202 protein-coding genes and 3 tRNA genes (1 of these 205 cut by a window edge) are annotated in these 226540 nt (G+C 72.9%); 68 read left to right on the forward strand and 137 right to left on the reverse strand.

The features are described from left to right. Nucleotides 1-122: 122 nt before the first annotated feature. Nucleotides 123-836, reverse strand: a complete 714-nt coding sequence (locus tag ACIGAN_RS08740; protein ID WP_399856261.1) for a M23 family metallopeptidase — start codon at nt 834-836, stop codon at nt 123-125. Nucleotides 837-1276: 440 nt separating this feature from the next. On the opposite strand from ACIGAN_RS08740, the gene ACIGAN_RS08745 reads away from it, so the two are divergent. Then, entirely contained in the window at nt 1277-1918 is a 642-nt protein-coding gene (locus ACIGAN_RS08745; protein ID WP_365742181.1) for an HAD family acid phosphatase, read from the forward strand. A gap of 74 nt (nt 1919-1992) precedes the next feature. Here ACIGAN_RS08745 and ACIGAN_RS08750 read toward each other — a convergent pair whose 3' ends face one another. Beyond that, the gene (locus ACIGAN_RS08750) at nt 1993-4518 is read right to left on the reverse strand and encodes an ATP-dependent Clp protease ATP-binding subunit (RefSeq protein WP_365091489.1); all 2526 of its coding nucleotides are present in this window, start codon (nt 4516-4518) and stop codon (nt 1993-1995) included. 441 nt (nt 4519-4959) lie between these two features. On the opposite strand from ACIGAN_RS08750, the gene ACIGAN_RS08755 reads away from it, so the two are divergent. Next, a complete protein-coding gene (locus ACIGAN_RS08755; protein ID WP_399856266.1) occupies nt 4960-5784 on the forward strand; it encodes an SCO3374 family protein in 825 nt (274 codons plus the stop codon). A 9-nt stretch (nt 5785-5793) separates the two neighbouring features. Here the strand turns inward: ACIGAN_RS08755 and ACIGAN_RS08760 are convergent, their stop codons facing one another. The 10 genes from ACIGAN_RS08760 to ACIGAN_RS08805 all read right to left on the reverse strand — a co-directional run bounded on the left by ACIGAN_RS08760 (nt 5794) and on the right by ACIGAN_RS08805 (nt 14056). Continuing rightward, entirely contained in the window at nt 5794-6129 is a 336-nt protein-coding gene (locus ACIGAN_RS08760) for a histone-like nucleoid-structuring protein Lsr2 (protein ID WP_351354936.1), read from the reverse strand. A gap of 270 nt (nt 6130-6399) precedes the next feature. After that, complete coding sequence (locus tag ACIGAN_RS08765) at nt 6400-6933, reverse strand: amino-acid N-acetyltransferase (protein WP_365091493.1); 534 nt, start codon at nt 6931-6933, stop codon at nt 6400-6402. Between the two features lie 9 nt (nt 6934-6942). Then, nucleotides 6943-7425: a BlaI/MecI/CopY family transcriptional regulator gene (locus ACIGAN_RS08770; protein ID WP_365742219.1), complete on the reverse strand. Its 483-nt coding sequence runs from the start codon at nt 7423-7425 to the stop codon at nt 6943-6945. A gap of 181 nt (nt 7426-7606) precedes the next feature. Further along, complete coding sequence (locus ACIGAN_RS08775; RefSeq protein ID WP_365091495.1) at nt 7607-7795, reverse strand: hypothetical protein; 189 nt, start codon at nt 7793-7795, stop codon at nt 7607-7609. A gap of 18 nt (nt 7796-7813) precedes the next feature. After that, the gene (locus ACIGAN_RS08780) at nt 7814-8422 is read right to left on the reverse strand and encodes a hypothetical protein (RefSeq protein ID WP_399856799.1); all 609 of its coding nucleotides are present in this window, start codon (nt 8420-8422) and stop codon (nt 7814-7816) included. Nucleotides 8423-8600: 178 nt separating this feature from the next. Further along, entirely contained in the window at nt 8601-9398 is a 798-nt protein-coding gene (locus tag ACIGAN_RS08785) for a type III pantothenate kinase (protein WP_365742176.1), read from the reverse strand. 17 nt (nt 9399-9415) lie between these two features. After that, a complete protein-coding gene (gene nadC / locus ACIGAN_RS08790; RefSeq protein WP_399856271.1) occupies nt 9416-10390 on the reverse strand; it encodes a carboxylating nicotinate-nucleotide diphosphorylase in 975 nt (324 codons plus the stop codon). A 5-nt stretch (nt 10391-10395) separates the two neighbouring features. Next, nucleotides 10396-12105 carry an L-aspartate oxidase gene (locus tag ACIGAN_RS08795; RefSeq protein ID WP_365091501.1) on the reverse strand — a complete coding sequence of 570 codons (1710 nt, stop codon included), beginning with the start codon at nt 12103-12105 and terminating at the stop codon, nt 10396-10398. Then, nucleotides 12102-13103 carry a pantoate--beta-alanine ligase gene (panC, locus tag ACIGAN_RS08800; protein WP_365742172.1) on the reverse strand — a complete coding sequence of 334 codons (1002 nt, stop codon included), beginning with the start codon at nt 13101-13103 and terminating at the stop codon, nt 12102-12104. The genes ACIGAN_RS08795 and panC overlap by 4 nt, the downstream gene beginning before the upstream one ends. Next, complete coding sequence (locus tag ACIGAN_RS08805) at nt 13100-14056, reverse strand: Rossmann-like and DUF2520 domain-containing protein (protein WP_399856273.1); 957 nt, start codon at nt 14054-14056, stop codon at nt 13100-13102. The genes panC and ACIGAN_RS08805 overlap by 4 nt, the downstream gene beginning before the upstream one ends. A 199-nt stretch (nt 14057-14255) precedes the next feature. On the opposite strand from ACIGAN_RS08805, the gene ACIGAN_RS08810 reads away from it, so the two are divergent. Further along, entirely contained in the window at nt 14256-15437 is a 1182-nt protein-coding gene (locus ACIGAN_RS08810; protein WP_399856275.1) for a threonine aldolase family protein, read from the forward strand. On the opposite strand, the gene ACIGAN_RS08815 is transcribed toward ACIGAN_RS08810, so the two are convergent. Beyond that, on the reverse strand, nt 15430-15633 hold the full coding sequence (locus ACIGAN_RS08815) for a hypothetical protein (protein ID WP_365091513.1): 204 nt from the start codon (nt 15631-15633) through the stop codon (nt 15430-15432). The genes ACIGAN_RS08810 and ACIGAN_RS08815 overlap by 8 nt on opposite strands. A gap of 157 nt (nt 15634-15790) precedes the next feature. Here ACIGAN_RS08815 and ACIGAN_RS08820 point away from each other — a divergent pair, with 157 nt between their 5' ends. Then, on the forward strand, nt 15791-16897 hold the full coding sequence (locus tag ACIGAN_RS08820; RefSeq protein WP_365091516.1) for a DUF5937 family protein: 1107 nt from the start codon (nt 15791-15793) through the stop codon (nt 16895-16897). A 17-nt stretch (nt 16898-16914) separates the two neighbouring features. Here the strand turns inward: ACIGAN_RS08820 and ACIGAN_RS08825 are convergent, their stop codons facing one another. Next, nucleotides 16915-17583, reverse strand: a complete 669-nt coding sequence (locus ACIGAN_RS08825) for a response regulator transcription factor (protein WP_365091518.1) — start codon at nt 17581-17583, stop codon at nt 16915-16917. Between the two features lie 122 nt (nt 17584-17705). Then, on the reverse strand, nt 17706-18896 hold the full coding sequence (locus ACIGAN_RS08830; protein WP_365091521.1) for a sensor histidine kinase: 1191 nt from the start codon (nt 18894-18896) through the stop codon (nt 17706-17708). Between the two features lie 117 nt (nt 18897-19013). Here ACIGAN_RS08830 and ACIGAN_RS08835 point away from each other — a divergent pair, with 117 nt between their 5' ends. Further along, nucleotides 19014-20006 carry an SAM-dependent methyltransferase gene (locus ACIGAN_RS08835; protein ID WP_399856279.1) on the forward strand — a complete coding sequence of 331 codons (993 nt, stop codon included), beginning with the start codon at nt 19014-19016 and terminating at the stop codon, nt 20004-20006. Nucleotides 20007-20046: 40 nt separating this feature from the next. Here ACIGAN_RS08835 and ACIGAN_RS08840 read toward each other — a convergent pair whose 3' ends face one another. Continuing rightward, nucleotides 20047-21198, reverse strand: coding sequence for an NADH-quinone oxidoreductase subunit D (locus tag ACIGAN_RS08840; protein ID WP_399856282.1), 1152 nt, complete (start codon nt 21196-21198; stop codon nt 20047-20049). Between the two features lie 31 nt (nt 21199-21229). Between ACIGAN_RS08840 and ACIGAN_RS08845 the strand changes: the two genes are divergently transcribed. Further along, a complete protein-coding gene (locus tag ACIGAN_RS08845) occupies nt 21230-21778 on the forward strand; it encodes a PH domain-containing protein (protein ID WP_365091530.1) in 549 nt (182 codons plus the stop codon). Nucleotides 21779-21891: 113 nt separating this feature from the next. Further along, entirely contained in the window at nt 21892-23181 is a 1290-nt protein-coding gene (locus ACIGAN_RS08850) for a PH domain-containing protein (RefSeq protein WP_399856801.1), read from the forward strand. A gap of 151 nt (nt 23182-23332) precedes the next feature. Here ACIGAN_RS08850 and ACIGAN_RS08855 read toward each other — a convergent pair whose 3' ends face one another. Together ACIGAN_RS08855 and ACIGAN_RS08860 are read right to left on the reverse strand one after the other, a co-directional pair. Next, nucleotides 23333-24541, reverse strand: coding sequence for a hypothetical protein (locus ACIGAN_RS08855; protein ID WP_399856286.1), 1209 nt, complete (start codon nt 24539-24541; stop codon nt 23333-23335). Nucleotides 24542-24698: 157 nt separating this feature from the next. Continuing rightward, the gene (locus tag ACIGAN_RS08860) at nt 24699-25817 is read right to left on the reverse strand and encodes an alpha/beta hydrolase (protein WP_399856288.1); all 1119 of its coding nucleotides are present in this window, start codon (nt 25815-25817) and stop codon (nt 24699-24701) included. Between the two features lie 229 nt (nt 25818-26046). Here ACIGAN_RS08860 and ACIGAN_RS08865 point away from each other — a divergent pair, with 229 nt between their 5' ends. From ACIGAN_RS08865 to ACIGAN_RS08890, 6 genes are all read left to right on the forward strand, one after another. Further along, nucleotides 26047-27882 carry a phosphatidylglycerol lysyltransferase domain-containing protein gene (locus ACIGAN_RS08865; protein WP_365742157.1) on the forward strand — a complete coding sequence of 612 codons (1836 nt, stop codon included), beginning with the start codon at nt 26047-26049 and terminating at the stop codon, nt 27880-27882. Nucleotides 27883-27955: 73 nt separating this feature from the next. Beyond that, nucleotides 27956-28837, forward strand: coding sequence for a dihydropteroate synthase (gene folP, locus ACIGAN_RS08870; RefSeq protein ID WP_365091541.1), 882 nt, complete (start codon nt 27956-27958; stop codon nt 28835-28837). Next, nucleotides 28834-29340 (forward strand): nuclear transport factor 2 family protein, encoded by a 507-nt coding sequence (locus tag ACIGAN_RS08875; RefSeq protein WP_365091543.1) that lies wholly within the window; start codon nt 28834-28836, stop codon nt 29338-29340. The genes folP and ACIGAN_RS08875 overlap by 4 nt, the downstream gene beginning before the upstream one ends. A gap of 235 nt (nt 29341-29575) precedes the next feature. Next, nucleotides 29576-29935 (forward strand): dihydroneopterin aldolase, encoded by a 360-nt coding sequence (gene folB / locus ACIGAN_RS08880; protein ID WP_365091546.1) that lies wholly within the window; start codon nt 29576-29578, stop codon nt 29933-29935. Beyond that, entirely contained in the window at nt 29932-30543 is a 612-nt protein-coding gene (folK, locus tag ACIGAN_RS08885; RefSeq protein ID WP_365742152.1) for a 2-amino-4-hydroxy-6-hydroxymethyldihydropteridine diphosphokinase, read from the forward strand. Before folB ends, folK begins: the two co-directional genes overlap by 4 nt. Nucleotides 30544-30595: 52 nt before the next feature. After that, nucleotides 30596-31084: a DUF3180 domain-containing protein gene (locus ACIGAN_RS08890; RefSeq protein ID WP_365091551.1), complete on the forward strand. Its 489-nt coding sequence runs from the start codon at nt 30596-30598 to the stop codon at nt 31082-31084. Nucleotides 31085-31117: 33 nt separating this feature from the next. Here ACIGAN_RS08890 and folE read toward each other — a convergent pair whose 3' ends face one another. The 6 genes from folE to dacB all read right to left on the reverse strand — a co-directional run bounded on the left by folE (nt 31118) and on the right by dacB (nt 39248). Continuing rightward, complete coding sequence (gene folE / locus ACIGAN_RS08895; RefSeq protein WP_365091554.1) at nt 31118-31723, reverse strand: GTP cyclohydrolase I FolE; 606 nt, start codon at nt 31721-31723, stop codon at nt 31118-31120. 127 nt (nt 31724-31850) lie between these two features. Further along, nucleotides 31851-33890 (reverse strand): ATP-dependent zinc metalloprotease FtsH, encoded by a 2040-nt coding sequence (ftsH, locus tag ACIGAN_RS08900; protein ID WP_365091670.1) that lies wholly within the window; start codon nt 33888-33890, stop codon nt 31851-31853. A 187-nt stretch (nt 33891-34077) separates the two neighbouring features. Continuing rightward, nucleotides 34078-34638, reverse strand: coding sequence for a hypoxanthine phosphoribosyltransferase (gene hpt / locus ACIGAN_RS08905; protein WP_094057060.1), 561 nt, complete (start codon nt 34636-34638; stop codon nt 34078-34080). A 60-nt stretch (nt 34639-34698) separates the two neighbouring features. Next, nucleotides 34699-35730 carry a tRNA lysidine(34) synthetase TilS gene (gene tilS, locus ACIGAN_RS08910; RefSeq protein ID WP_399856295.1) on the reverse strand — a complete coding sequence of 344 codons (1032 nt, stop codon included), beginning with the start codon at nt 35728-35730 and terminating at the stop codon, nt 34699-34701. A 196-nt stretch (nt 35731-35926) separates the two neighbouring features. Next, nucleotides 35927-37054: a zinc-dependent metalloprotease gene (locus ACIGAN_RS08915; protein ID WP_399856299.1), complete on the reverse strand. Its 1128-nt coding sequence runs from the start codon at nt 37052-37054 to the stop codon at nt 35927-35929. A 607-nt stretch (nt 37055-37661) separates the two neighbouring features. Then, nucleotides 37662-39248, reverse strand: a complete 1587-nt coding sequence (dacB, locus tag ACIGAN_RS08920; RefSeq protein ID WP_399856301.1) for a D-alanyl-D-alanine carboxypeptidase/D-alanyl-D-alanine endopeptidase — start codon at nt 39246-39248, stop codon at nt 37662-37664. A gap of 79 nt (nt 39249-39327) precedes the next feature. Here dacB and ACIGAN_RS08925 point away from each other — a divergent pair, with 79 nt between their 5' ends. Beyond that, nucleotides 39328-39819 carry an inorganic diphosphatase gene (locus tag ACIGAN_RS08925; RefSeq protein WP_003991985.1) on the forward strand — a complete coding sequence of 164 codons (492 nt, stop codon included), beginning with the start codon at nt 39328-39330 and terminating at the stop codon, nt 39817-39819. Nucleotides 39820-39940: 121 nt separating this feature from the next. Continuing rightward, nucleotides 39941-41647: a threonine/serine exporter ThrE family protein gene (locus ACIGAN_RS08930; RefSeq protein WP_399856303.1), complete on the forward strand. Its 1707-nt coding sequence runs from the start codon at nt 39941-39943 to the stop codon at nt 41645-41647. Nucleotides 41648-41677: 30 nt separating this feature from the next. On the opposite strand, the gene ACIGAN_RS08935 is transcribed toward ACIGAN_RS08930, so the two are convergent. Beyond that, a complete protein-coding gene (locus ACIGAN_RS08935; protein WP_365742143.1) occupies nt 41678-42616 on the reverse strand; it encodes a VTT domain-containing protein in 939 nt (312 codons plus the stop codon). Between the two features lie 133 nt (nt 42617-42749). On the opposite strand from ACIGAN_RS08935, the gene ACIGAN_RS08940 reads away from it, so the two are divergent. Next, nucleotides 42750-43115 carry a YbjQ family protein gene (locus ACIGAN_RS08940; protein WP_365742141.1) on the forward strand — a complete coding sequence of 122 codons (366 nt, stop codon included), beginning with the start codon at nt 42750-42752 and terminating at the stop codon, nt 43113-43115. A 16-nt stretch (nt 43116-43131) separates the two neighbouring features. Here the strand turns inward: ACIGAN_RS08940 and ACIGAN_RS08945 are convergent, their stop codons facing one another. After that, nucleotides 43132-43893 carry a MerR family transcriptional regulator gene (locus ACIGAN_RS08945; protein WP_365742139.1) on the reverse strand — a complete coding sequence of 254 codons (762 nt, stop codon included), beginning with the start codon at nt 43891-43893 and terminating at the stop codon, nt 43132-43134. Between the two features lie 102 nt (nt 43894-43995). Here ACIGAN_RS08945 and ACIGAN_RS08950 point away from each other — a divergent pair, with 102 nt between their 5' ends. Both ACIGAN_RS08950 and ACIGAN_RS08955 read left to right on the forward strand, forming a co-directional pair. Next, complete coding sequence (locus ACIGAN_RS08950) at nt 43996-45282, forward strand: ion channel protein (protein WP_399856306.1); 1287 nt, start codon at nt 43996-43998, stop codon at nt 45280-45282. Nucleotides 45283-45315: 33 nt separating this feature from the next. Beyond that, nucleotides 45316-46722 carry a glutamate decarboxylase gene (locus ACIGAN_RS08955; protein WP_365742135.1) on the forward strand — a complete coding sequence of 469 codons (1407 nt, stop codon included), beginning with the start codon at nt 45316-45318 and terminating at the stop codon, nt 46720-46722. A gap of 13 nt (nt 46723-46735) precedes the next feature. On the opposite strand, the gene ACIGAN_RS08960 is transcribed toward ACIGAN_RS08955, so the two are convergent. The 6 genes from ACIGAN_RS08960 to ACIGAN_RS08985 all read right to left on the reverse strand — a co-directional run bounded on the left by ACIGAN_RS08960 (nt 46736) and on the right by ACIGAN_RS08985 (nt 52217). Beyond that, nucleotides 46736-47497, reverse strand: a complete 762-nt coding sequence (locus ACIGAN_RS08960; RefSeq protein WP_365742133.1) for an ABC transporter permease — start codon at nt 47495-47497, stop codon at nt 46736-46738. After that, complete coding sequence (locus ACIGAN_RS08965; protein WP_399856309.1) at nt 47494-48453, reverse strand: ATP-binding cassette domain-containing protein; 960 nt, start codon at nt 48451-48453, stop codon at nt 47494-47496. The genes ACIGAN_RS08960 and ACIGAN_RS08965 overlap by 4 nt, the downstream gene beginning before the upstream one ends. Nucleotides 48454-48526: 73 nt before the next feature. Next, complete coding sequence (locus tag ACIGAN_RS08970) at nt 48527-49168, reverse strand: PadR family transcriptional regulator (protein WP_365091588.1); 642 nt, start codon at nt 49166-49168, stop codon at nt 48527-48529. A gap of 10 nt (nt 49169-49178) precedes the next feature. Then, nucleotides 49179-49730 carry a DinB family protein gene (locus tag ACIGAN_RS08975; protein WP_365091591.1) on the reverse strand — a complete coding sequence of 184 codons (552 nt, stop codon included), beginning with the start codon at nt 49728-49730 and terminating at the stop codon, nt 49179-49181. Between the two features lie 102 nt (nt 49731-49832). Next, complete coding sequence (locus tag ACIGAN_RS08980) at nt 49833-51296, reverse strand: aldehyde dehydrogenase family protein (protein WP_365742129.1); 1464 nt, start codon at nt 51294-51296, stop codon at nt 49833-49835. Nucleotides 51297-51392: 96 nt separating this feature from the next. After that, on the reverse strand, nt 51393-52217 hold the full coding sequence (locus tag ACIGAN_RS08985) for a helix-turn-helix domain-containing protein (RefSeq protein ID WP_365091673.1): 825 nt from the start codon (nt 52215-52217) through the stop codon (nt 51393-51395). Between the two features lie 364 nt (nt 52218-52581). On the opposite strand from ACIGAN_RS08985, the gene ACIGAN_RS08990 reads away from it, so the two are divergent. Next, nucleotides 52582-53076: an ATP-binding protein gene (locus tag ACIGAN_RS08990; RefSeq protein ID WP_399856313.1), complete on the forward strand. Its 495-nt coding sequence runs from the start codon at nt 52582-52584 to the stop codon at nt 53074-53076. Nucleotides 53077-53162: 86 nt separating this feature from the next. Here the strand turns inward: ACIGAN_RS08990 and ACIGAN_RS08995 are convergent, their stop codons facing one another. From ACIGAN_RS08995 to rpmG, 5 genes are all read right to left on the reverse strand, one after another. Then, entirely contained in the window at nt 53163-53381 is a 219-nt protein-coding gene (locus ACIGAN_RS08995; protein WP_052310470.1) for a DUF397 domain-containing protein, read from the reverse strand. Between the two features lie 737 nt (nt 53382-54118). Beyond that, nucleotides 54119-54352, reverse strand: coding sequence for a 30S ribosomal protein S18 (gene rpsR, locus ACIGAN_RS09000; RefSeq protein WP_114254543.1), 234 nt, complete (start codon nt 54350-54352; stop codon nt 54119-54121). Between the two features lie 7 nt (nt 54353-54359). Continuing rightward, nucleotides 54360-55562, reverse strand: a complete 1203-nt coding sequence (locus ACIGAN_RS09005; RefSeq protein ID WP_365742125.1) for a CobW family GTP-binding protein — start codon at nt 55560-55562, stop codon at nt 54360-54362. A gap of 4 nt (nt 55563-55566) precedes the next feature. Continuing rightward, a complete protein-coding gene (locus tag ACIGAN_RS09010) occupies nt 55567-55815 on the reverse strand; it encodes a type B 50S ribosomal protein L31 (protein WP_114254541.1) in 249 nt (82 codons plus the stop codon). Between the two features lie 2 nt (nt 55816-55817). After that, on the reverse strand, nt 55818-55982 hold the full coding sequence (rpmG, locus tag ACIGAN_RS09015) for a 50S ribosomal protein L33 (protein WP_030235952.1): 165 nt from the start codon (nt 55980-55982) through the stop codon (nt 55818-55820). A gap of 65 nt (nt 55983-56047) precedes the next feature. Here rpmG and rpmB point away from each other — a divergent pair, with 65 nt between their 5' ends. The 4 genes from rpmB (at nt 56048) to ACIGAN_RS09035 (ending at nt 57989) form a co-directional block, all read left to right on the forward strand. Beyond that, nucleotides 56048-56284 (forward strand): 50S ribosomal protein L28, encoded by a 237-nt coding sequence (rpmB, locus tag ACIGAN_RS09020; RefSeq protein ID WP_309096561.1) that lies wholly within the window; start codon nt 56048-56050, stop codon nt 56282-56284. Next, nucleotides 56284-56589: a 30S ribosomal protein S14 gene (gene rpsN / locus ACIGAN_RS09025; RefSeq protein ID WP_311688769.1), complete on the forward strand. Its 306-nt coding sequence runs from the start codon at nt 56284-56286 to the stop codon at nt 56587-56589. Before rpmB ends, rpsN begins: the two co-directional genes overlap by 1 nt. A gap of 192 nt (nt 56590-56781) precedes the next feature. Then, nucleotides 56782-57315, forward strand: coding sequence for a hypothetical protein (locus ACIGAN_RS09030; protein WP_399856318.1), 534 nt, complete (start codon nt 56782-56784; stop codon nt 57313-57315). Nucleotides 57316-57434: 119 nt separating this feature from the next. After that, entirely contained in the window at nt 57435-57989 is a 555-nt protein-coding gene (locus tag ACIGAN_RS09035; protein WP_399856321.1) for a DUF4232 domain-containing protein, read from the forward strand. Nucleotides 57990-57996: 7 nt separating this feature from the next. Here ACIGAN_RS09035 and ACIGAN_RS09040 read toward each other — a convergent pair whose 3' ends face one another. Then, nucleotides 57997-59097: a DUF2786 domain-containing protein gene (locus ACIGAN_RS09040; protein WP_399856324.1), complete on the reverse strand. Its 1101-nt coding sequence runs from the start codon at nt 59095-59097 to the stop codon at nt 57997-57999. Nucleotides 59098-59179: 82 nt separating this feature from the next. Here ACIGAN_RS09040 and ACIGAN_RS09045 point away from each other — a divergent pair, with 82 nt between their 5' ends. Beyond that, nucleotides 59180-59923, forward strand: coding sequence for a Clp protease N-terminal domain-containing protein (locus ACIGAN_RS09045; protein ID WP_365091617.1), 744 nt, complete (start codon nt 59180-59182; stop codon nt 59921-59923). A gap of 511 nt (nt 59924-60434) precedes the next feature. Continuing rightward, nucleotides 60435-62114 (forward strand): bifunctional 3'-5' exonuclease/DNA polymerase, encoded by a 1680-nt coding sequence (locus ACIGAN_RS09050; RefSeq protein ID WP_399856328.1) that lies wholly within the window; start codon nt 60435-60437, stop codon nt 62112-62114. Between the two features lie 17 nt (nt 62115-62131). On the opposite strand, the gene ACIGAN_RS09055 is transcribed toward ACIGAN_RS09050, so the two are convergent. From ACIGAN_RS09055 to bldG, 13 genes are all read right to left on the reverse strand, one after another. Continuing rightward, complete coding sequence (locus ACIGAN_RS09055; RefSeq protein WP_399856330.1) at nt 62132-64744, reverse strand: BTAD domain-containing putative transcriptional regulator; 2613 nt, start codon at nt 64742-64744, stop codon at nt 62132-62134. Between the two features lie 520 nt (nt 64745-65264). Continuing rightward, on the reverse strand, nt 65265-66158 hold the full coding sequence (locus tag ACIGAN_RS09060; protein WP_399856332.1) for a glycosyltransferase family 2 protein: 894 nt from the start codon (nt 66156-66158) through the stop codon (nt 65265-65267). Nucleotides 66159-66519: 361 nt separating this feature from the next. After that, nucleotides 66520-66596, reverse strand: a tRNA-Thr gene (locus tag ACIGAN_RS09065). Between the two features lie 108 nt (nt 66597-66704). Then, nucleotides 66705-68384, reverse strand: coding sequence for an alpha/beta hydrolase (locus tag ACIGAN_RS09070; RefSeq protein ID WP_399856334.1), 1680 nt, complete (start codon nt 68382-68384; stop codon nt 66705-66707). A 117-nt stretch (nt 68385-68501) separates the two neighbouring features. Then, nucleotides 68502-69707 carry a DNA polymerase III subunit delta' gene (locus ACIGAN_RS09075; protein WP_399856336.1) on the reverse strand — a complete coding sequence of 402 codons (1206 nt, stop codon included), beginning with the start codon at nt 69705-69707 and terminating at the stop codon, nt 68502-68504. A 358-nt stretch (nt 69708-70065) separates the two neighbouring features. Continuing rightward, entirely contained in the window at nt 70066-73443 is a 3378-nt protein-coding gene (tmk, locus tag ACIGAN_RS09080) for a dTMP kinase (protein WP_399856338.1), read from the reverse strand. Nucleotides 73444-73596: 153 nt separating this feature from the next. Beyond that, the gene (gene topA, locus ACIGAN_RS09085; RefSeq protein ID WP_399856340.1) at nt 73597-76434 is read right to left on the reverse strand and encodes a type I DNA topoisomerase; all 2838 of its coding nucleotides are present in this window, start codon (nt 76432-76434) and stop codon (nt 73597-73599) included. Between the two features lie 258 nt (nt 76435-76692). Next, the gene (locus ACIGAN_RS09090; RefSeq protein ID WP_365743332.1) at nt 76693-76890 is read right to left on the reverse strand and encodes a hypothetical protein; all 198 of its coding nucleotides are present in this window, start codon (nt 76888-76890) and stop codon (nt 76693-76695) included. Nucleotides 76891-77157: 267 nt separating this feature from the next. After that, a complete protein-coding gene (locus tag ACIGAN_RS09095; RefSeq protein ID WP_399856342.1) occupies nt 77158-78696 on the reverse strand; it encodes a DUF7059 domain-containing protein in 1539 nt (512 codons plus the stop codon). A gap of 231 nt (nt 78697-78927) precedes the next feature. After that, nucleotides 78928-79518, reverse strand: coding sequence for a small secreted protein (locus ACIGAN_RS09100; RefSeq protein ID WP_399856344.1), 591 nt, complete (start codon nt 79516-79518; stop codon nt 78928-78930). 193 nt (nt 79519-79711) lie between these two features. Beyond that, a complete protein-coding gene (locus ACIGAN_RS09105; protein WP_399856346.1) occupies nt 79712-82117 on the reverse strand; it encodes a sodium-translocating pyrophosphatase in 2406 nt (801 codons plus the stop codon). 274 nt (nt 82118-82391) lie between these two features. Then, entirely contained in the window at nt 82392-82820 is a 429-nt protein-coding gene (locus ACIGAN_RS09110) for an ATP-binding protein (RefSeq protein WP_399856348.1), read from the reverse strand. Nucleotides 82821-82953: 133 nt separating this feature from the next. After that, nucleotides 82954-83295, reverse strand: a complete 342-nt coding sequence (gene bldG, locus ACIGAN_RS09115; RefSeq protein ID WP_003991900.1) for an anti-sigma factor antagonist BldG — start codon at nt 83293-83295, stop codon at nt 82954-82956. A gap of 79 nt (nt 83296-83374) precedes the next feature. On the opposite strand from bldG, the gene ACIGAN_RS09120 reads away from it, so the two are divergent. Continuing rightward, on the forward strand, nt 83375-86110 hold the full coding sequence (locus tag ACIGAN_RS09120) for a DEAD/DEAH box helicase (protein ID WP_399856349.1): 2736 nt from the start codon (nt 83375-83377) through the stop codon (nt 86108-86110). On the opposite strand, the gene ACIGAN_RS09125 is transcribed toward ACIGAN_RS09120, so the two are convergent. The 7 genes from ACIGAN_RS09125 to ssd all read right to left on the reverse strand — a co-directional run bounded on the left by ACIGAN_RS09125 (nt 86028) and on the right by ssd (nt 91420). Then, a complete protein-coding gene (locus tag ACIGAN_RS09125) occupies nt 86028-86384 on the reverse strand; it encodes an Rv3654c family TadE-like protein (protein WP_399856351.1) in 357 nt (118 codons plus the stop codon). The two genes, ACIGAN_RS09120 and ACIGAN_RS09125, sit on opposite strands and share 83 nt — an antisense overlap. Before the next feature lie 226 nt (nt 86385-86610). Next, nucleotides 86611-86970 carry a TadE family type IV pilus minor pilin gene (locus ACIGAN_RS09130; RefSeq protein ID WP_309096900.1) on the reverse strand — a complete coding sequence of 120 codons (360 nt, stop codon included), beginning with the start codon at nt 86968-86970 and terminating at the stop codon, nt 86611-86613. Then, nucleotides 86957-87166, reverse strand: coding sequence for a DUF4244 domain-containing protein (locus ACIGAN_RS09135; RefSeq protein WP_365091649.1), 210 nt, complete (start codon nt 87164-87166; stop codon nt 86957-86959). Before ACIGAN_RS09135 ends, ACIGAN_RS09130 begins: the two co-directional genes overlap by 14 nt. A 131-nt stretch (nt 87167-87297) precedes the next feature. Beyond that, nucleotides 87298-88089, reverse strand: coding sequence for a type II secretion system F family protein (locus tag ACIGAN_RS09140; protein WP_399856353.1), 792 nt, complete (start codon nt 88087-88089; stop codon nt 87298-87300). A gap of 142 nt (nt 88090-88231) precedes the next feature. Further along, nucleotides 88232-89107, reverse strand: coding sequence for a type II secretion system F family protein (locus ACIGAN_RS09145; RefSeq protein WP_399856355.1), 876 nt, complete (start codon nt 89105-89107; stop codon nt 88232-88234). Continuing rightward, complete coding sequence (locus tag ACIGAN_RS09150; protein ID WP_399856357.1) at nt 89091-90311, reverse strand: TadA family conjugal transfer-associated ATPase; 1221 nt, start codon at nt 90309-90311, stop codon at nt 89091-89093. The genes ACIGAN_RS09145 and ACIGAN_RS09150 overlap by 17 nt, the downstream gene beginning before the upstream one ends. Continuing rightward, on the reverse strand, nt 90308-91420 hold the full coding sequence (gene ssd / locus ACIGAN_RS09155; RefSeq protein ID WP_365743346.1) for a septum site-determining protein Ssd: 1113 nt from the start codon (nt 91418-91420) through the stop codon (nt 90308-90310). Before ssd ends, ACIGAN_RS09150 begins: the two co-directional genes overlap by 4 nt. 602 nt (nt 91421-92022) lie before the next feature. On the opposite strand from ssd, the gene ACIGAN_RS09160 reads away from it, so the two are divergent. Next, nucleotides 92023-92856, forward strand: coding sequence for an HAD family hydrolase (locus tag ACIGAN_RS09160; protein WP_365095604.1), 834 nt, complete (start codon nt 92023-92025; stop codon nt 92854-92856). Nucleotides 92857-93239: 383 nt separating this feature from the next. Here ACIGAN_RS09160 and ACIGAN_RS09165 read toward each other — a convergent pair whose 3' ends face one another. Both ACIGAN_RS09165 and ACIGAN_RS09170 read right to left on the reverse strand, forming a co-directional pair. Next, the gene (locus tag ACIGAN_RS09165) at nt 93240-94064 is read right to left on the reverse strand and encodes an oxidoreductase (RefSeq protein ID WP_365095607.1); all 825 of its coding nucleotides are present in this window, start codon (nt 94062-94064) and stop codon (nt 93240-93242) included. 182 nt (nt 94065-94246) lie between these two features. After that, on the reverse strand, nt 94247-95515 hold the full coding sequence (locus ACIGAN_RS09170; RefSeq protein WP_399856360.1) for a polysaccharide deacetylase family protein: 1269 nt from the start codon (nt 95513-95515) through the stop codon (nt 94247-94249). A gap of 293 nt (nt 95516-95808) precedes the next feature. On the opposite strand from ACIGAN_RS09170, the gene ACIGAN_RS09175 reads away from it, so the two are divergent. The 6 genes from ACIGAN_RS09175 to ACIGAN_RS09200 all read left to right on the forward strand — a co-directional run bounded on the left by ACIGAN_RS09175 (nt 95809) and on the right by ACIGAN_RS09200 (nt 104217). Then, nucleotides 95809-98178 carry a SulP family inorganic anion transporter gene (locus ACIGAN_RS09175; RefSeq protein ID WP_365743350.1) on the forward strand — a complete coding sequence of 790 codons (2370 nt, stop codon included), beginning with the start codon at nt 95809-95811 and terminating at the stop codon, nt 98176-98178. Nucleotides 98179-98770: 592 nt separating this feature from the next. Beyond that, nucleotides 98771-100726 (forward strand): acetate--CoA ligase, encoded by a 1956-nt coding sequence (gene acs, locus ACIGAN_RS09180; RefSeq protein ID WP_365095616.1) that lies wholly within the window; start codon nt 98771-98773, stop codon nt 100724-100726. A 199-nt stretch (nt 100727-100925) separates the two neighbouring features. Further along, nucleotides 100926-102362 (forward strand): Na+/H+ antiporter NhaA, encoded by a 1437-nt coding sequence (nhaA, locus tag ACIGAN_RS09185; RefSeq protein WP_399856362.1) that lies wholly within the window; start codon nt 100926-100928, stop codon nt 102360-102362. A 120-nt stretch (nt 102363-102482) separates the two neighbouring features. Beyond that, entirely contained in the window at nt 102483-102971 is a 489-nt protein-coding gene (locus ACIGAN_RS09190) for a phage holin family protein (protein ID WP_365095619.1), read from the forward strand. Then, on the forward strand, nt 102968-103906 hold the full coding sequence (locus ACIGAN_RS09195) for an alpha/beta fold hydrolase (RefSeq protein WP_399856365.1): 939 nt from the start codon (nt 102968-102970) through the stop codon (nt 103904-103906). The genes ACIGAN_RS09190 and ACIGAN_RS09195 overlap by 4 nt, the downstream gene beginning before the upstream one ends. 128 nt (nt 103907-104034) lie before the next feature. After that, nucleotides 104035-104217 carry a hypothetical protein gene (locus tag ACIGAN_RS09200; RefSeq protein WP_079129072.1) on the forward strand — a complete coding sequence of 61 codons (183 nt, stop codon included), beginning with the start codon at nt 104035-104037 and terminating at the stop codon, nt 104215-104217. A gap of 81 nt (nt 104218-104298) precedes the next feature. On the opposite strand, the gene ACIGAN_RS09205 is transcribed toward ACIGAN_RS09200, so the two are convergent. From ACIGAN_RS09205 to nth, 3 genes are all read right to left on the reverse strand, one after another. Beyond that, nucleotides 104299-105498, reverse strand: coding sequence for a MarP family serine protease (locus tag ACIGAN_RS09205; RefSeq protein WP_365095625.1), 1200 nt, complete (start codon nt 105496-105498; stop codon nt 104299-104301). 13 nt (nt 105499-105511) lie between these two features. Then, nucleotides 105512-106207 (reverse strand): NUDIX hydrolase, encoded by a 696-nt coding sequence (locus ACIGAN_RS09210; RefSeq protein ID WP_365095628.1) that lies wholly within the window; start codon nt 106205-106207, stop codon nt 105512-105514. Nucleotides 106208-106493: 286 nt separating this feature from the next. Further along, the gene (gene nth / locus ACIGAN_RS09215) at nt 106494-107480 is read right to left on the reverse strand and encodes an endonuclease III (RefSeq protein ID WP_399856368.1); all 987 of its coding nucleotides are present in this window, start codon (nt 107478-107480) and stop codon (nt 106494-106496) included. Between the two features lie 398 nt (nt 107481-107878). Between nth and ACIGAN_RS09220 the strand changes: the two genes are divergently transcribed. Together ACIGAN_RS09220 and ACIGAN_RS09225 are read left to right on the forward strand one after the other, a co-directional pair. Continuing rightward, on the forward strand, nt 107879-108553 hold the full coding sequence (locus ACIGAN_RS09220) for a Crp/Fnr family transcriptional regulator (protein WP_031115987.1): 675 nt from the start codon (nt 107879-107881) through the stop codon (nt 108551-108553). Between the two features lie 117 nt (nt 108554-108670). Next, nucleotides 108671-109531: a nucleotidyltransferase gene (locus ACIGAN_RS09225; protein WP_399856370.1), complete on the forward strand. Its 861-nt coding sequence runs from the start codon at nt 108671-108673 to the stop codon at nt 109529-109531. Here the strand turns inward: ACIGAN_RS09225 and ACIGAN_RS09230 are convergent. From ACIGAN_RS09230 to ACIGAN_RS09245, 4 genes are all read right to left on the reverse strand, one after another. Then, nucleotides 109524-110354, reverse strand: coding sequence for an MBL fold metallo-hydrolase (locus ACIGAN_RS09230; protein ID WP_399856372.1), 831 nt, complete (start codon nt 110352-110354; stop codon nt 109524-109526). The two genes, ACIGAN_RS09225 and ACIGAN_RS09230, sit on opposite strands and share 8 nt — an antisense overlap. Further along, entirely contained in the window at nt 110351-111238 is an 888-nt protein-coding gene (locus tag ACIGAN_RS09235) for an NUDIX hydrolase (protein WP_365743363.1), read from the reverse strand. Before ACIGAN_RS09235 ends, ACIGAN_RS09230 begins: the two co-directional genes overlap by 4 nt. Nucleotides 111239-111319: 81 nt before the next feature. Beyond that, entirely contained in the window at nt 111320-111781 is a 462-nt protein-coding gene (locus ACIGAN_RS09240) for a RidA family protein (RefSeq protein WP_031115991.1), read from the reverse strand. Next, the gene (locus tag ACIGAN_RS09245) at nt 111781-111939 is read right to left on the reverse strand and encodes a DUF4177 domain-containing protein (RefSeq protein ID WP_003991873.1); all 159 of its coding nucleotides are present in this window, start codon (nt 111937-111939) and stop codon (nt 111781-111783) included. The genes ACIGAN_RS09240 and ACIGAN_RS09245 overlap by 1 nt, the downstream gene beginning before the upstream one ends. Before the next feature lie 118 nt (nt 111940-112057). Here ACIGAN_RS09245 and ACIGAN_RS09250 point away from each other — a divergent pair, with 118 nt between their 5' ends. After that, complete coding sequence (locus ACIGAN_RS09250; RefSeq protein WP_399856374.1) at nt 112058-113035, forward strand: ArsA family ATPase; 978 nt, start codon at nt 112058-112060, stop codon at nt 113033-113035. Nucleotides 113036-113084: 49 nt separating this feature from the next. Next, complete coding sequence (locus ACIGAN_RS09255) at nt 113085-114512, forward strand: ArsA family ATPase (RefSeq protein WP_399856376.1); 1428 nt, start codon at nt 113085-113087, stop codon at nt 114510-114512. Between the two features lie 130 nt (nt 114513-114642). Here the strand turns inward: ACIGAN_RS09255 and wblA are convergent, their stop codons facing one another. Beyond that, nucleotides 114643-114981 (reverse strand): transcriptional regulator WblA, encoded by a 339-nt coding sequence (gene wblA, locus ACIGAN_RS09260; protein ID WP_179272479.1) that lies wholly within the window; start codon nt 114979-114981, stop codon nt 114643-114645. A gap of 408 nt (nt 114982-115389) precedes the next feature. On the opposite strand from wblA, the gene ACIGAN_RS09265 reads away from it, so the two are divergent. Next, a complete protein-coding gene (locus ACIGAN_RS09265) occupies nt 115390-117705 on the forward strand; it encodes a transglycosylase domain-containing protein (protein ID WP_399856378.1) in 2316 nt (771 codons plus the stop codon). Nucleotides 117706-117836: 131 nt separating this feature from the next. Here ACIGAN_RS09265 and ACIGAN_RS09270 read toward each other — a convergent pair whose 3' ends face one another. After that, nucleotides 117837-118301 (reverse strand): GatB/YqeY domain-containing protein, encoded by a 465-nt coding sequence (locus ACIGAN_RS09270; protein ID WP_399856380.1) that lies wholly within the window; start codon nt 118299-118301, stop codon nt 117837-117839. A 134-nt stretch (nt 118302-118435) separates the two neighbouring features. On the opposite strand from ACIGAN_RS09270, the gene ACIGAN_RS09275 reads away from it, so the two are divergent. The 3 genes from ACIGAN_RS09275 to ACIGAN_RS09285 all read left to right on the forward strand — a co-directional run bounded on the left by ACIGAN_RS09275 (nt 118436) and on the right by ACIGAN_RS09285 (nt 120364). Continuing rightward, a complete protein-coding gene (locus ACIGAN_RS09275; protein WP_365739582.1) occupies nt 118436-119362 on the forward strand; it encodes a metallophosphoesterase in 927 nt (308 codons plus the stop codon). A 110-nt stretch (nt 119363-119472) separates the two neighbouring features. Beyond that, nucleotides 119473-120243, forward strand: a complete 771-nt coding sequence (locus ACIGAN_RS09280; RefSeq protein ID WP_399856381.1) for a Pr6Pr family membrane protein — start codon at nt 119473-119475, stop codon at nt 120241-120243. Between the two features lie 47 nt (nt 120244-120290). Continuing rightward, nucleotides 120291-120364, forward strand: a tRNA-Pro gene (locus ACIGAN_RS09285). A gap of 75 nt (nt 120365-120439) precedes the next feature. On the opposite strand, the gene ACIGAN_RS09290 is transcribed toward ACIGAN_RS09285, so the two are convergent. From ACIGAN_RS09290 to ACIGAN_RS09365, 16 genes are all read right to left on the reverse strand, one after another. Beyond that, a complete protein-coding gene (locus tag ACIGAN_RS09290; RefSeq protein WP_399856382.1) occupies nt 120440-121153 on the reverse strand; it encodes a GAP family protein in 714 nt (237 codons plus the stop codon). Next, nucleotides 121153-123753 carry a class III lanthionine synthetase LanKC gene (lanKC, locus tag ACIGAN_RS09295; RefSeq protein WP_365739541.1) on the reverse strand — a complete coding sequence of 867 codons (2601 nt, stop codon included), beginning with the start codon at nt 123751-123753 and terminating at the stop codon, nt 121153-121155. Before lanKC ends, ACIGAN_RS09290 begins: the two co-directional genes overlap by 1 nt. A gap of 91 nt (nt 123754-123844) precedes the next feature. After that, entirely contained in the window at nt 123845-124468 is a 624-nt protein-coding gene (locus ACIGAN_RS09300) for a flavoprotein (protein WP_365739539.1), read from the reverse strand. A gap of 59 nt (nt 124469-124527) precedes the next feature. After that, entirely contained in the window at nt 124528-124791 is a 264-nt protein-coding gene (locus tag ACIGAN_RS09305) for a hypothetical protein (RefSeq protein WP_365095664.1), read from the reverse strand. A gap of 61 nt (nt 124792-124852) precedes the next feature. Continuing rightward, on the reverse strand, nt 124853-125581 hold the full coding sequence (locus ACIGAN_RS09310) for a thioesterase II family protein (protein WP_399856384.1): 729 nt from the start codon (nt 125579-125581) through the stop codon (nt 124853-124855). Continuing rightward, nucleotides 125578-132774, reverse strand: coding sequence for an amino acid adenylation domain-containing protein (locus tag ACIGAN_RS09315; protein ID WP_399856386.1), 7197 nt, complete (start codon nt 132772-132774; stop codon nt 125578-125580). The genes ACIGAN_RS09310 and ACIGAN_RS09315 overlap by 4 nt, the downstream gene beginning before the upstream one ends. Further along, the gene (locus tag ACIGAN_RS09320) at nt 132774-133922 is read right to left on the reverse strand and encodes a glycine amidinotransferase (RefSeq protein ID WP_365095673.1); all 1149 of its coding nucleotides are present in this window, start codon (nt 133920-133922) and stop codon (nt 132774-132776) included. Before ACIGAN_RS09320 ends, ACIGAN_RS09315 begins: the two co-directional genes overlap by 1 nt. A gap of 13 nt (nt 133923-133935) precedes the next feature. Further along, on the reverse strand, nt 133936-134832 hold the full coding sequence (locus ACIGAN_RS09325) for a hypothetical protein (RefSeq protein WP_365739531.1): 897 nt from the start codon (nt 134830-134832) through the stop codon (nt 133936-133938). Next, complete coding sequence (locus ACIGAN_RS09330) at nt 134822-135733, reverse strand: ACP S-malonyltransferase (RefSeq protein ID WP_365095679.1); 912 nt, start codon at nt 135731-135733, stop codon at nt 134822-134824. The genes ACIGAN_RS09325 and ACIGAN_RS09330 overlap by 11 nt, the downstream gene beginning before the upstream one ends. Further along, the gene (locus ACIGAN_RS09335; RefSeq protein ID WP_365095681.1) at nt 135730-136488 is read right to left on the reverse strand and encodes an SDR family NAD(P)-dependent oxidoreductase; all 759 of its coding nucleotides are present in this window, start codon (nt 136486-136488) and stop codon (nt 135730-135732) included. Before ACIGAN_RS09335 ends, ACIGAN_RS09330 begins: the two co-directional genes overlap by 4 nt. Further along, the gene (locus tag ACIGAN_RS09340; RefSeq protein WP_365095683.1) at nt 136485-137111 is read right to left on the reverse strand and encodes a GNAT family N-acetyltransferase; all 627 of its coding nucleotides are present in this window, start codon (nt 137109-137111) and stop codon (nt 136485-136487) included. Before ACIGAN_RS09340 ends, ACIGAN_RS09335 begins: the two co-directional genes overlap by 4 nt. 8 nt (nt 137112-137119) lie before the next feature. Next, a complete protein-coding gene (locus ACIGAN_RS09345) occupies nt 137120-137353 on the reverse strand; it encodes a hypothetical protein (RefSeq protein WP_365095686.1) in 234 nt (77 codons plus the stop codon). Between the two features lie 5 nt (nt 137354-137358). Then, a complete protein-coding gene (locus ACIGAN_RS09350) occupies nt 137359-138375 on the reverse strand; it encodes a 3-oxoacyl-ACP synthase III family protein (RefSeq protein WP_365739527.1) in 1017 nt (338 codons plus the stop codon). A 279-nt stretch (nt 138376-138654) separates the two neighbouring features. Then, the gene (locus ACIGAN_RS09355) at nt 138655-139275 is read right to left on the reverse strand and encodes a GNAT family protein (protein WP_365739525.1); all 621 of its coding nucleotides are present in this window, start codon (nt 139273-139275) and stop codon (nt 138655-138657) included. A gap of 205 nt (nt 139276-139480) precedes the next feature. Further along, nucleotides 139481-140485: a ParB/RepB/Spo0J family partition protein gene (locus ACIGAN_RS09360; RefSeq protein ID WP_399856390.1), complete on the reverse strand. Its 1005-nt coding sequence runs from the start codon at nt 140483-140485 to the stop codon at nt 139481-139483. A 944-nt stretch (nt 140486-141429) separates the two neighbouring features. Then, the gene (locus tag ACIGAN_RS09365) at nt 141430-141615 is read right to left on the reverse strand and encodes a hypothetical protein (RefSeq protein ID WP_365739589.1); all 186 of its coding nucleotides are present in this window, start codon (nt 141613-141615) and stop codon (nt 141430-141432) included. Here ACIGAN_RS09365 and ACIGAN_RS09370 point away from each other — a divergent pair. From ACIGAN_RS09370 to ACIGAN_RS09385, 4 genes are all read left to right on the forward strand, one after another. Further along, complete coding sequence (locus ACIGAN_RS09370) at nt 141593-142618, forward strand: beta-ketoacyl-ACP synthase III (RefSeq protein WP_365739521.1); 1026 nt, start codon at nt 141593-141595, stop codon at nt 142616-142618. The genes ACIGAN_RS09365 and ACIGAN_RS09370 overlap by 23 nt on opposite strands. Before the next feature lie 45 nt (nt 142619-142663). Beyond that, nucleotides 142664-142906, forward strand: a complete 243-nt coding sequence (locus ACIGAN_RS09375) for an acyl carrier protein (RefSeq protein ID WP_365095698.1) — start codon at nt 142664-142666, stop codon at nt 142904-142906. Continuing rightward, a complete protein-coding gene (locus tag ACIGAN_RS09380; RefSeq protein ID WP_365739519.1) occupies nt 142903-144123 on the forward strand; it encodes a beta-ketoacyl-[acyl-carrier-protein] synthase family protein in 1221 nt (406 codons plus the stop codon). The genes ACIGAN_RS09375 and ACIGAN_RS09380 overlap by 4 nt, the downstream gene beginning before the upstream one ends. 91 nt (nt 144124-144214) lie before the next feature. Continuing rightward, nucleotides 144215-146110 (forward strand): acyl-CoA dehydrogenase family protein, encoded by a 1896-nt coding sequence (locus tag ACIGAN_RS09385; protein ID WP_399856393.1) that lies wholly within the window; start codon nt 144215-144217, stop codon nt 146108-146110. Nucleotides 146111-146156: 46 nt separating this feature from the next. Here the strand turns inward: ACIGAN_RS09385 and ACIGAN_RS09390 are convergent, their stop codons facing one another. From ACIGAN_RS09390 to ACIGAN_RS09400, 3 genes are all read right to left on the reverse strand, one after another. After that, nucleotides 146157-146561, reverse strand: coding sequence for a hypothetical protein (locus ACIGAN_RS09390; RefSeq protein ID WP_365095705.1), 405 nt, complete (start codon nt 146559-146561; stop codon nt 146157-146159). A gap of 66 nt (nt 146562-146627) precedes the next feature. Next, nucleotides 146628-147332 carry a TIGR03943 family putative permease subunit gene (locus ACIGAN_RS09395; RefSeq protein ID WP_365095708.1) on the reverse strand — a complete coding sequence of 235 codons (705 nt, stop codon included), beginning with the start codon at nt 147330-147332 and terminating at the stop codon, nt 146628-146630. Further along, nucleotides 147329-148381 carry a permease gene (locus ACIGAN_RS09400; protein WP_399856396.1) on the reverse strand — a complete coding sequence of 351 codons (1053 nt, stop codon included), beginning with the start codon at nt 148379-148381 and terminating at the stop codon, nt 147329-147331. The genes ACIGAN_RS09395 and ACIGAN_RS09400 overlap by 4 nt, the downstream gene beginning before the upstream one ends. A gap of 181 nt (nt 148382-148562) precedes the next feature. On the opposite strand from ACIGAN_RS09400, the gene ACIGAN_RS09405 reads away from it, so the two are divergent. Continuing rightward, nucleotides 148563-150443 (forward strand): potassium channel family protein, encoded by a 1881-nt coding sequence (locus ACIGAN_RS09405; RefSeq protein WP_399856398.1) that lies wholly within the window; start codon nt 148563-148565, stop codon nt 150441-150443. 45 nt (nt 150444-150488) lie between these two features. On the opposite strand, the gene ACIGAN_RS09410 is transcribed toward ACIGAN_RS09405, so the two are convergent. After that, nucleotides 150489-152357, reverse strand: coding sequence for a S9 family peptidase (locus ACIGAN_RS09410; protein ID WP_365739510.1), 1869 nt, complete (start codon nt 152355-152357; stop codon nt 150489-150491). Nucleotides 152358-152491: 134 nt separating this feature from the next. Between ACIGAN_RS09410 and ACIGAN_RS09415 the strand changes: the two genes are divergently transcribed. Then, nucleotides 152492-153286, forward strand: a complete 795-nt coding sequence (locus tag ACIGAN_RS09415) for an SURF1 family protein (protein ID WP_399856400.1) — start codon at nt 152492-152494, stop codon at nt 153284-153286. A 126-nt stretch (nt 153287-153412) separates the two neighbouring features. Here the strand turns inward: ACIGAN_RS09415 and ACIGAN_RS09420 are convergent, their stop codons facing one another. The 4 genes from ACIGAN_RS09420 to ACIGAN_RS09435 all read right to left on the reverse strand — a co-directional run bounded on the left by ACIGAN_RS09420 (nt 153413) and on the right by ACIGAN_RS09435 (nt 158012). Continuing rightward, nucleotides 153413-154447 carry a hypothetical protein gene (locus tag ACIGAN_RS09420; RefSeq protein WP_399856402.1) on the reverse strand — a complete coding sequence of 345 codons (1035 nt, stop codon included), beginning with the start codon at nt 154445-154447 and terminating at the stop codon, nt 153413-153415. Nucleotides 154448-154563: 116 nt separating this feature from the next. Beyond that, a complete protein-coding gene (locus ACIGAN_RS09425) occupies nt 154564-155139 on the reverse strand; it encodes a SigE family RNA polymerase sigma factor (RefSeq protein WP_274822111.1) in 576 nt (191 codons plus the stop codon). Nucleotides 155140-155658: 519 nt separating this feature from the next. Further along, on the reverse strand, nt 155659-156735 hold the full coding sequence (locus ACIGAN_RS09430; RefSeq protein ID WP_399856404.1) for an aspartate-semialdehyde dehydrogenase: 1077 nt from the start codon (nt 156733-156735) through the stop codon (nt 155659-155661). Continuing rightward, nucleotides 156735-158012, reverse strand: coding sequence for an aspartate kinase (locus ACIGAN_RS09435; protein ID WP_309095133.1), 1278 nt, complete (start codon nt 158010-158012; stop codon nt 156735-156737). Before ACIGAN_RS09435 ends, ACIGAN_RS09430 begins: the two co-directional genes overlap by 1 nt. 267 nt (nt 158013-158279) lie before the next feature. Here ACIGAN_RS09435 and ACIGAN_RS09440 point away from each other — a divergent pair, with 267 nt between their 5' ends. After that, the gene (locus ACIGAN_RS09440; RefSeq protein WP_399856407.1) at nt 158280-159116 is read left to right on the forward strand and encodes a PhzF family phenazine biosynthesis protein; all 837 of its coding nucleotides are present in this window, start codon (nt 158280-158282) and stop codon (nt 159114-159116) included. A gap of 4 nt (nt 159117-159120) precedes the next feature. Here the strand turns inward: ACIGAN_RS09440 and ACIGAN_RS09445 are convergent, their stop codons facing one another. The 3 genes from ACIGAN_RS09445 to ACIGAN_RS09455 all read right to left on the reverse strand — a co-directional run bounded on the left by ACIGAN_RS09445 (nt 159121) and on the right by ACIGAN_RS09455 (nt 160808). Then, the gene (locus ACIGAN_RS09445) at nt 159121-159780 is read right to left on the reverse strand and encodes a DUF5063 domain-containing protein (RefSeq protein WP_365739501.1); all 660 of its coding nucleotides are present in this window, start codon (nt 159778-159780) and stop codon (nt 159121-159123) included. Then, nucleotides 159773-160372, reverse strand: a complete 600-nt coding sequence (gene recR, locus ACIGAN_RS09450; protein ID WP_003991835.1) for a recombination mediator RecR — start codon at nt 160370-160372, stop codon at nt 159773-159775. Before recR ends, ACIGAN_RS09445 begins: the two co-directional genes overlap by 8 nt. A 94-nt stretch (nt 160373-160466) precedes the next feature. After that, the gene (locus ACIGAN_RS09455) at nt 160467-160808 is read right to left on the reverse strand and encodes a YbaB/EbfC family nucleoid-associated protein (RefSeq protein WP_309095136.1); all 342 of its coding nucleotides are present in this window, start codon (nt 160806-160808) and stop codon (nt 160467-160469) included. Nucleotides 160809-161092: 284 nt separating this feature from the next. On the opposite strand from ACIGAN_RS09455, the gene ACIGAN_RS09460 reads away from it, so the two are divergent. Further along, nucleotides 161093-161848 carry an SLATT domain-containing protein gene (locus tag ACIGAN_RS09460; protein WP_365739498.1) on the forward strand — a complete coding sequence of 252 codons (756 nt, stop codon included), beginning with the start codon at nt 161093-161095 and terminating at the stop codon, nt 161846-161848. A 334-nt stretch (nt 161849-162182) separates the two neighbouring features. Here ACIGAN_RS09460 and ACIGAN_RS09465 read toward each other — a convergent pair whose 3' ends face one another. From ACIGAN_RS09465 to ACIGAN_RS09475, 3 genes are all read right to left on the reverse strand, one after another. Beyond that, on the reverse strand, nt 162183-164384 hold the full coding sequence (locus ACIGAN_RS09465; RefSeq protein WP_399856409.1) for a serine/threonine-protein kinase: 2202 nt from the start codon (nt 164382-164384) through the stop codon (nt 162183-162185). Nucleotides 164385-164463: 79 nt separating this feature from the next. Beyond that, nucleotides 164464-164922 (reverse strand): MarR family winged helix-turn-helix transcriptional regulator, encoded by a 459-nt coding sequence (locus tag ACIGAN_RS09470; protein ID WP_365090711.1) that lies wholly within the window; start codon nt 164920-164922, stop codon nt 164464-164466. Beyond that, nucleotides 164919-165536, reverse strand: a complete 618-nt coding sequence (locus tag ACIGAN_RS09475) for a DJ-1/PfpI family protein (protein ID WP_399856412.1) — start codon at nt 165534-165536, stop codon at nt 164919-164921. The genes ACIGAN_RS09470 and ACIGAN_RS09475 overlap by 4 nt, the downstream gene beginning before the upstream one ends. Before the next feature lie 161 nt (nt 165537-165697). Here ACIGAN_RS09475 and ACIGAN_RS09480 point away from each other — a divergent pair, with 161 nt between their 5' ends. The 3 genes from ACIGAN_RS09480 (at nt 165698) to ACIGAN_RS09490 (ending at nt 168678) form a co-directional block, all read left to right on the forward strand. Continuing rightward, nucleotides 165698-167053 (forward strand): aspartate aminotransferase family protein, encoded by a 1356-nt coding sequence (locus tag ACIGAN_RS09480; protein WP_365739492.1) that lies wholly within the window; start codon nt 165698-165700, stop codon nt 167051-167053. 140 nt (nt 167054-167193) lie between these two features. Next, complete coding sequence (locus ACIGAN_RS09485) at nt 167194-167889, forward strand: GntR family transcriptional regulator (protein ID WP_365739490.1); 696 nt, start codon at nt 167194-167196, stop codon at nt 167887-167889. 138 nt (nt 167890-168027) lie between these two features. Further along, nucleotides 168028-168678: a hypothetical protein gene (locus ACIGAN_RS09490; protein ID WP_365090700.1), complete on the forward strand. Its 651-nt coding sequence runs from the start codon at nt 168028-168030 to the stop codon at nt 168676-168678. Nucleotides 168679-168687: 9 nt separating this feature from the next. On the opposite strand, the gene ACIGAN_RS09495 is transcribed toward ACIGAN_RS09490, so the two are convergent. Both ACIGAN_RS09495 and ACIGAN_RS09500 read right to left on the reverse strand, forming a co-directional pair. Next, nucleotides 168688-168981 carry a hypothetical protein gene (locus ACIGAN_RS09495; RefSeq protein ID WP_365090698.1) on the reverse strand — a complete coding sequence of 98 codons (294 nt, stop codon included), beginning with the start codon at nt 168979-168981 and terminating at the stop codon, nt 168688-168690. A 134-nt stretch (nt 168982-169115) separates the two neighbouring features. Beyond that, the gene (locus ACIGAN_RS09500; protein ID WP_365739487.1) at nt 169116-170399 is read right to left on the reverse strand and encodes an adenylosuccinate synthase; all 1284 of its coding nucleotides are present in this window, start codon (nt 170397-170399) and stop codon (nt 169116-169118) included. A 186-nt stretch (nt 170400-170585) separates the two neighbouring features. On the opposite strand from ACIGAN_RS09500, the gene ACIGAN_RS09505 reads away from it, so the two are divergent. After that, nucleotides 170586-171452 (forward strand): diacylglycerol kinase, encoded by an 867-nt coding sequence (locus tag ACIGAN_RS09505; protein WP_365090692.1) that lies wholly within the window; start codon nt 170586-170588, stop codon nt 171450-171452. 16 nt (nt 171453-171468) lie between these two features. On the opposite strand, the gene ACIGAN_RS09510 is transcribed toward ACIGAN_RS09505, so the two are convergent. Beyond that, nucleotides 171469-171984: a GbsR/MarR family transcriptional regulator gene (locus tag ACIGAN_RS09510; RefSeq protein WP_365090691.1), complete on the reverse strand. Its 516-nt coding sequence runs from the start codon at nt 171982-171984 to the stop codon at nt 171469-171471. A 74-nt stretch (nt 171985-172058) separates the two neighbouring features. Here ACIGAN_RS09510 and ACIGAN_RS09515 point away from each other — a divergent pair, with 74 nt between their 5' ends. After that, complete coding sequence (locus tag ACIGAN_RS09515; protein ID WP_365739483.1) at nt 172059-172955, forward strand: ABC transporter ATP-binding protein; 897 nt, start codon at nt 172059-172061, stop codon at nt 172953-172955. Next, complete coding sequence (locus tag ACIGAN_RS09520; RefSeq protein WP_399856416.1) at nt 172952-174550, forward strand: ABC transporter permease; 1599 nt, start codon at nt 172952-172954, stop codon at nt 174548-174550. The genes ACIGAN_RS09515 and ACIGAN_RS09520 overlap by 4 nt, the downstream gene beginning before the upstream one ends. A gap of 208 nt (nt 174551-174758) precedes the next feature. Here ACIGAN_RS09520 and ACIGAN_RS09525 read toward each other — a convergent pair whose 3' ends face one another. The 19 genes from ACIGAN_RS09525 to ACIGAN_RS09615 form a co-directional block, all read right to left on the reverse strand. Continuing rightward, nucleotides 174759-175979 carry a cytochrome P450 gene (locus ACIGAN_RS09525; protein WP_399856418.1) on the reverse strand — a complete coding sequence of 407 codons (1221 nt, stop codon included), beginning with the start codon at nt 175977-175979 and terminating at the stop codon, nt 174759-174761. 53 nt (nt 175980-176032) lie between these two features. Continuing rightward, entirely contained in the window at nt 176033-176698 is a 666-nt protein-coding gene (locus tag ACIGAN_RS09530; protein ID WP_365090681.1) for a response regulator transcription factor, read from the reverse strand. Continuing rightward, nucleotides 176695-178032: a sensor histidine kinase gene (locus ACIGAN_RS09535; protein ID WP_399856420.1), complete on the reverse strand. Its 1338-nt coding sequence runs from the start codon at nt 178030-178032 to the stop codon at nt 176695-176697. Before ACIGAN_RS09535 ends, ACIGAN_RS09530 begins: the two co-directional genes overlap by 4 nt. 95 nt (nt 178033-178127) lie before the next feature. Then, nucleotides 178128-178811 (reverse strand): response regulator, encoded by a 684-nt coding sequence (locus tag ACIGAN_RS09540; RefSeq protein WP_399856422.1) that lies wholly within the window; start codon nt 178809-178811, stop codon nt 178128-178130. Between the two features lie 104 nt (nt 178812-178915). After that, nucleotides 178916-180292 (reverse strand): sensor histidine kinase, encoded by a 1377-nt coding sequence (locus ACIGAN_RS09545; RefSeq protein WP_399856424.1) that lies wholly within the window; start codon nt 180290-180292, stop codon nt 178916-178918. After that, nucleotides 180285-181493, reverse strand: coding sequence for an acyltransferase (locus tag ACIGAN_RS09550; RefSeq protein ID WP_399856426.1), 1209 nt, complete (start codon nt 181491-181493; stop codon nt 180285-180287). The genes ACIGAN_RS09545 and ACIGAN_RS09550 overlap by 8 nt, the downstream gene beginning before the upstream one ends. Further along, on the reverse strand, nt 181486-182400 hold the full coding sequence (locus ACIGAN_RS09555; protein ID WP_399856428.1) for an alpha/beta hydrolase: 915 nt from the start codon (nt 182398-182400) through the stop codon (nt 181486-181488). The genes ACIGAN_RS09550 and ACIGAN_RS09555 overlap by 8 nt, the downstream gene beginning before the upstream one ends. 809 nt (nt 182401-183209) lie before the next feature. Then, nucleotides 183210-184076: an alpha/beta hydrolase gene (locus tag ACIGAN_RS09560; RefSeq protein WP_399856430.1), complete on the reverse strand. Its 867-nt coding sequence runs from the start codon at nt 184074-184076 to the stop codon at nt 183210-183212. A 224-nt stretch (nt 184077-184300) separates the two neighbouring features. Beyond that, nucleotides 184301-185485: a kynureninase gene (gene kynU / locus ACIGAN_RS09565; protein ID WP_399856432.1), complete on the reverse strand. Its 1185-nt coding sequence runs from the start codon at nt 185483-185485 to the stop codon at nt 184301-184303. Continuing rightward, nucleotides 185478-186308: a tryptophan 2,3-dioxygenase family protein gene (locus tag ACIGAN_RS09570; RefSeq protein ID WP_365090660.1), complete on the reverse strand. Its 831-nt coding sequence runs from the start codon at nt 186306-186308 to the stop codon at nt 185478-185480. Before ACIGAN_RS09570 ends, kynU begins: the two co-directional genes overlap by 8 nt. Before the next feature lie 151 nt (nt 186309-186459). Continuing rightward, entirely contained in the window at nt 186460-186873 is a 414-nt protein-coding gene (locus tag ACIGAN_RS09575; protein WP_365739465.1) for a DUF3151 domain-containing protein, read from the reverse strand. Between the two features lie 198 nt (nt 186874-187071). Then, nucleotides 187072-188538, reverse strand: a complete 1467-nt coding sequence (locus ACIGAN_RS09580) for an MFS transporter (protein ID WP_399856434.1) — start codon at nt 188536-188538, stop codon at nt 187072-187074. Nucleotides 188539-188605: 67 nt separating this feature from the next. Further along, nucleotides 188606-189628, reverse strand: a complete 1023-nt coding sequence (gene fbaA, locus ACIGAN_RS09585) for a class II fructose-bisphosphate aldolase (RefSeq protein ID WP_365739462.1) — start codon at nt 189626-189628, stop codon at nt 188606-188608. Nucleotides 189629-189762: 134 nt separating this feature from the next. After that, nucleotides 189763-190311 carry an orotate phosphoribosyltransferase gene (gene pyrE, locus ACIGAN_RS09590; RefSeq protein ID WP_365090650.1) on the reverse strand — a complete coding sequence of 183 codons (549 nt, stop codon included), beginning with the start codon at nt 190309-190311 and terminating at the stop codon, nt 189763-189765. Nucleotides 190312-190321: 10 nt separating this feature from the next. Then, nucleotides 190322-191110: an aldose epimerase family protein gene (locus tag ACIGAN_RS09595; protein ID WP_365739460.1), complete on the reverse strand. Its 789-nt coding sequence runs from the start codon at nt 191108-191110 to the stop codon at nt 190322-190324. A gap of 70 nt (nt 191111-191180) precedes the next feature. Continuing rightward, nucleotides 191181-192068 carry an SRPBCC family protein gene (locus ACIGAN_RS09600; protein WP_399856437.1) on the reverse strand — a complete coding sequence of 296 codons (888 nt, stop codon included), beginning with the start codon at nt 192066-192068 and terminating at the stop codon, nt 191181-191183. Between the two features lie 157 nt (nt 192069-192225). Continuing rightward, complete coding sequence (locus ACIGAN_RS09605) at nt 192226-193881, reverse strand: polyamine aminopropyltransferase (protein WP_399856439.1); 1656 nt, start codon at nt 193879-193881, stop codon at nt 192226-192228. Nucleotides 193882-194002: 121 nt separating this feature from the next. Next, complete coding sequence (locus ACIGAN_RS09610) at nt 194003-194530, reverse strand: DUF2617 family protein (RefSeq protein WP_365739455.1); 528 nt, start codon at nt 194528-194530, stop codon at nt 194003-194005. Nucleotides 194531-195109: 579 nt separating this feature from the next. Beyond that, nucleotides 195110-195406: a hypothetical protein gene (locus tag ACIGAN_RS09615; RefSeq protein WP_365090638.1), complete on the reverse strand. Its 297-nt coding sequence runs from the start codon at nt 195404-195406 to the stop codon at nt 195110-195112. Between the two features lie 128 nt (nt 195407-195534). On the opposite strand from ACIGAN_RS09615, the gene ACIGAN_RS09620 reads away from it, so the two are divergent. Beyond that, complete coding sequence (locus ACIGAN_RS09620; RefSeq protein ID WP_365739448.1) at nt 195535-196734, forward strand: pyridoxal phosphate-dependent aminotransferase; 1200 nt, start codon at nt 195535-195537, stop codon at nt 196732-196734. Between the two features lie 100 nt (nt 196735-196834). Here ACIGAN_RS09620 and ACIGAN_RS09625 read toward each other — a convergent pair whose 3' ends face one another. After that, the gene (locus ACIGAN_RS09625) at nt 196835-197362 is read right to left on the reverse strand and encodes a YbjN domain-containing protein (RefSeq protein WP_037765125.1); all 528 of its coding nucleotides are present in this window, start codon (nt 197360-197362) and stop codon (nt 196835-196837) included. Nucleotides 197363-197526: 164 nt separating this feature from the next. On the opposite strand from ACIGAN_RS09625, the gene ACIGAN_RS09630 reads away from it, so the two are divergent. Continuing rightward, entirely contained in the window at nt 197527-198018 is a 492-nt protein-coding gene (locus tag ACIGAN_RS09630) for a hypothetical protein (protein WP_399856441.1), read from the forward strand. Nucleotides 198019-198049: 31 nt separating this feature from the next. Here the strand turns inward: ACIGAN_RS09630 and clpB are convergent, their stop codons facing one another. Further along, complete coding sequence (gene clpB, locus ACIGAN_RS09635; RefSeq protein WP_399856443.1) at nt 198050-200647, reverse strand: ATP-dependent chaperone ClpB; 2598 nt, start codon at nt 200645-200647, stop codon at nt 198050-198052. Between the two features lie 103 nt (nt 200648-200750). Between clpB and ACIGAN_RS09640 the strand changes: the two genes are divergently transcribed. Continuing rightward, a complete protein-coding gene (locus ACIGAN_RS09640; protein ID WP_399856445.1) occupies nt 200751-201167 on the forward strand; it encodes a pyridoxamine 5'-phosphate oxidase family protein in 417 nt (138 codons plus the stop codon). A gap of 167 nt (nt 201168-201334) precedes the next feature. Here the strand turns inward: ACIGAN_RS09640 and ACIGAN_RS09645 are convergent, their stop codons facing one another. Continuing rightward, the gene (locus ACIGAN_RS09645) at nt 201335-201670 is read right to left on the reverse strand and encodes a hypothetical protein (RefSeq protein ID WP_094054633.1); all 336 of its coding nucleotides are present in this window, start codon (nt 201668-201670) and stop codon (nt 201335-201337) included. Nucleotides 201671-202037: 367 nt separating this feature from the next. Between ACIGAN_RS09645 and ACIGAN_RS09650 the strand changes: the two genes are divergently transcribed. Next, the gene (locus ACIGAN_RS09650) at nt 202038-202979 is read left to right on the forward strand and encodes a helix-turn-helix transcriptional regulator (protein WP_365090572.1); all 942 of its coding nucleotides are present in this window, start codon (nt 202038-202040) and stop codon (nt 202977-202979) included. A gap of 102 nt (nt 202980-203081) precedes the next feature. Here the strand turns inward: ACIGAN_RS09650 and ACIGAN_RS09655 are convergent, their stop codons facing one another. Beyond that, on the reverse strand, nt 203082-204125 hold the full coding sequence (locus ACIGAN_RS09655) for a helix-turn-helix transcriptional regulator (RefSeq protein WP_365739442.1): 1044 nt from the start codon (nt 204123-204125) through the stop codon (nt 203082-203084). A gap of 229 nt (nt 204126-204354) precedes the next feature. On the opposite strand from ACIGAN_RS09655, the gene ACIGAN_RS09660 reads away from it, so the two are divergent. Next, nucleotides 204355-205578 carry a DUF418 domain-containing protein gene (locus ACIGAN_RS09660; RefSeq protein ID WP_365739440.1) on the forward strand — a complete coding sequence of 408 codons (1224 nt, stop codon included), beginning with the start codon at nt 204355-204357 and terminating at the stop codon, nt 205576-205578. On the opposite strand, the gene ACIGAN_RS09665 is transcribed toward ACIGAN_RS09660, so the two are convergent. From ACIGAN_RS09665 to ACIGAN_RS09690, 6 genes are all read right to left on the reverse strand, one after another. Continuing rightward, nucleotides 205571-206680: a sugar ABC transporter substrate-binding protein gene (locus ACIGAN_RS09665; protein WP_399856448.1), complete on the reverse strand. Its 1110-nt coding sequence runs from the start codon at nt 206678-206680 to the stop codon at nt 205571-205573. The genes ACIGAN_RS09660 and ACIGAN_RS09665 overlap by 8 nt on opposite strands. 280 nt (nt 206681-206960) lie before the next feature. Next, nucleotides 206961-207413 carry a heat shock protein transcriptional repressor HspR gene (locus ACIGAN_RS09670; RefSeq protein WP_351354506.1) on the reverse strand — a complete coding sequence of 151 codons (453 nt, stop codon included), beginning with the start codon at nt 207411-207413 and terminating at the stop codon, nt 206961-206963. Nucleotides 207414-207418: 5 nt separating this feature from the next. Next, nucleotides 207419-208597 (reverse strand): molecular chaperone DnaJ, encoded by a 1179-nt coding sequence (dnaJ, locus tag ACIGAN_RS09675; RefSeq protein WP_365090559.1) that lies wholly within the window; start codon nt 208595-208597, stop codon nt 207419-207421. Nucleotides 208598-208627: 30 nt separating this feature from the next. After that, complete coding sequence (gene grpE, locus ACIGAN_RS09680; protein WP_311678082.1) at nt 208628-209284, reverse strand: nucleotide exchange factor GrpE; 657 nt, start codon at nt 209282-209284, stop codon at nt 208628-208630. Beyond that, nucleotides 209281-211134 carry a molecular chaperone DnaK gene (gene dnaK, locus ACIGAN_RS09685; protein WP_365090556.1) on the reverse strand — a complete coding sequence of 618 codons (1854 nt, stop codon included), beginning with the start codon at nt 211132-211134 and terminating at the stop codon, nt 209281-209283. Before dnaK ends, grpE begins: the two co-directional genes overlap by 4 nt. A gap of 94 nt (nt 211135-211228) precedes the next feature. Beyond that, entirely contained in the window at nt 211229-212239 is a 1011-nt protein-coding gene (locus tag ACIGAN_RS09690) for an MraY family glycosyltransferase (protein ID WP_399856451.1), read from the reverse strand. Between the two features lie 243 nt (nt 212240-212482). On the opposite strand from ACIGAN_RS09690, the gene ACIGAN_RS09695 reads away from it, so the two are divergent. After that, nucleotides 212483-214798, forward strand: coding sequence for a heterodisulfide reductase-related iron-sulfur binding cluster (locus tag ACIGAN_RS09695; protein ID WP_399856453.1), 2316 nt, complete (start codon nt 212483-212485; stop codon nt 214796-214798). Nucleotides 214799-214881: 83 nt separating this feature from the next. On the opposite strand, the gene ACIGAN_RS09700 is transcribed toward ACIGAN_RS09695, so the two are convergent. Beyond that, nucleotides 214882-215541, reverse strand: coding sequence for a DUF1707 domain-containing protein (locus ACIGAN_RS09700; RefSeq protein ID WP_399856455.1), 660 nt, complete (start codon nt 215539-215541; stop codon nt 214882-214884). 176 nt (nt 215542-215717) lie between these two features. Further along, nucleotides 215718-216443, reverse strand: coding sequence for a class I SAM-dependent methyltransferase (locus ACIGAN_RS09705; RefSeq protein WP_399856457.1), 726 nt, complete (start codon nt 216441-216443; stop codon nt 215718-215720). A 112-nt stretch (nt 216444-216555) separates the two neighbouring features. Between ACIGAN_RS09705 and ACIGAN_RS09710 the strand changes: the two genes are divergently transcribed. Then, a complete protein-coding gene (locus tag ACIGAN_RS09710) occupies nt 216556-216891 on the forward strand; it encodes a DUF6233 domain-containing protein (protein ID WP_365090542.1) in 336 nt (111 codons plus the stop codon). 354 nt (nt 216892-217245) lie between these two features. Here the strand turns inward: ACIGAN_RS09710 and ACIGAN_RS09715 are convergent, their stop codons facing one another. Continuing rightward, complete coding sequence (locus ACIGAN_RS09715) at nt 217246-218586, reverse strand: hypothetical protein (protein ID WP_399856459.1); 1341 nt, start codon at nt 218584-218586, stop codon at nt 217246-217248. 330 nt (nt 218587-218916) lie between these two features. Here ACIGAN_RS09715 and ACIGAN_RS09720 point away from each other — a divergent pair, with 330 nt between their 5' ends. From ACIGAN_RS09720 to ACIGAN_RS09740, 5 genes are all read left to right on the forward strand, one after another. Continuing rightward, nucleotides 218917-219135, forward strand: a complete 219-nt coding sequence (locus tag ACIGAN_RS09720) for a hypothetical protein (protein WP_365739426.1) — start codon at nt 218917-218919, stop codon at nt 219133-219135. A gap of 29 nt (nt 219136-219164) precedes the next feature. Next, entirely contained in the window at nt 219165-220571 is a 1407-nt protein-coding gene (locus ACIGAN_RS09725; protein ID WP_399856461.1) for an FG-GAP-like repeat-containing protein, read from the forward strand. Nucleotides 220572-220606: 35 nt separating this feature from the next. After that, nucleotides 220607-222022: an FG-GAP-like repeat-containing protein gene (locus tag ACIGAN_RS09730; RefSeq protein ID WP_399856463.1), complete on the forward strand. Its 1416-nt coding sequence runs from the start codon at nt 220607-220609 to the stop codon at nt 222020-222022. 42 nt (nt 222023-222064) lie between these two features. Further along, nucleotides 222065-223492 (forward strand): VCBS repeat-containing protein, encoded by a 1428-nt coding sequence (locus ACIGAN_RS09735; protein ID WP_399856465.1) that lies wholly within the window; start codon nt 222065-222067, stop codon nt 223490-223492. 120 nt (nt 223493-223612) lie between these two features. After that, the gene (locus tag ACIGAN_RS09740; protein WP_399856467.1) at nt 223613-224641 is read left to right on the forward strand and encodes a Yip1 family protein; all 1029 of its coding nucleotides are present in this window, start codon (nt 223613-223615) and stop codon (nt 224639-224641) included. Between the two features lie 59 nt (nt 224642-224700). Here the strand turns inward: ACIGAN_RS09740 and ACIGAN_RS09745 are convergent, their stop codons facing one another. Continuing rightward, nucleotides 224701-225198: a phosphoribosyltransferase gene (locus ACIGAN_RS09745; protein ID WP_365090523.1), complete on the reverse strand. Its 498-nt coding sequence runs from the start codon at nt 225196-225198 to the stop codon at nt 224701-224703. Nucleotides 225199-225224: 26 nt separating this feature from the next. Further along, nucleotides 225225-225800 (reverse strand): dCTP deaminase, encoded by a 576-nt coding sequence (gene dcd, locus ACIGAN_RS09750; RefSeq protein ID WP_309097764.1) that lies wholly within the window; start codon nt 225798-225800, stop codon nt 225225-225227. Between the two features lie 538 nt (nt 225801-226338). Here dcd and ACIGAN_RS09755 point away from each other — a divergent pair. Continuing rightward, nucleotides 226339-226412 (forward strand) — tRNA-Gly (locus ACIGAN_RS09755). A gap of 49 nt (nt 226413-226461) precedes the next feature. Here ACIGAN_RS09755 and ACIGAN_RS09760 read toward each other — a convergent pair. Then, nucleotides 226462-226540: the 3' portion of a tyrosine-type recombinase/integrase gene (locus ACIGAN_RS09760; protein ID WP_399856469.1), read on the reverse strand. The gene runs 1091 nt beyond the window's last position; 79 of the gene's 1170 nt are visible here — the last part of the coding sequence; its start codon lies off the right edge, out of view — the gene reads right to left on this strand; its stop codon occupies nt 226462-226464.

A 226540-nucleotide genomic window follows, 5' to 3' on the forward strand; every position in this document is an offset into this window, starting at 1 on the left:
CCTCCGTGCGGTGTGTTCCTAGACAGCTCCACCACATCGGAGGTCTTCGCCATGATCAAGCCCGGCAACCGTTAACAACGCTCGTGATCAATACACCTAGGGCCTGAGGGCAACAAGCCGGATCAGACCTTCACGCCCTTGGCGCGCAGGAACTTCACCGGGTCGACCGCCGAGCCGTAGTTCGGGGTCGTGCGGATCTCGAAGTGCAGGTGGGGACCGCTGGAGTTGCCGGTGTTGCCGGAGCGGGCGATCTCCTGGCCGGTCTTGACGACCTGGCCGATCCGCACCTTGACCTGCGACAGGTGCGCGTACTGCGAGTAGGTGCCGTTGCCGTGCTTGATCACGACGGCGTTGCCGTACGCGGGGCCGTCACCGGCGCCGTTGCCGCCGGCCTTGACCACGGTGCCGCCGTGGGCGGCGACGACCCGGGTGCCGCTCGGGACGGCGTAGTCCTGGCCGCTGTGGGTGGACTGCCACATGCCGCCGTTCTGGGCGAAGCTCGCGGAGAGCTTGTACTTCTTCACCGGGTCGACCCAGGACGGCTTGGCCTTCTTGGCCGCCTTCTTCACCGCGGCGGCCTTCTTCGCGGCCGCCTTCTTCGCGGCGGCGGCCTTGGCGGCCTTCTCGGCCTTCACCGCCTCGGCCTTGGCGGCCTTGGCCTGGGCGGCGGCCTGCGCCTGGACGGCGCTGGCGGCACCGGACGCGGCCGTGGTGTCGGCGGCGGACGCGACCCCGGCTCCCAGTGCGACCGAGACACCGAGGCCGGCGGCCAGCACGGTCGCACGGGTGCGGAGCTGGGACGTACGGGAAGAGCGGGACGTGACGCGCTGGGACATCGAAACCTCGTGGGGAAGGGGACGGAGAAAACCACCCGGCGCGCAGTCGCTCGCCGTGTGGCCATCCCTTGGTAACCCGAGGCCCGACAAACTCCCAAAAACGTGATCTACGACAGAAGTTAGTAATTTGGTTCAGTGTTCTACGTCTCTTGACACAGTCCCCATTCGGGATGAATCAGGCGATGAGCCCGCACTTCCGCCCGTCTCGCGGGGTCGGCACCCCTTTCCCTCCGACCCGTTATCCACTATTCCAGCTAGTAACGGACATATCGCCTGTGCGGCATGTCACCGGGGGTCCTCTTCGGCCATTCCGGAAATGTGGCGCACACCTCTAGGCACCTACCGTCCGGTAACCCTACGGTTCCCCTCGCGCCACCCTCGCCCACGAACATGCACACGACATGTTGGCAGCGTCATTGACGTGAGAGGACCCCCACGACATGCAGACCCGACGCCCCTGGCTGCGCCGCGCATCCGTCACCGCCGTCTCGGCGGCCGCCCTCGTGGCGATGGCCGCCCCGGCCGACGCCGCGGCCCCGGCCCGCGCCTCCACGGCCGTCACCGCCGCCGCCACGGCCGCCGCGGCCGACGTCGACTACGCCACCTGGCAGAAGGACTGCCAGGCGGTGATGGACCAGGCGCTGCCCTACCTGAAGCAGCGGATCGCGGCCCCGAAGCCCGGCGAAAAGCAGGCCGTCGTCCTCGACATCGACAACACGGCGCTGGAGACCGACTTCGGCTTCAGCTACCCGCAGCCGGCCAACAAGCCGGTCCTGGAGGCCGCCAGATACGCCCAGGAGCGCGGCGTCGCCGTGTTCTTCGTGACGGCCCGGCCCGGGATCATCTACTCGTTCACCGAGTACAACCTCAAGCAGACCGGCTACCGGGTCTCCGGGCTCTACGTCCGCGGCTTCATCGACCTCTTCAAGAACGTCGCCGACTACAAGACGGCCCAGCGCGCCGACATCGAGAAGAAGGGCTACACGATCATCGCGAACATCGGCAACAGCGCCACCGACCTCTCGGGCGGCCACGCCGAGCGCACGTTCAAGCTGCCGGACTACGACGGGCAGCTCTCGTAGGGCTCCCGGGTACGCGGAAGGGGCCGGTGCCTTGCGGCACCGGCCCCTTATGCCGGTCTGACCGGCTGTGACGCCTACGCGTCCTTGCTCAGGTTCGGACCGGTACCACCGGCCGCCTGCTCGATCGGCGGGACGTCCGGCAGCGCCGACTTCTCCTCACCGCGGAAGGTGAAGGTCTTGGCCTCGCCCTCGCCCTCCGTGTCCACGACCACGATGTGGCCCGGGCGGAGTTCGCCGAAGAGGATCTTCTCCGACAGCGAGTCCTCGATCTCGCGCTGGATGGTGCGGCGCAGCGGACGCGCACCCAGCACGGGGTCGTAGCCCTTCTTGGACAGCAGCTCCTTGGCGGACTGGGAGAGCTCGATGCCCATGTCCCGGTCCTTCAGGCGCTCGTCCACCTTGCCGATCATCAGGTCGACGATCTGGAGGATGTCCTCCTGGCTGAGCTGCGGGAAGACGACCACGTCGTCGACGCGGTTGAGGAACTCGGGCCGGAAGTGCTGCTTGAGCTCGTCCTGGACCTTGTTCTTCATGCGCTCGTAGTTGGTCTTCGTGTCACCCGAGGCCGCGAAGCCCAGGTTGAAGCCCTTGGAGATGTCCCGGGTGCCGAGGTTGGTCGTCATGATGATGACCGTGTTCTTGAAGTCCACGACCCGGCCCTGGGAGTCGGTCAGGCGACCGTCCTCCAGGATCTGCAGCAGCGAATTGAAGATGTCCGGGTGGGCCTTCTCGACCTCGTCGAAGAGGACCACCGAGAACGGCTTGCGGCGCACCTTCTCCGTCAGCTGGCCGCCCTCCTCGTAGCCCACGTAGCCGGGGGGCGAACCGAAGAGACGCGAGACCGTGTGCTTCTCGCTGAACTCCGACATGTCGAGGGAGATCAGCGCGTCCTCGTCGCCGAAGAGGAACTCGGCGAGCGCCTTGGACAGCTCGGTCTTACCGACACCGGACGGGCCGGCGAAGATGAACGAGCCACCGGGACGCTTGGGGTCCTTCAGACCGGCACGCGTACGGCGGATCGCCTTCGACAGCGCCTTGACGGCGTCGTTCTGGCCGATGACGCGCTTGTGGAGCTCCTCCTCCATGCGCAGCAGACGCGAGGACTCCTCCTCGGTCAGCTTGAAGACCGGGATGCCGGTGGCGGTCGCGAGGACCTCGGCGATCAGCTCGCCGTCGACCTCGGCGACGACGTCCATGTCGCCGGCCTTCCACTCCTTCTCCCGCTTGGCCTTGGCGGCGAGGAGCTGCTTCTCCTTGTCGCGCAGGGAGGCGGCCTTCTCGAAGTCCTGCGAGTCGATCGCGGACTCCTTGTCCCGGCGGACACCGGCGATCTTCTCGTCGAACTCGCGCAGGTCCGGCGGCGCGGTCATCCGGCGGATGCGCATCCTCGATCCGGCCTCGTCGATCAGGTCGATCGCCTTGTCCGGCAGGAAGCGGTCCGAGATGTACCGGTCGGCCAGCGTGGCGGCCTGGACCAGCGCCTCGTCGGTGATGGAGACGCGGTGGTGGGCCTCGTACCGGTCACGCAGACCCTTGAGGATCTCGATCGTGTGCGGCAGGGACGGCTCCGCGACCTGGATGGGCTGGAAGCGGCGCTCCAGGGCCGCGTCCTTCTCCAGGTGCTTGCGGTACTCGTCCAGCGTGGTCGCACCGATGGTCTGCAGCTCACCGCGGGCCAGCATCGGCTTCAGGATCGAAGCGGCATCGATGGCGCCCTCGGCGGCACCCGCACCGACCAGCGTGTGCAGCTCGTCGATGAACAGGATGATGTCGCCGCGGGTGCGGATCTCCTTGAGCACCTTCTTCAGGCGCTCCTCGAAGTCACCGCGGTAGCGGGAGCCGGCGACCAGGGCGCCGAGGTCCAGGGTGTAGAGGTGCTTGTCCTTGAGGGTCTCGGGCACCTCGCCCTTGACGATGGCCTGGGCGAGGCCCTCGACGACGGCGGTCTTGCCGACGCCGGGCTCACCGATCAGCACCGGGTTGTTCTTCGTACGGCGGGACAGCACCTGCATGACCCGCTCGATCTCCTTCTCGCGCCCGATGACCGGGTCGAGCTTGGACTCACGAGCGGCCTGGGTGAGGTTCCGGCCGAACTGGTCGAGGACCAGGGACGTGGAGGGCGTGCCCTCGGCAGGACCGCCGGCGGTGGCGGTCTCCTTGCCCTGGTAACCGGAGAGCAGCTGGATCACCTGCTGCCGCACGCGGTTCAGATCAGCGCCCAGCTTGACCAGGACCTGGGCGGCGACGCCCTCGCCCTCGCGGATCAGGCCGAGCAGGATGTGCTCCGTGCCGATGTAGTTGTGGCCCAGCTGAAGGGCCTCGCGGAGCGACAGCTCCAGGACCTTCTTGGCACGGGGGGTGAAGGGGATGTGCCCGGACGGGGCCTGCTGGCCCTGGCCGATGATCTCCTCCACCTGCTGGCGGACCGCCTCGAGCGAAATCCCGAGGCTCTCAAGGGCCTTGGCGGCGACACCTTCGCCCTCGTGGATCAGGCCCAGGAGGATGTGTTCAGTGCCGATGTAGTTGTGGTTGAGCATCCGGGCTTCTTCCTGAGCCAGGACGACAACCCGCCGCGCGCGGTCGGTGAACCTCTCGAACATCGTTAATCGCTCCTCAGAGCGGTCAGGCAGTGGGGGGAACTTCCCCTCCCTGTCCTTCCGCAGCTTAGTCCCGCAAGCGGGGACCGCTCATTCCAACTGCCGACACCGTCCTTGGCCTCCTGACCCCGAACGCCGACATCTGCTCCAACCCGATGGTGCGAGACGATGTTCCCGCAGGCCAGGCAGATACCCCACTCGCCAGTACGCCGATGGCGAACGTGAGACGTCCTTTCCTGCGTGTCGCCCCCTCCCACTAGGGATGTCTTACCCGTGGGGACCGACAGTCCATGCCGAGCGCCCCCGTTCCCTCCGCTACGGGCGAACAACCTTGCGCCTCCCCGCACCCCCCGCACGCCCCCGTTTCACCACGCTGCGCGCTCACATCAGCACACAAAGTGAACACAGCGTAACCCGCGCGCCGTTCCGGTGGTTGCTCTTGGCATGTCCGGCGCTCCCCCCTCCGTGACCGCCCGCACACCCGCCGTGGTCCCGCCGCCCCGCCGCAGCTCCGCCCGGCGGTGGTACGAGGACGGCCTCGGCTGGCCGACCGCGCCCGGCGAACCGCTGCGACTGGTCCTGGGGGTGCGCTTCGACGTCCTGGACGTGCCGGCGGAGGCCGCGCCGGCGGCCCTGCGGCGCCTCGGGCCGCGCGCGCCGGTGGCCGCCCGGGGCGAGCGCGTCCAGCTGCTGGTGGCCGCGGGCAGCGCGGAGGAGTTGCCGGGGCTGCTGGAGTGGCTGGACTGGGGAGCACTGCCACTGGACCTGAGGGCACTCGGCGCGGGCGCGTTCCTGCGGGCGCCACTGCCACCGGGCACACCACCGCCGGAGGCCGGGCGAGCGTGCGGGCCGCCGGCACCGGGCACGCCGGACGCGCACGCACCCGCGGCCGCGGACGCGGCGCCGTTCAGCGGGGTCGCTGCGGGGCTGCCCACAAGGGCCGGTGTTCCCGTCGCGGGGCTGCCGGCAGGGGCGGGTGGGCCGTCGGCCTGGGGGCCGGACGGGCCGGCGCCGCGTGGGTCCGGCCCGGATGCCGGCCGGCCGCTTCCCCGGGGCCGGCTCGGTTCCCAGGGGGCCGCCGTGTGGCTGCGGCCCCCCGAGCCGGGGTGCGAGGTCGAGGCCTCGCTGCCGACGCTGTCGGCCTTGGGGGGCGGTGGAGACGCCCCCGATCTCGTGCGGCTGGTGGACACGGTGGCCACGCAGTGCCACCGGGCCCGGCTGCGGCGCGCGGGCGCCCAGCCGCCGGCCTCGCGTGCGCGGGGCCGGTGATGCCGCCGCTCAGCCGTTGGCCTTCTCGTAAGCCTCGCGGATGGTCGCGGGAACACGGCCGCGGTCGTTGACCTCGTAGCCGTTCTCCTTCGCCCACGCGCGGATCGCCGCGGTGTCCTGGCTGCCGCCCGAAGCCGCGCGCGTCTTTCCACGCCCGCCCGAAGCACGGCCTCCGGTACGACGACCGCCCTTCACGTAAGGCTCGAGAAGGCCACGGAGCTTGTCCGCATTGGCGGTGGTGAGATCGATCTCGTACGTCTTGCCGTCCAGCGCGAACGTCACGGTCTCGTCCGCCTCGCCACCGTCGAGGTCGTCGACAAGAAGGACCTGAACCTTCTGTGCCACCGGATTTCCTTTCATCGATATCTTCAGGGCCGGGGTGTGCCGGCGTCCGCCGTATCGCCGTCCCCTGTTATATGCAGTACTGCAGTACCTCGGAAAGCAAACCGCTTTTGCCGGAAAAACACAAACCCCCGGCAGAGACCGGTAGCCCCGCCTCCGTCCGGAAACGTGCGCGTTTCGGACATAGGCCACCGGGGCAGGGGGCGCGCCACCGAATATGCCTTGGCGAACCGGGCGGGCCCGGTTGTGGCCGGACTGTTGTCCGCCCGGCGATCACAGATGCAGAAGCATCCGGCTGTTGCCCAAGGTGTTCGGTTTCACTCGTTCGAGACCGAGGAACTCCGCGACACCCTCGTCATAGGAACGCAGCAGCTCCGCGTAGACATCCGTGTCGACCGGGGTCTCGCCGATCTCCACGAAGCCGTGCTTGCCGAAGAAGTCGACTTCGAAGGTCAGACAGAAAACGCGGCGAACGCCGAGCCAGCGGGCGGTCTGCAGCAACTTCTCCAGCACCCGGTGTCCGACGCCCGCGCCCTTGAGGCCGGGCTTCACCGCGAGAGTGCGCACTTCGGCGAGGTCTTCCCACATCACGTGCAGGGCGCCGCAGCCGACGACCTCGGCGTTGTCGTCGCGTTCGGCGACCCAGAACTCCTGGATGTCCTCGTAAAGGGTCACCGTTGCTTTGTCGAGGAGGATGCCGTCGCGGACGTAGGCGTCAAGGAGGCGACGCACGGCCGGGACATCGCTGGTGCGGGCCCGCCGGACGGTGATGGCTTTTGCGGGGGCGTCGGGGCTCTTCGCGGACATGAACGGACGCTATCGCCCGCCGGTCCCCTGAGCGGAGGCGGGGTTCTGCGGGGGGCCTTCCCGGGGTTCCGCCCGTTCCCGCTGTTCCGGCTGTTCCGCCTGTTCCGACTCGGCCGGCGGTTCCGGGGCTTCCCCGGATTCCGACGGTTCGGTCGGTTCCTGGGTTTCCGGACCCTGGACGATGCGTACGGCATCGGTGAGAGCCCGGCGCTGTTCCTCGCTCATCATGCCGAAGAAGGCGACGAGAGCGGCGGCGGGGTTGTCACTCTGCGACCAGGCGTCGTTCATCAGGGCGGCGGCGTAGGCGGCCCGGGTCGAGACCGCCTCATATCGATAGGCGCGGCCTTCCGCCTCGCGGCGCACCCAGCCCTTCTGGTGGAGATTGTCCAAAACGGTCATCACCGTGGTGTAGGCGATGGACCGCTCCTTCTGAAGATCTTCCAGGACTTCTCGAACGGTCACGGGGCGGTTCCACTTCCACACCCGCGACATGACCGCGTCTTCGAGTTCTCCCAATGGGCGAGGCACAGCTCAGAACAATAGTGGGAGATCTCGGTATTGGCGTGGCGGACGTGCGCTTCACCGGCGAACGGGCACAAAAGGGGCGTACGACTCGAATGTGCGGGCGCCGCAGCCGGGCCCCGCGGAGTCGTACGCCGAGGGAGGGGTGGGGTCAGACGTCGGCCTTCGGGCCGGTCGCGGAGGCCTGACGGGCGCCCTCCACGCGCGTGAGGGCGGCGTCGACGGCCGCGTCCTCCTTGGCCTTGTTGGCGCCGCCCTGGGTCTTCACGATCACCCGGATCACGCCGATGAAGAAGACGGCCATGACGACCGGGGGCAGGAGCGCGGAGACGTAGTCCATGGATCCAGGGTAGCCACGTCAGCCCGCGGCGAGCTGCTGGGGGTTCGCCGGGGGTGGCGGGGCGGGCTTGCGGCGCGGGAAGACCTCGCCCGGAGTGGGGATCGGGCGGGAGGGCTTCGGATCGCCCGGAGCGGGGGCCGGAGCAGGGGCGGGCTTCGGGGCCGGCGGCTTGCGGTCGGGTTTCTTCTCCGGCTGCTTGTCGGCTCCGCCGGGGAGGGCCAGGAGGCGGGTGCGGGCGGCGGGGACGGCGGAGCGCGCGCCGGGGCGTGCGGGGGCGCTCGCGGTGACGAGGGTGACCGCGCAGCGGTCCAGCAGGGCCGCGGCGGTGGGGTTGCCGCGCAGGGCGCGCAGGGCGGCGAGGTCGTCGGGGCGGGGGCGGTAGCCGGCGGCCAGGGCCTCGTCGAGGAGCGTGAGGTAACCGACGGCGGTGCCGGGCAGGGCGGCGCGGTACCGGCCCAGGTCGGCCACGAGGAAGGCGCGCAGCCTGGCCCCCTCCCGCATCGCCTCGTCGAGCGACTCTGCGAGGCGGAGACAGTCCTGGACGTCGTCGGACGAGGCGGAGGTGGGGTGGAGGGCGAGGGCGAGAGCGCGGCGGAGCACACGCAGCTCCTCCACGCCGAACGCCATGCCGCCGCGGGATCCGTAGGGCGTGGGCATGCGGCGACGATACGCGCTAATCAGACAATTTCGACATAAGGGGCGGGTGTGGCGCGGGGGACCACCCGGGTGGGCGGGGGTGCGAGCGCTTCTCGGCTGCCGCGCCGCCTCGGCCCGGGAAGAGGGCGGGGACAGCCGAGCGCGCCGCTCACATGCGTGACACGTTCCGCTCGTAGACCAGCCGCAGGCCGATCAGGGTCAGCCACGGCTCGTGCTCGTCGATGACCGAGGACTCGCCGAGGACCATGGGGGCCAGGCCGCCCGTCGCGATGACGGTGACGTCGTCGGGGTCCTCCGCCAGCTCGCGGGCCACGCGGTTGACGACGCCGTCGACCTGGCCGGCGAAGCCGTAGACGATGCCCGACTGCATCGCCTCGACCGTGTTCTTGCCGATCACGCTGCGGGGCCGGGCCACCTCGATCTTGCGGAGCTGGGCGCCGCGGACGCCGAGGGCCTCGACGGAGATCTCGATGCCGGGGGCGATGACGCCGCCGACGTACTCGCCGCGCGCGCTGACCGCGTCGAACGTCGTCGCCGTGCCGAAGTCGACGACGATCGCGGGGCCGCCGTAGAGCTCGACGGCCGCGACCGCGTTGATGATGCGGTCCGCGCCGACCTCCTTGGGGTTGTCCATGAGGATCGGCACGCCGGTCTTGACGCCCGGTTCGACGAGGACGGCGGGCACGTCGCCGTAGTAGCGGCGGGTCACCTCGCGCAGCTCGTGCAGGACCGAGGGGACGGTCGCGCAGATGGCGATGCCGTCGATGCCGTCGCCCAGTTCCTCGCCGAGCAGCGGGTGCATGCCCATCAGGCCCTGGAGCAGGACCGCCAGTTCGTCGGCGGTGCGGCGCGCGTCCGTGGAGATGCGCCAGTGTTCGACGATCTCCTCGCCGTCGAACAGGCCCAGGACCGTGTGGGTGTTTCCTACGTCGATCGTCAGCAGCATGGCCCGTACCCGCTCCCCTACTCCGCCGGCCGCAGGTCCAGGCCGATGTCCAGGATCGGCGAGGAGTGGGTGAGGGCCCCGACGGCCAGGTAGTCGACGCCGGTGTCGGCGTAGGCCTTGGCGTTGTCGAGGGTGAGGCGGCCGGAGGCCTCCAGGGCGGCGCGGCCCTGGACGATCGCCACGGCCTCCGCGCACTCGGCGGGCGTGAAGTTGTCCAGCAGGATCAGGTCGGCGCCGGCGTCCAGGACCTCGCGCAGCTGGTGCAGCGTGTCGACCTCGACCTCGATGGGGACCTCGGGGAAGCGGTCACGGACTGCCTGGAAGGCCTGGGCGACGCCGCCCGCGGCGACCACGTGGTTGTCCTTGACGAGGGCCGCGTCCGACAGGGACATGCGGTGGTTGACGCCGCCGCCGCAGCGGACCGCGTACTTCTCCAGGCTGCGCAGGCCGGGGGTGGTCTTGCGGGTGTCGCGGACCCTGGCCTTGGTGCCCTCCAGGACGTCCGCCCACGCGCGCGTGGCCGTCGCGACGCCCGACAGGCGGCACAGGATGTTCAGCGCGCTGCGCTCGGCGGTGAGCAGGTCGCGGGTGCGGGTGGTGACGGAGAGGAGCTTCTGGCCGGCCTCGACGCGGTCGCCGTCCTCGGCGTGGCGCTCGATCTCCAGCTCCTCCTCGCAGACGACCGAGACGACGGCCTCGGCGACGCGCAGGCCGGCCACGACGCCCGCCTCGCGGGCGGTGAAGTCGGCGGTGGCGACCGCGTCCTCGGGGATGGTCGCGACCGTGGTCACGTCCACGCCGTGGGCCAGGTCCTCCTGGAGGGCCACGTTGGCGATGTCCTCGACCTCGACGGGGTCGAGGCCGGCGTCGGCCAGCAGCTGGGCGAGCGCGGGGTCCAGGCCGCACTCCAGGTACGCCTCGTCGTCCGCGCCGCAGGCGCAGCCGTCGCCGCAGCCCGAGGAGGAGGCGAGGGGAAGGTCGGGGGTGGTCACGTCGGTCACTGCTCCTGGAGGGCGGGGGGCGGGAGGGTCGCGGGGAAGTGTGTCGTGTCCGTGGTGTGCACGGCCAGGCTCCGGTCGGGGTTCAGCCTGACGACGATGTGGCGGCGCCAGGCCGTGTCGTCGCGCTCGGGGTGGTCCTCGCGCCAGTGGCAGCCCCGGGTCTCCTCGCGCAGCCGGGCGGCGGCGACCAGGACGCGGGCCACGCACAGCAGGTTGGTGGCCTCCCAGGTGCCGACGCCGGGCTCGGCCGTCCTGCCGTTCTCGGCGAGGGCCTCCCGGGCGTCCGTGTGCAGGCGCTGGAGCTGGTCGGCGGCCTTGGTGAGCGACTCCGCCGAGCGCAGGACGCCCGCCCCGCCGGTCATGATCCGCTGGATGGTGAAGCGGGCCTCGGCGCTCTGCAGGGGGTGCTCGGGGATCTCGGGGTGCGGCAGCGGCCGCGGCACGCGCGCGCGCAGGCCCGTCGCCGCGATGTCGGCCGCGATGCGCTCGGCGTAGACGAGGCCCTCCAGCAGGGAGTTGGAGGCCAGGCGGTTGGCGCCGTGCACGCCGGTGCAGGCGACCTCGCCGCAGGCGTACAGGCCCGGGACGGTCGTCCGGCCGTGGGAGTCGGTGCGCACGCCGCCGGAGGCGTAGTGGGCGGCCGGGGCGACCGGGATCGGCTCGGTGACCGGGTCGATGCCGTGGGCGCGGCAGGCGGCCAGGATCGTCGGGAAGCGGTGCTCCCACATCTCGGCGCCGAAGTGGCGGGCGTCGAGGTACATGTGCTCGGCGTCCTGCTCCTGCATGCGGCGCGTGATGCCCTTGGCGACGATGTCCCGGGGGGCGAGTTCGGCGAGTTCGTGCTGTCCGAGCATGAAGCGCACGCCGTCGGCGTCCACGAGGTGGGCGCCCTCGCCGCGGACCGCCTCGGAGACCAGGGGCTGCTGGCCCTCGGCGTCCGGGCCGAGGAACAGCACGGTCGGGTGGAACTGGACGAACTCCAGGTCGCTGACCTCGGCACCCGCGCGCAGGGCCAGCGCCACGCCGTCGCCGGTCGACACCGACGGGTTGGTCGTGGCGGAGAAGACCTGGCCCATGCCGCCGGTGGCCAGGACCACCGCGGGGGCGTGGACCGCCCCGACGCCGTCGTGCTGCCCCTCCCCCATCACGTGCAGGGTGACACCGGCCGTGCGGCCCTCGGCGTCCGTGAGGAGGTCCAGCACGAGCGCGTTCTCGACGGTGCGCACGCCGCGCGCGCGGACCGCCTCGACCAGGGCGCGGGAGATCTCGGCGCCGGTGGCGTCACCGCCCGCGTGGGCGATGCGGCGGCGGTGGTGGCCGCCCTCCCGGGTCAGTTCGAGACCGCCCTCGGAGGACTCGTCGAACCGGGCGCCGGTCTCGATCAGCCGGCGCACGGCGCCGGGCCCCTCGGTGACGAGCAGGCGCACCGCGTCCTCGTCGCACAGGCCCGCGCCGGCGACCAGGGTGTCGTCGAGGTGCTGCCCGGGGGTGTCGCCCTCGCCGAGGGCCGCGGCGATGCCGCCCTGGGCCCAGCGGGTGGAGCCGTCGTCGAGCCGGGCCTTGGTGACGACGACGGTGCTCAGCCCGGCGGCCTCGCAGCGCAGGGCCGCGGTCAGGCCGGCGACTCCGGAGCCGACGACGACCACGTCCGCCGCGATGGACCAGCCGGGGGCGGGCGCGTGCAGTCGTATGCCTGTGGAGGTCACGAGGCGGCTCCGAAGGTTCCGAAGGAGAGGGGGATGTTGTCGATCAGCCGGGTCGTGCCGACCCGGGCGGCGACGGCCAGGACCGCCTCGCCGGTGTAGTCGTCGCCGATCTCGGTGAAGTCGGACGGGTCGACCAGGGCGAGGTAGTCCAGCCTGAGCGGCGGGTCGAGGCGGGCGGCCTCGTCGAGGACCTGGCGGGCGGCCGCGCGGACGGCGGCCGGGCCGCCCGGGACGGCCGTCGCCACGGCGTGCGCGTCGGCCGCCGCGCGGGACTCGCCGAGGGCGCTGAGGGCCTCGGCACGCGCGCGGGTGGCGGGCACCTCGCGGGCGCGGGCGCGCAGCGCCTCCTGCGCGGCGTGCCGGTCCCGGCCCGCGAACAGGGCCCGGGACAGGGCCAGGGCCGTGCGCCGCTCACGGTCGGAGAGGTAGCGGTTGCGGCTGGACAGGGCCAGGCCGTCCTCCTCGCGGACGGTCGGCACGCCGACGATCTCCACGCCGAAGTTCAGGTCCCGCACCATGCGGCGGATCAGCGCCAGCTGCTGGGCGTCCTTCTGGCCGTACAGGGCGACGTCGGGGCGGGTGAGGTGCAGCAGCTTGGCGACGACCGTGAGCATGCCGTCGAAGTGCCCGGGGCGGGAGGCGCCCTCCAGGCGCTCGCCCATGGGGCCCGCCGTGACGCGGACCTGGGGCTCGCCGCCCGGGTACACCTCGTCCACGGAGGGCGCGAACACGACGTCGGCGCCGGACCGCCCGGCGAGCTCGACGTCGGCGTCCAGGGTGCGCGGGTAGCGGTCGAGGTCCTCGCCCGCGCCGAACTGCAGCGGGTTGACGAAGACGGTGACGACGACCTCGCCCTCGGGGCCGGCGATGTCGCGGGCGGTGCGCACCAGCGTGGCGTGGCCCTCGTGCAGGGCGCCCATGGTCATCACGACCGCGCGGCGGCCCGTACGCGCGCGTGCGTGCAGTTCACCGGCGGTGCGCAGCAGGGTGGTGGTCATCGGGCGTCCCTCCCGGTGCCCTCGGTCCCGTCGGTGCCGCCGGTCCCGCCGGTCCCGTCGGCGAGCACCCCGAGGAGGTCCTCGGCCAGCTCCGGCTTCAGCAGGCCGTGCGCCAGGGCCCGGTCGGCGGTGGCGCGGGCCATGGCCAGGTATCCGGCGACGGTCTGCGGGGCGTGCCGGCGCAGCTCGGTGACGTGCGCGGCGACCGTGCCCGCGTCCCCGCGCGCGACCGGGCCGGTCAGCGCCGCGTCGCCGGAGCGCAGGGCGTTGTCCAGGGCCGCGCCGAGCAGCGGGCCGAGCATCCGGTCGGGGGCGGCGACCCCGGCGGTGCTCAGCAGCTCCATCGACTGGGCGACGAGCGTGACCAGGTGGTTGGCGCCCAGGGCGAGGGCCGCGTGGTAGAGCGGCCGGTTCTCCTCGGCGATCCACTCCGGCTCGCCGCCCATCTCGATGACCAGGGCCTCGGCGGCCAGGCGCAGCTCCTCGGGCGCGGTCACGCCGAAGGAGCAGCCGGCCAGGCGCTGGACGTCCACGGGCGTGCCGGTGAAGGTCATCGCCGGGTGCAGGGCCAGCGGCAGCGCGCCCGCGCGCAGGGCGGGGTCGAGCACGCCCACGCCGTACCGGCCGGAGGTGTGCACGAGCAGTTGCCCCGGCCGTACGGAACCGGTGTCGGCGAGGCCCGCGACGAGCTTGGGCAGGGCGTCGTCCGGGACGGTCAGCAGCACCAGGTCGGCCCGCTCCAGGACGCCCTCGGGGGGCATCACCGGCACGTCGGGCAGCAGCTGCGCGGCCCGGCGCCGGGAGGCGTCGGAGACCGCGGACACGGCGACCGGGCGGTGCCCGGCGAGCTGGAGGGACGCGGCCAGCGCGGGTCCCACGCGGCCTGCGCCGACGACGCCGACGGTGAGCCGCGCGGGGCGGTCCCTGGGATCTGGCTGTGGGGTTGTGTTCACTCGACGGCGGCCTTCCCGTTCCAGTCCGCTCCGGGTACCGGACGATTTCTCGTCATGTTAACGCGATCGGTTCCGGGGGCGTTCGGTCGTCCACAGGCTGTGCGTTGCGGTGGACGGGGGCGGCGACGGAGGCGACCACGGCCCGGGCGTACGGAAATGGGGATGCCGGGCCGTACGCGCGCGGGGGAGGATCCGGTGCATGACTGACACGGCGGAACAGGACGAGCGGGTTTCCGACGAGGACCGGAAGGCGCAGCTCCGCAGGCGGCGGCTGGCCGCCCACCGCGGCGCGCGCCGGGCGATGGCGCGCTTCGGCTTCCACCGGACGCTGCGCGAGCGCCTGGCCGGGCTGGACGGGGCGGGCGACGTGTACGACCTGGTCGAGCCGTCCGACGTGTACGGCGACGGCGTCGTCGAGGCCCTGGAGGCCAAGGTCGCCGGGCTGCTGGGCACCGAGGCCGCCGCGTTCTTCCCGACCGGCACGATGGCCCAGCAGGTGGCGCTGCGCTGCTGGGCGGGCCGCACCGGGAACCCGACCGTCGCCCTGCACGCCCTCGCCCATCCGGAGGTGCACGAGCGCAACGCGTTCAGCGAGGTCGGCGGCCTGCGCCCGGTGCGGGTGACGAGCGAGCCGCGGCTGCCGACGGCCGCGGAGGTCCGGGACTTCGAGGAGCCGTTCGGCGCGCTGATGCTGGAGCTGCCCCTGCGGGACGCCGGTTTCGTGCTGCCCTCCTGGGAGGAGCTGACCGAGGTCGTGGCGGCCGCGCGGGAGCGGGACGCGGTGGTGCACTTCGACGGGGCCCGGCTGTGGGAGTCCACCGTCCACCTCGGCCGGCCCCTGGCGGAGATCGCGGGCCTGGCCGACAGCGTCTACGTGTCGTTCTACAAGTCCCTGGAGGCGTTCGGCGGCGCGGCCCTCGCCGGTCCGGCGGAGCTCGTCGCGGAGGCGAAGGCCTGGCGGCACCGGTACGGCGGCCTGGTCTTCCAGCAGTTCCCCACCGCGCTGTCGGCGCTGATCGGGCTGGAGCGGGAGCTGCCCCGGCTGCCCGAGTACGTGGCGCACGCGCGCGTGGTGGCCGCCGCCCTGCACGAGGGGTTCGCGGCGGCCGGGACGCCGTGGGCGCGCGTGCACCCGCGGGTGCCGCACACCCACGACTTCCAGGTCTGGCTGCCGTACGACGCCGGCGTCCTGGCCGAGACGGCGGTGCGCACCGCCGAGGAGACGGGGGTCGTCCTGTTCGGCAACTCCTGGGACCGGCGCGGCCCGGACCTGGCGTACACCGAGATCCATGTGCGCTCGGCGGGGCTGGAGTGGAGCGCCGAGGACGTGAAGGCCGCGGTCGCGGAGTTCGTGGCCCGGCTCCCGGAGCCGGTCAGGTAGGGCGCCGCCGCCACCGCTCCAGGGCCGCCCGGAGCCGGGGGCGGACCGGGCGGCCCGCGAGGACGGCGCGGAACCGCCGTTCGTCGCGCCACCGCCGCACGAGCCGCTCCTCGTGGGTGCCCGGCGCGGGCGGGGCGGCCTGGCCCAGGGACCGGGCGCGGTGGGCGTCGAGGAGGTACTGCTGCGTGATGCTCATGTGGCTCTCCTTCGCGTCACGGGAGCCGGGACCGCGAAGGCTCCGCCGAAAGCCCCGGTCCTCCCACCGTGCGCCCGCCTCCCGCGGGTCGTCGCGTCGATTGACGACCCCCGTCAATCGACGGGGCGTTGTCGGTGGCGGGGTGCACCATGAGGTCATGAGCGTGCGCATCGACATCGCGGGGCTGCGGCCGGAGAGGGTCGCCGTCGTCCCCTCCCCCCTGGCCGAGCTCGGCATGGCGCTGCACGCGCTGTCCGAACCGGCGCACCATCCGGGGCTGCAGGGCTGGGTGACCGGCGTGACCGCCCGGCTCGACCCGCATCTGGCCGACCGGATGTGCGAGGCGGACTTCCTGTGGCGGACGACGTTCTCCGACCTGTTCCTGCCGTGCGCGGGCCTGCCGGACCGCACCGCGCTCCCGGGCGGCACGCTCGCCGAGGAGCTCGACCTGCTCGACAAGCTGTCCGACGAGCAGTTCGTGGACGCCGCGCTGGAGTTCACCTGCGCCACCGGCTACGGCGACTGCGCGCCCACGGCGCTGACCGACCCGGAGGTGCGCCGCCGCGCCCTGGACCTGGCCGCCGCGCGCGGGCCGCGGCAGCTGCGGTTCAGCGAGCGGCTGCTGGCCGATCCGCCCCGGATCCGGGGCTGGCTGCGGCAGTTCCTCCAGGACTGCGACGAGGCGTTCTTCGCGGAGGCCTGGTCCCGGCTGCGCCACCAGCTCGCGGCGGACACCCGGCACAAGACGGATCTGCTGCGCCGCAAGGGCCTGGCCGAGGCCCTGGCCGCGGTGTCCCCGGCGGTGACGCTCGACGAGCCGGCCGCCGTGATCTCCGTCGACAAGCTGGGCGACGGCCGTACGGCCACGGGCGAGGGCGGGCTGCTGCTCGTCCCGACGAGCCTGGGCTGGCCGCACCTGATGGTGCTGCACCGCCACGGCTGGCAGCCCGTGCTGCACTACCCGGTCGGCTCCCCCGAGCTCGCCGCCCCGCCCACGCTGGAGCAGCTGGCCCTGCGCATGACCGCGCTGTCCCACCCGGTCCGCATGCGCCTGTGCCGGTATCTGGCCCGCAGCGCCTACAGCACCGGCGAGCTGGCCCAGGTGCACGGCATGACGGCCCCGGAGATATCCCGGCACCTGGCCGTGCTGAAGAAGGCGGGCCTGGTCACCACCCGCCGCCGGGGGCGCTACGTCCTGCACCAGCTGGACGTGACGGTGGTGGCGCGGCTGGGCAGCGACTTCCTGGAGGGCATCCTCCGGTAGCGGCCCGGGCCCCCGGGTCAGCCGTGTCCGCCGGCCCGCACCAGCCCGGTCTCGTAGGCCAGCACCACGACCTGCACCCGGTCCCTGAGTCCCAGCTTGGTCAGGATGCGGCCCACATGGGTCTTCACGGTCGCCTCGGACAGCACGAGCCGGGCCGCGATCTCGCCGTTGGACAGGCCCTGCGCGACCAGCACCATGACCTCGCGCTCGCGGTCGGTGAGCCGCTCCAGCTCCTTGTGCTGGGGCTGCTGGGTGCCCGGCAGCATCGGCGCGAAGCGGTCCAGCAGCCGCCGGGTGGTGGAGGGCGCGACGACGGCGTCCCCGCTGTGCACGGCCCGGATGGCGGCGAGCAGCTCACCGGGCGGCACGTCCTTGAGCATGAAGCCGGAGGCGCCGGCCTTCAGCCCGGAGAAGGCGTACTCGTCGAGGTCGAAGGTGGTCAGGATGAGCACCTTCGGCGGGTCGGTGTCGGCGCAGATCCGCCGGGTCGCCTCCACCCCGTCGAGCTTGGGCATGCGGACGTCCATCAGCACGACGTCCACCTCGGTGGTCCGCAGCGCCTGGATGGCCTCGACGCCGTCGCCCGCCTCGGCCACGACCTCCATGTCCGGCTGGGCGGCGAGCACCATCCGGAACCCGGTGCGCAGCAGCACCTGGTCGTCGACGAGCATCACGCGGATCGTCATCGGGGCCTCTTCCGTATCTGTGGAGGTGGGGGAACAGCGGGGCGGTGGGGGAACAGCGGGGCGGAGGGAACAGCGGGGCGGTGGCGGGGGTGTGACAGGTGTCAGCGGGGCGCGCGCCGATGTCAGTGCGCGGGTTTGAGCGGCAGCAGGGCGCTGATGCGGAATCCTCCGCCCGGACGCGGTCCGGCGTCCAGCGTGCCGCCGACCATACCGACCCGTTCCCGCATGCCGATCAGGCCGTGCCCCTGTCCGTCGAACCCGCCCTCCTCGTACAGCTCGTGCGGGGCGCCCTTGCCGTCGTCCTCGACGAGCAGGCCGAGGCCGTCGTCGAAGTAGACCAGGCGCACGCTGGCGCCCGCGTTGGGTCCGCCGTGCTTGCGGGTGTTGGTCAGCGCCTCCTGCACGATGCGGTAGGCGGTGAGCTCGACGCCGCTGGGCAGCGGGCGCGGGGTGCCCTCGACCTTGAAGTCGACGGGCAGTCCGGATCCGCGGCACTGCTCGACGAGGTCCTCGATCTGCTGCACGTCGGGCTGCGGCACGTACTCGCCGGCCTCCTGGTGCTCCCCGGTGCGCAGCACGCCGAGCAGGCGGCGCATCTCGGCGAGGGCCTGGCGGCCGGTGGAGGAGATGGTCTCCAGGGCCTTCTTCGCCTGGTCGGGCGCGGCGTCCAGGACGTAGGCGGCGCCGTCGGCCTGCACCACCATCACCGAGACGTTGTGGGCGACGACGTCGTGCAGCTCGCGCGCGATGCGGGCGCGTTCGGCGGCGACGGCCACCTTGGACTGCGCCTCGCGCTCCCGTTCCAGGCGGGCGGCCCGCTCCTCCAGCTGCGCGAAGTAGGCGCGGCGGGTGCGGATGGAGTCGCCGAGCACCCAGGCCAGGGCGAAGGGCACGGTCATGAAGACGGTCAGGGCGATGTTGCCCGCGACGCCCGTCTGATCGCTCGGCCAGCGCAGGTGGGCCACGGGCGCGGCGCACAGACCGGCGCCCAGCGCGAAGCGGGAGGCCCAGCGGGCACCCTCCGCGGCGACCGTGTAGACGATCACCAGCATGGCGAAGTCGGCCGGGCCGATCTCCACGTCGGTGATCAGCTGGGCCACGCCGGCCACCGCCGCGAGCAGCAGCATCCGCTCCGGCATCCGGCGGCGCAGCGCGATCACCAGGCACAGCAGCAGCGTGATCGGCACGGCGGCGGCCGGGGAGCCGTAGCCGCCCGCCACTCCGCCCACCAGCGAAATCCCGAGGAGGACCACGGCCCAGAAGCCGTCGACCCACATCGGGTGCCTGCGGAGGAAGTCATAGAGGCGCTGCACGTAACCCAGCGTAGGGAAGCGGATAGGTGCATGGGTCAACCGGAGGGCCGATCCGCGTCCGGCGCGTGTACTCCGCAAGGTGGAGTTGCGGTCGTTGTGTCCGCATAGCCTGACCGGATGACTGCGGGTGCGAGGGACGAGTGGCGCGGGTGGCGGGACGCGGCGCGGGAGGCGCTGTACGGGCCGGGCGGCTTCTACCGGCGGGCGGCGGGGCCGGGCGCGCACTTCCGCACCTCGGTGCACGCGTCGCCGCTGTTCGCGGGGGCTGTGGCACGGCTGCTGTGCCGGGTCGACGAGGCGCTGGGCCGGCCCGCGGTGCTCGACTTCGTCGACATGGCCGCCGGGCGGGGCGAGCTGGCCGCCGGGGTGCTGGCCGCGCTGCCCGCCGAGGTGGCGGGCCGCACGCGCGCGTACGCCGTCGAGATCGCCGCCCGGCCCGCGGGACTCGATCACCGGATCGAGTGGCGGTCCGCGCCCCCGCCGGGGACGACGGGGCTGCTGTTCGCCAACGAGTGGCTGGACAACGTGCCCGTGGAGGTCGCGCAGGTGGACCCCGCGGGGCGGGCCCGGCGGGTCCTGGTGCGCGCGGACGGGACCGAGCGGCTCGGGGAGCCGGTCGGCGGGGCCCGGGCGAGGTGGCTGGAGCGGTGGTGGCCGCTGCCCGGCGAGGAGGGGCTGCGGGCCGAGATCGGGCTGCCCCGCGACGAGGCCTGGGCGGCGGCGGTCGCGACCGTCGGCCGGGGGCTCGCCGTGGCCGTGGACTACGCGCACACGGCGCGGGCCAGGCCCCCGTTCGGGACGCTCACCGGCTTCCGCGAGGGCCGCGAGGTTCCCCCCGTGCCGGACGGCTCGTGCGACATCACGGCGCATGTCGCGCTGGACGCCTGCGCGCTCCCGGGCGGGCGGGTGCTGCCCCAGCGCGAGGCGCTGCACGCCCTCGGGGTGACCGGCGCGCGCCCCCCGCTCACGCTCGCCTCCACCGACCCGGCCGCCTACGTGCGCGCCCTCGCGGGCGCCGGGGAGGCGGCCGAGCTGACGGCGGCCGGCGGTCTGGGCGACTTCGCGTGGCTGGTGCAGCCGGTGGGGATCGAGGACCCGCTCCCGGGGTGAACCGCGGCGCGACCCGGGGCTTGGGCCGCGGTTCGCGCCGCTACTTGTCGATGTCCCCGACCACGAAGAACATCGACCCGAGGATCGCCACCATGTCCGCGACGAGCGTCCCCGGCAGCAGCTCCGTCAGCGCCTGGATGTTGTTGTACGACGCGGAGCGCAGCTTGAGCCGGTACGGCGTCTTCTCGCCCTTGCTGACCAGGTAGTAGCCGTTGATCCCGAGAGGGTTCTCGGTCCAGGCGTACGTGTGCCCCTCGGGTGCCTTGAGGACCTTCGGCAGCCGCTGGTTGACCGGCCCGGGCGGCAGGTCGGCGAGGCGGTCGAGGCAGGCGTCGGCCAGGTCGAGCGCGTTGTGCGTCTGCTCCAGCAGGCACTCGAAGCGGGCGAGGCAGTCGCCCTCCTGCCGGGTGACGACCTTCAGGGTGTCCTGGAGGTCCCCGTAGGCGAGGTACGGCTCGTCGCGGCGCAGGTCGAAGTCGACGCCCGAGGCGCGGCCGATCGGCCCGCTGACGCCGTAGGCGTGCACGGCCTGCGGGGACAGCACGCCGACGCCCCGGGTGCGGCCGCGGAAGATCTCGTTGCCCAGCACCAGGTCGTCGAAGCGGTCCATGCGGGAGCGGACGTCGGCGACGGCGGTGCGCGCGCGTGCGGTCCAGCCGGCCGGCAGGTCCTCCTTGAGGCCGCCGACGCGGTTGAACATGTAGTGCATCCGCCCGCCGGACAGCTCCTCCATGACGTGCTGGAGCTCCTCGCGCTCGCGGAAGGCGTAGAAGATCGGGGTGATGCCGCCGAGCTCCAGCGGGTAGGAGCCGAGGAACATCAGGTGGTTGAGCACCCGGTTCAGCTCGGCGAGCAGCGTGCGCAGCCACACCGCGCGCTCGGGGACCTCCATGCCGAGCATCCGCTCCACGGCGAGGACGACGCCCAGTTCGTTGGAGAACGCCGACAGCCAGTCGTGGCGGTTGGCGAGCACGATGATCTGGCGGTAGTCGCGCGCCTCGAACAGCTTCTCCGCCCCGCGGTGCATGTAGCCGATCACCGGCTCCGCGTGCGTGACGCGCTCGCCGTCCAGGACGAGCTTCAGGCGCAGCACGCCGTGCGTGGACGGGTGCTGGGGCCCGATGTTGAGCACCATGTCGGTGCTCTCCGCGGCACCGCCGATTCCGACCGTGGTCTCCGTCGTAGGAGTCATGCGGACAGTCTCCCCTACGTACCCTGACCTCATGGAGACGGGGATCCCGCGCGAGGCGGGAGCGACGGGGGCGGACAGCGCGGCCGGGGCCGGAGCCGAGGAACGGACCAGGGCCGGCGAGCCCGCCTGGATCGCCCTGCCCCCCGGTCTGCTGAGGATGCGGCGGCTGCTGCTCGTCGTCTGGCTCGGGCTGATCACCCTGGCCGCGGGGCTCCTGCCGGGGCTGCTGGCCGGGCCCGCGTGGGCGCTGTTCGCGCTGGTGCCGCTGGCAGCGGCGGTCTGGGGCTGGGTGATGATCGAGCGCAACTGGCGTTCCTGGCGGTACGCCGAGCGGGCCGACGACCTGCTGATCAGCCGGGGCGTGCTGTGGCGCGAGGAGACCGTCGTGCCGTACGGGCGGATGCAGCTGGTGGAGGTGACCTCCGGGCCCGTGGAGCGGCACTTCGGGCTGGCCAGCGTGCAGTTGCACACGGCGGCCGCGGCGACCGACGCGACCATCCCGGGGCTGGACCCGGCCGAGGCGGAACGGCTGCGCGACCGGCTCACCGAGCTGGGCGAGGCCCGATCGGCGGGACTGTGACGACCCCCCGGGCCGCGGAACCGGCCGAGCCGCCCGAGCCCGCGCAGGCGACCGGTGCCGCCGGTGCGGTCGGTGCAGCCGGTGCGGCCGGTGCGACCGACGCCACCGGTGGGGTGATCGAGCGGCGGCTGCACCCCGTCACCCCGCTCCGGCGGGCCTGGGCCCCGGTCGCCGTCGTCATCGGCTGGGCCGTGCACGACCCCGACGGGGCGCAGCGCCACCTGACCCGCCTGAACACGACGACCCTGCTCATCGGCCTGGCGGTGATCGTCCCGGCCGCCGCCCTCTACGGCTTCTGCTCCTGGTGGTTCACCCACTTCGCGGTCACCGGCACCGAACTGCGCATCCGCACCGGCCTGGTCTTCCGCCGCACCGCCCACATCCGCCTGGAGCGGCTCCAGGCCGTCGACGTCACCCAGCCGCTGCTCGCCCGGGTCGCGGGCGTCGCCAAGCTCCGGCTCGACGTCATAGGCACCGACAAGAAGGACGAACTGGCCTTCCTCGGCGCCGGCGAGGCCCGGGCCCTGCGGGCCGAGCTGCTCGCCCGGGCCGCCGGTTTCGCCCCCGAGACCGCGCACGAGGTCGGCGAGGCCCCCTCCCGGCAGCTGCTGCGGGTGCCGCCGGGCGTGCTCGCGATGTCGCTGGTGCTGACCGGCTCGACCTGGGGATCGCTGGCCGCGGCGCTCGTCGTGCCACCGGTGCTGTGGCTGGCCACCCACAGCCTGTGGACGGTCCTCGCGGTCGCCCTGCCGCTGCTCGGCGCGGCGGGCGCGAGCAGCGTGGGCCGGTTCATCACCGAGTACGACTGGACCCTGGGCGAGTCGCCCGACGGCCTGCGCATCGACCACGGCCTGCTGGACCGGGCCCACGAGACGGTGCCGCCGGGGCGCGTGCAGACCGTGCGGATCGTGGAGCCGCTGCTGTGGCGGCGGCGCGGCTGGGTGCGCGTGGAACTGGACGTCGCCGGCTCGTCCAACTCCGTGCTGCTGCCGGTCGCCCCGCGCGAGATCGCCGAGGACGTCGTCGCGCGCGTGCTGCCCGGGGTGACGGTGCCGCGGCCCACGGCCCTGGAACCGTCGCCGCGCCGCGCGCGCTGGTGCGTGCCCGTGTGGTGGCGGGGCTACGGACTGGCCGTCACGGACGCCGTGTTCGCGGCCCGTTCGGGGCTGCTGCGGCGGAGCCTGGCGCTGGTGCCGCACGCCAAGGTGCAGAGCGTACGGCTGACGCAGGGGCCGTGGGAGCGGGCCCGGGGCCTGGCCGACGTGTCGGTGGACACCGGCGCCGGCAAGACGGTGACGGCGCGGCTGCGCGACACCGCCGAGGCGCGCGCGCTGCTGGCGGCCCAGGCGGAACGGTCGCGCACCGGGCGCCGCGACGCCCGCCCCGACCGCTGGATGGCGTGAACCCCGCGGACATGCGAAGGCCCCCGGCCGTGGCCGGGGGCCGAACGGAGGACTTTCTCCCCGATGACGCGATGATCCGTTGACGCCTCAGCGCACCTGCGCGCCCCTCGCGCCCCTCGCGCACCTTGGCGCACGCGGCGCCCGGACTCGGTCAGGACACCGCGCTGCGCAGCCCCTGCAGGTCGATCTGTTCCGTCTCGTCGTGCGCCGTCAGGTCGATGACCTGGCCGATGCCGCGCGACTCCTCGTCCACGGGCTTGTAGCGGGCCTCGGTCTCGGCCTTGTGCAGGGCGAGCGCCTCCTGGCCGACGACATCGGCGAGGTCCTCGTTCTGCACGGCCTCCAGCGCCGCCCGCGAGGTGCCCTTCTTGGTGCCGAAGAAGTCGAAGCCGCCCTCGGCCAGCGGGCGCCGCACCGGCTGCTGCGGGGCGACGGCCACGGCGGTCGGCACGGTGTAGTGGCCGGGCGCCGCCTGTCCGGACGGGCCGGGCTCGGGCAGCCGCCCGGCACCGGTCCCCGCTCGGGCGGCGGTGGTCGTGCGCTCGTGCCCGCCGGCCGCCCCGGACCGCTCCTGCGGCTCGCCCTCACGGGACGGCTCCCGCTGCTCGGCCTGCTCCTGCCGGGCCTCGCTCGCGGGTTCCGCGGTGTCCTCACCCTCGGGTACGCCGTCGCCGTCGCCGTCACCCCCGCCGTCCGGGTCCGGGGCCCGCTCGCCGTCGAACCGGGCGAGCGCGGCCGCGGCGCGCAGGAACAGCCGGGAGCCCTCCGGCGAGAACACCGCCGGGACCGTGGTCCGCGTCCCGGCGGAGAGACCGGCGGCCGCCTCGTCCGGCCGCGCCGGGTCGCCGTCCGCCGCGTCCGTGGCGTCCACGGCCCCCGCGGGCAGCGCCGCCCGCACCGGGGCCGTCGCCTCGATCTCCAGTACCCGGCGCTCCTCCAGGACGCTCGCCCGCTCGGTCTCGGAGGTGGCGTACCGGCGCAGCAGCGCGGCGTGTTCGTTGCGCAGCCCGGCCAGTTCGGTGCGCTTGGCGCGCAGCCGCTGCTCCAGCTTGGCGCGCAGCTCGCGGGACTCCTCCAGGTCGGCTTCGAGTTCGGCGACGCGCTCCTCGAAGCGCCACTCGTCGCTCGCCCGCGCGCGCGTGAGGTCGGCGACCTGCTTGCCCGCCTGGATGTCCCAGCGGCGCAGGACGACCGCGCCGATGACCGCCGTCGCCGCGGCGGCCGCGGCCAGGCCACGGAGCAGCGTCGGTTCCGTGAACACCCATGGCCCCAGGGCGCAGACGAGGGAGACGCCTGCGATCGCCGACGGGGGCAGCAGCCTGTGCAAGGGCGGGGAATGGCGATGACGTCCACGTGGCATGGCCAGAAACTTACCGCGCGTAGGCGAATCATGGTGAGCCACCCCGCAAAAACAAAGCCATACCAAGAGAGTCACGACGCATCAGAACTCGGGAAGAACCGGAACCGGCCGTTCATGCAATTCCCAAGATCATTTCCACCGCCGCGGAACAGCGTGTTCACCCCCGTGTCAGCCGCTCGCTCATCCACTCCAGTGCCGCCGGAATCTCCCGCCGCCAGGTGTTGAAGTTGTGCCCGCCGCTTTCCAGGACGATCGAGGAGATCCGCGTCCGCCCGTTGTCCTTCACCCGCGCTATGAACTCCCTCGTGTCCCGGTAGTTGGACTCGCCCCTCTTGCTGGTGGTGACCAGCAGGGACGTGTCGGGAGCGGGCCTGTGCGCGAGGTACCACCACAGGTCGGCGCGCTCGCGCAGGCCCTTGTCGCCCCGGAAGAGATCGCCCGTCGTGGCGTCGACCGGTGCCTTGTAGTAGGCGGACAGACCCGCCCCGGCGGCGTACACACCGGGATGGTGCAGTGCGAGCTTCAACGCGCAGTAGCCGCCCGTGGAGTTGCCGATGACACCGAGACCGCCCGGCTTTTCGGCCACCCGGTAGTGCGCGCGCAACGCCTCGGGGAGATCCCTCGCGAAGAACGACTCGGTGCGCGGACCGCCGGGAACGTCGACGCACTCCGTGTCCCGGGGCGGTGCCACCGTCGGCCGCAGCATCACGAGGATCATCGGCCGCGCCCGGCCGGCCCGGGCCAGTTCCTGCGCGGTGCGCGGATAGTGGAGTTTCTCCACCAGCGCCGACGCCGTACCCGGATAACCGGTCAGCACGACCGCCGCCGGGAACCGGTGGGTGCGGTACCGCGGCTGGAAGTACTCCGGCGGCAGATACACGTACGCGGGCGTGGCGATCCGGGTCGTGCGGCCCAGGAGTTCGACCTCCTGGATCCGGCCGCCGGAGGCCGGGCGCACCCCGCCCGCCCCCGGCACCCGCCGCGAGCCGACCACCTCCAGCGGGCCCCGGCCCGGCGTGTGGTCGACGACCACCCCCTGGTCCTTCTCCTGCCCGAACAGGTCCGCCCAGCTCGCGTAGAACCCGAAGGCCTGGTTGGCGGCCAGGCCCACCGCGGCGAACAGCGCCAGCTGCGTGCCGAGCAGCAGGCCGACACGGCCGCTCACCGCCCGCCGGCCGCAGTGGGCCAGCCTCGGCCACAGCCAGACCGTGCCGGTGAACAGCAGCACGGCGCAGAGCACCGCCAGTGCGAGCACCTCGTCACTCGTGAGACCCATGGTTCGGTTACCTGTCCGCGCTCTCCGCCCGGTCCCGCCCCGCACACCTTCACGCGAGCTTGTCCCGGACTTTCCTCCGCCTTGGAGACGGCTTTGACGTGGGGAGTGAACCTCTCCCCCCGAGACACCGTCCTAGAGGGCGCAATGTCGCCGGATGCCCGAATCGGGCCCGGATCCAAGGTCTCTCGCAGAACTACGGGATGCGATGTCTGTCAGGACAGATGAGGAAATGTCGGGCGGGGTTCCGAACCGCCGCGGCGCCCAGGCGCGTACGGGGCGGGTCGGCCGGCTGCTGCGCGGGCCACGCCCCGAGGCCGTGCCCCTCCTCGTCGGCAGAGCCTGCGCCCTGGTGGGCGCGCTGGACATCGCCGCCGGCGTCTTCCCGCGCTTCCGGCACAGCCGGATGCACGCGCTCGCCGAGGTGCTGCCCGGCGCCCTCGGCCCCTTCGCGGCCGCCCTGTCGCTGAGCGCGGGCGTGCTGTTGCTGCTGCTCGCGCACGGCCTCAAGCGCGGCAAGCGCCGGGCCTGGCGGGCCGCCGTCGCCCTGCTCCCGGCCGGGGCCGTCGCGCAGTTCACCTACCGCCACTCGATCGCCGGCGTCCTCGTCTCCCTGGCCCTGCTGGCGCCCCTGCTGCGCCACCGCGACCAGTTCGACGCCCTGCCCGACCCGCGCAGCCGCTGGCGGGCGCTGGCCAACTTCGTGCTGATGAGCGCCGGTTCGCTGCTGCTGGGCCTGATCGTCGTCAGCGTCCACGGAGACCGCATGCTCGGCGACCCGAGCCTGGCCGACCGCATCACCCACGTCGTCTACGGCCTGTTCGGCTTCGAGGGCCCGGTCGACTACCGGGGCAGCACCTCCTGGACCGTCGCGTTCTCGCTCGGCGCCCTCGGCCTGCTCACCGCCGTCACCACCGTCTACCTGGCCTTCCGCCCCGAGCACCCGGCCGCCCGCCTCACCGGCGAGGACGAGGCGAGGCTGCGCGCCCTGCTGGACCGGCACGGCGGCCGCGACTCCCTCGGCCACTTCGCGCTGCGCCGCGACAAGGCCGTCGTCTTCTCCCCCAGCGGCAAGGCGGCCGTCACCTACCGCGTGGTCTCCGGCGTGATGCTCGCCAGCGGCGACCCCATCGGCGACGTGGAGGCCTGGCCGGGCGCCATCGAGCGGTTCATGGACGAGGCCAGGGCCCACTCCTGGACCCCCGCCGTCATGGGCTGCTCCGAGACCGGGGGCGAGGTGTGGACCCGCGAGACCGGGCTCGACGCCCTCGAACTGGGCGACGAGGCGGTGGTGGACGTCGGGGATTTCTCCCTGGCCGGCCGTGCGATGCGCAACGTGCGCCAGATGGTCAAGCGCATCGAGCGCGCCGGTTACGAGACCCGGGTACGACGCGTGCGTGACCTCGGCGAGGCCGAGCTGGAGCGCATCCGGCGCGCCGCCGACGACTGGCGCGGCACCGACACCGAGCGCGGCTTCTCCATGGCCCTCGGCCGGATCGGCGACCGGGCCGACGGCGACTGCCTCATCGCCACCGCCCACAAGCAGGACGACCACCCCGGCCCCCACGGCGACCTCAAGGCCGTCCTGCACTTCGTGCCCTGGGGCACCGACGGCGCCTCGCTCGACCTGATGCGCCGCGACCGCTCCGCCGACCCCGGCATGAACGAACTGCTCATCGTGGCCGCCCTCCAGGCCGCCCCGAGGTTCGGCATCGCACGCGTGTCCCTCAACTTCGCGATGTTCCGCTCGGCCCTGGCACGCGGCGAGAAGATCGGCGCCGGCCCGGTCCTGCGCGCCTGGCGCGGCCTGCTCGTCTTCCTCTCGCGCTGGTTCCAGATCGAGTCGCTGTACAAGTTCAACGCCAAGTTCCAGCCGCGCTGGGAGCCCCGTTTCGTCGTCTACCGCGCCTCCGCCGACCTGCCCCGCATCGGCTTCGCCGCCATGCAGGCGGAAGGTTTCGTCAACCTCGCCCTGCCCCTGCCCCGCTTCCTGCGCCGCCGCCGTACGACGGCCCGCCGCCCCTGCGCCCACGGCACCGCGACCGAACGCACCGTCCGGGCGGCCTGACCCGGACGCCCGCACGGGGCCGTCGCCCGGGCCGCGGCGCCTGACGGCCCCCGCCGGGGCCTACGCTGAACATATGAGCAACCAGAGCGGACGCGGGCGCGTGGCGGGCCTACCGGAATGGGACCGCTGCGCGGTCATGGGAGTCGTGAACGTCACCCCCGACTCCTTCTCCGACGGGGGCCGCTTCTTCGACACCACGGCCGCCGTCAAGCACGGCCTCGACCTCGTCACCGAGGGCGCGGACCTGGTCGACGTCGGCGGCGAGTCCACCCGCCCCGGCGCCACCCGGGTGGACGAGGCCGAGGAGCTGCGCCGCGTCATCCCCGTCGTCCGCGGCCTGGCCTCCGAAGGTGTCACCGTCTCCGTCGACACCATGCGCGCCTCCGTCGCCGAACGGGCCCTCGCGGCCGGCGCCGTCCTCGTCAACGACGTCAGCGGCGGCCTCGCCGACCCGCGCATGATCCCCGCCGTCGCCGACGCCGGCGCCCCCTTCGTCGTCATGCACTGGCGCGGCTTCCTCCAGGGCGGCAACGTCAGGGGCGTCTACGCCGACGTCGTCACCGAGGTCGTGGACGAGCTGCACGCGCGCGTGGAGGCCGTCCTCGCCGGCGGTATCGCCCCCGACCGCGTCGTCGTCGACCCCGGCCTCGGCTTCTCCAAGGACGCCGAGCACGACCTGGCGCTGCTCGCGGGCCTCGACCGGGTCCTCAGCCTCGGCCACCCCCTCCTGGTCGCCGCCTCCCGCAAGCGGTTCCTCGGCCGGGTCCTGGCCGGACCCGACGCCCCGCCCCCGCCCGCCCGGGAGCGCGACGCGGCCACCGCCGCCGTCTCCGCCCTCGCGGCGCACGCCGGCGCGTGGGCCGTCCGCGTGCACGAGGTACGCGCCACGGCGGACGCCGTACGCGTCGCCCGCGCCCTCGAAGGGGCACGCCCCGGCGCGGAAGGAACCCGGTGAGCGCCCCCCACACCGACGTCGAGCAGGTCGAGGCCGCCAACACCGCCTTCTACGAGGCACTGGAACAGGGCGACTTCGAGGAACTCGCGTCGCTCTGGCTCACCCCCGCCGACCTGGGCGTCGACGAGACCTACCACGACCCGGCCGACACCGGCGTGGTCTCCTGCGTGCACCCCGGCTGGCCCGTGCTCACCGGCCGCGGCGAGGTCCTGCGCTCCTATGCCCTGATCATGGCCAACACCGACTACATCCAGTTCTTCCTCACCGACGTGCACGTCTCCGTCACCGGCGACACCGCCCTGGTGACCTGCACGGAGAACATCCTCAGCGGCGGCCCCGCCCCCGAGGGCGAGGGCGAGGAGCTCGGCCCGCTCGTCGGGCAGCTCGTGGTCGCCACCAATGTGTTCCGGCGCACGCCCTCGGGGTGGAAGATCTGGGCGCACCACGCTTCCCCCGTCCTGGCGGAAACCGACGAGGACGAGCAGGACGACTCCCCCGCCTGAGTGGGTAGTCGCCCGGTAGGGGTTGGAATCACCGGGCCGCGGGTAGGGGCGGCTACCAACCGTGAGCCGCCGGATTCCCCAGGGAGAACGCCGGATGAATCCTGCCGGGCCCCGGCCGCGCCCCACCCCCGCGACCCGGCCCCGCCCGCGCTCACGGGTAGATTCGACCGAGGCCGGTGTGCCGCCCGCACACGGCACGGACCGGCCGAGACCGACGATTGCAGGAGTGATTCGCGTGGATCGTGTCGCGCTGCGCGGCCTGAAGGCCCGTGGGCACCACGGTGTGTTCCCGAGGGAACGCGAGGAGGGCCAGACCTTCATCGTGGACCTCGTCCTCGGCCTGGACACCCGCCCGGCCGCGGCCGACGACGACCTGGCGAAGACCGTGCACTACGGCATCGTGGCGGAGGAGGTCGTGGCCGTCGTGCAGGGCGAGCCCGTCGACCTCGTCGAGACGCTGGCCGAGCGCATCGCCCAGGTGTGTCTGAAGCACGAAGCGGTCGAGGAGGTCGAGGTCTGCGTCCACAAGCCGGACGCCCCGATCACGGTGCCCTTCGACGACGTGACCGTCACCATCACCCGGAGCCGAGCATGACCGCGCCCTACCTCAAGGGTCCCAGCGACCCGACCGTCCAGCCGGTACCCGCCTCCGTCGTCGACAAGGTCGACGCCGCCGACACGACCCTGTCCAACCCGAGGAGGGCCGTGGTCGCCCTCGGCTCCAACCTCGGCAACCGCCTGGAGACCCTGCAGGGAGCCGTGGACGCCCTGGAGGACACGCCCGGCGTCCGCGTCAAGGCCGTCTCCCCCGTCTACGAGACCGAGCCCTGGGGCGTGGACCCCGGCAGCCAGCCCTCCTACTTCAACGCGGTCGTGGTCCTCAAGACCACCCTGCCGCCCTCCTCGCTGCTGGAGCGCGCGCACGCGGTCGAGGAGGCCTTCCACCGGGTCCGCGACGAGCGCTGGGGCCCGCGCACCCTCGACGTCGACATCGTCTCCTACGCCGACGTCGTCTCCGACGACCCGCGGCTCACCCTGCCCCACCCCCGTGCCCACGAGCGCGCCTTCGTCCTGGCCCCCTGGCTCGACCTGGACCCCGAGGCGCAGCTCCCCGGCCGCGGCCCGGTCGCCGGCCTGCTGGACGCCGTCACCCGGGAAGGGGTCGCACACCGCGCGGACCTGGAACTCCGGCTGCCCGAGTAGCCGTTAAGGTCGAGACGGCCGCGAACGGGGCCGGGGGAACCGAAGGGACACCGTGAAAGAGCTGCGCATCAGGTTGCTGGCCGGCGTCTTCGTCGTGGCCGGGGTCCTGTCCTGGGCGGGCGCCCGCCTGTGGAACTCGATCGGCACGCTCCCCAGCGTCCCCCTGGCCGCCCCCGTCGTCCTGGCCCTGATCGCCGTGGTCCTGCTGGCCACGGCGATCTCGCTGCGCTCCCGGCTGAAGGCCCAGCGCGAGCGGCGGCCCGACGCCAAGGGCGTCGACCCCATCATGGCGGCCCGCGCGGTCGTCTTCGGACACGCCAGCGCCCTGGTCGCCGCCCTGGTCTCCGGCATGTACGGCGGTACGGGCGTCTTCCTGCTGGAGTCCCTCGACATCCCCGCCCGCCGCGACCAGGCCATCTACGCCGGCTTCTCGGTCCTCGCGGGCATCGGCGTGATAGCGGCGGCGATCTTCCTGGAGCGCGTCTGCAAGCTCCCGGACGACGACGAGCACGACGGCACGGGGGCGGCGCCCTCGGTGTGAGCCGGGTGCCTCAGCGCGCCATGATCGGGTGCGTCAGCGCGCCATGATGAGGCTCATCGCCTCATTGCGGGTCGCCGGGTCGCGCAGCTGCCCCCGCACGGCCGAAGTGATCGTCTTCGCGCCCACCTTGCGCACCCCGCGCATCGACATGCACATGTGCTCGCACTCGACCACGACGATCACGCCGCGCGGCTCCAGGATCTCCATCAGGGAGTCGGCGATCTGCGTGGTGAGTCGTTCCTGCACCTGCGGGCGCCGGGCGTAGACGTCCACGAGCCGGGCGAGCTTGGACAGGCCCGTGATCTTCCCTTCCACGGACGGGATGTAGCCGACGTGCGCGACGCCGACGAACGGCACCAGATGGTGCTCGCAGGAGCTCAGCACCTCGATGTCCTTCACCAGGACCATCTCGTCGTGCCCCAGGTCGAACGTCGTCGTCAGCACGTCCTCCGGCTTCTGCCACAGCCCCGCGAATATCTCCCGGTACGCCCGCGCCACCCGCGCCGGCGTCTCCCTCAGGCCCTCGCGGTCCGGGTCCTCGCCGACCGCGAGCAGGAGTTCGCGTACGGCGTTCTCGGCTCGCTTCTCGTCGAACTCGCCGATCTGGCCGTCGCCGTCCAGCGTCACGGGGTCGGTCATCTGGTGCCTCGTTCCTGTGTCCATCCGGGGCGGCCTGCGTAAATGGCGGAAAGCCGCGCCCCCCAGGCTAAAACCTGGGGGGCGCGGCATCCATTCCGGGCCCGGTGGGACCGTCGGGAGAGCCGGATCAGCTCTCCGGGCGGTCCTCCGGGGTCCGCTCGGGCGCCGGGGCGGGCTCCGCCGCGGTGCTCTTGGCGGTGCTGATGGCCGGCGTCGCGCCGTTGGCGCCGTTCGTCAGGGCCAGCTCCTTGGGGGAGAGGACCGGCGGACGGGTGGACGGCGTGCGGCGGGAGGAGCCGGTCCAGGCGGGCCGGGGCGGGCGCTTGACGATGGGGGCGAAGATCTCGGCGATCTCCTCCTTGCCCAGCGTCTCCTTCTCCAGCAGCCGCAGCACGAGGTTGTCCAGGACGTCGCGGTTCTCGACCAGGATCTCCCAGGCCTCGTTGTGCGCCGTCTCGATGAGCTTCTTGACCTCTTCGTCGACCAGCGCGGCGACCTCTTCCGAGTAGTCCCGCTGGTGAGACATCTCACGCCCGAGGAACGGCTCGGTGTTGTCCCCGCCGAACTTGATCGCGCCGAGACGCTCGGTCATGCCGTACTGCGTGACCATCGCGCGGGCCAGGCCCGTGGCCTTCTCGATGTCGTTGGCGGCACCCGTGGTCGGGTCGTGGAAGACGAGCTCCTCGGCCGCGCGGCCGCCCAGCATGTAGGCGAGCTGGTCGAGCATCTCGTTGCGCGTGGTCGAGTACTTGTCCTCGTCCGGCAGGACCATCGTGTAGCCGAGGGCACGGCCCCTCGACAGGATCGTGATCTTGTGGACCGGGTCGGAGTTCGGCGAGGCCGCCGCGACCAGGGCGTGTCCGCCCTCGTGGTACGCGGTGATCTTCTTCTCCTTGTCCGACATGATCCGGGTCCGCTTCTGCGGGCCCGCGACCACACGGTCGATCGCCTCGTCCAGCATGTGGTTGTCGATCAGCTTCTGGTCGCTGCGGGCCGTCAGCAGGGCGGCCTCGTTCAGGACGTTGGCCAGATCGGCACCGGTCATGCCGGGCGTACGGCGGGCGACGGCCGACAGGTCGACGTCCGGGGCGACCGGCTTGCCCTTCTGGTGGACCTTGAGGATCTCCAGACGGCCCTGCATGTCCGGACGGTCGACGGCGATCTGCCGGTCGAAACGGCCGGGACGCAGCAGCGCCGGGTCGAGGATGTCGGGCCGGTTCGTCGCGGCGATGAGGATCACGCCGCCCTTGACGTCGAAGCCGTCCATCTCGACGAGCAGCTGGTTCAGGGTCTGCTCGCGCTCGTCGTGACCACCGCCGAGGCCGGCGCCGCGGTGGCGGCCGACCGCGTCGATCTCGTCGACGAAGACGATCGCCGGGGCGTTCGCCTTCGCCTGCTCGAACAGGTCGCGGACCCGGGAGGCACCGACACCGACGAACATCTCGACGAAGTCGGAACCGGAGATCGAGTAGAACGGCACGCCCGCCTCGCCGGCCACGGCACGCGCGAGCAGGGTCTTACCGGTTCCGGGCGGGCCGTAGAGCAGCACGCCCTTGGGGATCTTGGCGCCGACGGCCTGGAACTTGGCCGGCTCCTGGAGGAACTCCTTGATCTCGTGGAGCTCCTCGACGGCCTCGTCCGATCCGGCGACGTCGGCGAACGTCGTCTTGGGGGTGTCCTTGGTGATGAGCTTGGCCTTGGACTTCCCGAAGTTCATGACCCGGGAGCCGCCGCCCTGCATCTGGTTCATCAGGAACAGGAACACGACCACGATCAGCACGAAGGGAAGCAGCGAGAGCAGGATCCCGACGAACGGGTTCTGCTTGGACGGCGAGACCGTGTAGCCGTCCGGGATCTGCTTGTCCTGGTACTTGTTCTGCAGCGTGTTGGCGATGGCCACACCCTGGTCGCCGATGTAGCTCGCCTGGATCTTCGAGCTGCCCTCGACCTTTTCGTCGCCCTTGAGCGTCACCTTGATGATCTGCTCGTCACCGGTGGTGAGCTTGGCCGACTCGACCTTGTTCTGGTTGATCGCCTGGACGACCTGGCCGGTGTCCACCGTCTTGTAGCCGCCGGACGAGCCGACGACCTGCATCAACACGACCACGGCAAGGACGGCCAGCACGATCCACATGACCGGCCCACGGAAGTATCGCTTCACGTCCATCCACACGGAGCGGTGCCGCCCCGTCCCTCCTGCCATAGTGAGTTTGATAAAAGACTGTTCTTCGGACGGTACCCCAGCATTGTCACCTGAAGCTGCGCGGTGCGGCTGGCGATCCGTCCACGCATGCTCCAACGGCGGGAAGCGCGCTGGGGTTCCCGATCACCGTCACGGCGCCCCGGCCGGGGGTTCAGCCGCCGTAGACGTGGGGCGCGAGCGTACCGACGAACGGGAGGTTGCGGTACTTCTCGGCGTAGTCCAGGCCGTAGCCGACGACGAACTCGTTGGGGATGTCGAAGCCGACCCATTCGACGTCGATGGCGACCTTCGCGGCCTCGGGCTTGCGCAGCAGCGTGCACACCTTCAGGGAGGCGGGCTCGCGCGAGCCGAGGTTGGAGAGCAGCCAGGACAGCGTCAGGCCGGAGTCGATGATGTCCTCGACGATGAGGACGTGCTTGCCCTTGATGTCGGTGTCGAGGTCCTTGAGGATCCGCACCACACCGGAGGACTGGGTGCCCGCCCCGTACGAGGATACGGCCATCCAGTCCATGGTGACGGGGGTGGACAGCGCCCGCGCGAGGTCGGCCATGACCATCACCGCGCCCTTGAGGACGCCGACGATCAACAGGTCCTTGCCCGCGTACTCCGCGTCGATCTTCGCTGCCAGCTCGGCCAGCTTGGCGTCGATCTCTTCCTTGGTGATGAGCACCTGCTGGAGGTCGGCACCCATGTCTTTCGCGTCCACCCGCATCACTTTCGGTCGTCCCACCGGCCGCCCGGCCCCTGCTCCGACTGCTCGGAGGGGTCGGATTCAGCCTTGCCGAATCACCAGTCTGCCACCCTGCCGCCGTGCCACGACCTTGCCGGGGAGGTTGATGGCTCCCTGACCGCGCCAGCCGGTGATCAGCCGGTCGACTTCCTCGATGTGGCGGGCGAACAGCGAGCCCGCGGGGGCACCGGCCGCGATGGCGGCGCGGCGCAGGACGCGGCGGCGCACCGCGGGCGGCAGGGCGTAGAGCTTGGCGCACTCCAGCAGTCCGGCGGCGTCACGGACGGTGGCCTCGGCCTGGGCCGCCCAGGTGTCGAGGGCGTCGGCGTCGTCGCGGGAGAGCCGGGCCGTCCGGGCGAGGGCCTCGACGACGCCCTTGCCGAGGGCCTTCTCCAGGGCGGGCAGGCCCTCGTGGCGCAGCCGGGAGCGGGTGTAGGCCGGGTCGGCGTTGTGGGGGTCGTCCCAGACGGGCAGGGACTGGACCATGCAGGCCTTGCGGGCGGTCTGCCGGTCGAGTTCCAGGAAGGGGCGGCGGTAACGGCCGTCGGCCCCCGAGACCGCGGCCATTCCGGACAGGGAGCGGATGCCGGAGCCCCGGGCGAGGCCGAGCAGGACGGTCTCGGCCTGGTCGTCGCGGGTGTGGCCGAGCAGGACGGCGGCGGCGCCGTGGCGTTCGGCCGCGGTGTCGAGCGCGGCGTAGCGGGCGTCGCGGGCGGCGGCCTCGGGTCCGCCGGCGCGGCCGACGGTGACGGCGACGGACTCGACCGGGTCGAGGCCGAGTTCACGCAGGCGCTGGACGACTTCCGCGGCGCGCAGGTCGGAGCCGGGCTGGAGGCCGTGGTCGACGGTCACGCCACCGGCTCGGATGCCGAGCTTGGGGGACTCGAAGGCGAGGGCGGAGGCGAGGGCCATGGAGTCGGCGCCGCCGGAGCACGCCACGAGCACGAGCGGCGGGGACTCCTGGGAGGGGGCGTGCGGGACCGCGGCGGGGGCGCGGTGGTGTTCGGTGAGGAGGTCGTGGAGGACGCGGCGTACCGCCAGGCGTATCGCCGCGACCGCAGGATGGGGACCCATGTCCGGTTCCCTTCATGAAGTTTTCGGGGGGTGAGCCCGCGTGTCGGTCACGCAGAGTGTGTAGATGGTGACAGAACCGGGCCGTTCCCCGAGCATTGCACGCCTACCCCTGGCTCACGGTCCCTCGGACGGGTGATTGGAGGGGCGTTCGCCTGCCGTCGACCGGTTTCCTTTCACGACCTCCCCGCGATGTTCACTACTCGGCCTTGCGGTGCACCCGCGCGACCCACTCCGCCGGTTTGGCGATCTCCGACTTGGTGGGGAGGGTGTTGGGCGAGGTCCACACGCGGTTGAAGCCGTCCATGCCGACCTCGTCCACGACGGCCCGTACGAAGCGCTCGCCGTCGCGGTACTGGCGCAGCTTGGCGTCCAGGCCGAGGAGCTTGCGCAGGGCGAGGTCGAGGCGGGAGGCGCCCTTGGCCCGGCGCTGCTGGAACTTCTCGCGGATCTCGCCGACGGACGGCACGACGGACGGGCCGACGCCGTCCATGACGAAGTCGGCGTGGCCCTCCAGCAGGGACATCACGGCCGTGAGCCGGCCGAGGATCTCGCGCTGGGCGGGGGTCTGGACGATCTCGACGAGGGAGCGGCCGCCGTCGTCCTCCTCGGCCTCGGGACGGCCCCCGGCCAGGCTCTGGGCGGCTTCGCGCACGCGCTCCAGGACGGTCATGGGGTCGACGTCGGTCTCCCCCAGGAACGACTGGACCTCGCCCTCCAGATGGTCGCGCAGCCAGGGCACGGCGGTGAACTGGGTCCGGTGCGTCTCCTCGTGCAGGCACACCCACAGGCGGAAGTCGTGCGGGTCGACGTCGAGTTCGCGCTCGACGTGGACGATGTTGGGGGCGACCAGGAGCAGCCGGCCGCCGCCGTTCTGCCCGGCGGGCAGTTCGCGGGTGGCGGGGGCGAAGGTCTCGTACTGGCCGAGGACGCGGGAGGCCAGGAAGGACAGCAGCATGCCCAGTTCGACGCCGGTGACCTTGCCGCCGACGGCGCTCATGACCGCGCCGCCGGGGGTGCTGCCGCGCCGTTCCTGCATCTTATCGAGCAGGGGCCTGAGGATCTCCCGGAAGCCGGCGACGTTCGCGCGGATCCAGCCCGGGCGGTCGACGACGAGGACGGGGGTGTCGTGGCCCTCCTCGGTGCCCAGCCGGGTGAAGCCGCGCACGTGTTCCTCCGAGGCCTTGGCGTGCCGGCGCAGTTCCGCGACGACGGCCCTCGCCTCGTCGCGGCTGACCTCGGGGCCCGGGCGTACGAGCCGGGTCGCGGTCGCCACCGCGAGATTCCAGTCGACCATGCCGGTTGAAGCACCACCGATGCTCGTCATGCGTCAACCGTACGTGAGCGCTCGCCGCAGGGGCAGGGCGGCGAGGTCCGGGGAACACGGCGGGGCGTTCCCGGGGCCCGGACGCCGCCGGGGCGGATGGGAGCCTCGGCGACGCTGCGACTGCCCGGCGGCACGGGCTACGCCCGTCCGTTCCGCCGGGCGGAGCGCCCGCCCACACCGGGCGGACCGAGGCTTCGGGCGACCCGGGCAGGGTTCTGCCACCCCGCCCGGCCGCCTGCGCCTACCCGCAGCGGGCGAACCGAGGCTTCCGGCGGGCCCGGCGGCACAGGGCGACTTCCCGCCATCCCGCCCGACTGCCTGCGCCTGCCCGCGACTGGCGGACCGGCGGCTTCCGGCGGGACGGGGCGGCGGAACACCGCCCCGCACGGCTGCCCGCAACCGCAAACGGCGGGCGGACCGAGAGTTCCCGGCGGCACGGGCAGGGTTCAGCCACCCCGCCTGGCGGCCTGCGCCTGCCCGCAGCGGGCGGGTCGAGGCTTCCGGCGGCACAGGGCGACTTCCCGTCATCCCGCCCGGCCGCCTGCGCCTGCACGCCGCACGCGGACGAGGGCTCGGGCGGCACGGGCGGTGCCGCCGCCCCGTACGGCTACCTGCAGCCGCACGCCGCCAGTGTCGTGGTGACCTTGTCCAGCGCCTTCTGTGTCGCCGCCGGGGCGATGCGGTCCGTGTCCGTCGCCATGAAGGCGAACGCCAGCAGGCGGCCGTCGTGGTCGACCAGGGTGCCCGCGAGGGTGTGGACACCGGTGAGCGTGCCGGTCTTGGCGCGGACCACGCCGGATGCTCCGTCCGTGTAGCGGGAGCTCAGCGTGCCGGTGAAGCCGGCGACGGGCAGGCCGGTGAGGGCCGGGCGCAGTTCGGGGCGGGACGGGTCGGCCGCCTTGGCCAGCAGGGCGGTGAGGAGGCCGGGCGTCAGGCGGTCGGCGCGGTCGAGGCCGCTGCCGTCCTTGAAGGCGGCGCCCTTGAGCGGCAGTCCGAGGGCGCGCAGCTGCGCGCCGATGGCCCGGCCCGCGCCCGCGAAGTCGGGCCGTTCGCCGGTGGCGAGCGCGGTCTGGCGGGCGAGGGCCTCGGCGATGTCGTTGTCGCTGTTGGTCAGCATGCGTTCGACCAGGGCCGACAGCGGCGGCGAGGAGACCGCCGCGAGGGTCTCGGCACGGGTGGTGGCCTTGGACGGGCCGGGCGCCGTGGTCTTGATGCCGTGGGAGGTCAGCAGGTCACGGAACTGCCGGGCCGCGTCCTCGGCGGGGTCCGTCACACGGGTGACCGGGCCGCTCGTGGAGTCGTCCGTGCGGCCCTCGTCGGCCATCAGGGGGCTGACCAGGGCGAGATTGGGGTTGTCCCCGATCGGGTGCCTCGGGGAGCCGGCGTAGCGGGTGGTGTCGTAGGACAGGGTCACCTCGCGCACGCCCCGCTCGGCGAGGGCGGCGGCCGTCTCGGCGGCCAGGGTGCGCAGGCTCGCCGCCCCGCCGGCCTTCTTGCGCGCCGTGAGGGTTGGGTCGCCGCCGCCGACGAGGACTACTTCCTTCGTGTCGGGTTCCAGCGCGGCCCGCGTGGTGAGGCGGTGGTCGGCGCCCATGGCGGACAGCGCGGCGACGGCCGTGGCGATCTTCGTGGTCGAGGCGGGGGTGAACGGCGCGTCCTGGTGCGCGCCGTACAGGCGCCTGCCGGTGGTGACATCGACGACGGACGCCGCGGGCCGGGGCCCGAGCGAGGGGTCCTTCAGCAGCGGCGCGAGGACCTTCGCCAGGACCTTGCCGTCCGGGGCGGACTTCACGGTGCTGACGCCGCCGAGGCCGGTCAGCACGGGCCCGGCGCTGGGGGCGGGCCGGGGCCGGGCGGGCGTGCCGGGCGCCCCGCCGTGATCTGCGCCACCCGCACGGCCCAGGGCCGCGGCCCGGTCGCTCTCGGCCGTACGCTGGCCCGAGGAGTCCCAGGGACCGGCGGCGGTCACCACCCCGGCGGCCAGTGCCAGACCGGCGGTGGCGGCGCCCGCGGCGAACTGCCAGGTCTTCGGCCGCGTGACCCGCGCGACCTGCGGTTTCCCGGCTCCCGCGAACCGCGCGACCCGCGGTTTCGCGACCGCTGCGGCTCGGGCCAGGCGCGGTCGTACGGTGTCCGCGAGCCGCGCCGCGTGCGCTCTCGCGGCCTGCCAAGGCCTCAGCTCTGGCACGACCACCAGCCCCTTTCGCGATCACACACCTGCGTGAGGGACACTTAACCACCAGAACTGTGTGTTGATCATGGAGGAGCCACCGGTGGAGTTCGACGTCACGATCGAGATTCCGAAGGGTTCGCGCAACAAGTACGAGGTGGACCACGAGACCGGTCGGATCCGCCTGGACCGTCGCCTCTTCACCTCGACCAGCTACCCGGCCGACTACGGCTTCGTCGAGAACACGCTCGGCGAGGACGGCGACCCGCTGGACGCGCTGGTCATCCTGGACGAGCCGACGTTCCCGGGCTGCCTCATCCAGTGCCGGGCGATCGGCATGTTCCGGATGACGGACGAGGCCGGTGGCGACGACAAGCTGCTGTGCGTGCCCGCGCACGACCCGCGCGTGGAGCACCTGCGGGACATCCACCACGTGTCGGAGTTCGACCGCCTGGAGATCCAGCACTTCTTCGAGGTCTACAAGGACCTGGAGCCCGGCAAGTCGGTCGAGGGCGCCAACTGGGTGGGCCGCACGGACGCCGAGGCCGAGATCGAGCGCTCCTACAAGCGCTTCAAGGAGCAGGGCGGTCACTGACCCCCGCCCCGGCACCCACGGGCCGCACGCCTGCGTCGCGTGCGGCCCGTTCGTCCGTCTGTGCGCATACTGAGGCTGTGGGGGGTACGAGGCTGACGTGTCGTACAGGGAGCGCCAGGCAGTGACGGACGCGGAGGACCGCAAGCCCAGGTCGGACGAGGCGAGGAGTGCCTTCGCGGCCCCGTCCGGATCCCTGGGGGCCGCCGTCGACGGGGACATGTCGACGACGTCGGAGTTCGCGATCCCCGACGGACTGGCCGTCCCGAGAGCGACCGGTTCGGAGTCCGAGACCACGTCCGAGTTCGCCCTGCCGCGGGGACTGGACGTCCCGCACGCCCCCGGTGTCGAGCCGGAGGGCTCGGCGTTCACCCCGCCGAGCACGTACAGCGCGCGGCAGGCCCCGACCGCCTTCACGCCGCCGAGCGGGATCCCGCAGGTCAGCCTGACCAAGGACGTGCCCTGGCAGGACCGGATGCGGACGATGCTGCGCATGCCGGTGACGGAGCGGCCGGCGCCGGAGCCGGTCCAGCGCAGCGGTGACGAGGCGGGGCCCGCGGTGCCGCGCGTGCTCGACCTGACGCTGCGCATCGGCGAGCTGCTGCTGGCCGGCGGTGAGGGCGCCGAGGACGTGGAGGCGGCGATGTTCGCCGTCTGCCGTTCCTACGGGCTGGACCGCTGCGAGCCCAACGTCACCTTCACGCTGCTGGCGATCTCCTACCAGCCCTCGCTCGTCGACGACCCGGTCACGGCGTCGCGGACCGTGCGGCGCCGGGGCACCGACTACACGCGGCTGGCGGCCGTGTACCAGCTGGTGGACGACCTCAGCGACGACGAGACGGCCGTCTCCCTGGAGGAGGCCTACCGGCGCCTGGCCGAGATCCGCCGCAACCGGCACCCGTACCCGGGCTGGGCGCTGACCGGGGCGAGCGGGCTGCTGGCGGGTGCCGCCTCGGTGCTGGTCGGCGGCGATCTGATCGTGTTCGTGGCGGCGGCGCTGGGCGCGATGCTCGGCGACCGGCTGGCGTGGCTGTGCGCGGGGCGCGGACTGCCGGAGTTCTACCAGTTCACGGTCGCCGCGATGCCGCCGGCCGCGATCGGGGTCGCGCTGACGCTCGGCCACGTCGACGTGAAGGCCTCCGCGGTCATCACCGGTGGGCTGTTCGCGCTGCTGCCGGGACGGGCGCTGGTGGCGGGGGTGCAGGACGGGCTGACCGGCTTCTACATCACCGCCTCCGCGCGGCTGCTGGAGGTCCTGTACTTCTTCGTGGGCATCGTCGCGGGCGTGCTGACGGTGCTGTACTTCGGCGTGCAACTGGGGGCGCGGCTGAACCCGGACGCGAAGCTCGGGGTGTCCGACCAGCCGGTGCTGCTGATCGGGGCGTCGATGCTGCTGTCGCTGGCGTTCGCCGTACTGCTCCAGCAGGAACGTTCCACCGTGGTGTGGGTGACGCTGAACGGCGGTGTCGCGTGGGTCGTCTACGGCGCCATGCACTACGCGGGCGGCATCTCGCCGGTGGCGTCCACGGCGGCGGCCGCGGGCCTGGTCGGGCTGTTCGGGCAGTTGCTGTCCCGGTACCAGTTCGCCTCCGCGCTGCCCTACACGACCGCCGCCATCGGGCCCCTGCTGCCGGGTTCCGCGACGTACTTCGGGCTGCTGGCGATCGCGCAGAACGAGATCGACGAGGGACTGGTGTCGCTGTCGAAGGCGGTGGCGCTCGCCATGGCCATCGCCATCGGGGTGAACCTGGGGTCGGAGATCTCGCGGATGTTCCTGCGGATCGGTTCCGCGGAGAAGCGGCGGGCCGCGAAGCGCACGCGCGGGTTCTGACGCGGCTTCACGGCCCGGCGGGAGGTCGGCTCAGTACCCGTTGTTGTACGGGCCCTGCTGGGTGCCGTACGGCTGCTGCTGGCCGTAGCCCGGGGACTGGGGGTACTGGTCGTAGTACTGCTGGTCGCTGTACTGCCGGTCGCCGTACTGCTGGTTGTCGTACCCCTGGCCGCTGTACTGCTGGTCGCTGTGGCGCGGGCCGTCGTGCCGCGGGCCGTCGGGGCCGTTGCGGTGGTGGTGGGGCTGCTGCGGGGGCCGGTCGTCGGGGGTGATGCGGCGCAGCTGGGTCGTCGCGTCGTCCATGACCGGGGGCTGGGACTGCGCGGCCGCGGGGGCCTGCGCCGCCTCGCGCTTCTTCTTCGAGCGGTCCCGCAGGTACTCGATGATGATCGGGACGACGGAGAGCAGGACGATCAGGATGAGGATCGACTCGACGTTCTTCTTGATGAAGTCGATCTGGCCCAGCCAGTAACCCGCGAGGGTGACGCCGGTGCCCCAGGCGATGCCGCCGATGACGTTGTACGTCAGGAACGTGCGGTACTTCATGCGGCCGGCGCCGGCGACGATGGGCGCGAACGTGCGCACGATGGGCACGAAGCGGGCCAGGACGATCGCCTTGGGACCGTACTTCTCCATGAACTCGTGGGCCTTGTCCAGGTTCTCCTGCTTGAACAGCTTGGAGTTGGGACGGTTGAACAGCTTCGGGCCCAGGAACTTGCCGATCATGTAGCCGACTTGGTCGCCGATGACGGCGGCGAGCACGATCAGCGCGCAGACCAGCCACAGCGGCTGGGTGATGTACGTGCCCTCGGCGACGAACAGGCCCGCCGTGAACAGCAGGGAGTCGCCGGGCAGGAACGCGAAGAGTCCGGACTCGGCGAACACGATGAGCAGGATGCCGGGCAGGCTGAACGTCGAGATCAGGTAGTCCGGGCTGAGCCACTCGGGGCCGAGCGCAAGCGTGGTCACGGGGATGTGGCTCCTGCTGCTGTGGGGTACGGGCTGGAACTGACTGCCTCAAAGTATCAACGCAGCCGTCGCGGCCCAGGTTCCATGGGGGTATCAGGATGCACTGCGGCCCGCCCCGGGCAAAGCTGTGGACATGGGCATCGATGATTACGGCGGCGGACAGGGCCCTGAGCCCGATGTCCTCGTCGTCACCACGAACGACGTACCCGGCTACCACGTGCGGGAGGTGCTCGGCGAGGTCTTCGGCCTGACCGTGCGCTCCCGGCACCTGGGGAGCCAGATCGGCGCCGGACTGAAGTCGATGGTCGGCGGCGAGCTGCGCGGGCTCACCAAGACGCTCGTGCAGACCCGCAACCAGGCCATGGAACGCCTCGTCGAGCAGGCACGCGCGCGTGGCGCCAACGGTGTGCTCGCGTTCCGCTTCGACGTCACACAGGCGGCGGACGTGGGCACCGAGGTGTGCGCGTACGGCACGGCGGTGGTGCTGGCCCGGGAGTGACCCCCCGGGCCGGGGATCAGCGGGCGTGGCGGGCCGCGTTCGCGGCGATCGCCTCCTTGAGGTGCTCGGCGAGGCCCGGGCGCATCGACTCGTAGAACGCCTTGAAGCGCTCGTCGGCGACGTACAGCTCCCCCAGGCTGCGGTGCAGCTCGTAGGAGCACTCGTAGTACCAGGTGCAGATGTGCTGCCGGTGCTCCTCCGCCAGGGCCATGGCCGCCTCGGCGGTGGGCGGTTCGCCGGCGGCCATCAGGGCGTCGTAGCGGCGCCCCCAGTCCGCGCTCTGGTCCTGGATCCGCTGCCAGTCCTCCTTGGTGTAGCGGGCGACGCGGCGCTGCGACTCGGCGTACTGGGCCGTGCCGCCCCAGCGCGCCTCCGCCTCGTCGGCGTACTGCTCCGGGTCCTTGTCCCCGAAGACCTCGAACTTCTCCTCGGGCGTGAGGTTGATGCCCATCGTGCGTGCCTCCATGGCGTGCTCCACGGCCGCCGCCATCTTGCGCAGCTGCTCGATCCGGGCGGTCAGCAGGTCGTGCTGGCGGCGCAGGTGCGCGCGCGGGTCCGCGTCCGGGTCGTCGAGCAGGGCGGCGACCTCGTCGAGCGGGAAGCCGAGCTCCCGGTAGAACAGGATCTGCTGCAGCCGGTCGAGATCGGCGTCGCTGTAGCGCCGGTGGCCCGCGTGGCTGCGCTCGCCGGGCACGAGCAGGCCGATCTCGTCGTAGTGGTGCAGCGTGCGCACCGTGACGCCGGCGAAGCCCGCGACCTGTCCCACGGAGTAGCTCACTTCCGCTCCCTTCTTCTTCCGCCTCTCACGGTCGGGCCTCACGCCACGTGAGGTGCAAGCGTGTTCCCGGTTTGTGCCGTTTGATCCGTTTATCGTGTGCCCGTGGTCCAGGACACCGAGCGGCGGGCGCCCTCCGTCACCCCCGCGACCCCCGCGCGCGTGCTGCTGCCGTCGATCGTGCCCGCGGCTGCCGTCGGTGTGCTGTGCAGCCTGGTTTTGGTGGGCGTGAGCGCCGCCGCCGAGGAGCTCCAGGACGTGCTGTGGGGGCCGCTGCCGGACGCGCTGGGGATCGGCCGGTACTCCGTGCTGTGGATGGTCGTGATGCTCGTCGCGACCGGCGTGGCCGTCGGCCTCGTGGTGTGGCTGATGCCCGGGCACGCGGGGTCCGATCCGGCCACCGTCGGCCTGGACGCCCCCGTCCTGCCACCCGTCGTGCTGCCGGGGCTGCTGCTGGCGACGGCGCTGATGCTGGCCGGCGGGCCCAGCCTCGGCCCGGAGAACCCGATCATCACGGTGAACGTCGCCCTGGCCGCCTGGCTGGGGGCCCGGGCCCTGCCGAAGGCGCCCGGCCGCATCTGGCCGGCGCTGGCGGAGGCGGCGACCATCGGCGCCCTGTTCGGCACGCCCGTGGCGGCCGCCCTGGTGATCTCCGAGGCGCTGGCCCGGCAGGAGACCCGCGGACTGCTGTGGGACAACGTCTTCGCGCCGCTGACCGCGGGCGCGGCCGGTGCCCTGACCGCCACCCTGATCGACCGCCCGAGCTTCGACCTGGACCTGCCGTCCTTCGGCCGGCCCGGCTGGGCCGACCTGCTGGCAGCCGTCGTCATCGCCTCGGCCGGCGCCCTGCTGGGCATGGCCGCCGTACGGGCGTTCCCGTACGTCCACGGCGCCTTCCGCGGGCTGCGGCACCCGATGCTGATGCTTCCGGCGGGCGGGCTCGTGCTGGGCGGTCTCGCGGCCCTGGGCGGCGAGCTGACCCTGTTCAAGGGGCTCGACGAGATCGCCGAGCTGGCCCGCGACCCCGACGGCAGATCGGCCGGGGAGTACGCCCTGCTGACGGTGGTGAAGCTGGCCGCGCTGCTCGTCGCCGCGTCCTGCGGCTTCCGGGGCGGGCGCATCTTCCCGGCCGTGTTCGTCGGCACCGCCCTCGGTCTGTGCGCGCACGCCCTGGTGTCCGGGGTGCATCCGTCGGTCGGGGTGTCGGCCGCGGTGCTCGGGATCCTGCTGGCGATCACCCGGCAGGGCTGGGTCAGCCTCTTCGTCGCCGCGGTGCTGGTCGCATCGCCGGGGATCCTCGCCCTGCTGTGCGTCGCCTCCCTGCCCGCCTGGCTGCTGGTGACGGGCCGCCCCCAGATGCAACTGCGCGAGGACGGCACGCCGGTCCGCTGACGCCCCTTCCCCCACCCACCCCAGGAGGCTCCCATGCCGCTCGACGACGGCACCCGCCGCTCCGGCGAACGCCGACTGTCCGTCAACCCCTTCTACGGCCCCGCCAACCCGGTCGGCGACATGGCCGAGGCCCCGCCCACGCACCGGCTGCCGGACCAGCCCATGGCCCCGGCGACCGCCCACCAGCTGGTCCGCGACGAGCTGATGCTCGACGGCAACGCCCGGCTGAACCTCGCCACCTTCGTCACCACCTGGATGGAGCCGGAGGCCGGGGTGCTGATGGCGGAGTGCCGCGACAAGAACATGATCGACAAGGACGAGTACCCGCGCACGGCCGAGCTGGAGCGGCGCTGTGTGGCGATGCTCGCCGACCTGTGGCACGCGCCCGACCCGGCGGCCGCCGTGGGGTGTTCGACGACCGGGTCGAGCGAGGCGTGCATGCTCGCCGGGATGGCGCTGAAGCGGCGCTGGGCGCGGCGCAACGCGGACCGGTACCCGGGAGCCCGGCCGAATCTGGTGATGGGCGTCAACGTGCAGGTCTGCTGGGAGAAGTTCTGCAACTTCTGGGAGGTGGAGGCGAGGCTGGTGCCCATGGAGGGCGAGCGGTTCCACCTCGACCCGCAGGCCGCGGCCGAGCTGTGCGACGAGAACACCATCGGGGTCGTCGGGATCCTGGGCTCCACGTTCGACGGCTCCTACGAGCCGATCGCCGAGCTGTGCGCGGCGCTGGACGCCCTGCGGGAACGGACGGGGCTGGACATCCCGGTGCACGTGGACGGGGCCTCCGGCGCGATGGTCGCGCCGTTCCTCGACGAGGACCTGGTGTGGGACTTCCGGCTGCCGCGGGTGGCGTCGATCAACACCTCGGGCCACAAGTACGGGCTGGTCTACCCCGGCGTCGGCTGGGCGCTGTGGCGGGACGCGGACGCGCTGCCCGAGGAACTGGTGTTCCGGGTGAACTACCTGGGCGGCGACATGCCCACGTTCGCGCTGAACTTCTCCCGGCCCGGCGCCCAGGTCGTGGCGCAGTACTACACCTTCCTCAGGCTGGGCCGGGACGGCTACCGGGCCGTGCAGCAGGCCGCCCGGGACGTGGCCACCGGGCTCGCCGGGCGGGTGGCGGCGCTCGGCGACTTCCGGCTGCTGACCCGGGGCGACCAGCTGCCGGTCTTCGCCTTCACGACCGCGCCGGAGGTGACGTCGTACGACGTCTTCGACGTCTCGCGGCGGCTGCGCGAGCACGGCTGGCTGGTGCCCGCCTACACCTTCCCGGCGAACCGCGAGGACCTGTCCGTGCTGCGGGTGGTGTGCCGCAACGGCTTCTCCGCCGACCTCGCCGACCTGCTCGCGCAGGACCTGGAACGGCTGCTGCCGGAACTGCGCCGGCAGCCCGGCCCGCTCACCCGGGACAAGGACGCGGCGACCGGCTTCCACCACTAGGTCGTGTCGTTCCCTAGCGGCTCAGGCGCGCGAACCTCCTGACCGCCAGCGGGAAGAACACCGCGAGCAGGGCCAGGGGCCAGACGACCGCCCACCCCACGTGCCCGGACTCCGTACCGGGCACGCCGAACAGGTCCCGTACGGCCGTGGCGGTGTGGGACAAGGGGTTCCACTCCACGGCCGTGCCGAGCCAGCCGGGCATCGACTCGGGGGTGGCGAAGGCGTTGGACAGGAAGCCGACCGGCCAGACCAGGATCTGCACCGCCTGGACCAGCTCCGGTCTGCCCGCCACCAGGGCCAGGTGGATGCCGATCCACAGCATCGCGAAGCGGAACAGCAGCAGCAGTCCCAGCGCGCCCAGGAGGGCGGCCGGGCCGCCCCCGGGACGCCAGCCGAGCGCAGCGCCCACGCCGACGAGCACCAGCAGGGTCAGCGCCGACTGGAGCATGTCGGCGGCGGAACGGCCCACCAGCACCGCCCCGTCGGCCATGGGCATCGAGCGGAAGCGGTCGACGACGCCCTTGTCGAGGTCCTGGGTGACGGCGATCATCGTGCTCTCCAGGCCGAAGGCCATGGTGAGCGCGAGCATGCCCGGGATCAGGTAGTCGCGGTAGTCCCCGGCCACGCCGCGGCCGCCGCCGACCAGGTAGCCGAACATCAGCAGCAGCATCACCGGGAAGACCAGGCCGACGGCCAGCTGGACGGGTTGCCGCTGCCAGCGGGCGAGCTCCCGGCGGGTCATGGTCCAGGAGTCGGTCAGGGCGTGGGCGGTCACGCGGCCTCCTTCGGTCGGCGGTCGTCGGCGTCGTCCCCGGTGAGGTGCAGGAACACCTCGTCCAGGGTCGGGCGGCGCAGCGCCACGTCCTCGGCGTCGATCCCGGCCCCCTCCAGAGCCCGCACCACCCCGGACAGCGCCGCCATGCGGTCGGTCACCGGGGCGCTCAGCAGCCGGCGGTCCACGTCGACGGTGACGCCCGTGAGGGGCAGCAGGGCGACGGCCGCGCCCAGGTGCCCGGCGTCCCGCAGGACCACGTCGATCCGGTCGCCGCCGGTCGCGGCCTTCAGGTCGTCCGGCGTCCCGTCGGCGATCACCCGGCCCGCGTCGACGACCGAGACGCGGTCGGCGAGCTGGTCGGCCTCCTCCAGGTACTGGGTGGTGAGCAGCACCGTGGTGCCGCCGCCGACCAGGGAGCGGACGGAGTTCCACACCTCGGCGCGGCCGCGCGGGTCGAGGCCGGTGGTCGGTTCGTCCAGGAACAGCACCTCCGGCTCGGTGATCAGGGACGCCGCGAGGTCCAGGCGGCGCCGCATGCCGCCGCTGTACTGCCGGACCGCCTTGCGTCCGGTGCCGGACAGGCCGAAGCGCTCCAGGAGTTCACCGGCACGCGCGCGTGCCCGCCGGGCGCCCAGGTGGTGGAGCCGGCCGAAGAGCTCCAGGTTCTGCCGTCCGTCGAGCTCCTCGTCGAGCGCGGCGTGCTGGCCGAGCAGGCCGATGCGCAGCCGGACGGCGTAGGCCTCGCGCGCCACGTCGTGGCCGGCGACCTCGACCCGGCCCGCGTCGGGCCGCAGCAGCGTGGACAGGATCCTGACCAGGGTGGTCTTGCCCGCGCCGTTCGGGCCGAGCACCCCGTGCACCGTGCCGCGCGCGACCGTGAGGTCGAGCCCGTCCAGCGCCTTCTTCGCGCCGTACCTCTTCTGTGCGCCTTCGACGGTGATCGCCGCGTCGGCCACTGCGCCTCCCTTGCTAGTCAAACTTGACTACAAGGGCGACGGTAACTCCGCCGCAGCCATTCGTCAAACTTGATTAGAGGGCATCCCCGGGATGCGGCTCCCCCGTCGCGTACGGGTTCTCCTCGCCCTCGGCCAGGACGCCCACGAACGGGTCGCCCTCGTCGGCGAAGGTGTAGGCGCCGCCCTCGATGCGCTCGATCAGGCCGCGGGTCCACTCGGCCTCGGAGTCGGCCGTGTGGACCCACATGTTCATGATCTCCCCGATGTGGCCCAGCTGCCCGGGCCCCTCCTCGGGCACGTAGTGCTCCAGGACGGCGGCCCGCCACTGCTCGATGCGCAGCGTGCGCTCCTTGAGCAGGGCGACCGCCTCCGCCCGGGGCAGGTCGACCAGGAAACCGACCGCGGCCGTCTTCACGTCCCCGCGCTGGTCGTAGGTGACCAGCGCCTCGCGCAGCAGCCGGAAGTACTCCTCGGTGCCCCGGTCGGTCATCTCGTACTCCGTGCGCGGCGGGCCGCCGGCCGTGGACGGGGCGATCTCGTGCGCGTGCAGCAGCCCCTGCTTCGCCATCTGCTTCAGGGCGTGGTAGATCGAGCCGGGCTTGGCGCTGGACCACTCGTGCGCGCCCCAGTACTCCAGGTCGTTGCGTACCTGGTAGCCGTGGGCGCGGCCGTGCATACGGACCGCGCCGAGCACGAGGAGACGGATCGCTGACATGCGGTCCAGGTTAGGACCCGGCCGCCACCTGCTGTTCCGCGGCCACCAGCTCGAAGGCCGTCCGGCCGTCCAGCGACTCGCGGATGATGTCGGCGTGACCGGCGTGCCGGGCGGTCTCGCGGATCAGGTGCAGGCAGAGCCAGCGCATCGAGAGCCGCTCGTCCTTCGGGTTCCAGGACGTCGCGGGCAGCTCGAAGGTGTCGTCGAGGCTGGGCACCGCGCGGATGAAGGCCTCCGTCTCGGCGGCCACCTTCTCGTAGTACGCGAGCTGCGACTCCACGGTCTCGTCGCCCACCAGCACGAAGCACTCGTGCCAGGTGGACTCGTCGCGGTGCACGGCCGGCGGCTCGCCCTTGGCCCGGGCGATCCAGCCCTGCTCGACCTCGGCGACGTGCTTCAGCAGCCCGGCCAGGGACAGCTCGCTGGCGCTCGGCCGGGACGAGGCCTGCTCCGCCGTCAGGCCCAGCAGCGCCCGGCGGATGCCGCCGCGCTGCTCGGCGATGAAGGACAGAAGTGCTCCGCGCTCGTCACCGGGTGCCTCGGGTCCCACGTGCGTCACCATGGCCGGCCGCCTTTCGTCTGTGCCGTTGCTGCCTGACATGGACGAAACTACGGGCCCTTGCGGTCAGGTTCTGTCCGCAAGGACCCGCCGGCCGCACGGCGGTCAGAACGGGAAGCGGCTCCGGCCGTGCTGCACCGAGATCCACTTGGTCGTCGTGAACGCGTCGAGCATGGTCTCGCCGTTGAGCCGGCCCAGGCCCGAGTGCTTCTCGCCGCCGAAGGGCACGATCGGCTCGTCGTGGACCGTCCCGTCGTTCACGTGGAACATGCCCGAGTCGATCTGCTTGGCGAAGTTCACGCCGCGCTCGACGTTCCCGGTGTGCACGGCGCCGCTCAGCCCGTAGGGGGTGTCGTTGACGAGGCGCACGGCCTCCTCCTCGCCGTCGAACGGCACGAGGAAGGCGACCGGGCCGAAGACCTCCTGGCGCAGCAGCGCCGAGCCGGCGGGGACATCGGTCAGCACGGACGGCTCCACCAGGTTGTCCGTGCGGCCGCCTCGCACCAGGGCGGTGGCGCCCTCGGCGAGGGCCTGCTCGACCACGCCGGCGAGGGCGTCCGCCTGCTGGGAGTTGATCACCGGGCCGATGACGGTCTCCGGGTCGCGCGGGTCGCCCGTCTTGAGGGACTTCACCTTGGCGACGAACTTCTCGGTGAACTCGCCGGCCACCGACCGGTCGACCAGGACGCGGTTGGCGGCCATGCAGACCTGGCCCTGGTGGACGTACCGGCTGAAGACGGCCGCGTCGACCGCGTAGTCGATGTCGGCGTCGTCGAGGACCACCAGCGCGCTGTTGCCGCCCAGTTCGAGCACGGCGCGCTTGAACTGCCGGGCGCAGACGGTGGCCACGTGCCGGCCGACCTGGTCGGAGCCGGTGAAGGAGATGACCTTGGGGACCGGGTGCTCGATGAAGGCGTCGCCGATCTCCGCGATGTCGGTGATGACGACGTTGAGCAGACCGCCGGGCAGCCCCGCGTCCTCGAAGATCTTCGCCACCAGGGAGCCGCCGACGATCGGGGTGTTCTGGTGCGGCTTGAGCACCACGGCGTTGCCGAGGGCGAGCGCCGGGGCGACCGACTTGACCGACAGCAGGAACGGGAAGTTGAACGGGCTGATCACGCCCACCACCCCGACCGGCACGCGGTAGACGCGGTTCTCCTTGCCGTCCACCGGGGAGGGGATGATCCGGCCCTCGGGGGCCAGCGCCAGATGGACCGCCTCGCGCAGGAACTCCTTGACGAGGTGCAGCTCGAAGGCGGCCTTCAGGCGCGTGCCGCCGAGCTCGGCGATGATGGCCTCGGAGATCTCCGCCTCGCGCTCCTCGACGAGGCTCAGGGCCTTCTCGAAGACCGCGCGCCGGGCGTACGGGTTGGTCGCGGCCCACTGCTTCTGGGCGCGGGCCGCCGCCCGGTACGCCTGATCGACCTCGTCGACCGTGGCTATGGTGATCGACGCCAGCTTCTCGTCGTCGTACGGGTTGAAGTCGATGATGTCCCAGGAGCCGGTACCCGGGCGCCACTCACCGTCGATGTACTGCTGTGCAAGGTCGGTGAAGTAGGACGACGACATGTGTGATCCCTCGATCCCTGGCAGACCCTCGATCGCGCCTTCACGATCTGATCACACGTCATCGTACTTGTGTTTCAGGAGAGTTGGCGGCGTACTTCAGGAGAGCTGGAGCAGCCCCCGCAGGAGGTCCCGGCTCTCCGAGGGGCCCGGGCTGTCGCTCTGCAGCTCCTTGAGCGCCCTCTCGTACTGGGCGACGTCCTCGGCCTTGTCCAGGTAGAGCGCGCTGGTGAGCTGCTCGAGGTACACGACGTCCGAGAGGTCGGACTCCGGGAAGCTGAGGATCGTGAACGCGCCACTTTCGCCGGAGTGGCCGCCGAGGCTGAACGGCACGACCTGCAGGCGCACATTGGGCCGCTCGGAGATCTCGATGAGGTGCTGGAGCTGGCCGCGCATGACCTCGCGGCCGCCGTACGGGCGGCGCAGCGCCGCCTCGTCCAGGATGATGTGGAAGTCGGGCGCGCGCTCGTCGACCAGGTGCTTCTGCCGCTCCAGGCGCAGCGCCACCCGCCGCTCCACGTCGGCCTCGCTGGCGCCCTGCATGCCCCGCCGGACCACCGCGTGCGCGTACGCCTCGGTCTGCAGCAGGCCGTGCACGAACTGCACCTCGTAGGCCCGGATCAGCGAGGCGGCGCCCTCCAGGCCGACGTAGGTCGGGAACCAGCTGGGCAGCACGTCCGAGTAACTGTGCCACCAGCCCGCGACGTTGGCCTCCTTGGCCAGGGAGAGCAGGGAGGCCCGCTCCTGTTCGTCCGTGATGCCGTAGAGGGTCAGCAGGTCTTCCACGTCCCTGGTCTTGAAGCTCACCCGGCCCAGCTCCATCCGGCTGATCTTCGACTCGGAGGCGCGGATCGAGTAGCCCGCCGCCTCGCGCGTGATGCCCCGCGCCTCACGCAGTCGCCTGAGTTGTGATCCGAGCAGCATGCGCCGCACCACCGATCCCGGCTCTCCCGCGCTCACGTTCGCCAGCCTCCCCAACGTCTTCAGGGGCCGAAGTCTGCCACTAAAACACTCCGAGCAGTACTCGTCCGGTTACGGAAACGGAATCGAGACAGTCGGCGCACGCGCACGTGCTCAAGAAGAGGGCAAGTGAACGGCCAGAAGGGGACGCGAAGATGACGGAAAAATTGACCAAGAAGCGGTACGGGACGGCTTAATCCGGTCAGCTGCACGTGCATCTGCCCTTGCATCTGCTGTACGCATCCGAAACCATGGTCCCGCACCACCGCCGCATCGCACCGACCGCGAATTCCCGGGAGTGCCTCGCATGGGGACGAATGGATCGACCATGCTCGAGCCGTTACGGCAGGGCCTTCCGCCGCTCGACCCCGCGGCCGTGTCCGACGCCGCCTCCTGTGCGCTTCCCGCTCGCTACGAAGCGGTGCGCGAGGCCAGGAAGTTCACCCGCAGAACCCTCGACCAGTGGGACATGGGCGAGCGTTTCGACGACGTCTGTCTCGTCGTCTCCGAGCTCGTCACCAACGCCCTGCGGCACGGCCTGACGGCGGACACCCCGTGCGCCGGAGCCCATGAGCCGCCGGTGCGGCTGCACTTGATGCGGTGGACCGAGCGGCTGGTGTGCGCGGTGCGCGACCCCAGTCACGAGAGTCCCGTCGCCCGGGAGACCGACGACTTCTCGGCCGAGTCGGGCCGCGGGCTGTTCCTGGTCGACTCCTTCAGCGACAGCTGGGGCTGGCACCCGATGGCCGGCGCGCTCAGCGGCAAGGTGGTGTGGGCGCTGTTCCGGCTGCCCCGGTCCGGAGCGCGGCCGCACGCGGAATGAGAAACCGCGGCGCGTCCTCGCGCCGCGGTTCTACGCGCGTAACAGCGCGTAGGGCACTCGTCACCCCGAGTCGCCGGGGCCCGTCGTCAGCCGCCCACCAGATGGTCGAACTCGCCGTCCTTCACGCCGAGCAGCATGGCCTCGATCTCGGCGCGGGTGTAGACCAGCGCCGGGCCGTCGGGGAAGCGGGAGTTGCGCACGGCCACGTCACCGCCCGGCAGCCGGGCGAACTCCACGCACGAGCCCTGCGAGTTGCTGTGCCGGCTCTTCTGCCAGGCCACACCGTGCAGCCTGGTGGCCGCCATACCGTTGTACACGTCGTGGTCCACAGGTCGCTCCCCGGTGGTGCACTGGCTGGTGTGGCCATTGATGCATCGGTCAACTGACCCGGATCATAACTCTGTTCAAGTGCAGATGCATGGGCAGATGCACGTGCACGGCGGGTGGTCCTCCGGTTACAGCTTTGACGACCGCTTGACCGAAGCTCCCGCCTGGTTGGACGCCCCCGCCCGGTCGCGCGTTCCCGGCGGACGGTGGGGAAGTCGGCGGGTTCGGCGGAGGTCCCGTGGAGGCGGAGCATCCGCTCGGCGGCACGGGCGGGCGGCTGTACGGCTGCGGGAGGGGCCGGCCGGCCGTCATCCGGAAGCGGTGGGCACGGCCGGGAGCGGGGGGAAACGGGCCCCGCGCAGGAGGGGGAGGTCGTCCCGCGGGCCGATGCCCGGCTCGGACCATCGCCGGATCCCCGCCCGGCGCAGGGCACCGGGCGACCCGGACGGCGTGGGGGGACGGAGGTCCGCCGGACGTCCTGCGCGGGGCGGCCGACCGGGCACGCAGCGGACCGGGGAGCGTCCGGGGAGCCGGTGCGGAGCGGGTCGTTCCATGCCCGCGGGGTTCCCCGCGCGTCAAGCGTGGGGAACCTCACCCGGACCGGGACGCGTTCAGCGGCCCGGTCGCCGAGCGGCTCGGCGACTCAGCAACTCGGTGGCTGGGCGGCTCGGCGACTCGGCGACTCGGCGGCTCGGCGGCTCGGCGGCTCAGCGGCTCAGCGGCTGGAGTACGGCAGCAGGGCCATCTCGCGCGCGTTCTTGATCGCCCGGGCCAGCTGCCGCTGCTGCTGGGCCGACACGCGGGTGACACGGCGGCTGCGGATCTTGCCGCGGTCGGAGATGAACTTCCGCAGCAGGTCGGTGTCCTTGTAGTCGATGTACGTGATCCCGGCCTGGTCCAGGGGGTTGGGCCGGTTCTTCGCGGGCTTGCGCTCGGGCTTGCGGGGCATGGCGGGGTCAGACCTCCAGGAGGGTGTCGAAGGCGTGCGGCAGCCGCTGCCAGGCGTCGCGCCCGGCGGCGTACTCGGTGTCGGTCAGCAGGCAGGACTCCAGCAGCCGCTCCAGACCGTCCCGGTCCAGGCCGGGCGAGGTGAAGACGAGGTGCTGGCCGCGGTCCCCGTGCTCGGGGTGCCAGTCCAGCGCGGCGGCGGCGCGGCGCACCGGCGGGACCATCTCCCAGGCCGCGTCCGGCAGGGACGCGAGCCAGGGGCCCGCGCTCTCCACGCACAGGGCGCCGCCCGCCGCGTCCCAGTGGAACAGCGTGTCGGGCTTGTCGGCGAGCCAGAACCGGCCCCGGCTGCGGGCCGCCGCGCAGGTCAGGTCCTCCAAGGCGGCGTAGAGGCGCTCCGGGTGGAAGGGGCGGCGGCTGCTCCAGACCAGGGTGGAGACGCCGTGCGCGTCGGCCTCGGCGGGCAGCAGCGCGCAGGCCGGGTGCTGGGCGGCTGCGGCCGCCTCGACGTCGAAGCCGGCGAAGGCCGCCCGGGCCAGCGGGGAGAGCGCGCCCGTGCGCGGGACGGGCACGGTCAGGCCGTCGCCGTCCGGGGCGGCCGGCGCCTCCTGCCCGATGGGCACCCGCAGGGCCGTCGGGTGCAGCTGCGCGAGCAGCTCCCGGTCCTCGTCGTCGGCCTCGGGGGAGTCGGCGACCGCGAGGACGGGGGCGTACTCCAGCTGGCGCGCGAAGGTGTCGGCGACCGTGCGCTGGTCCGTCGCCGCCGCGGCGAGCCCGCCCTCGGCGAGATCGTCGCCGTTGCCCAGGTAGGGCAGGACCAGGGCCGGGTCGACAGCGGTGATCACGCCGGTGACGGTGAGGCCGCCGGCCGCGACGACCTCGGCCATGGCCTTGGGCTCGACGGAGTCCCACAGCTCGACGACGGCGAGCCGGGTGGCCCCGGCGTCCCGGAGCCGCTCCAGCTCCGGGACCAGGTCCTCGCGCAGGGCGCAGCACGCGCAGTCGTTGACGAGCGGCGCCTCCCCCGCGTCGAGGATGCCGCCGGCGTCCCGCACGGTCCGCACCACCGTGCCGGCGGCCGCCGTCGCCAGGTCGTGGTGGAGGACGACGCTGCCGGGCACCTCCGCGAGCAGCCGGGTCACGGCCGCCCGGCGGGCGTCGGCGTGCAGCCCGCCGACGATCACGACGGGGAGCCCAGGGGAGACAGCCACGCGCTCAGCCCTTCTTTCCGTACCGGCGCTCGAAGCGCTCGACGCGGCCGGCGGTGTCCAGGACGCGGGCGGTGCCGGTGTAGAAGGGGTGGCTGACGTCGGAGATCTCGACGTCGACGACGGGGTAGGTGTTGCCGTCCTCCCACTCGATCGTCTTCTCGCTCGTCATGGTCGAGCGGGTGAGGAAGGCGTAGTTGGCGGCACGGTCGCGGAAGACGACGGGCCCGTACTCCGGGTGGATTCCCTTGCGCATGGTCAGCGCTCCTCTCGGAAGTCGACGTGGCGGCCGACGACCGGGTCGAACTTGCGCAGGGTCAGTCGGTCCGGGTCGTTGCGGCGGTTCTTGCGGGTGACGTAGGTGAAGCCGGTCCCGGCGGTGGACCGGAGCTTGATGACCGGACGGAGTTCGTTGCGTGCCATGCCGCTATGATACTGAAAACGACTTCCATTTGCATCAACGGAGACAGAGAGGTACGTCACCACCCATGTCCGCGCACTGCATGCTGACCGGCGCCCAGCCGGGCTTCGGCAACCGCATCTCGCACTCCCACCGGCGCACGTCCCGCCGGTTCGACCCCAACATCCAGTCCAAGCGCTACTGGCTGCCGAGCGAGGGCCGGCACGTACGGCTCCGGCTGAGCGCCCGCGGGATCAAGACCGTCGACACGATCGGGATCGAGGCGGCCGTGGCCCGGATCCGCGCCCGGGGAGGGAAGGTCTGATGGCGAAGAAGAGCAAGATCGCGAAGAACGACCGGCGACAGGAGATCGTCGCGCGGTACGCCGCCCGGCGGGCCGAGCTGAAGGAGATCATCCGCAGGCCCTCCTCGACGGACGCCGAGCGCCTGGCCGCCCAAGCGGAACTGCGCCGGCAGCCACGGGACGCGAGCGCCACGCGGGTCCGCAACCGCGACCAGGTGGACGGGCGGCCCCGCGGCTACTTCCGGGCCTTCGGGCTGTCCCGGGTGAGCCTGCGGGAACAGGCGCACGCGGGTTATCTGCCCGGTGTGCGCAAATCGTCCTGGTAGAAGACCGCCTTCGAGGCTCTTGACGGCCCCTGGTAGCTTGCTGCGATCGTTTCGGCGACGGGACCGGCCGGTGCCGTTCCGGGCCGGTCGGCCGGTCGATCGGTCGCTTGGCCGGTCGGTCGCTTGGTTGGCCGGTTCGTTGGTCGGCCGGTCGGTCGGCCGGCTAGAGCTTGGGGGCTTGCAGTGACTTCGGTGACGTTCTGGCGCCGCCTCGGCGCGGTGCGCGTCGCGGCGGCGGCCGCGGGGCTGGTGGGCGCGCTCGTACTGGCGGGGTGCAGCGGCGACGGTGACTCCGGGGACGACCCGGCGTCGAGCCCGGCCCCCTCGGCCACGGCCTCCGCCGGAACCGGCGACTCGGACTCCGGCTCGGGCTCGGGCTCGGACTCCGGTGCCGGCGGGGCGGGCGCCGGCGAGCTGGCGGGCAGCTGGCTGGCGACGACCGACGGCAAGGCCGTGGCTCTGGTGATCACCGGTAAGCAGGCCGCGCTGTTCGCCACCGGCGGGAGCATCTGCAGCGGCACCGCGGGCGAGGAGTCCGGGATGCGCATGATCCGCCTGAAGTGCACGGACGGCAGCAAGAGCCGGGCGACGGGCATGGTCGACTCGGTGAACGGCAGCAGCATGAAGGTCACCTGGGAGGGCGGCCTCGGCGCGGAGACGTACACGAAGGCGGAGGGCGGCAAGCTGCCGACCGGGCTGCCCACGGCGAGCCTCGGGGCGCAGTAGGGGCGCGGCGCGGTTCGTTCGGGGGATTCGCGGGGGGGTGCGTGCCCGCGGGAGCGCAGGGTGCGTGATGATCCTGGAGCCCGGCACCGCCTTTCCGCTCATCACGCCCAGAGGACCTCATGCGCACCTTCCCCCTCGCCCTGACCGCCGCCGTCGCCCTCGCCTCGACGGTCCTGCTGACCGGCTGCGGCGGCGGCTCCGGCGACTCCGGCGGCTCCGACGACGACACGAAGAACGCGGACCCCGCGAACGGCTCGGCCTGCACCCTGGCCGGCCTGGGCGTCGAGGTCGGGGCCGGCGCCGCCCCGGCCGCCGGGGACACCGGCACCGTCACCGTGACGCTGACCAACAAGGGCGCGCAGTGCACCCTGAAGGGCTTCCCGGCCGTGGACCTCCTGGCCGAGGGCAGTACCACCAACGTGCTCCCCGAGGAGGGCGCCCAGGCGCAGCCGCTCACCCTCGGCAGCGGTGCCACCACGTCCTTCACGATCACCTACGTCCGCGGTGCGGCCGACCCGGCGAAGAGCCTCGTCGTGCGCGCGGCGTCCTTCACCCTGCCCGGCGCCCCCGAGGAGGCGCACGAACTGAAGTGGTCCTACGGCCCGGTCGCCCGGCCGGAGAACGGCGGCCAGGCCGAGGCCACGGTGAGCGGCTTCGAGTCGGCCGGCGACTGAGGGCGGCTCAGCGCAGCGGCGGCCGGTGCCTCAGCCGGGCCCGGTCCGCCGCCTGCGCCCCCTCCGTCCAGCCCGCCGCGTCGCTCACTCCGCGCAGCCGGGTGGTGGTCGTCTCCGGGAACATCCGGTCCAGCCGGCCGGTGACGGCGACGTCCCGGGAGGCCAGGACCGGGAGCAGGTCGTCGGACACCTGGGTCTCGGCGGCGGCCGCCAGGCGGGTGCCGACGCGGTGGGCGTAGGCCGCCAGGAACGACTGCCGGAACGTCTTGGTGCGCTTGCGGCCACCGGCTCGCTGGGCGGCCTCGGCCTTCGTCATCGCCGTGGTGGCCTGCACCAGCAGGGAGGCGTAGAGCAGTTCGACCGCCTCCAGGTCGGTCTCGAAGCCGACGACGGTGGAGAAGCCGAGCGGCTCGTTCCACACCGCCCGGCAGTGGTTGGCCGTGGCGACGGCGTCCAGCAGCACCGCCTTGGCCTGCTCGTACGGCGGCTCGACGCCGATCCGGCAGGCGCCGGGGGTGTCGGGCGAGGGGGCCCGGGCCGCGAGGAGCGCCTCGTCGACGCTGTGCCGGGCCATCAGCTCCTGGGCCTTGGCGCTGAGCGCCTCCGCCTCCTCCGGGAAGCCGGTCGCCTCCGCCTTGGCGAGCAGGGCCCGGATGCGGGTGAGCATGCGGGACTCGGTCCTCGCCTCCCCCGGTGCCTCGTCGAGGGGTTCCAGGGCGGGCAGGCGCAGCAGCAGGCGGTACAGCTCCAGCACGGCGGTGGCGTGCGAGAAGCGGTCGGTGCGGGGCGGGTCCCCGGCGGGCAGCTCCGCGAGCTGGGCGCTCCAGCGGCGGCCGCGGGGGACGTCGTCCGGGGCCTGGGCGCGGATCAGGGCGCAGACGAGTGCGACGTGCGGGTCGTCCAATTCCCGCCGGACGGTCCGCACGACATCGGCGGGCTGCCAGCCGCGCCGCCAGGCCGCCGCCACGAACTCCCGCCCGCGCCGGTCGAGTTCCGCGTCCGCGGCCGGGTCCGCGGCGAGCAGGGACGCGCCGGTGTCGAGGGCGGTCTCGCCGGTGGCGTAGAGGGCGGCCTCGAACGCGCGGTCGACGGCGCTGGACGTACTCACGAGCCGATGGTGCCACGCCACCCGCCCGCCAAGTGTCAACTCACGGTTGACACCTCGGGGGGCGCAACCTACGGTTGACAGCATGACGACGAACCCCACCATCACGTCATCCGTGCGCCTCGACGACCTGATCGCGGCGATCAAGAAGGTGCACCAGGAACCGCTGGAGCAGCTCCAGGACGCGGTGATCGCCGCCGATCACCTCGGCGAGGTGGCCGACCACCTCATCGGCCACTTCGTGGACCAGGCGCGGCGGTCCGGCGCCTCCTGGACCGACATCGGCAAGAGCATGGGCGTCACCCGCCAGGCCGCGCAGAAGCGCTTCGTGCCCAAGGAGTCCGCCGACCTCGATCCCGGCCAGGGCTTCAACCGGTACACGCCCCGCGCCCGCAACACGGTCATGGCCGCGCACAACGAGGCCAGGGCCGCGCGCAACGCCGAGGGCGTGCCCGAGCACCTCGTCCTCGGGCTGCTGGCCGAACCCGAGGGTCTCGCCGCCAAGGCCGTCGTCGAGCAGGGCGTCTCCCTCGACGCGGTGCGCGCGGCGGCGACGGCGGCCCTCCCGCCGGCCGTGGAGGAGGCCCCCGAGCTGGTGCCGTACGGGCAGGCCGCCAAGAAGGTCCTGGAACTCACCTTCCGCGAGGCCCTGCGCCTCGGCCACAACTACATCGGCACCGAGCACATCCTGCTCGCCCTGCTGGAGCACGAGAACGGCGAGGGCGTCCTCAGCGGCCTCGGCATCGACAAGGAACGCACCGAGCGGTACGTCGCCGGGGCACTGGAGAAGATCGTGCGGGCACGACAGGAGTCGCCGGAGGAGTCCTGACGGCGCGGGTCGGGAGGGACCGGGGGCCTGACCGTGCGGGGCGGAAGGACGCACCGGGCGGGGTCCTGACGGGCAACTTCCAGGGCGCACCGGGCAGAGTCCTGACGGGCACGGCAGGAGGCGCCGGGCGGGTCCTGCCGGGCACGGCAGGGTGCTCCATGCGGAGCCCTGACGGGCACTTCCAGGACGCACCGGGCGGGGTCCTGACGGGCGCGGGCAGGAGGCGCCGGGCGGGTCTTGCCGGGCACGGCAGGACGCACCGGGCAGGTCCCGACCACGCGCGGCGGGGCGCGCTCGTGCTGCAGGACGCGCGGACGTCTCCCCACCTGCGGGGCGGTGCGCGTCGGGCGGGGCGCCGCCCCGCGGGGCCGGGCACGCCGGACGGGCCGGGGGCGTGCGGCAGGACGCGCGCGGACGGGCCCTGACCTCGCGGGGCGGGGCGCTCCGCACAAGTCGGGGCCGTGCGCGGCGGTACGAGGGCGTTGTCAGTCCCCCCTGGCACACTCGCGTCATGGCCGACCGGTGGGCGCTCGCCCCGGCCGAGGACGGTGGCGTGGACGTCGCCCCCCTCGGCCCCGACGGGCTGCCCGCCGGTCCGGTGCGGCGGGAGGCGGACCCCGCCGAAGCCGTCCGCAGCCGCCCCGGCGTCGCGCGGTGGGTGTGGCGTTCCACCGCAGAGATCTATCCGCGCCTGCTCACCGCGGGGGCGCGAGTCGAGCGGTGCTACGACATCGAGGCCGCCGAAACGCTCCTCCTCGGCCACGAGGGGCGGTACGGGGAACCGCGCTCGGCCGCGGCCGCCCTGGCCCGGCTGCGCGGCGGCCCCGTACCGCCCGATCCGCCGCTGCGCTCCGCGGAACCCGGCTCCCAGTCCTCCCTGTTCGAACCGCAGGGCGTCCGGCTCCCCCTGCCGGACCTCCTCGCGGTCTACGCCGAGCAGCAGCGGCGGCACGAGCGGGCCGAGCACCCCGACCGCATGCGGCTGCTGACCGCCGCCGAGTCGGCGGGCATGCTGGTGGCCGCGGAGATGAACCGGGCCGGGCTGCCCTGGAGCGCCGAGGTGCACCGCGCGGTGCTGCACGACCTGCTCGGCGAGCGGTACGCGGGCGGTGGCGAGCCCCGCCGCCTGGCCGAGCTGGCCGACGAGGTGTCCGCCGCGTTCGGCCGCCGCGTCCGCCCCGATCTGCCGGCCGACGTGATCAAGGCCTTCGCCCAGGCCGGCATCAAGATCTCCTCGACCCGCCGCTGGGAGATCGAGTCCGTCGACCACCCGGCCGTGAAACCGCTGGTGGAGTACAAGAAGCTGTACCGCATCTGGGTCGCCCACGGCTGGTCGTGGCTCCAGGACTGGGTGCGCGACGGCCGGTTCAGACCCGAGTTCCTCGCGGGCGGGACGGTGACCGGGCGCTGGGTCACCAACGGCGGGGGCGGGTTGCAGATCCCCAAGGTGATCCGGCGCGCGGTGGTCGCAGACCCCGGCTGGCGGCTCGTCGTCGCCGACGCCGACCAGATGGAGCCGCGCGTCCTCGCCGCGATCTCCCGCGACCCCGGGCTGATGGAGGTCGCCGGCCGGGAGAGCGACCTGTACCAGTCCGTCTCCGACCGCGCCTTCTCCGGCGACCGCGACCAGGCGAAGATCGCCGTGCTCGGCGCGGTGTACGGGCAGACCTCCGGCGACGGCCTGAAGAACCTCGCCGCGCTGCGCCGCCGCTTCCCCCTGGCGGTCGCCTACGTCGACGAGGCGGCGCGGGCCGGTGAGGAGGGCCGGCTGGTGCGGACCTGGCTGGGCCGCACCTGTCCCCCGGCGGCCCGGGCGGCCGACGAGGGCGCGGAGGAGGCGGGCATCCCGCTCTCCGAGGACGACCCGCAGCAGTGGGTGCCGGGCTACGCCTCCACCAACACCCGCGCCCGCGGGCGCTTCGCCCGCAACTTCGTCGTCCAGGGCAGCGCGGCCGACTGGGCCCTGCTGATGCTCGCCGCGCTGCGCAGGACGTGCGCGGACCTCGCCGCCGAGCTGGTGTTCTTCCAGCACGACGAGGTGATCGTGCACTGCCCCGAGGAGGAGACCGAGACGGTCGTCGCGGCGATCCGCGAGGCGGCGGACCTGGCCGGACGGCTCACCTTCGGACCGACGCCGGTGCGGTTTCCGTTCACGACGGCGGTGGTGCGGTGCTACGCCGACGCCAAGTGACCGTCCACGGCGGGTGATCAGCGCCCTGCGGGACGCGCGGCTCGTTCGAGCAGCCCGGCCTCGGTGGTCCGGCCGCGGCCACGCGCACAGGGCAGCAGCAGCCGGGCCAGGGTGGAGACGAGAATCGCGCGCTCGTCGCACGGGTCGCCGACGTGCCGCCGCACCAGTTCGATGACGTTCGCCAGCTCCACATCCGCCCAGGCGAAAGCGTCGTCGGGGGAGGCAGGGGAGGTGACGGGGGAGGCGGGAACAGCGGGGCGGCAGCGGTGGGCCGCGCCGGGATCGGGGGCGGGGCCGGCACTCCCGTCGCCGATGGCGGCGGCAACGCGCTCGGCCTCGGCGGCGTACCAACGCAGGGCGGCATCGACGGGGTCGGGGACAGGGCCCTGCCCCGAGGCCGGATCCCGAGCCGGATCCCGGGCCGGATCCCGGGCCGGATCCCGAGCCATATCTCGGGCCAGATCCCGGGCCAGGTCACGGACGAGCGGGTGCGGCGCGTACCGGCCGTACGCGGTCTCCTCCAGCAGGGCCGCCTCGACGAGACGGCCCAGCGCGGCCTCGGTGCGGAGCACGCCGGTGCCGGTGAGGCGGGCCAGCAGTGGGGCGCCGTAGTCGGGGAGGTCGAGCGCGCCGATCCGGCGGAGGGCCAGGGCCGCGTCCCGGTCGGTCTCGTGCGGGGAGGCGGCCAGGGCGTCGTACGCGCCGGCCAGCGAGCGGCGGACGCTCAGGTCGTCGTACTCCAGGTGCCGCAACCTGCTGTCGCCGCGGCTCAGTTCGGCGGCGAGAGCCTCCGGGGTGAGGGCCCGCCGGGCGGCGAGCCGCGCGGCGACGACCCGCAGGGCCAGGGGCAGACGGCCGGTGCGCTCGACCAGGAGACGGGCGGCCTCCGCACCGTCCAGGCCGGCACGGCCCGAGGCGGCGCGCAGGAGGTCGATGCTCTCCTCGTGCGACAGCGGGGCGAGCGGGAAGCGGGCCGCCCCGTCGAGCGCGGTGAGCGGGAACCAGCTGGTGACGATCACCGCGCAGCCGGCACCGCCCGGCAGCAGCGGCCGCACCTGCGCGGCGCTCACGGCACCGTCCAGCACGAGCAGCGTGCGGGTGCGGGCGAGCAGGGACCGCAGCAACGCCGAGGCGGCGTCGGGTGATTCCGGGATACGGCAGGGGTCGACGCCGAGGTCGCGCAGCAGGGCGGTCAGCGCCCGACCGGGAGGGAGGGGGGTCGCGCCGGGGGTGGCACCGCGCAGGTCGAGGTGGAGCTGACCATCGGAGAAACGTTCCGCCAGATCATGTGCGAGCCGCAGGGCGAGGGCGCTCTTGCCGATGCCCGGCATGCCGCTGATCACTGCGGTCGGGCGGGGACCCGGGCCCGTGAGGAGCCGGCGCAGGGCTTCGCGCTCGGGGGCGCGTCCGATGAAGTGGGCCGAGGGCGGGGGCAGTTGGGCGGGTGGCGGCGACCAGGCGGTGGCTGCATCGGGCCGGTACTCCCCAGGCTGGGGCGCATCGGGCGCGGGCTCCCGCAGCGCCCCGGGCGCGGCAGGCACGCGCCCCTCCACGCCAGTCCCGTACTGGCCCGCTACACGCTCGTCCTCCTCCACCCCCGGCCCGCCGACCCCAGCCGCCTGCACCCCCGGCGCGACGATCCCACCCGGCTGCACCCCGGGCCCGCGGACCCCAGCCGCCTGCACCCCCGGCGCGACGATCCCACCCGGCTGCACCCCCGGCGCGACGATCCCACCCGGCTGCACCCCCGGCGCGACGATCCCACCCGGCTGCGCCCCCGGCCCGCCGACCCCAACCGCCTGCACCCCCGGCGCGACGGGCCCGCGCTCCCCCCGCTCCGCCGCGTTGGACCCGGTCGGCCGCCTCCGGGCTCCGTTCCCGGCGGTCTCCCTCAGCACCTCCACATGGGCCGCCCGTACGCCCGGTCCCGGCTCGACGCCGAGTTGGTCGACGAGGCGGGTGCGCAGGTCGCGGTGGACGGCCAGGGACTCCGCCCGGCGGCCGGTCCGGTGCAGCGCGAGCATCAGCTGGCGGTGGAACACCTCGCGCAGCGGATACTCGCCCGTCAGCGCCGCCAGTTCCGGCACCAGGCCGTGCAGCCGCGGCCCGCCCAGGGCCAACTCGGCGTCGTAGCGCCACTCCAGGAGCAGCAGCCGGGTTTCGCGCAGCCGCTGGGCGAAGCCGTAGCCGCCCACCTCGGGCGGCAGCCCGGCGAGCGGTGCGCCCCGCCACAGTCCGAGCGCGGCGGCACATGCGCGCAGCACGCCGTCCCCGTCGCGGCGAGCGTGCGCGGCACGGGCCGCGGCAACCTGGGCGTCGAACACATGGACGTCCAACTCCCCCTCGTCGACCCGCAGCAGGTAACCGGAGGGCGTCGTCAGCAACCGTCCGGGGTCGTCGAGCAGCCGCCGTACCCGGGCCACGTGGTTGTGCAGCGAGGCCTGCGCGGAGACGGGCGGCGCCTCCCCCCACAACGCGTCCTTGAGCGACTCGACGGAGACGACCCGCCCCGCGTCGAGCAGCAACGCGGCCAGCAGGGCGCGGGACTTGGGGCTGCCGATCCCGACGGCCCGGGTGGCCCCGGACGCGACGCCGTCTCCGGTGCCGCCCGGGACGTCCTGGTAGAGCACGGGCGGCCCCAGCAGCCCGAAGCGCAGCGCACGCCGTGCCCGGCTCTCGTCGCCCGCCCGGGCATCCCCCCTGCCCGCCCGGGCACCCTTCCCGCCCGTCCGGGCACCCTCGCTGCCCGGACCGGACGCCGCAGCCGCCCGCATCCCGCCCCCGTCTTTCCGCGCACCGTCCCCGACGGGATCGCCCCGTGACGAGTTTCCGCTCCCTGGACGGTGTTTTTTCGCCACCTTGGTCCGTACGTGCCCCACCGGAATCAGCCGCGCTCCGGCCGTCCTCGCTCCTGGTTCGGCGACTTCTCGCCAATCGACGGACGGCGGGACGGCGAACCGTTGGCCACATGTTAGCGATCGGTTGGCAAAGCCTGATGTGATCACTACATCGGATCTGGCCCGGCGGCGCGCGCGTCTGGACGCGCAACTCGGGGGAGTGTCGCCGCCGCGGCCGGGTCCGGGTCCCGGTCGGCGGAGGTGAACGGCCGGGGCCCCTCTTCTTCCCTAGAGCTTCTTCCGTAGAGCCGGTTCAGACGACCGGCGGCCGCCCCAGCCGCGTCAGCCGCCACACCGTGCGCCAGCGCATCGGCCGCCGCTCCCCCGCCGGCTCCCGTAGGCCTTCCGCGAATCCGCCGAACCAGGCCCGCAGTCCGGCGCGCGACCGGATGCGGGCGAGGGTGAGCAGCACCCACACGCCGAGGTGGACCGGGACGAGCGCGAGGGGCAGCCGGCGGCGGACCAGCCAGACCCGGTTGCGGGCGTTGACGCGGTAGTAGATGGCGTGCCGGGCGGGCGAGGTCCGGGGGTGCCGCAGGACCAGTTCGGGGGCGTAGAGGATGCGCCACCCCGCGTCGGCCGCACGCCAGGCGAGGTCGGTCTCCTCGTGCGCGAAGAAGAACTCGGCGGGCCAGTCACCGATCTCGTCGAGCATCGCCGTCCGCAGCGCGTGCCCGCCGCCGAGGAACCCGGTGACGTAGCCGCCCCGCAGCGGGTCCGCGTTGCCGATCCGGGGCACGTGCCGCTGTTGCGTCCCGCCCTGCTCGTCGGCGATGCGGAAGCCCACGATGCCCAGCCGGTCGTCGGCGGCGTACAGGTCCCGCACCCGGCGCAGCACATCGGCGTCGACGAGCAGGCCGTCGTCGTCCAGGTCGACCACGACGTCGATGTCGCCGAACTCCCGCAGCCGGGCGAGCGCGGCGTTGCGCCCGCCGGGACAGCCCAGGTTCTCGTCGAGTTCGACCGTGGTGACCTCGCCGGGCAGCGACAGCCGCCGGGCGAACTCCGGCAGCGGGCAGCCGTTGCCCACGATCACGATCCGCTCGGGCGGCACGTCCTGCTTGGCGACGGACTCCAGCAGGGCGTCCACCTCGGCGGGCCGGTTGCCCATGGTCACCACGGCGACGGCGATCCTGGGTGCCCCCATGTCCTCACCTCGTCCCGGTCGGCAACTGACGATCGACGGGCGATGCTAGCCGTTCACGGCGCAGACCCCCTCCGTACGGCTGCCGGACGGCGATTCGCCCGCACCGTCCGGCAGCCGCCGCCACGCGATCTGAAGTCCGCACCGAACGCCTGCGCCCACGGCATCGACCCGGACACCGCGACCGGGCAGAGAGCGGACGGCCCCTCCCCCACCTGGGAAGATGAGACGGACCACCTCAGCGAGAGATTCTGCGGAACTCGGGCTCGCGGCGAAGCGGCGGCGGTGACGACCAGCCGGAGCTCAACCCCGGACACCGAACGGCGAAACCCCAGGTCGGAGTCCATCCGACCTGGGGTTTCAGTGGAGCCGCCTTCGGGATTCGAACCCGAGACCTACGCATTACGAGTGCGTTGCTCTGGCCATCTGAGCTAAGGCGGCGCGCCGTCCGCACTATGGTGCGATCAGCAACGACGGTAAGTCTACACAGTTTCCGGGGGTGCTCCGCACCAGCCCCGGAGGCGGTCCCTCCGGGGCCGGGCGCACCCGCTACGAGCAGCGCTTCCCGTCCTGCGGCGGGGTGCCGCGGACCAGGTAGGCGTTGATCGTGCGGTCGACGCAGGAGCTGCCGCGGCCGTACGCCGTGTGACCGTCGCCGTCGTAGGTGAGCAGGCGGGCCGACGAGAGCTGGCCGGCCAGGGCCTGGGCCCAGCGGTAGGGGGTGGCCGGGTCGCGCGTGGTGCCGACCACGACGATCGGCGCCGCGCCCTTGGCCTCGATGCGGTGCGGCTCACCGGTGGCGTGAACGGGCCAGTACGCGCAGTTCAGCGCGGCCCAGGCCAGCCCCTCGCCGAAGACCGGGGACGCCTTCTCGAACTCGGGCAGCGCCGCCCGCACCTCGTCGGGGGTGGCGAAGGACGGCGGCAGGTCCAGGCAGTTCACGGCCGCGTTGGCGAACATCAGGTTGCTGTAGCGGCCGTCGGCGTCCCGCTCGTAGTAGCTGTCGGACAGGACCAGCAGCCCGGACCCGTCGTTCTCCTTCATCGCGGACGTCAGCGCCTCGCGCAGCTGCTCCCAGGACCCCTCGTCGTACATGGCCGCGATCACGCCGGTCGTGGCGAGGGACTCGGTGAGCCGGCGGCCGTCGGCGTCACCGGTGGGCACCGGCCGCGCGTCCAGCTTCTCGAAGAACGCCTTGAGGTTCTCGCCGACCTGCTCGGGCGAGGCGCCCTTGGCGCCGAGCGGGCAGCCGGCCTGCCGTACGCAGTCCCGCGCGAACGAGCGGAACGCCGTCTCGAAGCCCGCCGTCTGTTCGAGGTTCAGGCGCCGCGCGGGCAGCGACGGGTCCATGGCGCCGTCCAGCACCAGCCGGCCCGTCCGGTTCGGGAACAGCCCGGCGTACGTCGCTCCGAGGAACGTGCCGTAGGAGGCTCCGACGAAGTTCAGCTTCTCGTCGCCGAGCGCCGCCCGCACGATGTCCATGTCGCGGGCCGTCTCCGCCGTGGACACGTGCCGCAGCAGCCGGGGCGCGTCCGCGCCGCAGCCCTCCGCGAACGTTTGGTAGGCCTTGACCAGCCCGTCCGTCTCCCGCACGTCGTCGGGCGTGGTGTCCGTCCGGGTGTACGTGTCCATGGCCGGCCCGTCCAGGCACTCGACGGGCTCGCTGCGGGCCACGCCGCGCGGGTCGACCGCCACCATGTCGTAGCGGGCGCGGACCTCCGCCGGGTAGCCGATGCCGGCGTACGCCTGCACGTAGCCGATCGCCGAGCCGCCCGGCCCGCCCGGGTTCACCAGCAGCGAGCCCAGCCGCTCGCCCGGTCCCGTGGCCTTCTTGCGGGTGACGGCGAGCCGGACGTCACCGGCGGAGGGCTTCGCGTAGTCGAGCGGCGCCTTGATCGTGGCGCACTGGAAACCGGGCACGCCGCAGCCGCGCCAGGCCGGCTTCTGCGCGTAGTACGGCGACAGCGCCGCGGGCGTGGACCGCGGCAGCGCCACCAGGGCCGCCTCCTGTGCGCCGTCCTGGGCCGCCTCGGCGGTGGACGTCGTCGGGCTCCCGGAGGAGCAGGCGGAGACGAGCAGCGCGGCCGTGGCGAGGAGGCCGGCCGCCGTTCTGGCTCCGCTGCGGACCCTGCGGTGGGCGCCGCGGGAGCGGGACGCGGCGCGGCCGGGGGAAGTCTCGCCGCCCGGGGCGGGAGCGGAGGCGGTGCGTGGAGTACGCCTGGTGTCCATCCAGCGAGCGTAACTCTGCGCGACGGGATGAGTGCCCTGCGTGCGGGTCGTGCCCCGTACGAGTTACCGCGTCAACCCGCTGCCCGGCCTCTCCTGGCCCGCCCTCTCAGCCGGCTCTCAGCCCGCTCTGAGTGCCATCGTCATCGCCTCCACCGCCAGCAGCGGCGCCACGTTGCGGTCGAGGGCGTCGCGGCAGGCGGAGATCGCCTCGATGCGGCGGAGCGTGGCCTCCGGAGTGCTGCCGCGCGCGAGCCGCTCCAGTGCCTCCTCCGCGTCCGCGTTGGCGATGGCCACGCGGGAGCCGAGCTGGAGGGCGAGGACGTCGCGGTAGAAGGCGGTCAGATCGGTCAGGGCGAGGTCGAGGCTGTCCCGCTGCGTGCGCGTCCTGCGGCGCTTCTGCTTGTCCTCCAGGTCCTTCATCACGCCCGCCGTGCCCCGCGGCATACGGCCGCCCTGGGCCGCGCCGAGGGCGGCCTTCAGCTCCTCGGTCTCCTTGCCGTCGACCTCCTCCGCCAGCTGCTTGGCGTCCTCGGCGGCCGCGTCCACGAGCTCCTGGGCGGCCTTGAGCGCGCCGCCGATATCGTCCACGCGCAGCGGCAGCCGCAGCACGGCGGCGCGGCGTTCCCGCGCGGCCGGATCGGTGGCGAGGCGGCGGGCCCGGTCGACGTGACCCTGCGTCGCGCGGGCCACCGCGGCGGCGACGGCCGGTTCGATGCCCTCGCGGCGCACCAGCATGTCGGCGACGGCGTCGACCGACGGCGTGCTCAGGTTCAGGTGGCGGCAGCGGGAGCGGATGGTCGGCAGGACGTCCTCGATGGAGGGGGCGCACAGCAGCCAGACCGTCCGCGGGGCGGGCTCCTCCACGGCCTTGAGGACGGCGTTGGCCGACTTCTCGTTCAGCCGCTCGGCGTCCTCGACGAGGATGATCTGCCAGCGGCCGTTCGCCGGGGAGGTGAACGACTTGCGGACCGTGTCGCGCATGTCGTCGGCGAGGATCTGCGTGCCGACGGCGGCGACGGTGGTGACGTCGGCGTGCGTGCCGATCAGAGCCGTGTGACAGCCGTCGCAGAAGCCGCAGCCCGGGGCTCCGCCGAGCGCGCGGTCGGGGCTGACGCACTGCAGGGCCGCCGCGAACGCCCGCGCCGCCTGGTTGCGCCCGGCCCCGGGCGGGCCCGTGAACAGCCACGCGTGCGTCATCTTCGACGCCTCGGGCGGCGGGGCGTCGGCGGCGGCCGCGGTGACCAGGGCGTCGGCGTCCCGGGCGGCGGCGGCCAGCTGCTCGCTCACCCTCTCCTGCCCGACGAGGTCGTCCCACACGGTCATGGGTCACGCCGCCCTTCCGTCACGTCTGCGTTGTGACCTCCATTGTGGGGGTGACCACTGACAGCGCTCGACGCCCGTGCCGCGGGGCCGCTGCGGGTGCCCGTGCCGTGCCTAAGCCCGTGCCGTGCCTGGGCCTTCGCCTGTGCTGCGGGGGCGGTGCCGGTTGCCGGGTCCCTACGTCCCTTGAGGGCCTGGATCACGCGCCCACCGGGAGCGGGGCCGCCTGCCCACCGGGAGCGGGGCGGACCGGTCCGGCCGTCGGGAGCGGGGCGGACCGGCCCGAAGCTCCGTGCCTGGACCGGCTCCCGGCAGGTCGGCCCCGGCCCCGGTCATGGATTCGGCCGGACCGCCGGAGGCGTCAGCGGCCCCGGCCGCCCCGGCCCCGGCGTCCCCGGCCCTCGCCCGGCTCGTCGTCGTGCGGTCCGAGCAGTTCGTCCGCCAGCGACGGCAGGTCGTCCAGCGGTGTCTCCTCGGCCCAGTCGGACCGGCGGCGCGGTGTCCCCTCGGCGTCGACCTGGGGCATCTCCCGCGTACGGTTCTCCGTGCCGTCGGGGCGGGCGGCCGGGGCGTCGTCCCGGAAGTAGCCGGGCGGCACCCGGTCCGCCGGTCCGTCCCCCCGCACGGGGGGCAGCACGGCCGTCTCCTCCCCGTCGCCGGGCGGGACGGGCGGCAGTACGGCCGTCTCCTCGCCCTCACCGGGCCGGACGGGCGGCAGCACCGCCGTCTCCTCGGCCTCCCCCGGCCGGACCGGCGGCAGCACCGCCGTCTCGTCCGACGCTCCGGAGGGCGCCGGGGAGGGAGTCCGCGAGGGTGTCCGGGGCTCGCGGGTCCCGTCAGCGGCACGAGGGGACACCGGCGGCAGCACCTCCGTCTCCGCCCCGGCCCCGGCCCCCGCCGCGACCGGCGGGATCGGCAGCTCCGCCGTCACCTCGGCGTCGGACTCGCCGGGGTTCCGGCCCCGGCCCCGCTCCTCGTCCCGCACCGGGCGCAGCACGGTCGTGTCGTCCGCCGAACCGCCCGGCGTCACCACGGGCGTCGGCACGGTCGCCGCGTCCCGTCCCGCCGCCGGACCCGAGGGGCGCTCCGGCTCGGGGCTCTTGGCCATGGAGATCTTCGGCCCGGCCTCGGCCGCGGCGGCCGCCGCCTCCGCGAGCCGGCGCGCTTCCTCGGCGCGCAGCAGGGCCTCCTCGGCCTTGCGCTGCTTCTCCAGGCGGAGCGCCTCGGCCTCGGCACGCAGCCGGGCCTCCTCCTCGGCCTGCTTGCGGCGCCGCTCCTCCTCGGCCCTGCGGCGGGCCTCCTCCTCGGCGCGGGCCTTCTCCTCCGCGAGGAGCCGTGCCCGCTCCTCCTCGGCCTTCCTGCGCGCTTCCTCGGCCCGGCGCCGGGCCTCCTCCGCCTGCCGTTCGGCCTCGCGCCGCTGCGCCTCCTCCAGCTCGCGGCGCTTGCGCTCCTCCTCCTCGGCGCGCAGCTTGGCCAGTTGCTCCTGGCGCTCGCGCTCCAGGCGCTCCTCCTCGGCCTTGCGGGCGGCCTCTTCCTCGGCCTTGCGGCGGGCCTCATCCTCGGCCTTCCTGCGCGCCTCCTCCCGGGCCTGGATCTCGGCCTCGGACAGCGGCAGCACCTGGTCGAGCCGGTGCCGGATGACGGTCGTGACGGCCTCGGGCTCCTGCGCGGCGTCCACCACCAGGTACCGCCCGGCGTCGGCGGCGGCCAGGGTGAGGAAACCGGCGCGCACGCGCGCGTGGAACTCGGCGGGCTCCGACTCCAGCCGGTCGGGCGCCTCCGTGAACCGCTCGCGCGCGGTCTCCGGCGCGACGTCCAGCAGCACGGTCAGATGCGGCACCAGTCCGTTCGTCGCCCAGCGGTTGATCCGGGCGATCTCGGTCGGCGACAGGTCACGGCCCGCTCCCTGGTAGGCCACCGAGGAGTCGATGTAGCGGTCGGAGATGACGACCGCGCCGCGCTCCAGGGCGGGCCGTACGACGGTGTCGATGTGCTCGGCCCGGTCGGCCGCGTACAGCAGCGCCTCCGCGCGGTGCGACAGGCCCGCGCTGGACACGTCCAGCAGGATCGACCGCAGCCGCTTGCCGACCGGCGTCGCCCCCGGCTCGCGCGTGAGCACGACCTCGTGGCCCTTGGCGCGGATCCACTCGGCGAGCGCCTCGGCCTGCGTGGACTTGCCTGCGCCGTCTCCGCCCTCCAGGGCGATGAAGAACCCGGTCGCGGCGGGGGCCTGCTCCGGGTCGTCGCCGCCGAGCAGCGCGTCCTTCAGGTCCTGCCGCAGCGGCACCCCGGAACGGTCGTCGACCTTGGCGAGCACCAGCACCGCGACCGGCAGGAGCAGCGCGCCGGCCAGCATCAGGGTGAAGGCGGCACCGCCGTGCGCGAAGACGAACTTGCCGCTCTCCAGCCGGTGCGGCCCGATGCCCGCCGCCACCAGCGGGGCGATCACCGCGGCGAGCGCCACGCTCACGCGCACGACCGCGTGCAGGTGCTCCGTCGTGCGGGGGCGCCGGTACTCCTCGGTCTCCTGGTCGAGCAGGGTGTGCCCGATGTTGGCGGCCATGCCCGCGCCGACGCCGGACAGGGCGAGGATCAGCAGCACCGTCGTGACGTCCGGGACGAGTCCGGCGGCCAGCAGCGCGACACCGGTGAAGGCGATCGCCAGCGCGAGCATCCGGCGGCGCGACAGGGCGGGCAGCAGGGCGGGCGCCGTACGGATGCCGGCCACGACACCGCCGGTCAGCGCACCCACGAACAGCCCGTACAGCACCGGGCCGCCGCCGAGGTCCCTGGCGTGCAGTACGGCCGCGGCGACGGCGGCGGACACCGCGGCGGCGACGGCCGCGCAGGCCAGGACCAGCAGCGGGGTCGCGCCCGTGCGGCCCTTGTCGGTGCCGGTGCCGGTCTTCGGGCGGCGCAGGCCCTCGAGCGGGGACCGGGCGCGCGGGGTGCGTGTGCCGGGCAGCTCCAGGAAGGTCAGCACGGACAGGGAGGCGGCGAACAGGCCGGCCGCGACATAGGAGGCGAGAGCCGCCTGGTGCTGGGCGAACCAGTCGATGCCGGCGCCCAGCAGGTTGTTGAGGAGGGCCGCGGCGACGAGCACGACGGCCGCGAGCGGGATCGCCACGAAACCGGTGCGCAGCGACAGCCGGCGCAGGGCGTCCATGTGGTCGGGCAGCGGCCGGACGGTCGCCCCCTCGGGGGGCGGGGCGGGCAGCAGCGCGGGGGCCGCGCTCTCCCGGCACACCGTCCAGAACCGCTCGGCGACCCCCGTCACGAAGGCCGTGACGAGGAGGACGGCCGGCGCCTCCTCGGGCGTCCAGTCGATCCACAGCGGCGCGACGATGAGCAGCGCGGCGCGCAGCCCGTCCGCGCCGACCATGGTCCAGCGGCGGTCGAGCGGGCCGTCCTGCGAGGTGAGCGCGGTGAGCGGGCCGAGGAGCACGGCGCCGAACAGCAGCGTCGCGAGGATGCGCACCCCGAAAACGGTCGCCACTGCGAACGCCGCGCCCCGGTAGCCGCCCCCGAAGGAGCCCTCGGCGACAGCCGCCTGGAGGGCGAGGAGGACCAGCACGAGAAGGGCGAGGGTGTCCCCCACACCGCCCACGAGCTGCGCGCTCCACAACCGCTTCAGCTGCGGGCGGCGCAGCAGGGCGCGGACGGCGCGCTCGCGGGAGTCCGCGACCAGGGCGTCGTCGGGGGCCGGCTGAGGGGCCGTTGGATGCTCGGCTCGCGTCATGCGTTCAGCCTATCGGGAGCCACCGACACCCTGGCATGCCCGGTCTGGCATGCGCACGCCCCGACACCGAAGTGTTGCCGGGGCGTTCGCTTTCCGAACCCTGGGCGAAGATCCGGACCTCGGCCGCGGGGCCGGTCCGGGAGGCGAACGGCCTCAGTCCTCCGCCGGCTTCGCGGCGGTCGCCGTCCTGGCTGCCGTCTTCTTCGCCGTCGTGGCCTTCTTCGCGGTCGTGGTCTTCTTCGCCGCGGTCTTCTTGGCCGTCGTGGTCTTCTTCGCCGTCGTCGCCTTCTTGGCCGGAGCCTTCTTCGCGGGGGCCTTCTTGGCGGTCTTCTTCGCCGGTCCCTTGGCGCGCTTCTCGGCGAGCAGCTCGAAGCCGCGCTCCGGGGTGATCGTCTCGACGCTGTCGCCGGAGCGCAGGGTCGCGTTGGTCTCCCCGTCGGTGACGTACGGGCCGAAGCGGCCGTCCTTGACGACGACCGGCTTCTCGCTGACCGGGTCGGTGCCCAGCTCCTTCAGCGGCGGCTTGGCCGCGGCCCGGCCACGCTGCTTGGGCTGGGCGTAGATCGCCAGCGCCTCCTCCAGCGTGATCGTGAACAGCTGGTCCTCCGACTGGAGCGAGCGCGAGTCCGTCCCCTTCTTCAGGTACGGGCCGTAGCGGCCGTTCTGCGCGGTGATCTCCTGGCCCTCGGCGTCCGTGCCGACGACGCGCGGCAGCGACATCAGCTTCAGGGCGTCGTCCAGGGTGACCGTGTCCAGGGACATCGACTTGAACAGGGACGCCGTGCGCGGCTTGACCGCGTTCTTGCCCGTCTTCGGGGTGCCCTCGGGGAGGATCTCCGTGACGTAGGGGCCGTAGCGGCCGTCCTTGGCGACGATGGTGTGGCCGGTGGCCGGGTCGGTGCCCAGCTCGAAGTCGCCGCTGGGCTTGGCCAGCAGCTCCTCGGCCAGCTCCACGGACAGCTCGTCCGGGGCGAGGTCGTCCGGGATGTCGGCGCGCTGGTGCTGCTCGGTGTCCTTCTCGCCGCGCTCGATGTAGGGGCCGTAGCGTCCGACGCGCAGCACGATGTCGTTGCCCACCGGGAACGAGGACACCTCGCGGGCGTCGATCGCGCCCAGGTCGGTGACCAGTTCCTTGAGGCCGCCGAGGTGGTCCCCGTCGCCGTTGCCCGCGTCGGCGGCGGCGCCGGTGACCGTGCCCTCGCCGAAGTAGAACCGCTTCAGCCACGGCACGGACTGGGCCTCGCCGCGTGCGATGCGGTCGAGGTCGTCCTCCATCTTGGCGGTGAAGTCGTAGTCGACGAGCCGCCCGAAGTGCTTCTCCAGGAGGTTGACGACGGCGAAGGACAGGAAGGACGGCACCAGGGCCGTGCCCTTCTTGAACACGTAGCCGCGGTCCAGGATCGTGCCGATGATCGACGCGTACGTCGACGGGCGGCCGATCTCGCGCTCTTCCAGCTCCTTGACCAGGGAGGCCTCGGTGTAGCGGGCCGGGGGCTTGGTGGCGTGCCCGTCGACCGTGATCTCCTCGGCGCTCAGGGGGTCGCCCTCGGAGACCTGGGGCAGCCGGCGCTCGCGGTCGTCCAGCTCGGCGTTCGGGTCGTCGGCGCCTTCGACGTAGGCCTTGAGGAAGCCGTGGAAGGTGATCGTCTTGCCGGACGCGCTGAACTCGACGTCCCGGCCGTCGGCGGCGGTGCCGCCGATCTTGACCGTGACGCTGTTGCCGGTCGCGTCCTTCATCTGGGAGGCGACGGTCCGCTTCCAGATCAGCTCGTAGAGCTTGAACTGGTCACCGGTCAGTCCGGTCTCGGCGGGAGTGCGGAAGCGATCGCCCGAGGGGCGGATCGCCTCGTGCGCCTCCTGCGCGTTCTTGACCTTCCCGGCGTACGTCCTCGGCTGCGGCGGCAGGTAGTCGGCGCCGTACAGCTGCGTGACCTGGGCGCGGGCGGCGGCGACCGCCGTGTCGCTCAGCGTCGTGGAGTCCGTACGCATGTAGGTGATGTAGCCGTTCTCATACAGCTTCTGCGCGACCTGCATGGTGGCCTTCGCGCCGAAGCCGAGCTTGCGGCTCGCCTCCTGCTGCAGCGTCGTCGTACGGAACGGGGCGTACGGCGAGCGGCGGTAGGGCTTGGACTCGACCGAGCGGACGGCGAACCGCGTCTGCTCCAGGGCGGCGGCCAGGGCGCGGGCGTTCGCCTCGTCGAGGTGGAGGGTGTTCGCGCTCTTCAGTTGTCCCAGGGAGTCGAAGTCGCGGCCCTGCGCGACCCGCCTGCCGTCGACGGTCTGCAGGCGCGCGACCAGCGACGACGGGTCCGACGGGTCTCCGGCGCGGCCGGTCGCGAAGGTGCCCGTCAGGTCCCAGTACTCAGCCGAACGAAAGGCGATGCGCTCGCGTTCCCGCTCGACGACCAGACGCGTGGCGACCGACTGGACACGGCCCGCGGACAGCCGCGGCATGACCTTCTTCCACAGGACCGGCGAGACCTCGTAGCCGTAGAGGCGGTCGAGGATGCGGCGGGTCTCCTGGGCGTCGACGAGCTTCTGGTTGAGCTGGCGCGGGTTGGCCACGGCGGCCTGGATCGCGGCCTTGGTGATCTCGTGGAAGACCATCCGCTTGACCGGGACCTTGGGCTTGAGCACCTCCTGGAGGTGCCAGGCGATGGCCTCGCCCTCGCGGTCCTCATCGGTGGCGAGGAAGAGCTCGTCCGACTCCTTCAGCAAGTCCTTGAGCTTCTTGACCTGCGCCTTCTTGTCGGCGTTGACCACGTAGATCGGCTGGAAGTCGTGTTCGACGTCCACACCGAGGCGGCGGACCTCGCCGGTGTACTTCTCCGGCACCTCGGCGGCGCCGTTGGGAAGGTCGCGGATGTGCCCGACGCTCGCCTCGACGGTGTATCCGGGCCCGAGATAGCCCTTGATCGTCTTCGCCTTGGCAGGCGACTCGACGATGACGAGTCGGCGGCCGCCCTTCGCGGTCTCGCTGGTCGGGGACAACTTCGCTCTTCTCTCCGGTCGACGCTGGGGCCTCCCCGGAGTCGCTCACCGGGGCTGGGTACGTGCTGACGCTGCGGAGTGTGACGGTACATCCCGCCCCCGTGTCAAACGGGAAAAGCCCGCAACGGCCACTCGAACGGTAACCCGACTACCACCGTTCCTGCCGCCCGGACTGCCCGGCCGCCGGCCCGGGCCCGGCCCGGCCCTGTGCGGAGCGCGATCCCCCGGTCACCCGCCGGCGCCTCGCCGGAGCGGGTCTCACAGGCGGGTGAAACACCACGTTCCGACCGCCAGGGCGAGCACCGCGACGACGCTCGCGACGGTCGCCGACGCGAGCGGGCTCACCCCCTCGGCGACCGGCCGGTGCCGGCGCACGCGTGTCACGGTCCATGCCAGCAGTCCCCCTCCGAACAGGGAGAACACCGTTCCCGCGAAGATCGCCGGTTCGCTCTCCATGGCTCGCCGCGCCCCTTTTCCCCGGTCCGATCGGTCCCAGCCACGGGAGGCTGACACGCGCCGGCGGCCCCGAGGCGAACCCGAGGTGAACGCCAGGACGACACGGCCGCGGAGCGGGGGCGTCCGGCTCTTCCCGACGTGTTCCGGGCGAGGTGTCCAAATCGACTCGAAATTATTGGCCGGCCCTCACGACGAAGGGGGGCGGCGGGCCGGTTCTCTCCCGGACGGATCCCGGACGGATCCCGGCCGGATCCCGGACTGTCCCGCTCAGCGCACCGGCACCAGGAACCCCTGTTCCACCAGGAGCCGGATCTGCGCCGGGGTGCGGTCGCGCAGCAGGACCGGGTCCTCGCCGATCAGCTGCGCGATGGCGTCGAGGATGCGGCCCGCGCTCATTGTGCCGTCGCACACACCCGCGAAGCCCGCGCCGACCGTGTCCACCCGGGTCGCCCGGCGCATGCCGCGGTTCTGGCGCAGCACGACGTGCTCGGGGTCCTCGGCCCCCGGCAGCCCGACCTGCTCCTGCACGACCTCGGCGGCCAGCCGGAAGTGCCCCTCCAGCAGCGCGGCGTCGTCGCGCTCGCGCAGGTGGTCGAGCCGGTCGAAGTGGTCGCGGATGGTGTCCCCGAGCGGCTGCTCGACCGGATGCGGCCACTCCTCCACCGTGAGCGACGGCACGGCGGCGCCCGTCCTGCGCAGCGTGATCCAGCCGAAGCCGACGGCCTTCACCTTGCGCGCCTCGAACTCGTCGAGCCACGCGTCGTACCGCGCCTGGTACTCCGCCACGTCCTCGCGGTGATCGCCCGCGTCCCGCAGCCACAGCTCGGCGTACTGATTGACGTCCTGCACCTCGCGCTGCACGATCCACGCGTCACAGCCGCGGGGCACCCATGACCTGAGCCTGTCCTGCCAGTCCTCCCCTTCCACGTGCTGCCAGTTGGCGAGGAACTGCGCGAACCCGCCCTCGTTCAGCCGCTCCCCCGCCTCCTGAACGAGCGTGCGGCACAGATCGTCCCCGCCCATCCCGCCGTCGCGGTAGGTGAGCCGGGCGCCGGGCGAGATCACGAACGGCGGGTTGGAGACGATCAGGTCGAACGTCTCGTCGGCGCGCACCGGCTCGAGGAGGGAGCCCTCGCGCAGATCGGCGGCCGGTGCGCCGGACAGGGCCAGCGTCAGGGCGGTGATGTGCAGCGCGCGCGGGTTGAGGTCGGTCGCGGTCACGCGGGTGGCGTGCCGGGCCGCGTGCAGGGCCTGGATGCCGGAACCGGTGCCGAGGTCGAGCGCGGCGGCGACGGGCGTACGGACGGTGATGCCGGCGAGGGTCGTGGAGGCGCCGCCGACTCCCAGGACGACGCCCTCGTCCCGCCGGCCGATCCCGCCGGCGCCGCCGACCGCGCAGCCCAGGTCCGACACGATGAACCAGTCCTCGCCGCCGGGCCCGCCGTAGGGCCGGACGTCCACCGTGGCGGAGATCTCGTCCGCGCCGGTGCGGGTGAGCCAGCCGCTCTCCAGGCACGCCTCGACGGGCAGGACGTCCGCCACGCGCGCGTGCGGCACGGGCTGCTGCAGCAGGAACAGCCGGACCAGCAGCTCCAGCGGCGTGTCCCCGCGGGTGGCCCGGAGCGCGGGCACGGTCTCGCTCCGGGCGAGCGCCGCGTACGCGGGGGCGCCGAGCAGTTCGAGCAGTCCGTCGGCGGTGAAGGAGGCCCCGAGCAGGGCGTCCCGCAGCCGGGCGGCGACGTCGGGTCGGTCGGAGGCGGGGAGCGGGGGCAGGGGTGACTGGCTGGCGTTACTCACGCCCTCCATTGTGGCGGCCGGGAGCGCTCCCGCACGCGCCCGCGCCCCTGTTCGCACCGGAGCCGGAATTGCCGGCCTGCCCCCGCCGACGGGAGGAGGGCCGGGGGCGGTGCCGAGGCGGTGCCGAGACCCGGGGGCGCGGCCGGGGCCCGGGGGCGCGGCCGGGGCCCGGGGGCGCGGCCGGGGCCCGTCGCCCGTTCACCGTGTGAGCGGCCGGAGCTCCTCCGGCCGCTCCGCGGCTCAGCTCTGGGTCGCGTCCGCCGAGGCCGTGGCCGCCTTGCAGCTCGACTGGCGGGCCATCGCCTGGCCGACCTCGCCCTCCTCCAGGTTGCGCAGGGCGTCGTTGCCGCTCTTGCTCAGCTTGTCGAGCTCGGTGGCGATGTCCTTGAGGCCGTCGGCGAACTTGCCCTGGTCCTTGGTGTCGAGGCCGTCGACCTGCTTCTTCAGGGAGGCGTAGGACGCGGAGATCGAGTTGAGTTCCTTGACCGCGTCCTGCTGCTTCTTCTCACCGTTCTCGACGTCCGGCGCCCCGGCCTTGTCCACCGCGCCGCCGATCGCCTTGTAGGCGTCGGACATGTCCTGGAAGGCCTGCGCGTCGGTCTTCTGGACCTCCTCCGGCGTGCTGTTGTCGGAGGTCTCCTTCTGGATCGCGGCATTGGCCGACTCGATCTTCTTCGCCTGCGGCTGCACGGCGTCGCAGACCTGCTTGGCCCAGGAGTCCAGCTTGTCGTTGCCGTCGTCGCCGCCGCAGCCGGACAGCGCCAGTACCAGTACCGCACCGCCGGACAGTGCGGCCGCGAGCTTCTTGTTCACCGGTTTGGTCCCTTCCATGGCTCTCGGCCCCGGAACTTACACGCCAGATGCACGGCAACCGCACGTCGAACGCCTATTAAGACCTTTTTGTAACCTTTTGCACCAAGAGAGAGAAGGCTCACGCGTGATCGTCCACGCAGACGGAGCGGGCGGGCGACGCGCCAACGCGCACCGCCCGCCCGCACCTTGAGCTGGGGCTCCTCGATCCTCCCTACGAAACCACCGCCGGATCGGCCGAATTGGGCTTCGGATCGGCGTTGCCTTCGTCACCCATGGCGATTCCGCGCCGCTTTGACACGTACACCGCCCCGGTGATCACCAGGAGCGCGAGGACCGCGATCAGGATCCGCATCCCCACGCTCTTGTCCGGGCCGTACGAGAACTTGATCACCGCGGGCGCGATGAGCAGCGAGACCAGGTTCATCACCTTCAGCAGCGGGTTGATCGCCGGACCGGCGGTGTCCTTGAAGGGGTCGCCGACGGTGTCGCCGATCACGGTCGCCGCGTGCGCCTCACTGCCCTTGCCGCCGTGGTGGCCGTCCTCGACGAGCTTCTTGGCGTTGTCCCAGGCGCCACCGGAGTTGGCCAGGAACACCGCCATGAGCGTGCCCGCGCCGATCGCGCCCGCCAGGAACGCGCCCAGCGGCCCGACGCCGAGCGTGAACCCGATGAAGATGGGCGCCATCACGGCCAGCAGACCCGGGGTGGCGAGCTCCCGCAGCGCGTCCTTCGTACAGATGTCGACGACCTTGCCGTACTCCGGTTTCTCGCTGTAGTCCATGATTCCGGGCTTCTCACGGAACTGCCGCCGCACCTCGAAGACGACCGAACCCGCCGACCGCGACACGGCGTTGATCGCCAGACCGGAGAAGAGGAAGACGACTGCCGCGCCGGCGACGAGACCCACCAGGTTGTTGGGCTGCGAGATGTCCATCATCAGGGACATGGGCGCACCCTCGCCGCTGAGCTTCTCGCCCACGTCCCGCGCGCCGGTGAAGATCGCGTCGCGGTACGACCCGAACAGCGCCGCCGCCGCGAGCACGGCCGTGGCGATCGCGATGCCCTTGGTGATCGCCTTGGTGGTGTTGCCGACCGCGTCCAGGTTGGTGAGCACCTGCGCGCCCGCGCCCTCGACGTCGCCGGACATCTCCGCGATGCCCTGCGCGTTGTCGGAGACCGGCCCGAAGGTGTCCATCGCGACGATCACACCGACCGTGGTGAGCAGACCGGTGCCCGCCAGCGCCACCGCGAACAGCGCCAGCATGATCGACGTACCGCCGAGCAGGAACGCCCCGTACACGCCCAGTCCGATCAACAGGGCGGTGTAGACGGCCGATTCGAGCCCGACGGAGATACCGGCCAGGATGACGGTGGCCGGGCCGGTGAGCGAGGTCTTGCCGATGTCCCGGACGGGCCGGCGGGTCGTCTCCGTGAAGTAGCCGGTCAACTGCTGGATCAGGGCGGCCAGCACGATGCCGATGGCCACCGCGACGAGCGCGACGATCCGCGGGTCGCCGTCCTTGCCCTGGATCGCCGCGTCGGTGACGCCGTCCAGCTCCGAGTACTTCCCCGGCAGGTAGACGAAGACGGCCACCGCCACCAGCACGAGCGAGATCACCGCGGAGATGAAGAACCCGCGGTTGATGGCGCTCATGCCGCTGCGGTCGGCGCGCCTCGGCGCCACCGCGAAGATGCCGATCATCGCCGTGACCACACCGATGGCCGGCACCAGCAGCGGGAAGCCGAGCCCCGCGTCGCCGAAGGCCGCCGAGCCGAGGATCAGCGCGGCCACCAGCGTCACGGCGTACGACTCGAAGAGGTCGGCCGCCATGCCCGCGCAGTCGCCGACGTTGTCGCCCACGTTGTCGGCGATGGTCGCGGCATTGCGCGGATCGTCCTCCGGAATGCCCTGCTCGACCTTGCCGACCAGGTCGGCGCCGACGTCGGCGGCCTTGGTGAAGATGCCGCCGCCGACCCGCATGAACATCGCGATCAGCGCGGCACCCAGACCGAAGCCCTCCAGCACCTTCGGCGCGTCGGCCGCGTACACCAGCACCACGCAGGCCGCGCCCAGCAGGCCGAGGCCCACCGTGAACATGCCGACCACACCGCCCGTGCGAAATGCGATCTTCATCGCTTTGTGCGAGACGGCGGTCAGATCCTTTTCCGGCTCGCCCGCCGCCGGAGTGGCCTCACGGGCCGCAGCGGCGACCCGCACATTGCTGCGTACGGCGAGCCACATGCCGATATAGCCGGTGGCCGCTGAGAACGCCGCTCCGATCAGGAAGAACACCGATCGTCCGGCCCGCTGATTCCAGTCGTCCGCGGGCAGCAGCATGAGCAGGAAGAACACGACCACGGCGAATACGCCGAGCGTGCGCAGCTGGCGTGCCAGATAGGCGTTGGCGCCTTCCTGGACCGCTGCCGCGATCTTCTTCATGCTGTCGGTGCCCTCACCGGCCGCGAGGACCTGGCGCACCAGGACGCCCGCGACCGCCAGTGCCGCCAGTGCCACGACCGCGATGACCACGACGAGGACGCGGTTGCCATCGGTCAGTACGGCGGCTGCGAGGTCGGTGGGATGACCCGACTGTTGTGAGAGAGAAAGCCCCGCCATTCGTCCTCCTTGACGCTTGGGCTGAGCTCAAGATGTGGACGGGATTGTAGGTACCGGAACCTGATCAAAACAGAGCGCGATAAACGGAATTGGCCTGATGAAGTAATGCCCTGAAAGCATTCTGACGCGACCGTGGAGCACGCGAATGATCGTGAAGTAATTCACGCGATGAACGGCACAGGAACTACTGTAAAGGCGAGCACTGACACCCGCACATGACGAAGGGCCCCACGGGTGGGGCCCTTCGGGTGAGAACGTGTGCGCGGTGGCCGGATCAGACCAGAATCGTCGGCGGAGGTGTGGTCGGCCACGTCATCTTGATCGATCCGCCGCGTTCCCCCGCGCTGACCTCCACGTCGTCGACGAGGCCGCTGATGACCGCGAGGCCCATCTCGTCCTCCTCGGCTTCCGCGTCGGGGTCGCCCGCGCCGGACCGGCCGCCGGGCACGGCGTGCGGGGCTTCGTCGCCGACCTCGATGGAGAACTGCTTCTCCTCCTCGATCAGCAGCACCTTCACCGGTGCCGAGATCCCGCCGGTCTGATGCAGCCCGACGGCCCGGCTGCAGGCCTCGCCGACAGCGAGCCTGACCTCGTCGAGGACGGCCTCGTCGACTCCGGCCCTGCGCGCCACCGCCGCCGCCACCAGCCGGGCGGTCCTGACATGCTCGGGCAGCGCGCTGAAGCGGAGCTCAACGGTGGCCATGCATCCCCCTCGCAACTACGGGCGTGCTGTCGAGGGGCTCCGGGCCGCCGAAAGCCCGGGCCCCCTCGGTCTTCACATCTGCCGAACTCGTGCCGCACTGCGGCCGGCCCGGGCACGGGGCCCGGGTCCGGTCTCAGTCGGTGGCCGCAACCGCTTCCTCGACCGAGGTGTGAATCGGGAACACCTTGGTGAGGCCGGTGATGCGGAAGATCTTCAGAATGCGCTCCTGGTTGCAGACCAGGCGCAAGGAGCCCTCATGGGCTCGTACACGCTTCAGGCCGCCGACCAGTACGCCGAGCCCGGTGGAGTCGAGGAAGTCCACGCCCTCCATGTCGACGACAAGGTGGAAACTGCCGTCGTTCACCAGCTCGACCAACTGCTCGCGCAGCTTGGGCGCGGTATATACGTCGATTTCGCCACCGACCCTGACGATCGTGCGATCGCCCATGGTCTCGGTCGACAGGGACAGGTCCACGGATCCTCCAGCACCTTGCTATCGAGCGGTCGCCCTTCGGGCATCTCGGCTTCAGCCCTTGGACGCTTCGCCAGCCGCGATGGCATTCAATCACTTACCGGCAGGCGTGCACGACGCCTTGGCTCCATTGTCCGTCACGCCAGTGACACACTCGGTGCCGATGGCCAAGAATCACCGATCCGATCGGACCCCGACGGACCCCGCCTCCCGGCCCGCGCCGGGCGCGGTCCTGGACCGGCTCGCGTCCGGTCCGGGCAGGGCTTCGCGCATTACTCATACGGAGCACTTGCCCCCGCGTGCGGGTCGGCATGCCGTCTGGCCGGACCGGATCCGCGCGGAGGTCATCTCCGCCGTACAGGCCGCCGGAATCGAACACCCCTGGGCCCACCAGGCCCTCGCGGCCGAGCACGCCCTGGACGGCGACTCGGTCGTCGTCGCCACCGGCACCGCCTCCGGCAAGTCGCTGGCCTACCTCGTGCCCGTCCTGTCCGCCCTGCTGGAGGGAGCCGAGGCCCCGAACGGCCGCGGCGCGACCACCCTCTACCTGGCGCCCACCAAGGCCCTCGCGGCGGACCAGTGCCGCTCCGTGAAGGAACTTTCACATCCTTTGGGCCATTCGGTGCGCCCCGCCGTGTACGACGGCGACACTCCGTTCGAGGAACGCGAATGGATCCGCCAGTACGCGAACTACGTGCTGACCAACCCGGACATGCTGCACCGGGGCATCCTGCCGTCCCACCCCCGCTGGTCCTCCTTCCTGAAGTCGCTGCGGTACGTCGTCATCGACGAGTGCCACACCTACCGCGGCGTCTTCGGCTCCCACGTCGCACAGGTGCTGCGCCGCCTGCGCCGCCTGTGCGCCCGCTACGGCGCCTCGCCCGTGTTCCTGCTGGCCTCCGCGACCGCCGCGGAGCCCGCGGTGGCCGCCCGCCGCCTCACCGGCCTGCCGGTCGTGGAGATCGCCGACGACGCCTCCCCGCGCGGTGAACTGGTGTTCGCGCTCTGGGAACCGCCGCTGACGGAACTGCAGGGCGAGAAGGGCGCCCCCGTCCGCCGGACCGCCACCGCCGAGGCGGCCGACCTGCTGACCGACCTCACCGTGCAGGGCGTGCGCTCGGTCGCCTTCGTCCGGTCCCGGCGCGGCGCCGAGCTGATCTCCGTCATCTCCCAGGAGCGGCTGGCCGAGGTCGACCGGTCGCTGGCCCGGCGTGTCGCGGCGTACCGGGGCGGCTATCTCCCGGAGGAACGCCGCGCTCTCGAACGCGCCCTCCATTCGGGTGAACTGCTGGGCCTCGCCGCGACGAACGCCCTCGAACTCGGCATCGACATCTCCGGCCTCGACGCCGTCGTCATCGCCGGCTACCCGGGCACACGCGCCTCCCTGTGGCAGCAGGCCGGCCGGGCCGGGCGGTCCGGGCAGGGCGCCCTGGCCGTCCTGGTCGCCCGGGACGACCCCCTGGACACCTTCCTCGTCCACCACCCCGAGGCCCTCTTCGACCAGCCCGTCGAATCGACGGTCCTCGACCCGGACAACCCCTACGTCCTGGCCCCGCACCTGTGCGCGGCCGCCGCCGAGCTGCCCCTGACCGACGAGGACCTCGACCTGTTCGGCCCGGCCAGTGAGGGCCTGCTGCCGCAGCTGGAGGCCGCGAAGCTGCTGCGCCGCCGCACCAGGGCCTGGCACTGGACCCGCCGCGAGCGCGCCGCCGACCTGACCGACATCCGCGGCGAGGGCGGACGCCCGGTCCAGGTCGTCGAGTCCGGCACGGGCCGGCTGCTCGGCACGGTCGACGCGGGCGCCGCGCACTCGACGGTGCACGAGGGGGCGGTCCACCTCCACCAGGGCCGCACCTACCTCGTGCGGTCGCTGGACCTCGACGACTCCGTCGCCCTCGTCGAAGAGGCCTCCCCGCCCTACTCCACCGTCGCCCGCGACACCACGTCCATCTCGGTCCTGGAGACCGACGTCGAGATCCCCTGGGGCGACGGCCGCCTGTGCTACGGGTCCGTCGAGGTCACCAACCAGGTCGTCTCCTTCCTGCGCCGCCGGCTCATGACCGGTGAGGTCCTGGGCGAGACGAAGCTCGACCTCCCTCCCCGTACGCTGCGCACCCGGGCCGTGTGGTGGACCGTCACCGAGGACCAGCTGGACCGGGCGCGGATCAACCCGGAGATCCTCGGCGGCTCCCTGCACGCCGCCGAGCACGCGTCGATCGGGATGCTGCCCCTCTTCGCGACCTGCGACCGCTGGGACATCGGCGGCGTGTCGGTCCCGCTCCACCCCGACACGCTCCTGCCCACGGTCTTCGTCTACGACGGCCATCCGGGTGGCGCGGGCTTCGCGGAGCGCGCCTTCCACACCGCCCGCACCTGGCTGACCGCGACCCGCCAGGCCATCGCCTCCTGCGAGTGCGACGCCGGCTGCCCGTCCTGCATCCAGTCCCCCAAGTGCGGCAACAGCAACGACCCGCTGCACAAGAGGGGGGCGGTGCGTCTGCTCACGGTGCTGCTGGAGGGAGCACCGGAGGGGAAGCAACCGACCGAGGAGCCGGCGACCCGGCCGACGGGGGAGCCCGTGGTGGAGACGGGTACCCCGCCGGAAACCCGGCCGGGTCATACGCGGGATGAGTCGAGGGCGGGTCGGGGCGATCCGCCGGACGGCGGACCGAAGCATCCACCAGAGGCCGGGCCGGAGCATTCGCCGGACGTCACGGCGGAGCATCCACCGGACGTCACGGCGGGGCGTCCGTCCGGGGGGCGGGACCCCTCGCCGGGAGGTCCGGGTGGGGAGCCGGAGGGCCCGCCCTCGCCCTGACCCGCGCCGTGAACGGCCCCCGCCCCGAGGCGGCCGTCACGTCCGAGATCTCCCCGGCGACCTCGCACCGCACCAGGCGTACGCCCTGGGCCCGGGCCACCCGGCTGGCCCGGGCGCAGGCGGCCGTCGGGCCGTCGGCCCAGTGGTCCGCCGCCGCCAGCGCCGCGAGGTCCGCTCCGCCCGCCGCCCGGTGCCGGACCACGACGGCCTGCCCCAGCGCGAGGACGACACCGAACACCACACACAGGACGGCGATCGCCCCCACGCTCCACACCGTGGCGGACCCCCGATCCGTGAAGCCTCGCGACGAGCGCTCAGCCCGCCCACGGCCCTCTCCTCGGAGGTCGCCGCGTTCCTCACCCCACCGCCCCTCCCGGTCCGGACACTTCTTCACGTGCCCACCCCCTCTCCCCGGCGATGGCGACGATCACTGCGATCACTGGGATCGCTGGGATCGCTGCGATCACGACCGCACCGCCGCTCCCCGCCCGGCCTCACCGTCACGTGCCCACCGCCTCCTCCACTGCCGCCACGGCCTCCTCACGCACCGCGAACGACAGCCCGCGCAGCACCGGCGGCTCGGCCACGACGACCACGCGCACGTGCTCGGCGTCCCGGCTCACCGTCACCTTCGCGCCGGGCGGTGCCGCCTCGCGGGCCAGTCGCACCACCGCGCCGGGCGGGTCCTGCCGCGCCGCAGCCCGCGCGCCCGTCCGCGCCGCGTCCACGCACTGGATCTGCGCGGCCACGACCAGCAGGCCCCACACCAGCGCCATCGCGAACATCACCAGCACGGGCAGCACCACGGCCGACTCCGCCGTCACGAACCCTCGGTCCCCGCGCCGCTCACATCCGCGCATTGAGGGCTTCCTTCACGATGCTCTGCAGCTCCGAACTGACCGCCCCGCTCGTGACGACCTTGTAGAGCACCACCGCGAACGCCACGGCCGCCACGATGCCCGTCGCGTACTCCGAGGTGACCATCCCCGCGTCCCGCCGCGCCGCGCGCATCCCGCACACCAGGGCACGCAGCCGTGCCCGCACCATCTGAACCATCTCGACCCCCGTGGGAAAAGAGCCCGAACTTCTGTCGGGCGCTGCTTGCTTGCTTCCGTCGCTCGTTGACTCCGCCGCCTCGCGCATCGCGCCGCGGCTGTCTGCTCGTCCCTTCCTGCGGCCGTGCGCCTCTAGCCACCACCTCCTCCGAGGACCCCGCCCGCGAGCCCGATCACCACGGGCAGCACCCCGACCGCGATGAACGCGGGCAGGAAGCACAGCCCGACCGGCGCGCTGACCATGACGCCCGCCCGGCGTGCCCTGGCCGTAGCGGCCCGGGCCCAGTCGGCACGGGCGTCGGCGGCGAGCCGTGCGACCGGTACGGCAGCGGGCAGCCCGGACACGTCGGCCCGTTCGAGCAGCCGCGCCAGCCCTGCGGCCCCGGGCACGCCGGCCAACCTCCGCCAGGCGGCCCCCGGTTCGCCACCCAGCCGCACCTCCGCCGCACCCCGGGCCAGGGCGCCGCCCACCGGCCCGCCCAGGGCCTCACCGACCGCCTGTGCCGCGACCACCGGTCCGGCACCCGCCGCGATGCAGGCGGCCAGCAGGTCGGCGGCGAGGGGCAGTTGCCGAGCCGCCTCCGCCAGGTCGGAGGCGCCGGGGTCCGTCCGGGCCGCCGCCTCCTGCCGCAGTCGCCAGCGCCGTGTCCCCACCGCCCCGGCCAGGCCGACGGCGACCCCGGCGAGACCACCGACCAGCGCCCACCCGGCGCAGGCCACACCCACAGGGGCGATCCAGTCGCGCGCTGCCCGGCGCACGGCCAGGCGCGGGACGGGAGCGGCGGCTTCCCGGACGGACAGCTCCGCCAGTCGTCGCCGTATCCGCCGCCGGCGCCGCGCCTCCAGCACCCACCGCACGGACCAGCCGACGCCGAGCGCGATCCCCATCGCCACCCCCAGCCTGTGGAAAACTTCCCCGCTCACACCGCCTCCTCCTCACGTGGCACCCGGCCCGGCCTCATACCGCTCCCTCCCACACCCACGCCGCCGCCGTACGCCCCTCGGCACCGGGGCCGGCACCCGGGACACCACCCACTACCTGCCGGGTCGCGCCCCAGGCCCCCGCTCACACCGCCTCCTCCGCCCCTCGCACGATGCGCAGCACCCACCACACCCCCAGGCCCTCCAGCGCACCGCCGGCGAGCAGGCAGCCCAGGCCCGCCGGGGTGTGGAGCAGGACGTGGAGCGGGTCGGCGCCGAGGGTCGTGCCGATGAGGAGGCCCAGGGCCGGCAGACCGGCGAGCATCACCGCCGTGGCCCGGGCACCTGCCAACTGGGCTCTCAGATCCGAGCGTTGGTCCCGTTCGGCGCGCAGGGCCGTGGCCAGCCGGTCGAGTCCGGCCGCGAGCCCGGCGCCCTGGTCCACGGCCACCCGCCAGCACGCCGCGAGTCCCCGCAGTCCTTCGGCGCCCGGCTGCCGTGCCGCCGTCGTGAGCGCCTCCGGCACGTCGCCGCCGAAGCGTGCCGCCGCCAGGACCGTCGCCTGCGCGTCCGCGAGGCCCGCGCAGTCCCGCGCGGCCCGCAACAGTGCCTCACCCGGCTGGCGTCCGGCCCGTACCTCTCCGGCCAGCGCCCCGCACAGCGTGATCACGGCGTCGGCCCGCGCGTCCCGGTCCCGGCGCGCCCGGCCGGCCAGCCGGGCCCTGCGCAGCAGCGGCACCCCGGCCGCGCCCAGCACGACCGGCAGTACCGACGCCCCGAGCACCGCCAGCACCAGCCCGGCCACCGGCGACCACCACTCGGCCGGCAGCCGCCCGGCGACCTGCCGCAGCGCCCCGGCCGTCCACCGGGGTCCGAGCCGTGACTCGCTCCCGGCGGTCGTGCCGCTCGCGAGCAGCAGTCGCGCCCGTCGCGCCGCCGAGTCCCACTCGCCGAGCAGCCACGCCGCCGCTCCCATGCACGCCACGGCCGCGCCCAGGGAGGTCTCAGCCGCCCCCGTCATGACCCGCCCCCTTCGTCCCGTCCTCACACAGCTCGCCCGACTCACCTCGGAGCAGCCCCCGCAGCCGCTCCCAGCCCCGCTCCCGGACGAAGGCCGACGCGCCCCACCGCAGCGCGGGCACCGTCCGCACCAGGCCCGAGGGATCCCGTTCCAGCACGTGCACCTCGGCGATCCGCCGCCGCCCCGCCCGGTCGCGCACCAGATGCAGCACCACGGAGAGGGCGGCGGCCACCTGGCTGTGCAGCGCGGCCCGGTCGAGCCCGGCGGCCGTGCCGAGCGCCTCCAGCCGGGCCGGCACCTGGGCGGCGGCGTTGGCGTGCACCGTCCCGCAGCCGCCCTCGTGGCCGGTGTTCAACGCGGCCAGCAGATGCACCACTTCGGGGCCGCGCACCTCGCCCACGACCAGCCGGTCGGGCCGCATCCGCAGCGCCTGCCGCACCAGGTCCTCAAGGGTGATGAGCCCTGCGCCCTCCTGGTTGGCGGGTCTGGTCTCCAGCCGCACGACGTGCGGATGATCCGGCCGCAGCTCCGCCGAGTCCTCGGCGAGGACGATCCGCTCGTCCGGTCCGACGAGGCCCAGCAGGGCGCTCAGCAGAGTCGTCTTGCCGGTGCCCGTGCCGCCGCTGACCAGGAAGGACAGCCGGGCGTCGAGCAGCGCGCGCAGCACGCCGTCACCGCCGGGCGGCACCGTGCCCGCCGCGACCAGCTCGCCCAGCGTGAAGGCTCGCGGCCGCACGACCCGCAGCGCCAGACAGGCGCAGTCCACCGCCACCGGCGGCAGCACCGCGTGCAGCCGGGTCCCGTCGGGCAGCCGGGCGTCGACCCACGGGCGGGCGTCGTCCAGACGGCGTCCCGCTACGGCGGCCAGCCGCTGGGCGAGCCGCCGTACGGCCGCCGCGTCGGCGAACCGCACGGGCGTCAGCTCCAGGCCCCCGCCCCGGTCCACCCAGACCCGGTCCGGGCCCGACACCAGCACGTCCGTCACCGACGGATCGGCGAGCAGCGGTTCCAGCGGCCCGCTGCCGACCAGCTCGGACCGCAGCCTGGCGGCCGCTCCCAGCACCTCGGCGTCCCCGAGCACCCGCCCTTGTTCCCGCAGGGCCTGCGCCACGCGCGCGGGGGTCGGTTCGCCGCCGCTCTCGGCCAGCCACCGCCGCACCCCGTCGAGCAGTTCCACGCCCTCCGGCCCGGCCAGGGTGCTCATGCCGCACCCGCCTCGACCAGCGCCCGCTCCCAGAAGTCCTTGCAGAACCGGGCGAGCGGTCCCCGGGGCCGGACGCCCGGCGGTGCCGTGCCCCCGTCCGGGCGCAGCAGCGCCGGGTCCACCGGCACCTCGCCGACGAGGGGCAGCCCGAGCAGCCGGGCCACCTCCCGGTCGTCGAGCCCCGGCGGGTACGGCCCGCGCACGGCCACCCGCAGATCCCGCAGGACCATGCCGACCGCGGAGGCCACCCGTCCGGCGGCCGCGACGGCCCGCAGCTCCGCGGGCACCACCAGCACGCCGACGTCGAGCTGGCCGAGCACCTCGGCGACCCCGTCGTCGATGCGGCGGGGCAGGTCCACCACGACGGTGCCGCCGCGGCGCCGGGCCGCCGCCAGCACCGCGCGCACCGCCTGCGGCGGCACGGCGACCCGGTCGCCGCGGTCCCAGCTGAGCACCCGCAGCGAGTGCAGCTCGGGCAGTGACTCCTCCAGGGCGCCGCCGCCGACCCGTCCGCGCGAGGACGCGAACGCGGGCCAGCGCAGCCCCTCGGCCGTCTCACCGCCGAGGAGTACGTCGAGTCCGCCACCCAGCGGATCGGCGTCCACGAGCAGCGTGCGCAGCCCCTCCCGCGCGGAGGTGACGGCGAGAGCGCACGCGAGCGTGGACGCTCCGGCCCCGCCGCGGCCGCCGATCACCCCCACGGTGAGGGCGGGCCGGCCGACGCCCTCGGCCACGTCGGCGATCCGGTCGATCAGCCACTGCTCGCCGTCGGGCAGCATCAGGACGTGCTCGGCGCCGATCTCGACGGCTCGCCGCCACACCCCCGAGTCGTCCTGGTCCCGCCCGACCAGGACCACGCCCCTTCGGCGCACCGCCCCGCGGACCCGCCGCGCGGCGTCGTCGCCCACCAGGACCAGCGGTGCGGCCTCCCACCTGCCTCTGCGCTCGGGCACCCCGTGGTGCACCTCCGGTGTGGCGCCGGCCGCCGCGCACAGGCGCAGCAGGTCGTCGAGGAGTTCGGTGTCCTCGGTGACGATCAGCGGTCCGCCCTGCCGCCCTCCGGCGGCCGGCGGCGGATCGTGTGTGACGATTCCGGCCACGGTGTCCATCCCCCTTCGCTGCTCGACTCGCGCGACCCGTGCGGCCCCGCGATTCCCAAACACGGGAAGAACCGGCGGAGCGGCCTCCCTTTGACCGGCCGGCGGAAACCGGCCGAACGCAACCCGGCAATCGGAACCAGCCATGAACCGGTCACGAGCGGGATGCGCTGGAATCACCGTGCAGCGATCCCGGAAATCGTGTGGATCTTGGTGGAAAACTGTGGATGCCCCGGGGGTTGTGAATATCGCCGTCACCCATACCGGTGACGGCCGCAGAGGCTCTCCGCGAACCCACGGGGCGGTCCACAGGGCAGCCCGCAGAGCAGCCCGAACGCTACGCAGAGTGACGGATCATGGCCGCGAGAAAGGGGCGGCCGCAGCCGCCCCGAGAGCGGCGCTCAGGCCGCGAGAAGAGGGAGAAAACCCATCCGGACATGCGACGACCCCCGCCGGGGGGGAGAGCGGGGGTCGTCCCCACGGCCGACTCGGGGGGGGGGGAGGAGTCGGGCCGGGTTAGCACGGTCGCGAACGATCCGTGACTTCCATGGTGTACCCGAGAGCCCTCTCAGGCAAACCCACGCGCCCCACCTTACGCCGAATGGGCTGCCCCTATGCTCAAGGGCGTGGAAAACCACTCCTTGCCCCGCACAGCGGCCTTCTTTGACCTGGACAAGACGGTCATTGCGAAGTCGAGCACGCTCACCTTCAGCAAGTCGTTCTACCAAGGCGGTCTGATCAACCGCAGGGCCGTCTTGCGCACCGCATACGCCCAGTTCGTCTTCCTCGCCGGCGGCGCCGATCACGACCAGATGGAGCGGATGCGCGCCTACCTGTCCGCGCTGTGCCGCGGCTGGAACGTGCAGCAGGTCAAGGAGATCGTGGCCGAGACGCTGCACGACCTGATCGACCCGATCATCTACGACGAGGCCGCCTCCCTCATCGAGGAGCACCACGCCGCCGGCCGGGACGTCGTGATCGTGTCCACGTCGGGCGCGGAGGTCGTCGAGCCGATCGGCGAACTACTCGGCGCGGACCGGGTGGTGGCGACCCGCATGGTCGTGGGCGACGACGGCTGCTTCACCGGCGAGGTGGAGTACTACGCGTACGGCCCGACGAAGGCCGAGGCCGTCAGGGAGCTCGCGGAGTCCGAGGGCTACGACCTCAGCCGCTGCTACGCCTACAGCGACTCGGCGACCGACGTGCCCATGCTGGAGTCCGTCGGCCATCCGCACGCCGTGAACCCGGACCGCGCGCTGCGCCGCGAGGCGCTCGCACGGGGCTGGCCGATCCTGGACTTCCACCGTCCCGTCCGGCTCAAGCAGCGCCTTCCCGCGTTCTCGGTGCCGCCGCGGCCGGCCCTCGTCGCGGTCGCCGCCATAGGCGCGGCGGCGGCCACGGCCGGACTGGTCTGGTACGCCAGCCGGCGCCGCGCCACGGTCGCCTGAGCCCGCCGCCTGGACGCGCCGCCTGGGTGTGGCTCCTGGGCACCACGCGCCCAGGAGTCGCACCGAGTCCCGTTTGCACCGAAAAGTAAAGAAGTGCGGTCCGGACTTCCGCTTGTCCGAGGGCTGGAGTACAAAGGATTCAACGGCCCGCGAGACCAAGGACATCCGAGAGGATCACCTTCACAGCGCATCTGGCCCCACGGACCGAGCATGAACACCGGGCACCCACGCGACGTCGACCCGTCGATTACGGGCCAGCCGCACCAGGTGACGGGCAAAGTTCCCGGCCTGATGGGCACATATCGAGGACGCTTGGTAACCCGGTGGTCATGCCAGCGGCGGTACGAGTTCTCGTACCGCCGCATTTCTGTGCGGGGTGGGGTTCAGGCCGCTCCGCGCTGCAGCGCCTCGCACACCGCCGTCGACTCGCGCGCCCCCAGTTCGACCGCCCTGCCGCAGTGGGCGATCCAGGCCGCCATGCCCTCCGGGGTGCCGGAGACATAGCCGTCGAGGGCCGTCAGGTACGCCTCGCGGCCCAGTTCGGCGTAACCGACCTCGGCGGGGCAGACCGACTTCGGGTCCAGGCCGCTGCCGACCAGGACGATGCGCTCGGCCGTGCGCGCGATCAGGCCGTTGTGGGACGTGAAGGAGCGCAGGGCGAGAAGCTCGCCGTGCACGACGGCGGCCGTCACCAGGGCCGGTGCCGAGCCGCCCGCCATGATCAGCTCCGCGAGCCCGTCCAGCCGGCCGTGCGCCTCGGCCGCGCTCGGCAGCGGCAGGGAGACCAGCGGCTCGTCGACCGGTTCGCCCTCCTGCCGGGGCCGGCCCACCTGGTCGGCCTGGTCGGCGGCCGCCACCAGGTGCAGCCGGGCCAGCACCCGCAGGGGCGACTGCCGCCAGATCGACAACAGCTGGCCCGCCTCCGCGGTCAGTCGCAGCGCGGCGCCGACGGTGCGCGCCTCGTCGTCGCCGCTGAAGTCCGTGCGCCGGCGCACCTCCTCCAGGGCCCAGTCCGCGCCGGACAGCGCCGCCGAGCCGCGGGCGCCGCGCAGGGCGGCCTCTGAGGTGATGGCGTTGCTGCGCCGCCGCATGATCCGGTGCCCGTAGACCCGGTCCACGGCCTTGCGCACGGACTCCACTGAATCGGCCACTCCGGGCAGCGCCCCCAGGGCCGCGAGGGGATCGGCGGTCGCGCCTGCTGTACTCATGAGTACGACCCTACGCACCCCGGGGCTCCCCCCTGCGGCGGAGTGGCCATCTTCACGCGCGCGTGGGTGCGGCAGCCGGGCACGGCCACCCGGCCGCCGCTGCCCGCCACCGCACCTCCGGCTCCCCGGCCACTGCGCCTCCCCCGCTACTGCGCCCCGGCCACTGCGCCTCCGCCTGCCCGCTACTGCACCTTCGCCGCCGGAGCGCCCGGCACGCCCTTCGGGGCCGGGGCGGGCCGTCCCGCCAGGAAGGACGCCCAGCCCTGCTTGGGCGCCTCGCCGACCTTCAGGGTGCGCAGTTTCTCCAGCGTGGCCGGGTCCTGGGCGTCGAGCCAGTCCACGAGCTGCCGGAACGAGACGCAGCGCACCTCCTCCTTGGTGCACACCGTCTCGATGACCTCCTCGACGGCCCGCATGTAGGTGCCGCCGTTCCAGGACTCGAAGTGGTTGCCGATGATCAGCGGCGCGCGGTTGCCGTCGTAGGCCCTCTGGAAGCCCTTGAGGAGGCCGTCGCGCATCTGGTCGCCCCAGAAGTCGTGCATGGCGGGGTTGCCCTGGGTGGTGGTGCCCGACTGGTTGACCATGAAGTTGTAGTCCATGGTGAGCTGCTCGAAGGAGTGGCCGGGGAACGGCACGAGCTGCATGGACAGGTCCCACAGGCCTTGCTTGCGCTTCGGCCAGACCTGATCGGTGACACCACTGGTGTCGTAACGGAAGCCCAGCTCGCGGGCCGCCTTCATGAAGTTGCGCTGGCCTTCGAGGCAGGGGGTGCGGGCCCCGATGAGCTCCTTGTCGTAGTCGAAGGGCAGGGGCGAGGCGTTCTTCATGCCGGCGTTGGTCTTCCAGGTCTTCACGAACTGCTTGGCCTGGGCGATCTCGTCCTTCCAGTCCTTCACCGACCACTCGCCGACGCCGCCGCCGCTGCCGCAGAAGTGGCCGTTGAAGTGGGTGCCGATCTCATTGCCCTCCAGCCACGCCAGGCGCAGCTGTTTCACGGTGGCGGCGATGCCGCGACGGTCGTTGAAGCCGATGTCGGAGCGGCCCGGGGAGTGCTGGGGCGGCCGGTACAGGTCCTTCTTCTCCTCCGGCAGCAGGTACACGCCGCTCAGGAAGTACGTCATGGTCGCGTTGTTCTCCCGGGCGACCTTGCGGAAGTGGGAGAACAGCTTCTGGCTGTCCTCACCGGCACCGTCCCAGGAGAAGACGACGAACTGCGGGGGCTTCTGGCCGGGCCGCAGCCGCTCCGCCCTGGGCAGGTGGGGCTGGGCTCCGGTGTAGGCGGTGGAGCCGTCCCCGATCAGCCGGACCATGCTCTTCGGGGCCTGGGCGGGCTTTGCCTTGGAGGGCTCGGGAGCGGCTTGGCGGGGGGTGCCGATCGCGCAACCGGCGAGCGACGCGGCGCAGACCGCGGCGATCACGGAGCCCGCGGCGATCCTGTGGGTGGCGGCCATGTTCCGTCCACCTTCTTCCTTCTCTCGGGTGCCGACAGCGCCGCCAAAGTCGCACGGGACAGAGAAGGAATTAGTACGACAAGCCGATGAAATAGCCACTTCACCCTTCGGAGTGATTTATTCGCCCATTTGCCCGTAAAGTCTATGCTCGCCCTTTACTCTGCATTACGATCCGTTTACCGAGCGTTGATCTATCCCGCCGAAATACGCCGTGACCCACGGCCGCGACCGATCCCCGCCTTGAGCGGGACCCCAGTCACGCGACCGCGCAGCCCCGGAGGAGACGGGAAACCATGTCAGCCTGCGTCCCCACACGTGCCGCCGACCCGAACCGGACCGAGCGCACTCATCCGCCCCACAGCCCGCCGTCGACCGGCCCCCGCCGCTTCCGCGTCGCGGGTGCCGACGTGTCGGCCTCGATCGCGGTCTTCCTGATCGCCCTGCCCCTGTCCCTGGGCATCGCCCTCGCCACCGGTGCCCCGCTCCAGGCCGGCCTCGTCGCCGCCGCCGTGGGCGGACTCGTCGCCGGACGGCTCGGCGGCTCCCCGCTCCAGGTGAGCGGTCCCGCCGCCGGACTCACCGTCGTCACCGCCGACCTCATCCAGCGCTACGGCTGGCGGACGACATGCGCCATCACCGTCCTCGCCGGCCTCGCCCAACTCGGGCTCGGCTGCCTGCGCGTGGCCCGTGGCGCCCTCGCCGTCAGCCCCGCCATCGTGCACGGCATGCTCGCCGGCATCGGCGTCACCATCGCCGTCGCCCAGCTGCACATCGTGCTCGGCGGCACCCCGCAGAGCTCCGTCCCGGACAACCTGCGCGCGCTGCCCGCCCAGTTGGCGCAGATGCGTCCCGCGTCGGTGTCGGTCAGCGCGCTGACGCTGGCGCTGCTCTACCTCTGGCCGAGACTGCCCGGGCGGGCCGGGCGTCTGCTGCGCAAGATCCCGGCCGCGCTCATCGCGGTCGCCGGAGCCACCGCGGCCGCCGCCCTGGCCGGACTGCGCCTGCCCAAGGTCGACCTGCCGTCCTGGAGCAACCACGCCCTGGCCGGCCTGCCCGAGGGACCCGTGCTCGGCCTCGTCGCGGCCGTGCTGACCACCACGCTGGTGTGCAGCGTGCAGTCGCTGCTCGGAGCGGTGGCCGTGGACAAGCTGGTGGCCGGCCGCCCCGGCCTGCCCCCCGGAGTCGGACGCTCCGACCTCGACCGGGAGTTGCTCGGACAGGGCGCAGCCAACATCGTCTCCGGCTCGCTCGGCGGCCTGCCCATCGCCGGCGTCGCCGTGCGCACGACGGCGAATGTGAACGCGGGAGCGGTGAGCCGGAACTCCACGATGCTGCACGGCGTTCTCGTAGTGATCGCCACGCTGCTGATGGTCCCCCTCCTGGAGCTCATCCCGCTCGCCGCACTCGCCGCCCTGGTGATGTCGGTCGGCATCCAGATGGTGTCCCTGAACCACATCCGCACGGTCACGCGCCACCGAGAGGTATGGGTCTACGCCGTCACGACCCTCGGCGTGGTCTCCCTCGGCGTCCTCCAGGGCGTCGCCCTGGGCGTCGCCATGGCCGTGGCCGTCGCCCTGCACCGCCTCACCCGCACCCGCATCACGCACGACGAGAAGGAAGGAGTCCATCACGTACACGTCAGAGGACAGTTGACGTTCCTCGCCGTGCCGCGGCTCAGCCGGGCCCTGCATCTCGTGCCCCACGGTGCGGACACCGTCGTCGAACTCGACGGGTCGTTCATGGACCACGCGGCGTACGAGACCCTGCAGGACTGGCAGAAGACGCACAGCGCGCAGGGCGGCACGGTCGAGATCACCGGGCGGCACCCCGGCACGCGCATCTCCGAACCCTCCGCCATCGCCGACTGCCGCTGCCGGCCCTGGACGGCCTGGCGCAACCACCAGTGTGAAGGCCCCCAGTCCACGCCCCCGTCCGAGAAGCACGCGGACGGACCGGACGGCGCCGAACCGGATGCCGCGCACACCGGCTCCGGCCGCGGGGACGAACTGGCGCGCGGGATCAGCGCCTTCCAGCGCAACACCGCCCCCCTGGTGCGCAGTGAGCTGGCCCGGCTGGCGCGCGAGGGACAGCGGCCGTCGCAGCTCTTCTTGACCTGCGCCGACTCACGGCTGGTCACATCGATGATCACCTCCAGTGGTCCGGGCGACCTGTTCGTCGTGCGCAACGTGGGCAACCTCGTCCCGCGCCCGGGCGAGGAGAGCGGTGACGACTCCGTGGCGGCGGCCATCGAGTACGCCGTGGACGTGCTGGGCGTACGGTCCATCACGGTGTGCGGGCACTCGGGATGCGGCGCCATGCAGGCACTGCTGGGCTCCGAGCCCGGCGGCACCCGGACACCCCTGGAGCGGTGGCTGCGGCACGGACGCCCGAGCGTGGAGCGCATGGCCGACGGCAGCCGGCCCTGGGGCAGCCTGGCCGGCCGGGCGCCCGAGGACCCCGTCGAGCAGCTCTGCCTGATCAACGTGGTCCAGCAGTTGGAGCACCTGCGCGCCCACGACTCGGTGGCCCGGGCCCTCCACGAGGGCAGGCTGGAGCTGCACGGGATGTACTTCCACGTCGGCGAGGCCGAGTCGTACCTGCTCACCGACCCGGACGGCGGCGGCGCCTTCGACCGGGTCAGGGAGGCGGACCTGACGGCGTGAGCCGGCGGCCGATGACCGGCAGCCGGTAACCGCGGCCGGTCCGGCCGCGGGGCGGGCAGGATGTGCGGCCCCTCACCGAGCGGGACACACATCCTGCCCCGCCGAGCCCGAGCCCGCGCCCGCGCCCCGGGCCCTGGAGTTGGGCACTCGGCTCCAGGGGTCCGGCCCTCGGACTCCGGGCGCCGTGCCCCGCGCCCAGGGTTCGGCACTCTGGCCCGAGGAGGTCCGGGACCCGCGCCCAGGAGTCCGGCACACGGACCCCGGGGGTCAGGGACCCCGGCCCACCAGCCCGGGCCTCACGCCCAGGAGCCCCGGACCCGCGCCCGGAAGTCCCGGCCTCGCGCCCAGCGGTCCCGCACGCGGCCCCCAAGGGTCCGGCACCCGTGCCGGACCCGCCCCCACCCACCGCGTGACCCCCGTTACATCGGCTGAACTTTCCCTGGTCGGCGTCCGTGGGTACGGATGAGCCCGGCCGCCGGGACCACCGCCGGACAGGTCTAAACCAATCGGCGGTCGGCCCTTGTCATCGCACCCCCGGGTCTGATGAGCTGTGGCCTGGGACACAACGGACACCCTGGGAAAGGCAGATGCCGTGAGCAACGAAAGCCTGGCCAACCTGCTCAAGGAAGAGCGCAGGTTCGCACCCCCCGCCGACCTGGCCGCGAACGCCAACGTCACCGCGGAGGCGTATGAACAGGCCAAGGCTGACAGGCTCGGCTTCTGGGCCGAGCAGGCCCGCCGGCTGACGTGGGCCAAGGAGCCCACCGAGACGCTCGACTGGTCGAACCCGCCGTTCGCCAAGTGGTTCAAGGACGGCGAGCTCAACGTCGCTTACAACTGCGTCGACCGGCACGTGGAGGCCGGGCACGGCGACCGGGTCGCCATCCACTTCGAGGGCGAGCCCGGCGACAGCCGCGCGATCACCTACGCCGAGCTCAAGGACGAGGTCTCCAAGGCGGCCAACGCGCTGCTGGAGCTGGGAGTCCGGGCCGGTGACCGGGTCGCCGTCTACATGCCGATGATCCCCGAGACGGCGATCGCGATGCTGGCCTGCGCCCGGATCGGCGCCGCCCACTCGGTCGTCTTCGGCGGCTTCTCCTCCGACGCGCTCGCCACCCGCATCCAGGACGCCGACGCGCGCGTGGTCATCACGGCCGACGGCGGCTACCGGCGCGGCAAGCCGTCCGCGCTCAAGCCGGCCGTGGACGAGGCCGTGCAGAAGGCGGGCAACGTCGAGCACGTCCTCGTCGTGCGCCGCACGGGCCAGGAGGTCGCCTTCACCGAGGGCCGCGACGTGTGGTGGGACGACCTGGTGGGCCGCCAGAGCGCCGAGCACACCCCGCAGGCGTTCGACGCCGAGCACCCGCTGTTCATCCTCTACACCTCCGGCACCACGGGGAAGCCGAAGGGCATCCTGCACACCTCCGGCGGCTACCTCACCCAGACCGCCTACACCCACCACGCCGTCTTCGACCTCAAGCCGGAGACGGACGTCTACTGGTGCACGGCCGACGTCGGCTGGGTCACCGGCCACTCGTACATCGTCTACGGGCCGCTGGCCAACGGCGCGACGCAGGTGATGTACGAGGGCACGCCCGACACCCCGCACCAGGGCCGCTTCTGGGAGATCGTCCAGAAGTACGGCGTGACGATCCTCTACACGGCGCCGACCGCGATCCGCACGTTCATGAAGTGGGGCGACGACATCCCCGCCAAGTTCGACCTTTCCAGCCTGCGCGTGCTGGGCTCGGTGGGCGAGCCGATCAACCCCGAGGCGTGGATCTGGTACCGCAAGAACATCGGCGGCGACCGCACCCCGATCGTCGACACCTGGTGGCAGACCGAGACCGGCGCGATGATGATCACGCCGCTGCCGGGCGTGACCGCCACCAAGCCCGGCTCCGCGCAGACGCCGCTGCCCGGCATCTCCGCGACGGTCGTGGACGACGAGGCCAACGAGGTGCCGAACGGCGGTGGCGGCTACCTGGTGCTGACCGAGCCGTGGCCGTCGATGCTGCGCACCATCTGGGGCGACGACCAGCGGTTCATCGACACGTACTGGTCGCGCTTCGAGGGCAAGTACTTCGCCGGTGACGGCGCCAAGAAGGACGACGACGGCGACATCTGGCTGCTCGGCCGGGTCGACGACGTCATGCTCGTCTCCGGGCACAACATCTCCACCACCGAGGTCGAGTCCGCGCTGGTCTCCCACCCCTCGGTCGCCGAGGCGGCCGTGGTCGGCGCGGCGGACGAGACGACCGGGCAGGCGATCGTGGCGTTCGTGATCCTGCGCGGTACGGCCTCCGAGACCGAGGACCTGGTCGCCGAGCTGCGCACGCACGTCGGCAACACGCTCGGCCCGATCGCCAAGCCGAAGCGGATCCTGCCGGTGGCGGAGCTGCCCAAGACGCGCTCCGGCAAGATCATGCGCCGTCTGCTCCGGGACGTCGCCGAGAACCGCCAGCTCGGTGACGTCACCACGCTGACGGACTCCACGGTCATGGACCTCATCCAGGCCAAGCTGCCGGCCGCGCCCAGCGAGGACTGATCACCCGCGGGCATGGCCGAAGCCAGGCAGGGCACCCGACGGCCGGACCGCCGGGTGCCCTGCGCACGCCTCCCCCGCAGACCAGGGGGTGCGGGCGGCCACACCCTTAGCTAAGCTAAGCAATACAAGTGCTCCATGGTGCGCCGGGAAGTCTGGTCGGCATGCGTTCAGCCCTGCCCACCGACCGGAGGTCTTCCTCGTGACCGCGCCCCGCTCCAGCACCCCCCGCAAGGTCTTCGGACGGCTCTCGCTCCCGGAGCGGACCTATGTGGCGGAGGCGCTGCGCACCGAGACGGTCGGGGGAGTGCTGCTCCTCGCGGCCGCGGTCGGGGCGCTGCTGTGGGCGAACATCCCCGGACTGCGCGACAGCTACGGCAGCGTCGCCCACTTCCACTTCGGCCCCGCAGCCCTCGGCCTCGACCTGTCGGTCGCGCACTGGGCCGCCGACGGGCTGCTCGCTGTCTTCTTCTTCGTCGCCGGCATCGAACTCAAGCGCGAACTCGTCGCCGGTGACCTGCGCGACCCCAGAGCCGCCGCGCTCCCGGTCGTCGCCGCCCTGTGCGGCATGGCCGCACCGGTGCTCGTCTACACCCTCACCAATGTCACCGGCGGCGGCTCCCTGGCCGGCTGGGCCGTGCCGACCGCCACCGACATCGCCTTCGCCCTCGCCGTGCTCGCGGTCATCGGCACGTCCCTGCCGAGCGCGCTGCGCGCCTTCCTGCTCACGCTCGCCGTCGTCGACGACCTGTTCGCGATCCTGATCATCGCCGTGTTCTTCACGAACGGGCTGAACTTCGCCGCGCTCGGCGGTGCCGTGGCGGGCCTGGTCGTCTTCTGGCTGCTGCTGCGCGCGGGCGTACGCGGCTGGTACGTGTACGTGCCGCTGGCGCTGGTGGTCTGGGCGCTGATGTACAACAGCGGCGTCCACGCCACCATCGCCGGTGTGGCCATGGGTCTGATGCTGCGCTGCCACCGGCGCGAGGGCGAGGCCCACTCCCCCGGTGAGCGCATCGAGCACCTCGTCCGGCCCCTGTCGGCGGGACTCGCCGTACCGCTGTTCGCGCTGTTCAGCGCGGGTGTCGCCATCTCCGGTGGTGCGCTCGCGAAGGTGTTCACCACGCCGGAGACCCTCGGGGTCGTGCTCGGGCTCGTGGTCGGCAAGACGCTCGGCATCTTCGGCGGGACCTGGCTGACCGCCCGTTTCACCCGGGCCTCGCTCAGCGAGGACCTCGAATGGGCGGACGTCTTCGCGGTGGCGAGCCTCGCCGGCATCGGCTTCACCGTCTCGCTGCTCATCGGCGAACTCGCCTTCGAGGACGACCCGGCCATGACCGGCGCGGTCAAGGCGGCGGTGCTGATGGGCTCGCTCGTCGCCGCGACCGTCGCGACCGTCCTGCTGAAGATCCGCAACGCCAAGTACCGCCGCCTGTGGGAGGAAGAGGAGCGCGACGAGGACGCCGACGGCATCCCGGACGTCTACGAGGAGGACGACCCGGCGTACCACCTGCGCCTGGCCGACCGCTACGAGCGCAAGGCCGCCGAGCACCGCAGAATCGCCCAGGAGAAGGCAGCCGCGCGCCACGGGCTTGCCGAAGTGCCGGGCGGGGCAGGCGATGACCGCGACGGTCCGGCATGATCTGACGAGACGGTACAAAAGACGGGACCGTACGCAGTCAGGCCGTACGCAGTCGGACGACTGCGGCGAGTCAGGCACAGGACGCGGAAATCGGACCGTACGCAGAAGAGGGAGACCGCGATGAGCGCACCCGACGGCAGCCCGGTCGGCGCCGAACGCAGCATCGGCCAGCTGTTCGCCTCGGCGACGGCGGAATTGTCGGCGCTGGTGCACGACGAGATCGCGCTGGCGAAGGCCCAGCTCAAGCAGGACGTCAAGCGCGGCGCCACCAGCGGCGGCGCCTTCTCGCTGGCCGGCGCGGTGCTGATCTTCTCCCTGCCGATGCTGAACTTCGCGCTGGCGTACGGCATCCGCACCTGGAGCGGGTGGAACCTCGCGGTCTGCTTCCTGCTGTCCTTCGCGGCGAACGTGCTGATCGCGGGCGTCCTGGCGCTGGTCGGCGTGGTCTTCGCCAAGAAGGCCAGGAAGAGCAAGGGACCGCAGAAGGTCGCCGCCTCGATGAAGAAGAGCGCGGTCGTGCTGCAGAAGGCCAAGCCGCACCCGCGTCCGGAGCTCACCCAGGACCGGGTCCCCGAGGCCATCGAGGCTGTGGCACGCTCGTCGTCATGACGGACCCCGCCCCCGCCCCGGCACAACCGGCCTCGGCCGTCCTCCTGGACGGCCCCTGGAGCCACCGCGACGTCGCCGCCAACGGCGCCCGCTTCCACATCGCCGAGCTGGGTGACGGGCCGCTGGTGCTGCTGCTGCACGGTTTCCCGCAGTTCTGGTGGACCTGGCGGCACCAGCTGGTCGCGCTCGCCGACGCGGGGTTCCGGGCCGTCGCGATGGACCTGCGCGGTGTCGGGGGCAGCGACCGCACACCGCGCGGCTACGACCCCGCCAACCTCGCACTCGACGTCACGGGGGTCATCCGCTCGCTCGGCGAGCCCGACGCCGCGCTGGTCGGCCACGACCTGGGCGGCTACCTGGCGTGGACGGCCGCCGCCATGCGCCCCAAGCTGGTGCGGCGGCTGGCGGTCGCCTCCATGCCGCACCCGAGGCGCTGGCGCGCGGCCATGCTTCGGGACGTCAAGCAGACCCGCGCGGGTTCACACATCTGGGGGTTCCAGCGGCCCTGGATCCCGGAACGCCGGCTCACCGCCGACGGAGGGGCGCTGGTGGCGGAGCTGATCCGGGAGTGGTCCGGGCCGCGCCCGCCGGAGGAGGAGGCGCTGGAGAACTACCGCCGCGCCATGTGCATCCCCTCGGCGGCGCACTGCGCGGTCGAGCCGTACCGCTGGATGGTGCGCTCCCTGGCCCGTCCGGACGGCATCCAGTTCAACCGGCGGATGAAGCGGCCGGTGCGCGTGCCGACGCTCCATCTGCACGGCTCGCTCGACCCGGTGATGCGCACCCGCAGCGCGGCCGGCTCCGGCGAGTACGTCGAAGCCCCCTACCGCTGGCGGCTGTTCGACGGTCTCGGCCACTTCCCGCACGAGGAGGACCCGGTCGCCTTCTCCGCCGAACTCATCAACTGGCTGCGGGATCCCGAACCCGATCGGTGACCGCGCGGCCCCACCCGGTACGGCCCGCCTGAACGCTTGTCCCAGGAACGGCCACTTGCCCGGCGCATAGGCCAATTGGGCCCGCCTGGGGCGGTTATCGACCATGGGGCGGGGGCACACGTCGGGGTATGGGCTGGACGCACGACTACAGTGACGCAACCCGCAATCGCCGCTCGGCGAGCGGCACGAACCCCCACCAGCGAAGCGGCGCACCGCAGATGGTGACCGCCGACCCCAGGGTGGGGATCCCGCGCATCCTCCGCCGCCGGGCCCGCTGGGTCTCCGTACGTCTGCGCCACACACGCGACTGAGACGTCACCCGCGCGAGTGAGACCCCGGCGACTGCCGCCCCGCCGCCCGGTGCTCCGCCGCCCGGTGCCCCGGCACCGGGCCTAGAGCGCGCAGCTGTCGCTGCCCACCTGCTGGTTGGCGGTGCGGCCCTTGGTGATGTCGTCCTGGATCTCGTCGACGGTCAGCGCGTATCCCGTCTCCGCGTCGTCGAGGGACTTGGCGAACACCACGCCGTAGACCTTGCCGTCGGGCGTGAGGAGCGGGCCGCCGGAGTTGCCCTGGCGGACGGTGGCGTACAGGGAGTAGACGTCGCGGCGGACCGTGCCGCGGTGGTAGATGTCCGGGCCGTTGGCCGTGATGCGTCCGCGCACGCGCGCGGCCCGCACGTCGTACGCGCCGTTCTCCGGGAAGCCCGCGACGATCGCGCTGTCGCCGCTGCTCGCGTCGCCCGAGGTGAACCGCAGCGCGGGCGCCTCGAGGTCCGGCACGTCCAGGACGGCGATGTCGCGCCGCCAGTCGTAGAGCACGACCGTGGCGTCGTACTTCCTGCCCTCGCCGCCTATCTGCACGGTGGGCTCGTCGACGCCGCCCACCACGTGCGCGTTGGTCATGACCCGGCGGTCGGCGAAGACGAAGCCGGTGCCCTCCAGGACCTTGCCGCAGCTCGGGGCCGTGCCCATCACCTTGACGATGGAACGCTGGGCGCGGGTCGCGACCGGGCTGTTCGCCAGGGCCGGGTCGGGCGGCCGGACGTCGGTGATCGGCTCGTTCGCGAACGGGCTGAAGACCTGCGGGAAGCCGTTCTGCGCGAGAACGGAGGAGAAGTCCGCGAACCACGTGGCGGCCTGGTCCGGCAGCGCCTGGGAGACACCGAGCAGCACCTTGGAGTTGCGGACCTCCTTGCCGAGGGTCGGCAGGGTCGTGCCCGCGAGGGCCGAGCCGATCAGCCAGGCGACCAGGAGCATCGCCACGACGTTGACCAGGGCGCCGCCGGTGGCGTCCAGCGCCCGGGCCGGTGACCAGGTGATGTGCCGGCGCACCTTGTTGCCGAGGTGGGTGGTGAGGGCCTGGCCGACGGAGGCGCAGACGATGACGACGACGACGGCGACGACGGCCGCGGTCGTGCTCACCTCCGCGTTGTCCGTGAGCGCGTCCCAGATGACGGGCAGCACGTACACCGCGACGAGGCCACCGCCCAGGAAGCCGATCACCGACAGGATGCCGACGACGAACCCCTGGCGGTACCCCACGACCGCGAACCACACGGCGGCGACCAGCAACAAGATGTCCAGCACGTTCACGAAGGCCACCCTGTCATGCGCGCCAGTCGAGCGGGACCTGCTTCTCCCGGTCCCAGGGCCGCTCCCAGCCCGCGTAGTGCAGCAGCCGATCGATGATTCCGGCCGTGAAACCCCATACAAGGGCCGATTCGACCAGAAATGCCGGGCCGCGGTGGCCGCTGGGGTGGACCGTGGTGGCCCGGTTCGCCGGGTCCGTGAGATCCACCACGGGGACGGTGAAGACCCTGGCCGTCTCGTTCGGATCGACGACGCCGACCGGACTGGGCTCGCGCCACCAGCCCAGCACCGGCGTCACGACGAAGCCGCTGACCGGGATGTACAGCCGGGGCAGGACACCGAAGAGCTGGACGCCGGCGGGGTCGAGGCCGGTCTCCTCCTCCGCCTCGCGCAGGGCCGCGCGCAGCGGGCCGTCACCGCGCGGATCGCCGTCCTCCGGGTCGAGCGCGCCGCCGGGGAACGAGGGCTGGCCGGCATGCGCGCGCAGGGAGCTCGCGCGCTCCATGAGGAGCAGCTCGGGCCCGCGCTCGCCCTCACCGAAGAGGATCAGCACGGCGGACTGCCGCCCGGCGCCGTCGGCCGGGGGCAGGAAGCGGCTGAGCTGCGTCGGCCGGATCGTCTCCACGGCGCGCACCACCGGCTCCAGCCAGGCGGGCAGGCCCTCCTTGCTCACCGCCACCGGCCCGCCCTGTGTGCCGCTCGCCCGTGTCATCGCCACCCCCGTCGTCCTGCCGCATCCAACGCCCGGCGCCCCCGGGATCGTTCCGGAACGGTCCGCGATCCTCCGTCCGGGGGGCTCACGGGGCGGACGGGAGGGCGCACACGATCAGCGACCCGCCGGACCGGGCCGGAGCGGCGGGGCGAGCGACGGCCGGGGCGGGCACGGCCGCTGCTCGCCTGGGCACTGCCAGGGTTCAGGTGGGCGCTGACACGGTTCGGGTGGGCGCTGGCACGGTTCGGGGGTACCCCGTCGCCGTGCCCGGCGTCGTCCGGGTGCCTCATCCGGCCCCCAGGGGCGGGGCCGGTTTGCCGCCCGCGTCCAGGTAGGCCTGCGGGGGCCGCAACCGCTGGCCCGGGAAGCCGCCCTTCTCGTACTTGAGCAGCTTCTTCGCCTTCTCCGGGTCGGTCTCGCCCTCCCCGTACGCGGGGCAGAGCGGCGCGATCGGGCAGGCGCCGCACGCGGGCTTGCGGGCGTGGCAGATGCGGCGGCCGTGCCAGATGACGTGGTGCGAAAGATCCGTCCAGTCGCTCTTGGGGAAGAGCGCGCCGATCGCGGCCTCGATCTTGTCGGGGTCGGTCTCGGCGGTCCACTGCCAGCGGCGCACCAGGCGCTGGAAGTGCGTGTCGACGGTGATGCCGGGGCGTCCGAAGGCGTTGCCGAGCACGACGAACGCGGTCTTGCGGCCGACACCGGGCAGCTTGACCAGGTCCTCCAGCCGGCCGGGCACCTCCCCGCCGAAGTCCTCCACCAGGGCCTTGGAGAGCCCTATGACCGACTTGGTCTTGGCCCGGAAGAAGCCGCACGGGCGGAGGATCTCCTCCACCTCCTCCGGGTCGGCGGCGGCGAGGTCCTCGGGGGTGGGGTACCTGGTGAAGAGGGAGGGCGTCGTCTGGTTGACGCGCAGGTCGGTGGTCTGCGCGGACAGCACCGTGGCGACGACGAGCTGGAAGGGGTTGTCGAAGTCCAGCTCGGGGTGGGCGTACGGGTAGACGTCGGCGAGCTCGCGGTTGATGCGGCGGGCCCGGCGCACCAGCGCGGTGCGCGACTCGCCGCTCGGCGGGTGGACGACGGCCTTGGCGGGGGCGGCGCCCGAGACCCGGGCGGTGGCCTTCTTGGGCGCGACGACGGCCTTCTTGGCGACAGGAGCCTTCTTCACGGCTGCCTTCTTGACGGCTGCCTTCTTCACAGCCGTCTTCTTCACAGCCGTCTTCTTCGCGGCCGTCTTCTGTACGGAAGCCGTCTTCTTCGCACCCGCCTTCTTCACAGAAGCCGCCTTTTCCGCAGAAGCCGCCTTCTTCGCGGAGCCGGCTTTCCTCGCAGAGGCGGCCTTCGCCTCCCCTGTCGCTTTCGCCGTTTTCCTACCGCCATCGGGGCTCCGTTCGCCCACAGCGGAATCGCGACGTACAACCACCCGCGCAGCCCCCTCGGCCTGTGCTCTCACCGGCGATTTGGACACCCGGCCAGCCTAAGGCCAGGCACTGTCATCCGCCCCGGCCCTCGAAGATCGGCGCCCAATTGGACCCCTGCCGCGTACCCCGGGACACCTGTGCGGCATCCTTGTGACAGATCACACTGTTTGGACCGTCCGGCAAAATGGGCACCACGGTCCCCTGGTACGCGGGGGAACAAGATCCCCTGAGCAGGTCGAAAGGGAGAGAACTCGTGGACGACGTTCTGCGGCGCAATCCGCTCTTCGCGGCGCTCGATGACGAGCAGGCCGCGGAGCTCCGCGCCTCCATGAGTGAGGTGACCCTCGCCCGCGGTGACTCGCTGTTCCACGAGGGCGACCCCGGCGACCGCCTGTACGTGGTCACCGAGGGCAAGGTCAAGCTCCACCGCACGTCCCCCGACGGCCGCGAGAACATGCTGGCCGTGGTCGGCCCCGGCGAGCTCATCGGCGAGCTGTCGCTGTTCGACCCGGGCCCGCGCACGGCGACGGCCACCGCGCTGACCGAGGTGAAGCTGCTCGGCCTCGGCCACGGCGATCTCCAGCCCTGGCTGAACGCCCGCCCCGAGGTCGCCTCGGCGCTCCTGCGCGCCGTCGCCCGCCGGCTGCGCAAGACCAACGACGCGATGTCCGACCTCGTCTTCTCGGACGTCCCGGGCCGTGTCGCCCGCGCCCTGCTCGACCTGTCGCGCCGGTTCGGCGTGCAGTCGGAGGAGGGCATCCACGTCGTGCACGACCTGACGCAGGAGGAGCTGGCCCAGCTGGTCGGCGCGTCCCGCGAGACGGTCAACAAGGCCCTGGCGGACTTCGCCCAGCGCGGCTGGCTGCGTCTGGAGGCCCGCGCGGTGATCCTCCTGGACGTGGAGCGCCTCGCCAAGCGCTCGCGCTGACCCCCACTCCGGCCGTACGGCATCGGGCCCTGTCCCTCCACGGGACGGGGCCCGATGCCGTGGCCGGCGGCGGAAACCGGGCGGCGCCTCCGCCTGCTCGTGCGGCACAGTGACGGCATGACCGGCAACGGCCACCCCACCCACCGGACCCGCCGCACCCACGACCTTCACCCCACCGGCCTCGACTCCGATGGATTCATCGCCCGGGAGGGGTCCCTCGCGCGCGTGCCCGCCGCTTTCCGTCCGGTCGTCGCCGCGGCCTCGGCGCGGCTGGCGGACGCCTTCGGAGCGCGGCTGCACAGCGCGTACCTCTACGGTTCGATTCCGCGCGGCACCGCGCGCGTGGGCGTCAGCGACCTCGATCTGCTGCTCGCGCTGCGTGCGGAGCCGACCGGGGCGGACCGGGCGGACGCCGACGCGCTCGGGGCGGCACTGGACGAGGAGTTCGGGCAGATCGACGGGTGCGGAACGCTGCTGTACAGCCGGGCCCGGCTGCTGAGCGCACCGGAGCGGTACGACCTGGGATGGTTCGTCGCCTGTCTGTGCACCCCGCTGCTGGGCGAGGACCTGGCCGCCCGGCTGCCGCGCTACCGCCCCGGCTCGCTGCTGGCCCGTGAGACCAACGGCGATCTGCACCTGCTGCTGCCCCACTGGCGGCGCAGGATCGCCGCGGCCGACGGCACGGAGCAGGCCCTGCGGCCGCTCGTCCGCTTCATGTCCCGGCACCTCGTCCGCACCGGTTTCACCCTCGTGATGCCCCGCTGGGGCGGCTGGACGAGCGACCTGCACGAGATGGCGGAGGCGTTCGCCCGGTACTACCCGGAGCACGCCGACCGGCTGCGGGCCGCCGCCCTCCTGGGCCGTGAGCCGGTCGGTGACGCGGATGTCCTGGCGTCGTACGTGGACGAGCTGGGGCCCTGGCTCGCCGCCGAGTACGCGCGCGTGCACGGCGAGAAGTCCCCTAAGGGCCTTAGATGAGCCCGTGCTCCTCCAGGTAGTCCAGCTGGGCCCGGACGGACAGTTCCGCCGCCGGCCACAGCGAGCGGTCGACGTCGGCGTAGACGTGGGCGACGACCTCGGCCGGGGTGCGGTAGCCGTCCTCGACGGCCGTCTCGACCTGGGCGAGGCGGGTGGCGCGGTGGGCGAGGTAGTACTCGACGGCGCCCTGGGCGTCCTCCAGGACGGGCCCGTGACCGGGCAGAACCGTGTGGACGCCGTCGTCGACCGTGAGGGACCTCAGGCGGCGCAGGGAGTCCAGGTAGTCGCCGAGACGGCCGTCCGGGTGGGCCACGACCGTGGTGCCGCGGCCCAGGACCGTGTCGCCGGTCAGGACCGCCCGGTCCGCCGGGATGTGGAAGCAGAGGGAGTCCGACGTGTGGCCGGGGGTGGGGACGACGCGCAGTTCCAGCCCTCCGGTGGTGATCACGTCCCCGGCGGCCAGGCCCTCGTCGCCCAGCCGCAGCGCCGGATCGAGCGCACGCACGCGCGTGCCGGTCAGTTCGGCGAACCGGGTGGCGCCCTCCGCGTGGTCGGGGTGGCCGTGGGTCAGCAGAGTCAGGGCGACGCGCCTGCCCGCCTGCTCGGCCGTGGCGACGACCTGCCGCAGGTGCCCTTCGTCCAGCGGGCCCGGGTCGACCACGACGGCGAGGTCCGAGTCCGGCTCGGACAGGATCCAGGTGTTCGTGCCGTCGAGGGTCATCGCCGACGGGTTGGGGGCCAGGACGTTGACGGCCCGCGCGGTGGCGGGGCCCGAGCGGACTCCGTCCCGGGGCCGGCCGGGCAGGGCTGCTGCGTCCGTCATGCGGGGGCTCCACCGGTCGGGGCGGTCGGGGCGGTCGGGATGTGCTTGGTGAACTCGTCGTGGCCCGGCCAGGACAGGACGATCTCGCCGTCCACCAGCCGGGCGGTGGCCAGCACGGGCGTGAGATCGCGGTCCGGGGCCGCCGCGAGGGCCTCGGCGGCCGTCCCGTACGCCGTCAGCTGGCGCAGGGTCGAGATGGTCGGCGGCATCATCAGCAGCTCGCCCCTGTCGTACCCGGCGGCCGCCTCGCGCGGGGCGATCCACACCGTGCGGTCGGCCTCCGTGGAGGCGTTGCGAGTGCGCTGCCCTTCGGGGAGGGCGGCCACGAAGAAGAAGGTGTCGTAGCGGCGGGCCTCGAACTCGGGCGTGATCCAGCGGGTCCAGGCGCCGAGCAGGTCCGAGCGCAGCACCAGCCCGCGGCGGTCCAGGAACTCCGCGAAGGACACGTCCCGCGCGACCAGGGCGGCACGGTCGGCCTCCCAGTCGGCGCCGGTGGTGTCCCCGACGACCGCGTCGGGCGCGGGCCCGGCGAGCAGTACGCCCGCCTCCTCGTACGTCTCGCGTACGGCCGCGCAGACGATCGCCTGGGCCGCGGTCTCGTCGACGCCGAGCCGCTGCGCCCACCACGCGCGCGTGGGGCCCGCCCAGCGGACGTGGTGGTCGTCGTCGCGCGGGTCGACACCGCCGCCCGGATACGCGTACGCGCCTCCGGCGAAGGCCATGGAGGCGCGTCGGCGCAGCATGTGGACGGCCGGGCCGGCGCCCGTGTCCTTCAGGAGCATGACGGTGGCCGCGCGCCTGGGGGTCACCGGGGTGAGGGTGCCGGCCGCGAGTGCGCGGATGCGGTCCGGCCACTCCGGGGGGTACCACTGACCGTTCGCCATGGGCGCGAGGCTATCCCGTGACGGGCGGATGTTCGAGTGGCCCCCGGGAACGGATCGCCCAGCTCGGACGGGTGGGGGGTGCTACGCGAGCTCCACCTGGATCTCGACCTCCACGGGCGCGTCCAGCGGCAGCACCGCCACGCCGACCGCGCTGCGCGCGTGCACGCCCTTGTCGCCGAGGACCTCGCCGAGCAGCTCGCTCGCGCCGTTCAGCACGGCGGGCTGGCCCGTGAAGTCCGAGGCCGAGGCGACGAAGCCGACGACCTTCACCACGCGCGCGATGCGGTCCAGGTCACCGGCGACGGACTTCACTGCGGCCAGGGCGTTCAGCGCACACGTGCGTGCCAGCTCCTTGGCCTCCTCCGGGGTGACCTCCGCACCGACCTTGCCGGTGACCGGAAGCTTGCCGTCCACCATCGGCAGCTGCCCGGCGGTGTAGACGTACGGGCCGGACTGCACGGCCGGCTGGTACGCGGCGAGCGGCGGGACCACGTCGGGCAGGCTCAGGCCCAGCTCGGCGAGCTTCGCCTCGACGGCGCCCACTACTGCTTCTCCCGCTTCAGGTAGGCGACGAGCTGCTCGGGGTTGTTCGGCCCGGGCACGACCTGGACGAGCTCCCAGCCGTCCTCGCCCCAGGTGTCCAGAATCTGCTTCGTGGCGTGGACGAGCAGCGGCACGGTTGCGTATTCCCACTTGGTCATGCGGCCGACTTTAGCCCCTGCCCGGGCGGGGTCACGGCCGCGGTCCGGGGCCGACCCCGGCACGGGTTGTCCACAGCCTCCCGCGTAGCGCGGGCGCGGACTGGTTAGGCTCGAATACGTGAGCAGGCTCCAGGTCGTCAGCGGCAAGGGCGGTACCGGCAAGACCACGGTGGCCGCGGCCCTAGCGCTGGCCCTGGCCACGGAGGGGAAGCGGACGCTTCTCGTCGAGGTCGAGGGCCGTCAGGGCATCGCGCAGCTCTTCGAGACCGAAGCGCTGCCTTATGAGGAGCGGAAGATCGCCGTCGCTCCCGGGGGCGGGGAGGTGTACGCGCTGGCCATCGACCCCGAACTGGCCCTTCTGGACTACCTCCAGATGTTCTACAAGCTGGGTGGCGCCGGGCGGGCCCTGAAGAAGCTCGGCGCCATCGACTTCGCCACCACCATCGCGCCCGGCCTGCGGGACGTGCTCCTCACCGGCAAGGCGTGCGAGGCGGTGCGGCGCAAGGAGCGCAGTGGCCGGTTCGTCTACGACTACGTCGTCATGGACGCCCCGCCCACCGGGCGCATCACGCGTTTCCTGAACGTCAACGACGAGGTGGCGGGACTGGCCAGGATCGGCCCGATACACAATCAGGCGCAGGCCGTGATGCGGGTGCTGAAGTCGCCCGAGACGGCCGTGCACCTGGTCACGCTGCTGGAGGAGATGCCCGTCCAGGAGACCGCGGACGGCATCGCGGAGCTGCGGTCGGCGCGGCTGCCCGTCGGGCGGATCATCGTGAACATGGTGCGCCCGGAGGTGCTGGACGCGGCCGACCTGGAACTCGTACGGACCCTCCCGCGTTCCGCCCTCGCGCGGTCGCTGTCGTCGGCCGGGCTCGGCGGGGCGCGGCGCGGCGGGCACGCGGAGCGGCTGGTGGACCCGCTGCTCACGCAGGCCGAGGAGTACGCCGAGCGGTACGCCCTGGAGCACGAGCAGCGCGCGGTCCTCACCGAGCTGGGCCTGCCGCTGCACGAACTGCCGCTGTTCGCCGAGGGCATGGACCTCGCGGGGCTGTACGCGCTCGCCCGTGAGCTGCGCGGGCAGGGCGTGTCATGAGCCAGGTGGGACAGGCAAGGCCCGTCGTCAGTCGGAAGCAGGGGATGTCATGAGCCGTCCGGACCCGGCCCACGCGCACGACGCGGCCCGCCCCCGTCTCGCGCCCGCGCGTCTGCTCGACGTGGATCCGCTGCTGCGGGACCCGAAGACCCGGATCGTGGTGTGCTGCGGCTCGGGCGGTGTCGGCAAGACCACGACGGCCGCCGCCCTGGGCCTGCGCGCGGCCGAGCGGGGCCGCAAGGTCGTCGTGCTCACCATCGACCCGGCCCGCCGCCTCGCCCAGTCCATGGGCATCGACTCGCTGGACAACACCCCGCGCCGGGTGAAGGGCATCGACGACTCCGCGGGCGGCGAGCTGCACGCGATGATGCTCGACATGAAGCGCACCTTCGACGAGATCGTCGAGGCGCACGCGGACCCCGAACGGGCCGCCGCGATCCTGGGCAACCCCTTCTACCAGTCGCTCTCGGCGGGCTTCGCGGGCACGCAGGAGTACATGGCGATGGAGAAGCTCGGGCAGCTGCGCGCCCGGGACGAGTGGGACCTGATCGTCGTCGACACCCCGCCGTCCCGTTCGGCGCTGGACTTCCTGGACGCGCCCAAGCGGCTCGGGTCGTTCCTGGACGGGCGGCTGATCCGGCTGCTGACGGCCCCGGCGAAGCTGGGCGGCCGCGCCGGGATGAAGTTCCTGAACGTCGGGATGTCGATGATGACCGGCACCCTCGGCAAGCTGCTGGGCGGTCAGCTCCTGAAGGACGTCCAGACGTTCGTCTCCGCGATGGACACCACCTTCGGCGGCTTCCGCACGCGCGCGGACGCCACGTACAAGCTGCTCCAGGCACCCGGGACGGCGTTCCTCGTGGTCGCGGCCCCGGAGCGGGACGCGCTGCGCGAGGCCGCCTACTTCGTGGAGCGCCTGGCCGCGGAGGACATGCCGCTGGCCGGTCTGGTGCTCAACCGGGTCCACGGCAGCGGCGCCGACGGGCTGTCGGCCGAGCGGGCGCTCGCCGCCGCGGAAAATCTTGAAGAGCCCCGCATTGTGGATCAGGAGGGCGGGAAAGCAGTACTTCGTAACTCCCCCGACGCACAGGACAGTTCAGGCTCTCCCACGCCCGAGACACCAGCTCGCGCCGCTGGTCCCGCAGCCGACGGTGGCTCCCCCGCCGCAGACGCCCAGGACACAGAGGACGCCGAGGAGGCCGAGGCCGCGCAGGCGTCCGGCCCCGCCGAGCGGTCCGTCGACCAGCTCACGGCCGGCCTGCTCAGGCTGCACGCCGACCGGATGCACATGCTGCACCGTGAGCAGCGCACGCGTGACCGCTTCACCGCGCTCCACCCCGAGGTGGCCGTGACGGAAGTGGCCGCGCTGCCCGGCGATGTGCACGACCTGGCGGGGCTGCGCGCCATCGGCGACCGTCTGGCGGCCGACGAGCGCGAACTGCCCGACCCGTCCGTGCCGCCCGAGACGAGCGCCTGAGCGCCGTGCCGCCTGGAAGACGAGCGCGCTGAGCGCCGGCCGTCCGAGACGAGCGCCTGAGCGCCGCCTGGTGCCGTGATGGCGAAGGGCCCGTGAAGGGCCCTCGGACCTGCGGAGCTCCCGGAGGAGCTCAGCTCACCGCCGCGTAGTTCTCGTAGATCTCGTCGTCGTCGAGGGGCACGACACCCGTGCCGCGCTCGTACTCCGTGCGCGCCGTCTCCAGCAGCCGGCGCCAGGAGGTCACCGTGGGCCGCCTGCGCAGCAACGCGCGGCGCTCCCGTTCCGTCATGCCTCCCCACACGCCGAACTCGACGCGGTTGTCCAGCGCGTCGGCCAGGCACTCCGTGCGCACCGGGCATCCGGTGCACACCGCCTTGGCCCTGTTCTGCGCTGCTCCTTGAACGAACAGTTCATCCGGATCGGTAGTGCGGCAGGCCGCCTGCGCACTCCAGTCGGTTACCCAGCCCATACCGGCGCCGTCCTCTCCCGAATCGAGGCTCCCCCACGGCGGCAGCGGCATATTCACCGCCGCCAGTTGAGGACGTTACGGAAGGTGGGCACAGCGCAACACCCCCAGCGGGCCCAATCTTGAATGGCCCGAACGGACTATGGGTAAGCGGCAGATCACCCGGGGGAGTGAGCTGGCGACATACATGACTATCCCGCCAAAACGGGACAGTTCAGTTGCGCCACAACGGACGCCGCATGACACACGAGGCGGATACGGACACGTCCCCATCGAAAAAGTCGGGGAACACCCGGAACGATTCGGGGTCGCCGGACGTATTGATACGTGGCCCCACTGCTGTGACAGTTGAGAGCAGCTTAGGCCAAGGCATATACGCCTGTCCGGCGAATGAGAACGTAGGCTGCCCTCATGCCAAAGAAGCGCTCGGGCGGTGGTCTGTCTCCCACGCAGCAGGCCGCCAAGTTCCTCGGTGTCAGTGTCCTCGCGGGGGCCGTGCTGGCCGGCATCGCGCTGCCCGCGGTGGGCGCGCTGGGGCTGGCGGCGAAGGGCTCGGTCGAGAGCTTCGACGAACTCCCGGCCAACCTCAAGACCCCGCCGCTGAGTCAGCGCACCACCATCCTCGACGCCGACGGCGGCCCGATCGCCACCGTCTACTCGCGTGACCGCACGGTGGTCCCGCTCAAGGACGTCTCGCCGTACATGCAGAAGGCGATCGTCGCGATCGAGGACTCGCGCTTCTACCAGCACGGCGCGGTCGACCTGAAGGGCGTCCTGCGCGCCCTCAACAAGAACGCGCAGAGCGGCGGGGTCTCCGAGGGCGCCTCGACCCTGACGCAGCAGTACGTGAAGAACGTCTTCGTCGAGGAGGCGGGCGACGACCCGACGAAGGTCGCGCAGGCCACCCAGCAGACCATCGGCCGCAAGATCCGCGAGCTCAAGTACGCGATCCAGGTCGAGGAGGAGCTGGGCAAGAAGAAGATCCTCGAGAACTACCTGAACATCACGTTCTTCGGCCAGCAGGCCTACGGCGTCGAGGCCGCGGCCCGGCGCTACTTCTCCAAGCCGGCCAAGGACCTGAACGTCCAGGAGGCGGCCCTCCTCGCCGGCGTCGTCCAGTCGCCCAGCCGCTACGACCCGGTCAACGACGAGGCCGAGGCCACCAAGCGCCGCAACATCGTGCTGCGCCGCATGGCCGAGGTCGGCGACATCTCCCGGGCACAGGCCGCCGCGGCGATGAAGGCCCCGCTCGGCCTGAAGGTCAGCAAGCCCAGGAACGGCTGCATCACGGCGGTCAAGGGCGCGGGCTTCTTCTGCGACTACGTGCGCGAGGTCTTCCTGACCGACCCGGTCTTCGGCAAGTCCAGGAAGGCCCGGGCGAAGATCTGGAACCAGGGCGGCCTCACCATCCGCACGACGCTGGACCCGCAGGCCCAGGACGCGACGCAGGACTCCATCAAGGAGCACGTCTACAAGAGCGACGAGGTGGCCACCGCCGCGACCGTCGTCCAGCCCGGCACCGGCAGGATCCTCGCCATGGGCCAGTCGCGTCCGTACGGCTTCAAGAAGAACGAGACGCAGATCAACCTCTCCGTCGACCAGTCCATGGGCGGCGGCATGGGCTACCAGCCCGGTTCGACGTTCAAGCCGATCGTGGCCGCCGCGGCGCTCCAGGACGGCATGCCGGCGAACAAGGTGTACTCGGCTCCGTACCAGATGGCCTACCCCTCGCCGGTGTCCGCCTGCGACGGCAAGACCTGGCAGAACGACCGGGGCAACCCGGCCCGGCTGGAGAACGAGAACGAGTCCGAGGTCGGTCCGTACGACATGAAGGAGGCGACCGCCAAGTCGGTCAACACCTACTTCGTGCAGATGATCAGCGACATCGGCATCTGCCCGGTGACGACCATGGCGAAGAAGATGGGCGTCGTGCGGGCCGACGGCGACAAGATGCCGCAGGTGCCCTCCATCGCCCTCGGCACGCAGGAGATGTCCCCCCTGACCATGGCGAACGCGTATGCGACCTTCGCCGCGCGGGGCATGTACTGCACGCCGGTCGCCATCGAGTCGGTCAGCCAGCGGGTCGGGGACGCCTCCAAGAAGCTGGAGGTCCCGAAGTCGACGTGCTCGCGCGCCATGTCCGAGGAGACCGCGGACACGATCAACGAGCTGCTGAAGGGCGTCGTCGAGGACGGCACGGGTTCGAAGGCGGGCCTGGACGGCCGCCCCAGCGCGGGCAAGACGGGTACGACGGACGAGCGCTACGCGGCCTGGTTCGTGGGCCACACGCCGAACATGGCCGGCGCGGTCTGGGTCGGCGACCCCGCGCACAAGCGGAAGATGATCAACATCACCATCGGCGGCCGTCCGCACTCCAAGGTCTTCGGTGGTGAGGTCCCCGGCCCGATCTGGCGCGACATGATGTCCGGCGCGCTCGAAGGCAAGCCCGTCGAGCAGTTCAACTCGGTCCACATCCCCGACGGCATCGACCGCGACCGCGGCGACGGCGACGGTGGGGGCGACGGCGGAGGCGGCGGCCGCGACGACGGGAACAACGGGGGCGCCGGCGGCGACGACGGCTTCATCGGCGGCCTGGTCGGCGGCAACAACAACGGGGGCACGGGCGGCGGCGACCCCTTCCCGGCCCCGTCCTTCTCCATCCCCGAGGGCTTCTTCCGGGGGCAGGACAACGGGGGCGGCAACGGCAACGGAGGCCGGTTCGGCTGACCCCGCCGGACGACGGGACGCGAGCGGCCCCCGCCGACCGTACTGGTCGGCGGGGGCCGCTCGTGTCGGTCGGCGCGGGCCGTTCGCGAGGGTCGGCGGAGGCCGTTCGCGTCGTTCCGTGCAGCCGGACGTCAGCCGGCCAGCAGCTTCTTCACTGCGGCGGCGACACGGCCGCCCTCGGCCTGACCCGCCACCTTCGGGTTCACGATCTTCATGACCGCGCCCATGGCCCGCGGCCCCTCCGCACCGGCCGCCTTGGCCTCCTCGACGGCCTGGGCCACGATCTGCTGGAGTTCCTCGTCGGACAGCTGCTTGGGCAGGTAGCCGGCGAGCACCTCGCCCTCGGCCTTCTCCCGCTCCGCCTGCTCGGGACGACCACCCTGCGCGAAGGCCTCGGCCGCCTCACGCCGCTTCTTCGCCTCGCGGGTGATCACCTTCTGCACCTCGTCGTCGGAGAGCTCGCGCTTCTCCTTGCCCGCGACCTCCTCCTTGGTGATCGCGGCGAGCGTCAGCCGGAGCGTCGAGGAGCGCAGCTCGTCGCGCTCCTTGATCGCGGCGTTGAGGTCATCCTGCAGCTTCGACTTGAGCGTGGTCATGGCACCGATTGTCGCAGGTGCGGCGGGAAAGCCGCCCCTCCATTTCCCGGGCGGCGGCGCAAGGCCCCGTGCGGCCAGGCCATTTCGGGCACCGGCGGACGCGGGCATCCCACCCGGTCTGACACGATGGTCGTATGCGCGCGCGATACGGAGTCCCCCTGGGAATCGCGGCGGCTGGTGCCGCCGGTCTGTTGTACGCGGCGGGCTTCGAGGCCCGCTCCTTCCGCCTGCGCCGGGTCACCGTCCCGGTCCTGCCCCCGGGAATGCGCCCCCTGCGCGTGCTGCAGGTCTCCGACATCCACATGGTCGGCGGCCAGCGCAAGAAGCAGCGCTGGCTGCGGTCCCTGGCCGGTCTGCGCCCCGACTTCGTGATCAACACGGGCGACAACCTCTCCGACCCGGAGGGCGTGCCGGAGGTCCTGGACGCGCTCGGCCCCCTGATGGAGTTCCCCGGCGCGTACGTCTTCGGCTCCAACGACTACTACGGTCCCAAGCTGCGCAACCCCGCCCGCTACCTGATGGAGAAGGCCCAGGGCCGCCACGGCCTGAACGGCAACCCGCCGGCCGTCGGCGCGGTGCACAACCCGTGGGAGGACCTGCGGGACGCCTTCGACGCGGCGGGCTGGCTCAACCTGACGAACACCCGCGGCACGCTCAAGATCGACGGACTGTCGCTGGAGCTGACGGGCCTGGACGACCCGCACATCAAGCGGGACCGCTACGACCAGGTGGCCGGCGGCCCGTCGGAGGCGGCCGACTTCTCCATGGGCGTCGTCCACGCCCCGTACCTGCGCTCCCTGGACGCCTTCACCGCCGACGGCTACCCCCTGGTCCTGGCCGGCCACACCCACGGCGGCCAGCTCTGCATCCCCTTCTACGGCGCCCTGGTCACCAACTGCGACCTGGACACGGACCGGGTGAAGGGCCTGTCCACGCACACGGCGCAGGGCCGTACGTCCTACCTCCACGTCTCGGCCGGCTGCGGCACGAACCGCTACACACCGGTCCGCTTCGCCTGCCCGCCGGAGGCGACGCTGCTGACGCTGGTGGGGCGGGAGTAGCGAGAGCAGGGGAGGTAGGGGGTAGCGCGGGTACGGAGTAGGGACGTGGCGTTAACCCACTCAGCGGCGCCCGAATAGCCCTCTTTGTCGGTTTCTGCCAGCTTGGGGGCATGACAGCCCCGATACCCAGGGAGATCCCGGACCTCCCCGCGATCCCGCGCAAGCCGGCGCTCCGGCCCACCCCCGTCCCGGCCACGGCCGTCGTCACGCCGGTCCGCCGCCCCGCGGCGGCGGCCTACCGCCTGCTGATCGCCCTCGCGGCGGCCGCCGGCGTGACGCTGGAGCTGCTCCTCGGCGACCCCTCCCGGAGCGCGGGCTACTTCGCGGTCCAGGCGAACGCCCTGCTGGCCGTGGTCATGACCTTCTCGGCCCGCCGGGCGTGGACGGCCGCCCGCCCCCTGCCCGGCTCCCTCCTGGGCGCGACCCTGCTCTACGTCGTCGTCGCGGCCCTGGTGCACCACCTGCTCCTGGCCAACGAGGCGAGCCCCTTCTCCCTCGCGGGCGAGGCCGCCGCCCCCACCGGCTGGCAGGCCCTGGCCCACCTCACGCTCCACACGGTGACGCCGGTCGCGGCCGTACTGGACTGGCTGCTGCTCACCAGCCCGGGCCGCCTGCGCCTGCGCCACGCCCCGGCCTGGCTGCTCTACCCCCTGGCCTACCTGGCCTTCTCCCTCGTCCGCGGCGAACTGCTCCTCCCGGGCACCTCGGACCGCTATCTCTACCCGTTCCTGGACGTCGGCCAGGACGGCTACAAGCACGTCCTGGGCAACGCCCTCCTGCTGGGCCTGGCCATCTACGCCCTGGCGGTCCTCCTCGTGGCACTGGACCACGCCCGCCCGGCCGTCATGCGCCACCGCGGCAAAACCGGATTTCGTCTCTAGCCACCGGTGGGCTAAAGTAAACGACGTCGCCGCGACAGCAGCGACATCGGGGTGTAGCGCAGCTTGGCAGCGCGCTTCGTTCGGGACGAAGAGGTCGTGGGTTCAAATCCCGCCACCCCGACAGTGAAACACCAGGTCAGGGGCCTGATCCGCAGTGCGGGTCGGGCCCCTGAGTGGTTTCCGGGGGCTTTCCGGGTCAGTCGGATGACAGGAGAGCCAGGATGTTGTCGTACGCCGTGGTGTTCGACAGCAGGATGAAGCCCGCGAGGGCGATGAGCCAGGCCGTGTTCTCCTGGGCGTTGGCCCTGAGCCAGTCGTCGATTCTGCGCAGGGGTCTGTGGACCAGGCCCTTGGCGACGAGGCGTGCCAGTGTGACGACGGCGGCGGGGGCGACCATGACCAGGCAGTAGATCGCCAGGGCGGCGGCCTGGGACGGCCAGGGCAGCGTGCTGCGGCTCAGGGTGCCGAGGGCGGCCAGGTAGGGGAACATCGTGGCCACTTCGAGCAGGACGGCCAGGGCGGCCACGGTGAACAGTCCGCCTGCCGTGGCGGACCGGCCCACCGCCTGCTCCCGCCACCGGGAGAGCCGGCCGGTGCCGGGTTTCGCGGTGCGCAGCAGCCCGTACCAGACGGCGACGAGCAGCAGGACGCCTCCCGTCACGGCCATCGCCTTGTCGCCGAGGGGCGATTGCAGGGCGGAGCGCAGATCGTCCCGGACGGCCTCGAGCATGCTCAGCAGCAGCAGGCCGAGCAGCAGGTACCCGGCCGCCACGAGGAGGAGGTAGCCGAACACCCGGCCGATCCGCAGCCCCGTCGGCATGAGCAGGAACCAGACGGGGATCGCGATGGTGGACACGCCGAGGGTGTCGAGCAGGGCCAGGGGCAGGATCTCGCCCAGTACGCCGTTCATCACCTGACCCCTGGGAGCCAGTCGTCGCGGCGGCCCTCGGCGAAGGCGATGCTCGTGAGCACCCCGGCGCTGCCGGTCCGCAGGTCGTCGGAGAGCTTGTAGTTGCGGGTGCCGGGGTAGTGCAGCCGGTTCTCCCGCGGCCGCACCTCGTGCAGACCGAGCTGGTTCATGTGGCGCTCGATGAACGACCGGGCGGGTTCCTCGTGTCCGTCGCGGGCGAGGGAGGCCAGACCGGCGATGAACCCGGACCGTCCCCGGAACAGCCCGCTCTGGACCATCAGTTCGGGTCCGTTGGCGCGCGTCAGATCGGGGATGCCCGCACCGGTGGGCGCCCAGCCCTCGTGCCGGGCGAACTCCGACAGGACCAGGGCCGTGCCCAGGGAGCCGACCTCGACGTAGCCGAGGCTGCGGCGTTCGGCCTCGTTGAACTGCAAGGAGCCGTCCGCGCACCGCACGTACCCGGTCAGTTCGAACTCCAGCAGCTCCCGGGCCAGGCCGACCGCCGCGGTGTCGTCCACGAGCAGGCCGTAGCGGTGGACGGCGAGGCCGATGCCCGCGACGCCGTGCAGCAGACCGAAGTGAGCGACGTCGGGTGTCCCGGTGCTTCTGAGCCGGTCCAGGAGCCGGCGCGCGCGGTCGACGAGGTCCGCGCCGAGCTTCTCGGCCGTGGCCGGCGTGACGAGGGGATCGGGGCCGGCCGCCATCTCGGCGCAGGCGAGGAAGACTCCCGCGAGGCCGCTGAACACGCTCAGCCCGCTGCCGTCGCGTTCCTTCGCCAGGGCGGAATCCACCAGCCACGGGGCGTGCTCCGGGTGACCGTGCCGCCAGAGGGCGTAACCGGCGCCCAGCTCGCTGTCGTACAGGCCGCATTCGAGGCGGTCGGCCGACTCCCGGCCGCGGACGGCGATCCAGTCGATCACCTGCTCCACGAGGTCCGGGGCCTCGACACCGCGCGTCCCCAGCAGCGACCACAGCACCCCGGACGCGCCCGTGGCCAGGCACACCGGTGACAGCGAGAAGCCCGAGAAGTCGTTCCGGAAGAGCCGGTCGGCGCGCTGCGGAGTGATGGTGTCCGTGAGGCCGGCCACGATCTGGGCGGCCCACTCCTCGAAGCCGAGCGCGTCGTCGAGGTGGCTGGACGCCGCGCGCGGGGCGGTGCGCGCCGGCGGGACCTCGAGGGGTGCGCACAGCCGCAGCACCCGCTCGGTCCACTCGGCGGGCAGGTCGAAGCGCTCGGTGCTGGTGTGCAGGAGCTGGTGGAGCTTGGCCCCGTCCATGCGGACGAGATGGGTCAGCGGCAGGTAGCAGGACAGTTCCAGCATGGCGAGGGCGTACTCGTCCGCCGCCCGCCCGGTGCGGGTGTAGTCGTTGAAGCCGGGGGCGCCGGGGAAGGGGCGGGGAGCGTCCTGCTCGATGCACGCCTCCAGGTCGACGAACCTGACCTCCAGGTCGGGTGTCACGATGACGTTGCCCGGGTGGACGTCCCCGAAGACGTACCCCCGCTCCCACAGGGCCGACAGGAAGGCGCGGACCTGTTCGAGGATGGTGTCGACCTGCCGGCGGTACTCCCCGATGTCGTGTGCCGTCGGCGGGCGGAACGGGTCGGGGCGCAGCAGGTAGGGCTGCTTGGCGGCGCACCACTCCAGGAGCGTGGTGCCCCGGACGTACTCCATCACCGTGAACAGGTGGCCCTGCCAGGTGAACTGCTCGTGGGCCGCGGGTACGGCGGGCAGGTCGGCGAAGTCGTTCAGTGCCGCGTACTCCTGCCGGGCACGCCGGACGCTGTCGCCGCCGATCAGGTCGTAGCCGGCCGAGGGGCGGGCCTCCTTCAGCACGACCTGGCCGCCGGTGTCCGTGTTCGTCGCGAGGTACACGCCGCCGCTGTTGGAGAAGTGCAGCGTCTTGTCGATCCGGTAGGGCGGCACCGGGCCGGCCGCGGGTGCGGGGGGCCGCGGGGCGAACTCCTCGGGCACGGTCACGAACGAGGGCGCGCGGAAGGGGACGGAACGGCGGTCGGGTACGAGCCGTCCTTCGGGGTCCTCCAGGGCGAAGGTGACCTTGCCTTCGGCGTTGCGGCAGTACCGCCGGGTGTAGGCCCCGTACCGGACGTGGACGACGCCGTCGTCGATGCGCAGGTCGGACAGGACGCGCGGGCCCTGCCACGTGCCGAGCAGCGCGGCCAGTTCCGTCGCGAGGGCGACCGACTGCCGCTCGTCGGCCGGGTACAGCACGATGCCCTTGCCGCTGACCGGGCGCGGGGCGTACTTGGCGTTGACCAGCCACGCGTACTCGTGGCGCGCGAGGAACTTGAACGGCACGCCGCGCTCGAAGCAGAAGGCGGAGACGATGTCGACGAGGGGCGCGAAGGTCTCGGGGGTGACCGCGACATGGATCTTCCAGCCCTGGCCGCGCACGGGGTCGCTGCCCGGGCGGCAGACGGTCCAGATCCCGTGCTGGGCGTAGCGCCATCCGTCGGTGTGGGGGACGGCGGTCAGGCCGCGGCGTAACCGCGCGAACCGCGGGTCACGGCTGTCGGCCTTCCAGTGCCGGATGTCCTCGAACGCGTCCGGGTCGGCGAAGGTGTAATAGAAGTAGTCCATGTGACCGGCCTCTTGGTGAGCGTTGCTGTCTGAGCGGTCTGAACACCGCCGGGTGTCAGGGCTGTCCGAGCGGCCCGAGCACCGGCGGGTGTCAGGCGCTTGCGGTCTCCGGTGCGCCGGCGCCGCGGTCCGGGTGGCCGGACGCGGCCTCGAACACGCCGATCACGTCCCACAGGGGCGCGGTCACGTCCGTCTCGGCGCCGGTGGAACGGCTCGTGCCCTTCTGCGGTCTGACGATGTGGTAGTTCGGCACGTCGTCGAGCCGGCGCAGCACGTCGGTGACGAGCGGGTTGTCGAGGACCCCGGGCGGGAAGGTGGGCGCGAGGACCACCGGTGCCGCCGTGCCCAGGGCGGCGAGGTGGAACGGGGAGTCGCCGGAGGCCGCGGCGAGGGCCGAGGTGAAGGCGACGGAGGCCGGGAACACGACGATGCCGTCGTACTCGGCCGCCAGGCGGGTGTGGACCGGCTCCACCCCTTCCCCGGTGTCCCAGGTGTTGCGGACCACCGGTGAACCGGTGAGCGCGGCCAGCGCCGAGGTGCTCACGAACTGCCGGGCGGAGTCGGTGACCCCGACCGTCACCTCGTAGTGCGGCCGGTTGGACGACAGCCAGTTGAGCCAGAACGGCAGGTGCGCCGTGGACAGGGTGCCGGTGGCCACGACGAACAGGTTCGCCCGTCTCGACCTGGCGGCTTCGCTCTTGTCGAACTCCGGCATCGCTCGGTGTGCTCCTCTTCCCTCCGGGCCGGAGTCGGACGTCCGGACTCCCGCCTGCTTCACCGCTCCTGGTCGCGCTCGCGGTCACGGTCACGGTCACGGTCACGGTCACGCGAGGATCCGATACCGAGGTCCTCGCGCAGCTCCTCCACGATCCCCTTGGGCTTCCGGCGGCGCGTGCTCTCCCACAGTTCGATTCCGCCCAGGACGATGAGGATCAGGCCGAAGGGGCGGCCTTCGAACCACCCGAATTCGAGATCCGGGAAGAAAAGGGCGAGTACTGCACCCGCAACAATTGCCGCCAGTCCGAAAACCCGCTTCATACCTATCGACTCCCTGGGTATGTTGGCGCACCGCAAAATCTCAACTCGGTTCCACCGTACGTCACATGGCGTGTTCGACACCACAAGCGGGTGGCCGACTTCCGACGGCCAGGCCGAAAACCGACTGTCGGAGCAGACCGATGTCCGTGGAGACCAGGAAATGGCCGCCGGACAGGATCCGGACCTCGACATCGCTTCCGAGTTCCGACCAGCTGTGCGCGGCCTCGACGGGGACGAGCGGGTCCAGGTCACCGACGAAGACCCGGACCGGCATGGTCAGCGGGCCGTCCTGCGGCCGGAAGCGGTACTCGGCACACATCCGGGCGTCCTCCCGGAGCCGGCCGAGGTAGGGCGCGACCCATTCGGGGTGCTCGACGGCCCAGTCCGGAATACTGCCGATGCGGTGCAGATATCGCACGAGCTCCCGCTCGTCCTGGAAGCCTTCGGTGAAATTCCGCCACGGCACGTGCGGTGCCCCGAAACTGGCGACGGCCAAGGCCTTCGGCGCCGGGTCGCCGCACTCGTCGAAATGACGGGTGAGCAGATAGGCCAGGAGCCCGCCCATGCTCTTCCCGAAGAGGACGAAATCATCGTCGCCCACCTCTTTTCGCACCGTTTTCGCGAGGACGGGCACGAGTGCGTCGATTTCCCGGGGCGTTCCGTCTCCCCCGGTCCCGGGTGCCGGAAGGGCGACCGGGACGACGTCGATGCCGGGCGGGGCGTAGGACTGCCACGGGCGGAAGACCGAGGCGTTCCCCCCGGCGTGATGCAGGCACACCAGTTTCGTCATCGCGCCCCGCTCCCGTCTGCCATGAGGTGTCCCAGGTGGTCGGCCAGCGCCTCGACCGTCGGGTGGTCGTACAGGGCCGACTGGCCCAGCCGGCACTCCAGGGTGCGCTGCAGGTTCCGTCTGAGTTCGATCGCCGTCAGCGAGTCCAGCCCCCGGGCGAAGACGTCCTGGCCGTCCGCCGCCCGCTCGGCGCGCTCGCCGAGCACTCGGCCCACCTGCTCCCGGACGTGGGACAGCAGCAGTTCCCTGCGCGCGCTGCCGGACGCCGCGTCCAGCGTCCCGCGCAGGCCGCCGCCGGGCGCCTGCCGCCGCCCGGCACCGGGCATGGCGGCCAGCAGACCCCGCAGCGCGGGGGTGTCACGGTCCGCGAAGCGCTGCCAGTCCGCGGGCAGTACGGCCAGGGCCGCTCCCTCGGGCCGCGCGGTGAGCAGTCGCCCCAGGGCGGCGAGACCGTCCGCGACCGGGACGACACCCTCTCCCCTGGCCTCCAGTTTCGCGTTCACCCCGGCCCGGGCGCTCATCCCGGTGTCCGCCCAGGAGCCCCACTGGACGGACACGGCGGGCAGTCCCTGTCCGCGGCGGTAGGAGGCGAGTCCGTCGAGGAAGGCGTTGGCCGCGGCGTACGTCACCTGTCCCGGTGTGCCCAGCAGTCCCGAGACCGAGGAGAACAGGACGAAGAAGTCCAGCTCCAGGCCGAGGGTGAGGGTGTGCAGGTGCCAGGCGCCCTGGGCCTTGGGGGCCATGACGCGCCGGAACCGCTCCGGCGACTGCAGCAGCAGCACGCCGTCGTCGAGCGCACCGGCCAGGTGCAGCACACCCGCCAGCGGCGGCCGGTCCGGGTCGTCGGCGGACGGTGCCAGGGCCCGGGCCAGCTGCTCCCGGTCGGCGACGTCCGCCGTGAGCACGCGGACGGCGCAGCCCGCGGCGCGCAGCGCCTCGACCTCCCGCAGGGCCGTCCCGGACGGCGGTGTGCGGCCCAGGAGGAGGAGATGGCGGGCGCCGGCCTCGGTCAGCATCCGGGCCGCCGCCAGACCCAGCCCGCCCAGACCGCCGGTGATCAGGTAGGCGGCATCGGGACGGAGGACGGGGTCGCCTTCCGGCCCGGTGGTGGCGCGGGCCAGTGCCTCGACGTGCCTGCGGTGGCCGTCGTAGCCGACGCGGTAGTGCTCCGGCTGCTCCTGCGACGCGCACAGCCGGGCGAGTTCGGCGAACAGCAGGGCGGCGGCGCCGTCCGGCGGGGTGCCGGGGTCGAGATCGACCAGGAGGAGGCGCACCTCGGGGTGTTCGGCCGCGACCACCCTGCCCACGCCCCAGGCCGCGGCCCCGGCGGGTGCGCTGACCCCCCGGCCGCCGACGGGGCGGGCACCCCGCGTGACCAGGCACAGCCGCGGTGCGCCGTCGGCCCGTGCGACCGCCCGCTGCACGAGGCGCAGCAGCGCGGTGCCCTCGGCCAGGCCGTCCGCCGCGGCGTCCCCGGACGCCGCGGCCGACGGGCACAGGACGACCAGGTCGTAGTCCCCGGCGTCCCCGGCGTCCCCGGCGTCCCCGGCTTCCGTGCCGCCGCTGTCCGCGGTCCACGCCGTGTGGTCGGCGACGACGTCGCAGTGCACCCCGTGCAGACGGGCGAAGTCGCCGAGCGCGGCGCCCGGCGGGCCGTCCGACACCACGAGCCAGCGCCCCGCGGCCGGTGCCGGGGCGGGCAGGCCGGTGGGGGTCCAGCGGGTCTCGTACAGCCAGTCCCGCCAGGCCTCGCGCGCCGCCGGGATCATCGTCTCGCGGGCCGCGCGCTTGAGCAGCACCCCTTCCAGGGCGAGCAGCAGCGTTCCGTCCGGGGCCCACAGGTCGACGTCGGCGCGCAGGGTCTCCGGGTCCTCCTGGTCGGTGGGCCGCAGCCGGGCGTGGCACCACGCCTCGTCCCCGGCGGCACGGCCCTCGATCCGGATGCGGTCCACGCCGAGCGGCACGTAGGTCCGCCGGCCCAGCTTCTCGGGGTAGGTGACGGTCAGGGCGAGGAAGCACGCCTCCAGCAGCACCGGATGGACCCGGTGACGGGCCGACTCGGGGCGCGTCACCGGACCGAGGACGATGTGGGACAGCGCCTCAAAGTCGCGGTGCCAGAGCCCGTCGGTCACCTGGAACAGCGGGCCGAGGTCGATCTCCCGCTCCCTTTCCCGCTGGTAGATCTCCTCGGGCGGCAGCGGATGGTCCGCGAAGGACTTCCGCAGCGCGTCCAGGGTGCCGGGCGGCGACAGGGGCGCCGTGGCGTCCGGGCCCGCGGGCGTGAGCTGTCCCGAGGCGTGCAGCGTCCAGTCGGCCCGCGCCGGCCCGGCCGCGGGGCCGGCCGGCAGGGGGCTGGAGTGGACCTCGAAGGAGTAGGTGCCGTCCTCGTCGGGCGCCAGGACGATCTGCATGCGCCGCAGGGTGCTGTCGTCGGGGAACACCATGGCCCGGTGAATGTGGAAGTCGCGCACCCGGGCGGGCACCGGCCCGAAGACGTCGCCCGCCGCGGCGCAGGCGAGTTCCTGGTAGGCGACGCCGGGCAGGACGACGGACCCGAACACGCGGTGGTCGCGGAGCCACGACAGGGTGGGCACCCCGACCGTGGAGGTGAACCGCACCTCGCCGCTGCCCGCGAGGTCGAGCCGGGAACCGAGGAAGGCCGCGGTGTCCGGCCCGGCGTCCTGCGCCGGGCCGCCGCCCGGCCCGGGCGCGTCGACCCAGTGGCGCCGGCGCTGCCAGGCGTACGTGGGCAGGGGGACGCGGCGCAGGTCGTGGCCGCCGAACACCGCGTTCCAGTCCGGGTCCACACCCGCCTCGTACAGGGCGCCGAGGGCGCCGAGCAGCTGGTCGTGACCGCCGCCGGCCCGCAGGCTGGGGATCAGGACGGCCGTCCCCTCGTCGAAGAGGTCCTCGACGAGCTGGAGCAGGGTCGGCTTGGGAGAGATCTCCAGCAGCCTGCGCACGCCGGCCGCTCGCAGGGCCGTCGCCGCGTCGTGGAAGCGCACCGGCTCGGTGATCTGGCCGACCCAGTACCGATGGCCGGCGATCTCCCCGCCGATGGGTGCGCCGGTGACGGTGGAGACGATCTCGATCCGCGGCTCGTGGTAGCGCACGGAGCGGGCGACCGCCTCGAACTCCGCCAGCATCGGCCGCATCAGCGGTGAGTGGGAGGCGATGGAGATGTCCAGCCGGCGGTGGCGCACCCCCAGGCCGGCCAGCGCGGCGCAGGCGTCGGCGATCTCGTCGGCCCGGCCGGAGATCACGGTGGAGCGGGGGCCGTTGACGACGGCGACGGAGCTGTGGGGGCCCAGCAGCCCGGCGACGGTGGCCTCGCCCGCGGCGACGGCGACCATGGCGCCGGACTCCGGCAGGGCCTGCATCAGCCGCCCGCGTGCGTGCACCAGGGTCAGGGCGTCCTCCAGGGAGAACACGCCGGCGAGGCAGGCCGCGGCGTATTCGCCGTGGCTGTGCCCGAGCAGCACGTCGGGCCGGACCCCCCAGGACAGCCACAGCTGCGCCAGCGCGTACTCGAAGGCGAACAGGGCGGGCTGGGCGTAGCGCGTCTCACCGATCGCCGAGGGCTCGTCCTGTGCGAACACGACCGACAGCAGGGGCCGTTCGAGCCGGTCCCGCAGCAACTCGTCGCACCGGTCCAGGGCGGCCCGGAACACCGGCTCCCGGTCGTACAGCTCCCGTCCCATGCCCGCGTACTGGGGGCCCTGGCCGGGGAAGAGGAAGGCGAGGCGGCCCGGCGGAGCCGTCGCCCCGCCGGGCGCCTCCCTGAGCCGTGCCGCGGCCTCGGCGGGGGATCCGGCGACCACGGCACGGCGGTAGGGGAAGTGCCGGCGGCCGACGGCCGCCGTGTGGGCGGCGTCCGCGAAGGAGTACTCCGCGGGGACCGTGTCCAGGTGGCCGGCGTAGCGGTGGGCCAGCTCCGCGAGCGCCTGTTCGCCGCGTGCGCTCACCACCAGCAGCCGCGCCCTCGGCCGGGCGGTGCCGCGGTCCGGGCCGGGCTCGGTGTCCGGTGCCTGCTGGACGACGACGTGCGCGTTGGTGCCGCCCACCCCGAGCGAGGTGACTCCCGCCGTGCGCGGGGCCCCGCCGGTGTCCCAGGCGGTGGTCTCGGTGCTCACCCGGAACGGGGAACGGGCGAAGTCGATCTCGGGGTTGGGCTCGCGGTAGTGCAGGCTGGGCACGAGCATGCCGTGGTGCACGCACAGGGCGGCCTTGATGAGTCCGGCCACACCGGCGGCTTCGTCCAGGTGCCCGATGTTGGTCTTGACCGAGCCGACGGACGTGGTCGCGCCGTCCGCGCCGTCCCCGAACACCCCGCCGAGCGCGGCGAGTTCGATGGGGTCGCCCAGGGCCGTACCCGTGCCGTGGGCCTCGATGTAGCCGACGTCCGAGGGGGTGACGCCGGCCCGTGCGAGCGCGGTGCGCACCACCTCGGCCTGCCCTTCGACGCTGGGGGCGGTGAAGCTGAACTTCTCGCTGCCGTCGTTGTTGACGGCCGAGCCCTTGATGACGGCGATCACCCGGTCGCCGTCGTCGAGGGCCCGGGCCAGCCGCTTGAGGACGACGATGCCGCAGCCGTTGCCGAACAGCGTGCCGGTGGCGTCGGCGTCGAAGGCGCGGGTGCGGCCGTCGGCGGACATGATCATGCCCTCTTCGTGGAGGTACCCGGCGTCCTGGGGCACGACGACGTGCACGCCGCCGGCCAGCGCCATGTCGCTGTCGTCGTCGAGCAGGCTGCGGCAGGCCAGGTGCACCGCCACCAGGGAGGTCGAGCAGGCCGACTGCACGCCCACGCTCGGGCCGCGCAGGTTCAGGGCGTACGACACCCGGGTGGCGAGGTAGTTGCCGTCGTTGCCGAGCTTCAGCTGGAACTGCTCCAGATCGGACTCGGTGAGCGCCTTGCCCCGCCCGTAGCCGAACCGCGGCGCGAGGTTGTTCAGGAGGTAGGTGCTCATGCCCGCCCCCGCGAAGACACCGACCCGGCCCGCCGCCGCGCCGCCGGGCGGATATCCGGCGGTCTCCATCGCCTCCCAGGCGCATTCCAGGAACAGCCGCTGCTGCGGGTCGAGCAGCTCCGCCTCCTTGCGGCTCAGCTGGAAGAACTCGGCGTCGAACAGGTCGATGCCGGGCAGGACCGCGCCGGCCGGGACGAAGTCCGGATGCCCGGCGATGGTGTCGTCCCGCTGTCCCGCGCCGCCGCCGGGCAGCGGGCCGGCGGATTCGACCCCGCGCAGCAGGTTCTGCCAGAACGTCTCCACGTCCGGTGCCCCGGGGAAGCGGCCCGCCATGCCGACGATGGCGATGTCCTGCGAGCCGTCCGCGCCGTCGCGCCGCGCCCCGGCCCGCCGCTGCCCGCCCGCCCCGTCGCCGCCGTCCCGGCCGGACCGGTCGAGGTGGGCGGCGTACGCCCGGATCGTCGGGTACCGGAACAGGTCGGCCATCGGTACGTCGTGACCGAGCCGGCGCACCAGCTCGCGCCGTACCCGGACCAGGAGCAGGGAGCTGCCGCCGAGGTCGAGGAACCGGTCGTCGACGGAGATCTCCGTCAGCCGCAGCACCTCGCGCCACACCTCCACCAGCACCTGCTCGGTGCCGCTGCGGGGGGTGACGGCCTCCTGCGCGGCGAGCCGTTCGAAGGTCTCGGGGGGCTCCAGCCGGGCCCGGTCCGTCTTGCCGCTCGCGGTCAACGGCATCCGCGGCAGCAGACGGTACGCCTCGGGCAGCATCAGCCGCGGGAGCTTCGGCCTCAGGAAGGCGTCGAGCAGGCGGGGGGCCGCGCCGGGGTCCAGCGCCGGGGCGGGCACGACATGGGCGACGAGCCGGGTGTGGCCGTCGATCTCGTGGGCGAGCACCGCCGCGTCCTGCACCCCGGGGTGCTCCAGGAGGAGGGTCTCGATCTCCTCCACCTCGACGCGCACCCCGTTCACCTTGGTCTGGGTGTCGATCCGGCCGCGCAGCTCGATCACGCCGTCCTGCCCGACCCGCGCCAGGTCACCGGTGCGGTAGAGCCTGCCGCCGCCGGCCGGGTCGTCCAGGAACCTGAGCGCGGTCAGGTCGGGGCGGCCCACGTAGCCCGGGGACACACCGGCGCCCAGGACGCAGAGTTCGCCCTCGTCGCCCGCGGGCACCTCGGCGAGGTCCTCGTCGAGGATCCGGACCCGCACGCCGTCGATCGGGCGGCCGATGGGGACGACGGCGGGCCAGGTGGCGGGGTCGCCGTCGAGGGTGTGGGCGGTGGCGTCCTGGAACTCCGTCGCGCCGTAGTGGTTGTGCAGCCGGGCTCCGGTGCGGCGGAACAGGTCCCGGATGTGCGGGGTCGTCCGCAGCTGCTGGCCGGTGGTGACGACCTCGCGCAGCGGGGGGAGTTCGCCCCCCTCCTCGGCGACGGCCTGGGCGACCTGTTCGAGCAGGGGGACCGGGAGGAACAGCCGCTCGACGCGCTGCCCGCTCAGGTGGGCCGCCAGCGCGAACGGATTGCGCCGCACCTCGTCGTCCGCGAACACCAGGGTGCCGCCGAAGCCGAGGGTGGAGAAGATCTCGTGGAACGAGAAGTCGAAGCTGAGCGCGCACACCTGGGCGGTGCGCATGCGGCAGCTGCCCGGCCGTGCCCGGTCGTGCCAGCTCAGCAGGTTCACCAGGGCGCCGTGCGTCATCAGGGCGCCCTTGGGGGCCCCGGTCGAGCCGGAGGTGAAGAGGGCGTAGGCGATGTCCTCGCCGGTGAGCGCGGGGTCCTCAGGCGCGGCGCTCCCCGGCGGGGCGTCGCCGGCCGGCCGGCACTCCTCGTCCAGCGGGAGCACCGGCACGGGAAGACCGCCGGGCAGCGGCTCGCCGTCGGTGATCACCAGGGCCACGGCGGCCGTGCCGGTCACGTGCCGGACCCGTTCCACGGGGTCGGCGAGGTCGATCGGCACGTAGGCGGCGCCCGCGCGCAGGACGCCGAGCATGGCCGCCACGGCCTGGGGCGACCGTGCCAGCCTGATGCCGACGAAGTCGCCCCGCCGCACGCCCGCCCGCCGCAGGGCGCCGGCCACCCGCAGTGTCATGGCGTCCAGTTCGCCGTAGCTCACCTGCCGGGTGCCGTGCACCATCGCGGCGGTGCCGGCCCCCGGGCCGTCGCTGTGCCGCCGGACCAGTTCGTGGACGGTGCCCGACGGGTGTTCCCAGGCGTGGTTCGGCATCAGGCCGCCGAGCGGGACGACAGGGAGGGGAAGTAGTCCTGGCGGGTGCCGTCCCGGCGGATGTCCCAGGTGGCGCAGTGCAGGGAGCCGCCGTACTCGAAGACGTCGCGGAAGGGGACGGTGAACACCTCGAAGCCGAACGAGTACAGCAGGTCCTGCAGCGGCTTCTCCTGCTCCTCGCAGATCACCTTCTCCGGGGAGATGCTGAGGACGTTCATGGAGAGCCACTTGGAGGACTGGCAGTACAGCGGCATGTCGTCGTTGGTGAGCACCGGCTCCGGCGCGTCCACCAGCTGCCAGCCGTCGTCGGTGAACATCCGCCGCTCCGCCTCGCGGATGGGCCGGTCGGGGTTGGTCAGGACGAGCCCGGGGCGCAGCGGGACGAAGGTGCAGTCGATGTGGGACGGGAAGTAGTCGAGCGGGAAGTGCACGGGGTGCACCCGGAAGCCCTTGGGCTCCAGCGTCCGCTGCAGCCAGCGGATGCCGGCCCGGTTGGTGGTCATGGACTCCTGGACGAGGATGTCGCGTCCGAGGCGGCTCATGTCGGCGGCGTCGAAGACGACCTCGTCCTGCGTCACGCAGAACTCGGACTCGTGCATGCGGGCGTGGCGTTCCTCGATCGGCCACTCCCAGAAGTCCTGGCGGTACATGGAGTCGGCCATCGTGGGCTTGGGCGCCACGGTCCAGGCGACCCGCTGGTCCGACTCCCAGTACTCGTACACCAGCTTGCGGTAGGGCTCGTACTCGAAGTAGCGGGCCCGGCGCGACATGGTCGCCTCGACGATCTCGTTGCCGAGCGTGATCATCACGTCCCGCGGGCACACCGCGCAGTACTGGTTCTCGACCTCGAAGCCGGGGGTGCGCAGGGGCTGGGAGAAGTCGTACGGCGCCGGGCGCCGGACCGTCACGCCGTGCGCGGCGAGCAGTGCCGCCAGGCCGTCGAGCTGCTCGTTGGCCCGCGCCACGGCCTCGTCGGACTTGGGGCCGGTGGGGAAGGGCACGTCGGCCAGGCCGCGGACCGCCGGGCGGTTGCCGGGTTCCGTGGGTTCGAAGCACGCTCCGGTGGCGGAGCCGACCACGACCTCCTGGAGGGTGTCCCACTCGTTCCACGCGTTCACCACGGGCATGGTTCCGCTGCTGTTGGTCATTGGGGGTTCCTTCTCATCCTGCGATGGTCAGAAGTCGGTGGTCGGCCCTGCCCGCCGTCAGCGCCCGGACGCGGGAGACATAGACCGATCTCGCCGGACCGACGAGGTCCACGGCGGCTACGGGGTCCACGGCGCACAGTCCGTCGACGAGCCGCGGCAGGCTTGCCGTGTCGAACCACTGCTCGGTGAGCATGTGCCGGTAGGCCTCGGGGGTGTCGTCCACCCGTTCGCCGGTGAGCGGCGAGACGACGGCGGCCGTGGCCGGCCGGAAGTCGGCGTCGGCGAGCAGGGACTGGAACTCGTCCCTCTCCGGCAGGGCCCACGGGCAGTGCTCGGCCCGGTCGATGCGGTCGAGCACGGCGGTGCCCAGCGTGCCGAGGCGGCGGGTGAGGGCTTCGGTCTCGCTGCCGCGGAAGCTGAGGGCGATCAGTCCGCCTCCCAGGTCGACCGAGAGCCACGGCGCGTCGTCCGCGGTCGCCAGCACCTCCAGGAGCCGTTCCGCGTCCCCCTCCGACGAGGGCAGCAGCGCGAGGGTGATGCCGTTGGGGCGTGCTTCCTTCCGGGCGATCTGGGTGTTGTTGATGTCCCGGATCAGACGGAAGCAGGTCTCCTCGGTGATCACTCCGGCGGCGAGCAGGCTGGGGATGCAGCCGGCGCTCATGCCTCCGAAGGCGGTCCAGCGGGGCTCCTCGGCCGAGGTGCGCCGCAGCAGCGCCACGGCGAGGAGGGCCTCGTGCACGGTCGAGGACAGACCGGCGTGGCCGTGCGTCACGTCGAGGTGGGCGGGGTCGAACCCGCAGACGGCACCGGCCAGTTCGAGCAGGGCGTCGTCCTCGTCCAGGACGGCGGTCAGCTCGTCCCGGGTGAGCGGCACCAGGCCGGGGAAGATGAGCGCGCGGTCATTCGGCACGGGCGACACCGCCGGTCTCCGGTTCGATGCCGCAGTCCGGGTCCAGCTGCATCGACTTCACGACGAAGGTGGACGGTTCGAGCACGATGTGGGTGTCCAGCCCCAGGCCCTCGATGTAGCGCAGGATGCCGCGCCAGTCGAGGATGGTGGTGTACTGCTCGACGGCCAGCCGGGTGATCGCCGCACCGCTCGTGTAGGGCCTCGCGTCGTGGCTGATCAGCGGGATGTCGAGGTTGCGGCACGGGTCGGTGAAGCGCCACTCGTCCGCGAACGTCTTGCGGACCCCGTCCATCAGGTCGCAGTGCCCGGGGTAGCTGAACGGGATCGGCTTGTACAGCGCGCCCGCCTTCATCAGGGCCGGCTTCATGGCGTCCAGGTCCGAGGTGCGGCAGGCGGCCAGGAACTGGTTGCTGGAGACGTACCCGGACAGGTGCAGCAGCTGGTCGACGCCGTGGGCGCGCAGTTCCCGGAAGACGGCTTCGTGATCGCCGTTGTAGAAGAAGACGCTGACGTAGTCGGTGCCTTCGAACACGTCGATCTCGATGGCCGCCATGGTGTGCGACATGCGCACCATGTCCTCCAGCGACACCCAGCCGACGGCGGCGGCGGCGCTGATGAAACCGAGGCTCATCCCGGTCACGCAGACCGGCTCCACCTCGCGGCGGCGCACGTCCTGCCGGTAGCCGACGACGCCCATCAGGTTGATGAGCGGGCGGCGGAACCGGGGATCGTTGAGCTGGTCCTCGTCACCGTCGCGCAGCACGCCCCGGAAGTCGATCGACAGGGTGTCGCTGGCCAGGTCGAGCGCGAGTTGCATGGGCTTGGAGTCCAGGCAGCGCTGCCGCACGTCGGCGTCCAGGTAGACCTGCGAGGGGAAGACGTACACACCGGTGGCGGTCACAGCGAGGCCCCCTCGTCGACGATGACGACCTCGCCGTTCACGGCGGCGAAGTCGGGGCCGGTGATCCGGCGGATGACCGCGGCGACCTTCTCCGGCGGCATCAGCCGCTCCTCGAAGTCGGGGCCCATGACCTCCTCGACCACCTCGCGGGGCACGGAGTTCAGCAGCTTGGTGTCGCGGATCGGCCCCGGGGAGACCGTGGTGAAGCGCACGCCGAGCCGTCCCCATTCGCGGGCGAAGCCGCGGGTCATCATCTCGATGGCGGCCTTGCTGGTGATGTAGCCGATCGCTCCGGTGATGTAGCGCCGGGTGAGGATCGAGGAGACGTTGACGACGCTGCCGCCGCCCGTGGCGGCCAGGGTCTGGGCGCTGATCGCGTTGATCTGGTACGTGCCGAAGACGTTGGCGTCGATGACGGACTTGAACGCCTCGGCGTTGGAGATGGTGGCCACGGCGGCCTCGTTCGTGACGGCGCAGTTCACCACGACGTCGCAGGGGCCGGCTTCGAGGAGCAGGGCGCGGATCCGGGCGCCGCCGACGTCCGGCGTGGGCAGGGACAGCTGCCGTATCTCCGCGGTGCCGCCGGCCTCCTGCACGCCCGCCGCCGCCTTCTCCGCCTCGTCCTGCCGGCCGTGGTACGTGATGAAGACCTTCTGCGCCAGCGGCGCGAACTGCCGCGCCACCTCCTGGCCGAGGCCGCTCGTACCGCCGATCACGACGACGTTGCGGTACTCCTTCGCCTGTTCTGCACTCATGGTTGTTCCCCCTCGAAAGGTCCGGGATCGGCCGGCGCGTGCCGCAACAGGCCGTCGGCGAGCGCCTGTACGCGGTCCCTGTCGACCCGTCGTCCCACGCGCGGCTGGTAGTGCGGATAGGGACGGCGGTACTCCTCGCGGGTCAGGGAGGACTTGACCGCGGGAAGCGTCCCGTCGGGCGTCTGGAAGTAGTCCTCGCAGACCGCCTCCAGGGACAGCCCGTCCGTGAGCGCCAGGTGGAGGGTGCTGTCGTTGTGAAGTCCGGTGGTGAACTCGACGCGGCGGCAGTTCAGCACCTCGAAGAGGTAGTCGACCAGGAGCATGGCCGCCTCGATGCCGATGCCCGTGCGCCACAGCCGCTCGTCGCCCGTGGCGCCGCCGACTTCGTAGACGCCCTCGCCCAGCCGCCAGAAGTGGGCCACCCCGACGAGCGTGCCCTGCCGGTCGGTGATCAGGGCGCCACGGCGGCCTTCGCCCTCCAGCCCTTGGTACTGGGAACGGCGCACCAGATGACTGGAGGTGCCCCGCAGCAGGGTCTCGCACTCGGTGGCGGTCAGCCACTTCGCCACGGTCTCCAGGGAGTCCGGCGAGAACGGCACCAGTTCGCACAGGAGCCCCTTCACGCGTGCTCCTAGGCGGCGTTCAGCTGGTCGTGGACGCTGCGCAGCGAGCTCACGTCCTCGACCTTGAGGTCGTAGACCTTGTCGCCGAAGACCGGCAGCAGAGCGGAGGCGAACCGGAGGGTGTCCATCGACTCCAGGCCGTACGCGCTGTCGCGGCCGAAGACCACGGTGTCGTCCCCCGGGGCCTCGCCGCCCGAGCGCTCACCGAAGAGGGTGAGGAATATCTTGCGGAGTTCGTCCATGATTCTCACGCTTCCACTCGTATGTCGTAAGGCAGCCGGAAGCAGAGCGAGCCCCACATGAATCCGGCTCCGATGGCCCCCACCGCGATGACGTCGCCCGCCGCGGCCCGGCCGTTCCCGGCGAGGCGCCACAGCGCGGTCAGCGGTGACGCGCCACCCGTGTTGCCGAGGGTGTCGACCGTGACGGCGACCTTGGCCATGTCCACTCCGACGGAGCCGGCGATGTGCTCGATGAGCCGCAGATTGGCCTGGTGCAGGGCGAACCCCGCGACGTCCTCGATCTCGACGCCGGCCGCGTCGAGCACCGCCGCGAGCGACTTGGGGACCCTGGTGGTGGCCTCCTGCCACACGGTGGGACCGTCCATGGTGAGGTAGGGCGTGACCGCCGACTCGTCCGCGGGATCCTGCCGGTTCAGCAGCGCGGTGCCGGCCAGGGCGACCTGCGGGGAGGGCGAGTTGCCCAGGTCGTAGGCGAGGAGGCCGTCGGATCCGGGCGTCTTGGTCAGCACGGTGGCGCCGGCCGCGTCCCCGAAGAACACGCGGACCACGCGGTCCGTCGGGTCGGTGGCGCGCGACGGTCCCTCGGCGCACACGACGAGGGCGTTGTGCACATCCGGTTCCTGGAGCAGGCAGGACGCGGTGTAGACGGCGTAGACGACGGACGCGCAGGCGTGCTGCGTGATGTCGACGATGCGCGGGGTCTCGATGCCGAGGCGGTCGGCGAGCAGGACTCCGAGGGAGGGCATCACCCACTCCGGGCTGCTGCAGGTGACGACCAGGACGTCGATGTCCCGCATGCTCAGGCCGGCCTGCCGGACCGCCTTGCGCGCGCTGGCCTCGGCCAGGTCGGTGATGGTCTCGCCGTCGGAGAGGTAGCGCCGCTCCCGGATGCCGGTCTTCCGCTCGATCCAGCCGGGCGAGGTGTTCAGCGTCTCGCAGAGCTCTTCGTTCGTGACGACCCGGTCCGGCAGGGCGATGCCGACGCTGAGCGGACTGGTCGGGGTGAGTTGCCATCTGGGCACGCGGCCTCCTCCAGGGTCGGACGGGTCGGGGACGGTTCGGTGAGGACGGCGGGCCGACCGCTGCGCGGTGTTGCACGCAGCGGCCGGCCCACACGTCCGGGCGTCAGCAGCCCTCGCTCGCGCCGCTGGCGGGCAGCTCGACGCCGTCGGCGACGATCTCGGTGCCCTGCAGGTCGATCACGTTGGTGAGATCCATGACATTTCCCCCTTTCCGGGTTTCGGTTCCTATGGGATGCACCACCCAGAAGGGCGATGGTCTGGGGTGGACGCGAGATCGGGTCAGGCGCTCCACGACGCGTCGTCGTGGGCGGCCGTGAGATCTTCCAGCGTCTTCTTGCGCAGGGAGGAGAGGAGTTGCGCACGGCTTTCCGTCAGCCGTTCCCCTCGCTCGACGAATTGTGTGACATCGGCTCTGCAGATGATCCCGGCCCAGAACTCGCCGTCGATGAAGAAGCGGTCCCTGAGCATTCCTTCCACAATGAAGCCGGAATGCTGGGTGAGATATTCGAGCAGAGCCTCGTTGTAGGTGGCGACGAGCAGTTCGACCCGCTTCACCTCTGCGGCCCGCAGCAGCATGGAAAGCGCCGCGCGAAGGGCCCGGTCCGTTGCCTCCGGTGTCCAGGCCTCATCGGAGCACGAGGTGAGGACCAGGCGGAAGTACCCCGGAGTCTGGCCTGCCGACCAGCTTACGGCGCCTATGAGTTGTGCGTCCCGGCGGACCAGGAGGTGGGACTTCCGCTCGTCCTCGATGATCCGCCGGCGCATGGCCGCCGTACGCCAGACCGGCCCCTCCGTCGAGACATAGGAGAAAGGAACGGCGAGCACTTCGTCAAGCAATGCTTCTTCGTCCCCGGTGACGACCGGAACGAATTCCATCGACGTGCTCGCCCTGCCGTCCATTCTCCCCCGATTCCTTCAGCCGCTTCTTTTTTTCGGCGTCCCTGCGGCTCTGGAACAAACCTAGAGCGGGGCCAAATGAAGTGTCAACGGAAGGCCGGGCGAAAAGCGGCTGCCTTTACGCGACACCGGAATCCGGCGACGCGAACACGTAAATACGGGCTCGATGTGCGGGCGCGGAGGGACCGGCGCACGGGGACCGGCGGGGTCAGGAGGCGTCCTGCACTCCGCCGCGCCGCTCCAGGGCGGCGGCGATCCCCGCGTACGCCTGGGCGTTGGCCCGCAGCAGCTCGGCCACGGTGCCGGCCCAGTGCGGTGGCACGTGGTGCACGATGCGCTCCAGGGCGGCCTGTTCGGCGGAACTCTGGTTGAGCAGGCGCAGCAGGGCCCTGCCGGATTCGTTGAACCGGATCGACGGGTCGTTGCGCAGGCTCTCCAGCGTCGCCTCGCGGTCGAACTTCCAGGGGGCGGCACGCAGGGGCGGATCTTCCTTGGCCGGGCCGCTCTTCGGAGCGGACTTCACCGCCTGCTCGGGTCTGCGCTGGCGCGGCACGACTTCCTCACCGGCCCGCAGCCGCTCGCGCACGTCCCGCACGGTCGAGGGGGCCACGCCGGCGAGCCGCGCGACTTCCCGCAGGGACAGATCCGGCTGCTCGGCGAGTAACCGGCCGGCCTCACGCCGCCCCGAGTCGCTGCTCAGGGGCCTGGCCCGCCCGTCGCTCCCCGTTCGTCTGTCCAAGTGTCCACTCTGGACGGTCGATCGCTTCCGCAGGCCTCCGACGGTGGTGGCGGACAGTCCCGTGGCACGGGCTATCCGGCGGTCCGACCAGGTCGGATGGGTGCCGAGGATGCGGCCGGCGGCGGCGGTGCGGTCTGCCAGGGTCAGCGGCAGGCCGTGTGAGGCATTGAGCGCGACACCGAGGAGGAAGGCGTCTTCGTCCGTGCCGTCGAAGAATCGGGCGAGGATCGTTTCGTGTCCGAGGTGTTGTGCCGCTTTGACCCGGTGCACGCCGTCGACGACGCGCAGTGTTCCACGCTGCACAACGATCGGCGGAAGTGTGGTATCCGATGCGGCCAGCAGCCGTACATGGGCGAGATCAAGTCCGGCTCGTCGCGGTGAGTCCTCGATGTTCAGCGAGTCGATCGGGACCGTTTCGGGTATCTGGACCACTCTATCGAGTAGAGCCGTATGACATGACGCCAGGTCATCCATGCTGTTTTCCCCCTGATTTTTCTTGTAACTCTGGCCACACTCATTCTTTGCCGTACCGCGATCAGGTCAAGGGCTGGCAATCAACACCAGCCACAGGCGATTCACCGCCTCCTCCCCCTTGACTGGAAAGCATCCATGGCCGGAAGCCGCCGTGACGTGGCGGGACGACGACTCGCCGCGCAGGAAGATGGCTGAATGTGAAGCTTTACGCAGAGCTTGCCAGGGGTTCGTGCTCCTGGCATGTCCCCTCTGCCCCGCACGTCACCCCGCCGGCCGTCGTGTGACCCGTCCCGCGGCCGACATGAACAGCGCCTCCTGCGCGCGCACTTCGAGCCGGTGCCCGGACGGTCCGGGCACACAGGGGTGTGCGGGCGGGGAGGGGACGGGTGCGGGATCGCGCCGCCCAGGAGTGGAGGACGGGGCTCCGCATCGAGTCGCGGGGGATGCCGTGCGCCTGGACTCGGCCACCGCCGCCGCGCGGCACCCCGTGCCGAAAGAAGGGGGGTTGACGACACCGGCCGGCCGGAGCTGAGGGTCCGGCCCGCCGAAAAGGGGAGTCGCCGGGGGCGCGATGCGCGGCTTGCCTTGAGCGGCTCCGGGCGGCCGGCGAACTCCCGTCGGCGTTCACCGGCCGTCGGCGCGATGAGGCGGCTTTCCCCGGAAATATGGTCTTCCGGGACATCGTGGAAAAGCCCGACGTGGACCATGGACGCCGGAAACAGCGAGCCGCGCCTGTCATGATGGCGCCCCGGCGCGCCCGATCCCGTGCGTGACGTACACCGCCGCGCGATTATCCCGGTAATGAGCTGCCCGGGGCGGCAACTGTGCGGGCCGCTAAGGCGCTTGACAGGCCCATAGCGGCAAAGCACAGTGATTGACGTCGGTTACTCGGTCGTGGACCGAGGGCGTACCACGGGGCGGTCCGGACACACAACCCGCCCGATTCATGGTGTGCACGAAAAAAACGCGGATTCGCTGTGCTCGACACCGTCCGCAAAGGGGAAATGCACACCGCCCGTCGCCCATTCCCTTCTCGCGCGGCCCATCGGCTCGTCGAAGGAATTGTGCGCGTGCCGCGGTGAACGATTGCCGATTTCACGGGGAGGGATGGCGATGGCAGCGGTGCTCATGGGCCTCGGGGGACACCTCCCACCGAAGGTCGTCACCAACGAGGACCTCTCGGCGACGCTGGACACCACCGACGAGTGGATCACCACCAGAACCGGAATCAGACGGAGGCACGTGGTCGACGGCGGTCTGTCCACCGGAGACCTGGCGGTCGAGGCGGGGGCCAAGGCGCTGAAGTCCGCGGGCCACACGGCCGTCGACGCGGTCGTGGTGGCGACCACCTCACCGGACCGGCTCTGCCCGGCGGTGGCACCCGAGGTGGCCGACCGGCTCGGCCTGGGCCCGGTGGCCGCCTTCGACCTGACCTCCGCGTGCAGCGGCTTCGTCTACGGACTCGCCACGGCGGCGGGGCTGATCGCCTCCGAAGCGGCCGACACGGTCCTGTTCATCGGTGCGGAGGCGTTCACCACGCTGGTGAACCCGGCCGACCGCACGACGGCACCGATCTTCGGCGACGGGGCCGGAGCCGTCGTCCTGCGCCGCGGCGAGCCCGGCGAGCGGGGTGCGCTCGGCCCCTTCGACCTGGGCAGCGACGGCGCACGGGCCGACCTGCTGGCGATCCCGGCCGGCGGCGCACGGCAGCGGTCCGCGGACGGCGGACCGGCGCACGCCACCGTTCCCCCCGCGGACTGGTATCTGCGGATGGCCGGCCGCCCCTTGTACCAGCAGGCCGTCGAGCGGATGAGCCGCTCGGCCCGCACCGCCCTCGGCAAGGCCGGCTGGAGCCTGGCCGACGTGGACTGGTTCGTCGGCCACCAGGCCAACGCCCGCATCGTGCGGGCCGTGGCCGAGGAACTCTCGCTGCCCGAGGAGCGGACGGCCGTCAACATCGACCGGGTGGGCAACACGCTCGCCGCCTCCATCCCGCTCCTGCTCAACCACCTCGCGGCCGACGGCGCCCTGCAGCCCGGTGCCCGCGTCCTGCTGTCCGCCTTCGGCGCCGGGCTCTCGTGGGGCTCGACGGTGCTGGAGTGGCCGGACCTGTCCGTCGAGAGCGTCCACTGACGCCCTGCGCATCACCCGCCCATCACACAGTTCACGGGAGAAGACATGAACACGATGCACGACTCCGTCGCCGAGGTCATGGTCACGCGTTTCGGCATGGACCGGGACCTCGTCGTCACCGAGGCGACCTTCGACGATCTGGGCCTCGACTCGCTCTCCCAGATCGAGCTGGGCACCGCCCTGAGCAAGGAGCTGGGCGTGGACCTCAGCGACGACGAGATGGCGGAGCTCTCGTCGGTCGGAGAGATCGTGACCCTGCTGGAGAGCAAGGGCGCCGACGCCCGATGAGCGGCTTCGCGGCGCTCGTCACGGGAGCGGGCCTCGTCACCTCCGCCGGGGTGGGGCTGAAGGCGAACTGGGAGAAGGTGCTCGCGGGCGAGTCCACCGCGGCCCGTCTGCCGGATCTGGACGGCCTGCCCGTGACGATGGCGTGCCGGGTGCCCGACTTCTCGCCGCAGGACTTCGGGCTCCGCGACTTCTGGAAGTGGGACCGCTTCACCCAGTTCGCCGTCGTCGCCGCGCGGGAAGCGCTGGAGCAGGCGGGACTGACCCCGGGCGAGTGGGCGGACAGCGCCCGGGTCGCCGTGCTCATCGGCTCCGGGGCCGGCGGCACGGCCACGCTGGAGGCACAGCACCGGGCCCTGCTGGAGGACGGTCCCACCGCGGTGTCCCCGCTGACCCTGCCGATGGGGCTCGTCAACATGGCGGCCGGCCAGGTGGCGATCGACATCGCGGCCAACGGGCCCTGCCTCGCCCCGGTCACGGCGTGCGCGGCCGGCGCCAGCGCGATCGGCATCGGCCGGGAACTCCTCCGGCAGGGTGTCGCCGACGTGGTGGTGGCCGGCGGGGCCGAGGCCCCCATCACACCGCTGTACGTCTCCTCCTTCGCCCGGATGCGGGCGCTGTCCCGGCGCCTGGACGATCCGGCGACCGCGTCCCGGCCCTTCGACGCCGGCCGGGACGGCTTCGTGCTCGGCGAGGGCGCCGGGGTCCTGGTGCTGGAGTCCGAGGAGCACGCGGCCGCACGCGGCGCCCGTGCGCTGGCCCGGCTGACCGGCTACGGCGCGTCCTCGGACGCGCACCACGTCACCTCGCCGCACCCGGAGGGACGGGGCGCCGAGCTGGCGATGCGGGCAGCCCTCGACGACGCCGGCCTGACCGGCCGCGACGTGGACTACGTCAACGCCCACGGGACGTCGACACCGCTCAACGACGTGACGGAGTCGGGCGTCATCAGCCGCCTGCTCGGGACCGGCGCGCGGGTGAGTTCCACGAAGGGGGTGACCGGCCACCCGCTGGGCGCCGCGGGGGCGATCGAGGCGGTCTACTGCGCCCTCGCCGTCCGCGACGGGCTGATCCCCCCGACGGCGAGCCTCACCGACCCGGACCCGCGCATCGAGGTCGACCTCGTGCGCGACGCCGCCCACTCCGGCCCCGTCCGGGCGGCCCTGAGCAACTCCTTCGGCTTCGGCGGCCAGAACGCCACGCTCGTCTTCACTCCCTGACCGGAGCCGACGACCGCTGCCCGACGACGACCGAGACAAGACGACGACCGCTGCCCGACGACGACCGCCGCCCGACGTGACGGAGACATCCATGGCAAACGCACCGGCCACGCCCCGGCACGGCGACGACGGCATCCCCGGCACCGGCCTGTCCGGACTGCTCTTCGACGAGGAGTACGAGGAGACGCACCACGACATCCGAGCGGTCCTCTTCGACCCGGTGTTCGACCCCCGCGAGGGACTCTCCCCGCGGGAGTCCGGGCAGCTGACGTACGAACGCTCCAGGGTGCTGCACGCCGCGCTGGAGCGGCCGGTGAGCATGCTGGACCGGCCGCGCCGGCTGTTCGCCCTGGCGGAGTGGTCGTCCCTGCTGGACCCCGCGGTCTTCTCCGTGCTCCTGGTCCACTACAACCTGTGCCTCGGCACGGTCCTGGACCTCGGTGCGGGCCGGGACGACATCAAGGACCACGTCGAGGAACTGGACCGGCTCGATGCGTTCGGGCCCTACATGGCCACGGAGTTCGGCTACGGGAACAACGTGGCCGCGCTGCGCACCGAGGCGGTCTACGACGCGGAGTCGGAGGTGTTCGTGCTCAACACCCCGGACGCCGGTGCGCAGAAGTTCATGTCCTTCGGTGCCTTCCGGGACATCCCGAAGCTCGCGGTGGTGCTGGCCCGGCTCAAGGCCGGCGGGAAGAACCACGGGGTCCACCCCTTCGTCGTCCGGATCAGTGACGGGGACGGGCTGTGCGAGGGCGTGCGCGTCACGCCCTGCCCCGAACAGCCGGTCCAGGGCGTCGACCACGCGCTGACCTGGTTCGACCATGTCACCGTCCCGCGCCGCAACCTGCTGCACGGCGACCTCGGCGGGTTCTCGTCCGACGGGGCGTTCCAGCCCGGCGGCGGGAACCTGCGCCGGCGGTTCCTGCGCACGATGAGCCGCATCCAGCCGGGCCGGCTCTGCGTGGCGAGCGCCGCGGTGGGAGCGGGGAAGGCCAGCGTCTACACGGCCCTGCGCTACGCGGAGACCCGGACGACCAACGGCCCCGGCCGGGGCGACGTGCCCGTGCTGGAACACCGCAGCCATCAGCGGGACCTGTTCCCCGCCCTGGCCAAGGTGTACGCCATGAACCTGCTCCTGAACCACGCCAAGCGGGAGTTCCTGGCCCACTCCGGTGACACGGCGCCGGACGACCTCAACCACCTGATCTCGGTCACGAAGGCCCTCACGACGTGGGAGATGAGCGAGGTCGCCGGGATCAGCCGCGAACGCTGCGGGGCGCAGGGCCTGTTCCGGGTCAACCGGATCGCCGAGTACGGCTCGCTGCTGCACGGCCTGGTCACCGCCGAGGGCGACAACCAGGTGCTGCTGGCGACGACGGCGGGCCAGCTGATCGCCCGGACCGACCCGGACCGGCATCCGGTTCCGCCGGCCGGACCCGCGGACCGCGCCCCGGACGCCGAGGCGGCCGACGGTGACGGACCCGACGTCCACCGGGAGTTGCTGCGCTACCGGGAGGAGTTCCTGTGCCGGGCGGCACGTCAGGCGATGGCGGAATCGGAGGGCACCTACTTCGACGCCTGGAACGGCGTCGTGAACAGCGCCCTGGACATGGCACGGACGCGGGGGGCGCGCATCGCGCTCGAACAGTTCCGCGCCGGGGAGTCCTCCCTCGCCGACGCGGGGGACCGGACGGCCCTGCGGCTGCTGGCGTCGCTGTACGGGCTCGTCGAGATCCAGCGGGACGCGGGCTGGTACCTGGCCAAGGGCCTGCTGACCGCGGAACAGGTCGAGGGCATGCCCGCCGCGGTGGACCGGTGCTGCGAGCTGCTCCGTCCGCACGCACGGCGCCTGATCGACGCCTTCCGGCTCTCCCCGGAACTGCTGCGCGCCCCGATCGCCTTCGCGGACTACACCGCCGCCTTCCAGCGCCGGGTCGGCGCGCTCGGCCCCGACGCGGACCGGCCGCACCCGCCCGGGCCGTGACCGCGGCCGCTCCCACCGGGCCCGTCGGCGGGATGCCGCCGGGCCCTCAGGGCAGCAGCGTCCCGGTCACCGTTCCCGCGACGGTCAGGATCAGGAAGGCCGCGCCCCAGGTCGTCGCCAGGCGTATGCGGCGGTACTTGAGCGACGTCGCGCGGTGCAGGAACTCCGCGTGCGCCGCGGCGCCGGGGCGCGGACGGGACGCCAGGCCCAGCAGGACCAGTGCCGGGGCGCAGGCCGCGCAGCCGGACCAGACGAGGAGCTGCGGGATCACCGCGTACTGGCCGGGCGCGATGGCGCCCACGGTGATCGCGCCGAGCAGGGCCGTCAGGGCCGCGCCCAGCGTCGCCAGGATCAGTCCCGCTCTGCTGTCGGCCTTCGCCAGCCGCTCACGGGCCCGGGCCAGGGGCTCGGGGCCGAGTTCCGCCGTGCGCTCGTCTTCGAGTGTGGTCATGCCTCCCCCTCGCTGATCGGCGGTATGTCCCGGGTACCCGGGAAGGGCGTTTCCAGTACGCCCGCGTCAGTTGTTCCACGTCTCGTCGTACGGGTCGCGGGGCGGCGGGACCGGACGGGACGCGGTGACTTCGAGGTACGGGACGGGGCCGTCGTTGACCGGGTCCCTGGTGCGGCGGGGGGTGTAGCGGCCGGTGACCTCCAGCCAGGTGTCGGGGCGCAGCACCGGGGGGACGGCGCCGGTGAGGGCGATCTTGACCGGCTGGGCGTCGGCGGCGCAGCAGTTGAGGCCCATGCGGACCAGGTAGGGGGTGCCCGCCCGGTCCAGGGTGACGAAGCCGGTGATCCTCAGGTCGCGGCCCGTCAGGAAGCGGCCCTCGTCGTAGACCGCGCGGCTCGCGTAGTCGGCGACGGCGAGGCGCAGCGGGCCGTCGCCGGCGGGGAGGGCCGGGAAGCCGAACGGTTTCGTCAGGGCCGTGCCGGTGTGGGAGGCGCTGTAGGAGCCGAGGGCCGGCGGGGCGACCAGGATCAGGGCGAGGACCGGGAGGGTGAGCAGCCAGGAGACGCGGGGCTCGTGGTGGTGTGCCCGGGCGGGGGCACGGCGGTCGTAGTGGACGGTCGCCGCCGCCGTCGCGATCAGGACCACGCCCGCCAGCAGCACCAGGGGGCGCAGGCCCTCCTTGACGTAGCGCAGGTACAGGTCGGTGGTGCCGGCGTGCAGGAGGGTGGCGCCGAGCAGGAACAGCAGGGCCGACTGGGCGAGGCGGTTCACAGCAGGACCGTTCCGGTCAGGGCCGACACCAGGACGGCCAGGGCGAGGGTCGCGGGGGCGAAGCGCAGGGCGAAGGCCCGGCCGAAGGTGCCCGCCTGCATCGCGAAGAGCTTGAGGTCGACCATCGGGCCGACGACCAGGAACGTCAGACGGGCCGTCAGGGAGAACTGGGTGAGGGACGCCGCCACGAACGCGTCCGCCTCCGAGCAGAGCGACAGCAGCACGGCCAGGGCGGCGAGGGCCAGCACCGACAGGACGGGGTGACCGGCGGCCAGGGCCAGCCAGTCGGCCGGCACGACCGCCTTGAGGGTCGCCGCCGCCATCGCGCCGACGACGAGGAAGCCGCCCGCGTGGGTGACGTCGTGGCGGACCGAGCCCCAGAAGGCCGCGCCCTTGCCCTGGCCCTCGTACGCGCCGCGGGCCGGGGTGCGCAGCCAGTCCGTGCGGCCGACGCGGTGCCAGAGCCAGCCCATCGCGCAGGCCACCAGCAGGCTCGCGACGAGACGGGCCAGGACCATCCCGGGGTTGCCGGGGAAGGCCACGGCCGTCGCCGTCAGCACGACCGGGTTGATGGCCGGTGCCGAGAGGAGGAACGCCAGGGCCGCCGCGGGGGTGACGCCCCTGCGCACCAGCGCCCCGGCCACCGGCACCGAGGCGCACTCGCAGCCGGGCAGGACCGCGCCCGCGGCGCCCGCGACCGGCACCGCCAGGGCCGGGCGCTCGGGCAGGGCCCGCGCGAAGAACGACGGCGGCACGAACACCGCGATCGCCGCCGAGAGCAGCACGCCGAGCACCAGGAAGGGCAGGGCCTGGACCAGCACCGCGACGAACACGGTCATCCAGCTCTGCATCACCGGTGCGGACAGGGCGCCGCGGATCGGGTCCTGGAACATCACCGCCGTGAGCAGCAGGAGGATCAGCAGGAGCGGGGAGTCCAGACGCCTCGCCTCGCCCCCGTCCTCGTGCCTCCGCCTGTCTCCGTCCTCGGCGGGCTCCGGATGCGCGGTCGTGTCCCCGGGGTCGGTCGGGGCGGTCTTCGTGGTGGCCACGGGCCCGGTACCTCCGGTGGTGCGCGAGGGCATGTCCCTCCCCTCCCCTGCTGTACGGGCGAAGCGGCCCCGCCGTTCACCCGGCACCGTCGCCTGGTGGAACCGGCCGTCCCGGTGCGGCAGTCTTCTCCCCGTGGGGAGCGTTCCGAACCAGGGTCAGCCAGGTGTTCCGGCCACGCACATGATCGTGTGCGGTGACGACGGACTCGCGCACCGGCTGGCCGCCGAACTGCGCGGCGTCTACGGCGAACAGGTCACGCTCGTCGTGCCGCCCTCGGGACGCCGGGTGCGGCAGCCGGTGGTCGGGCGGGCCCGGGCCGCGTCGGCCGCGCTGCTCGACCGGTTCGTGAACGCGGCCGCGGGCCGCGCGGGCACGGGCCCCGGCGGCGCCGAACCCGCCCCGGCCGAGCAGGTCGTGGCGGCCGCCGAGCTCACCGAGGCCGTGCTCGGCGAGGCGGGCGCCGACCGGGCGGCCGCGCTGGCGCTCGTGTACGACGACGACGAGACCAACATCCGCGCCGCGCTCACCGCCCGCCGGCTCAACCCCCGTCTGCGGCTCGTCCTGCGCCTGTACAACCGGCGGTTGGGGCAGCACATCGAGGAACTGCTCGACCAGGCGGCCGCCGTGGCCTCCGGAACGGGGCCCGGGCACACGGGACTCGACGCGTCGACGACCGTGCTGTCCGACGCCGACACGGCCGCGCCCGCACTGGCCGCCACCGCCCTCGTCGGCACCAGCAAGGTCGTCCAGACGGAGGGCCTGGTGCTGCGGGCGGTGGAGCGGCAGCCGCCGCGGCCGGGCGAGGTGGCCGACCCGGGGCTGTGCACGCTGGCGTTGCTGTCCGCGACGAGCAACGACCCCGCCGGGGCGGACGGTTCCGAGGGCAGCGGGGAGCAGGGGCCGCGGCTGCTGCCGGACGAGGCGGCGGTGGCGGCGGCGACCGGCCGCGGGACCGTGGTGCTGGAGCAGGTGGCGTACTCCGGGCCGTCCCTGCCGTCGGGGCGGGGCGGAGTGCCGCCGTTCGCCTCGCTGTTCTCGCGCCGGCTGCGCTGGTCGCTGGCCGGGCTGGTGGGGTGTGTGCTCGCGCTCGCCGTCGCGCTGACGGTCGTGACCGGGGAGCATCCGCTGTACGCGACGTACGTGACCCTGCTCGACCTGTTCGGCATCAACGATCCCGCGTACCACGCCGCGACGGGGCGGCAGGTCCTGCAACTGCTGTCCGGGCTCATCGGGTTGCTGCTGCTGCCGGTGCTGCTGGCCGCGGTGCTGGAGGCGCTCGGGACGTTCCGCACCGCGTCCGCGCTGCGCAAGCCGCCGCGGGGTCTCGGCGGGCACGTGGTGCTGCTGGGGCTCGGGAAGATCGGGACGCGGGTGCTGACGCGGCTGCGGGAACTGCACATTCCGGTGGTGTGCGTGGAGTCGGACCCGCAGGCGCGGGGGCTCGCCACGGCGCGGCGGCTGCGGGTGCCGGTGGTGCTCGGGGACGTCACGCAGGAAGGCGTCCTGGAGGCGGCGAAGATCCACCGGGCGTCCGCGCTGCTGGCGCTCACCAGCGCGGACACCACGAACCTGGAAGCGTCGCTGTACGCCCGCTCCGTGCGGCCCGACCTGCGGGTGGTGCTGCGGCTGTACGACGACGACTTCGCGACCGCCGTGTACCGCACGCTCCGGGCCGCGCACCCGTCGGCCCTCACCCGCAGCCGGAGCGTGTCGCACCTGGCCGCGCCCGCGTTCGCCGGGGCGATGATGGGGCGGCAGATCCTCGGGGCGATCCCGGTGGAGCGGCGGGTGCTGCTGTTCGCGGAGATCGAGGTGGGCGGGCATCCGCAGCTGGAGGGGCGGACGGTGGGCGAGGCGTTCCGCGCCGGGGCGTGGCGGGTGCTGGCGCTCAACACGGCGCCCTCGACGCCGGGTGAGGAACGGGCGGCGGCATCGGGGCTGGTGTGGGATCTGCCGCCCACCTACGTGCTCGGGGCCGGGGACCGGGTGCTGCTGGCGGCGACGCGCCGGGGACTGGCGGAGCTGCTGGGGCGGAGGCGGCGGGAGCGGACGGGGACGTGACGCCGAGCGGCGGCCTGCAACCACCGCCCCCACCCCGGCCACCGGCTACCGCGCGCCCCCGAGCCCCCTCAGATGCCGCTCCGCGAATTCCAGCTCCAGGCGCACCTGCTTGATCCGCTCGTCCACCACCAGCGACCCGTGCCCGGCGTCGTACCGGTACACCTCGTGGACCGCGCCCCGCGCCTCCAGGCGCTTGACGTAGTTCTCGATCTGGCGGATCGGGCAGCGGGGATCGTTGACCCCGGCCGAGATGTAGACCGGGGCCTTGACCTGGTCGACGTACGTGATCGGGGACGACGCCTCGAAGCGCTCGGGCACCTCCTCCGGTGTGCCGCCCAGAAGCGTGCGGTCCATCGCCTTCAGCGCCTCCATCTCGTCGTGGTACGCCGTGACGTAGTCCGCGACGGGCACCGCCGCGATGCCCACGGCCCACGCGCCCGGCTGGACGCCGAGGCCGAGGAGGGTGAGGTAGCCGCCCCAGGAACCGCCGGTCAGCACGAGCCGCTCGGGGTCCGCGAGGCCCGAGGTGACGGCCCACTCGCGGACCGCCGCGATGTCCTCCAGCTCGATGAGGCCCACACGGTGCTTCAGGGCGTCCGTCCAGGCGCGGCCGTAGCCCGTGGAGCCGCGGTAGTTGACACGGATCACCGCATAGCCGTGATCGACCCAGGCCGCCGGGCCCGCCGCGAAGGAGTCGCTGTCGTGCCAGGTCGGGCCGCCGTGGATGTCGAAGACCGTGGGCAGCGGGCCGGTGGCGCCCCGCGGCTTCTGGACGAGGGCGTGGATGCGGCCCCCCGGCCCCTCCACCCACACGTCCTCCACCGGCACCGAGCCGGGCGACTTCAGGCCCGGCGGGTCGAGGACGACACCGCCCGCCGTGGAGCGCACCGCCGACGGCTCGGCCGCCGAGGACCACAGGTACTCCACGCTGCCGTCGGGCCGGGCCGTGGCGCCGGAGACCGTACCGGGCGGGGTCGGGATCTCCGTCAGGGCGCGGCTGGCCAGGTCGTAGCGGAACAGCTCGCTGCGGGCCTCGAAGCTGTGCACGACGAGCAGGCCCGTGCCGTCCGGGTACCACTCGGCGCTGACGTCGCCGGGCAGCTCCAGCGCCAGGTCCGTCTGCTCGCCGGTCGCCACGTCCCACACCAGGGGCTCCCAGCGGCCGCGGCGCTGGTGACCGATGAGCAGGCGCGTGTCGCCGTCGACGGGAGCGAAGCCGAGGACCTCCAGGCCCAGCTCGCGGGTGCCGCCCTCGGTGTCGTCGAGGTCGGCCACCGCCGTGCCGTCCGGGCGCAGGACGCGCAGGGCCGAGTGCATCGCGTCGCCGTGCTCGGTGTGCTCGATGGCGATGAGCGAACCGTCGTGGGAGAGGTCGCCGACGCCGGCCGACTCGCGGTGGCGGTAGATCTCCACCGGGGCCTCGCCGGTGCGGACCAGGTGGATCGTCGTGCCGTCCTCGTCCGTGGAGCGGCCGACGACCGCCGTGCGGCCGTCGCGGCCGAGGGCGAGACCCGCCGGGTAGGAGGCCTCCAGGCCCTCGGCGGCCGGCTCGTCCGGGCCGCCCGCGAAGGGCTGGCGGCGCCACACGCCGTACTCGTCGCCGTCCTTGTCGTCGAACCACCAGATCCACGCGCCGTCCGGGGACAGCACCCCGTCCGTCGTGCCGTTGGGCCGGTCCGTCACCTGGCGCTGCTCGCCCGTCGCCCGGTCCCACGCGTACAGCTCGTACGTCCCCGTCGCGTTCGACACGAACAGGGAGCGGTCCGGCGCGTCCTGCGCCCAGTCGGGCAGGGACACCCGGGGCGCCCGGAAGCGCTTCTCCCAGTCGGGCATCCGCTCCTGCTGTCCCGCCTGCACCACGTGTTCGTGCTGGTCCCGTTCATCCCGTGCGCCGGGCCCGTTGCTCTCAGTCATGGCCCCATACTGCCCGCCCGGACCCGTGTCCCGCTGGCCAGGTCCCCAGCCTGTGGACAACCTCCACCGCTCCCCCTCCGGCCGTTGGCCACCCCGCGGGCGGGAAACGGCCCGCAGCCCCGTACCGTGGGGGTGTGTACCGGTTTCTGCTGACGCCCCGATGGTGGGGGATCAACATCTTCGTCCTGCTGTCGATCCCCTTCTGCGTCTTCATGGGGTCCTGGCAGCTGGGCCGGTTCGAGGACCGCGTGCAGGACCACCGCACCGCGACCGAACAGGTCTCCGAGGCCGCGCGCGAGGCGCCGCGGCCGCTGGCGGAGATGCTGCCGGTGACCAAGGCGACGTCCGGCAAGCTGGTCACCGCGAGCGGACGCTACGGCAAGCAGTTGCTGGTGCCGGGGCGGGAGCTCGACGGCAGGCAGGGCTTCTACGTGCTCACGCTGCTGCGCACCGACTCGGGCGAGGCGCTGCCGGTGGTGCGGGGCTGGCTGCCCGGGACCGCCGACGCGGCGAAGGCACCGGCCGCGCCGCGGGGCGAGATCACGGTGACCGGGGCGCTGCAGGCGTCGGAGACGCCCGGGGACAACGGGGTCAGCGCGCAGGGTGGCCTGCCTGCCGGGCAGACCGGGGCGATCAGTGCGGCGTCCCTGGTGAACCTGGTGCCCTACGACGTGTACGACGCGTGGGTCACGCTGACGGACGGCGACTCGGGCATGAAGGCCGTGCCGGCCGCGGCGCCGCCGGACACGGGTCTCGATCTGAAGGCGTTCCAGAACCTCGGTTACACCGCCGAGTGGTTCGCCTTCGTGGGGTTCGTGATCTTCATGTGGTTCCGGCTGCTGCGGCGCGAGGTGGAGTTCGCGCGGGACGCGGCGCTGGGGCTGGTGCCGGACGAGGAGCCGGTCACCGTGGACGCCGGGGTGAAGTGAACGCCGTGAAGTGAACGGCGTGACGTGAACCGGCGGCGGCGCCGAGGCCGGGTGGGTCCGGGCCCACCCGGGCCGCCGCGGCGGCCCGGCCGCGACCGTCCGCGGCTGCGCCGGCCGTCGTCCCGGCTACGCCAGCATCCCCGTCCAGTACACCGTGCCCGCGCAGGCGTTCGGGACCACGACCGAGGTCGCGCCCGCGCCCGTGCCGGGCGTGTAGGTCACCGCGACGCTGCCGTCGACCGTGCCGTCCTCCCTGGCCAGTTGCGGGGCCGTGCCCGTGTCGCCGCCCGTGGACGTGCCGGCCGTGGTCGCCGGGTCCTCCGTGGGGGTCGGGTCGGGGGTGGGGTCGGGGCCGCCGACGCTGCCGCCGTCCGACGGGCAGGTCTCCGAGGGCACCCAGGCGAACCGCACGTCGTAGCCGAGGCCCGGCTGGAGCACCAGCTCGGCGGCCTCCAGGGACGGGTCGGGCAGCAGACCGGCCGCGGCGTCCCCGGCCATGTGCCGGGCCGAGCCGACCTTGCTGACGTCGGCCGCGCCCTGCGGCAGCGCGCTCACCGAGCCCGCGGCGGTGACCGTGCAGGCCGCGCCGGAGACGTTGGTGACGCGGAAGGAGCCGGAGACGGCGCCGGTGGAGTCGGGGGCGTTGCTGCTGCCGGAGGCCGGGCCGAGCTGGGCCGCGGTGCAGGCGGGGATGCCGGCGGCGGTGGTGGAGGAGGGGCCGCTGCCCTGGGACGAGCCGGTGCCCGTGCCGGAGCCGCCCTTGCCCTTCTCCTTCTCCTTCTTGTCGTCCTTCTCCTTGCCCTCGGTCCTGCCCGAGGAGCCGCCCGAGGTGCTCTCGCCGCCGTCGGGGCCCTTGCCCTGGCCCGCGCCGCCCTGGGTCTCGGAGGCGTGGCCGATGGCGGAGGGGTTGGCGTCGGAGCCGGTGGAGCTGGAGACGTGGACGAGGGCCGGGACGGCGGTGCCGATGAAGAGCGCGGCGGCGGCCATGCCCACGACCGCCTGCCGCTTGCGGGTGCGTCGCTGGGGCACCGCCTTGCGCAGGTACTCCAGCGTGCCGTCGCGCGGCTCCACCTCCTGCACCGCCTGGTGCAGCATCGTGCGCAGGTCCAGCTCGTCCGAGTCGAGCCCCTGGGGGCCCTGGTCGTCGGGGCCGTGGTTCACAGTTCCGTTCCCAGCGTGCGATTGCTTCGGATCTTGCCCGTGCAGACTTGTCGGCTCGTGCCACTCGAAGGGCTCGTGCCGGTCGCGCCCGTCACGGCGCGCGCCGTCCGATGCGCTCATACCGGGGCCTCCATGGCCAGCCTGAGCGCCGCGATCCCGCGCGAGCCGTACGCCTTGACCGAGCCCAGGGATATGCCGAGGGTCTCGGCGACCTGCGCCTCGGTCATGTCCGCGAAGTAGCGCAGCACCAGCACCTCGCGCTGGCGGCGCTGCAGACCCTTCATCGCCTTGATGAGCGAGTCGCGCTCCAGCTGGTCGTAGGCGCCTTCCTCGGCGCTGGCCATGTCGGGCATGGGCTTCGACAGCAGCTTCAGGCCGAGGATGCGGCGGCGCAGCGCCGAGCGCGAGAGGTTGACGACCGTCTGGCGCAGGTACGCCAGGGTCTTCTCGGGGTCGCGGACCCGCTTGCGGGCGGAGTGGACACGGATGAAGGCCTCCTGGACGACGTCCTCGCAGGAGGCGGTGTCGTCGAGGAGGAGTGCGGCGAGACCGAGCAGCGAGCGGTAGTGCGCCCGGTAGGTCTCGGTGAGGTGGTCGACGGTCGTACCGGCCGCGACACCGTCCTCGGCGCCGTCACGCTGGTTCGGGATGCGGGCCGGCCGCGCTGCGGGCACGGGCGCGATCACCGGCATGCCACCGGGGGTACCGGACATGCGGGGTCGGAGAGCCGCCGGACGGGGCGGTCGAAGGACCGTGCCGCGTGCCGCGCTGAAGTCGAGTACCTCTGCCACGCCTGTTGGACACGCCGACCCCCGTGAGGGTTGTACGTGCCGGGCATCACTTTCCCGCCGACCGTCGCCGTCGACGCTCTGCTCGCGTCAGGCAGCACAACCGATGGTGCGTTCAAGGCCCTCATGCGTCCCGCTCTTCCCCTATGTCCAGATGTGAACGGACGTCCCCACGTCCGGTTCCAGGCGTCCCCACGCCTGAGAAGCGCTCCCACGGTCGAAGAGGCGACCGCAAAGACGCTCCCCGCCCTCCGCGCGGTTGCGGAGAGCGGGGAGGTAAATCCTCTGCTGCCGAGGAGCCCGGGACAAGTGGTCCGGATCATCGACCAGCTCACATGTCGTCCACAGATCCTACAAACCCCCACCGACACGGGCCCGGGGCCGTGCCGCGGCGGGACGCGCCGCGGCCCGGGGCGCCTGCGGTCAGGGCAGTTCCGCCGCCACCAGCTCGGCGATCTGGGCGGTGTTGAGCGCGGAGCCCTTGCGCAGGTTGTCCCCGCACACGAAGAGTTCGAGCGCGGTCGGGTCGTCCAGCGCCCGGCGCACCCGCCCGACCCAGGTGGGGTCGGTGCCGACGACGTCGGCGGGGGTCGGGAACTCCCCGGCCGCGGGGTTGTCGAAGAGCACCACACCGGGCGCCGTGGCGAGGATCTCGCGGGCCTTGTCGACGGTGACCTCGCCCTCGAAGCGGGCGTGCACGGTCAGGGAGTGCGTGGTGATCACCGGCACGCGCACACAGGTGACGGCCACCGGCAGCTCCGGGAGCCCGAGGATCTTGCGGGTCTCGCCGCGCACCTCCAGCTCCTCCGAGGACCAGCCGTCGTCCCGGGGCTCACCGGCCCACGGCACGACGTTCAGCGCGACCGGCTCCGGGAACGGCCCGGTGCGGTCGCCGACGGCCCGCCGTACGTCACCCGGGCTGGTGCCCAGCTCGGTGCCGGCGACCAGGGACAGCTGCTGCCGCAGGGTCGCCACGCCGTCGCGCCCGGCGCCGCTGACGGCCTGGTACGAGGAGGCGACCAGTGCGCGCAGCCCGTACTCGGCGTGCAGCGCCCCCAGGGCCACGATCATGGTGAGCGTCGTGCAGCTGGGGTTGGCGACGATGCCGCGCGGGCGCATGCGCACGGCGTGCGGATTGACCTCGGGCACGACGAGGGGCACGTCCGGGTCCATCCGGAACGTGCCCGAGTTGTCGACCACCACCGCGCCCTTGGCGGCGGCCAGGGGCGCCCACCGCCCGGCGACCTCGTCGGGGACGTCGAACAGGGCGACGTCCACGCCGTCGAAGACCTCCTCGGTGAGCGCCAGGACCTCGGTCTGCTCCCCGCGTACGGCCAGCTTGCGGCCGGCCGAGCGCGGGGAGGCGACGAGTCGGATCTCGCCCCAGACGTCCGCCCGCTGGGACAGGATCTGGAGCAGGACCGTGCCGACGGCTCCGGTCGCTCCCACCACGGCGAGGGTGGGCCGGCCCGAGCGGCCGGTCTGCCCGGATCCGGCCATCAGCGGCCGGTGCCTCCGTAGACGACGGCCTCGTCGCTGTCGGAGTCGAGCCCGAAGGCGGAGTGCACGGCGCGCACGGCCTCGGGGACGTCGTCGGCGCGGGTGACGACCGAGATGCGGATCTCGGAGGTCGAGATCAGCTCGATGTTGACGCCCGCGTCGGACAGGGCCGTGAAGAAGTCGGCCGTGACGCCCGGGTTGGTCTTCATGCCGGCGCCGACGAGGGAGATCTTGCCGATCTGGTCGTCGTAGCGCAGGGAGTCGAAGCCGATGCCGGCCTTGTTCTTCTCCAGCGCGTCGATGGCCTTGCGGCCCTCGGTCTTCGGCAGCGTGAAGGAGATGTCCGTCAGGCCCGTGGAGGCGGCGGACACGTTCTGCACGACCATGTCGATGTTGATCTCGGCGTCGGCGATCGTGCGGAAGATCGAGGCCGCCTCGCCCGGCTTGTCCGGCACGCCGACGACCGTGACCTTGGCCTCGGAGGTGTCGTGCGCGACACCGGAGATGAGAGCCTGCTCCACCTGCTTGTCCCCTTGCTCGATCGGCTCGCTGCTGACCCACGTGCCCTGCAGTCCGCTGAAGCTGGACCGGACGTGGATCGGGATGTTGTAGCGGCGGGCGTACTCCACGCAGCGGTGGAGCAGCACCTTCGACCCGGACGCCGCCAGTTCGAGCATGTCCTCGAAGGAGATCCAGTCGATCTTCCGGGCCTTCTTCACCACGCGCGGGTCGGCGGTGAACACGCCGTCGACGTCGGTGTAGATCTCGCACACGTCGGCGTCGAGCGCGGCCGCGAGGGCCACCGCCGTGGTGTCGGAGCCGCCGCGGCCGAGGGTGGTGATGTCCTTGGTGTCCTGGCTGACGCCCTGGAAACCGGCGACGATCGCGATGTTGCCCTCGTCCACCGAGGTCTTGATGCGCCCCGGCGTGACGTCGATGATCCGGGCTTTGTTGTGGACCGAGTCGGTGATGACACCCGCCTGGCTGCCGGTGAACGACTGGGCCTCGTGGCCCAGGTTCTTGATCGCCATGGCCAGCAGGGCCATGGAGATCCGCTCCCCGGCGGTCAGCAGCATGTCGAGCTCGCGCCCGGCAGGCATCGGGGAAACCTGCTCGGCGAGATCGATCAGCTCGTCCGTCGTGTCGCCCATCGCGGAAACCACGGCAACCACCTGGTTGCCGTTCTGCTTCGCTTCCACGATCCGCTTGGCGACGCGCTTGATGCCCTCGGCATCGGCTACGGAGGAGCCTCCGTACTTCTGCACGACAAGGCCCACGTGCGCTCCTCGCTCAATCCGTCTCTGTCCGCTCATACGCATTCGTACCGCGGTCGGCTCAGTCTATCGAGCGTCCGAAAATCCCCTCCGCGATATCGCATGGTGAGATCCGGCGCCCGTCCAGAGGGGCTCATGCCCATCTGGCCACGGGCCACGCGAAACGTGCCCGGCGTCACAGCGCGCCCGACCCGTCCGGGTGCCGTGCCAGGCGCCCGGGAAACCCCTGATCACGCCGTACGGCCGGGGCCCGGGCGCTACCGTGCGGGCATGGAGATACTGCGCTACGTGGCGTTCGGCACGGACCCCGGGGGCGGCAACCCCGCGGGGGTGGTGCTCGACGCGGACGGTGCCGACGACGCGGCGATGCTGGCGGCGGCGGCCGAGGTCGGCTACTCGGAGACGGCGTTCGTGACGGACGCCCACGACGGCTCCCTGGCCGTGCGCTACTTCAGCCCGCTCGCCGAGGTCCCCTTCTGCGGGCACGCGACGATCGCCACGGCCGTGGCCCACGCCGAGCGGCACGGCCCCGGACGGCTGGTGCTGCGCACGGCCGCCGGGCTGGTCCCGGTCACCACGGAGCGGACGGCGGACGGCACCCTCGTGGCGACCCTGGTGAGCGTCGCCCCGCGCACGGTCCCCCTCGACGACGCCGACCTCGCCGAACTGCTGGCGATCCTCGGCTGGTCCGCGGACGACCTGGACCCGGCCCTGCCGCCCCGGGTGGCCTTCGCCGGGGCCTGGCACCCGGTCCTCGCCACCGCGAGCCGGGACCGGCTGGCCCGCCTGGACTACGACCTGCCCGCGCTCACCGCGCTCCTGGCCCGCAGGGACTGGACCACGGTCGACCTGGTCCGGCGGGAGTCACCCACCGTCTTCCACGCCCGCAACCCGTTCCCGCCCGGCGGCGTCGTCGAGGACCCGGCGACGGGCGCGGCGGCGGCCGCGTTCGGCGGCTACCTGAGGGAACTCGGACTCGTCACGCCCCCGGCCACGCTGACGATCCATCAGGGCGTCGACATGGGGCGGCCGAGCGTGATCACGGTGTCCGTGCCGGAGGGCACGGACACCGGAATCGCCGTCACCGGCACGGCCGTCCGGCTCTGACCGGCTACTTCGCCGGGCGCAGCCCCAGCGGGCCCGCGATCTCCTCCGCCATCACCCGGCCCGCCTCGATCTCCAGCGTGTCGTCGCCCATGCCCTGGTCCGTGTCCAGCCCGTCGAGTTCGGCGAGGGGCTGGTCGAGGCGGACGTGGGCGAGGACCGACTGCAGGGCCCGCAGGGTGGCCGAGGCGGTGGAGCCCCAGTTGGAGAAGTACGAGAACTGCCACCACCACAGGGCCTCGGTGGTGCGCCCGGCGCGGTAGTGGGCCATGCCGTGGCGCAGGTCCGTGATGACGTCCGTGAGGTCGTCGGAGATCCGGGCCGGCACGGGGGCCTTGCGGGGCTCGTAGGGGTCGAACACCTCGGAGTAGACGTCGACGGGGTCCAGCAGGCGGGCCAGGTTCTCGCGCAGTTCGTCGACGTCCGCGTCCGGACCCGTGTCGGGCTCGTAGCGCTCGTCGGGCACGATGTCCTCGTGCGCGCCGAGCCGGCCGCCGGCCAGGAGGAGCTGCGAGACCTCCAGGAGGAGGAAGGGCACCGCCGATTCCGGCTCGGCACCCCGGGCGACCTCCGTGACGGCGACCAGGAAGCTCTCGATCTGGTCCGCGATCTGGACCGCGAAGTCGTCCGGGTTCCGGTCGGCCGCGTGCAGCGTGGCGTCAGACATCTAGGAGTCGTCTCCCCTCGAAGGCGCGGCCGAGCGTGACCTCGTCCGCGTATTCCAGGTCCCCACCCACCGGGAGGCCGCTGGCCAGGCGGGTGACCTTCAGGCCCATCGGTTTGATCATGCGGGCGAGGTACGTCGCCGTCGCCTCGCCCTCCAGGTTCGGGTCCGTGGCGAGGATGAGCTCGGTGACGGTGCCGTCGGCGAGACGGGCCAGGAGTTCCCGGATGCGCAGGTCGTCCGGGCCCACCCCGTCGATCGGGCTGATCGCGCCGCCCAGGACGTGGTAGCGGCCCCGGAACTCACGCGTGCGCTCGATCGCCACGACGTCCTTCGGCTCCTCGACCACGCAGATGACGGCCGGGTCGCGGCGGGTGTCGCGGCAGATGTTGCACAGCTCCTCCTGCGCGACGTTGCCGCAGGTCGCACAGAAGCGGACCTTCGCCTTGACCTCCATCAGGGCCTGCGCGAGACGCCGTACGTCCGTCGGCTCGGCCTGGAGGATGTGGAAGGCGATCCGCTGGGCGCTCTTGGGACCGACGCCGGGCAGCCGCCCCAGCTCGTCGATCAGATCCTGGACCACGCCTTCGTACAACGGACTGCCCTTCCTGGGTCTTCGAGGCCGGTACGCGACCTCCCGTACGTACCGTAGTTGTCAGCCGCCTGTCCGAGGAAGGCGGTACGCGGGGTCAGAACGGCAGGCCGGGGATGCCGCCGCCGCCCAGGCCCTGCGCGAGCGGGCCCAGCTTCTGCTGCTGGAGCGCCTGCGCGTTCTCGTTGGCCGCCTGCACGGCCGCCACGACGAGGTCGGCGAGGGTCTCGGTGTCCTCCGGGTCCACCGCCTTCGGGTCGATCTTCAGGGCGCGCAGCTCGCCGGCGCCGGTGACGGTGGCCTTCACCAGGCCGCCGCCCGCCTGCCCGTCGACCTCCGTCTGCGCCAGTTCCTCCTGCGCGCGCGCCAGGTCCTGCTGCATCTTCTGGGCCTGCTGCAGCAGCTGCTGCATGTTGGGCTGGCCACCACCGGGGATCACGATCAGCTCCTTGCTCGGTACGGGTTTTCCCGTTCGGCACGAGCCTACGTGGTCGGGCCTGCCGTCGCCCCAGCACTCTTTCGAGTGAGTCCCCCTCGCGCCCCATAACCGATCAAGGAATACTTCCGGGCGGAAAAGCGACGAAAGCCACGCCTTCGCCACCCGGAGGGGGGTAGGAAGGGTCCGGCGCCGGTCGTCGTGTCGGTGGGTCGCGTCGGTGGGGCGCGCAGCGTGATCGGTGAGCGCACCGTGCGTGGTCGTTCGTGGTCAGTAGGGAGTGCCGGGTGGGTCAGCCGGAGATGCAGCCCGAGGGGCCGCCTCAGGACGGGCGGGGCGAGCAGGCGGCCCGGCCGCGGCCGGGCGATCTGACCGGGCGGCCCCTACCGCTCGGGGACTGGGGCGAGCCGGCGGCCCGGCTGGACGAGCTGTACCGGTGGGTGGAGCGCGGGGCGCTGTGCACGGCGGCCTGGTACCTGGCGGACCGGGTGTGGAAGCGGCGGTGCGCGCGGAGCCTGCGCTGCGGGGCCGCGGTGGGGGCGGTGACCGGGGTGGCCCTGCCGCTGCTGGACCTGACCGGGGTGGTGGGCAAGATCGCGCCCTGGGGGTGTCTGGCGCTGCTGCTGGCCGTGGCGTGCGTGGCCGTCGACCGGTACTTCGGGCTGACGTCCGGGTGGATGCGGGACGTGGCGACCGCGCAGGCCGTGCAGCGGCGGTTGCAGGCGCTGCAGTTCGACTGGGCGGCCGAGAGCGTGCGGGAGGTGCTGGGGCCGACGGAGGGCACGGCCGGGGAGGCGGCCGAGCGGTGCCTGGGGGTGCTGCGGAGGTTCTCCGAGGACGTCACCGAGCTGGTGCGCGTGGAGACGGCCGACTGGATGGGCGAGTTCCGGGGCGGGGGCGCTCCGGCGGGCGTGCAGACGGTGGTGTTCCCGGGCGGCGGCCGCCCGGCGGAGGCGGGGGGCGCGAACGGGAGGTTCCCCGTACCGCCGCACGGCGGCGCCCGGCCGAACATGCCCCGGCAGCGGCCACCGGAGCCGCGGTGAGAGCACCGACGGCGAGGGCGGCCGGGGCGGACCGGACGGCGAGGGCGGACCGGACGGCCGGGGCGGCCCGTCGTCACGCCGGGTCGGGGAACGCGACCGGGCTGCGCGGGCCCGTCCCGCCGGCCGCCCGCACGCCGAAGAGCACGTTGTCCTCCGGCAGGTCCACCTCGTGGGCCGTCATGTCGCCGGCGCGGGTCGATCTCCCGTAACAGGGCGCGCAGTTCGCGGCTCGGGCGCTGGGCGCTCGCTGGCGGACGGCCGGTGCCGGGGCGCACGGGTGCTCCCGGGGCTGGGGGTGCCGGTCCTCACGCATGCGCCGCCGTACGGGCGTTCGTCACTGCCTCGTGTACGTCAGCCGTTCGCCGCTGCTGGTGTTGGTGCGCTGGAGCGTGCCGTCCGGCAGGACGGTGATCTCGGTGGCCGCGCCCGGGGTGCAGGCGGTGCGCGGCTGCCCGACGGTCACGGTGGACGGGCCGATCCTCAGCGGGCCGTCGGCGCCGGGGGCGGCGGTCAGTTCGCCTTCGAACACGCAGTGGTAGGTGCCGCCGCCCTCGGTCGGGCCGTCCGCCACGAGGGACAGGACCGTGTCGCCCGGTTCGCCCTGCTGGAGGGTGAGCCGGCGGGTGTGCTGCCCGTCCGCGTTGTCGATGGTGGTGGTCCAGGTGCCGAGGTACGCGGCCGGGATCGTGCCGTCCGCCGGGGTGGGGGAGGCCGTCGGCGAGGGCGCCCCGGTGGTCGGGGGCGCGCCGGTGCTGTGGGTCGGGGAGGGCTGCGCGTGGTCGTCGGCCGGGTCGCCGCCGCCCTGCATCAGGGCGTACACCGTCCCGCCCGCCGCCAGCGCCACGACCAGGGCGATCACGACGAGCAGCACGGTGGACCGGCCGTCGCGCCGGGGCGGCTCCTGCCCGGGGCCGTAGGGCGGGGTCGGACCGAAGGGCGGGGTCGGGCCGTAGGTCGGCGGGCCGTGGGGCGGGGTGGAACCGAGTCCGCCGTAGCCGGGGTACGCCGGTGCGGCACCGCCCGGGGAGCCGGGCTGGGGGTGCTGCTGCGGATAACCGTAGGCCGGGTACGGGGGCGGCGGCGTCTGGGCGTGCGGCGGGACGCCCGGGCCGTTCGGCGCGGGGGCGGACCGGCCCTGGCCCGCGACCATGGTGGGCAGACGATCCAGCGGCGCGCCGGAGCCGGGCGCACCCGGTCCCGGCGCACCCGGCAAAGGCGGACCGGGCACCGGCGGCACGGGGCCGGGCCCGGACGCGTCGGCGACGGGGGCGTGCTCCGGCGTGGCGCCGGGGCCGCCGGCGGAGGCGGGCCCGTAGCCGTGACCGGGGGGCGTGGCAGGTGCGGGGTGTTCGGGGGCCCCGGGGCCGGCGGGCACGGGACCGGGGCCGGACGGCCCGACGGCACCGGCGGAACGGGCCCCGTCGACCCCGGCGTCCCCGGCACCGGCAGAGCCGGGGGCCGGACCGGAGCCCGGTCGGGCCGGGCCGGAGCCCGGTCGGGCGGGCGGGGTCGGGGGCCGGTGGCCCGGGGCGGCCGGCTCCGGTCGCTCACCGGAGCCGGCCGGCGCGTCCGCCCCGGCCGGGGATCCCGGCCCGGGGCCCGGGGCCGGCCCGCCCTCCGGGTTCTCCGCGTCCAGCAACCGCACCGCGTGCCGCCCGAGTTGGGCCACCAGTGCGCTCGGGAGCCACGGGTCGAGGGCGCGGCCGTCGGCGACGGTGTCGTCCGCGCCGGTGCGCTCCAGGACCCGGTCGAGGGACGGCCGGGCGGCCGGGTCCTTGCGCAGGCAGTCGCGGACCAGGTCGGCGATGCCCTCCGGCACGCCCGACAGGTCCGGTTCCTCCTGGGCGATGCGGAACATCAGGGCGTGCACCCCGCTGTTGGCGGTGCCGAACGGCAGCTTGCCGGTGGCGGCGTAGGCGAGGACCGAGCCGAGGCAGAAGACGTCGCACGCCGGGGTGATGCGGTCGCCCCGCACCTGCTCGGGCGCCATGAAGCCCGGTGAGCCGACGAGCGCGCCGGTGCGCGTGAGGCCGCCGTCGGTCACCGTCTCCAGCGCGCGGGCGATGCCGAAGTCGATGACGCGCGGGCCGTCGATGGTGACCAGCACGTTGGACGGCTTGAGGTCGCGGTGGACGATGCCGGCCGCGTGGATGTCCTGGAGCGCGTGCGCGAGCCCGGCCGCGAGGATGCGCACGGTCCGCTCCGGCAGGGCCCCGTGGTCGTGCCCGACGACCTGCTGCAGGCTCGGCCCGGCGACGTACCCGGTGGCGACCCACGGCACGGCGGCCTCGGTGTCCGCGTCCAGCACCGGCGCCGTCCAGTACCCGCCGACCTGCCGCGCGGCCCGCACCTCCTGCCGGAACCGCTCGCGGAACTCCTCCTGCGCGGCCAGCTCCTCGCGGACCAGCTTCACGGCGACGGTACGGCCCCGCTCCGAGCGGGCCAGGTACACCTGCCCCATGCCCCCCGCACCGAGCCGCGCCAGCAACCGGTACGCACCGATGTGCTGCGGATCCCCCGGCCCCAACGTCTCCATCGCTCCGCCGCCTTCCCCCCACACGCGAGCAACGGATCGAGAATAGTGCGGGGCGGGGGCCGGGTGACCTGGGAGACGTCTACGGTTCCGTAACAGGCGGTCCCGTCCCGTCGAGCACCTTCGACAGCCGTTCCAGCATCCGCACCGCCTCCGCCAGTTCCGCCTCCCCGAACGCCTCGGCCAGCCGGTCGGCGAAGGCCGCGTGCCCGGGGTCGATCCGGGCGATCGCCGCGCGGCCCTGGCCGGTCGGGGCGAGGAGCTTGGCCCGGCGGTGCGCCGGGTTCGGCCGGTACTCCGCCAGACCCCGCTCCACCAGCAGGTCGGCGACGCGCTGCACGCTCTGCCGGGTGATGCCCATGGCGCGGGCGATGCCCGAGACGGGCAGCGGCTCGCCGAGGACCGCGCCGAGCACCTGCCACCAGGCGGCGGTGAGCCCGGCCGGCCGGGCCAGTTCCTCCGCGACGGCGAGGAACTGGCCGTTGAGCCGGAACACCCCGAGGGCGCTGCGGCTGAGCAGCTCCTGACGCTCCCGGCTCACCGCGCCCCGGCCTTCTCCAGCACCGCGTACGCCGACGCGTCGGAGTCGTGGAAGAGCCGGTACCAGGCGTCCAGCACCTCGCCCTCGTACACCCCGAGCAGCCGGAGGATCTCCCGGGCGAAGGCGACGGGCTCGGTGGGGCCGGCGGTGACCAGGCCCCGGTCGGTGACGGCGTCGGTCTCGACGTAGTGCCCGCCACCCGCGTAGCCGGTCGCGGCCAGGTAGAAGGAGACCGCGCTGGTGTGGGCCCGGTCGTCGAGCAGGCCCTCGCGGGCCAGTCCGGCGGTGGCCCCGCAGATCGCGGCGAGCGGGACGCCCGCCGCCAGGAAGGCGCGGGCCGCGCGGGCGAAGGGGGCCAGGTCCTCGCCCGTGTCCCAGAGGTCGGCGCCCGGCAGGATCAGCAGCGCGCTGTCCTCGGGGCGCAGCGCGTCCAGGGCCAGGTGGGGCGTGACGCGCAGGCCGCCGATGCTGGTGACCGGGGCGGTGGACGGGCCGACCGTGCGGATCTCGTGGCCGGCGCGGGCGAGGTGGGCCGTGGCGTGGCCGGTCTCCCAGTCGGCGAAGGTGTCGTAGACGGCGAGATGGACGGGCTTGCGGCCGGCGGTGGCGTTCATGGTTCCTCCTCGGACCCTGAGCCTTATGACAGCATGCTGACATTTCGACAGCGAGCTGTCAACGGTGCGGCGCGCGCCTGGACAACCTGTCGCGGAATGCGGCGGACGCCAGACAGGGCGCCGATACCACCGCCCGCTCCCCCGCGCCTACGCTCGCCCGCATGACCCCTCAGCCGAACCCCGAAGCCGGCGCCGCCGTGAAGGCCGCCGACCGTGCCCACGTGTTCCACTCCTGGTCCGCCCAGGAGCTCATCGACCCGCTCGCCGTCGCCGGTGCCGAGGGGTCGTACTTCTGGGACTACGACGGCAAGCGCTACCTCGACTTCGCCAGCGGGCTCGTCTACACGAACATCGGCTACCAGCACCCCAAGGTCGTCGCCGCGATCCAGGAGCAGGCGGGACGGCTGGCGACCTTCGCGCCGGCGTTCGCCGTCGAGGCGCGTTCGGAGGCGGCCCGGCTGATCGCCGAGCGGACCCCGGGCGACCTGGACAAGATCTTCTTCACCAACGGCGGCGCCGACGCCGTCGAGCACGCCCTGCGGATGGCCCGGCTGCACACCGGCCGCCCGAAGGTGCTCTCCGCCTACCGCTCGTACCACGGCGGCACGCAGCAGGCCGTGAACGTCACCGGCGACCCGCGCCGCTGGGCCTCCGACAGCGGCACGGCCGGGGTCGTGCACTTCTGGGCGCCCTACCTGTACCGCTCCCGCTTCTACGCCGAGACCGAGGAGCAGGAGTGCGCCCGGGCGCTGGAGCACCTGGAGACGACGATCGCCTTCGAGGGCCCGTCGACGATCGCGGCGATCATCCTGGAGACCGTCCCGGGCACGGCCGGGATCATGGTCCCGCCGCCCGGCTATCTGGCCGGGGTGCGCCGGCTCTGCGACCGGCACGGCATCGTCCTGGTCCTGGACGAGGTCATGGCCGGGTTCGGGCGGACCGGTGAGTGGTTCGCCGCGGACCTGTTCGGCGTCACCCCCGACCTGCTCACCTTCGCGAAGGGCGTGAACAGCGGTTACGTGCCGCTGGGCGGGGTGGCGATCTCCGGCGCGATCGCGCAGACGTTCGCCAAGCGCCCCTACCCGGGCGGCTTGACGTACTCCGGGCACCCGCTGGCCTGTGCCGCCGCCGTCGCGACGATCGGCGTGATGGCGGAGGAGGGCGTGGTCGAGCGCGCGGCCCGGCTGGGGGCGTCCGTCGTGGAGCCGGAGCTGCGGGCGCTCGCCGAGCGGCACCCGAGCGTCGGCGAGGTGCGCGGCGTGGGCATGTTCTGGGCGCTGGAGCTGGTGCGCGACCGCGCCACGCGCGAACCGCTGGTGCCGTACAACGCCACCGGGGAGGCGAACGCGCCGATGGCCGCCTTCGCCGCCGCCGCCAAGGCGGGCGGGCTGTGGCCGTTCGTGAACATGAACCGCACGCACGTGGTGCCGCCGCTGACGGTGAGCGAGGCGGAGCTGAAGGAGGGCCTGGCGGTCCTGGACTCGGCACTGTCGGTGGCCGACGAGTACACGGCGTGAGCAGCGGGAGTACACGACGTAAGCAGCTGTAAACCCGTCAGTAACCGACATTCTCGCGCCTCATTCGAACGCGTAAGGTGGCGTGCTCGTAGACATGTACGCGCACGCCACCCCGACGCGACGAGGGAGACGCCCTGACCATGCCCGGCAGCACCGGCGCCGTGATGCGCAGCACCCTGCGCCAGCAGATCGCCGACGCCCTTCGTGACGAGGTGCTGGCCGGGCGGCTCCAGCCGGGGCAGGAGTTCACGGTCAAGGAGATCGCCGAGCAGTACGGCGTCTCCGCGACGCCGGTGCGGGAGGCCCTGGTCGACCTTTCCGCCCAGGGGCTGCTGGAGGCGGACCAGCACCGCGGCTTCCGGGTCCACGAGTATTCGGTCGAGGACTTCCGCGGCATGATCGAGGCCCGTGACCTGGTGATCGAGGGGATGTTCCACGCCCTGCTCACCGGGCGGCGCGCCTCCATACGGACCGACGACCCCCGGGTGGCGGCGACCCTCGCCGGGGTGCGGCGGCGCGGCGAGGAGGCCCAGCGGGCCGCGGCGGCCGGGGACCTCACCGTGCTGATCGGCTACGACCTGCGCTTCTGGCGCGAGCTCTGCGCGGTCTTCGGCAACCCCTACCTCGGCGACTTCCTGCACCGGCTGCGCGTGCGGACCTGGGTGTGCGCGGTGCAGTACCTGCGCCGGCTCGGCGACCTGCGGGGCGAGCTGTGGGCGGGCCACACCGAGCTGGTCGACGCCCTGGGTGCCCGCGACACCGACACCGCCCGGGCGATCATCGCCGGCTACAACACCCACTCGCTCGCCCTGATCGAGCGTCTTGCCTCCGGATGACCCGCGTCGCGTCTGTCCGTGTGGGTATGGGACATGCACGGCGGAAGCCGTGACCGCGCCCCACCGCTACTCTTCCCTGACCACCGTGCTACCCGACCACCGTGCTACCCGACCACCGCGCTGAGCGAGGAGCCTTCTTTGGCCTGTGATCTGTGGCTGGTACCGCTCGTCGACGTGTTGTGCCACACGCCGGACAACCCCTTCGCCGAGGAACTCGCGCAATACAACAAGGTGCTCGCCGAGGCCGGGCTGCCGCCGGTGCCGGTGTACCAGTACATGCCGGGACTGTCGGGCGACGTCGCCCCGGTCGCGGGCTTCGACTACGACGCGCTGCACTTCCTGCGCCGCGCCTACCTGCTCCAGGTGTGCGGGCTGCCGGTGACGCCGGTGGACGAACTGGGCGGCGACTACGAGCAGTTGCTGGAGATGTTCGAGTCCACGGCCCAGCAGTCGCACCTGGTCTGGCACTACGACCACGCGGGCGCGTACGTCCCCGTCGACTTCCCCGGCCCGCTCGCCGACGACGAGCTGCTCGCGGGCGGCGGGCCGCTGGGCTCCTCGCACGCGCTGCTGCGGGAGCTGGAGGTGGTCGCCCCCGCCATCGGCATCGACCCGGCCAACCCGCCCGCGGCCCCCGCGCCGCCGCTCGCGCCCACGGAGCTGGAGGAACCCGCCGTTCCGGCCCCGTACGACCCCAGCCCCTTCGCCCGGGAGCGGCACGTCTGGCTCGGCTTGCACGCGGCCGCGACCCGCAGCCTCGCCCAGGGCTCGATGATCGTCTTCAGCTGAGCCGGCGCTTCAGCGGCCCAGCTGGGACAGGCCCTTCTGCACGTCGTCGACGTTCATCACCGGCGTGTACGTGATCTCCGCGCCCAGGTGGAGGAAGAAGGGCTCGCTGAGCACCGGCATCTGCGAGCTGTCCTGCATGTCGAAGACCAGGTAGGCGGTGCGCTTGCCCTGGTCGGAGGTGAAGTAGGCCGCTTCCGGCTTGATCTGCTCCAGCGACTCCTGGAGCAGCTTGCCCATGGTGCCGTTGCGGATGGCCTCGTTGGCCTTCTCCGTGTCCATGCGGGCCTTGAGCAGTACGCGCATCGCACTCACCTTCTTCTGCGTCGACGCACGCGGGCTGTGGCTCCCAGCCTATGCCCGTTCCCGGCAACTCTCCCGGCGGGACGACGCCGGCCGCCCCCCGGGGACGGGGAGCGGCCGGCAGGCGTGCGGACGCGTCAGATGAAGGAGTTGATCTCGATCGTCTCGTCCCGGCCCGGGCCGACGCCGATCGCGGAGATCGGGGCGCCGGACATCTCCTCCAGCGCCTTGACGTACGCCTGGGCGTTCTTCGGCAGGTCGGCGAAGGTCTTCGCCTTGGAGATGTCCTCGTTCCAGCCCGGGAGCATCTCGTACACCGGCTTGGCGTGGTGGAAGTCGGTCTGGGAGTAGGGCAGCTCCTCGACCCGCTTGCCGTCGATCTCGTACGCGACGCAGACCGGGATCTGCTCCCAGCCGGTGAGCACGTCGAGCTTGGTGAGGAAGAAGTCGGTCAGGCCGTTCACGCGGGTCGCGTAGCGGGCGATGACCGCGTCGAACCAGCCGCAGCGGCGGTCCCGGCCGGTGGTGACACCGCGCTCGCCGCCGATGCGCCGCAGCGCCTCGCCGTCCTCGTCGAACAGCTCGGTCGGGAACGGGCCGGCCCCGACCCGGGTCGTGTACGCCTTGAGGATGCCGATGACCCGGCTGATCTTCGTCGGGCCCACGCCCGCGCCCGTGCAGGCGCCGCCCGCGGTCGGGTTGGACGAGGTGACGAAGGGGTACGTGCCGTGGTCGATGTCGAGCAGCGTGCCCTGGCCGCCCTCGAACAGGACGACCTTGTCCTCCTCCAGCGCCTGGTTGAGGACCAGGACGGTGTCGGCGACGTAGGGGGCGAGCTTGTCGGCGTAGCCCAGCAGCTCCTCGACCACCTGGTCCACGGCGATCGCGCGCCGGTTGTACAGCTTGGTGAGGATCTGGTTCTTGACGTCGAGGGCCGCCTCGACCTTCTGGGTGAGGATGGACTCGTCGTAGAGGTCCTGCACGCGGATGCCGACGCGGTTGATCTTGTCGGCGTAGGTCGGGCCGATGCCGCGCCCGGTGGTGCCGATCTTCCGCTTGCCGAGGAAGCGCTCGGTCACCTTGTCCACCGTCACGTTGTACGGCGTGATGATGTGCGCGTTTCCGCTGATGAGGAGCTTGGACGTGTCGACGCCGCGCTCGTTCAGCCCGCTCAGCTCGGAGAGCAGGACCGACGGGTCGACGACGACGCCGTTACCGATGACCGGCGTGCAGCCGGGGGACAGGATTCCGGAAGGGAGCAGGTGCAGGGCGTACTTCTGGTCGCCCACGACCACCGTGTGGCCTGCGTTGTTACCACCCTGGTAACGCACCACGTAGTCGACGGATCCGCCTAGCAGGTCCGTCGCCTTTCCCTTGCCTTCGTCACCCCACTGAGCACCGAGCAGCACAAGTGCGGGCACGCGCGTACACCCCTTCCGGGCGGGGCATGTCCATGGTCGAGGGCGAACGCGGAGCGTCTGCAGCCGCGTGCACCGCGACCGCCGTTGGCCGCCAACCGTCGGACCGGATGCCCCGGAATAGACGAAGCCCCTGGCGCAATAGCGCAAGGGGCTCTTGCACAAAGATGCTACCCGAGGAAGCGAGGCATGGCCGAGGTGGCGACTTCCGCGACGTCCGAGCAGCTGCTGGTGGTGGTCGACCCGGTCGCCCGTCGGTCCGACGGCGAGTCCGTACGGATCGCGAAAGACGTGCTCGGAGCGGGTGCGTCGATGAAGCTGTGCCTGCCGGACGGCCCCGAGGAGTTCGCCCGGGCGCTGCGCCGCCGGGGCTCGCGGCGCCCGGTGGTGATCGGCGACGACCGGGCCCTGGTCCGCACGGTGGCGCTGCTGCACCGGCACCGGGAGCTGGCCGGATGCGCGCTGTCGGTGGTGCCCGTCGGCGGCGCGCTGACGCTGGCCCGTTCGCTGGGGGTGCCGACGGGGACGGTGGCGGCGGCCCGGGCCGTGCTGGACGGGGCGGAGCGGCGGATGGACCTGCTGGTCGACGACAGCGACGGGGTGGTGCTCGGCGCGCTGCGGATACCGCCGGTGACGGCCGCGCCGCAGGAGCCGGAGCCCGAGGCCGCCGAGGCGGGCCGCCCCTGGCTGCGCACCTGCCAGTCCCTGGTGCGCACGCTGGTGCCCGCCACCCGCCCGTCCCGGCTCGCCGCCGCGCCCGAGCCCGGGCCGTCCCGGCTGCGGGTCGAGGTGGACGGCGCCACCCTCGTCGACCTGAACCAGCCGGTGGAGGCCGTGTCGGTGTCACCGGGCGCTGCCGGGACCGCGTCGGTGGAGGTCAGACCGGTGTCGGTGGGAGCGGAGGCCTCGCCCCTGCTCGCTCGGGGCCGGACGGTGACCGTCTCGGGGGCGCACTTCCGCTACCGGGCGGACGCGGTGGTGTCGGGGCCGGTGCGGACCCGTACGTGGGTGGTGCGGGAAGGGGCGTGGGGGCTGACCCTGCCCGCGGAGGCCTGAGGGCCCGCGGGTCCGGTCATTGCTTCGTGTGTACTCGGTCCTGTCCGAACGTCTTCTCCCGGTGGACGCGCCAGCGCTCCATCATCTCGGCGATCTCCACCTCGACGAACTCGAAGAACGCCAGCGTCTCGGCCATCCGGCGGCCGGCCGGCGTGTCGGGCCCGAGGCTGGCGACGCCCTCGCGCAGGGCGCCCTCCCAGCGCTTGATGACGGCTTCCCGGTTGGTCAGGGCCTCGTACCACTGGTCGCCGTGCACCCGGTAGCGCTCCCGGCGCGAGCCGGGCTCCCGCTCGCGCGACACCATGTGCGTCTGGGCCAGGTAGCGCACCGCCCCGGACACCGCCGCGGGGCTGATCCGGAGCTGTTCACCCAGCTCGGCGGAGGTCAGCACGCCTTTGTCGGAGGAGAGCAGGGCGGCGAAGACCCGGGCGGGCATCCGCGCCATCCCGGCCTCGACGAGCTGTGCCGCGAAGGACTCGACGAACCTCGACACGGCCTCCGCGTCCCGGCCGCCTCCGGCTGATTCCGTCATGCGGCTCATCCTAGTCGCGATTCATACGCTTCCTTAACTTCACAAATTTCTGAAGAAACCGTAGCTTCTGAAGCATGACGAAGGCCATCACCGTCTCCGGACTGCACAAGTCCTTCGGACGGACGCACGCGCTCGACGGACTCGACCTGGAGGTCGCCTCCGGCGAGGTCCACGGCTTCCTCGGCCCCAACGGCGCCGGGAAGTCCACCGCCATCCGCGTCCTGCTCGGCCTGCTGCGCGCCGACTCCGGGGCCGCGCGGGTGCTGGGCCGCGACCCGTGGGCGGACGCGGTGGAGGTGCACCGCCGCATCGCCTACGTCCCCGGCGACGTGACGCTGTGGCGCAACCTCTCCGGCGGCGAGGTCATCGACCTCTACGGCCGGCTGCGCGGAGGCCTGGATCCCCGGCGCCGGGCGGAGCTGACCGAACGGTTCGAGCTGGACCCCACCAAGAAGGGCCGCACCTACTCCAAGGGCAACCGGCAGAAGGTCGCCCTGGTCGCCGCGTTCGCCTCGGACGTCGACCTGCTGATCCTGGACGAGCCGACCTCCGGCCTGGACCCGCTGATGGAGGAGGTGTTCCGGCGGTGCGTCACCGAGGAGCGCGACCGGGGCCGCACCGTCCTGCTCTCCTCGCACATCCTCAGCGAGGTGGAGGAGCTGTGCGACCGGGTGAGCATCATCCGCAAGGGCCGCACGGTCGAGAGCGGATCCCTCGCCGACCTGCGCCATCTGACCCGCACCAGCGTCGTCGCCGAGCTCGCCGGACCGCCGGACGGGCTGGCCGGCCTGCCCGGCGTGCACGACCTCGACGTGCGGGGGCACCACGTCCGGCTCCAGGTCGACACCGACCGGCTGGACGGCGTCCTGCGGTCGCTGACCGCGTCGGGCGTGCGGTCGCTGACCTCGACGCCGCCCACCCTGGAGGAACTCTTCCTGCGCCACTACCAGGACGAGGCGGCCGCCCGATGACGGCCCTCGCGGTACGGTCCGGCGGCACCGGCCCACTGGCGGGGACGGGCACGCTGCTGCGGTTCGCGCTGCGCCGCGACCGGCTGATGATCCCGGTGTGGATCGCGGTGAACGCGCTCATGGTCCTCTCCATGCCGGGCACCCTGGAGGGCCTCTACGGCACCCCGGCCGAACGCGCCGGCCTGCTCCGCCAGGTGGAGACCAACTCCTCGCTGCGCGCGATGGTCGGCCCGGTCTTCGGCGACTCCCTGGGCGCCCTGACGGCCTGGCGGGCCGGTGTCTACGCCGGCGCCCTCGCCGCCGTCCTGAGCCTGCTCGTCGTCGTACGGCACACCCGGGACGAGGAGGAGAGCGGCCGGCAGGAGCTGGTGGCGTCCGGGATGGTGGGCCGCCGGGCCTCCCTGACGGCCGCACTGCTGGCGGCGGCGGTCGCGAACGGGACCCTGGCGCTGCTGCTGACCGCCGGCCTGGCCGGGCAGGGGGTGACCGGCGCACTGGCGCTGGGCGCCGGCATCGCGGGCGTCGGCCTGGTCTTCGCCACGACGGCGGCGATCGTCGCGCAGCTGACGCAGAGCGCGCGGCTGGCCCGCGGCCTGACGGCGGCGGTGCTGGGCGCCGCGTTCGTGCTGCGCGCGGCGGGCGACTCGGCCACCGACGACGGCTCCTCGCTCCTCACCTGGCTGTCGCCGCTGGGCTGGCTGGAGAACCTGCGCGCCTACGCCGGCGAGCGCTGGTGGGTCCTGGCGCTGCCGGCCGCGGCCGTGCTGCTCCAGGGAACGGTGGCGTACGTCCTGGCCGGCCGCCGCGACCTCGGCATGAGCTTCCTGCCGACCCGGCCCGGACCGGCCACGGGGCGGCTGGGCAGCGCGGGCGCACTGGCCTGGCGGCTGCAGCGGGGCGCCGTGCTCGGCTGGGGTACCGGCTTCCTCCTCGCCGGCGTCGTCTACGGCGGCCTGACCGAGGACGCGGCCGACCTGGTGGGCGACAACCCCGACGCCCGCCGGATCTTCGAGCGGATGGGCGGTCACTCGGGGCTGACGGACGCGTTCCTCGCCTCGATGATCGGCATGCTCGGGCTGGTCGCGGCGCTGTACATCGTCGCCTCCGTCCTGCGTCTGCACGGCGAGGAGACCTCCGCCCGGGCGGAGCCGGTCCTGGCCAACGCCGTCGGGCGTCTGCGCTGGGCCGCCGGGCACCTGGTCATCGCCTTCGGCGGAGCCGCCCTGATCATGCTCCTGGCCGGCCTGGGCTTCGCCGTCGGCCACGGGAGGCAGACCAGGCCGGTCCTGGTCGCCTGCCTGGCCCAGCTCCCGGCGGTGTGGGTGATCGGCGGGGTGGCGGTCCTGCTGCACGGCGTGCTGCCCCGGGCGGCGATGGCGGCCTGGGGCATCGCCGGGGCGGTGCTGCTGCTCGGCTGGGTGGGTCCCGCGCTGGACGTGCCGCAGGCGGTGCTGGACGTCTCGCCGTTCGGTCACCTGCCGAAGCTGCCGGGCGGTGAGCTGCGGTGGGGTCCCCTGGCCGTGCTGACGGCGCTGGCGGTGGCCTTGGTGACCGCGGGACTGGCCGGGCTGCGCCGCCGGGACCTGTCGACCTGACGGGCGGACCGCCCGCCCGGCCCGCCCGGCCCACTCAGCGGGTCGGGCCCGCCCGGCATGCCCGGCCCGCTGGCACGCCCGGCCCGCTCAGCACGTCCTGGCCGCCAGTGCGTCCGGTCCACTCAGCCCGCCCGGCCTGCCCGGCACGCCCGGCCTGCCGCACGACCGGCCCGCCGGCACGCCCGGCCCGCCGGCACGACCGGGCCGCTCAGACCACCTCCACGTCGAGTCCTTCCAGGCCCCGGATCACGAAGTTCGGCTTTCTCTCCGGCTCGGCGGCGAGCCGCAGGGTCGGGGCCTTCTCCAGCAGCGCCTCCATCGACGCCGCCAGCTCGATCCGGGCCAGGGGCGCGCCGATGCAGTAGTGGATGCCGGCGCTGAAGGAGATGTGCGGGTTGTCGGCCCGGGTCAGGTCGAGACGGGCCGGGTCGGCGAAGACCTCCGGGTCGTGGTTGGCCGAGCCGAAGAGCATGGCGATCTCCGCGCCGCGCGGGATCGTCGTGCCATCGATCTCGATCTCGTCCAGCACCCAGCGCTCGAACAGCTGCAGCGGCGTGTCGTAGCGCATCAGCTCCTCGACCGCCGAGGGGACGAGCGAGTGGTCGGCGCGCAGCAGCTCCAGCTGGGCCGGGTTGCGGAAGAGGGCGTACCAGCCGTTGACCGTGGCGTTCACCGTCGCCTCGTGACCGGCGTTGAGCAGCAGGACGCAGGTGGAGATCATCTCCTGCTCGGTGAGCCGCTCGCCCTCGTCGTGGGCCGCGATCAGCCCCGAGACGAGGTCCTCGCCGGGCTCCTTGCGGCGGGCCGCGATCAGCTCGCGCAGGTAGTCGGAGAACTCGGCCGACGCGCGCACCGCCCGCGCCGCCGTCTCCTCGGACGGGGCCAGCTCGTACATCCCGCAGATGTCCGCCGACCAGGGACGCAGCGGAGCCCGGTCGGACTCGGGGATGCCGAGCATCTCGGCGATCACCGCGACCGGGAGGGGCTCGGCGACGTCCTTGAGCAGGTCCCCGCCGCCCTTCTCGACCAGGGCGGCGGCGAGCTCGTCGGCCAGTCGCCGCACATAGGGCTTCAGCCGCTCCACCGTGCGCGGGGTGAACGCCTTCGACACCAGGCGGCGGATCCGCGTGTGGTCCGGCGGCTCCAGGTCGAGCATCCCGTGGTCGTTGAGCGTGTGGAACGGCTCGTGCTCCGGCGGGGGCGGGGTGCGGCCGAACTCCTCGTGCGTGAAGCGGTGCTGGTACGTCCGGCCGAGGCGCCGGTCGCGCAGCAGCGCCGAGACGTCCGCGTGGTGCGCGACCAGCCACTGGTCCGTGGGCTCGAACCGGTGCACACGGCCCCGGGCACGCAGCTCGGCGTAGGCGGGGTACGGGTCGGCGAGGAACGCCGGGTCCCACGGGTCGAACCCGAGGTCGGAAACAGCTGCCATGGACGGACGCTAGCCCGGCACACCCCCCGGTGACCAGGGGCGGCGCCGTCCGGTCAGCCCGGTGTCACCAGCCGGGCCTCGTAGGCGAACACCGCCGCCTGTGTGCGGTCCCTGAGACCGAGCTTCACCAGGATCCGGCTGACGTGCGTCTTGATCGTCGACTCGGCCACCACCAGCCGCTGGGCGATCTCCGAGTTCGACAGGCCCTGCGCGATCAGGACGAGCACCTCCGTCTCCCGCTCGGTGAGATCGCCGTAGGCCGCCTGGGCGGAGGGCAGCAGGCGCGGCTTCTCGGAGAGCTTGGAGAACTCGGTGATCAGGCGCCTGGTCACCGAGGGCGCCAGCAGCGCCTCCCCGGACGCCACCACCCGCACCCCGTCCGCGAGCTGCCGGGCCGAGGCGTCCTTGAGCAGGAAGCCGGAGGCGCCCGCGCGCAGCGCCTGGTACACGTACTCGTCCAGGTCGAACGTCGTCAGCACCAGCACCTTCGCCGCGCCGTCGGCGGCGACGATCTCCCGGGTCGCCTCGATGCCGTTCAGCTCGGGCATGCGGATGTCCATGAGCACCACGTCCGGGGCGAGCTCGCGGACCTTGGCGACGGCCTCCCGGCCGTTCACCGCCTCGCCGACGACCTCGATGTCCGGCATCGCGTTCAGCAGGACCGAGAAGCCCTCGCGCACCATCATCTGGTCGTCCGCGATCAGTACGCGGATGGTCATGCCTCACCCTCGTCCGGCAGGGCGACCGGCAGGAACACCGTCACCTCGTAGCCTCCGTCGTCGGTGGCGCCCGCCGTCATCTCGCCGTTCAGCATCGCCACGCGCTCCCGCATGCCGGTGATGCCGTGTCCGGCGCCGGGCGAGGGCTTGATCAGGCTCGGGTTCGGCGGCGGGCCGTTGACTATGCGTAGGCCGAGGCCGCCGAGCACGTACCCGATCTCCACCCGGGCGGTCGCGCCCGGGGCGTGCCGCAGGCTGTTGCTCAGCGTCTCCTGCACGATCCGGTACGCCGACAGCTCCACGCCCTGCGGCAGCTCCCGCACCGCCCCGGTCACGGCCTTCTCCACCCTCAGCCCGGCCTCGCGCACATTGGCCAGCAGCCCCTCCAGGTCGGCGAGGGTGGGCTGCGGGGCGTCCGGGGCCTCGTAGTCCTCGGCGCGGACGACGCCCAGGACGCGGCGCAGCTCGGTCAGCGCCGCCACCGCGTTCTCCCGGATCGTGGCGAACGCCTTCTCCAGCTCCGGCGGCGGGTTCTCCACCCGGTAGGGCGCGGCCTCCGCCTGGATGGCGACGACCGACATGTGGTGCGCGACCACGTCGTGCAGCTCGCGGGCGATGGTGGTGCGCTCCTCCAGCAGCGTGCGCCGGGACCGCTCGTGCGCCGTGACCGTCTGCTGGGCGGTGACCTCCTGTCTGGCCTCGCGCCGGACGTGCCAGACAGTGACGGCGAGGAGGACGAGCGCGGAGACGACCAGCAGGGGGCCGGTGTTGGTGCCGTAGCGGCCCGCCGAGCCGAAGAGCGTCTCGGCGAGGATGCCGTAGAGCGCGGTCAGCGCCCACATCCACGCGGCCGTGCGCGGCCGGGTGCGGATGGCCACGACGGTCAGCACCGTCAGGTGGCAGGCGAAGCTGCCCGGCAGCCACGGCCAGTCGCCCCACGGGTCGCCGAACGGAACGGCGAGCGGGGTGGCCGCCAGGGACAGCCAGAACGCCCCGATCGGCCGGACCATGGTCAGCAGGACGGGGATCACCGCGAGCAGCCCGAGCGCCAGGGCCACTCCCTGGTCGACCGTGGCGATGGCCAGGGTGAGCAGGGCTGCCACGCAGATCAGCGCGTGCGGTGTCCAGGCCGCGTACTCGCGCAGCCGCCCGGGCAGCCGCCTGGTCACGGGGCCGTCGACGCGCATGCGCGGCAGCAGGCGGTAGGCGAACGCGTCGTGTATCAGGTCCTGCCGCAGTCCGCGCAGGGCGTCCGCGGCCAGCCGGAACTCCGGGCTGCGCGGCTTGGCCCCGCCCCCCGGCGGCGTGGTCTGCAGGTGAGTCGTCTCGGTCACGTACAGCACGGTAGGCGCCGGACCGGGTCGCGGTCGTCCCCAGTGAGAGGGGTTCCCCGGGGTCCCTCTCAGGTACTACGCGGGTCCCCTGCGCGTCAGTACCCCGACGGCCGCACCAGTCCCGACTCGTACGCGAACACCGCCGCCTGCGTCCGGTCCCTGAGGCCCAGCTTCACCAGGATCCGGCCCACGTGCGTCTTCACCGTCTGCTCCGCCACGAACAGGTGCCGGGCGATCTCCGCGTTGGACAGGCCCTGCGCGATCAGGGCGAGCACCTCCGTCTCCCGCTCGGTGAGGTCGCCGACGCGCTCCTTCAGCGGGGCGCGGGGCCGGCCGTCCAGCCGGGAGAACTCGGCGATCAGCTTGCGCGTGATGCCCGGGGCGAGCAGCGCGTCCCCGGCCGCCACCACCCGGACCGCCTCGGCCAGCTGCTCCGAGGAGGCGTCCTTCAGCAGGAACCCGGAGGCCCCGGCGCGCAGCGCGTCGTACACGTACTCGTCGAGGTCGAAGGTGGTCAGCACCAGCACCCGGATGTGCGGGTGCGCGACGGTGATGCGCTCGGTGGCCTCGATGCCGCCGACGCCGGGCATGCGGATGTCCATCAGGACGACGTCCGGGGCGGTCGCGGCGGCCTTGGCGACGGCCTCCTCGCCGTCCCGGGCCTCGCCGACGACCTCTATGTCGGGCTGGGTGCCGAGCAGCACGGTGAAGCCCTGCCGGACCATGCCCTGGTCGTCGACGATGAGGACCCGGATGGGGTCGCCGGTGCCGCTCGTCATGGGGTCCTTCCCTCGCGGTCGGTGATGCGGTCTCGGATGCGGCCGGTGATGCGGTCTCAGGTGCGGCCGGTGATGCGGTCTCAGGTGCGGCCGGTGATGCGGTCTCAGGTGCGGCCGGTGGTGCGGCCGGTGCCCGGGCTGCCGGCGGGCGGGGTGTCGGCGGGCGGGGTGTCCGGGAGGAAGGCGGTCACCTTGAAGCCGTCCCAGTGCCAGGGGTGGGCCGTCATGGTGCCGCCGAGCATCGCCACGCGCTCGCGCATGCCGAGCAGCCCGTGTCCCGCCCCGGTCGACGGCGGCGGGGGCGCGGCCGGGCGGCCGTTGACGATCTCCACTTCCAGCCCGTCCGGCTCGTAGGTGAGCCGGACGGTGATCCGGGCGCCGGGCGCGTGCCGCAGGGCGTTGCTCAGCGCCTCCTGCACGATCCGGTACGCCGACAGCTCCACCCCGGGCGGCAGGGGACGCCGCTCGCCGTTGATCTCGGTGAGGACCTCGCGGCCGGCGGCCCGGGTGTTCTCCACCAGCGCGTCGAGCCGGTCGAGCGTGGGCTGCGGGGCGTGCGCGCCGGTCGTGTCGCCCGGGTCGGCGGACTCCCCCGGCCCCGGGTGCTCCGAGCGCAGCACGCCCAGGACGCGGCGCAGCTCGGTCAGCGCCTCCAGCGCGTTCTGCCGGATGCCGGCGAGGTTCTCCTTGAGCTCCTCGGGCGGGTTCTCCACGAGGTGCGGGGCGACCTGCGCCTGGATGGAGATGACCGACATGTGGTGGGCCACCACATCGTGCAACTCCCGGGCGATGCGGCTGCGCTCCTCCAGCAGGGTGCGGCGGGTGCGCTCCTCGGCGGTGAGCGTGGTCTGCTCGACGAGTTGGGCGCGGGCCTCGCGGCGGCCGCGCAGGGCGGTGCCGACTATCACGACCACGGTGAACAGGGACAGGGCGAGCACACCGGTGGTGTCGTAGCGCCCGAGGCCCGGCAGGCCCTCCAGGACGTAGGTGACCAGCGCGGTCGCGGTCAGGGCCGCCGTCGCCGCCCGGGTGGGCACCCGCAGGGCGAGCAGCAGCAGCACGAACATCTCGGCGATCATGCCCGCCGCGGTCCAGGGCCAGGTGTAGGTGTCCGGGTCGAAGCCGAGCCGGCCGCGCACCGCCACGGCACCCACGAGGAAGGCGCTCAGGGACAGCCACCAGGCGGGCACCGGCCGCCACAGCCCCAGGACCATCGCGCCGCCCTGCCCGCCGGCGACCAGCAGGGCCGACCCGGCGCTCAGATGGCCGTTGTCGGTCATGTCGCCGGTGCCGCCGACCGTCACGCCGAACGCCGCCAGGCACACCAGGCCGTGCGGCAGCCAGCGCAGCCAGGTCGACGGCGGCAGGGGATCCGCCCGGAGGGTCCACAGGTCCTCGCGCAGCACGCGCAGCCATCTCGTGACGCGCGCTAGCAGCGCGCGGCCCACCCCCGTGTCCCTCACCCGGCCCAGCCTAGACATGACGCGCCTTCGCCGCCGTCCCCCGGTCGGACGGATGGTGCGCGCGCACCACCCGCGACCGGCGTCCCCGCCCCGGGCCCCGCTCGAAGGGACGGAAGGCGCCCCAGCAGACGGCGAGGGCCACGGCGAACACGGGCAGCCACAGGAGCCGGGCACCGACCCAGCCCAGGCCGTCGGGCGGGGTGTGCAGTCCGGGGAGCCGGCCCGCGAGGAGGCCGGTGGCGGTCGTGGCCATCAGTGCCGTCTGGTGCCAGAGGAAGACGGTCATCGCCGAGAGGTTGACGAGCGCCACCGCCGCCCAGGCCACGGGCCGGCGCATCGCCCGCCGCAGCGGCTCGCGCAGCAGCAGGGCGAGTCCGCACTGGGCCAGGCCGAAGGTGACGGCGGCCAGCGTCGGCGGGTCCAGGTTGGACACGCCCTGGCCCGGGACGCCCACCATCGACGCCGGGTAGCCCGCCCACGCGACGAGGGCCGCGGTCGCCGCCGTCCCCGCCCCGAGCAGCACCCAGCCCGCGCGCGGGCGCTCCAGTTCGCCCCGGGTCCAGGCGGCGCCCAGGGTGTATGGCACGAGCCAGCCGGCGACCACGTTCACCCAGCCCGGCCAGGCGGGGCCGCCCAGGCCGAAGCGCAGCAGGTCCACGTGGAGGACGACGGCCAGCGGCCACAGCGGGTTGAGCCGGGCCAGCAGCGGGGTCGCCGCCGTCAGCACGGCGAACACCACGAGGAACCACAGCGGCGACAGGGCCAGCTTCACCAGCGTGCGGACCGTCCCGGGCTCCGCGCCCGACAGCAGCAGCGCCGACGCGGCGACGGTCCACAGCGCGAGGACGGCCAGGACCGGTCGGCCCAGCCGGGTCAGACGGCCCGTCAGCCAGCTGCGGTACGGGATGCCCCGGGCACGGGCCGAGGCATGGCTCCGGGTGGCGACATGGCCGCCGACCAGGAAGAACACGGCGAGTGTCTGGAACAGCCAGGAGACGGGGGCGAGCCAGGGCAGGTGCCCCAGAGGGCTGGCCGTGCGCAGGGTGCCGCTGTCGGCGACCAGGGCCGTGACCAGCCAGTGCCCGAGGACGACACCGAGGACGGCCGCGGCCCGCAGGGCGTCCACCGCGCGGTCGCGGCCGGGCGGGGTGGCCGCGCCGACCCGTTGCGCGCCGCGCCGCAGTCCGTCGCGGATGCCTCGTACGCCGGGGTCAGTCATGGGTCACCGCCTTGGTCTCGCCCAGGACGATCCGGGCCAGGTTGGTCAGGGAGGCCGAGCCGGGTCGGAAGTAGTCGCTGTGGCCGCCGTCGCCTGCCGCGAAGACGCGGGCACCGAAGGCCGGGGAGACGGGGTCGGTGCCGAAGCCGACAGTCGTGCCGAACAGGTCCGCGCTGAGGTGCGGGACGTTCTCCACCCAGTCGTCGCCGCCGCGGGCCGCCCAGATGCGGGCCCGGGTGTGCAGGGCCGCGGCGGAGCCGGCGCCGGTGCCGGGGCTGCCGACCAGCGCGACGTCGTCGACGGCGAGCCCGGCGGCGGAGCGGGCGCAGACGACCGAGCCGTAGGAGTGGCACAACAGCGACAGGCGCGTCCCAGGGCCGGTGACGGCCCGCAGTCGGGTGACCAGCGCCCGCAGGTGAGGGGCGGCCTGGTCGGCTCTGCCGGTCGTGGTGACCGTCGTGCTGACCGTGCCCGGCGTCTCGTAGCCCAGCCAGGCCACGACCGCGGTGCGTGTGCCCGCCGGGGCGTGCCGCGTGAGCTGCCGGTGCAGGGCGGTGGCCGCCGCGTGGAACCGGCCGTAGGTGTCGATGCTCGTGTCGGAGCCGGGGACCAGGACGGCGACGCGGTCGGCCCGGGCGAGGTCGCCCAGGACCTCCGTCACACGGCCGGAGCCGCGGCCGTCGAACGCCAGCAACTGCCGGTCGGGGGAGGCCAGTCGGCGGTCGGCCGCGGCCCGGTCCCGGTCGTGGTGGGCGGCGGCCGTGCGGGCCGCCTCGGCGGCGTTGGCCCGGTTGGCCGCGTACGCCTCGTCGAGGGTCGACGCGTCGAGCGGGGGGAGGACGGCGGGGGCGGGGGCGGGGACCTCCGGTCGCACGGCGGCGGACAGGGGGAGCACCACGGCGCCCATGACGAGCGCGGCGAGCAGGGCCCGCCACCACCGCCCGGCCCGCGACCGCCGCGCCTCTCCACCACGCCGGCCACCACGCCCGCCGCCATGCCGGCCACCACGCCCGTCACCCGACGGACGGGCTTCGGGCTCCTGCCCGGCAGCAGGCGGCCCCACCCCGGCGTCACCCCCGGCACGGGCCGGGCCCGCTCCCCCGTACGGCCCCGCGCCCGGCCGTCGCAGCGCAGCGCCACGCTTGGCAGACGGCCACGGCGACCCTGACCCCCCGCCGTCGAGCCCGGCGCGCGGCCACGGCACTCCTCCCTCGCGCCCGGCCCGCGGCCCGGCCGCACCGGCCTCGCCGCGGTCCCTCGCTGCGCTCCTCACGGTCGTCCCCCTCCACCGCACCCGGCCATCGGGTCCGCGTGGAGTGGAAGTTACGGAGCGGCACTCGTCGTCCGCGTCCCACTGCGGAACTCATCTGCCGCGTAGCTCTCAGGTACTAGGGGTATGACCGGGGCCCGGCCGCGGCCCTGCCAGGGCCACCGCGCGACCCCGTCCGCGCCCCCGCCCAAGTCACGGCCCGGCACGTCCGCGCCCCCGTCAGAACAACCGCGCAACCACGTCCGCGCCCCCGCCAGACCCACCGCGCGACCACGTCCGCGCCCCCGCCCGAGTCACGGCCCGCCACGGCCCGGCACGGCCACGGCCCGGCACAGTCATGGCCCGGCACAGTCATGGCCCGGCCGGCCCGGTCACAGTCATGGCCCGGCCACGGTCGCGGCCGTCCTGCCCACACCGCACGGCCCCCGTAGCCACCGCAGGCCCGCTCACCAGGCCAGTTGGGCGATCTCCTCCGCCACCACCGCGCACGCGTCCGCCGCCGGGTCGATGAGCGGGAAGTGCCCGACGTCCTCCAGCAGCGTCACCCCGACCACCTCCCCGGCCTTCGCCGCCGCGTCCGCGTACGACTCGGCGACGATCTGCGGCACCACACGGTCCGCGCGCCCCTGGACGAGCGTGGTGGCGATGCCGGTCGGCAGCAGCAGCGCCGGGTCGGTGTGCGGCTGCCGCTCGGCGAAGTACTCGTCGCCGCCCAGCAGTTGGCGCACCGCGCCACCGCACACGTCCAGCTTGTCGGCGATCGCGAAGTCCGCGATCGGGGCCAGGGCGACCACGCCGCGCAGGGTCGCCGAGCCGCCGCCCCGCCAGGGCGAGCCGGCCGGCAGGACGTGCCGGGCCGCGCCCCACAGCGCGAGGTGTCCGCCCGCCGAGTGGCCGGTGAGGACCGTGCGGCGGGGGTCCGCCTGCGGCAGCAGCTCTCCCACGAGCGCAGGGAGGGCGTCCAGCGCGGCCGCGACGTCGTCGAACGTGTCGGGCCAGCGCCCCGCGTGGGAGGCGCCGTCGTCACCGCGCCGGTACTCGACGTTGGCCACGGCGAATCCGCGCCGGGCCAGGAAACCGGCGAAGGGGCTGATGTGGCGCCGGTCGTACGGTGCCCGCCAGGCACCGCCGTGCAGCACGGCCACCACCGGGGCCGGACCGCCCGGGCCGCCCTGCACGCGGGGCGCGTAGAAGTCGATCACCTGGTCGGGGTGGTCGCCGTAGGCCGCGGTGGCGTCGGGGTCGACGGGCGCGTGGGAGAGGACCGCCTTCTCCTCGGCAGCGGCCCGTGCTGCTGCGACGTCGTCCGTCATGCTCCAACCTCTCAGCGATGTGGCGTGCGCGGCGCACCAGTTGGGGGTTCAGCCGTTGGGGGTTCAGCCGTTGGCCGGGACGGTACCAGGCCCGTGACATGCGGGGACACGGGGATGTCACGCAGGGTGAACCCCGGGGGTTCCGTCGTCGCGAGGGCGGGCGGGCGGCGGGCCCCCGGGGAGGCCGGGCCCCCTCCGGGGGGCCGGGCCGGCCCCCCGACCGCTCAGGCCAGCGTCGCGCCCAGTACCCGCGCCGCCCGCTCCACGTCGGCGAAGCCCACGTACAGCGGCGTGAATCCGAAGCGCAGCACGTCCGGCGCCCGGAAGTCCCCGACGACGCCCTGCGCGATGAGCCGCTTCATCACGTCACCGGCGTCGTCGCAGCGCAGCGCGATCTGGCTGCCGCGCTCCGCGTGCGCCACCGGCGTCAGGCACTCGACCCGCCCCTCGGGCACGTACCGCGCGACGCACTCCAGGAAGAAGTCCGTCAGCGCCAGCGACTTGGCGCGCACGGCCGCCACCGACACCCCGTCCCACACCTCCAGCGCCGCCTCCAGGGCGAGCATGGACAGGATGTCGGGTGTGCCGACCCGGCCGCGCAGGGCACCGGGTGCCGGTGCGTAGCCGGTGCGCATCCCGAACGGCTCGGCGTGGGAGTTCCACCCGGGCAGCGGCGAGTCGAAGCGGTCCTGCAGCTCCCGCCGCACGTACAGGTACGCCGGTGAACCCGGCCCGCCGTTCAGGTACTTGTAGGTGCAGCCGACCGCCAGGTCCACCTCGTGCTCGTCCAGCCCCACCGGCAGCGCGCCCGCGCTGTGGCACAGGTCCCAGACGGCGTACGCCCCCGCCTCGTGCACCGCGTGCGTCAGTCCCGGCAGGTCGTGCAGCCGGCCGGTGCGGTAGTCCACGTGGTTGAGCAGGACGGCGGCGGTGCGGGGGCCGAGCGCGCCCGGCACGTCCGCCGGGGCCACGGGCCGCAGCGTGCGGCCGGTCATGCGGGCGGCGGACTCGGCGATGTACCCGTCGGTCGGGAAGGTCGTGGCGTCGACGAGGATCTCGTCGCGCCCCTCTCCGGCCATGCGCACCGCGCCCACCAGTGCCTTGAAGACGTTGACGCTGGTGGAGTCCCCGGCCACGATCTGCCCGGGCGCGGCCCCGACCAGCGGGGCGATGCGGTCGCCGATCCGCTCGGGCGCGGTCCACCAGCCGCTCTCCTCCCAGGACCGGATGCGCAGTTCGCCCCACTGGCGGCGGACGACGTCCTCGACCCGCCCGGGGACGACGGCCGGCAGGGCGCCGAGGGAGTTGCCGTCGAGGTAGACGACGTCGTCGGTGACGAACTCCGCCCGCTTGCCGGCCAGTTCGTCGGTGGCGTCCAGTTTCTCCGCGCGCAGGCTCAGCTCAGACATACGACCGCGCCGTCCACAGCTCGGGGAACACGTTCTTCTGGGCGCGCTTCTCCAGCCAGGCCACCCCGGCGGAGCCGCCCGTGCCGGTCTTGGCGCCCATCGCGCGGCGGGTGGCGACGAGGTGGTCGTTGCGCCAGCGCCACACCAGCTCGGCGACATCGCTCAGCGCCTCGCCGAGGCGGGCGACCTCGTGCTGCTCGTCGCCCGAGTACACGGCCGTCCAGGCGGCCTCGACCTCGGGGGAGGGCTCGTAGCGCCGGGCGACGTCGCGCCGCAGCACCGACTCGGGGATGTCGTACCCGCGCCGCGCGAGCAGCCGCACGACCTCGTCGTACAGGCTCGGCTCGTGCAGCGCCTTCTCCAGCTCGGCGTGCACGCGCGGGGAGCCGCGGTGCGGGACGAGCATCGACGCGGACTTGTCGCCGAGCAGGAACTCCATCCGCCGGTACATCGCCGACTGGAAGCCGGAACCCTCGCCGAGGGCGCCGCGGTACGAGTTGAACTGGGCCGGCGTGAGCTGCCCGAGCGGCTTCCAGGAGGCGTTGAGCGCCTCCAGCTCCCGTACGGACCTCTTCAGCGCGGCGATGGCGGTGGGGACGTCGTCGCTGCGCAGCGCGCGGGCCGCCGTCTCCCACTCGTGGACGATGACGGTGAACCACAGCTCCATCACCTGGGTCGTCACCAGGAAGACCATCTCTCCGGGGTCGTCGGAGAGGGTGTGCTGGAGGTGCGTGAGCACGTCCGCCTTGACGTAGTCCTCGTACGGCGTCGTGCCGTGGAAGTCGAGATGCGGGGTCTCGGGCTCGTGAGCCTCGTGGGACATCGCTGTCTCCTGCAGATAACTCCGGGTAGCGGTCCGCCCCTGCCGATGCCGGCACGGGGGCCCCGGTCCCCATCCGCATCCTGCGGGCTCACCTGCCGAACCGCAAGGCCCGCCCGCCGGACGGGACGGGCCTCACGTGCGCGGACGGCCGTCAGCCGAGGACCTGCGCCGCCGTGGGCGAGGAGTCCTTCAGGAACTGGGAGCAGCGCTCGTACTCGTCCTGCTCGCCGATCGCCTGCGCGGCACGGGCGAGGGCGTGCAGGGCGCGCAGGAAGCCGCGGTTCGGCTCGTGCTCCCACGGCACCGGGCCGTGGCCCTTCCAGCCGTTGCGGCGCAGCGCGTCCAGACCGCGGTGGTAGCCCGTACGGGCGTACGCGTACGACTCCACGGCCGCGCCGCGCTCGAACGCCTCGTCGGCGAGCTGCGCCCAGGCGAGCGAGGAGGTGGGGTGCGCGGCGGCGACCTCGGCGGGCGCGGCGCCGGACGCGAGCATCTCCCGGGGCCCGGGGTCGTCGGGGAGGTGGGTCGGGGGCGGACCCCCGAGAAGGTTCTCGTGAATGGACATGCCCCAAGTCTGCGGCATCACGACCACCGGGGCGCAGAGGGCCGGGAACCGCGCGACCCGCCACCCGGGGAGGCCCGGGAGCACTGCGCGACACGCCACCCGGGGAGGACCGGGAGCACTGCGCGACCCGCCACCCGGGGAGGACCGGGCGGGCTTCGCGACACGCCAAGGGCTTCGCGACACGGCACGCCGGGAGCCTCAGGACAGCCGCTTGCGCACCGGTTCCCCCTCCAGCGGCGGTGCCGTCACCCCGCCGTGCCGCAGGCACTCCGGCCGCTTGCAGCCCGGCGGCGGCCGGCGCACCACGGCGGCGGCCACCACCGCCCCCACGACCAGCGCCCCCGCGCACCACACCATCGCCCGGCCGAACGCGGCGTCGAAGGCCGAGGGCTGCCGGTACGCCTCCTCCCCCATCCCCGCCAGCAGCGGCAGCGCCGCCACCGCGACCAGCCCCGCCGCCCGGGCCGCCGCGTTGTTGACGCCGCTGGCCAACCCGGCCCGGGCCACGTCGACGGACCCCAGCACGGTCGCCGTCAGCGGCGCCACCAGCGTGACCATCCCCAGCCCGAGCACCAGCAGCGCGGGCAGCACGTCGCCCGGGTAGGACGCGCCGGGCCCGGCCCGCAGCATCAGCAGCATCCCGGCCGCGCACAGCAGCGGCCCCACCGTGAGCGGCAGCCGCGGCCCGGTCCGGTCGGCCAGTTCCCCGGAGCGCGCCGACAGCAGCAGCATCAGCGCGGTCGTGGGCAGCAGCGCCGTACCGGCGGCGAGGGCCGAGTAGCCGACCACCACCTGCAACTGCAGCGCGGCGAGGAAGAAGAACCCGCCGAGGGCCGCGTAGACGCACAGCGTGACGAGGTTGACGGCCGTGAACTGGCGGGAGGCGAAGATGTCCGGCGGCATCATCGGCTCGGCCCGCCGCCGCTCGACGACCACGAACGCGGCGGCCGCCGCCACCCCGGCCACCGCCGCCACCGCCGCGACGGCACCGCCCGCACCGGCCTCGATCAGCGCGTACGTCACCAGCGCGAGCGCCACCGCGCCCAGCACCGCCCCGAGCACGTCGAACCGCCCGTGCGCCCGCCCGTCGCCCGACTCCGGCACGTGCCGCAGCGCGACCGGTACGCACAGCGCCGCCAGCGGCACGTTCAGCAGGAACACCCACCGCCACCCCGGCCCGTCCACCAGCCAGCCGCCGACGAACGGCCCGACGGCCGCCCCGATCCCGCCGAACCCGGACCACAGGCCCACGGCCCGCCCCCGGTCGTCGGGATGGAACGAGGCCTGGATCAGCGCCAGCGAGCCGGGCGTCAGCAGCGCACCGCCCACCCCCTGCAGGGCCCGCGCGGCGATCAGCACCTGCGCGTTCGGCGCCAGCCCGCACAGCAGGGACGCCACCGCGAACCACACCACCCCGACGACGAAGACCTTCCGCCGCCCGAACCGGTCGCCGAGCGCCCCGCCCAGCAGGATCAGCCCGGCCAGCGTGACCATGTACGCGTTGACCGTCCACTGCAGGGCGGCCAGGTCCGCGTCCAGGTCGCGGCCGATGCGCGGCAGCGCCACGTTGACGACGGTCGAGTCCAGCAGCGCCATGGAGGAGCCGAGGACGGTGGTGAGCAGGATCCATCTGCCCCGCGGTGAGGCCAGCCGGACATCGGGCATGCGGGAAGCATACGGAAGAGCCCGGCACCTGGGCAGGTGCCGGGCTCGACGCGCGGAGGACCGGGACTTACTTGATCTTCGTGCCGGTCGAGCGCAGGTGGCCGCAGGCCTCGACGACGCGCGCGGCCATGGAGGCCTCGGCGAGCTTGCCCCAGGTGCGCGGGTCGTAGGTCTTCTTGTTGCCGACCTCGCCGTCGACCTTCAGCACGCCGTCGTAGTTGCGGAACATGTGGTCCGCGACCGGGCGGGTGAAGGCGTACTGGGTGTCGGTGTCGATGTTCATCTTCACGACGCCGTTCTCCAGCGCGGTGCGGATCTCCTCCTCCGTGGAGCCGGAGCCGCCGTGGAAGACGAAATCGAACGGGGAGCTCTTGCCGAACTTGGCGGCGACGCCCTCGTTCAGCTCCTTCAGCAGCTCGGGGCGGAGCACGACGTTGCCCGGCTTGTACACGCCGTGCACGTTGCCGAAGGACGCGGCGAGCAGGTAGCGGCCCTTCTCGCCCAGGCCGAGGGCCTCGGCGGTGCGGATCGCGTCGTCGACCGTGGTGTAGAGGGAGTCGTTGATCTCGTGGGAGACGCCGTCCTCCTCGCCGCCGGTCGGGGTGATCTCCACCTCGAGGATGATCTTCGCGGCGCGGGCCTGCTCCAGCAGCTCCTGGGCGATCTCCAGGTTGTCGGCGAGGGTCTCGGCGGAGCCGTCCCACATGTGCGACTGGAACAGCGGGGACAGACCGGCGTCGACGCGCTTCTTCGACAGCGCCAGCAGCGGACGTACGTACCCGTCCAGCTTGTCCTTCGGGCAGTGGTCGGTGTGCAGCGCGATGTTCACCGGGTACTTCTCGGCGACGATGTGCGCGAACTCGGCCAGGGCGACCGCGCCGGTCACCATGTCCTTGCTGTACTGGCCGCCCAGGAACTCGGCGCCACCCGTGGAGATCTGGACGATGCCGTCGCTCTCCGCCTCAGCGAAACCGCGCAGGGCCGCGTGCAGGGTCTGGGTGGAGGTCACGTTGATGGCCGGGTAGGCGAACTTTCCTGCCTTCGCCCGGTCCAGCATCTCGTTGTAGACCTCGGGAGTTGCGATGGGCATGCGTCCGCTCCTTGTATCTGCGGGTTGACGTACTGCTGTCTACGGCCCTGACCTAGACCTTGGGGTGCGACGTCATCGTCGGCCCCATCTTTCCAGACTCGGCCGGAAGGTCCAGATCGCTGTCCACGCCCTGGTCAGTCGAGACCCAGCTCGTCCTTGGAGAAGGCGTACAGGTACGGCACCCCGGCGCCTTCCCGGATCTTCTCGGCGGCCCCGGTCGCCCGGTCGACGATGGTCGCGACGGCGACGACCTCGGCCCCGGCCTCGCGCACGGCCTCCACGGCGGTGAGCGGGGAGCCGCCGGTGGTGGAGGTGTCCTCGACGACCAGCACACGGCGGCCGGCGATGTCCGGGCCCTCGACGCGCCGCTGCAGCCCGTGCGCCTTGGCGGCCTTGCGCACGACGAACGCGTCCAGGCGCCTGCCGCGGGCGGCGGCCGCGTGCAGCATCGCGGCGGCGACCGGGTCGGCGCCCATGGTGAGGCCGCCGACGGCGTCGAACTCCAGCTCCGCGGTGAGGTCGAGCAGCACCTGCCCGACGAGCGGGGCGGCCTCCCCGTCGAGGGTGACGCGCCTGAGGTCGACGTAGTAGTCGGCTTCCAGGCCCGACGACAGGGTCACCTTGCCGTGCACCACGGCCTTGTCCTTGATCTGCTGCAGCAGCGCGCCGCGCGTGTCCGTCATGGCGCCCAGCTTAGAGGCGGCGCCAGCTCCAGGTGGTGGCGGCCTCCAGCGGCTCCAGGGGCGTGACCAGGCGCGGCATGGTGTTGAGGCCGTTGGGCGGGCCGGTCTGCGGCTCCACGCACACCGCCTCCCGCTGCTCGTCGTAGACGACCACCCACTCCTCGCGGCTGGTCACCCGCAGCTCCAACTGCCCGGGCCAGGTGAGGGTCACGTCGACGCCGCCGGGCATGCCGAAGCAGTCGTCCCAGGGGCCGGGCTTCGGGTCGAGGCGGTTGCCGGTGGGCAGGTGGTCGTCGCCGCGCTCCTCCTGCCAGGCGGGCTCGAAGGCGAGGGTCACGTCCTCGCCGCCGAGGTTGCGGTGGAACCAGGGGTGCCAGCCGATCTGCGCCGGGAAGGACGACTCGTAGGTCTCCACGGACATGGTCAGCGTCAGGCTGTCCGGGCCGAGGGCGACGATCTGGGTGACGCGGCCCGGATGCGGCCAGGGGTCGACGAGCTCGTAGGTGAGGACGGCCTCGTCGGCGGTGGTGCGGGCGGTGCGCCAGGCGTGGTCGCGGACGGTGCCGTGGATGGCGTGGGGCGGGGCGTTCAACGGCATCTGCCGTACGACGGCGCCGTCCAGGAACCGGCCGTCCCTGATCCGTCCGCACCACGGCACCATCGGGAAGCAGCCGAACCGCTCGCCCTGCCGCAGCAGCTCCACGCCGCCGATCCGCAGCCCTCCGACCCGGCCGCCGTTGCCCGGCTGCACGGTCACCTCCGCGTCACCCGCGGTCAGCGTGATGTCTTCGTCACTCACGGGACGACCCTACTGGGGTGATCAAGAGGGCCTCGGCGACCGGCTCGTGCGGTGACCGGTGCGGGCGGCCTCAGCGGCGCCGGCGCAGGGCCCGTACGGCGACGATCGCCGAGGCCACGGCCAGGGCGGCGGCGGGTGCCGCCCAGCGCAGCGGGGCCGGGGGTGCGACGGTCTGGGGCGCGGGCACGGGGGCGTAGCGGCCGCGGGGCGGGGCGTGGTCGACCTCTTCGGCGCTGCGCCCGATCATGGTCCGCCGCGCGTGCGCCGCCTCGGCGACGTCCTCGTCCTCGCCGTCCGCGTCCTCGCCGTCCTGGTCCAGGGGATCGAGCGGGGGGGACGGGCCACCGGCCGCGGGCCCGGGGCGGTCCCTCTCGGCCGGACCGGCGGAGGTTTCGTCGTCGGGGCCGGGACCGGAGGTCTCGTCGGACCCGGGGCGGGAAGTCCCGTCGGGGCCGGTCGCGCCGCCGGTGGAGGCTCCGCCCTTTCCACCGGCCGTGGCTGCCGGGTCGCCCTCGCCGTTGCCACCCGTCTGCTCGGGTGCCGTCTCCGCGAGGTGTTCCGCGAAACGGTTCAGCAGCCGGGTGACGGCGCCTTCCACCGCGTCCGCGGGGAGGTCCTTGATCCGGCCGTCGGCGGTGGCGGTCGCGTGGAACACCACCGTGCAGCCGTCCTCCGCCTCCCGCAGCGCGATCCGCAGGGCGAGCGTGACCGAGCCGCTGCCGCGCGACTCCTGCGCCGACCCGTCCAGGCCGTACGCGTCGGCGCCGCGCCGGGACACCCGCACGGTCCCCCGGTAGGTGACGGAGTGGCTGCCGACCCGGATCTTCAGCCGCCCGGCGACGGGCTCGGCTCCGGCGTCCTGCTGGAGCCCGGGCACCGCCCGGGCGACCCGCGCGGGGTCGTCCAGCACCTCCCTGAGCCGCTCGGCCGGAACCGGAACGAACACCTCGTGCTCCATGTCGACGGACTCTACCCAGCCGGGGCCGCATCGCACCCGCGCCCGATGAATTCGCCCCCGATCCGCCCCACCGGGCGTACCCTCCGGCTCCCGGCTCCCGGCTCCCGGCTCCCGGCCTCCGGCACCTGGTCTCCGCCCGGCCCCGCTGCGCCCCGCCTCAGTACCGCGGATGCAGAAGCGTCGACGCCGGCAGCCCCGCGATCCGCGTGAGGCGCGCCGCCCGTTCGCCCGCCGCGAGGGACGCGTCGGTGAGGACGAGGGGACGCGGCCCGTCCGGGTCGAGCCACAACCGCGGCCGGGTGCCGGCGGCGAGGACGAAACCCCAGTCCCGGGGCGCGCGGGAGCGGTCGGCGGGCGTGCGGTCGGGCCCGGCCGCGTAGCCGGCGTGCCGCCCGCCGGCCCGGTAGGGAGCGGTCGCGAGCCCGGCCGCGCGCAGCGTCGACTCCACCGTCCAGTACACCCGCGGGCTGGACCGCACCGGCCCGGCGTGCACCACGACACGGCCGCCCGGGGCCAGCACGCGCCGCGCCAGACCGTAGAACTCCTGCGAGTACAGCTTCGTGCTGGCCGTGATGCCCGGGTCGGGCAGATCCGAGACGACCACGTCGTACGCCGCCGGGGGCGCGCCGCGCAGCCAACCGAAGGCGTCCCCGGTCGTCACGCGCACGCGCGGGTCGCCGAACGCGTGCCGGTTCAGCGCGGACAGGCCCGGGTCGGTGCGGGCCAGCCGGACGACCTCCGCGTCGAGTTCGACGACGTCGACCCGGTCCACCCCCCGATGGCGCAGCACCTCGCGGGCCGCCAGCCCGTCGCCGCCGCCGAGGATCAGCACGCGCGCGTGCGGCCCGGCCATGGCGGGGTGGACCAGGGCCTCGTGATAGCGCCGTTCGTCCCGCTCGCTGACCCGCAGCCGCCCGTCCAGGAACAGGTCCAGGGGCCGCCCCTGCGTGCCTCCCTTGAGGACGACCTCCTGCACTCCGCTCTGCAGCGCCACGCGCACGTCCCCGCCGTACACGGCGTGCCGCGCGGCCCGTTCGAAGTCGTCGACGAGGACGGCTGCCGAGGCGAGGACCACCAGCACGAACGCGTTGCCCAGCACCAGCAGCCACCGCGCCCGCCGGGTCAGGTCCCGGCGGAACAGCCCGAGCACCAGCGCGCAGCCGACGACCGCGTTGACCGCGCCGGTGAGCAGCGCGCCCGTCAACTGCCCGAAGAGCGGCAGCAGCAGGAAGGGGAAGGCGAGCCCGCCGACCAGCGCGCCCACGTAGTCGGCGGCGAACAGGTCGGCCACGGCTCCGCCGGCGTCCTGGCGCCGGATGCGCTGGATCAGTTCCATCAGCAGCGGGACCTCGGCCCCGATGAGCAGTCCGGTGGCGAGGGAGAAGGCGACCAGGAGGCAGCGCGGCCCACTGGCCCAGACGCCGCCCCAGTCGCCGGTCCAGGCGAAGACGGCGTACAGGGCCATCGCGCTGCATCCGCCCACCAGGGCGAGGGTGGCCTCGACGGCGCCGAAGCCGGCCGCGGCGCGCGGGCGCAGCCGCTTCGCGGCCAGGGAGCCGAGGCCCATCGCGAAGACCATGACGGACAGCACGACCGACGCCTGGGTGACCGAGTCGCCCATCAAGTAGGAGGCGAGCGCGACCAGTTCCAGTTCGTACACGAGTCCGCAGGCCGCGCAGACGAACACGCCCGCGAGGACCAGGAACCGTCCGGTGCCGGGCCGCACGGGCAGGGGGGCCGGGCCACCGGGGCCGCCCCGGGCGCTCCAGTGCGGCGGGGAACCGGGCGGGGCGGGCGCGTGCGGCTCGATCACGCTGCGACGTTACGTCACGTCTCGATCGCGGTTCGTCACCCACACGTGTGGTGCTGGTTTACCGGGGAGCGGCGCCGGTACGAGACCGGGTCCGGCATCGCGGCCGCTCGGCGGGGGCGGTTCAGCAGGCCGCCACCGGCGCCGGGACGCGCACGCCCACCTTCGTCCGGGTCGCCACCAACTGCCCGTCCTGCGGGTAGGCGTGCCAGGTCCGCCAGTGCACCTGCCCTTCGTGGTGCTGGGCGAGCAGGGCCGTGAAGGCGTGCGGGCTGCCCGGGAAGACGCCGACGAGTCCGTGCGGATGGTCGGAGACCAGGGCCAGCAACTCCTGGGCGCGGCCCGCGAAGGAGCCCGGCGAGAGGACCTCGACCCGGGCCGCGAACTCGTACTCCCAGTCGCCCACCCGCTTGGCGACGCCGAGCGGGAGCGGGGTGCTGCTGCCCGGGATGCACGCCACCGTCTCCGAGCAGATGCCTCCCTCCTCCTCCAGCAGGACCTGGTGGGAGGCGCCGAGGAGGCGCAACTGCAGTTTGGTGCCCGCCAGTTCGAGGTCGAGGGTGGCCAGTGCGGGAAGCGGCTCGCGCCCCAGGGCCCAGGCGAGATCGGCCGCGCGCGTATCGGTGTAGGAGGTGTTCAGGGTCGTGAGCATGGATCGGCTCCGCAAGCACACAAGGAGAGGGAGGTGGGTCCGCTGCGCCCCGGTCGCACCGGGTGATTCGGCCCGGGTCAGCCCGGTCGGCCGGTTTCAGGAAGGTGTCCGCAAGACGTCCGAGAGGCTGCGTTGGTGACTTAGAGGGAATCATGAACTGTGGCGCCGCCACAGCGTTTTTACCCAAGTTCGTGGGGTTTCCATCCCTCAGAGGGCTCCACAGCTCAACTGTTCAACTACGGCGTGCGCCGGTGCCGGGGAGGCGTGCGCCGGTGCGCCGCATCGCGCGCCCGGAGCCGGGCCGGACCGCCATCGGGCTGCCATCGGGTCGCGCGGCCGGCTCGCGAAGTGGCGTGTTGACGCGCGCAGTTGCCCCCGTCACGGCGGCGGGGCCCGCCATCCGGGCCGTCTTGTCCGACAGACAGGTGAACGTGCCCGCACGCACGCGATATCGCCCGACAGATGTGCGGCGGATCCTCCGTTCGGGAACCCCGGACAGCGCGGACGCGGGGCCCGCCCCAGGTGCGGACCCCGCGCTCGGTGGTCGCGGCCTCCCCGTCGGGCCGTCGGCCGGCCCGGTCAGCTGCCTCCGCCGCCGCACCCCCCGCCACCGCCGCCGCAGGACGACCCGCCTCCGCAGGACGAGCCGCCGCCGCAGGAGCTGCCCCCGTGGTGGCCGTCGCCGCCGGACGAGCCGGAGTCTCCCCCGGCCCACCAGCTGCCGCTGCTGCCGCTGTCGTGACGCGTGGACGTGGACGCCGCCGCCCCGCGGCCGGCCGGCCGCGCCGGGCGGCGGGAACCGCCCCTGCGGGCGAGAGACACCAGCGCCCCCACGAAGAGGACTCCGATCACCGCCAGGATGATGCCGACGATCATGGCGCCACCCTCCTTCCGTTTCCCCCGAAGCGGCCCCCCGTGGGCGCCTCGCTCTTGCGTGACCGGGAGATGCCCTCCCGCCACGCGCGCCAAAGCAGAGTTGAGGAACTCCAGAGCTTCGGCGCAGGATGGCCGGCATGACCTCCAGCGCGCGCCCCCTCCTCAACCGCCGGCTCGCCGAGTTCGGGACGACGATCTTCGCCGAGATGTCGGCCCTGGCCCTGAGCACCGGGGCCATCAACCTCGGGCAGGGCTTCCCCGACACCGACGGCCCCGAGGAGGTCAGGGAGGCGGCCGTGCGGGCACTGCGGGACGGCCGCGGCAACCAGTACCCGCCCGGTCCCGGCGTCCCCGAGCTGCGCGCCGCGATCGCCGCCCACCAGCAGCGCCGCTACGGCCTGTCCTACGACCCCGACACCGAGGTCCTGGTCACCGCGGGCGCCACCGAGGCCATCGCGGCCGCCCTGCTGGCGCTGGTGGAGCCCGGCGACGAGGTGGTCGCCCTGGAGCCGTACTACGACTCCTACGCGGCGTGCGTCGCGATGGCGGGCGGGCGCCGGGTGCCGGTGACCCTGCGCGCGGACGTGGCGGAGGGCCGTTTCCGGCTGGATCTGGACGAGCTGCGCGCCGCCGTCACCGACCGCACCCGGCTGCTGCTGGTCAACACCCCGCACAACCCGACCGGCACGGTCCTCACCCGCGCGGAGCTGGCCGCCATCGCCGAGCTGGCGGTGGAGCGGGACCTGCTGGTGGTGACGGACGAGGTGTACGAGCACCTGGTCTTCGACGACGCCGAGCACGTGCCGCTGGCGGCGTTCCCGGGGATGCGCGAGCGCACGGTGACGATCTCGTCCGCCGGCAAGACGTTCTCGTTCACGGGCTGGAAGGTCGGCTGGGTGACGGCGGCGCCGGAGCTGGTCACGGCCGTCCGCTCGGCGAAGCAGTACCTGACGTACGTCTCGGCGGGCCCGTTCCAGTACGCGGTCGCCGAGGCGCTGGCGCTGCCCGAGTCGTACTTCACGGACTTCCGCGACGACCTGCTGGCCAAGCGGGACCTGCTGGCGGCGGGCCTGGAGGAGGCGGGGTTCCGGGTGTTCCGCCCCTCGGGCACGTACTTCGTCACCACCGACATCCGCCCCCTCGGCGAGACGGACGGCACCGCCTTCTGCCGCGCCCTGCCCGAACGCGCGGGCGTCGTCGCCATCCCCAACGCGGTCTTCTACGACCACCGCGACGAGGGCGCCCCGTTCGTGCGCTTCGCGTTCTGCAAGCGCACGGGGGTGCTGGAGGAGGCGGTGCGGCGGCTCAAGGGCGTCGCGGGCGGCTGACGCCCGAGGCGGCCGGACAGGGCCCGGAAAAGGCGGACGGCGCGTACGGCGCGCACCGGATGCGTGCGCGCCGACGCGCCGTGCGGGGCCGCTCGGGGGCCTACTCGTCGTCCTCGGGCTTCTCCGCCTCGTTGATCTCCTGCTCCAGGCCGAGCTGCTCGACGAGCCACTTGTCGAACTCGATCGCGGCGCGCACCCAGCTGACCGTCGAGGAGACGAAGTGCTCCAGGCTCACGCCCATGCCGATCAGCATCTGGGCCTCGCCGATGAGGCGGACCGTGCCGTCGTCGTGGGTGTGGCTGTAGACCTTGGGCCACAGGGTGCGGCGGTTCCAGTCGTCGATGGACTCGAGGATCTGCGGCTTGGCCTCGATCTCGTGGGGCCGGTCGTAGAACGTCCGCACGGAGAAGACCTGCTGGTCTCCCTCTCCACGGAACATGAAGTAGGTGCGGAACTGCTCCCACGGCGCCGCGAGGTCTCCCTCGTCGTCGACGACGTACTTGAGCTCCATCTGGTCGAGGAGCTGCTTCACGAGGTCCTGATCCGGGACGACGGGGCCCGCCGGTCCTTGGGGCTGCGGCTCGGGCTGGCCCCCGAAGTTCGGAATCGAGGACGGGTCGATGGTCACCGTGAATTTCCCTTCGTACGGATTCCGCCATCCTCCCCCATGCGGGGAGGGGGGTGGCAAGCCCCGACAGACCCTGTCAGCCCACGGCTGACACGATCCGGTCAACCGCAACCTCCGGGTGCCGCGGCCCGTCTCCCCCGACGGTGGACGAAGGGGTGGTGGCCATGGCGGCGACGGACCGGGGGCGTACCCGGTGGGGGTTGATCCTGCCGTTCCTGGCAGTGCCGGTGCTCGTACTCGGGTTCCTCGCCATCGGCCTTTTCATGTGGGCGGGAAGCGACGGGAGAGGGAGCGGGAACGGGGACGGCCGTGCCGGCGCGGCGGCCACGGTCCCCTGCGCCGAGGCCCTGGCCTTCGGCGGCGCCGTGCGTCCGGTGGCTGCCGAGGCGCGGGACTGCACGGTCCAGCGGGGCATCGACACCGCGTACGCGGCGGTGCTGCGCATGCCCCGCGCGGACGTGCGCGACTGGCTGCGTGCCACCTACCCGGACGCCCCGGAGCCGCAGACGGGGGGCGGCGTCTGCGGCGCGCTCTGCCTCGACGTGACCCACGAGGACGGTCTGCCGGGGACCGCACGGGCGCATGTGGTGCAGGTGCGGGTGGAGTACGAGAACGCCGAGACGGCGCTGGTGCGCTTCTCGGCGTTCACGATGTGACCCGCGGGAGGCCATGCGAGGGCCGGACCGCCTACGGCGTGCTGCCCGTGGCCGGGCCCACCAGGAGGCCGTCCTCGAAGCGGTCCACGCGGACCGTGTCGCCGTCCTTGATCTCCCCGGAGAGGATCTCCTTGGCGAGGCGGTCACCGATGGCCGACTGGACGAGCCGCCGCAGCGGCCGGGCCCCGTAGGCCGGGTCCAGGCCCTCCTCGGCGAGCCAGGCCAGCGCCTCGGGCGTGATGTCGAGGGTCAGCCGCCGCTCGGCGAGGCGCCGGGCCAGGCGGTCGATCTGGAGCTCGGCGATGCGCTCCAGCTCCGCCTTGGTCAGCGCGGCGAAGACGACCAGGTCGTCCAGGCGGTTGAGGAACTCCGGCTTGAAGGAGCTGCGCACCACCTCCAGCACCTGCTCCTTCTTCTCCGCCTCGCTGGTGATCGGGTCGACCAGGAACTGGCTGCCCAGGTTCGACGTGAGCACCAGGATCGTGTTGCGGAAGTCGACCGTGCGGCCCTGCCCGTCGGTCAGCCGGCCGTCGTCGAGCACCTGCAGCAGGATGTCGAAGACCTCGGGGTGGGCCTTCTCGACCTCGTCCAGCAGCACGACCGAGTACGGCCGCCTGCGCACCGCCTCGGTGAGCTGGCCGCCCTCCTCGTAGCCGACGTATCCGGGCGGGGCGCCGACGAGACGGGCCACGCTGTGCTTCTCGCTGTACTCCGACATGTCGATGCGGACCATCGCCCGCTCGTCGTCGAAGAGGAAGTCGGCGAGGGCCTTGGCCAGTTCCGTCTTGCCCACGCCGGTCGGGCCGAGGAAGAGGAAGGAGCCGGTCGGCCGGTCGGGGTCGGCGATGCCGGCCCGGCTGCGGCGCACCGCGTCGGACACCGCGCGCACGGCCTCGCCCTGGCCGATGAGCCGCTTGCCCAGCTCGTCCTCCATGCGCAGCAGCTTCTGCGTCTCGCCCTCCATCAGCCGCCCGGCGGGGATGCCGGTCCAGGAGGCGACGACGTCGGCGATGTCGTCGGCGCCGACCTCCTCCTTGACCATCGTGTCCTTCGCGACCTCCTCCTCCGCCTCGGAGGCGGCCTCCAGGTCGCGCTCCAGGGCCGGGATCTCGCCGTAGAGCAGCTTGGAGGCGGTGTCGAAGTCGCCGTCGCGCTGGGCGCGCTCGGCCTGGCCGCGCAGTTCGTCGAGCTTCTCCTTCAGCTCACCGACGCGGTTGAGGGACTGCTTCTCCTTCTCCCAGCGGGCGGTGAGGCCGCGCAGCTCCTCCTCCTTGTCGGCGAGGTCGCGGCGCAGCTTCTCCAGGCGCTCGCGGGAGGCCGCGTCGGTCTCCTTGCCGATGGCCAGCTCCTCCATCTTCAGCCGGTCGACGGCGCGCTGCAGTTCGTCGATCTCGACGGGCGAGGAGTCGATCTCCATGCGCAGCCGGGAGGCGGCCTCGTCGACGAGGTCGATGGCCTTGTCGGGCAGGAAGCGGGAGGTGATGTACCGGTCGGACAGGGTGGCGGCGGCGACGAGCGCGCTGTCGGCGATCTGCACCTTGTGGTGGGCCTCGTAGCGGCCCTTGAGTCCGCGCAGGATCGCGATGGAGTCCTCGACGGTCGGCTCGGCGACCAGCACCTGCTGGAAGCGCCGCTCCAGGGCGGGGTCCTTCTCGATCCGCTCGCGGTACTCGTCGAGGGTCGTCGCGCCGACCATGCGCAGCTCGCCGCGGGCCAGCATGGGCTTGAGCATGTTGCCGGCGTCCATGGCGGAGTCGCCGCCGGCACCGGCGCCCACGACGGTGTGCAGCTCGTCGATGAAGGTGATGATCTGGCCGTCGGAGTCCTTGATCTCGGCCAGGACGGTCTTCAGACGCTCCTCGAACTCGCCCCGGTACTTGGCGCCCGCGACCATCGCGCCGAGGTCGAGCGCGACGAGCCGCTTGTCCTTGAGCGACTCGGGCACGTCGCCCTTGACGATCCGCTGGGCGAGTCCCTCGACGACGGCGGTCTTGCCGACGCCGGGCTCGCCGATCAGCACCGGGTTGTTCTTGGTGCGCCGCGACAGCACCTGCACCACGCGGCGGATCTCCTGGTCCCGGCCGATGACCGGGTCGAGCTTGCCCTCGCGCGCGGCGGCGGTGAAGTCGGTCCCGAACTTCTCCAGGGCCTTGTACTGGCCCTCGGGGTCGGCGGTGGTCACGCGGCGCTGTCCTCGCGTCTTCTGGAAGGCGGCCTGGAGCTTCCTGGCGTCGGCGCCCTGCCGGGAGAGCACCTCGCCGGCCGCGCCGCCCTTGGCGGCGATGCCGATGAGCAGGTGTTCCGTGGAGAGGTACTCGTCGCCGAGCTCCTTGGCGCGTGACTGCGCGTCGGCGACGACGGCGAGCATCTCGCGGTTGGGCTGGGGCGGCGCGACGGTCGACCCGGTGACGCTGGGCAGCCCGGCGAGCACGCGCTCGGCGCCGGAGCGCACGGCGGCCTGGTCGGCGTCGACCGCGGCGAGCAGGTCGGTGATGTTCTCGTTGTCCTGCCCCTGGAGCAGTGCGAGGAGCAGGTGGGCGGGCGTGAGGTCGGGGTGGCCCTCGGTCACGGCCCGGTTGCTGGCAGCGTTGATCGCGTCCCGGCTCCGGTTGGTCAGCTCGGCGTCCACGTTCGCGTTCTCCTCCTTGCACTGACCCGAACGACGTACACAAAGTTGAGTCTACTCCACTCAAGGACGGCGCGGGGAGGGTGCGGGGGTTAAGTTCCGGGCCATGGCGACCAAGTACTCCGTCGATCCGGGTGCCCCGGACCCGTCGTATCTCGGCTTCTGGCGGGAACGGCACCTGTGCACCCTGACGACGCTCCGCCCGGACGGCACTCCGCACGTGGTACCCGTCGGGGTCACCTACGATCCCGCGGCCCGGCTCGCCCGGGTGATCACGAACAGGACCAGCGCGAAGGTGCGGCACGTGCTGGCCGCCGGGGACGAGGGGGCGGCGGTCGCGGTCTGCCAGCTGGAGGGCAGGCGCTGGGCGACACTGGAGGGCCGGGCCTTCGTCCGCACGGAACCGGAGCGGGTGGCGGACGCGGAGCGCCGCTACGCGGAGCGCTACGGGCGGACCCCGTCGCCGAATCCGTCGCGCGTGGTCATCGAGATCGCGCTGACGCGGGCACTGGGGCGCGGTTGAGGGAAGTGAACATCCACACCGGTGATCGATGGGTTCCGGCCACCCGTGAGCCGGGCCGATGCCCGGACATGTCCCCAAAAACTGCAGCGGCGTCACCGTGTTCAGGTCACGGTGACGCCGCTGCGGGGGGAAGCACCTGAGCGATCTGTTACGACGGGGGAATCGCGTCAGGCACTGCGGGGGGTGGCAGAGATGGTCCGCGGGACAGGGGAGTCGGCCTCCACCTGCTGATGGTCCCGCTGGTCCAGGTTCACAAAGATCATTCCGTACCGTACGGCACAGCGCACTGGCTGCGGCGCCCCCCGAGGCCGCCGCAGACACCGGTAGGCCCGTACGTCTCCGTCCTCGTCCCGCGTGACGACGACCGGCTCGCCGAACACGGTCACCATCAGCGAGTCACCGCTGTGGGGGATGGCGGTGACCAGGTCGATGAAGTGCCAGCCGGAGCGGTAGGCGGTGGCCATTTCACGGCGGAAGGAGCGGTCGTCGGGTGGAGTGGTCACGGTCGGCTCCCCGCCCCGTCGACCCCGGGGTTCGGCCACTGGGTGTTGTCAGCGACTGCCGCGTTCACCGCCACCGCCGGCCACTGCGTGTTCGCCCGAGTTCCGCTCTCCTCATCGGAGAAGCCGCTCAGTGCAACGAGCGCTACGACGGCGGAGAAGGCGGCGACAAGCACCGAGCGAAGCATTTTGTTACGCATAGTCGGCTTCGTCCTCACTTGAAGGTCCCCTTTTCCCCCGTCGAGTACGACGATGGCTCATTCGGGCACGTCATGGCCACACAATCGATGCATCATGTTCCTGCATGTTCAGGACCCTGGGGGGTGGAGATTTGGCAACGAATCCGACAAGTGAGACACATCCCCATGCGATGACCCAGTGGTGCGAGGAGGGCGGCCGTCTGTATGCCGCCGCCCTGCGTACCGGACGTATCGCACGAGCGGAAGTGGAGTCGGCGCCCTGCCTGGTGGAATTCGACCTCCTCCACCCCGATCCGGACGACCCCGACTGGCTGCGTCCGGTGCCCCCGGTCGTCGCCCTGTCGCGGCAGCTCGGTCCGCTGGAGAACGAGATCGCCGAGCGCAGGCGCCAGGCCGTGAACCTGGCGGAGACCTTCCAGCCGTTCATGGCCATGGGTACCCACACGGCGTCCAGCGACTCCATCACGGTGCTCGAGGGCGGCGAACGCATCAACGCCGCCCTCAACCTGGCCACCGCCCAGTGCCAGGCGGAACTGCTGACCGTGCAGCCCAGTGACCGGGTCTCCGAGAGCAGCCTGCTGCGCAGCCTGGAACGGGACAAGCCCTTGATCGAACGCGGCGTCAAGGTCCGGAGTCTGTACCAGCACACCGCTCGGTACAACCCCGAGAAACTGGCCTATGTGGCGCGGCTGTCGGAGGGGAAGGTGGAGTACCGCACCATCGACGAACTGGTCGAGCGCCTGATCATCTGCGACGAGACGGTCGCCTTCATCCCCGCGCGCGACGACCAGCAGGTCGCCCTGGAGCTGCGCCACCCCGGGCTCGTGCGCTACCTCATCAAGGTCTTCGAGTACCTCTGGGACCGTGCGGTGCCCATGAGCACCGGCGCCCCCTACGAGGCGGCGTCCCACGGCATCACCGAGATCCAGCACTCCATCGCCAAACTCCTGGTGGAAGGCCATGTGGACGAGGCCATCGCCCGCCGCCTCGGCATGAACGTCCGCACCTGCCGGGCCCACATAGCCAAGCTGGCGTCGGCCCTGGGCAGCGGCAGCCGGGCCCAGCTCGGCTATCTCATCGCCCAGTCGGGGATCCTGCGGCAGGACCACTGAACGGCAGGCCGGCGGCCCCTCGCCGCCCTCCTCGTCGAGGGCACCACATCGCCGAGCCCGCCACGACGCCGGGCAGCCGGAACAGGGCTCGACCCGGCTGTCTCATCGGGCGGTCCCGGATCCTCGACCCGGAACACTGACCGGCCGCGCGGCCGCCGAGGGCGGGGGCCCGTCCAGGCCGGCCTGGGCGATGCGCACGCCCAGTTGCGTACGGCTCGCCGCCCCCAGCGTCTCCGACAGCCGCGCGATGTGCGCCCGGCAGGTACGGACGCTGATCCCCAGGCGCTCCGCGATCACCGCGTCCTGGTGGCCCTCCGCGAGCAGCGCCGCGATCGACTGCTCCCGGTGGGAGATGCCCTCGATGCCCGTGTCGGGCAGCGGGGCGGTCAACGGGATCGCCAGGCGCCACAGCCGCTCGAAGACCGTGACCAGGTACTCGATCAGCGCGGGGTGGCGCAGCTCCAGCGCCATCGTGCGGTCGGTGTTGGCGGGGATGAACGCCACCGTCCGGTCGAACAGGATCAGCCGGTCGATGACCTCGTCCAGCGTGCGCGCCTCGACCGCGTCGCCCATCAGCTCCAGATACGTGAGCAACCCCTGCCCATGCCGGGCGACATGGGTGTACAGGTCCCGCATCCGCACCCCGCGGCCGCGCAGCGCCAGTGCCCGGTGCAGCCCCTCGGACAGCTCCGCCTCGCGGCGGATGCCGCCCGGCTGCACCGTGAGCACCTCGGTCGTGCAGGCCTGGGTCGCCTCGTCCATCGCGGCCTGGATCCGGGCGAGTCCGTCGAGGACGCGGATCGCCGGGCCCTCCGCGGCCGCCGCGGCCGGCCGCACCTGGCGGTCCAGCCCGGCGTACCGCTCGAACGCGGCCACGGCCGAGCCCACCCGCCGCTGGCTGGCGCTGACCTCGTCGTACATCCCGCGCAGCAGCCGGGTCATGACCTCCTGCGGAGAGGTCGGCACCAGCCAGTCCATGTCGTCCGGGTCCGGGTGCAGCAGGGCGAGTTCCAGCAGGCAGGGCACCGGCTCCGCGTCACGGCGTGCGACCCGGCCCCGGCGCACGGCCCGGGAATACACGCGATCCCCGGCCTCGCACAGTCGGTCGGCACCGTGAGGATGCTCTTCCGTCCCGTGCCCGGCCATCGCCCATCCCACCCCCGGTCGCGCCGTCTTCCGCAGCGCAACTATGCGCGGCCGGGACCTGCTCCGCAACACGGCTCCTCCGGGCCCGAGTTCCGTTTTCCTCCGGTCGGTCCGTGAATCCGCTCGCTGCCGCCCGGCCCGTCCCCGACGCGGGGGGTGCCGTGCCGGCGGCCGATGTGCGACCTTTTGTGACCACGGGACGGGCCCGCCTGCCCGGCGAGGGGGAGAGATGAACGACCCGGGGGAAGCGGCCGGCCCGCGGCGTCTGCCCGCCGTCGACGCGCTGCGGGGCTTCGCCCTGCTGGGCATCCTGGTGGTCAACAGCGCGCAGATGATGAGCCCCTGGGAGGCGGAGGGGTTCCGCGACCCCGGCGCGACACCCGTGGACCACGTCGCCGTCTGGCTCGTCACGGCGCTGGCGTCGAGCAAGTTCTACCTGCTGTTCTCGTTCCTGTTCGGCTACAGCTTCACGCTGCAGGCCGTCGCCGCCGAGCGGGACGGCGGCAGCGTCACCGCGCGCTTCCTGCGCCGCTCCCTGGGCCTGGTGCTCCTCGGCCTGGCGCACGCCGTCCTGCTGTACACCGGCGACATCCTCCTGGCCTACGGCCTGCTGGGCCCGATCCTGCTGGGCGCGCGGCGGATCGCACCGGCCACGGCCGTGAAGGCCGCCGCCTGGATCTACGGCGTGTTCGGCGCCGTCCTCCTCGCGCTGGGGGCGCTCACCGCGGCGGTCAACGAGCCGGAACCGGTACCGCACGGGGCCGTCGCCCGGGCCGTGGCGGCCTACCGCGGCACGGCCGGCACGGTCGTGGCGGAGAACCTGGACCGGCTGCCGCTCACGTTCGCCGCAGCGCTGCTCATGGCCCCGGGCGTGCTCGCCGCGTTCCTGCTCGGCCTGGCGGCGGGGCAGCGGCGCCTGCTGGCGCCCGGCGGGGTGACCCGGTCCCGGCTGCGGCGCACCGCGGCCCTGGGACTGGCCGTCGGCGTCCCGGGGGCGGTCTTCTTCGCCTCCGCCGCCCAGGGGCCGCTGCACGACCGCTGGCACCTCCTGGGCATCGCCGTGGGCACCCTGACGGCACCGGCCCTGTCGGCCGCGTACGCGTGCCTGCTGCTGCTCGTGCCGGCCTCCCCGCGCGGGGAGCGGGTGCGGCGGCTCTTCGTCCCGGCGGGCCGCCTGGCGCTGACGAACTACCTCGGGCAGTCCCTGGTCGTCATGTGCGTGGCGACGGCGTACGGACTGTCCCTGTACGGCCGGCTGGGAGCGGCCGCCGTGCTGCTGCTCGCCCTCGCCGTGTACGCGCTCCAGCTGGCCCTCAGCACGGTGTGGCTGCGGCGCTTCCGGCACGGGCCCGCCGAGTGGCTGCTGAGGGCGGTCACCCTGGCGGGGCGTCCGGGCGGGCCCCGCACGCCCCGGAGGCCCCGCACGCCCCGGACGCCGGAACCGGCTAGTTGAGGCCGGCCGCCTCGCACGCCGCCTTGTACTTGGCCGTGCAGATGTCCGACAGCTTGTAGATGTCGTCGGCCACGACCGTGTCCGCGATGTTCTTCTTGGTCAGCGCGACCACCGGCACGAGCTGGGCGGGGATGCCCTTGTGGGTGGGGCTGTCGACCTTGTCGCGGGTGAGGGCGGCGAACTGGATGTCGCGGCCCTGGACCTTGGCGACGGCCATCTCGGCGGCGTTCTCCGCCTCCTGCGGGTACGACTTGTAGACGCTCATGTACTGCTCGCCGGCGAGGATCCGCTGCACGGCGGCGAGTTCCGCGTCCTGGCCGGTGATCGGCGGCAGGTCGGTGACGCCCGCGGCCTTCAGGGCCTTGACGATGCCGCCGGCCATGCCGTCGTTGGCCGAGTAGACGGCGGCGATGTCGTCCTTGCCGATCTTCGCGATCGCCTCGGCCATGTTGGCCTCGGCGTTCTCCGGCTTCCAGTCCTTGGTGTCGAAGGACTGCGCGATCGTCACCTTGCCGTTGAGCTCGGACATCGCCCCGGCCTTGAACTGCTTGGCGTTGGGGTCCGTCGACGAGCCGTTCATCATGACGATCTTGTCGGTGAGGGAGGCGTCCTCACCGATGGCCTCCAGCAGGGAGCGGCCCTGCACCTCGCCGACCAGTTCGTTGTCGAAGGAGATGTACGCCTCGATCGGGCCCTCGGCCAGCCGGTCGTAGGCGATGACCGGGATGCCGGCCTCCTTGGCCTTCTTCACGCCGTCGGCGATGGCGTGCGAGTCGACCGCGTCCAGCAGGATCACGTCGACCCGGTCGTCGATCATCTGCTGCAGCTGGCTCGCCTGCTTGCCGGCGTCGGCCTCGGCGTTGGCGTACTCGACGCGTCCCTTGTCGTTGGTGAGGGACTCGACCTTCCGCTTGATGATCGGGTAGTCGAAGTTCTCGTAGCGCGTGTTCGCCTTCTCCGGCAGCAGCAGGCCCACCGTGATGTCGTCGCCCTTGGTCGGGCTCGCGTCGTCACTGCTCCCGGTCGCGTTGAGCACGCCGCAGCCGGCGAGCGTGGCGGAGATCGTGGCGGCGGCCACGGATATGGCGATACGACGACGCATGCGGAAGCTCACTTCGCGTGTGATTCGGACGTGGGCACAGCATTGCGGCCCATGTGTCTGAAAAGACAACGCGGACGCGCCCCCCAGCGTCAAGCGGAACCACTTAACGAGATGGCAACACCACGCTCCGCAGTAGTTGTGAAGACTCTGCGGAATCATCTTCAAGTGCCCTGCACCACAGGGTCATCGGCGGGAGACCGGTCGAAAGCGCCACAAGGCGCGCGAAAGGGACCGGGAGTCAACTCCCGGTCCCTTCCCCGTGCTTGCGCGCCCCGGCGCCTCAGTCGGACTGCTGCTGCCGCTTCGGCCGCCACACCACCAGCGCGCTGGTCTGCTGCACCTCCTGGTACGGCACCAGATCCCGGCGGTACGACGCGTGCACCGCCGCCTCGCGCTGGCGCATCGCCGCCGCCGCGCCGTCGAGCGCGTCCTCCAGCTCGGCCACCCGGGACTGGAGGGCCGCGACCTGGTTCTCCAGTTCGATGATGCGCTTGATTCCGGCCAGATTGATGCCCTCGTCCTGCGACAACTGCTGCACCTGGCGGAGCAGTTCGATGTCGCGGGCCGAGTAGCGGCGGCCCCGGCCGGCCGTGCGGTCCGGGGACACCAGGCCCAGACGGTCGTACTGGCGCAGGGTCTGCGGGTGCAGGCCGGACAGCTGGGCCGCCACCGAGATGACGTAGACCGGGGTCTCCTCGGTCAGTTCATACGGGTTGCGTCGACGACCGTCCATCTGACTCATGCTCCCTTCGCGGCCTGGAACAGCTCCGCCCGCGGATCCTCACCCGCGGTCGCCTCGCGATACGCCTCGAGTGCGTCACGAGCCTTCCCCGTCACGTCCTTCGGGACACTCACCTCGACGGTGACCAGGAGGTCGCCGCGGGTGCCGTCCTTGCGGACCGCGCCCTTGCCCCGGGCGCGCATCGTACGGCCGTTCGGCGTGCCGGGGGGCAGCTTCAGCGTGACGGGCGGGCCGCCCAGCGTCGGCACCCGGACCTCGCCGCCGAGGGCCGCCTCCGTGAAGGTGACCGGGACGGTGACGGTGAGGTTGTCGTCCTTGCGGCCGAACACCGGGTGGGAGTCGACGTGCACGACCACGTACAGGTCGCCCGCCGGGCCGCCGCGCTCGCCCGGCGCGCCCTTGCCGCGCAGCCGGATCCGCTGGCCGTCGCTGACGCCCGCCGGGATGCGCACCTGCATGGTCCGCGAGGACTTGGCCCGGCCGCTGCCCTTGCAGACGTCGCAGGGGGTCTCCGCGATCAGGCCGCGGCCCTTGCAGTCCGGGCAGGGGTCGGTGAGGGAGAAGCCGCCGCCGCTGCCCCGGGCGACCTGCCCGGTGCCGACGCAGGTCGGGCACACGCGCGGCGTGCCGTTCTTGTCGCCGGTGCCCGAACAGGCCTTGCAGGGCGACTGCGAGGACATGCGCAGCGGGACGGTCGCGCCCTCGATGGCCTCGGTGAAGCTGAGCGTCACCTCGGACTCGATGTCCTGGCCGCGCCGGGGCTGGGTCCGCGTGCCCGGGCCGGCGCCGCCGCGGTTGAACAGGCCCCCGAAGACGTCACCGAGTCCGCCGCCGAAGCCGCCGGCGCCCTGACCCCCCTGGCCGCCCCCGAAGAGGTCGCCCAGGTCGAAGTTGAAGGAGCCGCCCGCGCCGCCGGGCCCCGGGCGGAAGCCGCCGTTGCCGAAGAGCGCGCGCGCCTCGTCGTACTCCTTGCGCTTCTTGGGGTCGCCGAGGACGTCGTTGGCCTCGGAGATCTCCTTGAAGCGCTCCTCGGCCTTGACGTTTCCCTTGTTGGCGTCCGGGTGGAACTCGCGGGCGAGCTTCCGGTACGCCTTCTTGATCTCGGCCTCGGTGGCGTCCTTGGGGACGCCGAGGACCTTGTAGTAGTCCTTCTCGATGAAGTCCTTGGTGCTCATCCTCGACGCCCCTCCTTCCCTTCCTCCACGTCAGCCCTCGTCCGGGCCACCGCTCTCCTTGTCGTCGGCTTCGGCGGACTCCTCCGCCTTGACCGTCTGTGCCCCCGGCTGGGGTTCGGCCACCGCCACCCGCGCGGGGCGGATGGTGCGCTCGCCGATCCGGTACCCGGGCTGCAGAATCGCCACGCAGGTCGTCTCCGTGACGTCCGGCGCGTAGCTGTGCATCAGGGCTTCGTGGATCGTCGGGTCGAAGGGCTCGCCCTCCTTGCCGAACTGCTGCAGGCCCATCTTCGCCGCGGTGCTCTCCAGCGACTCGGCGACGGACTTGAAGCCGCCGACCAGTTCGCCGTGCTCGCGGGCGCGGCCGATGTCGTCGAGCACGGGCAGGAGCTCGGTCAGGAGGTTCGCGATGGCGATCTCCTTGACCGCGATCCGGTCGCGCTCGACCCGGCGGCGGTAGTTCTGGTACTCGGCCTGGAGGCGCTGGAGGTCAGCGGTGCGCTCACCGAGCGCGGTGCGCACCTGGTCCAGCTGGGCCACCAGACCGGCGTCCTGGCCCGTGTCCCCGGCCGGGGCCGCCTTCTCCTCCGGGGAGGAGGAGGCGGCCTTCGGCTCGGCGTCGTCGGAGGTGGCGCCGGAAGGGACGTCGGGCTGCTGCTCGTCGAAGCCCGGGGTCTCCTCCGTCACGCGGCACCGTCCTTCCGGTCCTCGTCGACGATCTCGGCGTCGACGACGTCGTCGTCGGCCTTGGCGTCACCGGCACCCGCGGCTCCGGCGGAGGCGCCGCCGGCGGCCTGGGCGCCCTGGGCGTCGGCGTACATGGCCTGGCCCAGCTTCTGGGAGACGGCCGCGACCTTCTCCGTGGCCGTGCGGATCTCGGCCGTGTCCTCGCCCTTGAGCTTCTCCTTCAGCTCGGCGACGGCCTCCTCGACCTCGGTCTTGATCTCGCCCGGGACCTTGTCCTCGTTGTCCTTGAGGAACTTCTCGGTCTGGTAGACGAGCTGCTCGCCCTGGTTGCGGGTCTCGGCGGCCTCGCGGCGCTTGTGGTCCTCCTCCGCGTAGCGCTCGGCCTCCTCGCGCATGCGGTCGACCTCGTCCTTCGGCAGCGAGGAGCCGCCGGTGACGGTCATCTTCTGCTCCTTGCCCGTGCCCAGGTCCTTCGCGGTCACGTGCATGATGCCGTTGGCGTCGATGTCGAAGGAGACCTCGATCTGCGGGACGCCGCGCGGCGCCGGGGGCAGACCGGTCAGCTCGAACATCCCGAGCTTCTTGTTGTACGCCGCGATCTCGCGCTCGCCCTGGTAGACCTGGATCTGCACGGACGGCTGGTTGTCCTCGGCGGTGGTGAAGATCTCGGACCGCTTGGTCGGGATCGTCGTGTTCCGCTCGATGAGCTTGGTCATGATGCCGCCCTTGGTCTCGATGCCGAGGGACAGCGGGGTGACGTCGAGGAGCAGGACGTCCTTGACCTCGCCCTTGAGGACACCGGCCTGCAGGGCGGCGCCGATGGCGACGACCTCGTCCGGGTTGACGCCCTTGTTGGCGTCCTTGCCGCCGGTCAGCTCCTTGACGAGCTCGGCGACGGCGGGCATGCGGGTCGAGCCGCCGACCAGGACGACGTGGTCGATCTCGCTGATGGAGATGCCGGCGTCCTTGATGACGTTGTGGAACGGCGTCTTGCAGCGCTCCAGCAGGTCCGCGGTCAGCTGCTGGAACTGGGCGCGGGTGAGCTTCTCGTCGAGGTGCAGGGGGCCCTCGGCGGAGGCGGTGATGTAGGGCAGGTTGATCGAGGTCTCGGTGGACGAGGACAGCTCGATCTTCGCCTTCTCGGCGGCCTCGCGCAGACGCTGCAGGGCCATCTTGTCCTTGCCCAGGTCCACGCCGTGGCCGGACTGGAACTGCTGGACCAGGTAGTCGACGATGCGCTGGTCCCAGTCGTCACCACCGAGGTGGTTGTCACCGTTGGTGGCCTTCACCTCGACGACGCCGTCGCCGATCTCCAGCAGCGAGACGTCGAACGTACCGCCACCGAGGTCGAAGACCAGGATCGTCTGGTCGTCCTTGTCGAGGCCGTACGCCAGCGCGGCCGCGGTCGGCTCGTTGACGATGCGCAGCACGTTCAGGCCGGCGATCTCACCGGCCTCCTTCGTGGCCTGGCGCTCGGAGTCGTTGAAGTACGCCGGGACGGTGATGACCGCGTCGGTCACCTTCTCGCCCAGGTAGGCCTCCGCGTCCCGCTTCAGCTTCTGCAGCACGAAGGCGCTGATCTGCTGCGGGTTGAAGGGCTTCCCGTCAAGCTCGATCTTCCAGTCCGTGCCCATGTGGCGCTTGACGGAGCGGATGGTCCGGTCCACGTTCGTGACCGCCTGGCGCTTGGCGACCTCGCCGACGAGCACCTCACCGTTCTTCGCGAAGGCGACGACGGACGGCGTGGTCCTGGCGCCCTCGGCGTTGGTGATGACGGTGGGCTCGCCGCCCTCCAGAACGCTGACGACGGAGTTAGTCGTGCCCAGGTCGATGCCGACCGCACGTGCCATGGTTGATTCCTCCAGCTGACTTGAGTGGAACGGACTCAAGTGTGCACGACGGCTCCCGAGCGGTCAACAGAGCTGAGTCGAGCGGACTCAACTCTTATCCGTTCCTTACACGCAACGGACCTCTGACCTGCGGCGATACTGAGCGTCGACCGGTGTGCACAGGAACACGAAAGAGGGCCAGCACCAGCACCAGCGCCCCGCCCGCCACCCACCACAGGGCCTGGCCCCCCACCCGCTCGGCGTGCGCGAGTACCCCGACGACCACTGCGGACAACGCCGCGAAGCCCAGCAGCAGGGTGACCCCCGGCACGGTCAGCCCGAACCGCCGCAGCCGGTGCCCGAGGTGGTCGGGCCCGCCCCGGACCACGGGCCGCCCGTCCAGCCGCCGCGCCAGCAGCACCAGGACGGCGTCCGCGCTCGCCAGAGCCGTCAGCGCGAAGAGCACCCCCGCGCTCTCCCCGAGCCCGAACCCGGCCCGGACGTGCACCAGGCCGAGGGCGATCACGAACCCCGCGGGCATGGCGCCGCAGCTGCCCAGCGCCACGCGCGCGGGATGCCAGCTGTGCAGCAGGACCCCGGTCAGCGCCGCGGCCAGCACGCTCATCAGCCCGGCGACCCCGTCCAGCACGTCGACCGCCGCACAGGCCGCCACCCCGAAGGCGGTGACCACCCCGGCCGTCCCCGCGAGCCCGTCGGCGTGGTCCAGCCCCCGGAAGGCGAGGGTCACCCCGACGGCCCAGACGACGGCGAGCAGCCCGGGCCCCACCCCGGTCTCGCCGTAGGGCACGGCACACGCGGCGGCCACGGCCGTACCCATGGCCAGCACCCGCCGCCGCAGCCGCCACACGTCGTCGGCGAGCCCCAGCAGGGCGACGGCGCCGCCGGCGGCGAGCAGCCCGCCGATCCCGCTGCCGTCCGCACCCCACTGCTGCACGCCGGCCACGCCCCCGGTGACCAGCACGAGGGCGACTCCCCCCGACAACGGCACCTCGCGCTGCCGCCGCCGTTCGACCAGCCGCAGCCGGAGGGCGGGGGTCCGCAGGGCGGCCGCGAGCAGGGCGGTGAGCAGGAGGGCGGTGGCGGCGGCAGCGATCCCGTAGAGCACGGATATAAGTTAGGCGTCACTATGACAATTCGGTACGAATAACACGACGGGATCGCGGCCGGATTCCGGGCCGCTCCTGAGGCGACCCTCAGCGATTCAGATCACTGCCCACCCGGCTACAGTGCGGCGGAAGATAGGGGTAGTCTCAGACGGACTGCATAAGTTACCGCTTAGTAATTTCGGGGAACCCTCGGAAACGACAGGTCGCCCCGACGAAACCCCTCGCAGGCCCGAGGAGCCCCCATGCAACTCGCCGCGATCATCGTGTCGCTGGTACTGACCGTGGTCGGCGTCGCGCTGCTCGCACGCGCGATCGGCCAGTTCGTCCGGTACTTCAAGCTGGGCCAGCCCGTGCCCGCCGGTACCCGGACCGACAACCCCTACCAGCGCAGCGTGACCCTGGTGAAGGAGTTCCTCGGCCACACGCGCATGAACCGGTGGGGCATCGTCGGCATCGCCCACTGGTTCGTCGCGATCGGCTTCCTGACGCTGCCGCCGACGATCATCACCGCGTACGGCCAGCTGTTCCAGGCCGACTGGACGCTGCCGGTGCTCGGCGGCTTCCTCCCGTACGAGCTCTACATCGAGTTCATCGCGGCCATGACGACCCTCGGCATCGCGACCCTCATGGTCATCCGCCTGCTGAACCTGCCGTCGCGCCCGGGCCGCAAGTCCCGCTTCACCGGCTCGAAGATGGGCCAGGCGTACTTCGTCGAGTACGTCATCCTCACCATCGGCCTGGCGATCTACGTGCTGCGGGGCCTGGAGGGCGCGCTGCACCACGTGGACCACTACGAGGCCGCGTACTTCGCCTCGTACCCGCTGGTCCTGGCCTTCGAGGGGCTGAGCGTCACGGCGCTGCAGAACCTCGTCTACTTCTTCGCGATGATCAAGCTGGGCACGACCATGATCTGGATGATCACGGTCAGCCTGAACACCAACATGGGTGTGGCCTGGCACCGCTTCCTGGCGTTCCCGAACATCTGGTTCAAGCGCAACGCCGACGGCTCCACCGCGCTGGGCGCCCTGCAGCCGATGACGTCCGGCGGCAAGCCGATCGACTTCACCGACCCGGGCGACGACGACGTCTTCGGCGTCTCCCAGGTCGAGCAGTTCTCCTGGAAGGGCCTGCTGGACTTCTCCACCTGCACCGAGTGCGGCCGCTGCCAGTCGCAGTGCCCCGCCTGGAACACGGGCAAGCCCCTCTCCCCGAAGCTGCTGATCATGTCGCTGCGCGACCACGCGCACGCCAAGGCCCCGTACCTGCTGGCCGGCGGCGGCAAGACCATGGAGGGCGAGGAGAAGGCGTCCGAGGAGCAGCTGAAGGACGTCCCCGCCGCCGCCCTGGCCGAGGCCGAGCGCCCCCTGGTCGGCACGCTGGAGGACAACGGCGTCATCGACCCGGACGTCCTGTGGTCCTGCACCACCTGCGGTGCCTGCGTCGAGCAGTGCCCGGTCGACATCGAGCACGTCGACCACATCGTCGACATGCGCCGCTACCAGGTGATGATCGAGTCCGCGTTCCCGTCCGAGGCGGGCACGATGCTCAAGAACCTGGAGAAGAAGGGCAACCCCTGGGGCCTGGCGAAGAAGCAGCGCCTGGAGTGGCTCAAGGAGGTCGACTTCGAGGTCCCGGTCGTCGGCAAGGACATCGAGGACCTGTCCGAGGTCGAGTACCTGTACTGGGTCGGCTGCGCCGGCGCCCTGGAGGACCGCGCCAAGAAGACCACCAAGGCCTTCGCGGAGCTGCTGCACATCGCGGGCGTCAAGTTCGCGATCATGGGCGGCGACGAGAAGTGCACCGGTGACTCCGCCCGCCGCCTGGGCAACGAGCCCCTGTTCCAGGAGCTCGGCATGGAGAACGTCATGGCGCTGAACACGGCGTTCGGCGAGGAGATGGACGACGAGGGCAAGGTGACGCCCGAGTCGGCGAAGCCGAAGTCCGCGAAGAAGATCGTCGCCACCTGCCCGCACTGCCTCAACACGCTCGGCAACGAGTACCCGCAGCTCGGCGGCGACTACGAGGTCATCCACCACACGCAGCTGCTGCAGCACCTCGTCGACGAGGGCAAGCTCATCCCGGTCACGCCGGTCGAGGGCATCATCACGTACCACGACCCGTGCTACCTGGGCCGCCACAACAAGATCTACACGCCGCCGCGCGAGATCATCGCCGCCGTCCCCGGCGTCCGCAACGAGGAGATGCACCGCCACAAGGAGCGGGGCTTCTGCTGCGGCGCGGGTGGCGCGCGGATGTGGATGGAAGAGCGCATCGGCAAGCGCATCAACAACGAGCGCGTGGACGAGGCCCTGTCGGTCAACCCCGACATCGTCTCGACGGCCTGCCCGTTCTGCCTGGTCATGCTCACGGACTCGGTGAACGGCAAGAAGAACGAGGGCAAGGCGAAGGAGTCCATCACGGTCGTGGACGTCGCCCAGCTCCTGCTGGACTCGGTGAAGACACCGGTCGAGGCGGAGCCCGAGGACGACGGCGACGACGAGCCCCCGGCGGGCACGGCGGACTCGCAGAACGCACCGGAGCCGGAGCCGGTGAAGTAGCTCCCCGCTCCGCGCACCCCACGCCGACGCCCCCCGCCCGAGTCATCGGGCGGGGGGCGTCGGCGTCGCCGTGTTCCGGCCGGTCAAGCCCCCGGGTGAGGAGACCCCGTCCGCCGGCCCAGCAGACGTCGGCCGAGGGTGGGGCGGGTGGGGCCGATCACCACGCGGCCGTGGGTTTTCTGGCCGGTCAGTTCCACTCGGAGGGTCACCGGTGTGTCGGAGGACGTCCGAGACCGGCGGTGCTTGATCCTGCAGTGCGTCAGCTGCAAGCCGTCCGTGTCGACGACGATGCCCGGCCTCGTGACCAGCGTCAGTGTCTTCCCCGTCATCGCCACGTCGATCCGCAGCGTGTCGTGCGGGAGCACCGCTTCGGTGAAGTCGAGCGTCACCGTGCAGAACGTCACCGCCAGCTCCAGCCTCCGCGGTACCACCCAGCGTCCCGCGCGCACGACCGGACCGCTGTGCACCTGCTCGATGCGGACGACGTCCTTGGCCTCCGCCCCGGCCGCACCGGTCGCCAGGGCGGGCGGGAGGTCCGCGGTGAGCGGCGCGAGTTCCTTCAGGGTGCGCGCCGACAGGGCCGTCTCCAGGCGCTCGTCCAGCTCGTCCGCGGTCAGCAGGCCGTCCCCCGCCGCGATGCGCAGCACGTCCACCACCCGGTCCCGGTCGGCGTGCGAGGCGCGCAGGTCGGGTGGGGAACCGGGGCCGGACTGCCTCCCGGTGGGCGAGATCTCTCCCGGCATGCTTCCGTCCTGCTTCCGTCCTGATCGGGGATACGCCGGCACGCGACGCGGCCGGCGGCACCCATCATGCCGAGGCCCGGCCGGCGCAACAACCGCGCCCCTCGGGCCCGTTCGGCGGCGGGACGGCGTGGCGGGGGCCTTCTGCCCGTCGCGGTCCGCAGGGTACGACTCCCCGGTCACGGGCGGCGCGCGAGGAAGACGAACTCCCTGCCCGGCCGGTCGGGCGCGTCGCGCACGTCCGCCACCACGAAGCCCTGCGTGACCAGGTCCGCCCCGACCTCCTCGCGTTCGCGGAAGCGCAGGGTCGAGTCCGACGTCAGCACCTGTCCGTCCGCCGCGAAGACGTAGGTCCGGCGGAAGGTCACCAGCGGCCCGCTCACCTCGGTCAGCCGGACCCAGCTCTCGACGGGGCCGACGCCCGGGATCTCCGTCACGCGGTAGGAGTTCTCCCGGGTCCACTCCTCCCAGGCGCGCCGGGCCGGATCACGCGTCTCGAACACCAGGTGCCCGCCCGGCCGCAGTGCTTCGCGGGCTCCCCGCAGCGTCTGCCGCCAGGTGTCCGGATCGACGATCTCCTGGGCGACGTTCGCCGTCATGGTCGCGAGGTCGACCCGCAGCGGCGGAAGGGCCGTGGCGTCTCCGCGGATCCAGCGCACCCGCTCACTGCCCGGTTCGGCCCGGGCCACGTCGATGGCTGCCTGGGCGGGATCGACGCCGACGACGTCGATCCCGCGGTCGGCCAGGAGGAGGGCGAACACCCCCGTTCCGCAGCCGATGTCCAGCACCCGGCGCGCCCCGGTCTCCTGCCGGATGCGGAGGTAGGCGTCGAGATCGCTGCGGTCGGGGTCGAGCCGGTCGTAGAGCGCGGCGAGTCGTGGATGCCGGAAGCATTCGTCAGCCATGGGGCCGACCGTAGGCGGAGCGGGCCGCGGACAGCCACCGGGTTCGCGGCGCTCCGCCCGCACCGGGGGCTCGCTTCCCCACCGCCCCGGCCCGGAATCTAGAATCGAACGTATGAACGATCCAGAGTCGCGGCTCGCGCTGCTCCGATTCCTGGAGCGCGTGCAGGAGCGCGACCTGGCCCGCACCCGTCGGTGGATCGCGGACGAGGAGCGCCGCCAGGCGGAGCGGCGGCGCGGGCTGCTGGCCCGGCCGCCCGCGCCCGACTGGCTGATCGAACGCGGGCTGTCCGGACAGGAGGCCGTGTACGTGCACGTCGGCGGCTGCTGGAACGCCGGGCAGCGCAGCCGCGGCGTCGACCGGGAGCACGCCCGGCGGGCCCTCGCCGAGGGCGTCAAGGCCTGCCCGCAGTGCCGCCCGGACACGGCCCTGGGCTTCATGGACGGCTAGCCGGTCCCCGCCGGGTGGTCCCGGGCTTCATGGACGGCTAGCCGGTCCCCGCCGCGCGCCGCAGTACTGGACGGCCGACCGGCCGTTGCCACCCGCCTCAGCCCCGGACGCTCAACCGGCCTCCGCCGAGCGCCGCGGCCCCGGACGGCCGGCCGGTCCCCGCCGGGTGCGCGTACCAGACGGCCGGCCGCCCGCCGCCGCGAGCCTCACCGCCGGACGATCAACCGGCCGCCGCCACCCACCTCACCGCCGGACGATCAACCGGCCGCCCCCGCGCCCCGCAGCCCCGAGACGATCAACCGGCCGCCCACACGCCCCGCAGCCCGGACGAGCACCCGGCCGCCGCCCCGCGTCTCAGCGTCCCACCCGGACCACCTGGGACGTGGCGCCGCGGAAGGACCCCGTCTCCTCGAAGCGCGCCCGGTAGGAGCCGCGCCCCGCGTCCGGCAGGTCCGCCGAAAAGGCGTGTCCCTCGCCGGACCAGACGGCCTCCGTCGTCAGAAGTTCCGTCCAGCGCCTGCCGTCCCGGGAGTACTCGATGTGCACCGGGATGGTGCCCGGCGTCCAGCCGTCGGGGAAGTCCATCGCGCCCTCGACGCGCACCCCGCCGCCCTGCGCTCGCGTCGCCGAGAAGGACGTGAAGACGGAGGCGCGCAGGACCCTGATCTCCGCGCTGTTCTCGGAGGCCGGGGCGATGAACGGGTCGTCGCTGCGGGACGACACACGGAAGGTGCCCGTCTCCCAGGGAGTGTGCGTGAAGCTGATCCTGCCGTCCGCCCCGGTCGTGAAGTAGCCGACGCTCGCGAACTGCCCGCCGGACGACGGCTCGAACAGCACCCCGCCGCTCTGCCCCGCGAACGGCTCCCAGCCCTGGGGCGTCTCGCGCTCCAGCGTCGCCGTGATCGTGACCTCCTGGCCGAAGTCGATCGTCCGGGCCGCCGCCGGCGCCTCGATGGTCCAGCGGGTGGCCACCTGCCGGACGCCGATCGGGATCGGCGAGGACTCGCCGTACAGGACGTGGGGGTGCGCGCCGTCATGCCGGTACACGGCCTGGACCGGGTCCGCCTCGTTCACCGTGACCGTGCCGGAGAAGTGCCCCGCCGCGTCGGTGCGGACGGTGTTCTCCGTCCAGTAGTCCACGTCGAGGTCGACCCGGTGGTCGGCCAGCGGCTTCAGCTCGCGGCTCCCGGGCCAGCGCCCCTTCAGGTCGCCGTCGACCCGCACCTCGCGGTGGTCGGTGTCGACCTCCGTGCGGTCGGTGCGCATGTTCTCGAAGACGGCCACGACGTAATAGGCGAGCGTGCCCGCGGAGTCGTCGACGGTGCGGTCGCCGTCGGCGTCCGTGGCCTCGACGCGGACGTCGTAGCTGCCGAGGGCGGGCAGGTCGAGCGGCTGCTTCGTGTGCCACACGCCGTCGTCCGCCGTACCGGAGGCCAGGGTGAACGCGTCGGTCTCCACGACGGCCACCTCCTGCCCGGTGGCCGGGGAGACGATGCGGGCCGTGATGCCCGTGACGGCGCTGTCGGAGCGGATGCTCACCTCCAGGGTGCCGAGGTCGTCCGAGACGCTGTCCGCCCAGCGGACGTCCGGCGCCTGCCCCTCCGCGGCCTCCGCCGCGTACGCCCCCGGCACACCGGTCAGCAGGAGCGCGGCGGCCGTACCGATGGCGGCCCAGGCCGCCCGAGTTCTGAACAAGATCCCCCCACAGGAACGCGCCGGAAACCACGAGAGCCGTCCCGCCGGCTCGGGCACGGCCGAACACCTCTTCTGCCGAACACCTTTTCTACCGCAGGGCGATGACAACGGTCCTCCGGGTTCTCCGGCCATGACCCCCGCCGCCCGCGCCCCCTTCAACTCGTCGCGAAAATAACCGAACTCACGTACAACCCTTACGTCCCCACACAGGTCTCCTGATCGCCGACCGCCCATGAACGCCCGGACAACTCCCGGCGAACGGGGACGACCCCGGCGCCTCATCGACCGTGGATGCCCGCCAGGCACCCCGCACGCCGCAGGAGACCCCGTATGAACCAGCCGCCCCGACCGCACGGCGAACCGCGCGGCCGAGCGCACGGCGGACCGCGCAGCGCCCCGCTCGCCGCACCGCACAGCGCCCCGCTCGCGGCACCGCGCAGCGCAGTCGCCGCACCGCCCAGCGTGGCCGCCGCACAGCGCGGCAGCGCACCGCACCGGGACTCCGCATCCACGCCCCAGGCCGGCCCCGGCACCCCCGCCGCCGTCTGAGCCCTTCCACCCCGACCCGGAGTCCCGCCTTGCGCAAGCGCACCCTCTTCCTGGCCGTCGCCCTCACCACCGGCCTGCTCTCCACCACCCCCGCCGCCACGGCCGCGCCCTCCGGCCTCGCCGGCGACTTCAACGGCGACGGCTACCGCGACGTCGCCATCGGCGCGTTCGCCGCCGACGTCGGCTCGGTGTCCGGCGCCGGCGCCGTCGTCGTGCTGTACGGCTCGTCGTCCGGCGTGTCCGCGGCCCGCCGGACGGTCATCACGCAGGACTCCGCCGGTGTCCCGGGCGCCGCCGAGGAGGACGACCGCTTCGGCTACAGCCTCGCCGCCGGCGACCTCGACCGCGACGGCTACTCCGACCTGGTCGTCGGCGCCCAGTACGAGGACATCGGCGACCGGGACGGCGTCGGCTCCGCCACCGTCCTGTGGGGCGGCACGTCCGGCCTGTCCGGCGGCAAGGGCCTGCCCCAGCCGTCCGACCTCACCGAGTGGGGCGGCTTCTCCTCCGGCGTCGCCACCGGCGACTTCGACGGGGACGGCGCGACCGACGTGACGATCACCGGCCAGTCCCGCACCCGCCTCTACAAGGGCCCCTTCACCCGCACGGGCGGCCCCGCGAGCCACACCAGCCTCGGCACGTTCGGCTCCACGTACGAGGTGTTCGCGGGCGACCTGAACCGGGACGGCGACGCCGAGCGCGTCTACCCCTTCCTCGTCGACGGCGACCCGGGCGGCCAGATCGGCTACCACGGCTGGACCGGCACCAAGTACGCCGCCACCGACCTGCCGGACGCCGACGGCGAGCAGGGCACCATCGCCGACGTCAACGGCGACGGCTACGGCGACCTCGTCCTCGGCGACTACCAGGACCCCAGGCCCGAGAAGCCCGGCGGCCACAAGGGCGGTCAGATCACCGTCTGGTACGGCGGCCCGTCCGGCCCCGACCCGGCGCAGCAGCCGACCGTGATCCACCAGGACACCGCGGGCGTGCCCGGCGCGGGCGAGACCGGCGACCTGTTCGGCTCGGCGCTGTCCGCCGGGGACGTCAACGGCGACGGCTACGCCGACATCGCGGTCGGCGCCTGGGCCGAGGACATCGGCTCGGTGGAGGACGCCGGCTCGGTCACCCTGCTGTACGGCTCGGCCAAGGGCCTCACCGGCACCGGCGCCAAGTCCTGGTCGCAGGACACCGCGGGCGTCCCCGGCAGCAACGAGACCATGGACGCCTTCGGCATGACGGTGCGCCTGGTCGACCTCGACAAGAACGGCAAGGCCGACCTGGTCACCGGCGCCGGCTACGAGAACGGCTACGGCGCGGTCACCGTCCTGCGCGGCTCCGCCTCCGGCCCGACCACCTCCGGGTCGCTGTTCGTGTCGGCCCGCGACGTCTCCCTCAAGGGCGGCGCCGCCTTCGCCTGGGCCATCGCCCAGTGACCCCCCGACGACTGCACAGCGAGGCACCCACCCCCATGCGGACCCGTATCACCGCCGTCCTGCTCGCGGCGGCCCTGACCCCGCTCACCCTGACCGTGTCGGCCCACGCCGCCACCGCCGCCGCCCCCTGGGACTTCAACGGCGACGGCCGCACCGACCTCGCGATCGGCGCGCCCGGCGCCACGGTCTCCGGCAAGGCGAAGGCGGGCGCCGTCTCGGTCGTCTACGGCAGCACCGCCGGCCCGAAGACCTCCACGCGCACCCTCCTCACCCAGGACACGGCGGGGATGCCCGGCGCCGCCGAGGCCGACGACGCCTTCGGCTCCGCCCTGGCCTCCGCCGACCTCGACCGGGACGGCTACGCCGACCTGCTGATCGGCGTGCCCGGCGAGGACGCGTACGACACCAACAACGGCACCGTCACCGTGGTGTGGGGCTCGGCGGCCGGCCTGAGCGGCGCCCGTGCGCTCCACAGCCCCTTCGACCGGGACTACGACCGCTACGGCCAGACCCTCGCCGCCGGCGACTTCGACGGCGACGGCGACCCCGACGTGGCGGTCGGCTCCACCGGCCCGGTCACCCTCACCCTCGTCAACGGCCCCCTCACCAAGACCGGTGCGCACGACGGCGCCTCGGGCTCCCGCAACAGCTGGTGGTCGACCACCGCCGGCGTCACCCACCTCTCCTCCGGCGACGTCGCCGGCGACGGCCACCCCCGCGTCGTCCTGCACGGCCGCGCCGCGCACAACGGCGCCGCCACCGCCGCCCTGGCCGACATGGAGATCGGCAACTACCACGACTGGCTGCAGAACCTGCCCGGCGGGTCCGTCTCCGCCGTCGGCGACATCGACGGCGACGGCCACGCCGACATCGCCGTCGGCAACGACCGGGAGCCCGCCGCCGACCCCGACGGCGCCCTCGGCGGCAAGGTCTCCGTCGTCTACGGCGGCCCCGCGGGCGTCGACCCGGACCGCGCCCCGCTCGTCCTCACCCAGGACACCGCAGGGGTGCCCGGCGCCGCCGAGAAGGGCGACCGCTTCGGCAGCGGTGTCGCGCTCGGCGACGTCAACGGCGACGGGCACGCCGACCTGGCGATCGGCACCGCGGGCGAGAACTGGGCCGCCGGAGCCGTGACCGTGCTGTACGGCTCGGCGTCGGGCCTGACCACCAAGGGCGCGGTGTCGTACACCCAGAACACGGCGGGCGTGCCCGGCGCCTCGGAGAACGGCGACCGGTTCGGTGAGCGCGTCGCCCTCACCGACACCACCGGTGACCGCCGCGCCGACCTGGCGGTCTCCGCCCCGGGCGAGAACGCCGGCGACGGCGCGCTGTGGTCCCTGCGCGCCACGGCCACCGGCCTGACGACGTCCGGCGCGACGAGCTTCGGACCCGGCACCACGGGCGTCTCCACGGCGGGCACACCCGGCTACGGCACCGCCCTCACCCCCTGATCACCCGGCCTTCCCCCACCCCCCTCACCTGGAGGTTCCCCCATGCGCAGGCAGACCGCGGCCGCACTCGCCGCCGCCCTGCTCACCGCCGGTCTCACCCCGCTCGCCCTGGTGTCCCCGGCGTCGGCGGCGCCCGCGAAGCACGCCGACGACTTCAACGGCGACGGCTACCGCGACCTCGCCACCGCCGCGCCCTACACCCCGGTCGCCGGGAAGGCCGACGCCGGCGCCGTCGTCGTCACCTACGGTTCCGCGAACGGCATCGCGGCCGCCCGCCGGACCGTCCTCACGCAGGACAGCGCCGGCGTCCCCGGCACCGCCGAGCAGGGCGACCGCTTCGGCAAGGCCCTCGCCTCCGGCGACCTGAACGCCGACGGCTACGCCGACCTGGTCGTCGGCAGCACCGGCGAGGACGTCGGCTCCGACGCCGACGGCGGCTCGGTCACCGTCGTCTGGGGCGGCAAGAACGGCCTGTCCGGCGGCAAGGGCGTCACCGACCCGGCCGTCTCCGCCCACGACGAGTACGGCATGTCCCTCGCCGTCGGCGACTTCGACGGAGACGGCCGCCCCGACCTCGCCACCGGCAGCACCGGCAGCGACGTCTGGATCCACCGGAGCTTCAGCAAGGCGAACGGCTCGGTGTCCCGCTCCGAGCTGGCCACCGGCCTGCGGGGCGGCGCGGGCCTGGCCGGCGCCCAGAGCCTGGCCGCCGGCGACATCGACGGCGACGGCACCGACGACCTGGTCGCCACCGGCAGCCGGGCCTCGGACTACGAGGACGGTGCCATGGTCTTCCTCGGCGCCGCCTCCGGCCTCACCCACCAGACGTTCCTCACCAGCGGCGGCTGGGAGCTGGCCACCGTCGGCGACCTGAACGGCGACGGCCACGCCGACGTCGTCACCGCCGACTACGGCGGCGACGCCAAGAGCCTCGGCGGCTCGGTCAGCGTCTACCCCGGCGGCCCCGACGGCGCCCGCACCAGCCCGCAGGCCACGATCGACCAGGACACCCCCGGCGTCCCCGGCGCGGACGAGGAGGGCGACTGGTTCGGCAACGACCTGTCGATCGCCGACGTCAACGGCGACGGCTTCGGCGACCTGGCCGTCGGCACGATCCACGAGGACGTCGGCGCCGCGGAGATCGCCGGCGGCGTCACCGTCCTGCGCGGCTCGGCCACCGGCCTGACCACCACCGGCGCCCAGTCGTTCACCCAGGACACGGCCGGTGTCCCCGGCACCGCCGAGTCCGCCGACCGCTTCGGCTCCTCGGTGCGCCTGTCCGACCTCACCGGCGACGGCAAGGCGGACCTGTCGGTCGGCTCCGACGGCGAGAACCACCCCTCGGGCGCGGTCTACAGCCTGCGCGGCTCGGCCTCGGGCATCACCACCAAGAACGCGGTCAGCTTCGGGCCGGGCTCCTTCGGCATGTCGACGACCGGCTACCTGCGGCTGGGGCAGGACATGCTCTAGCCGCCCCGGCGGGGCGACCGGGCAGGACATGCTCCAGCCGCCCCGGCGAGGCCCCCGGCCGGACCCGTACGGCCGAACCCCGACGACTCACGGACGCCCAAGGGCCCTGCCCCTTAAGGGATGTCACAGCTCGGCCGCAAAGCCGGGCCCGGACGCCCGGGCCCGGCACGCCACCGCCCGGGACCAGGTACGTTCGAAGACGTGGCTGGATTCAGGATCGGACGCGGCCGGAACAACGGCGCTCCTCAGACGCGACCGCAACACCCTCCGTACGGGCAGCAGACGCCGCAGGGGCCGTCCTACGGCTACCCGCCGGCGCCGCAGCCGTACCCGCAGCAGCAGCCGCCGTACGGCAGCGGCGGCGGCCCCACCTGGCCGCAGTCGAACGCCGGCGGCGGCCCCGGCGGGGGCTACGGCGGCCAGGGCGGTCACGGCGAGCCGGAGTACTTCGGCGACGGCGCGTACCCGCCCGGCCCCCAGGGCCCGCACGACCCGTACGCGGCGAACAACCCGGGCCACACCCAGGCCTTCTCGGTGGGCGAGGACCCCTACATCCAGGGCGACACCTACCGCGCCGGCTCGGCGGCCCCGCCGCCCGGCCCGGTCGGCCCGCGCCTGCACTGGAAGGCCCTGCTGCGGGGCATCGTCCTCGCCCCGAACCAGACGTTCCTCCAGATGCGGGACTACACGATGTGGGGCCCGGCCCTGATCGTCACGTTCCTCTACGGGCTGCTCGCCGTCTTCGGCTTCGACGGCGCCCGCGCGGATGCGATAAACGCCACACTCTCGAACGCGATCCCCATCGTCCTGACGACGGCCGTCGCGATGGTGCTCAGCGCGTTCGTCCTGGGCGTGGTCACCCACACCCTGGCCCGCCAGCTCGGCGGCGACGGCGCCTGGCAGCCCACGGTCGGCCTGTCCATGCTGATCATGTCCCTCACGGACGCCCCCCGCCTGGTCTTCGCGATGTTCGCCGGCGGCGACGCGATGTTCGTGCAGCTGCTGGGCTGGGCGACCTGGGTCGCGGGCGGCGTGCTGCTGACGCTGATGGTCGGCCGCTCCCACGACCTGCCCTGGCCGAAGGCGCTGGGCGCGTCGGCGATCCAGCTGATCGCGCTGCTGTCGATCGTGAAGCTGGGCACGGTCTGACCCACCGCACGCATGAGGAAGGGGCTCCCCGGCCGGGGAGCCCTTTCCTCATGCCGCTCTCAGGCGTCGAGCACCTGCCCGGCCCGCCGCACCACGGGCGGTTCGACGCTCCACGGGAAGTTGATCCACTCGTCGGTCCGCTTCCACACGTACTCGCACTTCACCAGCGAGTGGGACTTCTCGTAGACGACGGCGCTGCGCACCTCCGCGACGGTGTCGAGGCAGAAGTCGCGCACCAGCTTGAGCGTCTTGCCGGTGTCGGCGACGTCGTCGGTGATCAGCACCTTCTTCTCGGAGAAGTCGATGACGTTCGGCACGGGCGCCAGCATGACGGGCATCTCGAGGGTGGTCCCCACGCCCGTGTAGAACTCGACGTTCACCAGGTGGATGTTCTTGCAGTCCAGGGCGTAGGCGAGGCCGCCGGCCACGAAGACGCCGCCGCGGGCGATGCTGAGCACGATGTCGGGCTCATAGCCGTCGTCGGCGATCGTCTGCGCGAGCTCGCGCACGGCGACGCCGAACTTCTCGTAGGTCAGGTTCTCCCGCACACCGCTCATGTCCGTGCCGCCCCTGTCCGCGCCGCTCACACCTGGGTCCGATGGAAGTTGAGGAAGGACCGGGAGGCGGTCGGCCCCCGCTGTCCCTGGTACCGCGATCCGTACCGCTCGCTGCCGTACGGGAAGTCGGCGGGCGAGCTGAGCCGGAACATGCACAGCTGCCCGATCTTCATCCCCGGCCACAGCTTGATCGGCAGGGTCGCGAGGTTGGACAGCTCGAGGGTCACGTGCCCGCTGAAGCCCGGGTCGATGAACCCGGCCGTGGAGTGCGTCACCAGCCCCAGCCGCCCCAGCGAACTCTTGCCCTCCAGCCGGGAGGCGAGGTCGTCGGGCAGCGTGATGACCTCGTAGGTGCTGGCGAGGACGAACTCCCCGGGGTGCAGGATGAACGGCTCGTCGCCCTCCGGCTCCACGAGCCGGGTCAGGTCGGCCTGCTCGATGGCGGGGTCGATGTGGGGGTACCGGTGATTCTCGAACACCCGGAAGTAGCGGTCGAGCCGCACGTCGATGCTCGACGGCTGCACCATCGCGTCGTCATACGGATCGATGCGTACCCGTCCGGCGTCGATCTCGGCCCGGATGTCCTTGTCTGAGAGAAGCACGCCCCGAGGATACGCAAGGCGCGCGGAGCGCCCGCAACCGGACACCACCGCGCGCCTGCGCTGCTGCTGAGTACTGCTGTCTGCCGTGCCGCTGTGCCCGCTACTGCTTCTGGTAGCTGACGCTGACGGGCACCACGCTCCGCAGCCGCGCGCATCGCGGGCACCGGAGCAGACGCCCGGGGCCGAGCCGCTCGGCCTGCTGCATCGGGAACGAAGCGGTGGTGAACACGTGCCCATCGGCACAACGGACGACGGTGCGCTCCATCAAGTCCAAGAGTCCCTTCCCCAAGAGCCGCGTCCGGCTGCTGCTCGCCTGACGACAAAAGCCACAGTACGGGATCAAAGGGACGGCCCTCCAGGCGGCACTCCGATCCCGCCCGGCCCCTCCTCGACGCCCACACGGTACGCCCCAACTCCGTTCCCCCGCAGCCGCATCTCATCCCTGAAACACCATCAGGCCCCACGGCACGGACACCGGGGGCCTGGCATGTTGTAGAGTGGGCGAGCATTCGGACACCGACTCCGGTCGGCGTCTTACGCGGGTGTAGTTTAATGGTAGAACATCAGCTTCCCAAGCTGAGAGCGCGAGTTCGATTCTCGTCACCCGCTCCACGAAGAAGGCCCAGGTCAGAGACCTGGGCCGTTTTGCTGTCCGGGGTGATCACTGGCCGCGTGCCAGATCCGTGCCAGAAGGTGTCTCGGCCGTCTTCCGGGCAGCCTCCTCCCGAGCCTTCCGGACG

This window comes from Streptomyces sp. NPDC085931, from assembly GCF_044540565.1.
Lineage (GTDB): Bacteria > Actinomycetota > Actinomycetes > Streptomycetales > Streptomycetaceae > Streptomyces.

Bases quoted from the DNA above. Each gene is read 5' to 3' on its own strand.
- ACIGAN_RS08740 (WP_399856261.1), bottom strand. From the start codon at position 836: ATGTCCCAGCGCGTCACGTCCCGCTCTTCCCGTACGTCCCAGCTCCGC.
- ACIGAN_RS08745 (WP_365742181.1), top strand. From the start codon at position 1,277: ATGCAGACCCGACGCCCCTGGCTGCGCCGCGCATCCGTCACCGCCGTC.
- ACIGAN_RS08750 (WP_365091489.1), bottom strand. From the start codon at position 4,518: ATGTTCGAGAGGTTCACCGACCGCGCGCGGCGGGTTGTCGTCCTGGCT.
- ACIGAN_RS08755 (WP_399856266.1), top strand. From the start codon at position 4,960: ATGTCCGGCGCTCCCCCCTCCGTGACCGCCCGCACACCCGCCGTGGTC.
- ACIGAN_RS08765 (WP_365091493.1), bottom strand. From the start codon at position 6,933: ATGTCCGCGAAGAGCCCCGACGCCCCCGCAAAAGCCATCACCGTCCGG.
- ACIGAN_RS08770 (WP_365742219.1), bottom strand. From the start codon at position 7,425: ATGTCGCGGGTGTGGAAGTGGAACCGCCCCGTGACCGTTCGAGAAGTC.
- ACIGAN_RS08775 (WP_365091495.1), bottom strand. From the start codon at position 7,795: ATGGACTACGTCTCCGCGCTCCTGCCCCCGGTCGTCATGGCCGTCTTC.
- ACIGAN_RS08780 (WP_399856799.1), bottom strand. From the start codon at position 8,422: ATGGCGTTCGGCGTGGAGGAGCTGCGTGTGCTCCGCCGCGCTCTCGCC.
- ACIGAN_RS08785 (WP_365742176.1), bottom strand. From the start codon at position 9,398: ATGCTGCTGACGATCGACGTAGGAAACACCCACACGGTCCTGGGCCTG.
- panC (WP_365742172.1), bottom strand. From the start codon at position 13,103: ATGACCACCACCCTGCTGCGCACCGCCGGTGAACTGCACGCACGCGCG.
- ACIGAN_RS08810 (WP_399856275.1), top strand. From the start codon at position 14,256: ATGACTGACACGGCGGAACAGGACGAGCGGGTTTCCGACGAGGACCGG.
- ACIGAN_RS08815 (WP_365091513.1), bottom strand. From the start codon at position 15,633: ATGAGCATCACGCAGCAGTACCTCCTCGACGCCCACCGCGCCCGGTCC.
- ACIGAN_RS08820 (WP_365091516.1), top strand. From the start codon at position 15,791: ATGAGCGTGCGCATCGACATCGCGGGGCTGCGGCCGGAGAGGGTCGCC.
- ACIGAN_RS08825 (WP_365091518.1), bottom strand. From the start codon at position 17,583: ATGACGATCCGCGTGATGCTCGTCGACGACCAGGTGCTGCTGCGCACC.
- ACIGAN_RS08835 (WP_399856279.1), top strand. From the start codon at position 19,014: ATGACTGCGGGTGCGAGGGACGAGTGGCGCGGGTGGCGGGACGCGGCG.
- ACIGAN_RS08840 (WP_399856282.1), bottom strand. From the start codon at position 21,198: ATGACTCCTACGACGGAGACCACGGTCGGAATCGGCGGTGCCGCGGAG.
- ACIGAN_RS08845 (WP_365091530.1), top strand. From the start codon at position 21,230: ATGGAGACGGGGATCCCGCGCGAGGCGGGAGCGACGGGGGCGGACAGC.
- ACIGAN_RS08855 (WP_399856286.1), bottom strand. From the start codon at position 24,541: ATGCCACGTGGACGTCATCGCCATTCCCCGCCCTTGCACAGGCTGCTG.
- ACIGAN_RS08860 (WP_399856288.1), bottom strand. From the start codon at position 25,817: ATGGGTCTCACGAGTGACGAGGTGCTCGCACTGGCGGTGCTCTGCGCC.
- ACIGAN_RS08865 (WP_365742157.1), top strand. From the start codon at position 26,047: ATGTCGGGCGGGGTTCCGAACCGCCGCGGCGCCCAGGCGCGTACGGGG.
- folP (WP_365091541.1), top strand. From the start codon at position 27,956: ATGAGCAACCAGAGCGGACGCGGGCGCGTGGCGGGCCTACCGGAATGG.
- folK (WP_365742152.1), top strand. From the start codon at position 29,932: ATGACCGCGCCCTACCTCAAGGGTCCCAGCGACCCGACCGTCCAGCCG.
- folE (WP_365091554.1), bottom strand. From the start codon at position 31,723: ATGACCGACCCCGTGACGCTGGACGGCGACGGCCAGATCGGCGAGTTC.
- ftsH (WP_365091670.1), bottom strand. From the start codon at position 33,890: ATGGACGTGAAGCGATACTTCCGTGGGCCGGTCATGTGGATCGTGCTG.
- hpt (WP_094057060.1), bottom strand. From the start codon at position 34,638: ATGCGGGTGGACGCGAAAGACATGGGTGCCGACCTCCAGCAGGTGCTC.
- tilS (WP_399856295.1), bottom strand. From the start codon at position 35,730: ATGGGTCCCCATCCTGCGGTCGCGGCGATACGCCTGGCGGTACGCCGC.
- ACIGAN_RS08915 (WP_399856299.1), bottom strand. From the start codon at position 37,054: ATGACGAGCATCGGTGGTGCTTCAACCGGCATGGTCGACTGGAATCTC.
- ACIGAN_RS08940 (WP_365742141.1), top strand. From the start codon at position 42,750: ATGGGCATCGATGATTACGGCGGCGGACAGGGCCCTGAGCCCGATGTC.
- ACIGAN_RS08955 (WP_365742135.1), top strand. From the start codon at position 45,316: ATGCCGCTCGACGACGGCACCCGCCGCTCCGGCGAACGCCGACTGTCC.
- ACIGAN_RS08970 (WP_365091588.1), bottom strand. From the start codon at position 49,168: ATGTCAGCGATCCGTCTCCTCGTGCTCGGCGCGGTCCGTATGCACGGC.
- ACIGAN_RS08975 (WP_365091591.1), bottom strand. From the start codon at position 49,730: ATGGTGACGCACGTGGGACCCGAGGCACCCGGTGACGAGCGCGGAGCA.
- ACIGAN_RS08980 (WP_365742129.1), bottom strand. From the start codon at position 51,296: ATGTCGTCGTCCTACTTCACCGACCTTGCACAGCAGTACATCGACGGT.
- ACIGAN_RS08985 (WP_365091673.1), bottom strand. From the start codon at position 52,217: ATGCTGCTCGGATCACAACTCAGGCGACTGCGTGAGGCGCGGGGCATC.
- ACIGAN_RS08990 (WP_399856313.1), top strand. From the start codon at position 52,582: ATGCTCGAGCCGTTACGGCAGGGCCTTCCGCCGCTCGACCCCGCGGCC.
- ACIGAN_RS08995 (WP_052310470.1), bottom strand. From the start codon at position 53,381: ATGGCGGCCACCAGGCTGCACGGTGTGGCCTGGCAGAAGAGCCGGCAC.
- rpsR (WP_114254543.1), bottom strand. From the start codon at position 54,352: ATGCCCCGCAAGCCCGAGCGCAAGCCCGCGAAGAACCGGCCCAACCCC.
- ACIGAN_RS09010 (WP_114254541.1), bottom strand. From the start codon at position 55,815: ATGCGCAAGGGAATCCACCCGGAGTACGGGCCCGTCGTCTTCCGCGAC.
- rpmG (WP_030235952.1), bottom strand. From the start codon at position 55,982: ATGGCACGCAACGAACTCCGTCCGGTCATCAAGCTCCGGTCCACCGCC.
- rpmB (WP_309096561.1), top strand. From the start codon at position 56,048: ATGTCCGCGCACTGCATGCTGACCGGCGCCCAGCCGGGCTTCGGCAAC.
- rpsN (WP_311688769.1), top strand. From the start codon at position 56,284: ATGGCGAAGAAGAGCAAGATCGCGAAGAACGACCGGCGACAGGAGATC.
- ACIGAN_RS09035 (WP_399856321.1), top strand. From the start codon at position 57,435: ATGCGCACCTTCCCCCTCGCCCTGACCGCCGCCGTCGCCCTCGCCTCG.
- ACIGAN_RS09045 (WP_365091617.1), top strand. From the start codon at position 59,180: ATGACGACGAACCCCACCATCACGTCATCCGTGCGCCTCGACGACCTG.
- ACIGAN_RS09050 (WP_399856328.1), top strand. From the start codon at position 60,435: ATGGCCGACCGGTGGGCGCTCGCCCCGGCCGAGGACGGTGGCGTGGAC.
- ACIGAN_RS09060 (WP_399856332.1), bottom strand. From the start codon at position 66,158: ATGGGGGCACCCAGGATCGCCGTCGCCGTGGTGACCATGGGCAACCGG.
- ACIGAN_RS09070 (WP_399856334.1), bottom strand. From the start codon at position 68,384: ATGGACACCAGGCGTACTCCACGCACCGCCTCCGCTCCCGCCCCGGGC.
- ACIGAN_RS09075 (WP_399856336.1), bottom strand. From the start codon at position 69,707: ATGACCGTGTGGGACGACCTCGTCGGGCAGGAGAGGGTGAGCGAGCAG.
- tmk (WP_399856338.1), bottom strand. From the start codon at position 73,443: ATGACGCGAGCCGAGCATCCAACGGCCCCTCAGCCGGCCCCCGACGAC.
- ACIGAN_RS09090 (WP_365743332.1), bottom strand. From the start codon at position 76,890: ATGGAGAGCGAACCGGCGATCTTCGCGGGAACGGTGTTCTCCCTGTTC.
- ACIGAN_RS09095 (WP_399856342.1), bottom strand. From the start codon at position 78,696: ATGGAGGGCGTGAGTAACGCCAGCCAGTCACCCCTGCCCCCGCTCCCC.
- ACIGAN_RS09100 (WP_399856344.1), bottom strand. From the start codon at position 79,518: ATGGAAGGGACCAAACCGGTGAACAAGAAGCTCGCGGCCGCACTGTCC.
- ACIGAN_RS09105 (WP_399856346.1), bottom strand. From the start codon at position 82,117: ATGGCGGGGCTTTCTCTCTCACAACAGTCGGGTCATCCCACCGACCTC.
- ACIGAN_RS09110 (WP_399856348.1), bottom strand. From the start codon at position 82,820: ATGGCCACCGTTGAGCTCCGCTTCAGCGCGCTGCCCGAGCATGTCAGG.
- ACIGAN_RS09120 (WP_399856349.1), top strand. From the start codon at position 83,375: ATGGCATTCAATCACTTACCGGCAGGCGTGCACGACGCCTTGGCTCCA.
- ACIGAN_RS09130 (WP_309096900.1), bottom strand. From the start codon at position 86,970: ATGCGCGGATGTGAGCGGCGCGGGGACCGAGGGTTCGTGACGGCGGAG.
- ACIGAN_RS09135 (WP_365091649.1), bottom strand. From the start codon at position 87,166: ATGGTTCAGATGGTGCGGGCACGGCTGCGTGCCCTGGTGTGCGGGATG.
- ACIGAN_RS09145 (WP_399856355.1), bottom strand. From the start codon at position 89,107: ATGACGGGGGCGGCTGAGACCTCCCTGGGCGCGGCCGTGGCGTGCATG.
- ACIGAN_RS09150 (WP_399856357.1), bottom strand. From the start codon at position 90,311: ATGAGCACCCTGGCCGGGCCGGAGGGCGTGGAACTGCTCGACGGGGTG.
- ssd (WP_365743346.1), bottom strand. From the start codon at position 91,420: ATGGACACCGTGGCCGGAATCGTCACACACGATCCGCCGCCGGCCGCC.
- ACIGAN_RS09160 (WP_365095604.1), top strand. From the start codon at position 92,023: ATGCTCAAGGGCGTGGAAAACCACTCCTTGCCCCGCACAGCGGCCTTC.
- ACIGAN_RS09165 (WP_365095607.1), bottom strand. From the start codon at position 94,064: ATGAGTACAGCAGGCGCGACCGCCGATCCCCTCGCGGCCCTGGGGGCG.
- ACIGAN_RS09170 (WP_399856360.1), bottom strand. From the start codon at position 95,515: ATGGCCGCCACCCACAGGATCGCCGCGGGCTCCGTGATCGCCGCGGTC.
- ACIGAN_RS09175 (WP_365743350.1), top strand. From the start codon at position 95,809: ATGTCAGCCTGCGTCCCCACACGTGCCGCCGACCCGAACCGGACCGAG.
- ACIGAN_RS09190 (WP_365095619.1), top strand. From the start codon at position 102,483: ATGAGCGCACCCGACGGCAGCCCGGTCGGCGCCGAACGCAGCATCGGC.
- ACIGAN_RS09195 (WP_399856365.1), top strand. From the start codon at position 102,968: ATGACGGACCCCGCCCCCGCCCCGGCACAACCGGCCTCGGCCGTCCTC.
- ACIGAN_RS09200 (WP_079129072.1), top strand. From the start codon at position 104,035: ATGGGCTGGACGCACGACTACAGTGACGCAACCCGCAATCGCCGCTCG.
- ACIGAN_RS09210 (WP_365095628.1), bottom strand. From the start codon at position 106,207: ATGACACGGGCGAGCGGCACACAGGGCGGGCCGGTGGCGGTGAGCAAG.
- ACIGAN_RS09225 (WP_399856370.1), top strand. From the start codon at position 108,671: ATGACCGGCAACGGCCACCCCACCCACCGGACCCGCCGCACCCACGAC.
- ACIGAN_RS09230 (WP_399856372.1), bottom strand. From the start codon at position 110,354: ATGACGGACGCAGCAGCCCTGCCCGGCCGGCCCCGGGACGGAGTCCGC.
- ACIGAN_RS09235 (WP_365743363.1), bottom strand. From the start codon at position 111,238: ATGGCGAACGGTCAGTGGTACCCCCCGGAGTGGCCGGACCGCATCCGC.
- ACIGAN_RS09245 (WP_003991873.1), bottom strand. From the start codon at position 111,939: ATGACCAAGTGGGAATACGCAACCGTGCCGCTGCTCGTCCACGCCACG.
- ACIGAN_RS09255 (WP_399856376.1), top strand. From the start codon at position 113,085: ATGAGCCGTCCGGACCCGGCCCACGCGCACGACGCGGCCCGCCCCCGT.
- wblA (WP_179272479.1), bottom strand. From the start codon at position 114,981: ATGGGCTGGGTAACCGACTGGAGTGCGCAGGCGGCCTGCCGCACTACC.
- ACIGAN_RS09265 (WP_399856378.1), top strand. From the start codon at position 115,390: ATGCCAAAGAAGCGCTCGGGCGGTGGTCTGTCTCCCACGCAGCAGGCC.
- ACIGAN_RS09270 (WP_399856380.1), bottom strand. From the start codon at position 118,301: ATGACCACGCTCAAGTCGAAGCTGCAGGATGACCTCAACGCCGCGATC.
- ACIGAN_RS09275 (WP_365739582.1), top strand. From the start codon at position 118,436: ATGCGCGCGCGATACGGAGTCCCCCTGGGAATCGCGGCGGCTGGTGCC.
- ACIGAN_RS09280 (WP_399856381.1), top strand. From the start codon at position 119,473: ATGACAGCCCCGATACCCAGGGAGATCCCGGACCTCCCCGCGATCCCG.
- ACIGAN_RS09290 (WP_399856382.1), bottom strand. From the start codon at position 121,153: ATGAACGGCGTACTGGGCGAGATCCTGCCCCTGGCCCTGCTCGACACC.
- lanKC (WP_365739541.1), bottom strand. From the start codon at position 123,753: ATGGACTACTTCTATTACACCTTCGCCGACCCGGACGCGTTCGAGGAC.
- ACIGAN_RS09300 (WP_365739539.1), bottom strand. From the start codon at position 124,468: ATGCCGGAGTTCGACAAGAGCGAAGCCGCCAGGTCGAGACGGGCGAAC.
- ACIGAN_RS09305 (WP_365095664.1), bottom strand. From the start codon at position 124,791: ATGAAGCGGGTTTTCGGACTGGCGGCAATTGTTGCGGGTGCAGTACTC.
- ACIGAN_RS09310 (WP_399856384.1), bottom strand. From the start codon at position 125,581: ATGACGAAACTGGTGTGCCTGCATCACGCCGGGGGGAACGCCTCGGTC.
- ACIGAN_RS09315 (WP_399856386.1), bottom strand. From the start codon at position 132,774: ATGCCGAACCACGCCTGGGAACACCCGTCGGGCACCGTCCACGAACTG.
- ACIGAN_RS09320 (WP_365095673.1), bottom strand. From the start codon at position 133,922: ATGACCAACAGCAGCGGAACCATGCCCGTGGTGAACGCGTGGAACGAG.
- ACIGAN_RS09335 (WP_365095681.1), bottom strand. From the start codon at position 136,488: ATGAGTGCAGAACAGGCGAAGGAGTACCGCAACGTCGTCGTGATCGGC.
- ACIGAN_RS09345 (WP_365095686.1), bottom strand. From the start codon at position 137,353: ATGGACGAACTCCGCAAGATATTCCTCACCCTCTTCGGTGAGCGCTCG.
- ACIGAN_RS09355 (WP_365739525.1), bottom strand. From the start codon at position 139,275: ATGGACGGCAGGGCGAGCACGTCGATGGAATTCGTTCCGGTCGTCACC.
- ACIGAN_RS09360 (WP_399856390.1), bottom strand. From the start codon at position 140,485: ATGGATGACCTGGCGTCATGTCATACGGCTCTACTCGATAGAGTGGTC.
- ACIGAN_RS09370 (WP_365739521.1), top strand. From the start codon at position 141,593: ATGGCGATGGCAGCGGTGCTCATGGGCCTCGGGGGACACCTCCCACCG.
- ACIGAN_RS09365 (WP_365739589.1), bottom strand. From the start codon at position 141,615: ATGAGCACCGCTGCCATCGCCATCCCTCCCCGTGAAATCGGCAATCGT.
- ACIGAN_RS09375 (WP_365095698.1), top strand. From the start codon at position 142,664: ATGAACACGATGCACGACTCCGTCGCCGAGGTCATGGTCACGCGTTTC.
- ACIGAN_RS09380 (WP_365739519.1), top strand. From the start codon at position 142,903: ATGAGCGGCTTCGCGGCGCTCGTCACGGGAGCGGGCCTCGTCACCTCC.
- ACIGAN_RS09385 (WP_399856393.1), top strand. From the start codon at position 144,215: ATGGCAAACGCACCGGCCACGCCCCGGCACGGCGACGACGGCATCCCC.
- ACIGAN_RS09390 (WP_365095705.1), bottom strand. From the start codon at position 146,561: ATGACCACACTCGAAGACGAGCGCACGGCGGAACTCGGCCCCGAGCCC.
- ACIGAN_RS09405 (WP_399856398.1), top strand. From the start codon at position 148,563: ATGATCGTGTGCGGTGACGACGGACTCGCGCACCGGCTGGCCGCCGAA.
- ACIGAN_RS09410 (WP_365739510.1), bottom strand. From the start codon at position 152,357: ATGACTGAGAGCAACGGGCCCGGCGCACGGGATGAACGGGACCAGCAC.
- ACIGAN_RS09425 (WP_274822111.1), bottom strand. From the start codon at position 155,139: ATGCCGGTGATCGCGCCCGTGCCCGCAGCGCGGCCGGCCCGCATCCCG.
- ACIGAN_RS09430 (WP_399856404.1), bottom strand. From the start codon at position 156,735: ATGGCCGGATCCGGGCAGACCGGCCGCTCGGGCCGGCCCACCCTCGCC.
- ACIGAN_RS09440 (WP_399856407.1), top strand. From the start codon at position 158,280: ATGGAGATACTGCGCTACGTGGCGTTCGGCACGGACCCCGGGGGCGGC.
- ACIGAN_RS09445 (WP_365739501.1), bottom strand. From the start codon at position 159,780: ATGTCTGACGCCACGCTGCACGCGGCCGACCGGAACCCGGACGACTTC.
- ACIGAN_RS09465 (WP_399856409.1), bottom strand. From the start codon at position 164,384: ATGGAGACGTTGGGGCCGGGGGATCCGCAGCACATCGGTGCGTACCGG.
- ACIGAN_RS09475 (WP_399856412.1), bottom strand. From the start codon at position 165,536: ATGAACGCCACCGCCGGCCGCAAGCCCGTCCATCTCGCCGTCTACGAC.
- ACIGAN_RS09480 (WP_365739492.1), top strand. From the start codon at position 165,698: ATGACCCCTCAGCCGAACCCCGAAGCCGGCGCCGCCGTGAAGGCCGCC.
- ACIGAN_RS09485 (WP_365739490.1), top strand. From the start codon at position 167,194: ATGCCCGGCAGCACCGGCGCCGTGATGCGCAGCACCCTGCGCCAGCAG.
- ACIGAN_RS09495 (WP_365090698.1), bottom strand. From the start codon at position 168,981: ATGCGCGTACTGCTCAAGGCCCGCATGGACACGGAGAAGGCCAACGAG.
- ACIGAN_RS09505 (WP_365090692.1), top strand. From the start codon at position 170,586: ATGGCCGAGGTGGCGACTTCCGCGACGTCCGAGCAGCTGCTGGTGGTG.
- ACIGAN_RS09510 (WP_365090691.1), bottom strand. From the start codon at position 171,984: ATGACGGAATCAGCCGGAGGCGGCCGGGACGCGGAGGCCGTGTCGAGG.
- ACIGAN_RS09515 (WP_365739483.1), top strand. From the start codon at position 172,059: ATGACGAAGGCCATCACCGTCTCCGGACTGCACAAGTCCTTCGGACGG.
- ACIGAN_RS09520 (WP_399856416.1), top strand. From the start codon at position 172,952: ATGACGGCCCTCGCGGTACGGTCCGGCGGCACCGGCCCACTGGCGGGG.
- ACIGAN_RS09525 (WP_399856418.1), bottom strand. From the start codon at position 175,979: ATGGCAGCTGTTTCCGACCTCGGGTTCGACCCGTGGGACCCGGCGTTC.
- ACIGAN_RS09530 (WP_365090681.1), bottom strand. From the start codon at position 176,698: ATGACCATCCGCGTACTGATCGCGGACGACCAGATGATGGTGCGCGAG.
- ACIGAN_RS09540 (WP_399856422.1), bottom strand. From the start codon at position 178,811: ATGACGAGCGGCACCGGCGACCCCATCCGGGTCCTCATCGTCGACGAC.
- ACIGAN_RS09545 (WP_399856424.1), bottom strand. From the start codon at position 180,292: ATGTCTAGGCTGGGCCGGGTGAGGGACACGGGGGTGGGCCGCGCGCTG.
- ACIGAN_RS09550 (WP_399856426.1), bottom strand. From the start codon at position 181,493: ATGACTGACCCCGGCGTACGAGGCATCCGCGACGGACTGCGGCGCGGC.
- ACIGAN_RS09555 (WP_399856428.1), bottom strand. From the start codon at position 182,400: ATGGGCGCCGTGGTGCTCCCCCTGTCCGCCGCCGTGCGACCGGAGGTC.
- ACIGAN_RS09560 (WP_399856430.1), bottom strand. From the start codon at position 184,076: ATGACGGACGACGTCGCAGCAGCACGGGCCGCTGCCGAGGAGAAGGCG.
- kynU (WP_399856432.1), bottom strand. From the start codon at position 185,485: ATGTCTGAGCTGAGCCTGCGCGCGGAGAAACTGGACGCCACCGACGAA.
- ACIGAN_RS09570 (WP_365090660.1), bottom strand. From the start codon at position 186,308: ATGTCCCACGAGGCTCACGAGCCCGAGACCCCGCATCTCGACTTCCAC.
- ACIGAN_RS09575 (WP_365739465.1), bottom strand. From the start codon at position 186,873: ATGTCCATTCACGAGAACCTTCTCGGGGGTCCGCCCCCGACCCACCTC.
- ACIGAN_RS09580 (WP_399856434.1), bottom strand. From the start codon at position 188,538: ATGCCCGATGTCCGGCTGGCCTCACCGCGGGGCAGATGGATCCTGCTC.
- fbaA (WP_365739462.1), bottom strand. From the start codon at position 189,628: ATGCCCATCGCAACTCCCGAGGTCTACAACGAGATGCTGGACCGGGCG.
- pyrE (WP_365090650.1), bottom strand. From the start codon at position 190,311: ATGACGGACACGCGCGGCGCGCTGCTGCAGCAGATCAAGGACAAGGCC.
- ACIGAN_RS09600 (WP_399856437.1), bottom strand. From the start codon at position 192,068: ATGGAGCACGAGGTGTTCGTTCCGGTTCCGGCCGAGCGGCTCAGGGAG.
- ACIGAN_RS09610 (WP_365739455.1), bottom strand. From the start codon at position 194,530: ATGCTCACGACCCTGAACACCTCCTACACCGATACGCGCGCGGCCGAT.
- ACIGAN_RS09615 (WP_365090638.1), bottom strand. From the start codon at position 195,406: ATGATCGTCGGCATCATCCTGGCGGTGATCGGAGTCCTCTTCGTGGGG.
- ACIGAN_RS09620 (WP_365739448.1), top strand. From the start codon at position 195,535: ATGGCCGGCATGACCTCCAGCGCGCGCCCCCTCCTCAACCGCCGGCTC.
- ACIGAN_RS09630 (WP_399856441.1), top strand. From the start codon at position 197,527: ATGGCGGCGACGGACCGGGGGCGTACCCGGTGGGGGTTGATCCTGCCG.
- ACIGAN_RS09640 (WP_399856445.1), top strand. From the start codon at position 200,751: ATGGCGACCAAGTACTCCGTCGATCCGGGTGCCCCGGACCCGTCGTAT.
- ACIGAN_RS09650 (WP_365090572.1), top strand. From the start codon at position 202,038: ATGACCCAGTGGTGCGAGGAGGGCGGCCGTCTGTATGCCGCCGCCCTG.
- ACIGAN_RS09655 (WP_365739442.1), bottom strand. From the start codon at position 204,125: ATGGCCGGGCACGGGACGGAAGAGCATCCTCACGGTGCCGACCGACTG.
- ACIGAN_RS09660 (WP_365739440.1), top strand. From the start codon at position 204,355: ATGAACGACCCGGGGGAAGCGGCCGGCCCGCGGCGTCTGCCCGCCGTC.
- ACIGAN_RS09665 (WP_399856448.1), bottom strand. From the start codon at position 206,680: ATGCGTCGTCGTATCGCCATATCCGTGGCCGCCGCCACGATCTCCGCC.
- ACIGAN_RS09670 (WP_351354506.1), bottom strand. From the start codon at position 207,413: ATGGACGGTCGTCGACGCAACCCGTATGAACTGACCGAGGAGACCCCG.
- dnaJ (WP_365090559.1), bottom strand. From the start codon at position 208,597: ATGAGCACCAAGGACTTCATCGAGAAGGACTACTACAAGGTCCTCGGC.
- dnaK (WP_365090556.1), bottom strand. From the start codon at position 211,134: ATGGCACGTGCGGTCGGCATCGACCTGGGCACGACTAACTCCGTCGTC.
- ACIGAN_RS09695 (WP_399856453.1), top strand. From the start codon at position 212,483: ATGCAACTCGCCGCGATCATCGTGTCGCTGGTACTGACCGTGGTCGGC.
- ACIGAN_RS09700 (WP_399856455.1), bottom strand. From the start codon at position 215,541: ATGCCGGGAGAGATCTCGCCCACCGGGAGGCAGTCCGGCCCCGGTTCC.
- ACIGAN_RS09705 (WP_399856457.1), bottom strand. From the start codon at position 216,443: ATGGCTGACGAATGCTTCCGGCATCCACGACTCGCCGCGCTCTACGAC.
- ACIGAN_RS09710 (WP_365090542.1), top strand. From the start codon at position 216,556: ATGAACGATCCAGAGTCGCGGCTCGCGCTGCTCCGATTCCTGGAGCGC.
- ACIGAN_RS09720 (WP_365739426.1), top strand. From the start codon at position 218,917: ATGAACCAGCCGCCCCGACCGCACGGCGAACCGCGCGGCCGAGCGCAC.
- ACIGAN_RS09730 (WP_399856463.1), top strand. From the start codon at position 220,607: ATGCGGACCCGTATCACCGCCGTCCTGCTCGCGGCGGCCCTGACCCCG.
- ACIGAN_RS09735 (WP_399856465.1), top strand. From the start codon at position 222,065: ATGCGCAGGCAGACCGCGGCCGCACTCGCCGCCGCCCTGCTCACCGCC.
- ACIGAN_RS09740 (WP_399856467.1), top strand. From the start codon at position 223,613: ATGTCACAGCTCGGCCGCAAAGCCGGGCCCGGACGCCCGGGCCCGGCA.
- ACIGAN_RS09745 (WP_365090523.1), bottom strand. From the start codon at position 225,198: ATGAGCGGTGTGCGGGAGAACCTGACCTACGAGAAGTTCGGCGTCGCC.